The organism is Metabacillus sp. KH_069 (genome assembly GCF_057838075.1).
In genome coordinates this window covers 2,458,846-2,689,531 of record NZ_CM174460.1, presented here as the reverse complement: position 1 = coordinate 2,689,531, position 230,686 = coordinate 2,458,846, and the positions used below count along the sequence as shown (strand labels likewise).

Below are 230,686 nucleotides of genomic sequence, written 5' to 3'. Positions count from 1 at the left end.
GCTGTTTTATTCAGCTCCAAACTCGACAAATCTTCTAAACTGTATGAAGTCCTTCAAAAAGAATTTCCGGACATTCATATAAAGCTTGTACCGCTCTGCACAACCATTGGAGTTCATACAGGAGAGGATGTCGTGGGCGTGACGTGGTTTGAAGAATAGGAAGTGTCAATATGAAACAAATCACAGAAAACATAGAAAAATTCGTTAAATGCCGTCTTGAAACAGAGGGCACTGGCCACGATTGGCTCCATATTGACAGAGTGCGCAGAACCGCTCTTAATCTCGCAAAAAAATACTCGTGTGATTTAACCATTATCGAGCTTTCTGCTTTATTGCACGATTTAATCGACGATAAGCTGAGCGATGACATCAGGATGAAAACGGATGAGGTTGCCAATCTTTTAAGAGAAGAAGAACTCGATTCTGATTCGATTCAGGAAGTCCTGACCATCATTTCGACCATTTCGTTTAAAGGCGGAAAAAGAAGAGCGGTTTCTTCAATAGAAGCACAGATTGTACAAGATGCAGACAGGCTGGATGCGATGGGGGCAATTGGCATAGCCAGAGTTTTTTCTTACGGCGGTTCAAAAGGAAACCTTATTTATGATCCTGCCATTCCAACACGTGACAGCATGACCTACGAAGAATACCGTACAATTAAATCAACATCGATTAATCATTTTTATGAAAAACTGCTGAAGCTCAAGGATTTAATGAATACAGAAGAAGGCAAAATGCTTGCGCAGCAGCGTCACCAATTCATGGTCGACTACTTATCTCAATTTTTTCTTGAATGGGAAGGACCGAACAGAGGACTATAAGCCGGGTTCTCTAAATGGCATGACCTCTTACAGCTATGTTAGAATGAGTGCAGAGATTAAACAAGGAGTGACATGGCTTTGAATATCAAATCGATTGAACCGACTCCAAGTCCAAATACGATGAAAGTTATATTAGACGAAGAGCTTCCAGGCGGAAAAAGCAATAATTATAAAAAAGAAACGGCAGAAGGTGCGCCGCAGGTTATTCAGGAAATCCTGAAAGTTGAAGGCGTAAAAGGCGTTTATCATGTGGCTGATTTCCTTGCTGTAGAACGCAATGCGAAATTTGACTGGAAGGAAATTCTCCCTAAAGTCCGCGCTGCCTTCGGAGAAAGTGTTGAAGAGGGTGCAGAAAATAAACCTCAAATCAACGAGCATTTTGGAGAAGTGAATGTGCACATTCAAATGTTCAGCGGAATCCCGATGCAGGTGAAGCTTTCAGATGGGGAGACTGAAAAACGATTTGGACTGCCGGAACGCTTTCAAAAAGCCGTCCTGCAGGCTCAGCAAAATGCAGATAACGTCGTTCTTGAAAGAAAGTGGAATGAACAAGGCGTCAGATATGGAGATTTTGATGAAATCGGGAAAGATGTCGTGGAAGAGCTTCAGGCTGCATACAGCGATGAACGATTAACAAAAATGACAGAAGCCCTTCTGCAAAAAGATAAAGCAGAACCGGTTCCTGCCCGTAAATCTTATGAAGTGGTCCCTGAGATGCTTGAAGATCCCGATTGGACAGTCCGCTATGCCCATCTGGAGCAGATGAATCCGAAAGAAAGTGATTTGCCGGTTTTAGACAAAGCGCTGAATGACGAGAAAGCGTCTATACGCAGACTTGCTGCTGTCTATTTAGGAATGATTGAAGAGCCCTCAGTTCTTCCGTACCTGTACAAAGCTCTGAAAGATAAATCTGTAACGGTCCGGAGAACAGCGGGAGATTGTCTCTCAGACATCGGCGACCCAAGCGCCATGCAGGAAATGATGCTTGCCTTAAAGGATAAAAACAAGCTTGTCAGATGGAGAGCGGCCATGTTCCTCTATGAGGTTGGCGATGAAAGTGCACTGGAGGCCTTAAAACAAGCTGAAAATGACCCTGAATTTGAAGTCAGCCTCCAAATCAAAATGGCCATTGAACGTATAGAAGGCGGAGAAGAAGCAAAAGGCTCTGTCTGGAAGCAAATGACGGAAAGCAGAAAGTAAGAAGCAAAGACTAAATCATCTAAAGTGATTTAGTCTTTTTGTGAGTGGAAATTTAACATATTAGCTGGTCTGATCCTGGAATGAGCGAATCAAAGTGCCCGTATGAGTACACAAATCAGTACAATTTGAGGAAAAGTAGAAACAAAGGGTCTGTATGAGTACACTATTCCATTCAAATCGAAAAAAAGTGGAATCAAAGAGTCTGTATTGATTCCACAAATCTGTTCAAATCGAATAAAAGTGGAAACAAAGAGTCCGAATGATGCCACAAATCCATTCTAATCGAAAAAAAGTGGAATCAAAGAGTCTGTATGATTCCACAAATCCGTTCAAATTGAAGAAAAGTGGAAACAAAGAGTCTGTATGATGCCACAAATCCATTCAAATTGAAATAAAGTGGAAACAAAGGACCCGTATGATTCTACAAATCCATTCAAATCGATTAAAAGTGGAAACAAGGACCCGTATGAGTCCACAAATCTATTCAAATCGAATAAAAGTGGAAACAAAGGACCCGTATGATGCCACAAATCCATTCAAATCGAATAAAAGTGGAAACTAAGGACCCGTATGATTCCACAAATCCGTTCAGATCGAATAAAAGTGGAAACAAAGGACCCGTATGAGTACACAAATCCGTTCCGATCGAATAAAAGTGGAAACAAAGAGTCAGTATGAGTACACAAATCCGTTCCGATCGAATAAAAGTGGAAACAAAGAGTCTGTATGAGTACACAAAACCATTTAAATCGAATAAAAGTGGAAACAAAGGACCCGTATGATTCCACAAATCCATTCAAATCGAATAAAAGTGGAAACAAGGACCCGTATGAGTCCACAAATCTATTCAAATCGAATAAAAGTGGAATCAAAGGGCCCGTATGATTCCACAAATCCGTTCAAATCGAATAAAAGTGGAAACAAAGAGTCCGAATGATGCCACAAATCCATTCAAATCAAATAAAAATGAAATCAAAAGCAGGAAGATTAGGAGCAAATGAGGAGATAATAAAAATGATCATTTTAAAAAGCGAACGAGAAATTAACCGGATGCACGAGGCAGGCAAGCTCCTGGCTGCATGTCATAAAGAAGTTGCGAAACTAGTTAAACCAGGTGTCACGACACTTGAAATAGATGCATTTGTAGATAACTATTTAAAAAAACATGGAGCGACAGCCGAGCAAAAAGGCTATAAAGGGTATGAATATGCAACTTGCGCTTCTGTAAATGATGAAATATGCCATGGATTTCCCAATAAAAAACCGTTAAAAAACGGGGACATTGTCACAATTGATTTCGTGGTTAATTTAAATGGCGCATTGGCGGATTCAGCTTGGACTCATTCTGCAGGCAACCTGTCAGAAGAGGCGCAAAAATTAATGGATGTGACTAAAACAGCCATGTACAAAGGGATTGAGCAGGCGGTCATCGGCAACCGTCTCGGTGATATTGGTCATGCCATACAGTCTTACGCAGAAGGAGAATCTTTTTCTGTCGTGAGGGACTTTACCGGCCATGGCATCGGAAAAACTATGCACGAGGAGCCGACGGTGCTTCATTACGGCAAACCAGGCAAGGGGCTAAGGCTGAGAGAAGGAATGGTCATTACAATCGAGCCAATGTTGAACGCTGGCACTTGGTATTCTAAAATGGATGATAACGGCTGGACAGCACGCACCGTTGACGGCAAACTGTCCGCTCAGTATGAACACACGGTAGCGATTACAAAAGACGGCCCGCTGATTTTAACAGAACAATAAAAACATGTATGAAGCGATTCTCTGTGAATGATAAACAGAGGTCGCTTTTTTATTAATGATAAGCAATTGATCATACAGAATTTTAACATTTTAAGATAATATTTTTGTAAATTATGCGAATATTGTTGAAATACTAAAGAATTCGGACTATAGTATATAACAATACAAATTTAACGGGGTGATGAAAGTGAGCAAAAAAGATCTTAGAATCAAAAGTAAAGTAATCAGCGACGATATGAAACGAATGCCTAACCGCGCCATGCTTCGTGCGGTGGGACTTCAGGATGAGGACTTTCAGAAGCCGATGATCGGCATCGCCTCTACATGGAGTGAGGTCACTCCTTGTAATATACATATTGATAAGCTTGCAGAGCTGTCTAAAAAAGGTGTTAATACGGCTGGCGGAGCGGGAATGATTTTTGGCACGATTACCGTGTCTGACGGGATTTCAATGGGAACTGAGGGTATGCGCTACTCTCTTCCAAGCCGTGAAGTTATTGCAGACTCGATTGAAACAGTTGTGGGAGCTGAGAATTTAGATGGATTTGTTGCAATCGGCGGCTGTGATAAAAACATGCCGGGCTGCATGATCGCCATTGCACGTGCAGAGGTGCCGGCTGTTTTCGTATACGGCGGCACAATTAAACCCGGCAGATTAAACGATAAAGATATTGATATTGTTTCTGCATTTGAAGGTGTAGGCAAATTTAACAATGGCGATATTGACAGTGAAGGATTGCATCAGATTGAATGTCATGCGTGTCCTGGTGCAGGATCATGCGGAGGTATGTATACTGCAAATACGATGGCATCAGCCATTGAAGCTATGGGTATGAGTCTCCCTGGAAGTTCATCCAACCCTGCTGAATCAGAATTTAAGCAAAATGATTGCTATGAAGCGGGACAAGCTGTTTACCGCATGCTGGAACAAGACATTTACCCTAAAGATATTATGACGAAAAAAGCATTTGAAAATGCCATCACAGTTGTCATGGCTCTTGGAGGATCTACAAATGCCATTCTTCATCTTATGGCAATTGCCCATTCCATTGATGTAGATTTATCTCTTGAGGATTTTGAGCGTATTCAAAGAACCGTTCCTCACATCGCAGATCTTAAGCCAAGCGGTAAATACGTGATGCAGGATCTGCACGAAGCCGGCGGTGTGACTGCCGTAATGAAGCTGTTGCTTGAACATGGCTTGCTGCACGGAGACTGTTTAACGGTAACAGGCAAAACAATTGAAGAAAATCTTAGAGAGCAGGAAGGCCTGAAAGAAGGTCAAAAAGTTATTTATCCGCTTGAGCAGGCATTGAGAAAAGATGGCCCGCTTGTTATTTTAAAAGGAAATCTCTCACCAAGCGGAGCGGTTGCCAAGGTTTCCGGACTGAAAGTAACGAAGATGACAGGCCCTGCTAAAGTGTTTGATACAGAAAAGGAAGCAACAGAAGCCGTCTTAACAAATGAAGTTGTTGCAGGCGACGTGCTGATTATTCGCTACGAAGGGCCAAAGGGAGGTCCGGGAATGCCTGAGATGCTGTCTCTATCCTCTATCATTGTAGGAAAAGGATTAGGGGAGAGTGTTGCCCTTCTGACAGACGGACGCTTCTCAGGAGGGACTCATGGCCTTGTAGTAGGCCACATCACTCCTGAAGCTCAAGTAGGCGGACCGATTGCTCTTGTGAAGTCAGGCGACTTAATAACTGTAGACAGTGATAACCGCGAGCTGCACCTCCACGTTTCAGACGAAGAACTGGCAGAAAGAAGACTTACATGGTCTGCTCCGCCGCTTCGCAAACGCGGAGTGTTAGGGAAATACGCCAGAACGGTTTCCTGTGCATCTCAAGGTGCAGTTACAGATGCATTTGAAGATGTAAAGGAACCGCAGAAAACACACTGAGGCTCGGCTGTTGAATTGTCATTCCTCCTGTAGTATTCTTTTACTACATGCGGATGTTTAGGAGGAATGACTATGTCAATGGCATATGAAGAATACATGCGTCAAATGGTGAAGCCAATGCGTGCTGAACTGTCAAACGCAGGATTTAACGAATTAACCACGGAAGATGAAGTAAAAGAATTTATGGAATCTGCGGAAGGAACAACATTGGTTGTTGTGAATTCTGTCTGCGGATGTGCAGCGGGACTTGCAAGACCGGCAGCCACACAGGCTGTTATGCAGGCTGAGCATGCACCGGCAAATCTTGTTACGGTTTTCGCTGGACAGGATAAAGAAGCTACAGCTGCGATGAGAGAGTACTTTGAAGGCCATGAACCTTCATCTCCTTCAATGGCATTGCTTAAAGGAAAAGATGTCGTTCACTTTATTCCACGCCACGAAATTGAAGGCAGCTCAATCGAACATATTATGGATAATCTGCTGCATGCATTTGAAGCTAATAAATAATGGAAAGGATGCCTGATAGGGCATCCTTTTTTATGAATGAAGAAAGATACGGAGTGAAAGACTTTGATTGTAACAACAGCAGGCAGGACAAATCCCGGCATGATTAAACTCGCAGAAGAAATTTCTTTAGATTTAAACGCTGAATATAAGGCCCGTAAGAAACGTTCTGTTGATAAAATGAAGGAAGAATATCATTCGGATGTGCTTGTAGTAGGGAAAAATCGGCTTGAACTACATGAGGCAGGAAAAGCGGATCCTTTTTTCTTTCATCCAAATTCAGCCATGTTCCGTCTGAAAAGATTAAAAAAAGGGGAGAGCGATCCTCTCATTCATGCTGCAGATTTAAAAGAAGGTGACCGGTTTTTAGATTGCACATTGGGACTGGGATCAGACAGCATTATAGCCAGCTATGCAGCGGGTGATACAGGGAAAGTTACCGCTGCAGAAGCGAATGATCTTGTTGCATATCTTGTGGAAAAAGGACTAAGCAAATGGGAAACAGGAATTGCCGAATTTGATAAAAGCATGCGCAGAATACAAGTTGTGGGAATGAATCATTCCGACTACTTGCGTTCTCTAGACACAAACTCATATGATATTGTGTATTTTGATCCAATGTTTGAGGAGCAAATAGAAGAATCACATGGGATAGAGCACTTAAGATCCCTGAGTGTGCATGAGCCTTTATCAGAAGAAATTTTGAAGGAAGCAACACGTGTAGCAAAAAAAAGAGTCGTTCTAAAAAATCATTGGAAAAGTTCCTCATTTGAAGCACTTGGCTTTCAAGTTTATAAACGAAAATCAGCAAAATTCCATTTTGGTGTGATAGAAATAACAGATTCGTGAAAAATAGGATGAGGAGGTGCTCATCTAATGTCAAAACGAAAAAGTGACCCATCAAAATCACAGCTTGGTTCTCCTGAAGTAGAAGGTCAGGGAACAACAGTCAGTGAAACTGGCCGCAAGCAGTCTTCAGCAAATAAAAAGCAAAAACAATAAGCAGTAAAAAACTCATGGCGGGCGCCATGAGTTTTTTCAATCTGTAATTTCTGCGAAAATAAAATATGCCAGAGTCACGAATGATGCAATAATAAACACTGATTCAAAACCCATTTTGATTCACTCCAATAGTGTGAAAGTATTTTATTTCCAACATCCCCTTTAGTGTAAACTTTTTCATATCTTTTTAAAACCCTTTTGAGGCAATGGATTTTCTTTTTTGCGAAAAATTTCTATAAATTTAGAATTTATCTATGATAGAATAATATTATAATAGGAAGACTGGGAGGAAGACATAACATGATGAACAAATGGATGCGGAAAACGCTTGTCATCTTATTTACAATTGCAACCTTCGGAATGGTTGCTCCTCCAGCTGCCCTCACAGTCGAGGAACATTCCTCTGAAGATTCAACCGCTAAATTAACAAACTCAGACAAACATTTCTTCACCGATGAAACCGCTTACTGGCAACAGCCCAAAGAAAACTGCCTATCAACTTTTGTAGCAGCTGCCGAGGTTCAATCCTTTCAGAAATTCGGAGACAAAATCGGAACCGTCATAGAGGATGAATTCAGACAGATCATTCTTCCGAAGATGGAAGAAGCGATTAAACAATATGTTGATGAGTACTCTGATGAAGATATCAGGGATTTGGCAATCTCAAAGAAACCTGCAGACGGAAAAGGCGAGAAAATTTTTCACTTATATAATAAACAAACGGGACAGGATGTCCTCAGATTTCATGTCCGCCGCGATCATCCGCCAAAGCAGGGATATTGGTTCAACTTTCACTATCACACGCACCATGATTCATTTCAAAAGCATCATGAACTTGGCAGCATCTACTGGAATCAGAATATGCCGCCGAATTGGATGACACATTAAAGGGGTGCAATGTCCATTGAGCAAATACACAATCGATGAAATGGTGATAACGACGAAAGAAATGCTGAATGACAGGGGTGTTACATTAGAGGATATCGCTGATATTGTGATGACACTTCAGCGAAAGTACATTCCGAATATAACGCTTGAAGATTGTGTGGAAAATGTAGAGAAGGTTTTAAATAAACGGGAGATTGTACATGCCGTTTTAACAGGCCTGGCACTTGATCAGCTTGCTGAACAGAAACTGCTGCCGCAGCCGCTGCAGCATCTTGTTGAAACAGATGAACCTCTTTATGGCATTGATGAAATCATACCGCTTTCCATCGTAAATGTATACGGCTCTATCGGCTTGACCAATTTTGGTTATTTGGATAAAGAAAAATTCGGCATTATCAAAGCTCTGGATGAACACAGCGGAAATCGTGTCAATACATTCCTTGATGATCTTGTTGCAGCCCTTGCAGCTGCTGCTGCAAGCAGGATGGCACATCGGGCCAGAGATATTGCAGATGGCAGACAGACACAGGCAACAGTATAAAGATTCAAATGCATGAAATCATTTCATGCGTTTTTTTTGCTTTCAGTATGAAACTTTTCGTCTGCCCAAACGTATAGGCAAAAGGAAGATATCGAATAAAGATGTATATTTTATGACGAAACATCAAAATACTTAACAAGCAATCTTTTATTCAGTATAATGAAAAAGTTAACGTAATGTTTAGGAGGAAATGGTAGATGTCAATTTTGCAAGGAATGCTTGACACGTACGCACAATTTTTCAATTGGGAAATGTGGGGAGAAGTTCTTACTGATCCAGTTGCATGGGGACTTATCGGTACATTAGTAATTCTCGAAGGGTTATTATCAGCAGATAATGCTCTTGTACTGGCTGTAATGGTTAAACATTTACCTGAAAAACAGCGGAAAAAAGCTTTATTCTATGGTTTGCTTGGAGCATACATCTTCCGTTTCATTGCAATCGGTGTCGGTGTATTCTTAATTAAACTATGGTGGGTTAAGATTCTAGGTGCAGCATATCTTGCATGGCTTGCTGTAAAATACTTCATGGATAAATCAAAAGAAAATGCTGAAGGTGAAGAAGAGCACGGCGGTATTAATAAAAAAGGTATTCTTATTCGTCTTTTCGGTACATTCTGGGGAACAGTTGTTGCAGTTGAATTAATGGATATTGCATTCTCTGTAGACAGCGTTCTTGCAGCATTCGGCGTCAGTGAGCAGGTATGGGTTCTTCTTCTTGGAGGAGTTCTAGGTGTTCTTATGATGCGTGGAGTTGCAGGAGTATTCCTTAAATTGATTGACAAAGTTCCTGAACTTGAAACAACTGCGTACATCTTAATTGCACTTATCGCAGTGAAAATGGGATTAAGTGTCGCTCACATTCATATTGAGCACTCAGTATTCTTCATTATCATCCTTGTGATGTTTGCAGGTACATTTGCTCTTAATTATTACCGTAAAAAAACTAGTCACAGCAACAGCACTGGCGTTTAATCCGTCAGCATAAAAAAGCCGCACCCTGCGGCTTTTTTTATTTGTCTTCTTTTTCTAAAGGATTCCCCTGAAATACAAATAAAAAATGGAGATCAGTCCGATTGATGTCAGTCCGTCTAACACCATATAGCTTTTAAGCGTCATAACTTCAATTACTTCTTGAGTCAGCTCCTGCCGCTGTCTATAAGGAATATTCCTGTTAATTAACATCCTCATGTTTTTCACCCAATTTCCATGATAATTTCCATCATATGGTGAAGTTGGCATAAAAGTTACAGGGTCCAATGTCTATTCGGCAAAAAATCAATATGTTACTATTTTCATATATATATTGTTCGAAACAGTCAGAAAATCCTTCTAGGAGTTATACATATATGACAAAAATCAAACTGCTTGCTCTCATCATTTCGCTATCAGCGATGTTTTCAATCTATCAATATGTTTTTGCAGATGTTCCCTCAGGCAGTCTTCTTGAAAATCATTCGCTTTCTTCTAAAGTATCGCTCTCATCCGGCTCAGCGCTTAACAAAATGGTTTACTTACCTGATCAATCCTTTTCAGAGCAGGCTGCAGAAGATATGGTGAACCATTTAAATCAAGTTCATCCTGTTATTTTGGAAAAAGCAATGCAGCACAACGTGACAATCAAACTATTTACAGGGAAGCTGACCGAAGAAAAGGGGCTAGAGCACTTAAGAGGACTAACTCCAAAGGGACATTCAACCAAATCCGACTGGGACAGCGTGCCTGGAATGACAGAAGATAATCGAGTCTTCGTCAAGATAGGACATAGTCAATTTGGGAGGGGCCATGGTTCTGTTTCTCTGGAGCTTCATGAGTTTGCGCACGCCGCTGACCGGAATGTGTTTGCAAACATTAGGAAGAGCCCTTTTTATTTAAATATATGGAAACAGGAGTCCGGCATGCTTTTTCCAGGCAAAACATACTTTGAACGTTTTCCTGAAGAATATTTCGCAGAGATTTTTGCGATGTATTATTTGAATGAAAAAACAAGAGATGAGCTGCGTGAAAAAGCTCCGCTATCCTATCGATTTATTTCCAAACTTCACAAAACGGTAGAAAACGAGTGAAACTTCCTATACAATTATCTCTAGTATCTATACGAAGGAAGTGTCTTTAAATGAAGCAATATTTGGACTTATGCAAGCATGTGCTCGAATCAGGATCCGTGAAAGAAGACCGGACAGGAACTGGAACAATCAGCACATTCGGATATCAAATGAGATTTGATTTAAAAGAAGGATTTCCTCTTTTAACAACGAAAAAGCTTCACTTGAAGTCAATCATACATGAACTAATCTGGTTTTTGCGGGGAGATACGAACATCAAATACCTTCAGGAAAATGGAGTGCGCATTTGGAATGAATGGGCCGATGAAAATGGCGAGCTTGGTCCTGTTTATGGACATCAGTGGCGCTCATGGGCAGGGGCTGACGGAGAGACGGTTGACCAAATTGCAAAGGTGATTGACCAGATTAAAAACAATCCTGATTCACGCAGACTTATTGTCAGTGCATGGAATCCTGCAGATGTCGATAAAATGGCACTGCCGCCATGTCATTGTTTTTTTCAATTTTACGTAGCTGACGGCAAGCTGTCCTGTCAGCTTTATCAGCGCTCTGCAGACGTTTTCCTTGGTGTTCCATTTAACATTGCATCCTATGCTCTGTTAACGCTGATGGTAGCCCATGTGACGGATTTAGAGCCGGGTGAATTTGTTCATACATTTGGAGATGTGCATATTTATAAAAATCATCTTGAGCAGGTAGACCTTCAGTTAACACGCGATGTGCGGCAGCTTCCAAAAATGAAACTGAATCCTGCTGTAAAATCCATTTTTGATTTCACATATGAAGATTTCACTTTAGAAGGCTACGATCCTCATCCTCATATAAAGGGAGCGGTCAGCGTATGATTTCCATGATTGTGGCAATGGATAGAAACCAATTGATCGGGCGCAACAATGATCTTCCTTGGCGGATTCCGGCAAATCTTGCTTATTTCAAGAAGATTACGATGGGGCATCCGATATTAATGGGAAGAAAAACGTTTGAATCAATCGGAAAACCTCTGCCCGGAAGAGAGAATATCGTCCTCACAAGAAATGATCAGTATTCACAAGAAGGAATCAAAGTCATTCATTCTTTGGATGAAGTGCTTGTAAATGAAGCTTATGCAGATCAAAATCTCTTTATCATTGGCGGGGCTGAAATTTTTAAAGAGTGTCTGCATTCAGCGGACAGACTGTATGTGACGAAAATAGATGAAACGTTTGAGGGAGATACTTATTTTCCTGAGTTTAAAGAAGAGCAATACAAAATCATTCATCGGGAAAAAGGTCCAAAAGATGAAAAAAATCCGTATGACTATGAATTTATCGTTTTTGAAAAATAGAAGATGCAATCAACAGTCTCTCGCTTGACGAGAGGCTTTTCTTAAAAGATAAGAAAGTATAAAATTTTGCGCTTTGATGGCAAGCGGAGTCGCCCAACTCCTCGGCCAGAACGGCTCCGCCAGTAAAGGCAAAAAGCGCCTTTACTGGCGGAACCTTATCTGTCTGTCGGAGCTAAACGGGCGATTCCGGTTTTCTTGTGCACAGCTGGAGGAAGAAACACGATGTTGAGAATGTTATTTACCGTTATTTACGGAATTGGATATTTAATTTACAGTTTGCCGACTTTAAAAAGAGTCAAGAAAATAGACCCAAGGCTATCTGTCCAAAAAAAAGATGAAGCTGTCCATGAGCTTCCAAAAAACTGGGCAAGGTCACTCGTTCGTTCCTCCGGATCAACTGTAAGTGTAAAAGGGGAAGAAAACATGCCGGCAGGGCCAGTCCTTATTGTCAGCAATCATCAGAGCAATTTTGATATTCCGGTGCTGATGAGTTCACTGAAGAAGCCTGCAGGTTTTTTATCTAAAGTGGAAGTGAAAAAAATGCCGTTTCTTCCTCAGTGGATGGAAGTGATGAATTGTGTGTTTGTTGACCGCAAAAACAGAAGACAGGCAGTGCTTTCTCTAAAAGATGGCGCAGAAAAATTGAAAGCAGGACATTCCCTGATTATTTTTCCGGAGGGCACAAGAAGCAAGGGAGAAGATTTGGCCGAGTTCAAAACAGGTGCCTTGCGCATGGCAGCGGGCGCAGGCGTCCCAATCGTTCCTGTTGCTATTGACGGGACCTATGACATCATGGAAAAGCATGGCGGCTGGAGGTTTAAATCTTCAAACGTCAAAGTAACAGTGTGCGAGCCATTTTTTCCAGAAGATTATACAGGGAAAGATTTAAAGAAAACGGCTGAAGAATTAAGGCTTACAATCGCAAAAACTCTCAGGAGGCTAAGCCTCTGAGAGTTTTTTGTTTATCTTATATAAATGGTACATCCGGTACATAGAACAGAACACAGAAAAACATGGCTGCACTGCCCGCTAAAACGAAGCCGTGCCAGATGGCGTGATGATAGGGGATTCTTCGCCATACATAGAAAATCGCTCCAATCGTATACAGCAGTCCTCCAGTAAGCAGAAGCGCAAATCCCTCAGGACTTAAAAATGCATACAGCGGTTTAATGGCGATAATAATCAGCCAGCCCATCAGGATATAGGCGAGAGTTGATAAAATAACAAACTTCTTAACAAAGAAAATTTTCAGCACGATTCCTGCGATTGCAAGTCCCCAAACAATACCAAGCAGGGTAAAACCCAATGTTCCCCTGAGAGGCACAAGCAGAAATGGTGTATATGTGCCTGCAATCAGCAAGTAGATGGCGGAATGATCCAGAATTTCAAAAACATCCTTTGCCTTGCGGTGAGGTATGGCATGCAGCAAGGTTGAAAAGAGATATAAAAGGATCATCGTTGCGCCAAAGATTGAAAAGCTGACAATATGCCAGGCGTCCCCATATTTAGAGGCAAAAATAATCAGATAAACCAGTGCCGGTATACTGAGCAGGACACCGATCCCATGTGTTATCGCATTTGCAATTTCTTCTTTAATCGAGTATTCCATTTTGCACTGCCTCCTTTTGCATGGTTTGCAGATTTTCGGTTAAGGACTGAAGGAAATCAAGGCCTTCGATGGTTATTTTCGTTCCGGCCCGTCCCCGCCCTTTTGTCACATAATCATTCTTCTCGAGAAAATCGAGTCGATGCCTCACCTGCTGAGGGGTTAGGGGATGACGTGAATTCTTGCTGCTGTCAGAGATCATTCTCCGGCTTGCAGGCTCTCCGTCCTCATTGCTTGAACGGATGGATTCCAGAATAAAAAGATACTCCTGTTTATCCATAAGAGTCAGCGGCTTATCCTTTTGATTTTTAGGGTCTTTTTTCTGTTTGGCAGGCTCCTGCGTCATAAACGGATCTTTAGGAAGATCGTGCAGCTGGATGGAACGGCCGTCACAGACTGTGAGTAAATAATCCATTGTATTTTTAAGTTCCAGCACATTTCCAGGCCATTGGTAGTTTGTGAGAATGTCCAATACCTTTTTATCCATGCGGATGTCCTGGCTCCGCTGTTTAATAAATGAAGCGGACAGGATTGGAACGTCGCTGCTGCGTTCGGTTAAAGACGGCAAGGTCAGCCTTAATACGTTAAGATAATAGTAAAAGTCTTCCCGCAGTCTGCCTTCTTCAATTAAAGATGTTAATTGTACAGCGGATGATGCAATGATCCGGACGTCCACTATGACGGATTTGGATGAGCCAATTTTCTGCACTTGTTTATCCTGCAGGACGCGAAGCAATTGGGCTTGAAGCTTGAGGCTCAGGCTTGAAATTTCTTTTAGAAAAATAGTTCCGCCATCGGCTTCTTCAAATAGTCCTTGTTTATGATCATTTTCATTGCCGAAAAGCTCATATTCAAGGGCATCTTCTGAATATGTACTGCAGTTAATGGCCGCAAACGGCTTTTCTGACCTTTCAGACTCATGATGAATGGCGTGTGCAAACATCTGTTTGCCGCTGCCGGTCGGTCCTTCTATAATAATCGGCAAATTTGCTTTTGCGAGCTTTTTGGCGAGAAATTTTTTTTCAATGATAAGTGGATGTTCTCCAATAATATCTTCAAAAGATGCATATTTTTCGATGACTTTCATCTCCTTGAATGATTAATTGGTTTTATTATAACACCCAAACACAACTAAATGGAACCAATAAAATTAATTTTTTGATTTTAAATTACAAATAGGATTGGTGCATTTTCATCAATACCTTTTTAATTTTTCTACTAATCGCCTGAATTGAGAGGGGTTTTCAAACTGTTCCTCTGACCAGTTTTCTTTGATCCACTGAGTTAATTCATGTGCTGAATTAAAAACCTCACCGCTTGTATCCTCTTTTCTGATCATAAAACGCCCGTTGTCTTCATCTGCTACGACAAGACACGGAAGCGCTCCGCCAGGAGACTTTAGTTCGAATTCCATAAGAAAAACCTCCAATGTAAAGAAATTATGAGAATTTTTTAATAATAACTTTTAATTTCGAATATTCATGATATAATGTTCCAATTAAATCATTGATGCAGAAAGGATTTTACCGATGAAACAAATGATGAATCTTGAACCATCCCTTCATGTGGCAGACATCTTAAAGGCGCACCATTTGTTGAAAGATGTTGTTATTCATACACCTCTTCAAAAAGATGAACGCCTTTCTGAAAAATATGATTGCAATGTTTACTTGAAAAGGGAAGATCTTCAGATTGTCCGTTCTTTCAAGTTAAGAGGCGCCTATAACAAAATTAAACAGCTGACGAAAGAAGAAACCGTTAATGGTATTGTTTGTGCCAGTGCCGGGAATCATGCACAGGGTGTGGCGTATTCCTGCAAGCAATTGAATATTCACGGCAAAATCTTTATGCCATCCACAACCCCAAGACAAAAAGTTTCCCAGGTAGAGCTTTTCGGACGAGGGCATGTTGAAATCATTCTAACGGGCGATACGTTTGATGATTCATACAAAAAGGCAAGAGAATGCAGTGAATCCGAGGGAAGAGCCTTTATTCATCCATTTGATGATTTAGAGGTTATCGCAGGGCAGGGAACGATTGCAATTGAAATTTTGAATGACTGCGATGCAGAGCTTGATTACGTGTTTGCAAGTATTGGGGGAGGCGGACTGATCTCAGGCATCGGAACTTATTTTAAACAAGTTTCCCCGGGCACAAAGATCATTGGCGTTGAACCTGAGGGCGCCCCGTCGTTTGCGGAATCGATTACAGCAGGTGAAGTAATAGAGCTCGACAATATTGATAAATTTGTTGACGGAGCAGCAGTGAAGAGGATTGGAGATCACAATTTTTCAATCTGCAGACAGACAGTGGATGATCATATCCTTGTGCCAGAGGGAAAAGTTTGCACCACCATTTTAAGTCTGTACAATGAGAATGCAATTGTTGCCGAACCTGCAGGTGCTCTTCCAATCGCAGCACTTGATTTTTATAGAGACGAAATCAAAGGCAAAAATATTGTCTGTATTGTGAGCGGAGGAAATAATGACATTGGCCGGATGCAGGAAATGAAAGAGCGCTCGCTGATGTACGAAGGCCTTCAGCACTATTTTATTGTGAATTTTCCGCAGCGTGCAGGCGCCCTCAGGGAATTTCTTGATGAAGTGCTTGGTCCGAACGATGACATTTCCAGATTTGAATATACGAAAAAGAATAATCGCGACAGCGGTCCTGCATTTGTCGGAATTGAGCTCAAAAACAAAGAGGATTACACGGGCTTGCTGAATAGAATGCAGCGAAAAGGTTTTCCATTTACTGAAGTAAAAAAAGACAGCAGTCTATTTCATCTTTTTATCTAATTTAAGATAAAAATTTTAGCCGGGGGTGACACAATTAGACAGACTTCTGCATATGGTTGGGTTATAATATAAGAAACGGGTGAAAAAGAGGATTGATAACTTGTTATTCAAGAGCCTAGAGTTCAAGCTGTTAAATGGACATAAGGTAAAAATCACAGATATTCCAGTATTGGAGGAAGATAATCAATACCGATTTCTCGTTCAAATCCGCCTGCAGACGTTTTTATCAAAAATCACCTCACAGAAGCATCCAAATGATGTCTATTCGTTCAGGGATTACTTAAAAAAATCAATAAAGTGGCCAGATTATGAAGCCATTTATCAACCAGTCATTTTAAAACATAACGCATAGCACACCGGAAGACCGCATTAACAATAGCGGTCTTTTCTTCTTTTTAGGCTCTTTTCGTAATTTTATACCATATATAAACCGTGAGTGGATTGCAGCGGAAGGAACGGACAAGTTTATCATTAAAAACAACAATCTATGCGAAAACTGCCTTTTTTAATGAGAATAAAATATCCATTTTATTTAAAAGCTAAAAATGGGTTTTCCATAAGAATTGAAAGCAAATAAGATTGAAACATCTTTAATTGAGGGTATAATACAAGATAGTTAGTTAGATTAATAGGGAAGTGATACCGTTGACAAAGGTTAAAATTGTGACTGACTCCACAGGAGATCTTAGTCATGAGATGATTGAAAAATACGATATAAAAGTAGTTCCGCTGACGATCGTCATCGACAATGAATCGTACCTTGACCGTGTGGACATAGAACCGGAAGAATTTATTAAAAAGATGAAAGATGCGGACGAGCTTCCGAAAAGCTCGCAGCCGCCTGCTGGAAAGTTTGCAGAAGTATATGATGAACTCGGTGCAGACGGCAGCAGCATCATTTCTATACATATGACAGGAGGCATGAGCGGCACCGTTCGTTCAGCCGAAAGTGCAGCGGGTATGACTGATGCGGATGTTACGGTCATCGACTCCATGTTTATCTCAAGAGCACTTGCTTTTCAAGTGATTGAAGCCGCAAAAATGGCCCAGGCGGGTGCCTCTAAACAGGAAATCCTCGACCGGATTGAACACATCCGCAAAAACAGCCAGCTTTTCGTCACGGTTGACACGCTTGATAACCTTGTTAAAGGCGGAAGAATTGGCAGAGGAAAAGCGATGATCGGCTCCCTTCTTAATATCAAGCCGATTGCGTCACTTGCTGATGGTGTCTACACTCCTGTAACAAAAGTGCGCAGCCACTCACAAATTGTTAAATTTCTGGCCAAGCAGTTTGCAGAAGATGTGAAAAACAAAACAGTAAAAGCGGTTGGCATTGCGCATGCAGATTCCCTGGCGCTTGCAACAAACCTTAAAAATGCTCTGCTTGAAATGAATGCAGACTACCCAATTGATATTTGCTATACAACACCTGTTATTTCAACACATACAGGTCCAGGTGCTATAGGATTTATGTATTTTGCTGAATAGGGCTGAAGAACGCATGGAGAAATCCATGTGTTTTTTGTGCGTATTATAATGATTCAAATCTAGTCAGGCGGAAGTTTAATAAGAAATAGAATTAGGTTTATAGAGAGGCAGGTTAGTTTATGTTACACAAAAAAAGTGCAGAAGGGTTAGACGTTCAAACAGCTTCGTTACAAAGCTACATTCGTTCTTCAGAAAAACAAAAAACACTATACAACCGTACATTATTTGTTGTCGGTATTTCTCAAATTTTTGGTGGTGCAGGATTAGCAGCAGGAGTTACTGTGGGGGCACTACTTGCACAGCAAATGCTTGGTACTGATGCGTTTGCTGGAATTCCTTCAGCTCTATTTACTTTAGGGTCAGCAGGAGCAGCTTTATTTGTTGGGAGACTTTCTCAACGTTATGGACGTCGTATAGGTCTGACAGCGGGTTTCATGATTGGTGGACTTGGAGCGATAGGAGTCATAATTGCAGCAATTATGAATAGTGTATTTCTGTTATTTACTTCCCTGCTTGTTTATGGTGCAGGGACAGCAACAAATTTACAAGCCCGTTATGCTGGTACGGACTTGGCGAATAGGAAACAGCGAGCGACTGCTATTAGTATTACTTTGGTTTTTACAACTTTTGGTGCAGTTGCAGGTCCAAATTTAGTGAATGTAATGGGGAATTTCGCTCTCTCTATCGGTGTTCCGTCACTTGCAGGTCCTTTCATTTTAGCAGCAGCGGCATATGCCTTAGCAGGTGTTGTCCTTTTCACCATGCTTCTTCCAGATCCATTAGTTTTAGCTAGATTGATAGAAGCATCAAACCAAGAACTTAGTGATAAAGGACATTTAGCAACAACTGAAAATACAGAAAACAAAAAAGGCATAATCGTTGGTGCAGCTATTATGGTTCTTACTCAAATTGTAATGGTAGCTATTATGACAATGACACCCGTTCATATGAGACATCATGGACATGACTTGGGTGCAGTAGGTCTTGTTATTGGGTTTCATATAGGCGCCATGTATCTCCCTTCGCTGGTTACTGGTATCCTTGTTGATAAGCTGGGGCGTACTGCAATGGCTATTGCTTCTGGAACTACATTGCTTATGGCAGGTTTAATAGCAGCATTTGCACCAGGAGATTCTATGGTTCTCCTAGTCATTGCTCTTTCTTTACTTGGATTAGGTTGGAATTTTGGCTTGATAAGCGGGACTGCACTTATTGTTGATTCTACTCAAATTTCTACCCGGGCCAAAACTCAAGGTACTGTGGATGTTTTGATTGCGTTGTCAGGAGCTGCAGGCGGAGCCTTATCGGGAATGATTGTGGCAGGTTCAAGTTATCCAGCATTATCATTTGCTGGAGGGATTTTGTCCTTATTACTAATTCCAGTGGTAATATGGTCTCGTAAAGGTAAAAAATAAAAATCTATGTTTTACGAAAACAGTATTTTCTGGAGAGTGCCATAAACAGCAATGTGGGCGACGGCAACTCATTCTAAATTAAAAGCTCTTTTCGTAAATATTGTTGCTATTAGATAGATGTTAAAAAACCTTAGTGGAGCGGAAAGGAACGGGCATCATTTGTAATGAAAAACAACAACCTATGCGAAAACAGCCAAATCAAAAAACGGATTTCCCGCCGGGAAAATCCGTTTTTTTCTGCTTAAACTTCAGGTACCTTCGTTTCTGTCGGTCCTGCATAACCCTCTTTATACTGCTCATCAATCATATCGCGCACATCTTTCATTGACATGCCTTTTTCATGTTCGATTATAGCTTTTGCAGCAATTTCAAGGCACACTCCGCATTTTGTTCCGTGATCATCCCAAATGATGGCCCCGTTTTCTTTGCGTTCTTTAATGAAACAATTTCCATTATCTTTGTGACCGGCTGATTCACCGCATCCGCAGTAGCATGGCATGTAGCTTAATAGCTCTTCATGCTCTGCAGCTGCCTTATACAGGGTTTTGATTTCATCAGGCTGTTCATTAAGAAAGGAGGGGAGGACAGATGCTGACTTCGTTTCTTCCTGAATATCCCCATTCTTATTAAAGGAGGAGTGGCCGCCGTGTTCGTGTTTTTCTTCACTGCTGCCGTTTTCCTGACACGCTGTTAGTAAAACAGAACCTGCCAAAAATGCTGTCATGACGAATTGAACGCTTACTTTCAAAGGAATTCACCTGCTTTAGTTAGATACTCATACTCTATCATATCTGACCGCTTCAACAATTGAACAATTTATGAATTCCCATCACATATAGATATATATAAAGGGGTGTGGGGATGGCTGCTAAAAGAGTTCTGTTCTTTGGTGATTTCGGCGTGGATGATATCGTTGCTTTGATGTACAGCTATTATGATAATGAAACAGAAGTGATCGGCATTGTTGCGGATTATGGAAATGTATCCAAGCAGACAGCCATAAACAGCGCACGATATTTTACAATGCTGACCAAGACAAGCAATATTCCAATTATTGGCGGGGCAGCAAGACCGCTTACTGGTGAAAATCCTGTTTATTATCCTGAGGTACATGGTGAACAGGGGCTTGGTCCGATTGTTCCTGAGATTGAAGCTTCCCAAGGTGATTTTGAAAATTTTGAGCTGATCCGCAGCCTTATTATTCAGTACAATTATGATGTAACCATTGTGAATGTGGGCCGTTTGACATCTCTTGCAACTGCTTTTGTTTTATTTCCGACAGTGCTTGGCAAGGTTAAAGAGATTTTTGTCATGGGAGGGGCGTTTCTTTATCCGGGAAATGTATCACCGGTTGCGGAAGCAAATTTTTACGGCGATCCCGCTGCAGCAAATCTGGTGATGACCGTCGCAAAACGAGTCACCATTTTTCCGCTGAACGTCACCAATTATGCGATCATACCTGAAGAGGTGATTAGCGATTTAGATCAGTTTTATCAGGAAAACAACGATAAAGTGGGAAAACTTCTTAAACCGATGATTGACTTTTATACAAATTTTTATAAAAAAAATACGCCGGAAATAGCGGGCGGACCTTTGCATGACCTATTGACTCTTTGGGCTGCAGTGAGGGAAAATCAAATCACATTTGTAGAAAAACCTGTGAAAATTATTCTTGAATCTGAATATGCGAGGGGGCAGAGTATAGCAGACTTCAGACCTTATCAAACACTTGCTGATTACCCCATTCACCGGATTGCGGTTAAATTTAATTATGACGCTTTCTTGGCTGATTTTATCAAGGTCATGAAGGGCGGATAAATGTGTCGATCTGTTGAACGGTGAAACCACTTTCAAGCATATGCTTCCCATTCCTTGAATGTTTTGTTAAACTTTTCATATTGGATTAAAAGGAAAGGTGACACCTTCAATGAAAAAACATTACATACTATTATTTGTACTTGCTATTACTCTTTTAACAGGATGCGGCTCAATCGGAATTAAAGGTGCGCTTAATTATGAAATTGATGATTTTTCCTACATAAATCAGGATGGGAAAACGGTAGGTTTAACTGACCTAAAAGGGGAAGTATGGGTAGCGAATTTTATTTTTACAAGCTGTGATACGGTTTGCCCGCCAATGACAGCACATATGACCGAATTGCAGAAACAGCTGAAAGATGAGGGATTAGATGTGCGTCTAGTATCCTTCAGTGTAGATCCTGAGGTTGACACGCCTGGAAAATTAAAGGAATTTGCAGGCAGATATCCTTTATCCCTTGAAAATTGGGATTTTCTGACCGGATATTCTCAGAAGGAAATCGACAATTTTGCTAAAAGCAGCTTCAAAACAATCGTTCAGAAGCCAGAAGGACAGGATCAAGTCATTCACGGCACGCTGTTTTATTTAATTGATCAGAACGGCAAGGTTATGAAAGACTATGATGGAGTAGAAAATGTAGCTTATGATGAAATTATTGAAGATGTAAAAAAAATAAAATGAGGTAAATATCCGCTGCTTGCGGATTTTTTTATGTCTCGCGTTTGAAAGTTCAGCAATATTTAACCACTCGTTTTTCGCTGTAACTGTACGCAATTACATGATATAATCATAGGCTAAAACAACGATGAAAGGGGATGATGACGATTCGAAGCCTGTTTATTTTGTGTTTGGGATTATTGATGCTGCTCTCCGGCTGTGATGCCTTTTCAGGAAAACCTGCTGATGTGGCTTCAAAACCGGTTAATAATAAAGAGTATCTGATGAAGGAACCCATCCCCAAAAACTTTGTTCCCAGTAATTTAAATGTAGTTGCTATAGGGGATTCTTTAACAGCTGGAGTAGGCGATGCCGATAATAACGGCGGCTATGTCGGCGATGTCAGCGATCTTCTGCAGCGGGAAGAAAACATTTCGTCTGTTGATGTGTCCAATTTTGGAGTCAGAGGTCATAAAACGTCCGATTTAATAAAAGTTCTGGGGAAAGAAAAAGTCATTGAAAAATTGAGAGATGCCGACATCATTTTGATGACCATCGGCGGAAATGATATTATGAAGGTTACACGCAATCATATTATGAATCTTGAACTTGAACCATACCGCAAGGAACAGCCTCTGTTTGAAAAACGGTTCAAAAAAATCATTGATACAGTCCGCATAGCAAATCCTGATGCAGTCATCGTTTATACAGGTTTATATAACCCTTTTAAATTTATGCTTCCTGAGCTCAGTGAAATTGATACGATTGTGGAAGAATGGAACCAGGCTTCAAATCGTATTATTATGAAAGACGGCAACGCCATATTCGTTCCGACGGAAGACCTTTTTTCTTCTAAATCGGTTGGGAAACTTCTTTATATTGATGAGTTTCATCCGAGTGAAACAGGGTATTCATTAATAGCAGACAGGGTATATTCAAGTCTCTCAGACTAGATTTAAAAAGATTGGATGATTACTGAATGAGAAAATGGAAAATAGCCTTTATTGTTTTACTCAGCTTAAACCTTATCTTTCTGCTCTTTCTTATCGTCTCGCCGTTTTTGCCTGCTGAACGGCCGAAAACGGAGACTGCGGAGCTTACAAGCTCAGATACAATTCCTTTTACTGTGAGTTCTTCTAAAAAAGATCTCAATATGCTGATTAATTATTACTTGGTTAAAGAAGCAAAAGCAAAAGAGCTGAATTATAGGGTAGAGCTTGAAGAAGAAGTGAATTTATACGGAACCGTAAAAGCATTCAATAAAGACGTTGATCTTACTCTTTCCTTTGATCCCAAAGTGAAGGAAGACGGCAATATGCTGCTGAAGGTGAAGCGATTATCTATTGGCCGCCTGCCAATTCCAGTTCCATACGTCATGAGCTATATTAAAAAGACTTATCCATTGCCGGAATATGTGTACATTGATCCGAAGAATGAAAGCATTGATGTTCAAATTACGGAGCTTAAATTTAAAAACAACCTGCGCGCTAAAGCGGAATCATTTGACCTGAAAAATGATGATATTAAATTCAAACTTTATGTTCCGATGGATATTCAAAATTGAGTACGTTTAAAACACCATATTCTTCTGTGAATATGGTGTTTTCTTTTTCCTGAAAATGATTCAAAAGACACCGTACTAAAAATATCCGGCATTAAAAATGAATGATTATGGGAACATCGTTTTCTAAGCAAACCTTTTCACAATGGTGTTCATTTAAAAGGTAGGAAGTAAGTCATATATTCAGTGAACTCAGCAGATTTATTCAGAGTAGAAGGAACAAAATGAAGCATGTATACTAGGAAAAGATTTAGTCGAAATTAGGCGGTTTAGGACCTGCCGGCAAAGGAGGCAGCCCTCATGAAATGTCATTATTGCGGAGAAAAAGAGATAGAAAAATTCTCAAACTACTGTCCGCATTGCGGAAAAAGATTATTTATGGATGACAGAGAACGGAAACACTATCGTTTATCTAAACGCTCATTATACATACTTCCAGCGGCAAGCTTAGCTTTGGTAACAGGTCTATTATTTGCTGCATACGAACTCGAAGCTGCCAAAAATGAAAAAGTAGTCACTCTTCAAAGAAAGACGGAGCAAGCAGCTTTAGCAGGGGAATATAGGAAAGCTCTTCACTATGCTGAACAGGGCATCCAAATAAGAAGTGATTATGATGTTTTGAAACAGGAAAAAGAGCTGATCGTACAGATGCAAGGTTATCAACATGATTTAGAACAAATAAAAAAGCATATTCAAAACAGCAACTATGAGAAAGCCTCTAAAGAGATTGATCTTTTAACGAGAATCATCAGCGGGCATTCATCCCCCCTATACAGCCTGCTGCAGTCTGAACTCATCAAAGCAGATATGCATGTAACAGTTGGAGAAATCAAAGAACAAATAAATGAATTGAATTCAATCGAACAGCTGGCTGAAAAACTCAAAGAAATTACTGTACTTGACGCTGCTGAAGCGGACATTGTGAAAAATCAAATCAAATCCAAAATGGTCATGATCGGGTCATCGAACGCAGAAGAAGATTTATCTCAAAAGCAATTCAACTCAGCCATAGTAACAGTGGATAAAGCATTGCAGTATGATGGGGACAATGAAAAGCTTTTATCACTAAAAGATAAAATCATATCTGAAAAAACGGCATTTGAACAAGCTGAACAAAAAAGAATTGAGAAAGCAGTTACAGCGGCTAAAGAAGAAAAAAAGCTAAAAGAAGAAACAGTAAAGGTACAAGAAACGAAAGTGACAGTCGATGAGTTTGGAGATGCAAAAACCGCCGGGAAAATTAAAAATATCTCTAAATCTGCGATTCACTCTATAACCGTCCAATTCTCCGTTTCAACAAAAGATGGGAAAGAGATTGAAAGAGGCAAAACAAACGTGTATCCGAATGAATTGAAGCCTGGAAATGAAGCAGAATTTGAACACATCACATATGGCGTTAATGAGGAAGTTACATTCACGATTGAAAATATTTCATGGTACCAAAGCTAATTTTTTAAAAACAATATTGTAAGGTATCAAAGAAAGGCAGGATTATGAAAAAAAACTGGCTGATCAGCATTACATTGTCTATTCTAATTATCACAGCAGGAGTTTTAGGCTTCATACGCATTCAGAATTCTGCAGCTGAAGATGTTTTTGCTGAGTCTGAAATACTTCATGAAAATAAGGATAAACAGGAGGAGACTGAACTTGATTTAAAAGAAATCATCAGAGAAGCTCAAAAAAAGGTTGTCATGGTGGAGCTTGAAGATGGAACAGTCGGCTCCGGGTTTCTCTATAATAATAAGGGAGACATCATCACAAACGCTCATGTTGTCGCAGGTGTCAAAGATGTTAAAGTCAGAACCACGGATGCAAAAGGATTTGACGGGAAAGTGATTGGCATCAGCACGGAGACAGATGTTGCATTAGTGAGAGCAGAGGGATTAAAGAATCAGGAGCCTTTGCACATATCGAAGGATCATGATGCAGAGCTGGGGCAGGAAATATTGGCGCTTGGAAGTCCGCTTGGGTTTCAGAATACGGTTACAACAGGGATTATCAGTGGAACAAATCGTGATTTTGACCTGCCTCCCTACAAGTATTCCGGAGTCCATCAAATTTCTGCACCTATTGCACCTGGAAACAGCGGGGGGCCTCTTTTAGATAGGAAAAATGGACAAGTCATCGGAATGAATTCTGCCAGAATGGAAGAAGGAGAGATCGGATTCAGCATACCTATTGAAGATATCCTCCCTCTAGCAGAAAGCTGGTCTCAAAATCCGATGAAATCTCTTCCTGCCAATCTGGGTCTTGACGATTCAGAGAAAATCAGTGAAAATAAAAAGTTAGAAACAGCTGATTATTTAATCAGCTACTACATAGAAAGCCTTGACTTCCAAGACTATGTAACGGCCTATTCATTAATAGGGAGCAGCTGGCAGTCTGAAATGTCATATGAAGCCTTCAGAAATCAGTTTAAAGATCTATTATCCATTAAAATAAAGGATCTCAAAACGGAAAAAAAAGGTGAAAAGATTCTAGTAAATGCAGACATTATCGCTGAGGTAAAACAAAACGGCAAAAAAACTGAGCAGAAATATAGAGCTTCTTATACAGTGGCATATGAAAATGAACAGGCCAAGATTATCGAAGAAAAGAAAAACTGAAGAGGTGATGTGAATGAAAGACGTATTTATGCTGTTTAGTGTGGCAGGTTTGCTGATTTCCATGTACTTTGGCGGAATTGCTTATTTTGCGTATGCAGAGGAAAAAACGGATGAAGTGTTTATGAATGTTTCTTATTGCGCGGTATTTTTGAGTGCAGCTGTTTATTCTCTTCACTTAAAAGATGAAAAGAAAAGACAGAAAAACAGTTGATATATGGCAAAGAGGAGGCGGATGCCTCCTTTTTGTATACCTTTTTATTATTGGCCTTCTTCAGTTTCCTCTTCAGGTGCTTCTTCAGTTTCTTCTGCAGGTGCTTCTTCTGTTGTCGTTTCTTCTTCAGTACCCTCTTCAGTAGTTTCTTCTTCTGTACCTTCTGTTTCTTCCATGTTGTCTTCTTCAGGTGCATCCGTTTCTGTGTCGTTACAAGCAGTCATTAATGAAATTGCCAATAAAGAAGCCCCAACTTTTAATAGCATATCTTTCTTCATTTTTCTTTTTCCTCCCTTGTAACCTATCTGAATGAGATTTTTTAACCTGCATGTCTGCTGGTCAAACTCATCATAATCGATTTTTGGAGGAAAAATGTCATTTTTACGAAAACCGAACATGCTTTTTACATTCGCTTATTAATTTTACAATTTGTTAAAAATTAGCTGTATTATCCAATAGCTGCCAAAGCTTCCAGAGGAGGAGTCCCATTAGCAAATCCAACAGCAAAAATCGTATAGGCCGTATCTGCTTTAAATTGAACTTTTGGAACCGTCAGGACAACATTATCTGTTCCTGCCACACGCACTTCCAAATCCACTTTTCCCGGAGTCACTTTTATGTTTTTGGTCGCTTCGAGGAATGGAACATCTTTAAAGAGGATGTCGCCATTTTTAACAGCAATGTCAACTGAAGGAGCATCAGGAGATAAGTGGACAAATTTCACACTGGCTTCTCCTGCAGGCACGAACGTACGATCAACAAATGGAATCAGTCTTATAGAAGATAGATTTCCTGCAGCTGCAATCGTGTATGTGATGCCTGGAAGAAGCATATACATGTCAGACAGAACAGGGCGGTTTGTTGTCCCGGCAGCATATATATCCACCCGGTATTGACCAGCCGGCAATTGGAGATAGTCGCTGATTTCCTTATATTTCACATTTTGCAGGGTCAGTTTCCCATTAACATAAATATCCACAGCCGGTGCGTCAGGCGATGCATGAATCACTCTGACTCTTGACATACCTGGCTCCATTTGAGTCTGCGGCAAACGTGCCGCCTGGTATTGCATGCTGTAGATCCATTTTTGCATCGCATTTAAATGTTTCTGATAATACGAGACATGCTTTTGAGGATCGCTGTACTTGTAAAATTGCGCAAGCATATCGTACATCATGGCTTTTTCAGCATATTTATTCATCTCATTCATATTAGCGCACTCCCATCTATTCATTCGTCATTAACATATGAATCGGAATGGGTGAATGTCACAAGTTTTTTCATGAAGGATTATGTTTTAGCTGGAAGCAAGTAGGGTAGCTTACACTTGAGGTCTAAATCTGGAGGAATTAATCATGGAGCATTATGATCAAAACGTTGGAGAAGTCACACTTTCTTATTCAGATGATGGAGCCGGACATTGTATTGTTCTGCTGCACGGGTTTTGCGGAAGCCGCGAATACTTTCAAAAAATCATTCCGGAACTGTCGGAAAAATATCGTGTGATTGCTGTAGACTTAAGAGGTCATGGACATTCAAGCACAGCCAGAGGTGATTACAGGATTGAACACATGGCAGATGATCTTGCAAAATTGATTCAAGTTCTCGAAATTGACAAAGTAACCATGATCGGCCACTCACTGGGTGGATATGTAACCCTTGCTTTTGCAAACAGATTCTCAGATATGCTCCATTCCTTCTCGCTTCTGCATTCAACTGCACTTCCTGATGATGAAGGCGGAAAAGCTAATCGCGTAAAGGGCATCAAGCGCATTGAGCAAGAGGGAATAGAAGGATTTATTGAAGATTTAATTCCAAAGCTATTTGCGCCCGGAAATTTAGAGAAATTAAAGGGTGAAGTGGAGTCAGCCAAACAAATCGGCTTTAAAACCTCTGAGTACGGAGCAATTGGAGCATTAGAGGCAATGAAAAACCGGGCTGATCTGCAAGAGGTCCTTATAAAAGAAGACCTGCCCATTCTGCTTATAGCAGGCAGAAATGATCAAATTATCCCTGCGGAAAAAACCTTTTTACATAAGGGAAATCATATTACTGAACGTGTGCTTGAAAACAGCGGACATATGGGGATGCTTGAGCAACCTGGACAATTAACGGAAATCATCTTTGAATTCCTCGGGGAAAACGGCAAGCAATAAACGATTAATGCGGGTGCTAAATTGATGTTAATTTAGCACCCGTTGTTTGTGTTTTTTAATGATTTAAACACCCTTTATGATTCCCAAAAAACCGTGAGAAAGCAAAATAGAGGAATCAAACAGCCTCTATGATTCCCGAAAGCCGGGAGAAAGCAAAATAGAGGAATCAAACAGCCTCTATGATTCCCCAAAATCGGGTAGAAAACAAAATAGAGGAATCAAACAACCCCTATGATCCCCGAAAAGCCGGCCGAAAACAAAATAGAGGAATCAAACAGCCCCTATGATTCCCGAAAAGCCGGGAGAAAACAAAAAAGAGGAATCAAACAGCCCCTGTGATTCCCGAAAAGCCGGCAGAAAGCAAAATAGAGGAATCAAACAGCCTCTATGATTCCCCAAAAGCCGGCAGAAAACAAAATAGAGGAATCAAACAGCCCCTGTGATTCCCCTAATACCGAAAGAAAGGTAAATTGAGGAATCAAACAGCATTTATGATTCTCCAGAATCCAGAAAAAAACAGCTTAAGTACTTACTCAAACTCAATGATTGAAGTTGTCTTTTTTGTTTGCGGGAAAAAAGAAACTAAAAAAACGCCTAGGATCACTAAGCGTTTTACTGGTTAATTATATGAATTTTCTCATTCAAATAAATCTAAGAATTTTGATTCAATTGGGCAAGCTTTACAAACGTGAGTTCATCTTCAATTAGTCCGCACGCTCCGCATTGCACTTTATAATGCGGGCCTTTATAGGCGATATGAAAAGGATCGAGTGCTTCTTGAGAAAATTCCTGAACAACGCTTCCGGTTTGTGGATCAAGCTTGACGGACTTTGGCGTCTGTTCGATTAAATTAAACCTGGTTCGATTCGTCTTGCAGTTTGGACACAGATAAGGTGCAGTCATAGAGAAACCTCCTCTCGTTATAGGGGTATTTTTTCCATAACAAGGGAGGATTATGTATTCGCTTCTTTATTTGGAACGGTCGAGCTTTCCGAAAAGCTGGATCAGCTGATAAAGCTCTTCATCTGTATAGCACTGAAATCGTTTTGAAAAAAATTCCGTTTTCTTACTTTCAAATTCAGTTAAGACAAGATGGCCTTGTTCAGTCAGTTCGATTACGGTGATGCGGCGGTCATTAGGGGACCTTTTTCTTGTAATCAGGTCTTTGGCAATCAATGAATCCGTTACAGTAGTAATATGACTTGCTGAAACATCGAGCTCTTTTGCCAAAACGCTTGAATTGAGCGGTCCGTTATCTTTTAAGCTTTTAAGAACAATAAATTCGTTTCGCGACAAGACATTGCTAAGAACCTGGTTAATTTCATTTCTGAGCTGCCGAACGATATTCCTCATTAAAGATTCCATTTCATACATCATTTGTTCACGATTTTCCACATCTAAACCTCCCGGGCAGACCAATAGAGAACAGAATTGTTCATCTACTTAAATATTCATTAAATGTAATGAAACAATCATAGATTGTCAAGAACAACCGAGGGAGAGAGCAGAATTCTGGGAATTAAAGCTGGAAATGATATAATTGGAACATAGATTCACGCAGAGGAGGAAATAAGATGACTGAGAAAAAAACAGAGATTGCTTCGTTTGCAGGAGGCTGCTTCTGGTGCATGGTCCAGCCGTTTGATGAACTTCCGGGCATCATAAGCGTAACTTCAGGCTACACTGGCGGACATAAAGAAAATCCAACCTATGAAGAAGTATGCAGCGAGACAACCGGCCACTACGAGGCTGTTCAAATTGCATTCAATCCGGATATTTTTCCATACGAGAAGCTGCTTGAGCTTTTCTGGCAGCAGATAGATCCGACAGATGCCGGCGGTCAATTCTACGATCGCGGAGATTCCTACCGCACAGCCATCTTCTTCCATAATGAAAAGCAGCAGCAGCTTGCGGAGGAATCCAAGAAAAAGCTTGAAGAAAGCGGCCGCTTCAAAAAGCCGATCGTGACTGAAATTTTGCCTGCCAAACCGTTTTACGAAGCGGAAGACTATCACCAGCAATATTACCAAAAAAGTCCTGTGAGATATAATCAGTACCGCAAAGGCTCCGGCCGCGATGCTTACATTAAAAATCATTGGGACAAAAACGATCTAAAAGAAAAATTAACGCCCATTCAGTATGAAGTTACTCAAAACAACGGGACGGAACGCCCATTTCAAAATGAGTATTACGACCATGAGCAAGACGGCATTTATGTAGATATCGTTTCCGGAAAACCGCTTTTCAGCTCAACAGACAAATACGATGCAGGCTGCGGATGGCCAAGCTTTACCCAGCCAATTACAGAACATGAAGTAGTAGAGAAAAAAGATTTTTCACATTTCATGATCCGAACAGAAGTTAGAAGCAAATCAGCGGATTCGCATCTTGGACACGTGTTTAATGATGGACCGGGGCCAAACGGTCTCAGATACTGCATTAACTCGGCGGCACTGCAATTTGTGCCAAAAGAAGACCTTGAAAAAGAGGGTTACGGAAAATATTTGGTTCTGTTTCAATAAAAAATGAGGACAGCCATCGGGCTGTCTTCATTTTTGTGCAGGATGTGAATTAGCGAAATTGCACGATCAGCTAAATGATTTAGTCTGCAAAAAAGACAGCCTTAGGAAGGCTGTCTTTTAAGATGTTCCTTTAAGTTTTGCGCTGACTACCAGCCGCTCAAGATGCGTTTTCTTTGTGCGGTCAAACGTCCCCGTACAAGTGATTAAATTCAGCTTTTTCTCCTGACTGAATCCAAAGATAGAAGGCAGTGGAGCATCATCATAAGGGTAGGCTTTTTTTTCCTGTACAACAAATGTTAACTCTTCACCATCTTTGCCGTAAACGATGACTTCTACTCCGGGTTCGATGTCTTTTAAGCGGAAGAAAACAGCGGGTCCGGTTTTGTTGTCAACGTGGCCGGCGATGACTGAGTTTCCATTTTCTCCTGGAAGTGCTCCGTTTTCATACCAGGCTGTCAGTTTGTCATCGGAAGGGAGCTCCATCGTCCCATCATCAGTAAGACCGGCAGATTCGACGTTTGCTTCAATGTCTAAGGATGGGACAGCGATTCTTACAGGAATGATTCCTTTTTCAGAAGACTGTGTATTGTCCGGCTTGCTTACTGTCGCCGATGCTTGTTCAATTCGATTTTCTGTTATAACAGGAATGACTTCCTCATCAGCTGCACATCCGGCCAAAAGCAGGAACAGGACAGCGATATTAATGGCTGCTTGCTTTTTTCTTGTAGCCATAGACCGTCAGAGCACCTAGTCCAAGAATAGATACTGCTGCGATTGGAAGGTAGTTCGTTGTATCAGCAGAGGAAGTGCCGCCCATGCCGGTTTTAGGCATTTCAGAAGGCATCATTGCAGGATCGGCAAGGACAAGCGCTTCTAAAGCAGGCTCGCCGCCAGCAAACCCGACTGCGATAACTGTATAAGCCGTATTAGCTTTCAATTCAGTTCCAGCAAGGTCAAGGACAACATCTTCTGTTCCAGCACCTCTTACCTCTAAGTCATATGATCCAGGGTCAACTTCGATGTAATCCGTTACACCTTTAAATTCTGCTCCAGGGAATAGCACATCTCCGCCTTTAACTGCTGCATCAACTGCTGGAGCATCAGGAGAAAAGTGGGCAACACGCACTTTCGCTTTTCCTTCTGTGACCATATTGTCATCGTTTAATACTTTTAATTCCAGTGAATCAAGCTTGTTAATGGCTGCAGCTGTATAAGCCATGCCTGCTTCTACTGTTAAATCTGCTGAGATGACAGGCTCTCCGTCAGCAACTGTGCCGGCTGCAAAAATTTCGACTTTATGATCGCCTGCAGGAACCATCATGTAATCTGTTGCAGCTTTAAACTCTGCGCCTTCTACAACTGTTTTTCCGTCTACAACAACATCAACTGCCGGGGCATCTGGAGAAGCATGTACAATCCTGACCATTGCATCATTCTCAGCTGCATAAACTCCTGTACCCAAAGCCAAAAGTAAAACCATTGCTGCCATCATTGAAAAGATCTTTTTCATTTTCCCACTCCTCTTTTAAATTGTTGGACATGAGTCCTTGTATTAAATATAAACAAAAGTTGTACAAAGTGTATACAGTTTTGATGCGCCGAATGTGCTGCAGAATTTTTCTCTGAAAAATCATCCTTTTCTGATAGAATCATAGGAATTTGATATAATCTTATAAACGACTTCACGAGGAGAGGATCACTATGGCAATTAAAGGATTTGAACATGTAGGGATACAAGTAGCAGATATTGAAAAATCGATTGAATTTTATCAAACTGTCACTGGGCTTGAGCTGATGGACCGATTTTTACATACAGATGGGGAGATGAAGCTTGCTTTTTTAGGAGTGAATGATTCCATAATTGTTGAATTAATTGAAGGATACAATCCAAATCTTCCTGCAGAAGGAAAAGTGCATCACGTTGCTTTTAAGGTAAGCAATATTGAATCAGAAGAAGAAAGACTGCGCTGCCTTGGAGCCGAATTGATTTATGAGGAAATTACAACTTTGCCAAATGGAGCGAAATATCTCTTCTTTAAAGGTCCAGACGGTGAATGGATTGAGTATTTCGAACCAATGAATGGCTAACATGATGAATTTTTCAAAAGAGCTGGATAGAGCAGAAGAAGAGTATCTGCAATTATTTTGCCGCGTGAAAGATACCGCGCTTTATAAAGCTTTCAGGGATGACGCGCTGAAAGGGATGTACAGCCATCACTTTGCAAAAATGACGACTCCTTATCACCCGATTCTCTTAAGAGAAGTGCTCGCAGCTTCAAAACAAGCTCTAAATCGCAGTTTCATCCATGTTAAGCTGCCTTTTAATGCAAAGGTAGATAAAAAAATGCTGTCCTATTTAACATCGGAAGACTACTTTTGCGATCTGGATTTGTATTATTATCATGATTTAAAACAAGTGGATACGTGCAGCAAAATCATTACAAAGCTTGGCGAGGGGGATGCCCTTCGAGATGCATGCCGTGCCATGGAGCTATACGATGCCAGACATATAAGCGCATCTTTCGCGAAAAATAAAATGAAACGGAAAAAGCCATTTTATCTCTCAAAAGAAATACGGCTTTACGTCTGTTATGAAGATGGAGTGCCGATCGGCAGCGCAGAGCTTTACATCTCGCCTGTCACAAACATTGCGAAAATTGAAGAGGTTGCGATTTTGGATGAATATCAGCGCAAGGGATACGGCTCATCTTTTATGAAATGTCTCCTGAAAGAGGCCAAGCAGCTCGGAGCGGCTTGTGCCTACCTCATTACCGTCAATGAAGCATCATCCAGAGCGTTTTATGAAAAGCTGGGATTTGTAAAAGTTTTAGAGCAGGAGAACATTTTTAAGAATTTGATTTAATGATCTTTTTTTCTTTTTTCAGGAAATGGGCGAATGCACATACGAGACAACCACCTACCTCATAAAGTAAGACTGTAAAGAAAATCAAAAATGAAGAGGTGTTTGTTCATGTACGGTTATGACTGCGGATGTTCTTATCCTTCTTACCCTGTTCACGGCGGGTATGGAAGCAGCTTTGTATTGATTGTTGTCTTGTTTATTTTGTTAATTATTGTTGGTTCAGCTTATATTTGCTAGTTAAAAGCAGAAAGCCTCCTATCTGGGGGCTTTTTTCTTTGTCTAAGGCTGTTTTCGCATAGATTGTTGTTTTTCATGATAAATGTTGTCCGTTCCTTGCAGCGAGAGGAACTTGCTTTACGCGGCATGGGAGCCTCCTCGTCGTTGCCTGTGGGGTCTCCCACTTTGCTCTATTTCCCGCAGGAGTCAAGTTTATCCGCTGCAATCCACTCAAGTTTTTTAACATTTAGTCTAATAGCAACAATATTTACGAAAAGAGCCTTGTCTAAAAAGTCCAGGATTCACTTTGGTATAATAGAAGTGCAAATTTATAAAATGAAGTGAATAAATATAGGAATTAATTCCCCATTTTGTGTTTTAATAGGAAAAATTTGAAATAAAATTGCTATTCACTTGTCGAACTGTTATGATGAAGTAGAATTATTTTTGTTCGCAGTACAAGTTTCAAAAAGCTTACGTCTTGATTGAAATGAACATGAACAAGAATAGTAATACATTGTGTGTTTACACACTAGGAGGCAACATAACATGGAACAAGGTAAAGTAAAATGGTTTAACTCAGAAAAAGGTTTTGGATTCATCGAAGTTGAAGGTGGAGAAGATGTATTCGTTCATTTCTCAGCTATTCAAGGCGAAGGCTACAAAACATTAGAAGAAGGCCAATCAGTTACATTTGAAACTGAGCAAGGTCAACGTGGACTTCAAGCAACTAACGTTCGCAAAGCATAATCCATATAATTGTCCGGGCAGCCCTTATTACAGGGCTGTTTTTTTGTATGTGCGTTTTAGACAATAAGTACCTTTATACAAATAAAAAGGACCTCAACATGTGAAGTCCTTTTTCAAGTTATTCTAACTAGTCATTCAATACCTTCTCAAGCGTGCTTCTTGTTTTCGGTCCGTATATCCCATCATCCGCGAAATCTGGGAAGCGCTGCTGAAATTTAAGGACGGCACCTTCTGTTTTAGGGCCATAAACTCCATCCTCCACAAGCCCTGAGCCAATGTCATTTAAGCCTTGCTGAAGTTTTAAAACGTCACTGCCTCTGCTTCCAAGCTTAAGAATGGTATTCGGCAGGCCGAATGTATTGACTTCGATTGAGAGAACCTCATGTGTTTTAGGTCCGTATATTCCGTCCGCTGTTAATTCTTTTTTAGCTGTCTGATAGTAATAGACGGCTTTCGTAGTTTTCGGGCCAAATACACCATCGACTGTTAACGTTGCTTCAGCTGCTTTATTTAAGGAGCGCTGAATGATTTTAACGTTTTCACCACGTGAGCCTTCTTTTACAATACCTGACTCAGGCAGAGTGAAGATATAAGGGATATGTTCTTGGGCGCTGCTTGCCTGAGGCACTGTCATCATTAATGCGGATGCCGTAAAGACGGCTGCTGAAACCATTTTCCATTTTTTCATGTTTTCTCTCCCCTTTATTTTGTTTTACATGCATGAGACGGAGGGAAGAAGAGAATAGTTTCATATTTTGTTAATATTTTCATTTTATATCTGAAACTTATTCCATATTGAATCGTACTAAGAGAGGTTACTTTTTAAAGGCTCTTTTCGTAAATATTGATGCGATTGGATTAAATGTTTAAAGCCTTAAGTGGATTGCAGCGGAAGGAACTTGACTCCTGCGGGAAATAGAGCAAAATGGGAGACCCCGCAGGCAAAGCCGAGGAGGCTCCCATGCTCCCCGCGGAAAGCAAGTTCCTGGAGCGGAAAGGAACGGACATCATTGATAATGAAAAACACCAATCTAAGCGAAAAGAGCCTATTTAAAAAAGATTAAAGGAGAACTCAATGGAATTATTAATTGCTTATACAGCTGTGTTTATTATGGCAGCTATCCCGCTGTTTGAAGTTTACGGAGTGATTCCAATTGGGATACTTGCAGGCCTTTCGCCACTCGCAGTTTCTATCGTTGCCTTCTTAGGAAATGCGTTTACAGTCATTTTACTTATAGTGCTCGTTGATAAAGTCAAAAGCTGGCTGCAAAGGAGAAAGATGAAAAAACATTCAGGAATGAATGTGATGAATGAAGAAGCTGTGTCTCTTGAAGACGAAGATTCAAAGAAGTCAAAACGGGCAAAAAAAATCTGGAACCGCGCCGGTCTTCCAGGATTGACGATTATAGGCCCGCTTTTGGTAGGCTCTCATTTAGCTGCTTTTTTAAGCATGAGCTTTGGATCAAAACGGATGGTTGTTACTGGATGGATGCTCGCCAGTTTGGTCATCTGGTCTGCTGCTGCAGGTATTGGAACCTGGCTTGGCGCTGACTTTCTTACCGCAGAAGGTCAATACGAAGGTTTTTTAAAAGATTTCCTTGAAAAATAAATTGCAGATCCATGTCTAAAAAACAAACCATCAGTCGGTTTTTGTAGGAATCTATTAAATTAATTAAAACTCTACCTTAGCGTTCTTCTCATAGAAGAACGCTATTTTCATGTGGAATCTCCTATTATCACTCATATCTATCTACTAGCGTGAATATAATTTCGGGAGACTGCACAAAGGATTTTTTAGGAGGGGAGGAGACCCTGCTCTTGATCGATACTATATTTATCAGTCATGCTCACCGTGATGAAGCATACGTGCGGGAATTGGTTAATTTGCTGACGATGATGAAGGTGCCTAATATCGTCTGCAGTTCATACCCTGGCTATCACATTCCAAATGATGAGGACTTATACGAATATCTTCACAAAAAACTAAGCGGCAATTCATGGGTCATTTATGTGCTGTCAGAACATTATTATAGAAGTCCCGCATGCCTGAACGAAATGGGCGCCTGCTGGATTTTGAATAAGAAATACACCGCTATCTTAACGCCCTCTTTTGATTATAAGGAAATGAAGGGAGCCATAAATCCGAATCAGATTTCGTTTAAACTGAATGACCTGGACCGTCTTTATGAATTTCTTGAGAATGCGAGAGAGGTTTTTAAGCTTGAGAAACCTCCGGGAACATTTTTGGTAAAAATATGCGAGCAGGCCGTTCGAAATGTCAATCAGCTTGCTGATGACGAAAAAAGAGACAGGAAGCTGATCACCTGCCATTTAGAGGGAATCAGGATTGATCCTAAAGAAAGTCTTTGCCTCCAAATCAGGCTGCGCTTAAAGAATCCTGAGGATCATGATATACAGCTGGATGTGCTGAAAATAGGGCTGTCAGATGAAAATGGCGCTTCTTTTAACTATACGCTTCAGCCGGCAGATATAAAATTGTACAGCCTGGAAAATAAAATCGTTTTCCTATCAGTAAAAATCGGAGATTCCAAGTATGAACCCTATTTGCATCAAAGTGAAAAAATAGATTTGAAATTCAGCAGGGATGTCTGGTAAGGGTTTCGATTTGATTGGAGGTATTGTGATGAAAGTTGAACTGAGTCCCGAGCAGAAAAAAATAAGAAAGCAAATTGAAGAGAAACTGGATGTCATTGTGCATTTTCTTAATTTAACAAGAGAAGAACGCCAAAAACAATCATACGAGAAAATTGAAAAAGTGTATGCGGAAATGGGGATGGCAGCACATAAATTGCATATGACTCTCGATCCGAAACCGAAGCTCCAGCGTGAAACGGTCCGGCTACGGGGAATGAAGCCTGAGCATCCGGAATTCTATCACCATATTCGACCGGTAGAAGAGCTCTTGAACTATCTGGACGATACGCATGCAAATGATGAGCCTGTGGATCAAACCCTTGGCGAGACTTTTTATCTGGATGTTTTTACTCGGAAATGGGGGCATCTTGACAGGTATACTTTGCTTCGAAACGAAGAAGGATGGCTCATTAAGCACATGTCCCAAAGCGAGCAGGGAGGGCGGGACGCTGAACCAATCTTAAGCTATGTTCTCCGCCATGATCATGTTTCTTATCCCAGAAATTTAAGCTCGATTATGGAAGATATTTGGTACAGGGCAGCTGATGAAGGTTTATCCCGTGATGAAGTGCAGGGCATGCTTAAGGAAGTGTCTGAATGGATTTCCATGACAGAGCAAAATTATCCAAGCCATATTGCCCTGAATAAAAATAAACAAAAAGGCTTTTTCTCTTAGGAAGCAGTCTTTCAAATAGGTAAGAATAGGTTTTTAGGGGGAGTGAAACGTGGGGTATTATTTAAAAGCAGATGAAGATTTCAATTTATTTGTTGAGGACATTGGCCCAAAAGATGGCCGTGTCATCTTTTTCATTCATGGCTGGCCAGTTAATCATAAGATGTTTGAGTATCAGTTCAACCAGCTGCCCCGCCTTGGATTCAGGTGCATCGCCATGGACATTCGCGGCTTCGGTAAATCAGACAGACCGTGGACCGGCTATTCCTATGATAGACTCGCAGATGATGTTCGGAGTGTGATCGATTCCCTTCAGCTTAAAGAAATTACACTTGCCGGATTTTCAATGGGCGGAGCAATTGCGATCCGCTATATGGCCCGTCATGCAGGACACCAAGTAACGAAACTTGCCCTTTTTGCAAGCTGCAGCGCCTTCGTTCACAAAGCGCCCTGATTATCCGTACGGCATGTCCAAATCAGAGGTAAATAAATTGATAGACCAAACCTATACGGACCGTCCGGAAATGCTATCGGGCTTTGGTCAGATTTTCTTCTCAAAATATATTACTGATAGCTTTAAAAATTGGTTCCAGGATCTTGGACTGGAAGGTTCGGGCCATGGTACAGCTTTGACTGCTGTATCTCTCCGGGATGAAGATCTCCGCTCTGATTTAGGAAAGATTTCTGTGCCAACTGCTATTTTCCACGGAATGAAAGACCAGGTATGTCCGTTTATTTTTGCGAAGCTAATGAATGAGGGAATAAAAGATTCAGAGATAGTTCCCTTTAAATACAGCGGACACGGCCTGTTTTATGATGAACTGGAGAAATTCAACCGGGAACTGGCAAGGTTTTTGGAATAGGCTCTGAATTTTCACATTGATTCATGCCTCTTTTGTGAGTATCATAAGGATAGCGTACATAAAGAGGGGGCACCATTTTTTGAAACAGCACGTTCTTTTTTACTCATTTGTTTTTCTGTTATGCTTTCTGCTCGGATTTATTCAAGCTCCGTTCTATTTGATTGCATTGCTGCTGATCCTTTCCATGAGCTGGTATATGTATATCCAAATCAGTCCGATTCTTTTTTCAAAGGATGTTCATAAATCTGAAACATTCATCCTGAAGCATCAGAAAAACCCGATGTATCAGTTCTATTATGCCATTGCCAATAACTTGGACGATGAAGCGGAAGCAGCACTGGCTAAATTTAATGCCAAATACAAAAACTCTCACCGGCAGGCACTGATGAATACAACCTATGCACTCTATCAAAACGATGTAGCTGAAGCAAAAAAACATGTCGTTTCTATTAAACCTCCTGTTTACCGAACTTATTATGAAGCCTTAATCGCAGCACACTCCAGACAATATGATGCAGCGAAAAGACTTGCAGAACAGCTCCCAAAAGGCTGGATGAAAGAAAGTGTGCTTGCTGAAATTTCTCAAAAACAAGGTAACAGAGCATCTGCTAAACAACATGCAGAAAGTGCCTATGAGCAGACAAGGGGCTTGCAGAGATACTTAATCTACAAAAATAACGAAACTTATTTTGCATATTAGGGCATCAATCATAGGATTGGTGTTTTTTTGTACGATAAAAATACGAATCGCTATGAATTTATCAAGCGAAATTTGAATTACTTTCCAATTCGGGTGAAATACTTGCCGGAATGCGTCTTTTAGTAGCCAGAGATGGTAAAATACTTTCCTAATTTAAAGAACACTATCTTTTTTCCATTTATCTCCCAGGTGATGCTTATGAATGGAACAAAAAAGATTTTTCTGAATAAATTGAAAGGAATAGTTGAAATAAACTGGAATGTATTGTAAACTCAGAAATAATTATTTGAAAAGTGATGAAAAGGACATGAGTCATTTTAAACGGTTTACAGAGAGGGAAGGATTGCTGGGAGCTTCCTAACGCAGAAAATGAACTTACCGCCTTGATACTGCACGGAGGAAATGCCGTGCCGCAGACGCTGCGTTAAAGCGCTGGAGCCATTTCTTTTTTTAAAAAAGGATGGAAAGCTGGGTGGAACCACGGGCAAACGCGCTCGTCCCTATTTTAGGGATGAGCGCGTTTTTTTAATTTCATAAAAAAAGTACAGATAAGGATACGAGTCATTTTGCCGGTTTACAGAGAGGGAAGGAAAGCTGAGAACTTCCTAATACAGGAGAATGAACTTACCGCCTTGGAACTGCACGGAGGAAATGCCGTGCCGCAGACGCTGCGTTAAAGCACTGGAGCCATTCTTTTTTTAAAAAATGAGAATGGAAAGCTGGGTGGAACCACGGGTGAACGCGCTCGTCCCTATTTTAGGGATGAGTGCGTTTTTTTATATTCTATCGAAATGAGGAGTGTTTTAAGATGAAGAACAAATTTTTATTGAAGGATTTGGCCAGCCGCAATCAAGAAAGGAAAAAAGTGATAGGAGGCAAGGTGAATGGGAAGCTCGTAAGTTTGAATGACATAGTGGATGAGATCGAAGAAGTACAGCTTATTACAATTGATTCTGATGAACGACAGGATTTCTTGAATCATACTTGCGCACAAGTTCTTGCACATGCTGTTAAGAGATTGTACAAAGGAGCGATTTTGGGAAATTGCTCCTATCAAAACAGCGGGTTTTACTATGAATTTCAACTGTCTCACAGCATTCGTGCCGAGGAACTCCCCATGATTGAACAGGAAATGCAGAACATACTTGGTGAAAAGCTGGAAATCGAACGTCTGGAATTGTCATATGAAAAAGCCGCTGCACTTTTATCTGAAAAAGGAGAAGAACTGAAACTTGAGCTTCTGGATGAACAAAGGGAAAACAACCCGATTTCCTTTTATAAGCATGGAGATTTTATCGATTTATACAGCGGGCCGCAGCTGCCTTTTGCAGAATTCATTAAAGCCTTTAAGTTATCTGCTGTTTCCGGCTCCTACTGGAAGGGAGATAAGAATAATCAAGTCATGCAGAGGGTTTCAGGGATTGCCTTTGCCAGTAAAAAAGAATTAGCTCTTCATATAAAAAAGATGGAAGAACTAAAAAAGCGGGATCACCGCAAGATTGGAAAAGAAATGGAGCTGTTCATGTTTTTAGAGGAAGCGCCCGGCATGCCTTTCTTTTTGCCAAACGGACAGCTGATGAGAAATGAGCTGCAGAATTTTCTCCGTGAGATTCAAGTGGAAGGGGGCTATCGTGAAGTGCAGACTCCATTGATGATGAATGAAAAGCTGTGGAGACAGTCAGGACACTGGGATCACTATCATGAAAATATGTATTTTTCTGATGTGGATGAAGCGAAGTTTGCATTAAAGCCTATGAATTGTCCGGGACACATGATGATTTATAAAAATCAGCTATATTCGTACAGGGACCTTCCAATCAGACTCGCAGAATTTGGCCAGGTTCACCGGCATGAATACAGCGGTGCTCTAAATGGGCTTTTAAGAGTCCGCACTTTCTGTCAGGACGATGCGCACTTGTTTGTCAGACCAGATCAGATTGAAGATGAGATGAAAAGCGTGCTTCTTCAGATTGACAAAGTTTATCGTACTTTCGGCTTTGATTATTCTGTTGAACTATCTACAAGACCACTAAACTCAATGGGTTCAAACCTCCTTTGGGAAAAGGCGGAAAAATCACTGAAACAAGTGCTTGAAGATCTTCATGTTGAATATCAAGTCAATGAAGGTGACGGAGCGTTTTACGGTCCGAAAATAGATTTTCACATTAAGGATGCCATGAAAAGAAGCCATCAGTGTGCAACAGTTCAGCTCGATTTTCAAATGCCTGAGAAATTCGATCTAAGCTATATGGATGAAAAGAATGAGAAGCAAAGACCCGTTGTCATTCACAGGGCCATATCGGGGTCGCTTGACAGGTTTCTCGGAATTTTGATCGAGCATTTTGCCGGAAACTTTCCTATATGGCTAGCGCCCATTCAAGCAGTGATTGTCCCGGTGGCAGAAGTTCATCTTCATTATGCCGAAAAGCTGAGAAATCAACTTGAGAAATGCGGGATACGAGTGAATTTAGACAGAAGCAGCGAGAAACTGAATTATAAAATCCGCATGGCACAAAAAAGCAGGGTTCCCTACATGCTTGTCATTGGAGATCAAGAAATAGAAAAAAACGAAGTGAATGTTAGAGTGCATGGCGGGAAGAGTTCAGAAGCTATGGCAATTGAACAGTTTAAGAGCATGCTTTCAGAAAAAATAGCTAAGCGGGAGCTCGGGTAAAGAGTTCTATATCAGATAAACGGAAGAAGAACTATAAAATCAATCGATATTCAGACTATTCTCTCATCTTCGCCTTATCTAGTTTACCATTCCTAATAAGTGGAACAAAGACAGTAAGGAGGAGTGAGAGTATGTCAAAAACATTGTTGAAATGGATGCTGCCGCTTTTTGCGGTAGGGATGACCATCGGATGTTCAGAGGGTACTTCAGACGATACGGAAAAAACAAATATGGAAGAAGCGGCTGAAACGGCAAATGAAGAATTGAAATCAGGCGCAATGGCTGAGATAAAAGATACGGAAAATAAAAATGTCGGAAAGGTTACGTTTACAGAGCATGAAAATCACATGATGATAGAAGCGAAAATGGAAGGGCTTGAACCTGGTTATCACGGTTTTCACATTCATGAAAAGGGTGTATGTGAACCTGATGCAGAAGGAGGTCCATTTACAACAGCCGAAGGTCACTTTAATCCTGATGAAAGCAGCCACTCTGAACATGCCGGAGATATGCCTTCCTTATTTGTAAATGAAGATGGCAAAGCTGAATTTTCAGCCGCATTTGACCGGGTAACCATGGAGCAGTTACTAGAACAGGAAAAAGCGATTATTGTACATGCAAATCCAGATAATGCTGCAAATATTCCAGACCGTTATCAATCAGAAGGAAAAGCAGGCCCTGATGAAGAAACGATGAAAACGGGCGATGCCGGTGACAGGCAGGCTTGCGGTGTGATAAAAAGTGTAGAAGAAAATTAAAGAGTTGAATTCTGATGAGAGCGATCGTTATGGATTTGGCTCTCTTTTTTTTATTGAAACCGATATACGATAGGGATCGCATAACAATGTTAACGTCTTTTTAATTTTGGCTCTTTTCGTAAATATTGTTGCTTTTAGACTAGATGTTTAAAACCATTAGTGCATTGTAGTGGAAGGAACTTGACTCCTGCGGGAAAATAGAGCGAAATGGAAGACCCCGCAGGCTCGCCGAGGAGGCTTCCACGCTCCCCGCGGAAAGCAAGTTCCTGCAGCGGAAAGGAACGGACAACTTTTATAATCAAAAACAACAATCTATGCGAAAACAGCCTTAATTTTTAATGTAACTTTCCAAATATTTCGAAACTAAATTCTGACTTCATTCGTATAAGTACTATTGAAAAGGAGGCAATGTGTTTGAACTATAAAAATTATGAAAAGAAACACGTTTTTGGAGTGATTGGTTTTTTGATTATTATCCTCATCCCTTATGCTTCAATATTAGTTCCTTTTATAGTAGCAGATGTCCTTTTTGCTTCTAACCTTACTTGGTTTTTTCAATTTTCTAATGAAACGTATTTGTTATACGGTGCGGGATTTTTATTGTGGGGGATTGCTGCATTAACTTTAGCCTTCAGAAATATTGATAAAAAGTCCATTGTCATCAGTGTTTTCATCTTATTTTTTAGTACCGCACCCTTAACATTTGGTGTCCTTCACCATAAAGAACTTAGTGATGAAGGAATTGCTTTTCATAACCTAATGTCTTTTGAAATTCAAAAGTACACTTGGGAAGAAATTGACCACGTTGTCTTTCATTTATCAAAAGAAAGAAGTAAGCCATCCAATATTGAAATTAGGTTTAAAGATGGAAAGCAAATTATGGTTGTAAAAAATGATCACTTCACAGCCAACTACCATTTGTTTACTCAGAAGATGAGAGATCACAACATCGCATATGCTGACGAATAATCTTGGATCTTACTATATAATTCAATAAAAAACACACCAATCACGATGTCCATTGGTGTGTTTCTTCTCGATTAAGCATCTTCAAGCTTAGCACTTGCCAGTCCAAGTAAAACCCCTAAAACGGCTCCGCCAACTACTTCTAAAGGCTGATGGCCAAGAACTTCTTTTAATTCTTCTGTTCGTTTGATATGACCGAGACCTGGAAGGTGCTCTGAAATAACCGCCATTTCGCCGTCAATATCGTTGATCAGTTTGGCAATTTCACCGGTATGGCGTCTAATTCCCTGAGCATCATACATTACGATGATTCCGAAGATTACGGCAATCGCTGTTTCAATGGAAGATGTTCCATTTTTCGCTGCTACATAAGAGGAAAGGGCAGCAACGCCTGCTGAATGTGAGCTTGGCATTCCTCCTGTGGTCACTACTTGTTTTATATCCCATTTTCCGGATAGCCTCTTGTATGTAAATACTTTAAGGCCCTGTGCAATGGCAATTGCACTTATAGCTGTTATGATTCCTCTGTTCATCTTCTTTTTCTTTTTCATTGCTGGGTTTCACCTCTTATAAGTAGTAAGTGCGCTGTATGTAATGCGAAAACTCTGATGTAGCATAAATACCCCTCGCAGCTTATTCTAAACGTTATTATTTTCTAAATCGTGATAATTATTTAAGCTGAGGGCAGTAAATAAATTTATAAAACGCGCTGTGTATAAAAGGGCAGGAAGGGAAAAAAGACTGGCTGAAGAATAATCAGTAAACCCTTTAAATGAACAGGGGAATTAATGAAGGAGGTTATTAAATGAAAGAAAGTGATCTTCCATTGAAATTAGCCAAGCCTGCACGCCGGGCGCTTGAAGGTGCCGGATATATGAGGCTGGAACAGGTTGCGGCGAAAAGCGAAGCTGAACTCTTGCAGCTGCATGGCATGGGTCCGAGAGCTATTGGGCAGCTGAGGGAAGCATTGGATGAAAAAGGGTTATCTTTTGCAGAATCAGAAGTTGCGAATAAAAACTGAAAAACAGCTAAAAAGCACACCGGAAAATGGTGTGCTTCTACTTTTTCACAATTTTAGAAGGATTGTTGATTTTATAAGGCACAGAAATCTCTAAAAGTAATGCCTCGTCTTCAACATCTTTTCCTTTAGGAAGGCTTTTCTTTACGATTTTACCGTTAAAATCAAGGTCATCTCCTGGAGCCAGTTCAAACTTTTTCAAGGTTTTGCTGTGTGAACACCAGGCAAGTCCAATTTCAAGCGGCTCATCGCCATCAATCCGTACATCTACGAGAACAACCACTTCGTCATTTTCTTCATTAAAGTGATTCCAGCTCAGGGCAAATTGCTTCACTTTCCCTGTAAAATGAACTTTGTCATCTGGCAGTGCAAGCTTGGCCGGTTTTTCTTTTTTCTCTTTTGCAGGTGTAGCAGGAGTTTTTATTTCTGATGCAGGCTCTGCTGGTTTAGTAGATACTTCAGGTTTTGGCTCCGACTTTTCAGCTTCAGGCTCCGGCTTCAGCTCTTTTCCGAAATTTGAGGACTGCATTTCTTTTAGATATGCAGGATGAATACAAGAAAGATTGCCATCCTGGAATTCAATGATGATTGTGTAATTAGAGTTTCCAAATGTTTGGTATCCTTTTATAGTGACAAGCCTCTGGTGGGTTCTGTCTTTATACCAGTACTCTTTTTTTACTCTGAGGCCCCATTCTTTCACTTTTTCTTCATAATCGCCTTCATCGTCAAATAATTCGTATTCTCCTGTTGGAGGAATATAATTCGTTAAGTTGGCGTCTTCAATATGAGGCAAAATGACTGCCATGCTCTCACGTCCTTTCATCTCTATTCTACAGGCTCTCATCATGGAAAAAAAGCGAATGGCATCATTAGATGAAATTTAGTGGATAAGAGAAAATGGATTTTGGATAATATTCACAAATAAAAGATATTTTGGTGTATCATTGGCATAGCGGTATAAAGGAGTAAAGTGGCTTAGATCTTCCATAATGAATAATAAAGTGGCGTTTCTTTTAATAGAATCGCCTTTTTCGCGGGGAAAGCAAGGTGATAAAAGCTCTTTTTTGACCATTTTCAAGATACTAGTTTAATCATTGAGAAAAATGGCCAAATCATTGGTTTCCTAATTGGTTTTTTGTCTCAATCAAAGAAAGGTGAAGCTTATATTCACTTTGTCGGCGTACATCCGGAATATAGGAAAAACAAGGTGGGACAACAGCTTTATGATGAATTCTTTAAAATAGTAATGAAGCATGGCTGCCACACTGTCCGCTGCATCACCTCTCCGGTAAACACTGGATCCATCCGATTTCACTTGAAGATGGGGTTTGAAATTTTAAGTGGTGACAAGACAGTCAATGGTATTCAAGTAAAGACAAAGTATGACGGAGAAAATAAGGATCGTGTCCAGTTCGTAAAAAGATTAAGTTTGGAGGAGACAAAATGAGAAAGGGAATCATTCGCCCTTTAGTTATTTGCCCTTTTCAAAAGGATAACCGGATTTTAGTGGCAGAAGGGTTTGACAAAAGCAAAGGGGATCATTACTATCGTCCAATCGGCGGGGGAATAGAATTTGGAGAAAGCAGCGCTGCTGCACTTGCAAGGGAAGTTGAAGAAGAAATCCAGGCAGCTATTTCTAATGTTTCCTATCTAGGAACCATTGAGAATATTTTTATTTATAACGGAGAAAAGGGGCATGAAATCGTCCAGGTCTGTCATGCAGAATTTACGGACCCGTCTTTCTATGAACTGGAATCGTTTGAAGGCATTGAAGATAATGGGACAGCTTTTAAGCTTTTTTGGAAGTCTTTAAATGAGTTTGAGGATGGAAACCTTCGTCTGGTTCCTGAGGATTTACTGGAACTGCTGAAAAGGAAGGGCGGGAACTAGACATGGAATACAAGGGTTCTGCGGCTTATGATCAACAAGAATTTTTTGATCGGTATATGCAAAGAAGGCATAGAACGGAAAGTCCAAATACGAGCATAGAAGAACCGTCCTTGTTTGAATTAATTGGAGAAATAAGCGGGACACATATATTAGATTTAGGCTGCGGAGATGCATCTCTTGGAATGGATTTGCTGAACTTGAATGTCAGTTCTTATATAGGAATAGATGGATCAGCAAACATGTGCCATAAAGCGGCTGAAACTCTAAAAGGTACAAAGGGGCGGGTTATCCAGTCCACAATAGAAGAATACGGTTTTCCGCAAGCTGAATTTGACCTTGTCGTTTCACAAGTGTCCCTCCATTACATTGAAGACTTTGCTGGAATCGCTAAAAAGGTTTATCAAACTTTGAAACCTGGCGGCAAATTTGTATTTAGCGTCCAGCATCCGTTGCTCACAGCTTCCTTTAAGAGCATGACTGAATCCGTCAGGAAATCTGATTGGATTGTCGATGATTATTTTCACTCAGGAAAGCGGATAGAACCATGGATTGGCGAAAAAGTAGTAAAGTATCACCGGACCACTGAAGAATATTTTACAGCTCTGAAGAATGCAGGTTTCTTGATTTCTGGGTTAAAAGAGGGCAAACCGCAAGCTGAAAACTTTAATGACCCAGAGGAATATAAAAGAAGAATGAGAATTCCATCGTTTTTGCTGTTTTCTTGTGAAAAGCGATGTGTATGAAGAATTTAAATAAAGAAGTATATAGTGTGAGTAAGTAAGTTTGCGTTCCTTCAAAATGAGGGGACGTTTTTCTATTCTTCAAAAATGGAAGTATCGTGATAGAGAAGAATAATAATTGATGGGAACGAGAAAATAATATTAAGAATAGGCAGTAAAACAGGGGGTGAAAACTTTGATAAATAAATTCATATTATGGACTGTACTTATCGCTCCGTGGTTTACTTTATTTTTAATTAAGAAGGAAAAGATAAAACGATTTATGCCCGCAGCCATTTTTGCCTCTTATTTAATGATTATCTATAACGTAATAGCGAATAATCAAAACCATTGGGTACTTAATGATCCCCTAATACCTTGGCTGGAACCTTTATTTGTTTCTGGTGTATTTGGAGCATTTCCAGTTATCACTATATGGGTTTTTTATTTTACATACGGAAAGTTTTGGGTGTATTTTGCTGTTAACATCGTCATAGATTTTATGTTTGCTGTTTTTCCTGTCCATTATTTGTTTCAAGAAGTATTAGGAATCTATGAGCTGGTTAATATAACTCCATGGGAACGTTTTATCTTATTTGTCTTTTTTTCAATTCTTCTTTATGGTTATCAGAAATGGCAGGATGAGGTTTTTAACGCAAAATTAAAAAACAGCAGCGGGTGATTCGCTGTACTTATGATAACAGCTGCCGAAATGGCGGCTTTATTTTTTTTATTCATAATTGAAAATTTCATGTTCCCCTGACAGTATTCGAAATGAATTTTATGATCAAAACTCGGTATAAAAATACATTTACTATTTTGAAAATTTAAAATATAATAACCTATATGATAGGTATACAGCATATGAAAGGGAGGAGGAAGATGCCTCTAGTTAAGAAACAATTGGTTCATGAATTAGCAGCAGAAGAAATTAAACGTTTGATTCAAAGCAGCGAATTACAAAAGGGAGATAAACTGCCCTCTATGGCAGATCTTGCAGTGAAATTTGGCGTTAGCCGGACGAGCATAAGAGAGGCGCTTCGGCAGCTTGAGGCTCACCAGTTCGTTGAAATTGTGAATGGAAAAGGAATCCTTGTAAAGGATGCAAATGCTCATCAGCTGCAAACCCGTATTTTTATTGAAAGTGAGCTGACTTTTTTGCTTCAGTTATGTGAAGTCAGGAGGGGGCTTGAAGGGCAGGCAATAGAACTTGCCGCAAGCAGAGCAACAGAGGAACAGCTGATCAGGATGGAGAAAAATCTTAGAATCTTTAAAAATGTCAAAACCTTAAACGAAGAATCTGTTCAGGCAGATTTTGATTTTCACCAAACTCTTTATGAAGCTTCCCACAATCCTGTCTTATACAAGATGATTGACACTGTATATGAATCGTTTAATGAGTTTTGGAAAAAAAATAAGAACTCGGATACCATTTTTGCAGATACCTATCAATTTCATGAAGATATCTTTTATTATGTGAAGAATAGGCAGCCAGACCTTGCCAGAGCAGCATTAAACCAAATGATTGATATTGTAGAATCAAGAGTAAAAGAATTGTTTTAAAGGGGAACTAATAAAAAACGGAGAGGTGTCAATATGGCTCAAAATAAAGGGGAAAACAAGATAGCTACAAAAGCATTGATAGCCAGTTTAATAGGAAGTTCGATTGAATGGTATGATTATTTTTTATATGGAACAATTGCCGCACTTATTTTCAGTAAACTTTATTTTCCGTCAGAGGATCCAGTGGTCGGTTTAATGCTTGCTTATACCTCTTTCGCTCTTCCATTTTTCATTCGTCCGTTAGGCGGAATCATTTTCAGCCATATTGGCGATAAAATCGGACGGAAAAAAACGCTTGTCATGACGCTATCGCTAATGGGAGGCGCTACTGTACTGATTGGATTGCTGCCTACATATGAAATGATCGGTATTTGGGCTCCGATTCTCTTAATCGTTTTGCGCTTAGTCCAGGGTCTGGGAATTGGCGGTGAATGGGGAGGAGCACTATTATTGGCAACAGAATATGCTCCGCCTAAAAAACGCGGATTTTTTGGAAGTATTCCGCAAATGGGTGTAACTATCGGACTGCTGCTTGGAACCTTATCGATATCGCTCATGACCCTGTTGCCTAATGCACAATTTGAAGCCTGGGGATGGAGGGTGCCGTTTATTCTAAGTGCTCTGTTGGTCTTTATCGGATTATGGATCCGCAACGGAATCGACGAAACTCCGGCGTTCAAGGAAGCAAAAGAATCTGGCACCATATCTAAAGTGCCTCTTATAGACACGTTCAAATATCATTGGAAAGAAGTTCTTGTCGCAGTAGGGGCAAAAGTAGTTGAAACAGCTCCATTCTATATTTTTGGAACATTTATTATTTCTTATGCTACGGGTACGCTGGGTTTTGAAAGAAGCTCGACATTGAATGCAGTAACAATCGCAACTTTAGTGACAACAATTATGATCCCGTTTATGGGTAAATTATCAGATAAGGTTGGCCGTAAGCCGCTCTATATAGGCGGAACAATCGCTATGATCCTTTTTGCATTTCCGTACTTTTACTTACTCTCTTTAGATTCTGTCCTTTGGTTAACTGTCGCAACTGTTATTGGGCTTGGAATTATTTGGGCACCAATCACTGCGGTATTAGGAACGATGTTCTCTGAAATTTTTTCAACAAGCGTCCGGTATACAGGTGTAACAGTTGGTTATCAGCTCGGTGCCGCAATTGCCGGAGGAACTGCTCCTCTTATAGCAACTGCATTGCTGAGTGCCTATAATAATTCATTTGTTCCCGTTGCCCTTTATATCATTGGTGCGGCCATCATCTCATTAATTGCGGTTTCATTTACTAAGGAAACTAGACCAATTGATACAGATGGCAAGCCTCAAAGCAAGGCCATGTAAGAAAACAAACAGACCAGGGAGTGGAAAAATTGCTGTTATTAAATGAACAGAAGATCAAAGAGCTGTACTCCATGGGAGATTGTATAGATGATGTAGAAAAAGCTTTCCGTTATGGCAGGGAAGGTAAAACAATTGCTCCAATCAGAATGTCTCTCCCGCATAAGAAGATGTCGGCAGAAACGCTATATATGCCATCTTATATTGAGGCAGAGGATTACACCGCCGTTAAGATCGTCAGTATTTTCCCGAATAATGCCGAAGAAGGAAGAAAAGTGCTTCAAAGCATCATTTTATTAACAGATGCGAAAAATGGAGAACATGTTGCGATGATGGATGCGAGTTATTTGACAGTACTCAGGACAGGAGCATCAAGCGGAGTGGCCACAAAGTATTTAGCACGTAAAAACTCCAAGATCTGTGCAGTTCTGGGATGCGGTGCGCAAGCGCTGGGACAAATACAGGCGATGATGGCTGTTAGAAGTCTGGACGAGATCATCTTATATAATCGCACAATCGAAAAAGCAGAACAATTAGGTGAAAAACTTCGTGCGCTTTATCCTGATTGGAATGGAACCATCATTTTTCAAAAGGATGCAAATAAGGCTGCAGAAAAAGCGGATATCATCATTTGCAGCAGTAAATCTGAAACCCCGCTGTTTGATGGTAATCTCCTAAAACCGGGAACTCACATTAATGCGATTGGCTCCTATCAGCCGCACATGCAGGAAGTAGATGTTCAAACGCTCAATAAAAGCAGCAAAATCGTTGTCGATACCATTGAAGGAGCCCTTCATGAAGCCGGTGATTTCCTCGTACCAATGGGTGAGGGATCTGGAATCCTTCAGCTATCTATGGGGAAATAGGAGAAATCATTTGTTCAGAAAAAGCTGCACGGACGAGCGAGGAAGAGATTACATTTTATAAGTCCGTCGGCATTGGCTATCTGGATACAATGGTAGCTGTTCAAGTTTATAAAAAAGCGATTGAAGCTGGTTTTGGGGAAGAGTTTTCTCTTTAAACATTATTAGCGGTAATACAAGCAGAAACGGGAGCTCCAGTTTAATAACTGGAGCTTTTCTTGTGTTAATAGAAAAGGTACGAAGTCTTAAAAAACTATGACAAAAAATATCGTGATTATTCATTATACTTAAAGATATTACATAAAAGGAGGCTCATATTAATGAAACCCTTAAAAGGAAAAGTTGCATTGGATGCTGGAGGAACAAGGGGAGCGGGAAGGGGCATTGCTATGGAATTAGGGGCTGCGGGAGCAATTGTCTATATTACCGGCCGAACTACAAGAAATCAAATCTCTGAGTACGGGCGTCCCGAAACGATTGAAGAAACTGCAGAATTAGTGAATAGCTTAGGCGGGACGGGTATTCCGGTTCAAGTTGACCATCTTGTTCAAGAACAAGTGGAGTCATTGATAAAAAGGATAGAGCTGGAACAGGGGAGATTGGATATATTGGTCAATGATATTTGGGGAGGAGAGTATTTAACAGAATGGAACAGTCCAGTATGGCAGCAATCGCTGGATAAAGGTTTTAGACTGCTTCGTCTTGCTATTGATACTCATATCATGACAAGTCACTTTGCACTTCCTTTAATGATTAAAACCAAAGGAGGGCTAGTGGTAGAAATGACGGACGGAATAGAGGAATACAATCACAATCATTATAGATTATCGCTCTTTTATGACTTAGCAAAGAGTTCAATCATTCGAATTGCTAAATCACTTGCACATGAACTCGCTCCATATGAATGCACAGCTGTATCTGTAACACCTGGATGGATGCGCTCAGAAATCATGCTTGAAGAGTTTGGTGTGAAGGAAGAAAATTGGCATGATGCATGTGAAAAAGAACCCCATTTTGTGATTTCTGAATCTCCGCGTTTTACAGGAAGAGCAATAACGGCCCTTGCAAATGATCCTGACAATTTCCAAATGAGCGGGAAATCATTTTCTAGCGGAGAGCTCGCTAAAAAATACAACTTTTATGACATTGATGGTTCTCAGCCGGACTGCTGGAGATATTTAATTGAAGTTCAAGAGGCAGGTAAACCTGCCAATGCAGATGGATATAGGTAGTTTTTAAATATAAGGAGGAGGTTATTATAAAACGATTAACAACAAAAGCAACATCTAAAAAGAGTTGCTATTGTTCTGTGATTTATATAAATCTATAGACTTGCCTTCCATATGAAATGAATACGTTTCAATCCTAGCGAAATTCACTGAGATTTTGTGACTTCATTACTTTTAATACGATACCGCCGATTTGCCTGCCTAATCTCAGCCCTTCATCATTATCTGCCTTAAAATGTACGCCGGCATACAAACGTGATAAAGCGCATTCTTCCATGATGTTTTTTATTCCTGATGCTTCTCCCGGAAAGAAATAACTTAATACCGATTCTGCACATCCTGCAACAGCGGCGTGTGCAGATGGGTAGGCTGGAAAGCGCGGGGTAGTCAGGACAGCAGACATGTTTCTGCCATATTGATTTGGACGTGCCACATCCCAGGCATATTTAAAATACCAGGACATAACAAAAGCATCATTAACAGAAGCCTGAAAATAGGCGAGTACTCTGGCAATATGCGGTGACCCCAGTCCGTATTTTTTGGCTAAAGTGAAAATCATGGGAGTCATATTCTGTGTTGCTTCGACCGTTCCCCAGTAATTCGCGATGTGTATTTGCTGAGACGTCAGGGAAGATAATGTTTGTTCAACAATTAAAAGTTCTTTTCCCCAATCTACCTCCATAGGATTTTTAATTTGCCAGGTAATACGCTGCTGAAAGGGATCCAGGAATTCGTTGGTGCTTTGCCTATTAATAAAAAACATGGGATAAGTTGCTGGTGCCGGATAACCTTTAGGAGGGGTTTGCTCTCCCTGGTAAGGATATGCAGACCATCTTCTGTAAGTTGTTCTCATTTATCTGCCCCACCTTGTATTTAGGAGTAATCATCCTCACTGAACAAAATCCATCTATCACTAAGAAACGCTTGGTTCAAGCACAGTCAGTGTATTATCTGTGGAATTAAGATTAACATTAGCACCTATTGGAATAGCAGCTTTATAAAACCCATGCCCTGTTGCAAGGTTGATGATCAGCGGTTTTCCAATTGGGACTAACAGAGAATTTATTAAATCTTCATAATCAGTATCATAAGATACAAGGCACTTCGTACATTCTCCCATAATAATGCCAAGACAATCCTGAAATTTCCCTGACATCATTAACTGAGTAAGATAGCGAAAAATCATTGTAGTAGGTGCATGGGTGTCTTCTAAAAAAAGGATTTTGCCTTGTGTATTAATTTCAAAAGGAGTACCAAGGGTATTGACTAAAGAAGTCATATTTCCACCCACTATTGGACCTGTTACATTTCCTGGCACTAAACTCTTCAGGAGAATATCTGGCGGGTTCTCTATCATTCTTGGAGAATTCAATGTGGAAACTGCTTCAAAGAATTGATTGAAATTATAAACGGGTGTCTCTATTCTAAAATCGATCAGCATTAGGCTATGGAACGTAATTAAATCACTAGATAGATACAAACTATTTAATAATACGGTTATGTCACTATATCCAGATATAATTTTAGGGTTTTGTTTTATAACATCAAAATCCAGGAAAGGAAGAATGGTCTGAACCCCCGTCCCTCCCCGTGTGGATAGGATCATTTTGACACTCGGATTTTTGAACATATCCATGACATCTGCGGCTCTTTCCTCAGCAGGTGCAGCTGTGATGCCCTCATAGGAATAAACATGTTTGCCGAAAACAACATTGTAGCCCAAATCTTTCAAATACTGGACTCTGTCATTAATAAGTTTTGTATCAAGAGGGCTGCCGGGCGTCACCAGCCCAATCGTATCCCCTCTTTGCAGCAACGGAGGTCTTATTGCCATATTTTCCTCCCCCTGATTTCGCTTCAATTATAATTTACGATAATAAAAGGTATTAAAAGGTGCTCTGATATATGTCATATTCATGAAAACTACTGATTGGGCAGTTCCGCTTTTCGTAAACATTAATCCAATTGGATGACAATTGCCATGTCTGAGGAACATGTTCATTTATATGCTTGGAGACAGTTATGTTAATAATCAGAAGGAATTCTCCATACAAAAAGCGAATAAATTTTGACCCGAGGTGATTGAACAGTTGAATTCAAAAACTCCAAATAAAATACGGATAATCGGCTCCGTCGGCAGCGGAAAAACAACGCTGGCAAGAGAGTTATCCTCTATATTGAATATTCCTTATTATGAATTAGATAACGTCGTCTGGAAGAGGGATCAATCAGGTGATGTTAAAAGGACAGATGCAGAAAGAGATCATTATTTAAAATCGATTATCGCCTCTGGTACTTGGATTATTGAAGGGGTTCATAGCGAAAAATGGGTTTCTGCCAGTTTTCATCAAGCGGTTTTGATCATTTTCTTAGATCCGCGATATTCTGTGAGAAATTACCGGATTATGAAAAGGTTTTTCCTGCAAAAACTTCGAGTAGAAAAATCAAACTATAAGCCAACGGTGAAAATATTTGTAAACATGTTTAAATGGAACCGTTATTTTGAAGAAAAGGGGAAACCTAATTTCTATCAATCTTACGCAAAATACAGAAACAAACTATTAGTCATATCTACTGATCGTGATGCAGCGGATTGCTTGGAAAGATTCAGAAAGAATCTTGTAAGACAGAAAGTGAGCCGAAAATGAACGGAGAACCTGAGTGTGACAGGTTCTCCATTTGTTTGACGGCGTTATGAAATTAATTCACAGGGTTTCCAATTTAATTGGAGGGGTTTTGAAATTAATTCATGGGGTTTCAAAATTAATTGGAGGGGTTTTGGAATTAATTCAAGGGGTTTCCAATTTTAATTGGCGCGCTTTTCGAAAATGCATTATTCCCCGCCGCTCGAATAACGGTTATCTCCCATGATTACATTCTTGTCTTCTCCCGGACGGTGACTGACAGTTTTTCTGTTGGACGTATTCTTTCTTCTTACATCAATTAGAAATGCTAAACCTAATATTCCACCCAATAAACCGATCAGCCATACCATAATTATTCCTCCCCGGATTTTTCAGATTCGTCCCATTGCGCAGTTCCCCACAAATGCATTTGCTCAAGGACTGGCATTAGCGTTTTTCCTTTTTTGCTCATCGAATATTCCACTTTTGGAGGCATCGTGTTATATTGCTTCCGCTCGATAAATCCATCATCTTCAAGCTCTTTTAATTGCCTGCTCATCACTTTGTGAGAGACACCGGTCAGTAATCTGCGGAGCTCATTGTAACGCAGCGTGCCATCTTTTCCTAAATGCCACAGGATAACAGTTTTCCATTTTCCTCCAATCTTGCTTAATGTATATTCAATGGAGCACTTGAGCTTTCCTTCCTTATTTACAGGTGTTGTCACCGAAACATTCATTCCTTTCTTACCTCTATGATAGTATCTGACATAAAAGTGCATACTTACATCATAGAAACTCATTCGATACAATAAATGTGCTGGTGAATAAATACTACAGCCGAGGAGGAGTTTTATCAATGTTAACCTATCCTAGATCATTTTCTCATATAGGCCTTTCCGTTCCGGACCTGGACAAGGCAGTTAAATTTTATACAGATGTGTTTGGCTGGTATGTCTTAATGGAGCCCTCAAAAGTAGAAAACGATGATTCAGCCATTGGCCAAATGTGCCGCGATGTGTTTGGAGACGAGTGGGACACATTCAGAATTGCCCATCTTTCGACTGGTGACAAAATTGGCATTGAACTGTTTGAGTTTCCTCATAACGAGAAACCGGAGAATAACTTCGAGTACTGGAAAACAGGAATCTTTCATTTCTGCATCCAGGATCCTGATATCGAAGGCATGGTTAAAAAAATTATTGAACATGGCGGCAAACAGCGGATGCCGATCAGAGAGTATTACCCTAATGAGAAGCCATTTAAAATGGTTTATGTGGAAGATCCATTCGGAAATATCTTTGAAATTTATACACACAGCTATGAGCTGACGTATTCAGAAGGGGCATATTAATAGAAGGAGAGTTTAAAGGGCCGGTTTCGGTCCTTTATTCTTTTGTTAAGGAGTTCGTAAAGCTTGCCATCATATTATTTAACTGGCTAATTTAAATTTGTTATTAAAATTCACAAAAAGAACCAAATTTGGTCCTTTTTGAGTTGGCTTATTAAATTGTTCAATTGCCCGCTCTTAAAATATCCGTTAAGCCATTGTCATTTATGTACTGGAATCCCTCGATTTTCCCTTCGTCTTTTGAAGAGAAGAGGACTTCACCTTCTACGTTTGCCGTTTTTTCTTCATCTCCATTTTTCTGATAACCGACCTCTGCTATAAAGGTATAAAGAGTTGGATGATTCTCGCTTTGGTTAATCTTAATAGTATTAAGACTTAACTTAAATCCATTTTCGTAAGCAAAAGATGAATATTGAGACGCAATTGTATTTAAAAAGGGATTGAGATAAGAATCTGTCATGTATGGTCCGTATACTTCTGCTATATATTTATCCAACTCTGGGTTCTCTTCTTGATTATTCACCACAGTCCGATATTTAGGATTCTGCAATAGATCAATAAACTTCTCATCTGGCCCGGTAAAAAGGTGCTCAATAACTTCGGTAATTGCTGTCTTATGCTGGTTTTCCTCTTCTTTTTGAGAGCAAGCAGCTACTGTGAAACCTGACATGATCAACATTAAACATATAAATAAGGACTTTACTTTGTTATTATTTTTCAACTTAACACCACCGCCTTTTTAAATGTAGTACGTTTAAAACGGGTTAAAGTTTCAAAGAATTATCTGAATTATGGAAAATGAGGCGCGAAAAATAAGTATACGACGGATTCCTCGCTTTGGTACTTTGTTAAGGATTCTTAAGAATTTCTCCGGGTAAATGTTAAGATTTGACCTTTATGATCAGAACATACCAATAAACACGGAGTGATGAAAATGAATTCTATAGCTTTTTTCTTTCAATATATAAATAAACCGAAATCGGTGGGAGCTCTATTTCCGAGTTCATCAAAGCTTGCGGAGCGGATGACAGAACATATTGATTTTCAAACTGCTGACTATATTATAGAATATGGGCCGGGTACGGGCATTTTTACGGATAAATTAATTAAAAAGCGAAGAAAAGAAACGCAGATCATTTTAATTGAACAAAATGCAGCGTTTTGCAGCATGCTAAAAAAGAAGTATTTAAACGAAAAGAACCTGATTGTGATCCATGGATCGGCAGAAGACACGGGGAAATACATGAATCAGTATAAAATACCTGCTGCAGACTATATCGTTTCCGGACTACCTTTTGCTAGTCTGCCAAAGGATCATACGCTCTCAATTCTGGATGAGACCAGACGAATCCTTGGAGATAAGGGAACATTCATTACCTTTCAATACAGTCTTTTAAAAAAGAATTTAATCGGTCAGTACTTTAGTGAAATGAGCTGCCAAAGAGAATACCTGAATATACCGCCGGCTTATGTATTGAGCTGCAGCAATGGCATAAAGGAGAGTGAATAAATTTGGCGGGAAAGATTTTAATAGTTGATGATGATAAAGAGATACGAAAACTGATCTCTATTTATATTGAGAATGAAGGAATCACCGCATATGAAGCAGATAATGCGATAGAAGCACTTAACATGCTGGATAAAGAAGTGTTTGACCTTATCATTTTGGATATTATGATGCCTGAGATGAACGGAATCGAAGCATGCATGAAGATCCGAGAAGAAAGAAACATGCCGATTATTATGATTTCTGCCAAATCGGAGGATATGGATAAAATTCAAGGGCTGGCATCTGGAGCTGATGATTATCTGACGAAGCCATTCAACCCGCTGGAGTTACTGGCGAGAGTAAAATCGCAGCTGAGAAGATATAGAAAATACAATGAAAAGGCAGAGGAAGACAGCCGAATCATTGAAATAGGAGATTTGGTCATCAATACAGATACTTGTCAGGTGCATGTCAGCGGAAAAGAAGTGAGGCTGACTCCAAAAGAATTTGATATCTTGACCCTGCTTGCCGTAAATAAAGGAAATGTGATGAACGTTAGAAAAATCTATGAATCCGTCTGGAAGCAGGATTTTTTCAAGTCCGATAACACGGTAATGGTGCATATTACGAAGATCAGAGAAAAAATAGAAGAAGATCCTAAACGCCCATTATACATAAAAACGGTATGGGGAGTCGGGTACAAGATATGAACAATTTTTGGAACAGGCTGAGTGTAAAGCTGCTTTTTGCCATCGCCGTCAGTTTTTTACTCACACTTGTCTCTTTATCTGTTTTCTCAAATCTTTTAGTAAGGTACATCATCGTTGAACCGATCGAAGAGATGAGCATCCTTCAGTACAATCTGTTGATTTTCATTACCTTCACAATCACCATCTTACTTTTTATTGTATGCTTCTGGCTTTTAATCAGAAAAAAAATCGCCTATCTAAATTCCATTACTGAAGGAGTCCAAAGCATTGCTAACGGGAACCTGGGTTATGCCATTGAGGTAAAAGGGAAAGATGAGCTCTCTGATTTAGGCAAAAACATCAATCGGATGTCAAAAGAGCTGCAAACGAAATTTCTCCATGAAAGAGAAATCGAACGAACTAAAAACGATTTAATAACGAGTATTTCTCACGATCTCAGAACGCCATTAACTTCAATTATCGGCTATATTGAACTGCTGCGGCACAGGGAAAGATTAAGTGATTTTGACCTAAGCACGTATATAGAGACCATTCATGCGAAGTCACAAAATTTAAAACATTTGATCGATGAACTGTTCACATTCAACAAATTAACAAGTCCCGATATTCAAATCAAGATCGATGAGGTCGATTTAACAAGTGTCATTGACCAATTTGTCGGAGAATATATCCCGATATTGGAAACGGAAGGACTTCAAGTGGAGAAAACCATTTATGAAGAAACTCTTCCAGTCCGGATGGATGTAGAAAAAATGATTCGGGTCTTCGACAACCTGATGTCAAATGCTTCAAAGTACAGTTTAAAACCTTCGACGATTAAAATTTGTCTGAAGTCAAAAGAAAATCGTGTTCTGTTTTCCATTTCTAATCAAGTCATAGAAGCACCTGCACAGGATCTTGATAAATTATTTGACCGTTTCTACCGGGCAGATCAGGCAAGAAAAGAAGATGGCGGGACTGGACTCGGCCTTGCTATCGCTAAAAGAATTGTTGAACTGCACGGCGGTTCGATAGGAGCAGCATTTGATGAGGGCTGGATGACTTTTACAGTGGAAGTTCCATATTAAAAGGGCAATCCACCCGTGTTTTTATAGAGAATTATTAAATGTTTAGATAGACATTTTTATTAGAAAATTATAAATAAAAACATTTTTCGGTTGAAGGCTGGTTAAGAAATTGATAGAATGGAAGAAATCAAAAGACTATGTGTAACTGGCGAAACGCGGATTACCGCGGGGGAGCACATAGTGTCGCAGCCGTTCGCCTGGGCAGAGGTAAGGGATTTATCCCTTGCCTCTTTCTGTTTATTAAAAAACTATGATAAAAAAAGGAGAAAAATATGAGCACAATTACATTAGACACAGTAAAAAAAATTAAAACATTAAATAATATTGCAGAAGGCGGTTTAAATGTATTTCAAAAGGATACATTTATGGTCGATAATGATTGTGAAAATCCTGATGCCATTATGGTTCGCAGCTTTAATATGCATTCAATGGAATTCGGTCATCAATTAAAAGCGATCGCCAGAGCCGGTGCAGGTGTCAATAATATTCCTGTCGATAAATGTACAGAGCAGGGAATAGTGGTTTTTAATACCCCTGGTGCTAATGCTAATGCTGTAAAAGAAATGGTTTTAGCATCATTAATGGCTTCATCACGCAACCTATTTGCCGGTGTTTCATGGACAAAGACCTTAGAAGGCGAAGGAGAACAAGTTCCACAGCTTGTGGAAGCAGGAAAAAAACAATTTGCAGGAAAAGAAATTAAGGGTAAGACTCTTGGTGTCATAGGATTAGGTGCAATCGGTGCACTTGTAGCGAATGATGCGATTGCTTTAGACATGGATGTGATTGGCTTTGACCCATTTATCTCTGTTGATACAGCCTGGAATTTATCACGTAATGTTCAACGTGCGTTAACCATTGAGGAGCTGTTTGCAAGCGCTGATTATATTACAGTACACACGCCATTAACTGATGACACAAGGGGAATGTTTAACCAAGCAACATTCAGCATGATGAAACCAGGTGTACATATTTTGAATTTCTCACGGGGGGAACTTGTGAATGAAACGGATATGGAAGCTGCACTTGAATCCGGCATAGTGGGTCAATATATTACAGACTTTCCAAATGAAAATGTATTAAAAATGAAAAATACTGTGTGTACACCACATATTGGGGCCTCAACAAAAGAATCTGAGGAAAATTGTGCAATTATGGCGGGGCGCCAGATAAGGGATTTCCTGCAGACAGGAAACATTAAAAACTCTGTGAATTTTCCAAATGCCTGCCTTCCATATTCAGGTAAGCAGCGAGTGGCAGCTTTCCATCAAAACGTTCCCGGCATGGTTGGAAAGATTACATCAGCCATCTCAAGCTATGATTTAAACATCGCAGATATGGTGAACAGAAGCCGCGGTGATTATGCCTATACAATGATTGACATTGATACGAATGTAACGAACAATATCATTCCCCTTTTGGAGGAAAAAATCAACTTGATTGAAGGCATGATTACAGCACGTTTTATCTAAAGGCTGTTTTATGAAAGCTCTTTTCATAAACTTTGTTGCTTTTAGACTAAATGTTTAAAATATGAGTGGATTGTAGCGGAAGGAACTTGACTCCTGCGGGAAATAGAGCAAATTGGGAGACCCCGCAGGCAACGCCGAGGAGGCTCCCATGCTCCCCGCGGAAAGCAAGTTCCTGGAGCGGAAAGAAACGGACAACATATATAATCGAAAACAGCCCTTACGAAAGACACGAGGTAAAAAGAACTCTCCGGATATCCAGAGAGTTCTTTTTACGCTTAATTATAGTTCCAAAAATAGCGAATGCTGTATAATCTGAACATATTTTGTACTATTTTGTAAAATAAATGAAATATAAATCAAACATTGCTGTTACATAACAATGATAGTATTAAGAAAATAGTAATTTAGTAATACGGGGGTAAAAAATGAAAAAACTAATTGCATCGTTTGTCTTAACAGGCGCGTTATTAAGCAGTCCAATTGTTGGCAGTGCTGCACTGGGAGATCAAACGTTAAAAAGCGGGATGTCACATTCGGATGTAAAACAATTGCAACAAACATTGAAAAACAAGGGTTACTTTACTAATAAATCAACAACTACATATTTTGGTCCTATTACAAAAAACGCAGTTATGAAGTTCCAAAAAGCCAAAGGATTAAAAGCAGATGGAATTGCAGGCAAAAATACATTTAAAGCTCTAGGGAAACAAGCAAGTAAGCCAACTGTACAGAATAAGGCCAATATCTCAACTACTGCAAAAAAATATTTAAACGTACCCTATAAATGGGGCGGAATGTCTCCAAAAGGGTTTGATTGCAGCGGTTACTTAAATTATGTTGTAAAAGAAAGCACAGGTAAAAAGCTTCCTAGAACAGTAGCTGATATTTATAAGCAGGGAGTAAAAGTTTCATCGCCCAAGGCAGGAGATTTAGTATTCTTTGAGACATATAAGACAGGCGCTTCTCATGCAGGTATATATATAGGGAATAATCAATTCATTCATAGTTCTTCCTCTAAAGGTGTAACTATTACTTCAATGAACAATTCCTATTGGTCTGACAGATACTTAGGAGCTAAAAAATATTAATAGTTTTATCGCAATTGAATTAAATTCCCTTAAATGCTAATCATCAATTTGATGGTTAGCATTTTTGTATCTATCTTAAACATTGTGCGCTTTCTCTTTCTAGCAAAAGTAAAAAACTACTCCCTATTGTTAGCCTTTTCTCCGACACTATTAAATGAGAAAATAAAGGAACAATTCTATCATTTGTTCAGAATATAAAGAGTTAAGAATTAGTGATTATGAATTTAATACAATTAAGATTAAGAGCAGGAGTGTGTGTGATGTCTTCAGCCGTTATTTTTGACATGGATGGAACCCTTTTTCAGACAGACAAAATCCTGGAATGGTCGCTTAATGAAACATTCCAGCTGTTAAGGGATCAAAAGAAATGGAATAAAGAAACACCGATTGAAGTGTACAGAAAGATTATGGGAGTGCCGCTTCCGGTGGTCTGGGAAACCCTATTGCCGCATCATACTCTGGAAGAGAGAATGCTTGCCAATGAGGATTTTCATGAACAGCTGATCCTTGCAATTGAAGCTGGCAGAGGCGTTCTGTATCCTAACGTTCAAACGCTTTTCCAAAACCTGAAATCTGATCATCATCATCTTTTTATCGCAAGTAATGGACAAACAGAGTATTTGGAGGCTATTGTCCGGCATTATGGACTACAAGAATGGATTACGGAAACCTTCAGCATTCAGCAGATTCAGTCACAAAACAAGTCTGATTTAGTTAAACTTATTGCTGAAAAGCATCAAATTAAAGAGGGTTTCGTTGTGGGTGACAGACTCTCAGACATAATGGCTGCAAAAGATAATCAATTCGTTTCAATAGGGTGTAAGTTTGATTTTGCTCAGGAAGAAGAATTAGCCCACGCTGATTATGTTGTGGAAGAATTGCTTGAAGTTCATGCTATAACAAGGCATATGACTGTGCGTGTATTAGACTGATGAAATGATGTATTTTTAAACATGTACAGATTATAGAAATCTTCCTTCAAAAGGTACAAGCATGAAATAAAGGTAGCCAAAGAGGCAGCTATTCATCAAAACGTGCTGTATACCCTGATTCCTTGCTTTGGACGGTATTCAAGACGGACGAAAGCTGAATTAAGAAAGTGTGACTTTGTTGAATAAAAGCTCAGAAATGATGAATTTAACGGGGCTGAGTTGTCAGGAATCATTTATCCACGTCTATGTGCATGAAGTTGTCCGGTTTCAAATAGAGGAAGAGAATTACCATCAAAGTCATAAAAGGGTATTTTCGATAGAATTATCAATGCCAAAATAGGATATTCTAATATTAGTGTACCTACATATTGGTTTTAAATGGGGGGATAAGTTGATGGACTCACTATGGATAGAGTATGCATGGGCATTGTTAATTCTAATTGGATTAGAAGGATTGTTATCAGCTGACAATGCTCTTGTCCTAGCAGTTATAGCCAAGCATTTACCCGAAAATGAGAAAAGAAAAGCTATAAATTATGGTATCATTATGGCTTTCATTTTTCGGTTTGCTGCGCTTTTTGCCATTTCTTTTATTGCAAACGTCTGGCAGATACAGGCGATAGGAGCAGCTTATCTTCTTTACTTAGGCTTAAAGCATGTTATTCAGGCTCGTTTCGGGAAAAAGAATGAGAACATTCATAAGGACACTGAAAACGAAGCCGCTGGAAAAGGTTTCTGGCCGACAGTAGGGAAGATTGCGCTTGCTGACCTCGCTTTTGCAGTCGATTCAATACTAGCTGCGGTCGCTATTGCCCTTGGACTTCCAGATTCACCGCTTGGCGACTTCGGCGGTATGGATGGAGGGCAGTTTATTGTTGTAGTTCTCGGCGGTATTGCTGGTCTAATCTTGATTAAGTTTGCAGCAACGTGGTTTGTGCAACTTCTTGCAAAACGACCAGCATTGGAGACAACAGCATATGCCATTGTTGCTTGGGTCGGTGTCAAACTTGCTGTCATTACCCTTGCCCATGAGGATATTGGTGTCTTAGATCATGATTTTCCCCATAGTACTGCATGGACTCTGATTTTCTATGGAATATTAATCGGTATTGCCCTAATTGGTTGGTTTGGCGGGAAAAAAGTTGTTTCAGATAAAACCTAGGTAACAAACCCTTCCATTTCAAACCAATGGACTTTTTTTGTATGAAAAAACACCGCTAATAGCGGTGCTTTTTAGTGTCTAATCCTAATGTTATTTCCGGTGCTAAACTGTATATCCTGGTTACTTTTTTTGATGATTTAAAGAATAATCAACCCATCCCTTTACTTCTGCAAGTTGTTCTTTCATCCTTTCGCCAACAATACTCTCGAGCCTGTTTTTCTCTATTAAGTTATCAACTTCCTGTAGAACAGAATTAATTTCTTTTTCCATTTGAGTCGGATTTCTTTTAAGTATGTTATTTAATTCATTAATGGACTGTTTTAGGTCCTTTCCTTCTTTCTTATAAATGGCCCCTTGTTCAATATAAATTTCACTGATTTGTGTTTCTATTTCTCTTAATACGGCATAAGAAGCCTTAATAGGTTCTTCTCCAGGATTCACTGCTTTTTCACGCCATGGGCCCTTGCCTAAAGCATCCACTGAAGGGGCACTTGCCTGCCCAAAAGCAAACATGTTTACGCCAGATGTTCCATGTTTTGCGGATATAACATCGTTAACACTTGCCATTTCACTAAGGTGATGGTAGAAGGAATAAATCCCTGTATAGTACATTGTTCCATCAGGCATAAGCTTTTTGCTGTCTTGAACTGTTTTTTGTATACTATTAAAATCGTGACCATATGCTTGAGGAATTACTCCATCTATATCGTCTTTCCAGTCACTGATCAACACGGCTTCTGGACCTGGTTCTGGAGTTGCTGTCATCATAAACTTTACGTTAATTGCTTTTGATTGGTCATGTAGTTTCTCTACGAACTCATTTTCTTTTACACGAATCCAAGTTGTCCATTTTTCCCATTCTTCCGGGGTTGTTGATGGATTTAGGGTATAAGGATCAATACCAGTCTCTTCCTTATAAAGAGTTCGAGTTTTGCTGCTAAAACCATAGCTTTTCTCAAAGTCATGATGCGGATAGCGCATATAATCGATATTAAGTCCTTTTATGCCGTAGTTCATCTGCATTTCTTTGTAGATATCCAACATGAATTTTTGTACGTCAGGCTGTGCAATGTCTAACCAATAATATTTGCTTGATGAATCCGGAACTGGTTTGCCTGTTGTGTTTTGGCGCTGCGTGGCTGCCCATTCCGGGTAGATTTTAAATTGCGAAGGAGTTCCTAAACTGCTTTCACCAACCATAAATCCATCTGTCCATGCTTGCACCGTAAGTCCGCGCTTTTTTCCTTCTTTTACATATGCATCCAGCAAATCTTTACCATACGGTCCGTACTCACCATTTTCAAATCTTGGATGTTGGGCTGGCAGGCCATACTGCTCCATTATTTTACTTGGATAAATTGTATAGCCATGGAATGTAGTTTCAAGGTAGACCGAATTAAAACCAGCCTCTTCCATCCTGTCCAGGACTTGTTTGACACCCTCGAGATTTGTTTCTTCAGGGCGATACCAAATGGCACGTTGCTCTGCTACGTGTGATGGCAATGAATAATAATAAGCGTCATATGCCAGCTGGGTTGCCTGCCGGGTGACATCAAGTGCTAGAACCGGATCTTTTTCCTTTAATGCCTCTGCTTCATTTAATCGTTTTTGAGCCTTGTATATGGAAATTTCAGCTTGTTCCAATGATACGTCTAAATAATTAGCTTTGGCTTTCTCTATCGATGTTCTGGCTTGGTGAATTGCTTGCTCGCCCTGATATGCAAAACTATCAACATCTTGAATAATTCTTACCGTACCTTCTCCATCTACTGTAACCTTTGCCCCTATAATAGAATGTGAGGAAAGCCACTTAGCAGCTATTCCATGACCACTCACCACATAACCATTTTCCGGAATTTGAGATCCGCCGCCTCCCAATTTTGTAACAAATCCATCCTCAACGGTAATTTCATAACCATATGCATTGGTTTTAGTCGTTTCTCCAAAAGAACGATTATATACAATCAACTGATCGGGTCCTCTAAAGCCATCAAACGGGGCACCAGCTGGATTAGATTCTGCTGTAGGATTAATTGCGTTAGCCAATTTCTCTTCCTTCTTTTCAACTGGTTCTAATAAGGTCACTGTTTCTCCAGTTTCTAATTGCATTAAAAAGGTTTCAACCTCAGCTGTAGTCTTAGCTCCTGTAGAAAGAACAATGCCATTTAGAGGAATCGGACTGTCACCATCGGTATGTTTTTGAACCTGATATGTATTAAGTCCAATTTTATCTAAAATAATCTCTTTACTGCCTTTCTTAGTTTCTGTGTAATAGCTGAAAGTGTCATTAAAAAGGACTAACTTGTTTTCATTTGCTAGTTGGTTGATTCCACCTACGGTCATGTGATCACCTGATTGATCCTTAACGGTTAGAACATCAACTGATATGCTGTTTTCTTTGACAGAAGCTTTACCTACCATACCAAAAGAAGATAATACTAGGGTTGAAGCGAGGATTGAGCTGCTAATTACTCTCATCTTTTTTTGCATACTTTGTTCTCCTTTTCAATTAATGTACTTGTTTCATTGAGACACTGACTTAAAAGTGATCACTAGTTAAAACTCTGCAAAGCTTCACCTAAATTAATACAATTTTCAGAAAACGTTTTCAAAAACACTATAAACGTATTTATCATTTTCCACAACCATTTTTAAATTAATTTTTAAAATGATATAAATTTTGAAAATTATTTTCATTATTATTTCAGCGTTAAGAAATAGTGATGTTAATACGTTTATAGCCTTATGATGTAAACATCTTTATAGATTAAACTAATGTCAATTTATTTAATGGTACTGATATAAAGAGAATAAAAGCAGAATCAGCTCATTCTGAATGGATATATCAAATATAAAAAGAAGTAAAATGAAAATAATTTTCATAAATAAATTAAAAACAAAAATAATTTCAATAATTCTTGTAATACGATGATAGCCCTAGTATTATAAAAATTAGAAAACGCTTACCAATAGTTTCAAAGGGGGATGAAGTAATGGGAAAACGAACAAAAAGGTTAATAGCCGGCACGATGGCAACAGCTCTTTCAGTGAGCATAATGGCAGCATGCAGTAAGGAAGAGGCAAACAGCTCGAAAGCATCAAATTCTGGAGAGTTATCAGGGGAAGTAACACTTTGGACTGCATCTTTAGCAGGAGAACCATTTGATACATATTTTGACAAACTAGAGAAAAACTTTGAAAAACTGCATCCTGATGTAGATGTTGTCATTGAAGACATTCCACAAAATGAAATGGAACAAAAGGTACTGACATCCCTTACAGGCAGTGATGTACCTGATGTGGTTAACTTAAATCCACACTATATGTCCAATATCGCAGCACAGGGTGGACTATTAGACTTAACAGATATGGTGAGTGACGAAACGAAAAACTCTTTTGTAGAAGGGCCATACAAGTCTGGTATATATGAAGATAAATTGTATGCAATGCCTTGGTATTTAACAACAACCGTATCTTGGTATAATGGTGATCATTTCGAACAAGCAGGTGTCAGTGAGTTGCCTACTACTACTGAGGGCATATACAATACTGCAAAAGCTGTAACAGAAAAGACAGGTAAGCCTTCCTACTATCCAGTAATCAATGACGGAAACACTATTATGGAGAAAATGGTCTCCTTATCAAACGGAGAACCACTTGTAAAAGACGGAAAGGCAGCTTTTGAAACGAATAAAGACATCCTTGATTATTTCACATTTACTCAGAAGATGTATAAGGAAGGTATCATTCCTCAGGAGACAGCAGAAGGATCATTAAAAACGGGTCAGGAATTGTTTATGGCTGGAAACACTTCTTTCTTGGAAGGCGGAGTTACTTTCTTGGGACCAATAGAATCGGGTGCTCCTGATATATATAAAGCTTCTAAGGCAGGTCAGCCTTTAGAATCATCAGAAGCTCCAGTAAACGTTGCCGTTATGAACTTTGCAGTACCAGCAAAAACAAAAAACAAAGAAGCAGCTGTTGCACTTGCTGAATTTGTAACAAATGCAGAGAATCAACTAGAATTTGCGAAGACAGCAGGAACAGTATTACCTGCTACAAAGGAATCTTTGGAAGATGACTACTTCAAAAATCCTGGAGATTCGCCAAAGGCACTGGGGATGTTAGAGGCCTCTAAATCTTTAGAGCGTGCAGAGGTATTGATTCCCCCAACAGAGAACAGTGCTGAATTACGTGAATCCACAAAGAATATTTTTGTTAAGAACCTACAAGGGAAGCTGACACCTGAGGAAGCAGTAAAGCAACTCTCATCAGAGTGGAACAAAGCATTTGAAAAATCAGGTGAGAAAGTGACATTCTAATGAATGGAAAAGAGGATAGCTTGAACCAAAAGCTATCCTCTATTTTTTTGAATGGAGAGAGGCACATGAGCAGGGGACCTGTTGTACTACCGAATTCAAAAGTGAAAGTTACGATGAAAAAGAAACATAGATTAAGTATGCGAAATGTAACACCTTGGCTGTTTTTACTACCATCCATATTGATTTTGGGTACATTTCTCATCATCCCAATCCTAGAAGCTTTTCAATGGAGTTTACTAGACTATAAAATCATTGCGGGTACGGGTGAATTTGTTGGCTTAAGTAACTTTAAAGAGATATTTACAGACCAGGATTTTTGGATGTCCGTATTAAATACGTTCATTTTTTTAATTATCGTGTTGCCATTGAATGTCTTTTTACCAATGATCTTAGCAGTACTAGTGAACCAAAAGATCAGAGGTGTGTCTACTTTCCGCATCCTCTATTATCTGCCAGTTATCACACCAATGGTTGTGGCTGCATTAATGTGGAAAATGCTGTACTCTCAAAGCGGATTAATATCAGAATTACTGGTCAAACTTGGCCTTTTTGATTCTCCTACCAATTTGCTCGTTCAATCATCCACAGCCTTATTTGCAGTTGCCATGATTACTGTTTGGAAAGGGCTCGGTTATTATATGATCATTTATTTGGCTGGACTGCAGTCAATTCCAAAGGATGTCTATGAGTCATCCAGCATTGACGGTGCTTCATTATTCCAGCAGTTCAGGAACATTACAGTTCCCATGTTGGCGCCTTCTGTAACATTGGTTTCTGTCATGACAATTATTGCCGGCATGAAAGTGTTTGAAGAAATTGCCTTAACAACAGGGGGCGGACCTTCTGGTGCTACGACTACACTTGTTATGTATATTTACGACAAGTTTATGAATCTGGATGTCAGTATCGCTTCTGCAGCAGGTTTAGTACTTTTGCTCCTCGCTATTGGAGCATCTTTACTTCAAATGAAGTTATCCAGTAAGCGCGAAGATGATTTGCGAGCATAAACAGATAGGGGAGAACATAATGAAATCGAAGCAGATCAGTCAAAAATTGTGGCTCTATGCTTTAATGATCCTGATTACAATACTCACTGTGGGACCATTTTTAGTTACCCTGTTCATGGCACTAAAATCAGCAAGTGAAGGGATCTACAGCAGCTTGCTTCCAGCCAGTCCTACTTTTACTAATTTTGTAACAGCTTTTGACAAAGCGAATTTCGGCACATATTTCTTAAATACCGCGGTGGTTACAGCGATTGCCATACCTTTAAATTTATTGTTTTGCAGTTTAGCCGCGTATCCGTTGGCACGTATGGATTTCAAAGGGAGAAGTGTTGTTTTGGCGTTAATCATTTCAACGATGATGGTTCCTTTTCAGCTGTACATGGCACCTCTGTTCCAACTAGCTGGCGAGCTTGGCTTACAAAATACGCATCTAGGATTAGTCGTCATGCAAGTATCAACGGCATTTGGCATCTTCTTAATGCGTCAAGCCTTTTTAAGAATTCCAAAAGAGCTTGAAGAATCAGCGTATCTTGATGGGGCAAATAAACTTAAAGTATGGTACCTAGTGGCGTTGCCACTTGTGAAACCAACACTTGTAACACTTGCCATCTTCACTTTCATGGGTACATGGGGTGACTATTTATGGCCTTTGTTAAACTCAACAGAAAGCAGCATGTATACATTGTCGATAGGGTTAGCCCAGCTCTCTCAAAATTTTGATGGTTCTAATTTGAAATTAATCAGTGCAGCGTCCATTCTAACGACCATTCCTACACTGCTCATTTTTATATGGCTGCAAAAGTATTTTATTTCCGGTGCAACAGACGGTGCTGTAAAAGGTTAATCAGATTGATAGGTAAGCTGTTTAAAAGAAAACCACGGGACCAAGAGGTGGATGATAATGAGTACAGTCTCTTTTTTCGGTCGGAGAATACCGATTATTTTAGATGCTGATTGTGTTGTAGTAGGCGGAGGAACAGGCGGAGCAGCTACTGCAATTGCTGCTTTAGAAGAAGGCATTAAAACACTTGTTATAGAGAAAACGATTTCTTTAGGGGGCACTCAAACAAATGCATTGGTTTCTCCTATGATGCCGACCTATGTTAAAGGACAGCGTGTGAATCACTTAATCATTGAACGCCTGCACAGGGAACAAATCGAAACAAATGACGGGACGACGACATGCAGCTGGTTCAACGTTGAAACATTAAGCTATGTATTAGAGCAGCTCATTATCGAGCGTGGCGGACATATTTTATATGATGCTAATTATGTAGATTGTATAAAAGATGAGAGTCGAATCACTCATATTATCGTAAATACGTGCAACGGGTTAGCAGCCATCGAAGGAAAAACATTTGTTGATGCGACAGCTGATGCCGTCCTTTCAAGAACGGCCGGTGTTCGGGTAGAATCCGGAAACAAAGACGGTGAAAACCAGCAAATATCGTTTCGATTCGAGATGGGTGGTATCGATATAACAGCTTTACGTGAATTTATCCTGTCGCAAAATGAAACGTTTTGTACAATTAAAAATCCTGCGTTCTTTGAGATTGCTATGGTGCCAGGAAAAGGTCATGTACTAGAATCACTTTTTCAAAAAGGACTGGAAAATGGCGATTTAGCAGAAGAAGATTTACGTTATTTCCAGGCATTTACACAACCTGGAAAACCAAGTGTCATGTCCTTTAATTGCCCGCATATTCCCGGCATAAATCACACAACTGACCCAGTTCTTCGTTCTAAAGCGGTCATAAAGGGACGAGAAATGATACGAAGATTAGCTAACTTCCTGCCTAAATACGTTCCAGGATTTAACCATTCTTATCTTTTAAAGGAAGCAACGCAGCTCGGCATTCGCGAATCGTACCGAATTGTTGGGCAGTATGTATTAACAGAAAATGACTATGTTGCTCGTGCACGATTTGATGACGGGATTGCACGTGGGGATTGGTATATTGATGTACATAGCGTAAGCAAAGAAAATATTGAAGAAGCCAGATTGTCCCGGGGTGAATTTTATGAGATTCCATACAGGTCACTGATTACGCATGAAGTGAGTAACATGATTGTTGTCGGACGTCATATTTCAAGTACATTTCTGATGCAAGCGTCATTGCGTATCCAGCCGACGGTAAGGGATATGGCCCAAGCTGCGGGAATTGCCTGTTCATATTCAATTAAACATAAGATAGACCTAAATAAAATTGATGGTTCCCATTTTAAGCAACGGTTGGCTTCAATGGAGGAATAATTTATGAACAACATTAAAGAAGTACATGTATTAAATCATACTCACTGGGATCGTGAATGGTATGAAACATTCGAGGAATTCCGTTATAAATTACGAAACGGACTTCGTTTTGTCCAGAAATTACTGGATACAGGAGAACTTGATAATTTTTTCCTTGATGGACAGACAATTGTATTAGAGGACTATCAAGAGATTGTGAGTAAAGAGGAATATGAGCGGCTCGTGACTTTTATTAAGGAAGGGAAGATAGAAGTTGGACCATGGTATTTACTGGCCGATGAGTTTCTCGTTTCTGGTGAATCAATTCTAAAAAACTTAGAAATTGGCATCAATAAAGCGAAAGCCTATGGATCTGCCTATAATATTGGCTACTTGCCTGACACATTTGGACATAATAGTCAAATGCCTCAAATTTTTCAAGGATACAATATAGGCTCCGCTATTGTCTGGCGAGGAGCAGTTTCAAATACATTTGAAAATATGTGGGAAGGTGCAGATGGAAGTAAAGTGTTTACATTCGTTCTTCCGCTATTTGAAGGGTACTATCAGACTTTTTTAAAACACGATGATTATGTAGAGAAGACAAAAACGTATTTAGAGAGCAATTCTCCCTATCTAAAGTATGGAAATGCTCTTGTCATGAACGGAGCAGATCACACGTTTACTTGCTCAGGGTTAGATAAACGAATTGAGGAACTGAATGCCCAATTTAATAATATTACATTTAAGCAATCGTTAATGTCCCATTATGTCCTGCAATTTACTGGAAAAGAACCACCAGAAAGTATAGTAGGGGAGCAACGTGATTCTTCCAAAATTTTTATTTTACCTGGTGTATATTCAACGCGAACTTATCTTAAAAATCAAAATCAAATGTGTGAAGATCAAGCCATAGGTACGATGGAAGCACTAAACGCTTGGACAAATGGGAATACAAATTCAGAGGAATTTATTGAGTATGTCTGGAAACTCATTTTACAAAACCAGCCACATGATAGTATTTGTGGCTGCAGTGTGGATGCAGTTCATCATGAAATGGAAACGAGAACACAAAAAGCATTGAGTGCCATCCAACAATTTTCAAAAGACACATTAGATAAAGAGTATCCCTTTGAATACCTGGATGATAAGAAAGAAAACCTTTATCTATACCTAATAAATAACACACCCCTTAAAGGTCTGTATCCTGTAACGACTCAGATTCGCATTCCAGCAGCCCTTGATTTAGGCGGGATAAAGCTCGTTTGCAATAATGAAGAAATAACGCTTGATGTAGTAAGAAAAGAAAAGCGCGAAGAATTTTTACGACATATTTTAGCTGAACCTTATTATGCTGAATACGCAGTCTATGACGTCTCGTTCACTTTGCCTTTTGATGGAGTCGAGACAAAAAGGATCCGGATTGACCGAGTGAAGACTGAAGCCAAAGTAATAAAAAGTGTTAATGGAGCGTGTATCCAAAATGAATTTTATAAAATACAATGTGATGGACAAGGATTAATCATTACGGATATAAAATTGAATACGTTCTACCCAAAGCAGCACCTATTTTTCTCTTCGTTAGACGCAGGAGATACGTATAACTACTCCCCTCCAGTGAATGATCAATATAGCTTTGCGGTATTAAAAGATGCTACCGATGTTGTAAAAGGAAGAACATTTCAATCCATGACGTTACATTATGATATGAAGCTGCCAGCTTCTTTGAATGAAGATCGATCGGGTCCAAGCAGTAAATACGTTGTAAATAAGATAACGACAACAATAACACTTCATCACGGAAGACGGCTTATTTCATTTAAAACCAAAATTCATAATCATGCAAAGGATCAAAAGCTTCGAATTGGATTTGCAACACCTGAAGCGAGTATAAGCTATGGGGATACAGCTTTTGATTTAATAAAACGGGAAACAATCAGAGAAAAGATTTGGGATGTCCCTAGAAATAAGGAAGCACTCATGAATCAATACCCAACATATTCGACTGTCATTACAGAAAATCATCAACTTGTGCATCGGGGCTTACAAGAATATGAAGTAGACCATTTGAGAGGAAATGATTATCTTTGCCTAACGATGGTCAGAAGTGTCGGGTGGTTATCAAGACGGGATTTGCGGACTCGCGGCAACGGTGCAGGACCTGGTTTTGAAACGCCGGGAGCGCAGTGTCTAGGGACATACGAATTTGAATATGGCTTAGTGTTGGGGAAAGAACATCAATCATTAAATCATGCTAAGGTGATGCGTCAGCAAATTCTATGTCAGCAGTCTTATCTTTTGAAAGATGAGCAGAAGTTGTTTAAACAATCTTCATCAACTATTGTATTTTCATCATTCACTCAGAAAGAAAAGAATTCATTTGATATTCGAATGTTCAATCCATCTTCGGAACAACAAAGTACGCAATTAGATCTTGGATTTGAACCAACTAACATATATGAAGTGAATTTTTCCGGGGAGCTCCAGGAGGAATACACTGCAGCATCACATACAACTATTTCTTTTAAGCCTAAACAAATAAAAACGATTCGCGTGAAAAGGAAAGAGCAGTAAAGCGTATAAGAGTGCTCATTCCTGGAAATGAAGGTGAAATTAATGAGGAAATTTTTAGCATTTGATATTGGGGGAACAGTCCTCAAATATGGTGTGCTAACTGAAGAAGGAACATTTATCGAAAAGCATGAATGCCCGGCAGAAGCACATCTGGGCGGGCCTGCCATTGTAGAGAAGGTCAAAGCCTTCGGCAAAAAACTAATGAAAGAACATAAGATCAGCGGTGTCTGCATCAGCTCTGCGGGGCAAGTTGATTCCAATAAAGGTGTTATTTTATATGCCTCTTCTTTTATTCCAAATTACACGGGTACTCCATTAAAGAATGAGTTAGAAACCTTTTTTCAATTACCGGTTGAGGTGGAGAATGATGTAAACTGCGCTGGGTTGGCAGAGTCTTGGATTGGAACCGGCAAGGATGCAAAAAGTTTATTCTGTCTTACAGTTGGCACCGGTATCGGCGGCAGTTATATCATAGACAATAAATTACAAACTGGGCACAGCTTTAGTGCAGGGGAAATCGGTTACATTCCAGTTGAAGGAAGCCAATTTCAAGAATTAGCGTCTACAAGGATTTTAGTGAGAAATGTTGCGAAACGCAAAGGAATTACTGAAAGTGAAATCAATGGAAAAGAAATTTTTGAACTTGCCCAGAAAGATGATGAGATTTGCATTCAAGAAATTAATCGTCTTGTTTACTATCTTTCCAAAGGAATTTCAACGATTGCTTATATGATGAATCCAGAAATGATTATTATTGGTGGTGGGATTACAGCACAAAAAGAGTATCTTTATCCGCTGATTATGAAACAGCTGCAAAAAGACATTATGCCTGCTGTATTAGACAAAGTGAAAATTGAAATTGCGAGAAATCTTAATAACGCCGGTATGATTGGGGCTCTTCGGCATTTTTTGCTCCAAGAATCGTTACAGCCTCTAAAAAGTATAACAACGATTATCGAATCAAATACGCATAAGTTAACAAAGAGAGAAAAAACAATTGCAAAGTTTATCATCTTAAATTTAGAAAGCGTCCCAAATAAAACAATTTCAGAAATGTCACGACAATTAAATTTATCAGAGGCAACAATTACACGATTTTGTAAAAAACTTGAGTTCGGATCTTATAATCAGCTGCGATTACTGGCTAAAGAATCTATTGTGAGCACTCGATTATACGAACAAAAAGAAACCACAAGCCTAACTTCTGTAAAACTAGCCTATATGAGCATGTTAAATAAGTTTGATACGCTGAATGAGGTAGAAGATATTCTTTTATTTAAAAATCAATTAGTTTCAGCTAAGAAAATCTATTTATACGGCGCAGGTGAAATGTCACTAGTTGCTAACCAACTAAAATATAAGCTTATGAAACTTGGTATGGCAGCTGACGCATTTTCAGACCACTATCAAATGGAAATGTCTACGCATTTACTCAGCCGGGAAACAGTAGTAGTCGGTCTAAGCACATCCGGATATGCTTCGGATATCGTCCACATGATGGAAACAGCCAAAACGTGCGGATCGGCAACAATAGGGATTACGAGTCAACAAGATTCTCCCTTATCCCAGGCTTCTGATATTCATCTACTTGTTCCAACGGCTGATGAGATACAAAATTACAGCAGTTCAGCCAGTGAAGTTTGTGCATTTTACCTATTAGATGTCCTTTTAAATGAAATTCAAAGCAACGATAAAGGTATAAGTAAAAAAAGTATTATGTAATAGAGTGAGTAACCGTGCCGCAGGTATGAAGTGTTTTGGAAACGATGTATTCAGCTCTCCTAAAATTGGAGGAATCCCAGTGAATCTCTTTGATTTGCCGCTTGAGCAGCTGCAAACGTATCAGCCTAAACAAACGAAGAAAAAAGATTTTGAAGTGTTCTGGAATAATCGGATAAAGGAAAGTAAACTCCAGGGATTAGATATCGTTATAGAAGATCGTATGTATTATGTCCCTGGTGTCGAGTTGTACGATGTAACCTTTAATGGATTTAGAAACTCACGTATTCATGCCATGTATTTAAAACCGGATAAAGAGGCTAATCCAAATACACCTGCAGCTGTTATCTTTCATGGATACAACTGGAATAATCTGCAGCCGAACTATGCATTCAAATATTTAATTCAAGGTATTCCGGTTCTGTTAGTCGAGGTCCGAGGTCAAAATGTTAACTCACCAGATCATAATCATTATAAAAACGGAGGTTCCTCAGGATGGATGACCCTAGGAATTACAGATCCTGATAACTATTATTATAGCTATGTGTATATGGATTGTTACAGAAGTGTTGATGTCTTAAGAGAAATTTCGGGAAAGATTGATGTCATTGCAGAGGGCGGAAGTCAAGGTGGTGCTCTTGCAGTTTCAACTGCTGCCTTACAGGACGGTATTTCGGCTGCTCTTGTTGATATTCCTTTTCTTACTCATTTTAAGCGATCTATTGAACTTGCCACAGAAGGGCCTTATAACGAAATTTATCACTATTTTAAACTGCATGATCCTTTACAAAAAAACCGATCTGCTGTTTTTGACACGTTAAGCTATGTGGATTGTATGAATTTAGCCAGTCATATCTCATGCCCTTCTTTAGTAGGAGTAGGCTTGGAAGATAATGTTTGCCCGCCTTCCAGTGGATTTGCCTTATACCATCATTTAGGCGGCCAAAAACAAATTCAAGTATATCCTGAATTTGCACACGGGCTATCATCTGTTCACGAAGAAAAAAAACTTCAATTTATTTCTTCTATATACAAATGGTCATAAAAGGAATAAGAGAAATATGCTTGAAGAGGAGCAACCGAATGAAAATTGCATACTTACCTATCGATGAGCGACCATGCAATATTGATTACATCAAAAGGATTGCACGGTCTTCGTCAGATATTGAATTGATGCTGCCATATGATGAATTACTCGGAGCAAAAAAAACAGCAGCCGATACTAATGCTCTTTGGAACTGGCTAAACCAGGCTGCAAGGACAGCTGATGCTATTATCTTAAGCATCGATATGCTGGTGTATGGCGGGTTATTGCCATCAAGGCTGCATTATTTGTCAAAAGACACAGTAACAATGTGTGTAGAGCGACTGCGTACATTTCATAAAACGTATCCTGGCGTTCCAATCTATGCTTCGAATTTAATTATGCGGACACCCAAATATAGTTCAAGTGATGAGGAACCAGATTATTATGAACAGTGGGGAAGCGAAATTTTCTTACGTGCTTACTTACTAGATAAGCAAGACCGTGAGACGTTAAATAATGAAGAACAAATGCAATTACAGGAAATTGAATCAAAATTGCCAGAGGAATACATACATGACTATGAAACTAGGCGATTGTTTAACTCCCTGATAAACATCAAGATGCTGAAGCTTGTCAATGAAGGAGTGATAAAGTTCTTATCGATTCCCCAGGATGACAGTGCAGAGTATGGTTACACGGCAAAGGACCAAAAGTTAGTTGCAGAAAAACGGGAACAACTTCGCTTGCATAGACAGGTTTATATGTATCCAGGAGCAGACGAGGTAGGAGCAACTTTATTAGCACGCGTCTATAACGATTTCAAAGGGATGCGGCCTAAAATTTATCCAATCTGGAGCAGCACACTTGGACCACAAGTAATTCCAATGTACGAGGACCGGCCTTATGCTGAAAGTTTAAAGTCTCACGTGTCAGCGGCTGGCTGTCAGTTGGTATCCAATGCTGAAGATGCTGATTTGATTCTTGCCTATAATACACCAGGGCGAATCATGCAAGAATCATGGGACCAGCATAATAAAGATATTACCTATACAAGCTTCCGCAACATGTTAACTTTTGTAGACCAAATCAAAACCTTTGTAGATGCAGGGAAAAAAGTAATGATATCCGATGCAGCATATGCTAATGGCGGGGATCATGAATTAATCTTATTGTTAGATGAAGAACGCGTTCTTGACAGAATAGTTTCATATAAAGGGTGGAATACAAATTGCAATACGCTTGGTACAACGATTAGTCAGGGTGTTGTATCTCTAAATGGTAAGTCGGATATTCTTCAAAAAAATATCATTTATCATTTATTAGATGACTATTTTTATCAATCAGAAATCAGAATGGACATGGTTGCTGATTATCTGCCAACCCACAATCTTACCTACTTTGATTTGAAAAACAAAGCCTCTCTTGTAAACCGTGAAAGAGATAAAAGACTATATACACGATACAAAGAAATGATTTTATACAGTTTCAAAGAGATGGAACTTAAAGAAATTAAGACTCATTCACCATGGAATAGAATGTTTGAATGTGGAATGACGCTGCAGTTTTAAAAAAGGGAGGCAGAAGCATGTTAACAGCAATAAAATCTGGTCTGGTTGTATCTTGCCAGGCATTAGAAGATGAACCTTTGCATGGATCTGATATTATGAGCCGAATGGCAGTTGCTGCAAAAAGAGGGGGAGCAGTTGCTATTCGTGCTAATGGTGAAAATGATATACGCGCAATAAAAGAGAGTGTTAATCTACCAATCATAGGGATCATAAAACAGGATTACAAAGATTCAAATGTTTACATAACTCCAACTTTAAAAGAGGTAGAAGCATTGGTTGAACTTAATATAGGTTTGATTGCTGTAGATGCAACAAACCGAATACGTCCAGGTGGTGTGGATCTGCCCACCTTCATAAAGGAAATTAAAACCAAATTTCCAAACCAGCAATGGATGGCTGATTGTGCAACATTAGAGGAATGCATCATGGCTGAAAAATTAGGCTTTGACTGCGTTGGTACGACCATGCATGGCTATACTGAAGATACAGCAGGGATGAAATTACATTCAAATGATTTTAAGTTCTTAAAAGATGTAGTAAGTCATGTGAGTATTCCCGTTATTGCAGAAGGAAATGTCATTACCCCAGAGATGGCTAAAAAAGCTTTACGGTATGGGGCGCATACAGTAGTAGTTGGCGGAGCAATAACACGTCCTCAGCAAATAACAAGACATTTTGTTGATGTAATAGAATCCGTTAGATAAAGCTCAATTTAGTAAATATTAGGAAAAATCCATATCATTTAACGTTCTGGATGCAATAGGAATACACGGTCATATTAGTGTTAAAATTAGTCAAGTAGAGCCGCCGAAATTATTTCGGCGGCTCTTGCTCTGGCATATTAATTTTCTGAGTTGACATTCAATAATCAGGATTAATAGTGAGGACAACGCTTTAAAAGTATCTTTGTAGGTCAAATATTTGAAATTTTTTTAGAAAAAATTCAAAGAAAATGAAGCTAATTTAATTCCAAGCCCCCTAAGTATTGTTGGAGACCAATAAATTGAAGAATTACTATGCGAAAAGTATTTTAAAAAATATATAGGAGCATAAAAAATAAAATATTATGATTATTTAAAAGCTGAGTCTTCAAAATGTAGCATCAAAAGTCAACGAATACTTTTGGGTTGTAGTTTACACCCCGTTCAAAAAAAACACTTTTCTGAACGGTTTATTTTTAAAGTTTTCATTTGGTATTTTAGTTCATTTACGTATAAAAACACTTTTCGAACGTTCGTCGCTTTTCTAACACTATTGCGAACGAATTTGAGAGAATTATAGGAATAAAAGATAAAATAAGTCAAAAAACAGACGTTATGAAAATTAGTTACATATAACTCTGCAAAGATCGATCATGAAGGTCGTGGGCTGCAGGTAATGATGGATTGAATGAACGTGAGATCTTTTTAGATAAGCAAAGTGGAAAGAATTTTAATCGAGAACAATATAAGTTACTAAAAAGAATGATTCATAAAATCTTTGATTGTTATAACGTTCTTCCACGTCCATCATAATAATTCAATTGCTTATGATTCTCCACCTATCTACTATTTCCAACCTCTGTACAATGGGTGATTCATATTAATCTCCAGTACATACGTCCTACTTTTATATTGGAAAAAGATAAGCTTTGAGACAACATGCTCATAAATAAGGAATGTTTATATTATCTTATTTGAGGAAAACAGGGGGGAAATGTAATACAATGTAAATATAAGGTTAAATATCGGCGGGGGTTTGTTAAATGACAGTTGCTACGTCAAATTATGATACATATTTAAATAGTTCCTTGGATTATTTAAAGCAATACATAACTGATATGAAAAGTCGACCTATACTTTTTGTAGGCTCTGGTTTTTCTCGTAGATATATCGGCTCACCAAGTTGGTTAGGATTGTTAGAACAATTAATAGATGAAAATCCAGAAATCGAAATGCCGATTGAATATTTTGTACAAGAACATGATGAAGATAATGCCAATATCGCTACTGAACTTGTTCAATATTATCGTAACTATGCTTGGAATAACCGTTCTAATGAAGAACTTTTCCCGTCTGATTTATTTTCATCAACATCAAAGAGTATCTTCCTAAAATATAAAATAGCCACTATTTTAAACAACTTAATAGACAAATTTGATCTCGATTTTAATGAATGGCGAGCAGAAGTAGATTTGATAAGGAAATTGAATCCGCAAGCGATTATTACTACCAACTACGATACACTGTTAGAAAAATTGTTTCCAAAGTATGAAGCGGTTATAGGTCAACAAGTCATCCGTGCAAAAAGATCAACACAAATTGGCCATATCTTAAAAATTCACGGTTCTGTTGATGATTAAAATGGGATTATCATCGAGAAGAAGGATTATGAAGATTTCTTTAAAAAACAAATCTATTTAATCTCAAAATTATTTACGTACTTTATGGAACATCCAATAATTTTTATTGGGTACAGTTTATCCGATGAGAATATAAAGTCGATTTTATATAATGTTAAACAAATAATTGATGCTGATTCGGAGCCGATGATTGATAATATGTGGTTTATTGATTGGAGCCCAAACGAAATGAATCCAGACTCAACTCCTCAAAGGGAAAAATCTATCTCGGTAGGAAATGGAGAATCAGTTAGAATTAATTATATAAAGCTTCATACTTACAATAAATTGTATGAAGCTTTATATCAAGATTCTGTGGATATTGAAGTTTTGAAGAAGCTAGAAGAAACTGTTTATAACGTAGTCAAAAGTGATACTATAACAAATTTAGAAGTGGATATGGCTAGTTTAAGATACCTTACGGATAGAGAAAATTTCTTAAATTCTTTTATCACTGCCCAAGGAAGTGAAGATGAATTAGAAGGAACAAGGTCGCTTTTAACGTTTGCTAATATATCTGACCCTAACCAACTGGCATCAAAGTTTAGTATAACTGCATCCAAACTTTCAGAAAGGGTGTTCGATATACATAAATACAACTGGTATCATGCTTATGCATTAATTAAAGAAGTCGAATCTCAAGTAGAGATAAATTTAAGAGAATCAAACAATGACTATCATGTTCGTTTACAAGGTGGTGCCACAAGGTTTTCTCTTGATATGGTCAATTTACTAAAGAAGGTTAAGAATAGAGAGCCCTACACAATTATCATTGATGGTCAGGAAATATCTTATCCACCGGATAACAGTTAGAAGGAAGGTTAATAATATATCTTTATCCTTCTTTAGTTTGATTTACGATAGGGGGGACTAAGTGAAAATTAAAATGAATCTTTCAGAAATACTTTTATACCTGGATTTAATGAAGAGAGCAAGAAGAAGACCTGAAATTAATGAATTAATTATGATGTTATATTTCCTTAACGATTACAACGAGGTTCAAGTATTTCAAACTAAATTAGAAGAGCATAATATTAATCCGCCCTTCGTTTTCTACAATGGCTCTTTAATTTATTTTATTGAGGATTATCAGAATTGTGTTGAATTGAAAGATAGGATGTTAAAAACCCAAAGAAAGCGACGAAGACAATATGCGGTATTATTCAGACATCAAATTATGTTATCAAAATCAGAGGAAGAAGCATTAAGTATATATCAAGAAGCCAAAGAATATGGCATTGAAATCGGTGAAGTTTGGATAACCAGGTATGATTCTATGTGGATAATAAAGGAAGATCAAAAAAGATGGAAAGAATCTCAATCAGGAAAGTTTAATCTTTTTAATAAAATCTATAATGATTTTAATACTCTGAAAGAACAGTATTTTGAAAGTCTGACATTGCACCAGCTAAAGCAAACAATTAATAAAAACAGTAATCATGTTAAAAAGATGAACCAAAAGACTGTTTACGATAGAAGTGTTTTTATTAAGGAGTATGCAAGAAAAGTAGCAAAGGGTATATGCCAACTATGTGAAAAGGAAGCTCCGTTCTTAGACAAAAATAACAAGCCATTTTTAGAAGTACACCACGTCCATTACTTGTCTAAAGGAGGTGCAGATTCTCTAGAAAACGTTGTTGCACTTTGTCCAAATTGCCACCGAAAGGTACATCAGTTGGAATTAGTATCTGACTTACTATTTTTAACAGAAAAAGCGATACTAAATATGGAGAAATATTCATGACATTATCATTATAGAAAACTTATAGGGTATTGAAAGACTATTTACATAATGAACATTTTTCAGGGTGAAGAGCAGTGAGCGCTGTTCTTTTTATGTACTATTAGTGCATTATTATCCCTATTGATCAAAGGAGACGAAGCATGAAGGATAGTTCTTTTTTATTGGATGAAGAGTCTTATCTTGTGAAATATAAGCCAGCATTTAATGACCATTACAAATTTAAACATGCTGTACAATTCTTAATCACATTACAGTACCATCTACCTTTCCCTGATAATTCAATAGTGTCATATCAGGAAGAGAGTTATGTTTTATCCTATAACTTTTTGGAAGTTGAAAAAGAAAAAAAATACACAGCAGGCGCAAATGACGAAGGTCATGTGATTGAGTATTATGAAACAAGAGTGGAAATGACATACTTTACAAATAGCATCTATTATTTCTTTACTGAGGATGAACTATCAGACATATTCAACGATTTGTTAAAAGGTCTAAATGACTTTATTACAGCGTACTTGGTGAAAAGTAAGGACCTTGATATGCAAAAAATCTCAAAAGAAATGCTAGAACCTTTTTGTTTATATAAAACCATAAAATTAGATAACGATGTGTTTAAGCATGAAAACGAAGGGATGCTTATACTCCACCTTAATGTAGCATATAAAAAAGAAATCGTTTCATTGGAAAAACAAAGAGAAATCGTTAACTATATGCATGTTATAAAGAAAAATCAAAATCCTTTTGTTCTTTCAGAAGATCTTATGTTAAGTGCTAGAAAAAACTTCAAACAGGGTTTTTATAAAGAAACCGTACTTGATGCACAAACAAGTATTGAAACATTTCTAAGAACACTATTTAGTGAATGTTTAAAGATTGAAGGAAATACTGAAGAGCTGGTAAGTTCTATTCAAGAAGCAACCAATTATATTACTATGGTAAAAAGAGAGTTTTCTAAGAGAATTGGTGGATCATGGGATATAACAAATGAGAGACAAGAAGTTGGGAAGTGGTATAAAAATTGCTACGAATTGAGAAATAAAATTATCCATGCAGGATATAGTCCCTCATTTCCAGATGTTGACAACGCGCTGGCAGCTGCTATAAATTTACGAGAGTATGTATACAATCGAATAAAAAAATCTAGCAAATTCAAGTCGATTTTAGAGTTCCTTTGATAAGAGCTTTCAATTATTTGGATTACTCACGGGGTTGGCTCTATTGTGTTCATACAAAAAAAGAATTCTTAGATTTTCATAACAATAAAAAAACAAAGCCTTTTACGTTAAAAGTAGTGATATAAAGATAAGATTAAATGAACTATAAATATACACAATATGTTGAAAAACATTATTGTAAGTCAATAATGGAACAACCTAGGGAATTCCGATATCCAGAAGGAGTTCTCTTTTTTATATTAGCTAAATTCTATCAGAAGATGAATAAGAAAGAGAATTATGAATTCGTCTCAAAAACGGTCATTTTTGTTACAATCAGATACATTCAAATTTCAGTTCTATAATCTAGTAAATCGTGTAACAAAAATATGTAACTATATAAAATGTAACGTTCTGAAATTTGGAACGTTTTTGATGCACTAAAAATAAAAAGGAGACATCATAATTTGATATATGGGTAAGGCTTCAGTACACAGTAGCTAAGAGGTGATCTCAAATTTAACCCATTTATCGAAATAAACAAAGTTCTCATTGAAATTACCGTAAAGATTTCAAACATGGTGCTTAATCAAAGCAAAAAACAACACCTTGAGCATCGATGAAATATTTGATTTTTCTGAAACTTAATTACTCTCCAGCCGTATATTTATGTAAGGATAGGATTGGAGGAGTGTAATATGCTTAGATATACACTTTTTGTGTTCATAACGTTAACCGTTGAAGTCGCATTCATTTGGGGAATTTCCTTTTTCATTCAAACCGATTTATTAACGGCCATGTTTTTTGGCTCAGCATTCTTTATCTTTTTTGCTTTTTTAACAGGATCTACTGGGGATTTGCTTTCAAGAAACTCAGAGTATGCAGCGTATATTGCCACGGGAGGAAGGTATGAACCCAAGTATGATAAAGTCACGTTCAGAATCAGTCCATTCTTAATTGGCTCGATACTGTGTATGGTTGTTTATTTTGGGCTGTCTTACTTTATGACTTGATTTATAAAATGACTTGTTTTATTTTGCGTTTTCTTCATTATAGAAGGAACGCTTTTTTTGATAGAAGGAAATGACCTTCTTGTTGAAGAAAAAGAAGGAATTAGACAGCAACAAGTGGAAAGACATCATGAATAAAGTTTTACAAGGAGTCGATTCGCATTAAAAGAATTTTGGCAATCAGTGATCTTCACGGATGTTTCGATGAATTAATGAAATTAATAGAATTGATTAAATACAATCCCGAAAGCGACCAGTTAATTCTGCTGGGTGATTACTTAGATAGAGGGCCAAACAGCAGGGAAACGTTGTCTAAAGTCATGAGTCTTGCTGATGAAGGGGCTATTGCCCTTCGAGGAAATCATGATCAAATGTTTCTTGACTGGATCCAGATAGATAATGATCGAAATGATCTGCATTTTTTCAGAAATGGGGGTTATGCAACCATTTCAAGCTATGCAGGTCCTGGATGGTTTAAAGAAAGGGGCTATGAGGATCAGTTAGTGAAAAAAGCGAAACAGCACATTCAGAACCACTATCAAGCCCATTTAGATTTTCTGGACAAACTTCCATACTATTATGAAACAGAAGATTATCTTTTTGTACATGCAGGCATCAATCCAACTCTTAGAGATTGGAAAAGCACTGAAGACACGGATTTTATGTGGATCAGAGATCACTTCCTAAAGAATGATCATCATCATGCTCATACAATAGTCCATGGGCATACGCCTGCTTCACTTCTGCACCCTTCCAACGATATTTATTTTGGAAAAAAGAAGATAGCCATCGATGGTTCATGTGCATATGGGGGTCAGTTAAATTGTTTGGAGATAATGGGGAATTCTGTGAAGCAATATAGTGTTAAGAGCTGCAAGAGTTGAAGATTACATAAAAGCAGGTACATCAAGTGGCGTTTCTTATTTTAAGGGACGCTTTTTTCTGTAGGGAAAGCCATCATGACTTTCCATTTTAATCAATTTGTTTGACTTTAAAAAGCAATTCTATTATATTAGTTGATAGGTCAATGATTGACCCGTCAATTAATCAAAATAGGAGGAGGATGCGTTTGTCCAACTCGTGCAATCTGGATGAAAAAATAGTCTATCGATTATATGAGATAAATAAGCTGACGATGCCCAAGTTTGAGCGGTGTACAGGAATCAGCCAATCAAGGCTTGAGCTTTTGCATGAGCTTTATGAAGCAGATGAAATCAGCCAGACTGCCCTGCAAAAGAAAGTGAACATTGATAATGCGGCAGTAACGAGACATTTAAAGCAGCTTGAGGAAAAAGGAATGGTTGTGCGCAGGAAAAATCCTGCTGATAACCGCGTTACTTTTGTGAAGCTGACAGAAGAAGGCCGAATGAAAATCATTGCTTATAAAGAAGAAAAGCAGCGATTCATTTCAAATGTATTAAAGGACTTTTCAGAAGAGGACCGTTTTTCACTGTTAAATATGCTTAGCCGTATTCAAGATAATGTAGAAAAGATTCAATAGCAGAAAACCAAATCATCATGACATCACATAAAAGGAGAATGAACAATGAATAAAACATTAGTAAACGATTTTAAGGAAATTGTAACCGGACGCCGTTCGATTCGCAATTATGATCCAAGTGTAAAAATCAGCAAAGAGGAAATGAGCGAAATTTTAACGGAAGCTGCACTTGCACCATCATCTGTTAACTTGCAGCCATGGCGATTTGTTGTGATTGACTCAAAAGAAGGTAAAGAAACGCTTGCTCCTCTTGCCAGATTCAATCAACGACAAGTTGAGACTTCTTCAGCTGTCATCGCTGTGTTTGCAGATATGCAAAGTGATTTATACCTTGATGAAATTTATAATAAAGCAGTGGAAGAAGGGCATATGCCTGCGGAAGTAAGAGATCAGCAAGTGCCTGCAATAAAAGGCTTCTTTGAAGCGATGACATTTGAACAAACAAAAGAAATGAATCTGATTGATGCAGGTCTAGTATCGATGCAGCTCATGCTGGTGGCCCGTGCTCATGGCTATGACACGAATCCAATCGGCGGCTTTGAAAAAGATCAAATTGCGGAAGCCTTTGACTTGGACAAAAACCGTTATTATCCTGTTATGCTTCTCTCAATCGGAAAAGCTGCTGATGCGGGATACCAATCAGTGCGCCTGCCGATTGATGCTATTGCAGAGTGGAAGTAAGTTCTAAAATTAATGATTGAAATGGGGAAAATAGAATGATTATTATTCATGCTGGATTAAAAGTAAATGCCGAAAAGGAAACTGATTTTTTAAACGAAATCCGCATTCTAGTTGCAGCCTCAAGAGCTGAAAGCGGAAATATCTCATATGATTTAATGAAAGATACCGAGCAGGATGGTGCTTATACAATGATAGAGGTTTGGGAAAGTGCTGAAGCAGTTGCCGCACACAACTCAAGTGAGCACTTTACTACATTTGTAGGCAAAGCACCGCAATTCCTAGCGGCTCCGCTTCAAGCGAAAGTGTATGATGGTAAACCGGTGGAGAGATAAGCGTTTATTGAAAAATCCCCATTCGAAGCAACTTTCGAATGGGGATTTCTTTATGGATTTAAAATTTATCTTTTAATCGCCACCCAGTTTAATAAAGTCGCAATGGTCAGAATGATGATGCATGGCACACCATTTTAACAGTTAAATGGCGTGATTTTTTTGTTTCTTAGATAGATATAATCAGAATATTGAATATTTATGTTAAGATAGGATTGTCTAAATGATAAGATGGATGAGTTTAGGAAGAGATAATAGATTTTGTTCTAAGTTATAAGCGGCGATTACTGGACAGGGTAATCGATCAGTTTTGGTCAGAATTGGTTACATAAAATATAAATTTTGAGGAGAGATTGGTGTGGACATTATTTTCGAAGATGAGGCGCTGGCCGTCGAAGCGGTCAAGGCAATCCATACTGGCGATGTCCGATTGCTAAAGCTGCTGCTTGCTGATAGTCCAGGTCTGGTCAGGGCGAGAATAGTCGGAAGAGACTATGATGAAAGTTCTATCCGCTTGGGAATGTCGCGGACACTGCTGCATGTTGTGACCGACTGGCCAGGTCACTTCCCAAGAGGTGCAGACACAGTGAGGCTGTTGATCGATGCCGGCGCTGAGGTGAACGTCCGATTTACCGGCCCGCACACCGAGACGCCGCTTCATTGGGCTGCGAGCTGTGATGACATTGAAGTGCTTGACGCTCTTCTTGATGCAGGCGCAGACATTGAGGCTTCCGGAGCTGTCATCGCAGGCGGCACTCCGCTGGACGATGCGGTGGCATTCGCGCAGTGGCATGCAGCGCGGCGGCTTGTCGAGCGCGGGGCACAAACCAAGCTCTGGCACGCTTCTGCACTCGGACTGATGGATCGCGTAAAAGAACGGTACGAAGGCAGTAAATTACCCACTCGAGATGAAACCACAGAAGCATTCTGGCTAGCGTGTCACGGTGGACAGCTAATGGCAGCTGAGTACCTCTTGGAGCAGGGTGCCGATATCAATTGGATTGGTTATGATGACCTAACACCCCTCGATGCTGCACGTCGCAGCAGCGCCGATGAACTGGTCCAGTGGCTTGGTAGTCGGGGCGCAAAGTCTGCCAGTGAACTAATGTAATTCATTCAGACATTGTTTAAAATATAACTGGTAATACGATCGGACGCTTTTCCAGAACTAGGAAAGCGTCTTTTTAATGAAGGAAAGGATTGAGGTAAATTTACGGTTGTGCACCTTCAAGCAAAGCCCTTTTGGTGTATTAAGTTTGACATATCGGTATAAATCGATATATACTTTCAGGCATGGATCATTTAAATATATTTAAAGCACTTTCCAACGAAACACGTCTGAATATCCTGAAATGGCTGAAAGAACCTGAGCAAAATTTTCCGAAGCAGCAAGCACACCTTCCAAAGGAGGTCAGTATTAAAGGCGGTGTGTGTGTAGGGGACATCCAGGAAAAAGTGAATTTATCTCAGTCAACTGTTTCCCACTATCTTTCTATGATGCAAAAAGCAGGTTTGCTTGAAGCAGTGCGTTATGGACAGTGGACTTATTATAGACGAAATGAAGAGACGATCAGGCAAATAGCGGAATTTCTTGAAAAAGAAATTTAAAAAGGTGCTATTTGTTAAGAGGTCTTGTGTGTTTTTATATATCGATTTTTCTAGATATTTAAATTTAACGAGGTGATGGGCTTGAAAAAAGTTTTGGTATACTTAGCAGCTTTTGCAGCAGGAATCTCTTTAAGCATTGAAGCTGCCATTGGAGGCGCCCTTGGAGAAAATATAGGAGAGCTGGAAAGCACGTATTATATTTTCATTATCGGAACAATGGCGACATTCCTGCTTACTCTCTTTTTTGGAAAAGGAGATTTAACTCAAACGTTTAAAGTGCCTAAATGGAATTTGCTTGGCGGTGCACTTGGAGTTGTTTATCTGGCTCTGCTTGTCATCAGTGTCACGCTGATAGGAGTTGGAGTTTCGGTGACAGCTGTTATCATTGGACAGATTATTATGAGTATCATCATTGAGCATTTTGGTCTGCTCGGAACAGCAAAGAAAAAAGTCAACCGCAATACGATCGCGGCCATCGTGCTATTGACCGCATCATTATTCTTGGTCGTTTAGGAGGCAAAAGAAATGACATTACTATTAGTGATTCTGCCAATTCTTGCTGGAATCGGATTAAGTATTCAATCCGCTATCAACGGAACGTTTGGAAAAAAAGCGGGTACAATTGAAAGTGCATTTTTAACTTTTTTTACAGGAGCGATATTCTTAACCATCGTGGTGAACTTCTTTGGAAAAGGGAATATTCTTGCTGTTGCTGAGGTGCCTAAGTGGCAGCTGCTGTGTGCCATTTTTGGCGTCATTTATCTTTCTTTAATGGTCCTTGCTGTTCCGAAAATAGGTGTAACAGCAGCTGTTGTGTCTGTTATTATCGGACAGCTTGCAGCAAGCATGGCCATTGACCATTTCGGATTGTTTGAGAGCCAGGTCATCGCTTTTGATTTGAAAAGATTTGCAGGTATTGTGTTAATGGCTGCAGCTCTGTATTTTGTCTTTAAGGGAAACAAGGGAACAGCTGAAAATGAAAAACTGGTAAACTAGAAAAAAGAATGGACTGCTTCGGCAGTTCATTTTTTTTTTGATAAAAGGGTTGTAAAACGCTTTCACACGCATTATAATTCAAATAAACCGATTTACTAAACCGATTTAGTAAAAGAAAGGAGCATTTTTTTGAATCGTGTAATCATTCCGCTTAATGCTTTTGATAGAAAAGAAGTTTTAGAGAATGGGCAGCTTTCGTATATCAGCATGATTAAAGAATCAGGAGCTTACGGCGCAGAAATCAGAAGAGAGTTGTTTTCTGAACAAGAATTACCCTTAAAGCAGATGAGGGAAGAGATGGCAGGTTCCTTGTTTACCGTCTATTCAGCGCCTGTTGAACTGTGGAAAATGAACGGAACTCTTAATAAAGATGAAATTCTGAAAATTAATGAAGAAGCCCTTTTGCTTGGTGCGAGCTGGGTGAAGGTATCGCTCGGGCATTACATAAAAGGTGTATCAGACTTAGAAAAACTGAATCAAGTACTGAATCAATTTGATTCGATCGACCTGCTGATCGAAAATGATCAAACTGTGCATGGCGGAAATGCGGAAATTCTTCGTTCTTTTTTTGAAAGCGCTTCTATTGCGGGAGTTCCAGTTAAAATGACATTCGATACAGGAAATTGGCTCTATACGAATGAAAGCCCGATTGAAGCGTTTGGAATGCTGAAAGAATATGTTGCATATCTGCATCTAAAGAATGTGGTGTCATCGGGCAATGGGTTTATTACAACTGAACTATCAAATAGTGAAACAACTGATTGGAGAATGATAGCAAAGCAGCTGCCGGTAAATCTCCCAAGAGCCCTGGAATTTCCAATTGATCCTGTCAGCCGTTTGAAAGAATTTATAGGAATGGTTCATCCCACTAAAACAAATAGGAAAGGTGAGGCTGTATGCAAAAGTTAGATGTAGTTACGTTCGGGGAAGCAATGACCCTGTTCATGGCAGAAAATCCAGGACCGTTAGATGAGGTCAGGCACTTTACGAGGGAGCTTGCAGGTGCTGAAACCAATGTTGCGATCGGGCTCGCAAGACTCGGACTGAAATCAGGCTGGGCAAGCAAGGTTGGAGCAGACGCTTTTGGAACTTTTATTATGAAAAGGCTTGCAGAAGATAACGTGAATGTAGATCATGTTTTTAAAGATGACCGCTATCCAACGGGATTTCAGCTCAAAGAAAAAGCATTGAAGGGAGATCCTGCGGTTCAGTATTTCCGCAAAGGCTCTGCCGCAAGCTTTATGAGTGCTGATGATTTTCAAAAGGACTATTTCAGCGGAGCCGGGCACCTTCACATGACTGGTATTCCACTTGCTATTTCAAGTCATACTCGTTCGTTTGCCGAAAAAGCCTTGACTCATATGAAAGATTTGGGGCGCACAGTCAGTTTTGATCCTAATCTGAGACCGACATTGTGGAATACCCAGCAGGAAATGATTGAGGTAGTGAATGAGTTTGCGTTTAAAGCGGACTATGTCCTTCCAGGCATTACAGAAGGGGAACTTCTTACCGGATACAGCAGCCCGGGTGATATAGCATCCTTTTATTTAGAAAAAGGAGTCAGCCTTGTTGTCATTAAGCTTGGCGAACAAGGTGCATTTTATAAAAATCATGCAGAAGAAGGAACCGTAAAGCCATTCGAAGTTAAAAAAGTGGTTGACACAGTCGGAGCGGGTGATGGATTTGCGGTTGGACTGATCAGCGGCCTGCTTGAGAATCTGCCGCTTAATGAAGCTGTATTAAGAGGAAACGCCATTGGTTCTTTGGCCGTTCAATCACCTGGTGACAATGATGGATATCCAGATCGCAAGACATTAATCGATTATATGAATTTACCTATTTAAGGAGGATTTACGATGAAGCAACCATTAGCAAAACAAAGATGGCTCCGGTTAATACCAGTTGTTTTTATCACATACAGCCTTGCCTACCTGGACCGGGCGAACTATGCGTTCGGCGCTGCAGGCGGAATGGCGCAGGATTTGCAGATTACTCCTGCTATTTCTTCGCTGCTTGGATCTCTGTTCTTTTTAGGGTATTTCTTTTTCCAGGTTCCAGGAGCTCATTATGCTGAAAAGAAAAGTGCCAAAGTGCTGATTTTCTGGTCGCTGATCGCTTGGGGAACTCTTGCGACGGCAACAGGAATGGTTTCAAATGTAAATTTCTTATTTATTATCAGATTTATGCTTGGTGTTGTAGAAAGTGCCGTCATGCCGGCTATGCTTGTCTTTTTAAGCCATTGGTTCACTAAAGCAGAACGATCCCGTGCCAACACATTTCTTATCCTTGGAAATCCGGTAACGGTTTTATGGATGTCGATCGTTTCAGGTTATTTGTTGGAAGCATACGGCTGGAGATGGATGTTTATTATTGAAGGACTTCCAGCAGTTATTTGGGCATTTTTATGGTGGAAGCTAGTGTTCGATCATCCTAAAGATGCAAAATGGCTCAGCGCAAAAGAAAAAGCGGACCTTCAGGCTGCACTCGAAAAAGAACAGGAAGGAATCAAGCCTGTTAAGAATTACCGTGAAGCGTTTAAATCGAAAGTCGTTATTTTACTGGCAGCACAATACGCTCTTTGGAGTGTCGGACTTTACGGATTCGTAATGTGGCTTCCTTCTATTATAAAAGCAGCACCGAACATGAGCATTGTCCAAACAGGATGGTTATCCGCCGTCCCTTATGTTTTAGCTGTCATCCTTATGCTTACCGCTTCACATTTCTCAGATAAGCTGCAAAAACGGAAAGAATTTGTCTGGCCGTTCCTGTTTATCGGTGCGATTGCCTTTTATGCTTCGTACTTAATTGGACCGAATCATTTCTGGATCAGTTTCGTCCTACTAATTATAGCTGGGGGCGCAATGTACGCGCCATATGGACCGTTTTTCGCCATAATCCCAGAGATTCTGCCTCGAAATGTAGCTGGAGGAGCAATGGCCTTAATCAACTCAATGGGTGCACTTGGTTCATTTGTCGGGTCATACGTCGTTGGTTATCTGAACGGTTCAACCGGCGGTTTTGCTGCATCATACATTTTTATGGCAGGTTCATTGCTGCTGTCAGCCATCTTGACTATTGTCGCGACGAAACAGGCAAAGGAAAAGCATATAAAACAGCCGAACGTTAATACCAATATTTCATAATAAAAAGAGGAGTGGAGAATATGGGAGTAACTGAAATTAAAAACCGCGGAGTTGTAGCTGTTATAAGAGGAGCAACGCCTGAATCCATCATTTCAATCGGAAATGCTTTAAAAGACGGCGGGGTTACAGCTCTTGAAATCACGATGGAAACGCCTCGGGCAGCGACTGTAATTGAGGCTGCAGCGTCATACTTTGGAGATGATGTGCTTGTTGGAGCAGGGACCGTCCTTGATCCGGAAACGGCACGGATGGCCATTCTTTCAGGGGCAAAATTTATTTTTTCGCCAACGGTGCGAAAAGAAACGATCACAATGACTAAACGCTATGGCGTGATTAGTGTTCCAGGGGCATTTACACCGACAGAAATACTTACAGCCTATGAATATGGAGCAGATATGATTAAGGTGTTCCCGGCTGATGCTTTCGGACCTTCCTATTTAAAAAATATTGCCGGCCCGCTGCCTCACATCCCGCTGATGCCGACTGGCGGAGTTGATCTTCATAATACAGCTGACTATATTAAAGCAGGCGCTGTTGCAGTTGGGGTAGGGAGTACTCTAGTGAATACAAAAAAACCATTAACGGAAGAAGCCCTATTTAATATGAAAGAAAAAGCTGCAGATTTTATAAACGAAGTAAAGAAAGCAAGAGAAGAAATGCAAATGGCCGCTCGAGTATGAGCGGCCAAGCATTTTTAGCTGACGAAGAGGAGAGTGGATTAATGTCTGTTTATCCGATAAAATGATTGGTACGAACAGATTGGAAAGAGTTGATAAGATGGCAAGAGTGACGATGGCTGACGTGGCTAAAGAAGCAGGAGTTTCTAAAAGCACGGTCTCTCAATTTATAAATAAACGCTATGAATATATGGGCGAAGACACGAAGAAAAAAATTGATGAAGCGATCAAATTTCTCGGTTATCAGCCCAACTATCTGGCAAGAAGCTTAAAGCAGAAACGGACATCGATGATCGGCATTATCGTCGGAAACATCATGCACAGGCTCTCGACAGAGGTCAGCCGTTCAATAGAGGATTACTGTCATAAGCATGACATTCATGCCATTCTCTGCAATGCCGATGACAATCCTGAAAAAGAGCGCAAATATATTGAAGTTCTTCATGCGAAGCAGGTAGACGGGCTGATTATTTTTCCGACCGGACAGAACCTGGATCTGTATCAGAAGCTTATCGATGAAGACTATCCGGTCGTTTTCATGGACCGAAAGATTGAAGGATTAAAAGCCAATTATGTCGTGGCAGCGAACCGTGATGCAACGGAAGAATCCATTAAGCACCTGATTTCAGGGGGACATACGAAAATAGCGATTGCGACGCAGCCGCTGATGATCAGTCCTAGGATTGACAGGTTAAAGGGTTATAAGCAGGCGCTGACTGAAGCGGGTATCCCTCTCATTAAAGAGTATATGATTCATGCAGAACGGGAGCAGGTGAAACATGAATTGGAAAAGCTCTTTGCTCTTAAAGAGCCGCCAACTGCCCTTTTTGCCGGAAACGATTTAGTTTTCATCGAGATCCTTGAATTTTTTAAAGACAAACAGATGAAAATCGGGAAAGATGCCGCGTTAATTGTGTTTGATAACATTCCGCTCGCTCATTTAGCTGAAACACAAGTAACCACCATTGCCCAGCCAGGGTATGAAATGGGACAAAAAGCGGCTGAAATCCTGCTGAAGCAAATTAACAAAGAACAGAACGATGTTCACGAGCATGTTTTTCCATGCGAACTCATTATAAGAGAATCATCGTAAGAGATTCTCTTTTTTAAAGGCTCTTTTCGTAAATATTGTTGCTAAAGACTAAATATTTTTAACTCTAAGTGGATTGCAGCGGAAGGAACGGGCAACATTTGTAATGAAAAACAACAACCTATGCGAAAACAGACTTTTTTAAACATTTACTAAACCGGTTTAGGGAGTGGTTTGATGAAAATTCAACTGGCGCTTGACCGTTTATCGATTGATGAAGCCATTAAGATAGCCGGACAGGCAGAACCATACATAGACATCATTGAAGTCGGAACTTCTCTGATTAAGGAATTCGGGGTTATCAGCATATCGAGGCTGAAAGAAGCTTTTCCAGATAAACTGATTTTAGCGGATATGAAAACGATTGATAATGCCCTGTATGAATTCAATTTATGCTTTGAAGCTGGGGCAGACATCGCCACTGTCATGGGAGTAAGTCCGCTTCAGACAATTGAAACGTGTCTCGAAGCTGCTGCAAACCATCAGAAAAAAACAATGATTGATTTATTAAACACAACGGCAGAACAAAAAGCAGCTCTTTTTCCTTATACCGAGGCTATTTTTTGTGATCATGTCAGCAAAGATGTGCAGGAAAAATCCGGATTAAAAAACACAGCTTCAGCCGCATTTGATCCCTCATTGGAGTGGGCAATAGCAGGGGGTATTACAGGAGAATCGATTCAAAATATGGCAGGACCGCTTCCTGACATCGTCATTATCGGATCAGCGATTACAAAATCCACACAGCCTGAAAAAGCAGCTGAAGCATTGCGTGAAATCATAGAAAGAAAGAAGGCGGAATCAAATGAACCAGCTTGAAACGATTTTATCTGAAATAGAAACAGTCCTGAAAAGAAGCAGCTCACAGCAGATCGAGCCGATTGTCAGTGAGCTATTAAAAGATCAGCGGATTTTTGTTATTGGCGAAGGCCGTTCGGGGTTAATGGCAAAATCCTTTGCCATGCGTCTGATGCATTTGGGAGCAGAAGTCTTTGTTGTAGGAGAAACGATTACTCCGAGTATATCAGAGAGTGATATTTTAGTAGCTGTCTCAGGGTCCGGCACGACAAAAAATGTTGTCTGGACTGCGGAAAAAGCTAAATCACTCGGGTGTACGATTATCGCTGTAACCGCTGATGCTGAATCGCAGCTCGCAGGACTTGCCGCCCATATCCTTCACGTACCGGCAGCAACCAAATACCGCAAAGAAGGCGAACAGCCTACTATTCAGCCTTTGGGATCGTTATTTGATCAATGTGTTCATATTCTTTTTGATGGAATTTGCCTGCAATATGCAGAAAAGAAAAAAATCAGCAATGAACAGGCGTTTCAGAAACATAGTAATATGGAGTAGGTAAATTAAATGAAGAGCTTGGGTCAACTTCTGACTCAAGCTCTTTTCTCATCGTTTAGGAAATTATAAAATGAAATAGGTTGTGGATAATGAAATAAAGTTATCTACGGCAAGCGCAAGCGCCTAGATCCTCGGGTAGAACAAATGCGCCAAAAAAGGCGGGACCCGGAATTTTCTGTCGGATTCTTATCTGCCTGTCGGAGCGGGCCTTGGCGCTTGCGCTTTTGTTCTTATAAAGTAAGCATCGCCCCGCGCTCATCAAAAGTCGAATCAGGATTCCAGGCTATTTCCCACAGATTGTTTTCGGGGTCTGCGAAATAAGCTGTTCTTCCACCCCAAAAGGCGTCGCTTGGCTCTCTTACTATTTTCCCGCCGCTGCGTCTGACTTGTTCAATCGCTGTGTCAACCTGTTCAGGCAGATCAACATTGATGGCAAAGGTTACGCCGCTATAATGATTGGGTGATTTATGAATTTCAACACCCGCATCTTTAGCCAAATCTTCCAAAGGAAACAGCGACAGCAGCACACCAGCCGTTTTAAAAACGGCATAATTTTCTAATCCATGATCGGTTTCTTCCCACCCCAGCCTCGCATAAAATTCCCGAAGAACAGGCAGGTCCAGACAGCCAACCGTTAGTAACGATACTCTTTGCGGAACCATATGTACCTCCATTTAGATAGATTTTATTTGGTTATTCGATAGTGGAACTTGTTTATCCTTTGTTGGAGTTAAATATCGTTTAGGATGATTAGATTAAATGAAACTGATTTTAAGCTAATTTTTCTTACCCCGATAGATTGATATTAACTTATTTTTACATTTGTTTGTTAAAATTTATATAAAAGAACCACTCTTAGACATTAAAAAATTGTAACTTTTCCTATGGTTCAAACGAATAATAACTGAATGCCTATTCGAGGGGGGAGACATTTGTTTGAATCAGAGCAGTTAGAGAAAAACATAAGTGATATTTATAATCAGCATTACTTAGATGTTTACAAATTCCTTATTTGTTTTACAGGTAATCAGCATGATGCAGAAGATATGACCCAGGAAGTTTTTATCCGAGTATTAAACCAATTATCGAGCTTTAATCAAACTGTCAATATGAAAACGTGGATTTTTTCTATAGCTAAGCACATCGCCATTGATCACTACCGCAGAAATAAGTTCACTTCTATTTTTAAAGAGGGATTTTTTCATAGAATGCGATCCAATCAAAAGCCTTCAAATGAGATTGTTGAAGAAAATGAACTGAAGAAAGCTGTTCATATGGCCATTTCTAAATTAAAACCAACATTCAGAGCGGTTGTCATCATGAGAGGGATAAACGAATTTTCGATAAAGGAAACATCGGATATTCTGGGGTGCAGTGAATCTAAGGTCAAAGTAGATTACCACCGTGCCTTGAAGGAATTGAAAACAAAATTACATGTTGATGCATCGGAGGTTATGAAAAATGCAAAGTGATAAAGAACTAATTAATTTATTAAAAGAATCATACCCTCTGGAACCAAGTTCAGAATTTATTTCAAATACAGAAATTAAGCTTAAACACAAAGCAAGAAAGATGAGCAGAAATAACAGAATTGGGCAATTTTCAATGGCCACTGCTGGAGTATTATTGGGAGCAATGATACTGACATGGTTCTTTATAATTAGCGGGAATGATGTTATTTTGAAAACAGTTTCCTCTACAAAAGATCAACAAGTATCAATCCCAGATTATCAACAAGAGCCTGCTATATTAATTTATAGCACACATAATCATGAATCATTTATTCCGGAGTTAGATGCAGATAATATAAATGAGGCTTATCACGAAGATATAAATATTTTAAAAGTTGGAAAGAAACTGACTCAATTACTGGAAAATGAAAAGATCAATACGATTATTGATGACACGGATTTTATGGGAGAGATGAAAAAAAGAAACTTAACATTTCAAAAAAGTTATCTGGTTTCCAGAGAGAGTATTGAAAATGTTCTGAGTAAAAATAACCGTATACAAATGGTATTTGATATTCATAGAGATGCACAGAAGCGGGATGTTACTACACTAAATATCGACGGAATGGAATACGCAAAAATCGCTTTCACCATTTCTTCTGACAATAAGAATTATGACCAAAATAAAACATTTGCACAGCTCCTAAGCGATAGGTTGGAAGAGAGCTATCCAGGAATATCAAGAGGTGTTTTTCTCAAATCGCAAAGGGCTTATTCTAACTATTCTTATAACCAGGATCTCCATAAGCAATCCGTGCTGGTAGAAATAGGAGGAGCTGAAAATACACTTGAAGAAGAATATCGAACAGCTGAAGCACTTTCCGAAGTGATAAGTGATGTCATTAAAAATGAGGATAATTGAATTTAGGTTTTGATTGAAGTATTGAATATGAAATGGCCAATTTTGGGTGATTAGAATTGCTAATAACCTCGAGTTGGTCTTTTTTACTGGGTTTTCCTGATCCGATTCGTATTGCGGAGATAATGGAAAAATCAATTTTGTTGATTTGCTGTTATCTTTAATACGCTTTATTATTAGGAAAAAGTGAAAGGAGATTTGCATGTTGATCATGAAGTCCCGCTCTGAATCATTAGAATTACGAATCTTGAGGAATTTAAATGCGAGAATGAATTTGCCTGCAAAAGATAAAAATCACTATGACTATCTAAAAAAGGGGTATGAAGGAGAGCTGAAGTTTGACGAATTGATGACGGACAAAGCTCATAATGGGCTCATTTTAAATGATTTGTTATTTGAGACAAACCGTTCCTTATACCAAAACGATTCGATATATATTACATCAAATAAGATTTATCTTTTTGAAGTTAAAAACTATGAAGGTGACTATTTTATTGAAAGGACCAATGGTTTTCATCTTCAAAATTAGAAATAAAAAATCCCCTGCATCAATTAAAAAGAAGCGAATTATTATTTCGGCGATTGCTGCAGGAACATAATTTCACCTTTTCAGTTACAGCATATCTTATTTTTATTAACCCCGAATTTCAGCTCTATCAAACTCCTCTTAACCTTCCGATTATTTTCCCGTCTCAATTAAACCGTTTTGCAGATACATTGGACAAGAAGTCTAACGCACTAAAAGAAGTTCACTCAACTCTAGCACATAAACTGGTATCTCTCGATCTAGATGATTCACCATATAGCCGTTTACCGAATTATAGCTACGCTCAACTAAAAAAAGGAATACTTTGTCCAGAGTGTTATTCATTTTATACTCCTTTAACCAAATTGCGCCTGATATGCAAAAACTGCAAGAGTGTGGAGGGGCAGCAAAGCGCTGTCATACGCAGCATAGAAGAATTCAAGATCCTCTTTCCAAACTCCAGCATTACTACAAACCAGATCTATGATTGGTGCAGCATCATAGATTCTAAGAAAAGCATTTGGAGAATACTTTCGCAGAAATTTAATAAAGAAGGGCATGGAAAAGCTGCTAATTACGGGGAACTTCTTTGACTATCTTAATTTTAATATAGAGATGAGGCAGCTTGCTATGATTCCACAATTAATGGAATGAGCGTGAAAGGTGGAATCAGAAGGGTGTTATGATTCCACAATCGATGGAAAGAGGAATAACAGTGGAATCAAAAGGGTACTATGCTTCCACAGTTGATTGAATGAGGCTGAAAAGTGGAATCAAACGCTCCTATGATTCCACAATCGATGGAATGAGGAGGCATAGTGGAATCAAAAGGGTACTATGCTTCCACTGTTGATTGAATGACGGTGAAAAGTGGAATCAAACGCTCCTATGATTCCACAATCGATGGAATGAGGAGGCATAGTGGAATCAAAAGGGTACTATGCTTCCACAGTTGATTGAATGAGGCTGAAAAGTGGAATCAAACGCTCCTATGATTCCACAATCGATGGAATGAGGAGGCATAGTGGAATCAAAAGGGTACTATGGCTTCCACTGTTGATTGAATGACGGTGAAAAGTGGAATCAAACGCTCCTATGATTCCACAATAGATGGAATAAGGAAGAACAGTGGAATCAAAAGGGTGCTATGCTTCCACAATTGATTGAATGAGGCTGAAAAGTGGAATCAAACCCTCCTATGATTCCACAATATATGGAATAAGGAAGAACGGTGGAATCAAAAGGGTACTATGCTTCCACAATCTATAAAATGAGGTTGGAAAGTGGAATCAACCGCCCGCTAAGATTCCACAATCAAAGGAATGAGCGTGAAAAGTGGAATCAAACGCATGGTGTGGCATTAAAATGAAATCTAATTATTAAAGGGCAATGCAAAAAAACTGACTCCACCAGAGTCAGTTTTCCCTTTTATTTACCTTCTTCTTCATCTTCCCGGTCAAACCAAAGCAGTTCCTGATCTTCTTCGTCGCCGTTGTAGTTGATGAGTATTTCTTCTCCAGCTTTTATGTCTTTGTATGCGCTGAAGATAAAGGTATGGTTTTCGAAGCTGATTTCATAAGTGGCATTTGGTGTGTAGGAATGGTTGAACAGCATGCCGTAGCCCAGCAGGATGGCTGTGTGGTTCTGGCCATATTCAAATGCGTAATCAGCAAGTGTTGTTTTTTCGATATGTTCGTGTTCGGCATTTGGATAAGGAATCACGGGAGCTTCGTGGATAATTTCGCCTTTTGCGATGTCGCGAGTAGCGAACACGCCTCTATTAAATTCCCCGTCGCTGAGGGATGAAGTTTTGATTTCAATCATTTCGTCACCTGTATGTTCTTTCCTGTTAAGTTTTTTACCTACTTAAGCTTGACAGGTCGCTCTGAGAAAAGCAACTGTTTTCACGGATTGTTCTCATTTTTTTAGTTGGAAATCCTTAAGTTAAAAACATTTAAAGTACTGCTGCAAAGCATAGAATGGTACATTAAAGGAAAAACAACGAACTGGGGAGATGAAAATGAATAGAATCCGCAGCTTTTCAGAATGGATTTATTCGCGGGCTGGATGGAAGACACTATTAGCTTCAATCGTCATCTTTTTCCTGTTCATGCTGTTTGTGCTGCCGAACGTCGCTGAAACGACGAAAGAAATGACTGGTACAAGTGAATCCCCGGATGGAACCTATTTTTATTCTTCTGCAGATTTGTATAAAATAGCTGATGAGTATGGGGCGAAGGGGAGAACATATTACATTCAGTCAAGATTTACGTTTGATGTAGTCTGGCCGCTTGCGTATTTGTTTTTTCTGGCTGCCGTTTTGACGGCGATTTATCGTGTGGTGCCAGCGGGAAGTTCATTTCGGTCAGTTAATCTCATCCCGTTCGGCGGAGCGCTCTTTGACTATCTCGAGAATGCAGCATCTTCCGCTGTGATGGCCAGATATCCAAAGAAAACACCTGTGATTGCAGAACTTACTCCGATTTTTTCGTTTGTAAAGTGGAGTCTGATTTATGCAAGCTTTGGCTTGCTGTTTCTTGGAATATTGATAAACATTGTCTTCTATATAAAAACACGCAAAAAAAAATCGGACACCTAACATGTCCGATTTTTTTACATCAACCTGTGTTACGAAGTCCTGCAGCGATTCCATTAATCGTCAGGAGCACTTCACTTAAGAGCTCTTCATTAGGGAGATCATTTCCAGCTTCCCGGAGTTTGGAAATCACTTCAACTTGGAAAAAGCTTAATGGGTCCACATACGGGTTGCGGAGCCTTACAGATTCCTGGATGTTTGGAAGGTGATCCATTAATTCTGTCTGCCCGGTGATGTGGAGCAGGATTTCTTTTGTTCTGTTGTATTCTGCCCTGATATCGTTAAAGATCCGTTCGGCTGCCTGCTGATCGTCAACCATGGCGAGGTATTCTTTTGCCGCCATTAAATCGGCCTTTAGTAACGCCATTTGCAGGTTGTCGATGGTTGAACGGAAAAACGGCCAGCTTTTGTACATCTGCTGAAGGCGTTCAAGGTTCGCCGCATCCTTTGTCCCGCTTTGTAATCCAGTTCCCGCTGCATACCAAGCAGGGAGGAGCTGACGGCTCTGTGTCCATGCGAACACCCAAGGGATGGCGCGCAAATCTTCAAACCGCTCGCTTCCTTTACGGCTCATCGGACGCGATCCTATATTTAGCGCCCCAAGTTCAGGCAGGGGAGTTGCTTGTTTAAAATAATTCAAGAAGTCCGCATCTTTAAAGACCAGCTCCTGATATTTCTTTAGAGAGACAGCTGATATTTGATCCATCGTTTCTTCCCAGTCATTCGTGCGGATATCTGACTGTTCCGCTTCGTTTGAAACATGTGCGGCAGCTGTAAGGAGTGTAGACGCTGCCTGTTCTAAACTGCGGTAAGCAATGTCATATAAACCATAGCGGGAGGAGAGCACCTCGCCCTGCTCGGTGATTTTCACGCCGTCTCCAAGCGTTTCAGCCGGCTGAGAAAGAAGGCTGCGGTTTAGAGGGCCGCCGCCGCGTCCAAGTGAACCGCCGCGTCCATGGAAAAATTTCAGGCGAATGCTGTATTGCTTGGCCATATCATGAATTTCCTGCTGAGCTTTGTAGAGCTTCCAGTTAGCTGTCAGCGTGCCGCCGTCCTTGCTTCCATCCGAATAGCCAAGCATGATTTCCTGAAGGTTGTTTTGCTCCTCCAGATGCTTGCGGTAGAAATCCAATTGGAACAGCTGCTCCATAATTTTTGGGCCTGCAATCAAATCATCAATCGTCTCAAGCAGGGGAGCGACATTAAGTTTGCTTTCCATCCGTCCATCAGGGTGCAGACGGTAAAGACCTGCTTCCTTGGCAAGAACCATCACTTCAAGAAGATCACTTGCTGATTGCGTCATGCTAACCAAGTACACTTCAATTGACCGCTCTCCAAATTCTTTGTGTGCGCTCCGGATCATATGGAACACATCTAAAACATTCTGTGTTTCCTTTGAGTAATCCTCTTTAAAGGAAACAAGAGGTCTTGGATCCTGCAGAACATCTCCAAGAAGCTTCATTTTTTCTTCCTCTGGCAGGCTGGAATAGTCCTCAGCAAGCTTTACGGAATGGAAAATCTCTTTAATTGCCGCCTCATGCTCGCCGCTGTGATTGCGGATATCCAGGGTTGCAAGGTGAAAACCGAACAATTCAACCTGGCGGATCAGCTTCTGGAGGCTTTTCAGCTCATGGCCTTTAGGGTGATGAAGCTTGACGCTTTGCTGAATCAGCTTCAGATCATCTGAAAATTGCTGGGACGAATTGTAGCCAAACGGACTCTGGGGATCCAGCTTTTTAAGCATAATTGTTAATTTGCAGCGATACACTTCATGCTCAACTTGCCATCTTTCTTTTTTACTTAAAAGAGAAACTTCATCGCGGACCGAATCAAGCAGTTCATCACTGACAGTCACTCTTTTTGTAGACTGGCTCAGACGTTTGCGCAAGTATTTTAAAGACTCTTTATATTTGCGGACAGCAAGCGTTCTGTGTTTATTCAGCGTTTTCCAAGTGATATCTGCGGTTACATTCGGGTTGCCATCGCGGTCTCCTCCGATCCAAGATCCGAAGCGGAGGAAATTCGGAACCTGCCATTCGCTCTCCGGAAAGTTAGACTGCAGACAATCTTCTAATTCCTGATGAATTTGAGGGAGCACTTCAAATAGCGTTTCATCAAAATAATACAATCCATTTGCGACTTCATCCATAACAGTAGGCTTACGGTCACGGAGCTCATCTGTCTGCCACAAAATCACGACTTCATTGAACAGACGATCTTCAAGTTCGGCACGTTCACGCTTAGTATGAATCGGCTGATCCAGACTATTAAGGAGTGTGGCAATCCGCTTATGTATTTCGAGCACACTTCGTCTTGTCGCTTCTGTTGGATGGGCGGTTATAATAAGCTCAAGTGAAAGAGTTTTGAGCAGATTCTGAATCACATCCGCAGCAACGCCATTCTCTTTTAAAGAGGCAACGGCATTTTCCAATGAACCCGGCTGCTTCACAGACTCTTCCTGAAATTGATAATCGCGTCTTCGTCTGATGCGATGATTTTGCTCTGCAATATTAACTAGATGAAAATAAACCGCAAATGCCCTGATAACCTGCTTTCTCAGCGGAGGCTCAAGCGTACTTATCTCACTTTTTAAATCGGCATATATAGAGTCATCCGCATTGCTGCGAAGCGATTTTGTCATCTCACGGATTTTTTCAACCTTTTCTAACAGGGGGTGGCCGCCCTGATGAACTAACACATCTCCAAGCATATTTCCAAGGAACTTTACATCACGGCGCAGTGCCGCGTTATGATCACGATCTTGTATGGTTTCTGTTTTTACCGTCATTTTATGCACCTCTTTTACTGGAATGGATTCCATCTTTTTAACATGTGTTTTTAGAAAATTAAAATAATGATAAGTTTACCATGAATCGTATAAAAATGCATAGTATTCGCTTTTAATTGTTCTAATTTTTAGAATGTTCATGTTAAAATATGGTCACACTGCCTATATTTATATGGACGTGATTACTGGTTTAAGGTGATGAAAGTAATGAAAAGAGTAAATGTAGTTTATGTTCTTTTATATGATGATACTACTAATAAGATATTAATGGTTAAAAATAAAGGCAAACGTTCTTCCTCTTATTATACATTGCCGGGCGGCGCAGTGGAGGATAGTGAAACGCTTGATCACGCTGCCATTCGAGAGGTTAAAGAAGAAACGGGGTTAGAGATTTCTGTCCATGGAATGATTAATATCAGTGAAGCATTTCTAAGAGAAAGAGGACATCATGCCATTTTCTTTACTTTTCTCGGCAGAATAACCGGCGGAAAACAGGAAATCATCATGCCCGGAGAAATAGAAGAAATCACCTGGATGGATGCTGAAAAGGCGTCAAAATATCTTCATTTCGCAGCAGAACAGGATGAACTCACAAATCAAAGTCCTGCCATACCATATACGTTCATAAGAAATCTGTAGAGGAAGCCTCATAGAAAAATGAGCCTTCCTTTCTTTAATGAATTTTTTAAAATGTGAAAGAAATGCTTTTGCAGTTGCCGTAAACAAAGCATCCATTTTTATGATTAAGATAGCAGAGTTTTACAATAATATTCATCTCTGCACAAATTCAAAAGTTGTATGCTATTATATTGATTACATATATATTTATGGTACTTTTTTGAAAAGGAGAAAACGATGAACTCTTCTATTAATATAGGCGGTCTTGATTTCAAATGGGACTTGGAAAATGGTCAATTTTTATTCGAGGGTCAAGATTCTGTGCTTTTTTGGATCTCAAGTGCGATGAAAACGTTCTTTGATACAATTGAAGAAATTTCTGGAGAGGAAGCATCAAATCTGGTTTTTGAGACGACAGGTTTCAGACAGGGATTAGTGGTGGGAGAATACTTTTCTAAATTGAAAAATGTCAGTATTCTAGAAGCGACAGAGTTAATTACAAATACTTATGCTTCAGCTGGCTGGGGCAGGACCGAAGTGAAAGATTTTCATTTAGATATGAAAACACTGACAGTCGAGCTTAAAGACAGCTGGGAACATAAAATTAACATAGCGCAAGGAAAGACGAAGGGAGGCAATTTTCTTCCTGCACACTATGCTGGAATTTTTACAGGACTTTTTGGTGTGAATATTTGGTATAAAGTCCTTCATTATCAACTAGAGGGGCACGAACTTAGTGTCATAAAATACTTTCCATCAGACATTTCGATAACAAATAACATTCACCAACTAGCCCGAAAAAAAGAAACGGAACAAATTATGCAGCTAGAAGCTTTAGTGGAAGATAAAACAAGAGAATTGAAAGCACTTGTTAAACAACTTTCTTCCCCTATTATCCCAGTTCTTGAGGGAATAGTCGTGGTGCCGTTGATTGGAAAATACGATGAAGAACGTGCAGAAGAACTTGCAGATAAAACATTAATGAATCTTCCATCACATAAAGCTAACTATCTGATTCTTGATTTAACAGGCATTGACAACGATCTTAGTCAGCATACAACTAGTTTTATCTCAAAAATTGGCTATGCAGCAAATCTTTCCGGCACAAAAACAGTTCTTGTGGGAATTTCTCCTGAATTAAGTATGCAAATTACTCAATCAGAAATAGATTTCTCTAAATTTGATGCTTTTCAAACTCTTCAGCACGGAATTCTTTATGCTTTAGGGCAAATAGGACGTCAGGTTTTATAACTATAAAGAAAGATAGGCAAGACTTCGAAAACAGAAGACTTCCCTATCATTTTTTTGTTTCCAGTCCTTCTCATATAAATTCAATTTTATAAAGATTAGGCTCTTTTCATACATATTGTTGCTTTAGAATAGATGTTTAAAATTTTTAGTGGATTGCAGCGGAAGGAACTTGACTCCTGCGGGAAAATAGAGCGAGATGGAAGACCCCGCAGGCTTGCCGAGGAGGCTTCCACGCTTCCCGCGGAAAGCAAGTTCCTGCAGCGGAAAGGAACGGACAACATTTATAATGAAAAACAACAATCTATACGAAAACAGCCAAAGATTAAAATAAGATTAATTTTTATTTTTCTTAAGATATATTCCGGAAGTAACTGTTATTAAGTGTGAAAATATGCTATAAATTTCTAGTAACGTTTTTTATTTTTGACAGGAGGACGATCATGCACCAAGTTCGAATACTCGAAGGCTTACTGAACCCTTTTGCCTATTTTGAAAAGCTTCATGAATCAGAAAAAGAAAAAGGTCTCTTACTTAGAATAGCTGCACTTATAGGATTAAGTCTGCTGCTTGCTGCAGGCAGCGCTTATTTAGGCATACATACGGAAGAAATCATGAAGATGATGGATACAGTTGGCAGAGAAAAGCTGGAATCCGCTAAACTTCTTTTCGGGATTGGCGGGCTTTTATCCGGGTTACTTTCTCCTGTGTTTACAATTTTATTTTTCACATTTGTTTTTAGAGTGTTTTTTTATGAGATTGGGTGGAGCAAGCTTTTTACGCTAGGGCTGTTTCCTGCCATTCTATTATTTTTCCAAAAAGCGCTGAACTTCCCGCTCTTCTATTTTTTAGGAATCAATTCTGAATCCTCGCCTTTCGGTTTTGGCGTTCTGATTCAGTTAATGACAGACCAGGCTTTCCTTGTGAATGCGCTAAGTCAAGTTACGATTTTTTTAATATGGAGTGCGTGGATCCAAATGGCAGCTCTGAAAAAGATGTCGGATAAAACGATGAAATCGATCATAGGCATTGTGATATTTGCTCATTTTATCTTTATATTGGTCACTGCTGCATTCGTTTTATTGACGCAAAACTTGGGAATTTTGCTGTAGGGGGACATATGAAAAAGCAAACGTTGATCGGAATAATTACTGCTGTAAGTCTAGTATTCGTCATAATTAATTTAACTATCATATTGACCTCAGATCGGATAGAGCGTTCTAAAGCATTACACTCATACTCCAATGTCGAAAACGGGGACTTAAAGAAGCTGCTTTCTACTAAAGGAGTCGTGATTCCTTCTTCAAATTACTCCATTCAATATAATCAATCGTTAGGTGCGATTAATGAAGTATTAGTTTCTGAGGGAGATGCGGTTTTGGCAGGAGACATCCTCTTTGACTATCAAACTGGACACATCGATGCTGAAATTGGGGAACTAGAACAGCAGATCAGCAGATTGACAGCAAGGATCAGCTCTGCTGAATCTGAATTGTCAGCGCTTGAGCAGCAGCTGAGCGATGCGCAATTTGACTCCTCAGCGGATTCATTTGATAATAATCCTTTTGGTGCAGACACGACTAATCAAAAGGATAATAGTGAAGAAATAATAAGCAATCAAATTGGCGACAAGCAGGATCAAATTGAGGATCTCAACTTGCAGGAGGACGGAGTAAATCAGAAAATCGCCCAGCTGCAGGGAGAGAAAGCGAAATATACGGTTACCAGCAAGATGGATGGAACAGTCACTGAAATCAATCCATATGCACAAACTGAAAATGACGCTGTAGTCTCTATTCATTCGAATCAGCCTTTCCTGATTGAAGGAAAGCTTTCAGAAAAACAAGCGGTTAAAGTGAAAGAAGGACAAAAAGTCATAGCAGCCGCAGAAGTTTTACCTGAATCGAAAAAAGAAGGTACGGTAAAAGAACTGAAAATGGAGCCTATCGGTGTTCCGTCCGTTGATGAGAAAGAAAGTTTCTATCCATTTAAAGCTGAATTGATCGAAGCTGCTGAGACATGGCATCATGGATACCACGTCAATTTAGAAATCGTCCTTGAAGAACGGAATGGCGTTGTCGTCATCCCTGATTCTGCTATTCAAAAAAAGGCAGGTAAAACGTATGTTTACGTTATTAAAAATGGAAGACTTGAAAAAAGAGAAATAAATCTTGGTCTTGAGGTAAACAACCGCAACGAGGTTCTGCAAGGAGTAGCACGGGGTGAGAGAATCGTCAGTTTTCCATCGGGTGATTTAAGAGATAAGATGGAGATATTCATGCCAATTCATCAACGTCATGTTGAAGAGAAAACGCTGAAAGCATTTACTGGTGAACAGATAATCCGGTTGATTTTAAGAGGGATCGTTCATAAATAAGAAGAATAAGAGACGGAAATGACATTGAGGCAAAATGTCATTTCCGTCTCTTTTCTTATGGCATAACTTCATAATTTCTTATTATTCCATTTAACTTGAATTAACAAACTCTCTTTATACTTTTTAGGGAGAAGCAGAAAAAGAATTAAGGAGATGGGCAAATGAAAAGGAAGAAGATTTTTTGTGCAGCAATGGCAGTCCTAATGATGGGAAGTGCCGTTTCAGCTGGAAACGGACAAACCGTTTCAGCGGCTGAGAATGTCAATGGATCAAATGTATTTGATCTCCAGGCACACCGCGGCGGCATGGGACTTACAGTGGAATCTACGATTGCATCATTCTCTAAAGCTCTTGAACTCGGAGTGAACACTCTTGAGCTGGATGTGCAGATTACGGAAGATCATCAGGCTGTTGTGACACATGACCGCCAGATTTCCGGAGGGAACTGTCAGGATACCGTTCCTGCATTCGCTGATGATCCTGAGTATCCATACGTTGGAAAATACATAAAAAACCTTACCCTTGAGCAAATCCGCACTCTTGACTGCGGTTCGAAAACGAAGCCACAGTATCCGGGACAAGAGACCAGTCCAGGTGCTAAAATGCCGCTGCTCACCGAAGTTTTCGATCTGGTTAAACGCTACAATGCTAAGAAAGTTCAAATGAATATTGAAACAAAGGTAGAAGCTGGTGCTCCTCATGAAACCGCCCCGCGTGAGGAATTTGTCCAAATTGTTGCAAGAGAAGTCCACGAGGCAGGGATGCTTGATAGAGTTACGATTCAAAGCTTCGATTGGGGTTCACTGATGCGTATGCGAGAAGTAGAACCAAGTCTTCCTATAGTAGCACTGACTAACGGTCCGCAATTTTTGCAGCCAGGCCAGCCTGGAGCATCACCATGGCTTGGGGGAATAGACATCGATGATTTTGACGGGGACCCGGTGGCGGCAGCCAAATCATTTGGTGCAGATGCCATCTCGCCCGTACACGGATTTCCTCAAAACGGCAAAATCACCGATGAAAACTACGAACCGTATGTAACAAAACAAATGGTGGAAGATGCACACGCAGCAGGAATGAAAGTGATTCCCTGGACAGTAGATGACATCCCGACTATGAACAAGCTGGTAGAAGATGGTGTTGACGGAATGATCACTGATTATCCCGACCGATTGAGGGAAGTAATGTCACAGCATGGGTTTAAGATGCCTAAAGAGTATAAAGCGCCAAAAAAATAACTTTCTGATTCAAGTGCAATCCCGATTAGAGGGATTGCATTTTTTGTTAGATTCTGTTAAAAAATCAGCCCTTTTTTATAGTCGATATGGTATGGTTGAGAAGGAAATAAAAGGATTTTATTGTATCTAATTAATGAGAAAAACGAGTGTGAGGAGATTATTCGCATGAACACAATTAAGAGGATCTTAAAGTACTTAAAGGGCACAGGAAACGGGCGATAAAGGTTTCTGTAAGCAGGGGGAGAATTTAGCTGCATTAAATGTTTCATTATAAAACGATTAAAATGGGGTCTAAAAAATGAATAATACTTGGGAAGGGAAATTAGTCCGGCTGAGGCCCGTTCAGCTGTCTGATTGGGAGAAATTTCACAATGATGGCTTAGATTCAGAAATAGCAAGGTTAAATGATGCAATATATGGGCCGAGATCAGAAGAGGGTACTAGAAAATGGACAGAGGAAGAGACAAAGAAAGGCTGGGATGGACATCATGTCAGACTTGCCATCGAAAATTTCGATGGGGAATTAGTCGGCAGTTTAAATACCGACAAATGTGACCCTCGAAATGGAACGTTTAGTTATGGTGTCAGTCTTTTCCGTGAATATTGGAAAAAAGGATATGCCGGCGATGCCATAAACGTTTTATTGCGCTATTTCTTCGGTGAGCTTCGCTACGAAAAAGTGAATGCTTATGTTTACAGTTTTAATGAAAATTCAATTCGCCTTCATAATCGGCTTGGTTTTATGGAAGAAGGGCGTTTGCGTCATATGATTTATACGAAAGGAAGACACTGGGATATGCTTGTTTTTGGTTTAACAAAACAAGAATTTATATCTATGTAAAATATGTATGCACTTTTATCTGATTTTAAGCAGAAAAGCTGCCCTCCATTAATTAGGGCAGCTGTTTTTTGTCTAAATGGTTAGATCAAATTGTTTTGCATAAAGGTGTGAATAAGCTCCGTTAAGTGCCACCAATGATTCATGAGTACCTTGTTCTGCAATGCCATTTTCAGTTAAAACAATAATTCGCTTCGCGTTGCGGATCGTTGAAAGGCGATGGGCAATCACAATCGTTGTACGTCCTTTTGCTAACCACTCCAATGATCCCTTTATGATGCTTTCACTTTCGTTATCAAGTGCACTTGTAGCCTCATCTAAGATGAGAATAGGAGGATTTTTCAGAAAGACACGTGCGATGCTTAGCCGCTGCTTTTGGCCTCCAGAGAGTTTGACACCCCGTTGTCCGATTTCCGAGTGGTAGCCATTTGGCAAGCTCATGATAAAGTCATGTGCATGGGCAAGCTTAGCTGCCTCAATAATTTCAGTGTCGCTCGCTGCCGGATCTCCGTATCGGATATTTTCCATCACTGTTCCTGAAAAAAGGTAAACATCCTGCTGGACAATACCAATGTTCTTTCTTAATGACTGCAGATCCATATCGCGGACATCGATTCCGTCTATTAAAATGCTCCCGTCTGTCACATCATAAAAGCGGGGGATGAGTGAGCAAAAAGTCGTTTTTCCAGCGCCAGACGGACCAACTAGCGCAATGTATTCTCCAGGGATTATTTGAAGAGACAGATTCTCTATAACATTGTTCAAATTTTCTTCGTAGCGGAACGAAACTTGATTGAATTCAATTTCACCAGATACTTCTGACAAGTTCACAGGATTCGGTTTATTTTCAATGGCAGGCTTCAGATTCATGATTTCCATAAAACGCTGAAAGCCAGTGATTCCTTCCTGAAGCTGAGTGCTCATGTGAGTCAATCGCTGAATTGGCTCAATCATAAAGCTGATGTACAGTAAAAAAGTGATTAAATCCGCTAAATCTAATGATTTATTCACGATACTGGCACTGCCGAATATAATCACTGTGATTGTAATCAGCTGGATAATTGTTTCAAAACTATTGTATAACAAGGCCTCAGCCTTATAAGTGTTTTTTCGGCTGTTAAGAAAACGATTATTTTCCCGGTCAAACTTTTCAATTTCTATTTGCTCATTGGCAAATGATTTTACTGTGCGAATGCCAGATAAACTATCTTCTGTCTGTGCATTTACGTCCGCGATTCTTTCTTTATTGTTGCGTAATGCCTTGTTCAGCATTTTATTAAAATACAAAGCAAAGACACCTAAAAATGGCAGAAAACAGAAGACAGCAATCGTCAAAGGCGCGTTTATAAAAAACAAAATGACAAATGCTCCAATAAATCGGACAAAGTATTTGACATAGTCCTCTGGACCATGATGGTAAAGCTCGGAAAGAAGCAGCAGGTCATTCGTTATTCGAGACATAAGCTGTCCGGTTTTTTCTTTATCATAAAAGCTAAAGGAAAGCTTCTGCATGTGGGCAAACAGCTCACTGCGCATATCACTTTCCATCCGCGCACCTATTTCATGACCTTTGTAGTCCACAAAATAGTTTCCGATATTCTGAATGGCGGCCAACACAAGCATCAGCCCGCCGATCAAATACACTTTATTCAGCGCAATCGACAAGTTGCCTTCCAGAACATCCTTTGTAATATACCTGACAAGCAGCGGAAACACCAAAGTCACAGCTGATACGATAAAGGCGCATGCCAATACTGAAAGAAACAGTTTTAAATAAGGTTTATAATAGGAGAAAAATTTTTTTACTGGAAAACGCATGATTTACCCCTTTTTGTGTTATTTAGATACACATATAAGGGGAGGGAACACCGTTTACATTAAGAAAGTGTTTCACCCTCATATGCTGGTGCTGTTTGATTTGTCATGTTTTTCATTTAAATTGCCTCCTTGTATGTTAGTACTATTATTGTAAGCGATTTTATGGAAAAATGAACTAGAAAAGCAGATTTCAGTAGTGAAATTCATAACAAGGCTATATGCGTTGTCCAATCTCGACAAGTGACAATCACCCATTCCATTTCTTAAGAATACATTGCTTACATGTTCATCCTTTTTACTATTCAAGGAGGTAAACAGTTCAATGTATTTTCATAACACACCTATTCCATACAATGGTTACAATGATTTCAGCGCAAATTATACGAATGTTTTTGATGATGAAAGACAGGCGCCAACCTTTCCGCCGCCGCAGCAATTTGCTCAGCAAGTTCCTCAAACCTTTTTTTCGAGTTTCCTCTCGACTAATCAAATCCGGTCAGTGATGTGTCAATGTATAGGAAGATGGGGCTTGCTCGGGTTAAGGTTTCAAAGTCCTTTTGGAAGAGATTTATGGTTTTTCCCTACAGAGATTAGGCAAAATAGTGTTTCAGGATACACATGGCAAGGCGGCCTCAGTCAAAGAGCCCGTTATAATTATTCAGAAATCAGAAATTTTATCTGTTCAACATGATTGTTTAATTAAAAACAGGGATTATCAAAAAGCACCATTTGGGGACTAGATGGTGTTTTTTGTGTTTTATTTATATTGTATAATTAGCAATTTATAGAAAAAGAAAGGTGAATTATTTATCGAAGTTTTATGATAATAAAAGGATTATTGAAAGGTAATAGAGAAATGTTCATATTTAAACCTGCGATAGTTCAATTTGCGGAACTGGTTTTAGCAGAAGGGTTCGTATGAAAATCGTCAATAAGATTTAAAAATGCATGATTTAAAAGAGGTGTTCATTTTGAATAATGATCAAGCAATTGAAATCTACAAAGATCGCCTGCAGCATTATTCGGAGGTACAGTTAAGGCATATTTCTGAAGAAGGGACTTGGTCTATCGGTCAAATGTATCTCCACTTGATTGAGGTTGCGTTTGAGTATCTTAAGAATGTTGAAGCTTGTGCAGAAGCAACTGAAGAGCAAAAACTAGGGAAGACCGAAGCCGGTGAGAATCTGTTCGAACGAGGCGGTTTTCCACCCATTAAGATCAAATTGCCTGATGATCCTGAAAATACACCAAGCAATAGTAAAAGGAAAGATGAACTAATGCAAGGACTCATTCAGGTAGAAGAGAAAATGGGAGAGTGGGAAGAGAAGGCAGATGCGATTAATCCAAACTTCAAAGTAAGACATGGGGGATTTGGCTGGCTTAATGCAAGGGAATGGTTTGATCTAATTGACATGCATTTTCGTCATCACTTCCGTCAAAAGACAGAATTAGAAGAAAAAGTTGGGTTATGAACACTGAAAGGAATGCGAAATGGGTAAGTAGAAGAAGGCTGAAAAAAGGAAAGCCTTCTGAAGCATTCAGGAGAATTTCAGATTTATAAGATTTATAAAGCGGGAAAAAAGATTCAAGAAACAGGTACAATCTTTACTAATTAAATGCAAAATTTTAACGCGAACTTCAGGCTGCAGCACCTGTAGATATGAGATAAGAACGATAACGCCCATTCATTTCGTTAAATTGAATGGGCATTTTTTTGACTTAAAAACGGAATTTAATCGATAAGAAATGATAGAAAATGTTCCCAACATTGCCGTTTCACGATTAAACCCATAATAAAAATATGTGCTCAACGTTGATAACACTGCTTCTTTGGTTATATGAAAAACGTTGATACATAATTTCATAAATTTAATATATATATTGAAATTGCATTTCAGTTTGTGTTATTCTCTTCCTGAGAACGATTTCAGGAACCGATTTCAATTCATAGATAAGGGTGATCATCATGCTTGAACATTTAACAACCGAAACTCGTAATGAGAAAACAATGAACTTAGATGAAATGTCTACAATTGAACTTTTAACAGTAATGAACGAAGAAGATGATAAAGTGGCTAGAGCTGTGAAGGCGGAGCTTCCGTCCATTGCTAAAGCGGTGGATGCCATCGTCCATGCTAAAAAACAGGGTGGCCGCCTGATATATATGGGTGCAGGAACAAGCGGACGAATAGGGCTGCTGGATGCGGTTGAGTGCCCTCCCACGTTTGGAACGGACCCAGGTGATGTAATCGGGCTGATTGCAGGCGGAGAGAAAGCGTTTATAAAAGCCGTTGAAGGAGCCGAAGACAGTAAAGAACTTGGAGTCGGCGACTTAAAGGAAATTCAGCTAACAAGCAGTGACATTGTAGTGGGAATTGCAGCAAGCGGCCGAACTCCGTATGTCATTGGCGGTCTTGAGTATGCAAACTCAATCGGTGCAAAAACGGTAGCGGTCTGCTGCAACAAAGGTTCAGAAGTCGGAAAAAGAGCTGAGATTGTAATTGAAGTAGTGAATGGACCTGAAGTTCTGACAGGGTCAACACGTTTAAAAGCGGGCACTTCACAAAAATTGATCTGCAATATGCTTTCAACTGCCTCAATGGTTGGGATTGGGAAAGTTTATGGCAACTTGATGGTAGATGTTCAGCAGACAAATCAGAAACTTGAAGAGCGGGCAAAACGCATTGTAATGGAAGCGACATCTTGCTCGTACGAAACAGCTGAGGAATATTTAGTCCATGCAAAGGATAATTCTAAACTTGCGATTCTTATGATCTTAACCAACCTTTCTTATGAAGAGGCCTTAGACAAACTGAATGATTCACAGGGATTTATCAGAGAAGCCATAAAATAACAATTTTTCAACTGAGAGGGGAGCTACCATGAGTAAGTACCGTAAAATGGCCGATGAGATTTTGACGGCGCTTGGAGGCAGTTCAAATATTGCTTCTTATACAAACTGTATGACACGCCTTCGCGTAACGCCGGTGAACCGAGGGAACATTAACGAACAAAAGATAAAAGAAGTCGATGGAGTAGTAGGAACGGTCGATGATGAAACCTATCAAATTATCCTTGGCCCGGGAGTTGTCACAAAAGTAGCAGACCAGTTCGGCGCAGCGATCGAGGAAACAAAAGGACAAGGAAATGCATCTGACTATGAAGCAAAAGGTGCTGACATTAAGCAGGAGTTAAAAAAGAAAAACAGCACTCCGTTTAAAACGTTCCTGCGTAAAATCGGAAGTATTTTCATTCCGCTGATCCCGGCATTTGTTGGAGCTGGCCTGATTGCCGGTATTGCATCGATTCTTGCAAACAATATAACAGCTGGGAACTTATCAGAAGAAACTTGGCAGCAATATGTCACGATTTTAAATGTTATTAAAAATGCGATCTTCAGTTATTTGGTCATTTACGTTGGGATTAATGCAGCAAAAGAATTTGGCGCAACACCTGCACTGGGAGGTGTCATTGGAGGCGTTACACTTTTAACTGGCGCGACGCCGGAAATGCCTATCACCAATATCTTTACCGGTGAAGCATTATCCGCAGGACAGGGTGGAATTATTGGGGTTTTAATCGCGGTGTACCTTCTTGCTATGGTTGAGAAGTTCCTGCGCAGGTGGATTCCAGATGCCATTGACATTATTGTCACGCCAACTATTGTTCTTTTACTCATTGGACTGTTAACAATCTTTATCATCATGCCATTTGCCGGCCTGATTTCAGACAACATGATTGGAGCAATCAATTGGACACTTGATCGTGGAGGCGCGTTTGCGGGATTTGTCCTTGGAACAACTTTTCTTCCGCTCGTCATGCTGGGTCTCCATCAAGTATTAATTCCCATTCATATTGAGATGATTAACATCTCAGGCATGACAGTTCTGCTGCCGATCCTTGCGATGTCAGGTGCTGGACAAGTCGGTGCCACTCTGGCACTTTGGATCAAATGCCGCAAAAACACTCAATTAACGAATTTGATTAAAGGGGCTCTGCCTGTAGGCGTGCTTGGCATTGGAGAGCCGCTGATTTACGGTGTTATCCTGCCTCTGGGGCGTCCATTTATTACAGCATGTATTGGCGGAGGAATCGGTGGAGCGGTAGTAGGTATTTTCGGAAATATTGGTGCAATTGCTATTGGTCCTTCAGGTATGGCATTGATTCCGCTGATTGCTGACGGAATGTGGTTTAAATATATTCTCGGGCTATTAGCTGGTTATGCAGGAGGATTCATTCTCACTTATTTCTTCGGTGTTCCGAAAGAAGCTATGGTTAATACGGCAGATTCTGCTGAAAAGGAAGTTGAAGTAGAAGCAGAGAAAGGTTTCTCAATCTCTGATAAAGGTGCAGTGGTTATGCCTTTTGAAGGTGAAGTAAAACCTCTTGAAGAAGTGCCGGATGCTGTATTTTCATCAAAGTTGATGGGAGACGGATTTGCCATTGAGCCGGTTAATGATACATTGGTTTCACCTATTGACGGAGAAGTTGTGAGCGTTTTTCCTACGAAGCATGCAATTGGATTAAAGTCAAAGGATGGCTTGGAGCTATTAATTCATGTAGGTCTTGAAACAGTGTCCTTAAAAGGAGAAGGCTTTACGTCTCTTGCTAAAGAGGGTCAAGAAGTAAAAAAGGGAACGCCTCTTCTTAAGATTGATCTGGACTATATTAAAAAGCATGCAGTGTCAACAATTACACCGGTTATCTTTACAAATTTAGCAGAGGGAACTAGTGTAAAGCTGCTGAAAACGGGCTATCAGGAACAAGGCAGTGAAGGTGTGATTGCCTTAGAGCTTCCTTAAAGGAGTTTGGTTTTTAAGAAGCTGATTGAAGCGAAATCCATTTAACTTGCCGGCTGCTATCAATAGACAAGCGATTTGGAATGTAAAAAAAGCACCATTTAGGGGACTAGATGGTGTTTTTTGTGTTTACCAAAATATGATAGAACTTTATGATCCAAGGAGAAGGTGATATTTAACATTTGGATGTTCATCCGTGAGATGACAGTGCTGTTTGGAACCATAATGAAAAAGGAGGATGGGACAAAACTTGTTTTTTCAATGTCTAACGTTTCTCAGGAGACTATTTTATCCTGAAAATACAGGTAAGGATAAGGAGAATTGACAGCACTTTGTGAGGTAGCTCCACATTGAAAAATTGGCACCACTCCGGGGAGTGGCGCCACAACTGATGAGGGATCACCAGAAAAGTGGCAGCACTCCGGGGAGTGGCGCCACAACTGAGAAGACATCAACTGAAAATTGGCAGCACTATGGGGAGTGGCGCCACAACTGATGAGCGATCACCTGAAAATTGGCAGCACTCTGGGGAATGGCGCCACAACTGATGAGGGATCACCAGAAAAGTGGCAGCACTCCGGGGAGTGGCGTCACAACTGACGAGCGTTCACCAGAAAAGTGGCAGCACTCCGGGGAGTGGCGCTACAACTGACGAGCGTTCACCAGAAAAGTGGCAGCACTCCGGGGAGTGGCGCTACAACTGACGAGCGTTCACCAGAAAAGTGGCAGCACTCTGGGGAGTGGCGCCTCAACTGATGAGCGTTCACCTGAAAAGTGGCAGCACTCCGGGGATTGGCGCTACAACTGAGTATGGGATATCAAATGTCCATCAAAAAAACTTTGGCTATAGAAGCCTTTTATACAGAAAAAATCCGAACTATTAACTCACAGTTCGGATTTTTCTTTGGCTATCTGACTTTTTTTCCAGCCTCTTTTTTTATTCTTCTTAATTTTGAACTGCTTCTAGCAGCAAGTCAGCAATATGAACAGCACGCACCTTGTCTGACAAGCCTTCCCGCTCAATACCAAGTTTCATTTGCAGCAGGCACCCGGGGTTTGCTGTGACGATGGTTGCGGCATGAGTGGCTTTTGCGTTTTTCATTTTGGTATCTAGAATCTGCATTGACATTTCTGATTCGACAATGTTGTAGATTCCGGCTGAACCGCAGCAGCTGTCGGCGTTTTTCATTTCACGGTATTCAATGTTTCCGATTGCTTTTAATAGCGTGCGGGGTTCTGCGGATGTTTTCATGACATTTCTTAAATGACATGAGTCCTGATAGGTGACTGCCTGTTGAGGCAGTTTTAGCTTCATCTTAAAGAACTCAAGTTCAACCAGAATGCTTGATAGGTCTTTGAGCTTGCTTGAGAATGCTTTAGCCCGCTCTGACCATTTTGCATCGTCTTTAAGAAGATGATCGTAATCAATTAAAAAGGCTCCGCAGCCTCCTGCGTTTGTAATAATGTAATCAACCTGCAGGTCTTCGAATGCGGTAATGTTTCGTTTGGCAAGGTCTTTAGCAGTGTCTTTTTCACCACTGTGTCCATGCAAGGCTCCGCAGCAGGCCTGGTTTTCTGGTATGACAATTTCACAGCCTGAAAGCTGAAGCAGCTTCATAGTTGCGTCATTTGTTTTCATAAACATCGTATCCATCAGGCAACCGGAGAAGAAGGCAACACGTTTTCGTTTTTCCGGTTTAGCAGGCAAATAGGTCGGCCGGTTTTTCATTTCCTTTAATGTCGGGATTACCGGAAGCACTTTTTCCATGGAGGATAAACTGTCAGGCAAAAGCTTCATCATGCCTGAAGAACGCACGGCGCGCTGCAGGCCGGAACGCTGGTAGAATCCAATTAATCCTGTTAATGTACGCATGCGTTCCTGATGAGGGAACAATCCTTCAAAAACGGCTTTACGGACCGTTCGTACAGGCAGTGAATGCTTTTTGTTCTGATTAATAATATCGCGCGCCTCTTCAAGCAAGTGGCCATAATTTACTCCAGAAGGGCAGACAGGTTCACAGGCTCTGCAGCCCAAACACATATTGAGAGACTTTTCTACGTCTTCATCAGGTTCTACAAGTCCTTCTGCAACTGCTTTCATCAGTGCGATTCTGCCTCTCGGAGAATGAGATTCCTGAAATCCTGACTCAATATAGGTCGGACAGGTTGGCAGGCAAAATCCGCAGCGCATGCAGTTAAGAAGTTCATCCTCGTTCATCCGTTCCTTAAATTGCTCTTGGATGGTTTCACGTTCCTTTAATGTTGTCATCTTGAGACCACCACCCGTTTTCTCGAGTCTTTGGCAAACATTTTGCCTGGGTTCATGATGTTATTTGGGTCAAGTGAATGCTTAATGGCTTTCATGGCGGCAATCCCTTCCTTGCCTGCCTTCAGCTCAAGGTACGGAGCTTTCATAACGCCGACTCCGTGTTCGCCTGTAATGGTTCCGCCAAGCTCGATTGCTTTTACAAATATTTCTTCGAACGCTTTTTCAACGCGCTCTATTTCTTCATGATTTCTCACATCAGTCAAACACGTTGGATGGAGGTTCCCATCTCCTGCATGACCAAATGTGCAAATTGTGAGGCCGTATTTTTCCGCTATTTCATTTGTGGCCAGCACCATTTTTGCGATTTCTGACCGGGGCACAGTTGCATCTTCCAGTATCGTTGTCGGTTTTAGTCTGGCTAATGCAGAAAGGGCGGAGCGGCGTGCCGTCCGAAGACCATCTGCTTCTGCTTCGGATTCTGCTACCTTAACCGAAACGGCTTTTTCCTGTTCGCAAATGGCAGCCATTTTAATCATATCTCTTTGGACAACGTCAGCAGGTCCGTCCTGCTCAATTAAAAGAACTGCTTTAACATCAGTCGGCAAACCGATTTGAGCAAAATCCTCAACTACTTTTAAGGTAGGCTGATCAAGGAATTCAAGTGTTGTCGGAATGATTTTATTTGCAATGATTTTTGAAACGGATTTTGCTGCTGCTTCTAAATCCTGATAGAGAGCAAGCATCGTCATTTTATCCTCCGGCACAGGAATCAGTTTAAGAATGGCCTTTGTTACAATTCCGAGAGTTCCTTCTGATCCTACGAAAAGACGGGTTAAATCATATCCTGCTACGTCTTTTGCGAGTTTTCCGCCGGTTTGGATAATGTCTCCGTTTGCCAGAACCACTTCCAGTCCCATGACATAGTCGCGTGTTACACCATATTTCAGACCGCGGAGACCGCCTGAGTTTTCATTGATGTTTCCGCCTATAGTAGAGATTTTCATTGAGCTTGGATCAGGCGGATAGAACAGGCCTTTTTCCTCGACAGCATGAATGAGGTCAAGGGTGACTACTCCAGGCTGAACAGTTGCAGTAAGGTTTTCCTCATCAATCTCTAAAATGGCATTCAAATGTTTAAATAAAAGGACAATTCCGCCTTCAGTCGGGCAAGTCCCTGCGCATAGATTGGTGCCGGACCCTCTGGGGACAAGCGGAATTTGCTGCTCATTGCATATTTTTACGACTTTTGAGACTTCTTCTGTATTTCTTGGAGCAATAACAGCGTCAGGAAGTGATTGAAACTGCGGTGTTGCATCAAAGGAATACACGAGTCTCCCTGCTTTTGAATCATCATAGTTTCCAGCTCCAACAATGGATTGGAGCTTTGCTTTTATTTCTGCTGGTATCATCCAGTTCTGCCTCCCTATTCATGTAAAAATGAGTACTTCCTTTTATCATAAATAAAAGACGAAGGATAAACTATGGATAATCCTACAAGGTTTAAAGGGTATTTGGTTCATTTTTTGGATAATCATCTAAAAAGAAAAAGGCAAGAAACAAAGCAGTCAGGTCTTCAGAATGTCTCGGGTTTAATCCTGTAAGCTGCTCAATACGCTTTAAACGGTAGTGAAGGGTGTTGATATGAATATGAAGATGATCTGCCGTATGTTTGAAGGATTGGTTATGGTTAAGAAATGTCTTTAAAGTATCCAGTAATTCCTGATCTAGTATGATCGGTGCGATGGTCCGGCTCACAAACTCTTCTCTGGTATCTTTTTTGATGTCCTTCAGGAGCATTTCCAGACGCAATTCCTCATCAAAAACAATTGAATTCGTGTTCTTGGCTACTGTTAAAGCACGGTCAGCCTGTTCAAATGAACGATAAACTTCTGCTGCTGCAGAGTGCTGCCCAACCCCCATGGAGATCTTAAGCTGATATCTTTCACTTAGATAACGGCTGATTTGGATGGCAAATTGCCGGGTGCGTTCTTTGTTCTCTTTTGCCGCCTGCAGGATCACAAAGCGGTCATTGCCCCAACGGACAAACACATCTGTACTCGCGTTCATGAATGTCTGCATGATGTCATTCAAAATTTCCTGGCCAATCAGCGCATCTTCGCGTCCTGTACAGTGGCCAATCATGACCTGCCTGTCCGCAGACAGGTCAATTCCAAGGAGTTCTGCCTGATTCAAAAATGCCTCAGACCATTCGGACTTTTGGATCCAGTCAAAAACGAAAGCTTCAAGAGCCCTCGTTCGCCATTCAAGCTGCTCAGAATAGTACCGTTCATTCATAAGAAGCTCGGTCATCTTTTTCAGAATTTCTCCAAATGGGGAAACATTGTCCGGATCTCCGGTAATCCCGATGACTCCTGCAATTTGATTCTGGTAGAAAACTGGCAAATTAATACCTGATTTGACCCCGGCCAGCACGTTAAGATCTTTCTCTGTAATAATGAGCTTCCGCTGCTCGCGGCAGCAAATAAGCGCTCCTTCATGAAACGTGCCTACTCTGCTTTCATCTGTACTTGCGATGATTATCCCGCTTGTATCTGCCACAATTAACTCTTCATCTATAAGGTGGTTCATTTCTGAAATGATGCTTTTAGCCAAAGAAGGTCTGATCAAAGTGCTTCCTCCAGTATTAAGTGGTGTGTATATTTTAGCATGTTTAAAGTGTTTCATGAGTATGAAAGGAATTTTAAAAGGAAGTGGGTAAATATTGTTATTTCAAGCTGAATTTTTATAAAATCTATTGCCAGAGGAGATAATTATTCCCATTTTTTCAAAGTTATTAGCAGGCTAGTTGAATAAAATAGCGAATGTAATATATTAGTGCATATTGAAAATAATTAAGGAGGTGTCTTATGTGAACAGCCCTATTTTAAATCAAATCGGAACGGTCTTTATTCCAGTTAGCAGCATTGAGAAAGCACGAGATTGGTATTGTGATATTTTAGGTTTAGAAGCAGATGGAGAAATACAGTTTGGCCATATTTACGTTATGCATATGAAGGGTACAGGGATCGTTTTAGACAGCAAGATTTATTCAGAACAAAACATAATAAAAACGCCCTTATTCCATTTCAATACAGAAAATATTGAGGAAGCCTTTACTTTTATGAAGAAAAAGAAGGTTGATGTGATAACTGAAATTGAACATCATCATTATTTTAATTTCAGAGATCCAGATGGAAATCATTTGATGATTTGTAAGTGTTAATTGATATCAACAATCGGACCATTAAATTGAAGAACAACCTTATCGAAGAACTTTTCTTAAGTGACAAATAGGCTCTTATCCCTTTCTCGATAATCAGACAGACTCTCCAATGAGTCTGTTTTTTACTTTAACTTAAATGATGCGAGGTACGTCTTAATAAAGTTTTAGTTGGATTTTCCAACCTGTTTATTACTGCGTAAAACCGTAATAAATCCATCCAATATATCATGGCTGACAGAAAATCCTTTGCGTTTGTAGAATTCCAAGGCGATGTCATTGCCATTTGAAACAAAGATAAAATAATCTTCGATATCCTCAAATTGCTTCAGCCATTCCATCGACATATTAAAAAGTTTGGATCCAATCCCATACTGTCGGTACTCTTCCTTAATATAAAATTGAGATAGACACCCTACATTTTTTCTGCTGACAGAAGAAAGATCAAAAAAAGTGGCGAATTCATTTGAATATGCTTCTTTGGGGGAGATATTTGAATAAACATAACCTGCTGTTTTCTCTCCATCTTTTACTAATACAATATAATTATTTAAGGCTTTTTTTATTGAGGGGAACAGCCGAGTCTCAAAATTCATGCTGTCAAACAATTCCGGTTTTATGTATGATTTTGACTTTTGAAAGGCCATAAGTTCGTTGCATATCTCTCTGCAGCATTCAATTTCATCATCTGGGATTATTTCATAATGTAAATTCATTTTTTCACTCCTTTTATCTCGAAATTAACTCTAATCATATTCTAATACAAAAGTGAAAGTGAATCAGAATATTTTTACGGTTTTCCCTCTAAAAACGTACACCTGCTCAGTCAAATGGAGGATCACATATTCATTGTATATTTGTTACAATGTGGAAAAATAAGGGGTGATTAAAGGATGTTTCCTGGATCTCTGTATGAAACTCATGTTCAAACAAAAAAACTAGAAACAGCAATAGAATTCTATCTAAAACTGGGATTAGATCTGGCTCATTATATAGAAGAGCGCCGCGTGGCTTTCTTTTGGTTTGATAAAAGGAATAAGAAGGAGCAAATGCTTGGCGTATGGGAGGTATCAGAAGAAGAATTTCACAAAAGCCATTTTGCATTTAAGGTTAACTATGAAGCTATCATTCATGCAAGGGAGTGGCTTCTTGAGAAGGGGATAAGCCCAAGATCCGGTTTTGGGCTTGAACCTTCTGAACCCATGGTTCATACTTGGATGCCATCTGCTAATGTTTATTTTAATGATCCTGACGGGAATTCATTGGAATTTCTTTGCTTACTTCCGGAAAAGAAGAATGTTGAAAAAGATGTTATGTATTTAAGTGAATGGGAAACTATAGAGTAATCATATTTGTATGAAGGAATATTTCAGTAATACAGCATCGAGAAAATGGTGTCACTAGCATTATGCAAAGTTTTTTCATCATGGTGAGTGAAAATAATGCCTGGATAGGATACTATGGAGTGAAATAGAGCTTACACAACATAAATCCAATTGTTATTCGTGATTAATCACTCTTAATCGTAATGAAAAGACAAATAGAAGAGAAGGAGATACGATGACAAATAAAAAAGAATTAAAAACAGGATGGAACTTCGACAACAGTTACGCCAATTTGCCCAGCACTTTTTTTGCCAGTGTTAATCTTAACCCAGTAAGTTCACCGAAATTGATTATTCTTAATCCACCGCTGGCAGCTGAACTTGGGTTAAATATTCAGGCTCTTCAAAGTGAAGACGGAGCAGCGTCGCTTGCCGGAAATCAGGTTCCTGAAGGTGCATTTCCTCTTGCTCAAGCATATGCCGGGCATCAATTTGGCCACTTTACCATGTTGGGGGACGGACGTGCGATGCTGCTTGGTGAGCAGATTACTCCTGAAGGTAAGCGGGTCGATATTCAGTTTAAGGGTTCAGGCAGAACGCCATATTCCCGAGGGGGAGATGGCCGGGCGGCACTTGGACCGATGCTGCGCGAATACATCATCAGTGAAGCCATGCATGCTCTCGGGATTCCTACCACCCGCAGCTTGGCTGTAGTGTCAACCGGTGAGCAAGTTATCCGTGAAACTGCCTTGCCTGGTGCGATTCTGACGCGTGTGGCTGCAAGTCACCTACGATTCGGCACGTTTCAATACGCTGCAAAATGGGGGACGGAAGAAGATCTGAGAACCCTTGCTGACTATGCATTAAAGCGTCATTATCCAGACATTGAAGAGGATGAGAACCGATATCTTTCCCTTCTTAACGAAGTGATCAAGCGTCATGCGATGCTGATTGCTAAATGGCAGCTGGCTGGATTTATTCACGGGGTGATGAACACGGATAACATGACCATTAGCGGGGAAACCATTGATTATGGTCCTTGCGCTTTCATGGATTCTTATGACCCGGAAACAGTGTTCAGCTCAATTGACCTCCAAGGCCGCTATGCTTACGGCAATCAGCCGTATATTGCCGGATGGAACCTCGCAAGATTTGCTGAAACCCTGTTGCCGCTGCTGCATGACGATGAGGAACAGGCTATCAAGCTTGCCCAAGATGCTATTTCAGAATTTATTGAACGGTACCGCCGCCATTGGCTCTCGGGAATGAGAGGCAAACTGGGATTATTTAATGAAGAGACACAGGATGAATCTCTTATTGAAAACCTGCTGAGTATGATGAAAGAGTATCGTGCGGATTATACCAATACATTTCGTGCTTTAACTTTTGATAACCTTGAAGATCATGTGCTGTTTAAGACTGAAGAATTTGCACAGTGGCACGGGGTATGGCAGGCTAGAATTAGCAGGCAGGATGAAGATGAATCATCTTCTAAGCTATTAATGAAGAGCAGCAATCCAGCAGTAATCCCCCGTAACCATCGGGTAGAAGAAGCACTGGAAGCTGCATTGAAACAGGGTGACTACAGCGTGATGGAGCGGCTGCTGGGTGTCCTTTCAAATCCATATGCGCACTCTCCTGAACAGGAGGAATACTGCACACTGCCGCCGGAATCATCAGGTCCTTACAGAACTTTTTGCGGGACGTAATAAATTTTTCACCTTTTATCAGGTCCACTTTTCTTAAAAAGTGGGCTATTATTTATTACACAGGCTTTAAAATAAGCAATGTCAAATTGCGGTCAAATTTTCCTCTTTTGAAGAGATTTGTTTAAAGTGAAGGGGCTGTCCAGGAAGTCTGTTTACGCAACATTATTGTTTTCGATTATATGCTGTCCGTTCCTTTCAGCGGGGAGGGTTGGAGCCTCCTCGGCTTTGCCTGTGGGGTCTCCAACTTCCCTCTATTTCCCGCAGGAGTCAAGTTTATCCGCTGTAATCCACTAATAGTTTTTTAACAAAGAGTATTAAAACAACTAAGTTTACGAAAAAAGCCTAAAGAAAAAAGCAGGCAGGAAATAACTTTTATTTTTCCTGCCTGCTTCATTTTAGAGACTTATTGGACAATTCCTATTGTCGCTTTTTAACTTGTAAATTCCCTTTATTAAACATAATAAGCCCATTAATCCGTTCATAAACGGCATACAAAGGATACATCAGGCCCAAAAAGACGATGACGGAAGGAATCTTTTCAATGACAGGCACGAAGCCAGACAGCAATGTGATTAATTTTTCAGTTAAGAAAATAAATAAAGGAATGACTGCTAGAATCCCTAGCAATAAATATGGGGTCACTTTTGTTTCTTTTAATTTCGTTCTGCAATTTGGACACTTCATCGTGAAGGGGGAAGAAAAATCCTCAAAGTCATCAAGTGTTATCGCTTTTTGACAATTTGGGCAAGGCACAGATGTTTTCATATTATCTCCTAATTAACTAATTTACTTTAGTATAATTGTCTAATACATATGCAGTAAATAATAGATTTATAGAAAATATTAAATTTTGTTGTAAGGAGCTGGATGAAACAATGAACCGTATCATGGTGATGGGAGTCTCGGCAGGTGCAGGGAAGTCGACGTTTGCAAGGAAATTAGGCGAACTATTAAAAATAAACGTTCATCATCTTGATGTCTTATACTGGAAACCAAATTGGGTAGAAGCACCGCTCGAAGAATTTACAGCTGAACAGCAGAAAATTGTTCACCAAAATCAATGGATTATAGAAGGCAATTACAATAATACCTATGATATTCGGGTTCAGAATGCAGATACGATCATTTATTTGGAGCTTCCCTTGATTGTCTGTTTATATCGTGTTTTTAAGCGCTGGATTCTAAATATTGGGAAGACCAGGCCTGATATGGGGAAGGGTTGCAATGAAAAATTAGACTGGGCATTTATTAAGTTCATCTGTACTACATACTATCCCCGAAAGAAAAAGATGGAAGCCAGATTCAAGGCATTCAAAGAAACGGATTCGGAAAAAAAGGTCATTGTTTTAAAAAATAAGAAAGAGATCCACTCTTATCTTGAAACTTTATCTCTAAGAGGGAGGGAAAGTTGATGGATAAGGAATTTCCAACAATCGAAACAAAAAGATTAACTTTAAGAAACGTGACAGCAGAGGACGCTCAAGATATGTTCTCCTATTTATCCGATCAGGATGCTGTGAAACATATGGGGATGGAACCTTGCCAAACAGTCAATGGCGCAATGGATGAGATTAAGTGGTACCAATCTATATACAAAGATGGTACTGGAATTAGATGGGGTACACTAAAAGATTCTGTTCATGTGATAGGCAGCTGTGGTTTTTAAATATGGCCGCCAAACATTATAGGGCTGAAGTCGGCTTTGAATTAAGCAAGGATTACTGGGGGAAAGGGATAGCCGGTGAAGCATTGGAAGCTGTCGTGAAGTACGGCTTTCTGCACTTTCAATTAGAAAGAATTGAAGCTTTAATTGAACCTGCTAATCTCCCTTCACAAAAATTAGTAGAAAAGCAAGGCTTTAGAAGAGAGGGTTTGCTGAGGCATTATGAATTTACTTGCGGCAAAGCTTAATTAATTTTATTTGGACTAGAAAAATATTCCTCTTTAACTAAGGCTAAGAAATAAAAAAGGGACTGACATGTAAGTTTATCACTTCTAGTCAGCCCTTTTTCTATTGATTAATATTCGATTTCATCATGATCTTTTTGCCGAGGCTTTTTAGGGATTAGAACTTAGTTAAGAATTACCTGGTATGATTCAAAGTAATAACTACATTACCCTTCTTATGGCCACTTTCTACATATCTGTGAGCTTCAGGAACTTGTTCCAGAGGGTAGTGCCGGTCAATGACGGATTTTATCTGACCGGACTCAATTAGCTCTTTGAGGAAAAGTAAATCTTCAGTACGTTCCTTTGCTATCCCTTGCCCTACTACAGAGACGTATGTTCCATTAGGTGTGAGTGCTTTCTTGCAATTTGATTTCGAATTTTTCCCGACTGCATCAAAAATAATATCATAAAGCTCTTCTCCCTCTGTAAAATCCTCTTTAGTGTAATCAATAACCTTATCGGCTCCAAGTGATTTCACCAGTTCTAAATTTGCGGTACTGCATACTCCGGTTACTTTTGCACCGAAGGACTTGGCAAGCTGAACTGCGGAAGTTCCTACTGCGCCAGAAGCTCCATAGATCAGTACGTTGTGGCCGGATTGAATCTTTCCTTTTCTTAGAAAGTGCAATGCTGAAGTTCCCCCAAAAAGAACGGCAGCGGCTTCCTCAAAGCTCAAATTTACTGGCTTTATTGCAACCGATCTGTCTTCGCGCAGACATGTGTATTCGGCATAACCGCCGAAATTCATTCCAGTCATGGCAAAAATCTGGTCCCCTTCTTTAAATCGTTTAACATTCCTTCCTATTGCAGCAATTTCTCCGGCTAATTCCACCCCTAAAATAGGCTTTCTTGGTTTTCTGATGCCTAAAAATAATCGCATGGGGATCCAGTACAAAATAGGACTTTCGAATTTTCGCACTCTGCAGTCTCCCGACGTAACAGTTGTTGCATGAACCTTTACCAATATCTCGTTGTCCTTTGGAGCAGGTTTTATTACATCCCGCAGCTTAAGAACTTCGGGTGATCCGTATTGCGTGCATACAATTGCTTTCATAAGTTTCCTCCATTAATTTCTTCATCTGACCATTTTAAGCTTATGAAATACGGCACATAAACATGTCATGGTACTTGTAAGCATCTTTAAAGAACTAGCGTTCAAATGCCTGAAGTAATAAAATGGATAAAGGTGAAGATTTGGAAATCTTTGTAGTGAGAGATTGTATTTAGTATCAATCTGTTAAGACTTGAAGGGAGAGAATTCAATGAAAAAAGATTTTCCTATAATAGAAACAAAAAGATTAATCTTAAGAGAAGTAACATTAAATGATGCTGAGGATATATATAGCTATCTATCTGATCAAAATGTTGTTAAACATATGGGTTTGGATCCTTGCCAAACAGTTGAAGATGCAAGGGATGAAATTAGGTGGTATCAATCTATATATGAAGAAGGGACAGGAATTAGATGGGGAATCACTCTAAAAGATTATGACATAATGATTGGGAGCTGCGGTTTTCTTAATATGGCTGCCAAACATTACCGGGCCGAAGCCGGATTTGAATTAAACAAGGATTACTGGGGGAAAGGGATAGCCGGTGAAGCATTGGAAGCTGTCGTGAAGTACGGCTTTCTGCACTTTCAATTAGAAAGAATTGAAGCTTTAATTGAACCTGCTAATCTCCCATCACAAAAATTAGTAGAAAAGCAAGGCTTTAAAAGAGAGGGTTTGCTGAGGCATTATGAATTTACTTGCGGCAAATTTGATGATTTATATATGTATTCAGTGCTAAAAAAAGATCTGAATCTTAATAAATTTTATTAGGGTCCGTCCTCTTTAAGTAAGGCTGAGAAAATAAAAAGGGGACTGGCATGTAAGTTTATCACTTCTAGTCAGCCCTTGTTTTAATGATTAATATTCGATTTCATCGTAATCTTTTGGTTGAGGAACGGGCTGGTCATTTTCAATTTTGGTGATATCATTCACTGTTTCAAGTTCTTCTTGCGGTTCTTCAGTATGCTGCTTATCTTGTTTTCCTTCTTTTTTCAAAACGATTTACTCCTTTCAAATAGAATCAACAATCTTTATTTAAGCTTCCCATGCATTTGAAGAAAATACATTCAATAAGGAGTTTCTTTTATTTTTCCGCTTTCGTACGCTATTTTTCAAGAGCGCTTTTTTTAACCGTGTGAATCTTCCTTGAAAAATCATTAAAACCCCAATCCCCCTCCCAAGAAACCAAGCAACTGTTCCCCAACCAGCTGCCAACGCAAGAGTGACCGCCGTTAAGGAGGGAGCGTAATTCAATGCTTTAGCAAAAAAAAGGAAGCCAACACCCGTCTCCATAATAAATGCCACATCTTTTACGTCATATCGACTCACCTAAATCAGCTAAAAATGTCTCACTCAGTTCACTTCTGATCCGGGTAATATGCTGTTCGATAAGGGTTCTGGCTTGAGCCGCATTTCCGGAAGCGATGGCCAAATAGATTTCTTTGTGCTCATCAAGTGTATCTTGAGCACGGGCTGGATCAGCGAGACGGTGTCGGCGGGTTGTACGGATGGTATCTTCCATGTGCTCAGTCATGGTGTGAATCAGTTTAATAAACAAGGAATTATGAGTAGCATTTACAATAGCAAGGTGAAAGTGAAGGTCTGCTTGCAATCCTGATTCCACATCATTTTTTGAAGCCGCCATTTGTTCGAGCGCTTTACGGATTTTTTCTAAGTCCAGAGAGGTCGCTCTTTGAGCAGCCAAATAGGCAGATTCTGCTTCGAGTGCGCGGCGAAGCTCGAGCATTTCATAGACCAGATGGCTTTCAGCTTTAGTGATGACAGAAGATAATTCCTCTGTCGAAAAAGTAAATTCTGTTGATTTGATATAGCTTCCGCCGCCTCTGCGAATGTCGATTGCTCCCCGCAGCTCAAGCATCCGCAAAGCTTCTCTGATCGATGTCCGGCTTACATTGAAACTGCTTGCCAGTTCACGCTCAGATGGCAGCTTATCGCCTGGTTTTAAATCTCCGTTCAGAAAAAATTCTCTGAGCTGCTCCACAATGATTTCGTATGTTCGTTTACTTGATTTCAATAAACCTTCACTCCTTAAAGAGTTGTTGTATTTTTCAGATAATTAAGTATAATGGAAAGTGGTTAGACCAATTCGACATTGGTAGTACCTATTTCATCATTATAAACGATTTATTGCAACCGATTACATATTTAATTTTTGGGGGAGAGAGCGAAATGAATGTAGAGATGGCGAATCTGGCAGAAGCCTTAAAACAAATCCTTCCTGAAAGTCAGGTCTCAATTAATCCGACAGTGAGGGAGCAGCACAGCAAGGATGAATCGTATCACACACCAAGTCTCCCTGATCTGGTCGTTTTTCCGGAAACGACTGAGCAGGTAAGCGATATTATTAAACTAGCGAATGCATATCAAGTGCCTGTTGTGCCATTTGGACTCGGCTCAAGCTTGGAGGGGCATGTGATTCCGTATGATTTGGGGATTACGATCGATTTTTCTCTTATGAATAAAATTCTTGAAGTAAGAGAACAGGATTTCCTGGTTAGAGTCCAGCCTGGCGTTACGCGCTCACAATTAAATAAGGAATTGAAAAAATATGGACTGTTTTTCTCCGTTGATCCGGGTGCGGATGCAACTCTTGGAGGAATGGCTGCGACGAATGCGAGCGGGACAACCTCAGTCCGCTATGGTGTCATGCGGGATCAAGTGAGAGATCTGGAAACAGTTCTTGCAGACGGAACAATCATTCACACTGGAAACTTGGCTGAAAAATCTTCTTCCGGCTACCATTTGAATGGAATTTTCGTAGGTTCAGAGGGAACACTTGGCTGCTTTACAGAGCTTACACTGAAGGTTTACGGCATTCCTGAACACGTTATGGCGGCACGAGCCTCTTTTCCAACGGTCAATGATGCTGTTCAGGCGGTGGTCTCCATCCTGCAGGCTGGGATCCCGATCGCAAGAGTAGAGCTGGTTGATGAGCCATCCATGAAGCAGGCTAATCTGTACAGTGAAACAGACTATCTGGAAAAACCGACTCTCTTCCTGGAATTCCATGGTAATGAAGCTGGACTTAGACAAGACGTTGAGTTCACGAAAGAACTTGTAGCGGATCTGCATTGTGAACTCATTGAATTTGAAACGGATAATGCAGCGAGAAATAAGCTATGGGAAGCAAGACACCATCTGGCCTATGCATATGTTCATGGATTTCCCGGGAAAAAGCTGATGGTGACAGATGTGTGCCTGCCTATTTCTGAGCTTGCAGGTGCAATACGCAAGGCTAGGAAAACCATTGATGAACTCGGCCTTGACGGCGGGATCGTAGGACATGTCGGAGATGGAAACTTTCATGTTCTTTTAATGCTAGATACAACTGATCCTCTTGAAGTCAGCAAAGCGGATCAACTAAATGAAACCATTGTGCTCTATGCGCTTGAACGCGGAGGAACATGTACGGGTGAGCATGGAGTTGGTGTAGGGAAAATGAAATATCAGGAAAAAGAGCATGGGGAAGCGCTGCGTGTTATGGAGAAAATTAAGCAGGCTCTAGATCCTAAAAATATCCTGAATCCAAATAAAATTGTCCATGTAAAAGGGGAGAGATGATCTCATGAAGGTACTTGAAGCCATCAGCACCATAGCCGGAAAATATTTTGCAGTTTGGGTCATTTGCGTCGCGCTTATCGCCTTTATGATTCCTGATCCATTCCTTTGGCTAGGCGGGTACATTACGATTTTACTCGGCATTGTCATGTTTGGAATGGGTTTAACACTCAAAGCAGTAGATTTTAAAGTAGTAGCAACAAAACCGATTCCGGTCATCATCGGGGTTTGCGCCCAATTTGTGATCATGCCGTCAGTCGCATTTTTGCTGGCATATGCGTTAAATCTTCCGCCTGAATTAGCAGCTGGATTAGTTCTATTAGGGTCTGTTCCTGGAGGCACGGCATCTAACGTGATGGTTTATTTAGCAAAAGGAAATCTTCCATTATCCATTGCGATGACGTCATTATCAACGCTAATTGCACCTATTGCAACACCATTGATTTTACTGATGCTTGCAGGACAATGGATGCCGATTAATCCCATGTCCATGTTCTTGTCGATCATTCAAGTCATTATCATTCCGATTATTTTAGGGATTACGATCCGCAAATTTTTCCCGGCAGCTGTTGATAAAAGCATTACCGTGATTCCGCTGATTTCTGTGCTTGCCATTATCATTATTGTTTCCGCAGTCGTTTCTGCGAATGTTGACAGCATTGTCTCATCAGGACTTCTTATTTTCACAGCTGTTATTCTTCATAACTCATTTGGGTTATTGCTGGGATATCTGACTGCAAGATTACTTCGCCTTGATGAAGGAACAAGAAGAGCGATTTCAATCGAAGTCGGCATGCAGAACTCTGGACTCGGGGTTGCGCTCGCAACGGCACATCTTGGTCCGCTTGCAGCACTGCCAAGTGTACTTGGAGCCGTTTGGCATAACATTTCCGGCCCGATTCTTGCGACCTTTTGGTCAAAAAAACCAGTTGTAGAGGAGAATAAAAAGTGGTCTGACCAGCCGGCTGATGTTAAAATGTAAAAAAAAGGAAATAAGCCATCTAATTCGTTGAAGAATTAGATGGCTTCTTTAAATTAATAATAAATATATTCTTAGTTTGAAAGGTGTCCTTGATAAAAATTACCCAGTCTTAAAATACCTCTTAAAAATCGATTAAAAGAAAATAAGACAGGAGAATAAAATGAATAATGAGCAGGTAATTCGTAAAAAAGTCTTTATATAGAAGGTTGTTTTGCAGGACCGTATAAATAGTTTCTTAGTAAAATAGGTATCAAACTTAGGATTAATGATAGGATTCCCGCCAACACAACGTATTGTGTTCCCATTTCTGATATAAATAAACCGCCTGCAGCTGCACCAATTGTTACTCCTATATTAGCGGATGTTAGAAATAACCCATTAGTAAAATCAGGAGCATCGGGAGCTGAAGAAACAATCCAATATTGATTTATGTTCGCCCCTATTCCAGCAAGTACTCCCCAAATCAAAGTTATAAGTGCCATAGGTACGGTAAACTGCCCTGTAAAAAATAAGATGATGTAAACAGCGCTCAAGACAAATGGAAAAGCTGCGACAGATTTGATCGCGTGTTTAGCGAGCAGCTTACCAGCCACAATGTTCCCAATAATGTTTGCACCACCGTAGATGAATAACGTTAAACTAATGGTATTCGGCGACATATTCGTTACCGTTTTTAGATATTCAGCAAGATAACTGTAAACTCCAAATACTGCAGCATTCATGAAAATGACAGCCGCAATGGATAGCCAAGTAATTGATTTTGTTAATACGCTTAATTGGGATCCGTAAGACCGTTTTTCTTTAACCGGCATCGATGGTACATATAGTAACGTAGCAATGAATACAAGAGCATTGATAATAGCAAAGAATGTCATCGCCATTTCAATTGAAACTGCATTAGCTATAAAATTTACAATTGGTACTCCAACTACCATCCCGGCAGATACACCAATAAAAACTTTGGACACGGCTGTTGTCGATGCGTCCTTAGGAACGGAGGATGCAGCAACCGAAAATGCCATTGAACAATAAACTGGAAGAAAAAACGCCGGGATGATACGGGCAATCAATGCAACGGTAAAGTTAGTTGTAAATACGGCCACAATGTTCCCGAGAATGAAAACACCAAGTACAAGTAACATCACCTTCTTGCGGTCTATACCCGAAAACAATAACGGCATCGTTGGCCCAGATATGGCAATACCAATGGCGAAAAGACTCACCAGCAACCCTGCTTGAGATACACTAACATTATAGTGGTCAGCGAGGGCAGGCAATATCCCAATAACACCCATTTCGGTATTAAGAATGCCAAAAACTCCTATGGTTAATATGAAAATCAATAAATTATTTCGCTTAGTCAAAAAAACAACTCCTTTCTTCATTTATGTATTACGATCACTTGGAGGATAAGGAGATTAATATAAAACAACGCATTCCTCTGCCTGTTCCAGTCATAAACCAAGCTTTATATCAGACTTGTTTATTACTTTCTGTAAGGATCATTAGCAATCTGCACATGAGTAAGTATAAAAGTTATAGTCAACTCTAGGGCATGGGGGAATTTCAAAAAAGGGAAGCTAATTTATCATCGGTGACTTAGTTCACTCAAGATTGTTAAGTCTTTTGACGAAAGTTTATGAAGAGAAATTCTACAAATAGAAAGCCACCTGTATTTCATATATACACATATGAAATACAGGTGGCTTTCTATTAATTATTAATCTCTATTTTATTCTTTTTATGAATATCTTCCGTTCCGGCCTCTAAAGCAGTATTGTAATAGGAACATTTATGCTCGATGAGTTCCATTGTTTTTTTTAGTTCTTCCATCTGTGCTTCAACAGAAGCTTTTCGTTCCAAAAACATGTCATATCTTTGCTGCAGCGTGGAATCCCCATCAGAACACCAATCAATGAAATTTTTTATTGACTTAATAGGCATTCCTGTGGATTTCAGACATTCAATTACTTTTAAAGCGTCGATATCAGATTCTTTAAACAAGCGTGTTCCGCTTGCTGTCCGTTCTACAAAAGGCATAAGTCCCTCTTTGTCGTAGTAACGCAAGGTATATACTGTAAGATTTAATTCATTTGCCACTTCGCTGATCGAAAATGTCTTCATCCTGAATCTCCTATCTTAATTTCAGCTTTTGATTCACTCTAGGAATTTAGTGGATTTTATCACGGTATTTGCTGAAATGTCAAAGTCTCCTCATCAGGCAGGTGCTTAGAAAGATTTTTTTGAAAAAATAGTTTACATTACTTGACCTAGAGTTAACTTTAGGGTTTAACATTGTTTTTACAAGAGAAGCAATCTGGATAGAAATGGATATATGAATGAAGGCGAATTTTATCCTGAGTTCATTATTTTTACCCATTACATCCTTATTTTCTTGAAATCTTAAATTATTGGAGGTTTTTTTATGATAACCGCAAAAGCAAGAGCTGTCGACGGACCAGACAAATCTTTTCGAGCTGCTGAAATTAAACGGCGCGATCTTGATTTGCATGATGTTCTAATTGAAATTAAATATGCTGGAATCTGTCATTCTGATATCCATACTGCACACGGTGAATGGGGTGACGTGAACTATCCGCTCGTACCTGGACATGAAATTGCTGGAGTTGTCTCGGAAGTAGGAGCCGAGGTCACAAAGTACAAGGCTGGTGACAGAGTAGGGGTCGGATGTATGGTTGATTCCTGTGGGGAATGTGAGAACTGCCTTAAAGGAGAAGAACAATACTGTTTAAAAGGCAATGTCCCTACATACGCTGGTGTTGACAAGTACGGCGAGACAACTCAAGGCGGTTATTCTACCCATATTGTCGTAACTGAAGACTTCGTAGTTAGAATCCCTGATAACATTGAACTTGACGCTGCAGCGCCATTACTTTGTGCTGGTATTACAACCTATTCTCCATTGAACCATTGGGGAGCAGGACCGGGTAAGAAGGTCGCGGTTGTTGGTATGGGCGGCCTTGGTCATATGGGTGTCAAAATTGCGCATGCAATGGGTGCAGAAGTTACGGTCCTGTCGCAAACATTGAATAAAAAGGAAGATGGCTTGAAATTCGGTGCAGAAAACTACTATGCTACAAGCGACTCTGAAACATTCGAGAAGCTAGCTGGTTCTTTTGATCTGATCATTAACACGGTAAGTGCAAAAATTGATATTAGTGCTTACCTTTCCCTGTTATCGCTGGATGGAACTCTAGTAAATGTTGGTGCGCCTGCTGAGCCATTATCGTTAAATGTGTTCTCTCTCATCGGTCATCGCCGTTCTTTTGCCGGTTCGATGATTGGAGGTATCCGTGAGACTCAGGAAATGCTGGATTTCTGTGCAAAACATAACATTGTTCCTAATATTGAAGTGATAACGGCCGATCAAATTGACGAAGCTTATGAACGGGTTTTAGCTTCAGATGTGAAGTATCGATTTGTAATCGATACTAGCACAATGTGAGTTGCGTTTATCATAGTTTTCTTATTTAAAAGAAGGCTCGGACAAAAGGTTTCCAGCCAAAGAAAAATCCGAACTATTATGTGAAATTCCAACTTGAATTTCGTTTTAGTTCGGATTTTTTTCTTTGCCTCTTTTCATAAATATTCTTGCTGCAGGCTAAATGATAGAAACCTTAAGTGGATTGCAGCGGAAGGAACTTGACTCCTGCGGGAAATAGAGCAAAGTGGGAGACCCCACAGGCAACGCCGAGGAGGCTCCCATGCTCCCCGCGGAAAGCAAGTTCCTCTCGCTGCAAGGAACGGACGTTATTTATCATGAAAAACAACAATCTATGCGAAAATAACCTTTTCACACTATTCAATGTTCGGCTTTAATTCAGGAGAAGTTTAATTATATGGGTACCAAGGAATACCAGAGATCATTTACAAGGAATGGTGAAAGAAAGGTAATTGGAAATGAGATTGATAGCATTTTTCTTCCCGAATTTCAGACTTTTGGATGAAATAAATCTCAACTTATGAAGGATTACTTAATTTAATATATAAAATAAAATAATAGATAACGAATTTTTTATATACCCTTATTCAGCTGTTTCATTGAACTCTATTTTCCGGGAGAGTGATAGTAATGACAGAATTCATTTATGCAGGTTCTTTAACTGAACTTGAAGAAGGTACAAAGGTAATAAAAGGCGGCAGTCATGCAATTGCAGTATTTGTTCACGAAAAACAAGTTTATGCGGTGGATAACCGTTGTCCGCATATGGGCTTTCCTCTTCATACAGGAAGCTTATGTGATGGGATTTTAACATGTCACTGGCACCATGCTCGGTTCGATATAAAGAGCGGCGGAACCTTGGATCCATGGGCAGATGATGTCCCTACTTATCCTGTCGAGATTAAAGAAGATGAGGTTTGGGTACACCCTGTTCCTTATAATAAAGTAACAATCGAAAAATTAAGGCAGCGATTACGTGAAGGTCTTGAGCAAAATTTAAGTCTTGTCATCGCTAAATCGGTTGTCGGATTAATGGAAGCTGGTTTTCCAGGGACTGAGATTGTAAAGATTGGCATCGCTTTTGGAACGGTACATCATCAAAGCGGCTGGGGCTCAGGATTGACGATTTTAACAGCAATGACAAATGTATTGCCAAAATTAGATAAAACCGGTCAGATTTTAGCATTGTTCCAAGGTCTCGTTCATGTTGCACGAGAAAGTTCTGGAAAGGGAACACGCTTTTTACTGGGATCTCTTCCTGTCACAGATAAAATGAATGCCCAATCATTCGAACAATTATCAGAATGGTATCGCCATTGTGTGGAGGTTCGTGATTCGCAGGGAGCAGAACGAGTTCTGCTGACTGCGATTGAATTGGGATTCTCGAACGAGAAGCTTGCTGACATGATGATGACAGCCATCACTGATCACTTTTATATTAATACAGGGCATACGCTCGATTTTCATAATAAAGCATTCGAGATTCTTGATCAAATTGGTTATGAGCACCGGCCATTTGTATTATCATCATTGTTGCCTGGCCTCGATAATGTATCACGAAGCGAAGAATCTCATAGCTGGCAATCACCCGTAAACTTGGTCAAACCATTAATGGAGGCGTTCAAGGAGTTACCTGATATTCTGGCTAATGCATTATTAATAGAGGAAACTGTAGTGGATGATGCAGCATTGGTTGAACAAATTTTATCAGATGATGCTTTAATAACGGTAAATATGATGGTGGCTGCCCTTAAAAGTGGAGTTTCCCCTGTCCGTTTGGCCCAGCTAGTAGCTTTGGCTGCGGCGGAACGAATTTCCCGGTTCCATGTACAAAATGATTTTAGAGATTGGATTACCGTCCTTCATACTTTTACTCACGCCCATGCAGTACATGAATCATTACGCCGCTCGACCACACCTGATTTAACCCGGGCAGTTTTCCATGGAGCAATGAGTGTCTATCAAGATCGTTTTCTCAATTTACCATCTGCACGAAGACCGGAGCCGAAGGATGCAGAAGCTGAGCAGTATCATCCTAATGAATTATTGGAGTTAATGAATCAACAACAACAGGTTGCAGAATCAGCACGATGGGTTGTTAATTACCTTGCAAACGGAGGGAATAAAAGTGAACTCTTCAATACACTCGGGCACGCATTACTAAGAGAGGATGCAGAGTTTCACACATTTCAAATGTTTGAAGCGGCTATAGTCGAGCATGCACATTGGGAAAAGGAGGATACGGAGTTTGCCAGTCATGCACAGGAAACGTTAATCATAGCATTAACACGTTATATAGCAGGCCATGCCCCGACTGCTAGAGAAATGCCGCATACAGCAAGGATTGCAATGCGCCTTCACAGAGGAGAAAAATTATTTGAGGATGAATGATTTTGAATAACGTAAAAGGGGAAATAAAATCTCGCTTGGTCCATTTCAAGCGAGATTTTTTTATTAATATTTATTTCCCCTTATGCTTTTCTAACCTTACCATCATGGAAGATTGGGTTTCCTCCTGTTTATCAGCAAAACACTTAGTTGTGACCAACTATTGGATGTGATACATATGGTTCTTCAAGAAACGCAATTTCTTCAGGAGTAAGCTTCACTGATAAAGCTTCTGCGGCATCTTCAAGATGCGATATTTTTGTAGCACCAATTATCGGAGCAGTGACTGTTTCTTTCTGAAGTAACCAGGCAAGTGCGATGTGTGTACGAGGGATACCATGTTTTTCTGCGATGGATGCTACTCGCTCTACAACTAATTGATCGGCGGCCGAAGTCGCATCGTATTTTGATTTTTGAATTTGATCTGTCTTTGAACGATGCGTTGTTACTGACCAATCACGTGTTAATCTCCCTGATGCAAGAGGGCTATATGGAGTTACACCAATTTTCTCTTCCTTACAAAGAGGCAGCATTTCTCTTTCTTCTTCACGGTAAATTAGGTTTAAGTGATTCTGCATGGATACAAACTTAGTCCAGCCGTTTTTTTCTGCCACATGTAATGCCTTTTGGAACTGCCAAGCGTACATGGCAGAAGCACCAATGTATCTGGCTTTTCCAGACTTCACCACGTCATGCAATGCTTCCATCGTTTCTTCAATAGGGGTATTGTAATCCCAGCGATGGATGATATAAAGATCTACATAATCAGTTTCCAATCTCTTAAGACTTTTATCGATTTCACTCATAATTGCTTTTCTAGAAAGACCAGAACCATTTGGACCTTTATGCATTTGGCCGTGTACTTTAGTTGCTATTACAACTTCATCACGATTCGCATAATCTTTCAAAGCTCGTCCAAGATATTCCTCGCTTGTGCCAAGTGAGTAAACATTTGCTGTATCAAAAAAATTAATCCCTAACTCTAGAGCTTTTTTTATTACGGGACGAGAGTCCTCTTCGTTAAGTACCCATTGGTGTAGCCATTTGTTAGCGTCCCCAAAACCCATACATCCAAGACAAAATCGAGATACGTCTAAGCCTGTACTGCCAAGTTTCACATACTCCATTCGATTGTTCCTCTCTTTTGTTTATTTGCCACGATTATCGTGACCTATTTACAATTAATTATGTCATAAGTAATAAAGAAACCTTTATCACATTACTCTCGAATTTTTGCCTAATTCTCTCAAGTCCTATTACTCATTCAATGTATATCAGATATAATAAACCGAAGATGAAGAAAAAGGAGAATAAGTTATGTCTGAGAAAACCTATAAACAGCACTATGAACTTGCTAATCTTATTGAGTGCTTTTCAAAACAGGACGGTGTTCACCCTACGCCTATTCCATCTTTATTTCTCATCCGTGAATCCATTATTACTGAACCCATTTCTAGAATCAACGAACCGTCTTTTTGCATGATCCTACAAGGAGGGAAGGAGGTGTTATTGGGAGAGGAACGCTTTTTGTACGGTCCTGGTAATTATATTGTGGCATCCGTTGACTTGCCAGTTACAGGACAAGTGATCAAAGCCTCAACAGAATGTCCCTATTTAGCTCTTAAACTTGAATTTACACCGAGCCAAGTTTTAGAGGTTTTAAATGAAACAGATATTCAATTTGGACAGGGAAAGAACACTAAACGAGCTATGTTTGTTAGCGAAGTAGAACCTTCTTTGTTGGATGCAGTACTCAGACTAGCTTCTTTATTAGAAAATCAGAAACATATCCCCATTCTTGGTCTATTATATAAAAAAGAAATTATCTATTGGATTTTACAAGGTCCTCATGGCGAAGCGCTTGAACAAATGGTATTAGATGGAAGCAATGCCTCTAGAATAAGAGAGGTTATAGAATATATCATTAGTAATTATGAAAAGCCTTTTCGAATTGAAGAGCTTGCCGAAATAGCGAATATGAGTGTTTCATCGATACATCAACATTTTAAAGAGGTAACGGCTATGAGTCCCATTCAGTTTCAAAAACAACTGAGATTGCAGGAAGCCAGGCGCTTACTTTTAGCTGATTCAACAGATGTAGCTGATGTTGCATTCAGGGTGGGGTACGAAAGTCAATCGCAATTCAGTCGAGAATATTCCCGAATGTTCGGCTTTCCGCCTAGAGTAGATGTAAAACGAATGAGAGAGAACTGCGTTTAAATGAAGAAAGACTACAGATTGTGCAAGGTTGTACATAAAGTAAAGGGTCCTTTTCTTCATAAGGATCTTCAGCATTTGTGCGCTATTCTTCTATAAGACAACATAAATGAACGAAGGAGCCATTTTTGCAGCTCTTTCACATTTTTTAATATTCCGTAATCGGGTGCTATTCCGGAGTAAGGAAAGCACCTTTTTTTATGCAGCCAGCCGGCTTCTTCCGCAGCTGAAAACGTTGATCTATCAGCCTTGTATAAAAACGTGCATAAATGATAAATCCGGACAGTGAAAAACCCTTTGGTAATCAAGGTTTTTTTTTTTATCAACTTCCTCTAGTTAGCACTAGTTTTGTATAAAGTATTCAACTGATACTTTGAGGAGTAAGCGAGATATGGGGAAGCTGTGCCTTTTTTATTTGTACCTTTCAGCTTTTCCCATTCGTATTATAAGAAAACTAAACTTTTAGACTAAGGGATAGATAAACTGATGAATAGAATTTGCGTAAAAGTGCCCAAGGTATATGACTGGGTCACTAAAGAAGCTGAATTTCATACTTGCTTAAGCCTTATAGAATGCAGTACGATTACTGACCAAATCTGCTGTGATTTTATGTTAGATTGCTCGTCTGATTTAAACAGCCTATGGGTAGCTAATAGTGACAATATCCCACTTGCTGGGACAATCTCTGTTTCATTTGATCAAGGGTGTGGGGATGAGCTTGACGTATTTATTAACGGAAGCTTGGCATTTTCAGTTGGCAAAGGAAAAACGAGGGTCCAAACTGTTGAATCCCTACGCTCATTAGAAGTGAGTTGTCCAAATGGATCAGGCATTTGTAAGGGGGAATATTCCTTGAGTATCCATAATAAATTCCACGAAACTTGTCTCCCTGATCCAGAAGATAGCTTAGAGTGTTACCTGGCGGATCCATGTGGAAACAGAATTAGCGCTTTCTCACCCGGTGCGATTGAATATGTCGAAATCCCCCAAGCAAACGGTAGACAGAATGAAAAAATTTTAATGCCAAATGGTTACTTTGTTACACTTCAAAGAGCCATTTTACTTAAAAAAGGATGTATTGCAGTTGAATTTAAAAGAAATGGGCGATTATGCAAAAAATTAGTGCCCTTTAAGTTCACGGAAAAATTCCTTTTATGTGCTCCAGAAGGAACAAAAATCGAATGTGAAATCATTGATTTTGAATGCGTCCCAATTATAAAAAACAATGATTCTTGTGCTCGGATCGACATTCTTATTAGTGTTTGCCAAAGCATACAAAGTGAAGCAGATGTAACTCTTACTTTAGAAGGGGAATTTTGCTTACCTAGACCAGATTTAGAATCAAACTGTTAATTTAGATAAGTATCAAATGATACAAAAATTAAAAGGACGTTTGTTGTAATTTTATATCCCTTTAATAAGCAATTTGTCCAAACAAAGAAGCTAAATATACGTATGATGTATTAAATCAAGGTGAGGTATATAGGAGGTAACATCATTGGCTCAATTAGGTAAATGCAGGGACGAAACCATATGCTGTGTAAATGATGCAGTATGTTGTACATTTGACGTTGTAGAAGGAAACGCTCAAGTGATCTGGACCGACAATACAAATTTTGTAATTAACGGAACTGTTCTGTTAGAAAACATAGGAGCGCCTGGTACCGCAATTGCACAACTCCTTGTAGACGGGGTTGCATTGCAAGCTGCACCAGGTGAATGTGATTCGGGTACCTTTCAAGATATGAACTCTATCGTTGTATCAGCTTCGGGAGGAACGGGTACCGCAAGTGTAAGAGTTTCTTTCTCTCTAAACTACAAGTTTTAAATAGATAAAATAAATCCCCTTTATTAATTCAAAGGGGATTTGTATTTAAATATGGCTTAACTTTTTTCATAAGGTACCGGAAGATTGGATTTTTTTGATTTATATGTGATCATTTACAGATACTGACCTTCCTCAATCGGTAGCTTTTCTGGAATATCAAATATCCATGCAGCATGGATTCTCCTAAAGGATCTCAACAAACGGGCGCAATAATGGAACAAAAAATGGAACTCCAATATACAGGAGTTCCATTTTTTATATGATTTGCTAAATTCTATAGGAAGATGAATAGATAAGAGTAGTGTAACTAAGTTTCTTTTTATTTATATTCCTAATGCTTTTTTCGTAACAGGACCAACGATACCATCTACAGACAGGTTTTTGGATTTTTGGAAAGAACGAACTGCTTTTTCTGTGTTAGGACCAAATACTCCGTCAACACCTTTAGTGCTGTAGCCTTTTGCAGTAAGTGTACTTTGCAGTGTTTTTACTCCGGTTCCGCGGCTGCCCATTTTTAAAGTGCCGCTGACTGTTCCAGTGGATGGTTTATCAGGTGCAGTCGATGGCTTTGTACCATATAATGCTTTTCTTGTTGCGGGACCGACTATACCATCTGCTGTTAAGCGACGGGATTTTTGAAACTGACGAACTGCCTGATCTGTATTATTTCCGAACGCCCCATCAATACCTTTGGTGGAAAAGCCAAGAGAAGTAAGTTTGCGCTGCAATTCTTCTACTGCAGGACCTCGGCTGCCTTTTTTAAGAATCGTGCTATTATTCATTGCAGGAACAGTGGGAGTCGTTTTGTATCCATACGATGCAGCAATAGAATCAAATGACTTGCCCGAAGAAGTAATTATTACTGGTGTGTTGGTCGGCACTTGGCTGAACAGCCATTCTACTTCATTGTCGTACATTCGAACACAGCCGCTGCTGACGTATCCGCCAATTGAACTCGGATTGTTATTGCCATGAATGGCATACGTTGTCCCCCATGTGCCCCTCGCATTTAGTCCTAGCCAGCGGTTGCCAAGCGGATTGCGCGGATCACCGCCTGGAATGTTGTCCGTGTAGTAGGGTCTGTTCACAATTTTATTTACAATCTTGAATTTCCCTTCAGGTGTAAGGGATTGACTTCTGCCTGTGCCTACCTTAAACACTTTTTTCAGCTGACTGTTTTCATAATAGGCCAGCTGATTATTGCTCTTGTTGATGATGATGAATTTGCTTCCTGCTGCAGATGCAGAACTCAATTCCATACTGAAAATCATAAGAAAAGATAACAGAAAAAGAATAAACATTTTTTTTATCACAGTAACCATCTCCCTTATTCATTCTGTTTTCAATCTATATAACGAAGTGTATTTCAAAATTGTTCCATAAATTAACAATATTTTGAAAATAAAAATACAAATTAAAGAATGAGTTAATTTCATGATTTTGAAAGAATTGGTTTGAGCGAACAGGAAGGAATGTTGAATTAGGGTTTGTGGTTAATTATGGTTCGGAGGGAAGAAATATGGACTTAGAAGTAGTACAGGAATTCTTAAGCAGAACTTGTAAGAAGAGGTTTATCTGACAATTTCATCGACAGTAATATATTTTTCTAAAGCAATTAGGCAGCGTTAAATCATTATTAATTGGCAGAATGTAGTTTTTTTGCACTCCAAAAAGCACCCATAAACGGGTGCTTTTGGTGACTTTTCAAGCTTTTTTATAACGGTTGTTGCTTCTAGTAAGAATGTTAAAGCTTTGATTGGATTTTTGCGTAAGGCGAGTTTAGCTCTACTAGAAGCTTATTTAACAGGCAATCTCCCTATATAATAAGATTCCGGTCTGAAAATCGTGTTATTTTCAGCCTGCTCCAAAACATGAGCCGTCCATCCGACAACTCTGCTTGCTGTAAACGTCGGGGTGAACAGCTCAGACTCCATTTGAATGGATTTCATGATGGCTGCAGCGTAGAATTCAACATTCGTGTACAGCGATCTCCCGGCTTTAGTTCTTGCAGCAAGTTAACTGCAGTTGTTTCCACTTCCATTGATAGATCAAGCCATGCATCTTTTCCAGCATTCTCGAGTAAAACGGTTTTCAAAGCCACAGCTCTTGGATCATGCGTTTTGTAAACACGGTGGCCAAAACCCATTAATCGTTCGCCGCGATATAGTTTTTCACGAATCACTTTTTCAATATCAGCGCTTTTGGCTGCTTCATCTAAAAACGCAATCACTTCAGAAGGGGCTCCTCCATGAAGCGGTCCTTTCATCGTGCCAATAGCAGAGGTCACAGCAGAGTAAATGTCAGACTCGGTCGAAACGGTGACTCTTGCTGAGAAAGTTGAAGCATTCATTCCATGCTCTAATGTTAGAATCATGTAGGTTTCAAGAGCCTTGCGCTGAGATTCCGAAGGCCTTTTTCCATTAAGCATATAAAGATAATTTTCTACATGATCAAGCTCTGCGGAAGGGCGGACAAATGCTCTGCCATCTAAATGACTTCTTCTATATGCGATCATTGTCGGCATCATCGCCGTTAAACGAATGGCATCTGAATAAGTCGGCTTTTCTTTATTTGCTGGACCGGCTGCTGAAACCGCTGTTCTCAAAACGCTCATAAAATCCATCTCTGCTGGAAGACTGATCAGCAGATTTTCTATATAATCTGGAAGCCCGCGCTGTTGCTTCAGTTCATTTTTCAGCTGAGTGAGCTGGTGCTGGTCAGGCCATTCACCATGCCACAGTAAATACGAAACTTCTTCAAATGAATGGTTTTTTGTCAAATCTCCTGCATTAATTCCTCTATATATCAATTGGCCATTTACTCCATCTATATGGCTGATGGCTGTTTCAGCAGCCACAACACCCTTTAATCCTTTGATCACCATAAAAATCTCTCCTTCCCTTTGTACGTTCTATTTTATAAAATAATAAGTATTAAGAAAATTAAATATATATAAACGGATTGATTAAGTATTTTAATAAGGAGGGAGTCTATGGAATTCACTTGGCTTCAAACGTTTGTCACGGCTGCAGAATGCGAAAATTTCAGAAGAACAGCGGAGATTCTCTATATATCCCAGCCTTCTGTTTCAGTTCATATCAAACTGCTGGAAAAAGAACTTGGGGTGCGATTATTTGAGCGTGATGGTCGTAAGATTAGACTGACAGAAGAGGGAAGAGTTTATTTGAAGCATGCAAAGGAGCTTCTGACTGTGTATCAAAACGGGTTAGTCAATCTACAATCCTTTCAGCAGGGGTTTACATCGCAGTTTACACTAGCCATTTCCCCGCTGATTGCGGATACCATTCTTCCTTATGTACTGAAAAAATACTGCAATCAGTATCCTCAGGTAGAAATTTCCGTTAAAATTATAGAATCAAGTGAAATTGAAGAGGCTGTGAGGAATGATAAGGTGGATCTCGGTTTGTCCTGTTTGGGAAGCACTCATCCGGATATCAATTGTCAGCTTCTGTACAAAGACAAGGTTTTACTTGTCGCCCCTCATGATGGAATGGATTTTGAAAGAGCGCTGCCTATGGATGAAGAAGAGGTGTTAACATCAAATTATCTTCTTACACATAATCATCCTGTATACTGGGATTCGCTATGCAGAGCAGTCAAAGCAAATTATCCAGGTATTCGAATGATGGAGGTTTCCCAAATTCATATTACAAAACGGTTTATTGTGGAAGGACTCGGCGTTTCGTTCCTTCCTGCTTCAACAGTAAGAAGAGAAATGCTTGAAGGAAGGCTTCTTGAGGTTGATTGTCCATCTATTCCATTACCGGAAGCTCATACATATGCCATCATGAAATACACACATAAAAAGCAGAAAGAATTTTTAGCATTTCTTTCGCAGTTCAGAATTTAGAAGGAGGCTGTTTTTATGAAAAAAACAATAGTTTTTACAGGCGGCGGCTCAGCAGGGCATGTCACGCCAAATATTGCGATTATTGATGAACTCGATAAAAGAGTCTGGGACGTCCAATATATTGGTTCGAAAAATGGGATCGAAAAAGAACTGATTGAGAAAATCGCGATTCCCTATCATGGCATTTCAAGCGGGAAGCTGAGAAGATATCTCGATTTTGAAAACGTAAAAGACAGTTTTCGTGTATTAAAAGGATGTCTGGATGCAAGGAAAGTTTTAAGGAAATTAAAGCCGGCTCTGGTTTTCTCAAAAGGCGGATTTGTCTCAGTACCGGTCATAATTGCAGCAAAATCACTGAAAATTCCTGTTCTCATCCATGAAAGCGATATGACCCCTGGACTTGCCAATAAAATCGCACAGCGCTTCGCTACTAAAATCTTTACTTCGTTTGAAGAAACGCTGAACTATTTTCCAAAAGATAAGACTGCTGTCATCGGTTCACCGATTCGCAGGGGAATCTTAAAGGGATCTCCGTATAAAGGGATTGAGCTGCTTGGGTTTGACCGCAGGCGCCCGGTTTTAACAGTGATGGGCGGAAGCCTCGGGGCAAAAAAAATCAATGAAACGATTAGAGCGGCATTGCCGCAGTTGAAAGACTATCAAATTATTCACTTATGCGGAAAAGGAAACGTCGATGAAAACTTTGCGAATCAGAAGGACTACAAACAATTCGAATATGTTCATGATGAGCTCCCTCATTATTTGGCCGCAACGGACTTTGTGATTACAAGAGGCGGATCGAATTCCATTTTCGAATTCCTTGCCTTAAGGATCCCTATGCTCATCATTCCTCTAACAAAAAATCAAAGCCGGGGAGATCAGATATTAAACGGAAAATCGTTTCAGGAAAAAGGATATGCGATGATGCTTGAGGAAGAACATTTATCTGTAGAAACGCTTGTGAAACATCTGGCTGATTTAAAGAGCAAAAGAGATGATATGAAGCAGAAAATGACCTCGCTTGACCGGAAAGATGCAATTGGCATCCTGATTGAGGAGATAAACGGCAGATAAGAATAAGGTGAAAATGAGGGAGCTATTGATACTCCCTTATTAATATTTATTATGAAGGTCAAAATATCATAGCTCATTTGAATGGATTAATGTATGGAAAAACATGTGTCATGATTAATAAAGATTATTCCGGCTTGGCAGCGGCCCAGCCGTTTTTTTATGAAAACTATCAATCTGTAAAACTTTTCATACAGGAAAGTCGTCTAAATTCGTGAAAGGGAGGTTTCAGGGGAATATGTAAATGTTCTAAATAAAGTGTTTATGGTTCTAATAGGAGCGGCAGCGGCGTTTGCCCTTATGCTAGTTGATTACCGGAAGCTTGAGAAATTCGGGTGGATGTTTTATGCTGCGGGGGTCATTATCCTTCTGCTGATTCAATCGTTTCCAAATAGTACGATAAACGGGAACTACGCTTTAACTATTGGTGCTTTTAGTCTTGAAAGCCTGACGGCGCTGCCTTTCTTTTTGCTCGCTTGGGCAACATTTTTCAATCATGAGAATTTTAAAATTTGGCATTATGGATTATTATTCCTTTTTCCGGTTTACTTATTTTTTACTTTACCCAGTGTTTCATCTGCCTATCTATACTCGGTTATGCTATTTGCGATGGTAGGATATAGTAAATTCAGTCTGCGGACAATTCTTAAAATTTTTGGTGCTGCTGCAGCTAGTCTCACTCTTATGTTGATTTTATCCTTTAAATATCAATCTCTAGAATTTAAATACAGGATGTTTGGTTTTTTGAATCCAGAAAAGTATTCCGATTCATCAGGTTATATGATTCTACATTTACGGGAGCTTTTATCTGAAGCGGGATGGTTCGGCAACCCTTCAATTGAACGATCCATGCCGGATGCTGCCACTAATTTTGTATTTGTCGCCTTAACCTCTCAATTTGGCTGGCTTTTCTCAGGATTCCTTATAATAGTGCTCTCGCTCTTTGCAGCAAGAATAGCTGCAGTTATTCCGTCTATTAAAGGTTCTTATGGAAGACTCCTGCTGATCGGAGCGGTTTCTCTTTATTCCATTCAAGTATTATCAAATATTGGCATGGCACTCGGCTTTTTCCCGATGACAGCTATGAATCTGCCTTTTATCAGCTACGGTTTGATGCCGGTATTGTTGAATGCTGTATTAATTGGAATTGTTTTAAGTGTTTATCGGAGAAAGGATTTGGTATCCGGTTAAGTGATAATCTAATGAATCTATGTTCTAAATGATCTGTCTGGAATTATGAGAAAAATGATCAAAGTTGAATTAGTTTGAAAAGAATTTGAGAAACGAAAAGAGCTGTTAGATGCTAACGGGTTCCTTATTGTGGTGCAAAATCCGTAATTAGGAATTGAAACTGCAGAACAATCTTTAATCGATTGTTCTATTCAAGCACCTTGATATAACTGAATTTTACCGAATTAGCATAAGAATTAACATACAAAAATTAGCAAGGTTCTTTAATCTAATGGATATTACATAGAATTCCAAGTGCTATTTATTGTGATGTTTTATGAGGGAATTTAAATCCATATTTGAACAAAAACAGTTATTCAGCAATAGGGCAGTTTAACGGAATAAGAGGAATCTGAAGTTCTTCTACAAAAGGGCCAGATTGTTGAATATGTAGTTTAGCACTAGTAGTCGGGAACCGTAACAAAAGTAACGGCGAAATGAACCACTCCTTTTACATTGTTATGGTACAATTGTATGCAATAAAACTTATAACAAAATTTAGTTATTGATATATCCTGCCAATGACATATTATGAAACAGTGCTTTAATAAGGAGTTGTGTCAAATGAATAAAAATAAAAGCATAGAAATAAAACGCTCATCAAAAGCTGAAAACATTCTATCTCAAATCAATAGTAAAACTAAGCTAGGCGACTTGCGAAAAATCGCGAAGGACATTAAAAAAGATCACGAGCTAGCTATGGAACTTTGGTCAACCGGAGAGTTTTTACCCAGACAATTGGCAATCTTAATTATGGACAAAAAACTTCTTTCACAAGATGTATTAAATAAGCTTGACAAGGATATGAAGACTCACACATTTAATGAGCGAAATAACTTAATGGATTGGTTAATGGCTAATCAGCTCACTAAAGACAAGAAGAACATTGCATTGATGGAGTCATGGGAAAATAGTCCTTCTGCTCTTCAAAGGCGAGCTTTCTGGTATTATCAAGGACGATTGAGATGGACTGGACAAACACCGCCTGATAACACCGAAGATTTGCTGTCTGCAATTGAAGCTACTATTACGCAGGAAGAACCGGAAGTTCAATGGGCTATGAATTTCACCGTAGGCTGGATAGGCGTTTATGATGAAAAGTATCGAGCACGTTGTATTAAACTTGGTGAGAAAACGGGTCTTTACAAAGATGAAATGGTATCAAAAGGATGTACTCCCAATTATTTGCCGGAGTTCATTACGATTGAAGTTAACAAACGAATTAATAAATAGTTACCACTGAAAAATTCATAAGGACTTGATGTGAAAATAAAGGAATTCAAAGCCTCAATATGGACAGGATCTGAAAGTAAGCTTCCAGATCCTTTTTGCTTGGAGGGTAATTTCAAAAAATTATTATGAGAAATTTTGAAATTCCCAAAGTGTCGCCACTTCTTATTAAAGTAAAGGGCAGTTTAATTGTATAAGGCTTCTGAATAGAACTAGATAATTGTGTAAAAATCTGGTGTGATATTTTGAAGAAATGTACTTAAACTAACAGATCAGTTTAGTTGAATAAGGATAAAATTTTAGATGGTTCCACAAACTAAAGTGAATAACACTTTAAGGGTGAAATAGAATGATTAAAAAAGAATTGCAAGAATGCCTTCAAGAAAATATTAGCAATTTAAAGAATACATTTCATCATACATCTGACCTTATCGTAAGAAAAATAAAAACCAGCTTCAAAGGTTCTTTCGAAATCAACATTGTCTATTTGGATGGAATTATTGATTCAGACCGCATACAGGAATTTGTTGTCAAACCATTATTAGAACCGTTCAAGTCTGTAGAGTTTAATGAATCACTTATTGACGAAATGATCGAAAGAATTATTGAATCGGCTGATGTGAAAACCACGAATCAGTACAAAGACTTAATAGATGCTATCGTACAAGGAAATACCATTATTTTGATTAATGGGTCCCAGAAAGGAATTATCATACCATCAGCCAAGTGGAAGGAAAGAAGTCTTGAAGAATCACTAGGAGAACGGTCACCAAAGGGACCAGTTATTGGACTAACAGAACAAATGAAAACAAATATCAATTTGTTAAGAAGTATAATAAAAACTCCCGATTTCTGTGTAGAAGCAATGGAATTTGGGACAATCTCCAAAACAGCAGTTTCCATTTTATTTATAGAAGGTATTGTTGATAAAGGAATTTTAAAAGAAGTACGAAAGAGGCTAAAAAGTCTAAAAATAAAGTATGTACTAAATTCAAAAGTTGTAGAAGATGTATTGGAAGGAAAACCAAAAACATTTTTCAATTTAGCAAGAACTTCAGGACGAACTGATGGAGTTGTATCCTCATTATATGAAGGAAGAGTAGCAATAATAGTAGATGGTTCCCCTCATGCTATCATTGCACCCACACTTTTTATGGATTTATTTCAGGCACCAGATGAATATCACATTAAAATGGGATGGTTTACAAATCGAATATTAAGAATGATTTGCTTTATCTTTGCAGCATATTTACCTAGTGTTTATATTGCGATTGCAAATTTTCATAAAGAAGATTTACCTAACAAACTTTCAAAGACAATTATAACTAAAGGTGAGGTATTGCCAACCTTTTGGGAAATAGCTTTTCTTCTGTTTTTCACGAAAGTTTTAATAGATGCTTCATTTCGTATTCCGAAAAGTGGAGTGATTTTGCTTTCCTTAATCGGAACAATCGTAGTAGGCGAAACAGCTGTTACGGCAAAACTAATTCATCCAGTTAGTCTCATAATAGTAGGTATAACAAGTATTACTAGTTTACTCCTCGCTAACAGAGGAATGTTTGCTGCTGAAAATACTTTAAGACTCCTTTTTTTGATTATTGCTAATTTTTTTGGATTTACCGGATTAATCATCGCTGCAACAATTCAAATAATTTATATGGTAAGCCTAAAATCTTTAGGTGTTCCCTATCTTTCCCCTTTGATTCCGTTTAGGATACAGGAATTGAAAGATACAATCTATAGGGGAGATTTACAGACACTAATTAATAGCAAACATACTTATACTGAGGATAATGATTAATTTTTTTGTGTATATGGTCACAATTTCCTATGAGCACCAAAACATTAACTGCACAGTCAACATATCTTGATGTTGGCTTTTTTGTTGTAAATTCGAACATAATTTCAGGTGCGAAACCTATGTTGGTTGGTCCCTTGTTTAACTAATGGGTAGCTTTTCTTTAATAATACAACATTAATGATCTTCAACAAACGGGGGCGATAGCAGCAGATAGTGATCACCCTTTAGATAAGAATTGGGCAATTTAAAAGGAATAATCACTGTTTTAAAACAAGGAGACTAGTAATGAGAGCAGCAATTGAAATTGAATTAGTTAAAATAAAAGGTTTGAAATTACAGTATGCAGGAAGAGCCTCTAACCTATTCTGGCTGGGATTTGGAGAAATGGTTCAAATTATTAGAAGTGGCCAAACAGAAGAAACAGCAGAATATGCATTACATATACAATGTTCGTGGAGGATTATATTAGAAAACAAAATTGTTATAGCTTCTCGCGATTTCTATTCTCCAATCTCGTTGTGGGACGACCTTGATGAGGATTTTGATTGGGATATTCAAGGTAACAATCGATTTGATGAACGGATTAAATCTTTTTTTAACGATAATGAACAATTAATAGTAGAAGAAATTAAAGCAGATGATTTCGGGGGATTCGCGGCCATTTTATCAAATGGTTATAAGTTAGAAACCTTTCCAGACAGTTCAGAAGACGATGAGGATAGTGAGCATTGGAGGTTCTTTAACCCAAGAGAAAAAAGCCCTCATTTTGTTGTTTCTGGACAAGGGATTGAAAGAGTTTAATCTTCATCAATCGGGGGCTTTAATTGAATAAGAAAGAGAACTCCGTTTTAAGCTAAGCCGTTTCTATAGTTAATTCTGTTAATTTTTTGGCTGATTTATTGTTCCTGGCTATATTTGGAGAACAGGGCAATAACAGTAAGGTATTAACATAAAGTAATAGGAGAATGTACTTTGAACAAAAATTGGATACTAAACGAGAATTTTAATAGTGCAAGTTTAAATAAGATGCTGGAATGGCGTTGTGAACCCAAGAAATGGTTTTTAGACAAAAAATCTTCTCAACTTGTTTTAGAAACAGACCAAGAAACTGATTATTGGCAAAAAACTCACTACGGTTTTCAGGTTGATAATGGACATTTTCTCTATATCAAAACTGACAAGAACTTCAGAATGACAACAAGAGTTGAGGCATTGCCAAAATCTAAGTATGACCAAGCAGGATTGATGATTAGATTTTCGGAAGACATATGGGTGAAAACTTCCTTAGAGTACATACCAGATGGTTTAAGCAAGTTAGGAGCAGTTGTAACTAATAGAGGCTATTCGGATTGGTCTACACAATATGTAGACTATAAAGATGTTCATTTATATTACCGCATATCCAAAATTGGACAAAATTGTTATGTTGACTTTTCTTTGAACGGAGAAGTATGGAACCAAATTAGAATCGCTCACTTAGATGTGCCTGAAAATTCAACTGTTTTAGCAGGCGTTTATGCGTGTAGTCCTCAAGGAAAAGAACAAGAAGTTCGTTTTAATTTTATTACAATTGAAGAGCTTAATAATGAACCAGCAACTGCATATATGTAAATCATGTTCAGCTACTTCAAAATGTAAGTGAACTTAGATGGGCATCAAAAACAAGATTGTGAGGAGATGTACTTAAACTATAGGGGGCGATCGTATTATAAGGTCAATCAGATTTTTCTGGTTGACCTATTTTTTATAGGTGCTATTTTGGTTGTAGCGGGGGTAGAACGTTCGGGGGCGTAGGAAATTAGACTGCATGAAAGAATCCAGGACAGCAGAATAGTCCTGGATTCTATTTTCTCTGGAATAAAGGTACTCTTTGGGTTTTTACTATTTGTATTTCTGGCTTCCTGCATTCACAATGACAACTTCTACCTGAATGTCAGACAAAGAATCTCCCTGGAGTTTATATTTTTTTACAAGGGACGGAGATTTTCGGTAAGTGGTCTCTGTCAGATTGTATAAATCTGCATCCAGTTTCAGTCCATTTTCAAACGTGCGCTGCACATCGTTTTTAATTTCCTGTTGGATTTTTTTCTTTAAACTGGCAAGGGAAGGTTCATCTGTACTTTCATCAATGAAAGCCTTGGTTTTCAACTGGACCGTATAGTGCAATCCGTCCTTTACAGGTTCATTAAGCGTGATTTTATAGCCCTTCACCAAGAGTTCAACAACTGTTTCTTCATGGGTGATTTCCAGCTTATTTTCTTTTTGCTGTTCTGTTAACCATTGTAATCCATGAAGATCTTCATAAGGCATGAATCCCTTAGATTTCATCTTTGATACAATGAAACCTCCATTTACATGCGGAGTGGGGGGCTTTTTTTCATCTTCGTGCCACTGCCCCTCTGTGATAGAAACATTTGGAATCAGGATCGAACCATAGGGTTCATTTCCTCCTCTTAACAGCATCTGCATATTTAAAGGATTGACAGCATGATTGCGGCTAAGCATGATGTCAGGATGAAACAGGACTTTATAGGTAGGTGCCTGATTGAATAGAGACTTCGTTTTTAATACATCTGATAATTCCTCTGAAGTTCCGAATACCCAAGAGGTAAACCTGATTAACGGATCATGGCCTATATGGGATATTACTTCTTCTAATTTTTGATTAATAACTCTCTCACTGAGCAAAATTACCTGTATATGACCATAATAAAGCGGAAATTGTGATGCCTTCTCCAATTTCCTGAATGCCATGGTTAAGCTCTCAGCTTCCTCTTTCCCTACAAGTACAGGGGACTCAGAAGGCTGGGATCCGCCTCCTTCTTGCTTTGCAATGGAAGAAAAAATGGCAGATTCCGTGTATACAATATACTTGCCGTCTTTATAATCGACTCCTAATGCCTCAATATAAAGCTGATCGCTGATTCCCCGGCTTCCCCAGCATCCGCTCAGCAATAAACAAATCGAAGATAGCAAAATAATAAGTTTTAACTGTTTAGTGATCATTGTTGTCTCCTTGACGGGAAGAGTCCTGCGTAAACATCGATTTATCTCTTTGTTTCATGAGCGGAAAAGGCAGTTTGAGAAATGATTTTAGAAAATCTGGAACATTTGGTGAAGCAAAGGATGACAAGTAAGGATAATCAAATGAGCGCAATGATCCCAAAAGTAAAAAGATACTCAGCATTGCTACAAAGAAGCCGAACAATCCAAACATCCCGCACATTAAGAGAGTATAAACACGTAAAAAAAGCAAATTCCCGCTTAAGGACTGATTCACGAATGTATAGCTTGCAATCATAGTAATTGCGACTACGACTAGTGTAGTAGGTGATGTCAGGCCAGCCCGAATGGCCGCATCGCCTACGATTAATCCTCCAAGTACAGCTACAGTCTGACCGACGGCTCTTGGCAGCCTTGCACCAGCTTCTTTGAACAATTCGAACAATATGACCATAATCATCATTTCAAGCGGCAAGGATAAAGGCAGTCCCGTTCGAGAAAGAGTAAGAGTCGCAAGCAGAGGGTATGGAAGCTGATCCTGGTGAAAGGTAGTCAGCGCAACCCACAGACCAGGGAGTGAAATTGTTGTAAATAAGCCCGTGAAACGCAGAAGCCGCTCAAAAGTAACCATATAAAAACTTGCATTTGCATCCTCAGGTGATTTTAAAGTGACCTTGAGAGACGCTGGTCCTATAAGGACTGTTGGGGATCCATCTACAATGATGATGAAATGACCCTGAACTAAGGATTGAACCGCATAATCAGGACGTCCTGTATTATCAAGCAAAGGAAAAATCGAAAAATAACTATCTGATAAGGATTCTTCTAAATCACTGCTGCTCACTAAAACGTCAATATCTAACTTTGAGAGACGTTGATCAACCCGTTTTACTAGATCCTGATCGATAATATCGTAAACATACAGCAAAGAAACAGAAGTTTGGCTTCTTCTTCCTATTGTGTATGACTTACTATGCAGGGAAGAAGATTTAAATCGTTTTCTGATCAGGGCGAAATTCGTTCCTAAATCCTCAATAAATCCATCTCTCGCACCTCTGATCGAAATTTCCGTGTTGGATTCTTCAGGGGTTCTCTTAGGTGTGTTTGATAGTTCAATTGAATAAACATAGCTTTCATTTTCATTTATTAGGAGAACGTTACCGGAAAAAAGGTTTCGTTCAATCATCTGCAAGTTTTGATTAGTCAGCGCAAGCTTACTTACTATAAAACGGTTACTAAAACTTTTACAATCCAAAGCTTCACCTTTCTGAATAATGGATGTCAGGAAAGGAAGAAATGTTTCCTCCATAATCTGAACATCAGTTAACCCTTTGCAAAACAAAAGCGTATAACCAAGAGAGGATAGGTCGGAAAATACACGCCGCTTAATAACCACATCCATATTGTTTTGAAAAGATGATAAGAATTCATTAAGTTCGATCGGTTTTGCCTCAGTCTCATTTATGGTCATACCATTTCCTCATTTCTTAAATAGGACGTAAAGACAGATGAAGCTGATCAGCGGAATGATAACGTACAATTGGAAGGGGAAAAAGTAATGATAAAGATACTTAAAAATAACAAGATTAGATATAGGAGCCAGTGTATAGCCGATTGCTATTATGTATAAAAGACTTACAATCCAGATTCTATATTTCGTCTTTTTAATGAGATGTGTTACTAGATACATCAATAAACTGATGCGGATAAACGCTCCTGAAATCCATTGGAAAATCGAAAGAAAATCCATTCTTGTAATTTCTTTGCTGAGGGTAAGTAGCTTCCATTGCTCAAAGGCGGGATATCGGAGCTTGCTTGCCTCATAAGGACCAAATTCAGCTATAGCTGCCATCAATGGACCAATCATGAGACCCATTAAGATAAAAGCCACCAGGAAAATATGCTTCCATTTCAAAGGCTTATTTGTATAATGGACCAGAAATAAAAGCGTGCTTAATTCTGTAAGGCCAGAAAAAACGAAGGTTGTGCCTTTTATTATAGGTCCAGGTCCATGTTCGGCGATGGGCAGCAGCATGGAGTAATCCTTATGCTGGATATTTCCAATTGCGATGAAACAGCCGAAGGCAACGACCATCGGCAGGGCAATCATAGTCACAATGCTTAATTCCTGAATCCCTTTGTATGTCCCCAAAAAGCACAGCAAGCCTAACAAAATACATAGAACAAGCAGCGGGGTATTCATTAAATAATTGGTTTTTGTCCAAGTAACGGTATCTCTGAAGGTTATAGCTGCATTACAATAAAAATAGAGAATCAAGATTACAGTTAATAAAAATACGGGTACACTTCCAAGACGAGTTTTCACATACTCTAAAAAGTTTTGATTTCCGATCTTTTTGATAACGGCTCCAATTAATAAGATCCAAATGATATAAGGCACAATCGAAACAACAACACTAAGCCACGAGTCCCGGCCGGCAGCCGAAAGAATAAGCGGTATGATAAGAACGTGATTAACTAATCCGGAAGACATGATAATCAAGAAATAAATATGTATAGGAGCAATTCCCGGCTGAATTCGCATGTTTTCCCCCATTGTCAGTAATAAAAGTTAGTATTTAGTTAAAAAATGGGTTTTATACGAAAATTTGGAGGAGAATTTCTGTTTTTCAACTTAGAGTAGCAGTAAAGAGTTGGAGAGTTTCGATAGGATAAAAGCGGGTACTTATACTAATAGAACGACGTTATAAAAAGATAACAGAAGGGAATGGATTTAAATGTCAGAAAAAAATCATATTATTGATAAGAATGAAAGTCTTGAAACAGAAAAGGTGGAAAGCCGAATTGCCACAATTCCGGATGAAAAAATGGAAGATATTCTGGGGAGCTTTGAAAATTTCAAACAATACCTCGGAAAACGAGTTGCACTTGGTGAAAAACTGGGATTAAGTGAGGAGCAATTAGCCAAAACAGCAGAAAAGGTAGCAGCTTACCTTGCTGAAAATGAGGAACCTAGAAATCGTGAGGAAAAATTGCTTCAGGAGCTTTGGAAAGCAGGCGAGAAGGAGCAGCGCCATCAATTGGCACATATGCTTGTCAGACTTGTAGGAAAAGAGTAAAACGATAAAAAGGCTAGAGCTGAAAAAGAGCTCTAGCTTTTTTTATTTGAAAAAACCAGCTTAATGTAATCTCCCGTTCATCTTTTGTTCACCTTGCTCTCCTATACTCTTCTTATCAAGAAGAATTGGAGGAAGGAAAATGAATCTGGCATGGAAGGAAATCAAAAAGAACAAGGCTCGTTTTCTCATCTTAGGATCCATTATTTTTTTAGTGAGTTTTCTGACGTTTATGATATCTGGGCTTTCAAATGGATTGTCCCAAGATAATGCCTCACTGATAAAAGATTTGCCTGATGGTCATTTTTACATGAATGCAGATGCGGAAGAAAATTATCTCGCTTCTAAGATTGATAAAGAGATCGAGGAAAAGATCCTTGCGGAAAATAAAAATGCAGCTGCTCTTGCCATCCAAATGGGTTTTATAAACGATAATCAAGATAAGCAGTATAGTGTGGCCTTTGTGACAGCAGCAGCTCAATCGCCATTTTTTGACGAGGTCCAAAAAGGAGAAGTTATTGTAGATCGTTCCTTAAAAGAAGAAGGAGTGAAGATAGGAGACAAGGTAAAAAACAATCAATATGAAGGAGAACTCATTGTAAAGGGGTTTGTAGATCATCAAAAATTCAGCCATGCACCTGCAGCTTTTATCAATCAAGAAGATTATCAAGAAATCTTCAGGCAAAATGAAATGCAATTCATCTTTCTTCCATTGAAAGATGAGACACTATCCTTTACCGGTCTTCAGTCATTTACAAATGATGAATTTCTCAGCACAATACCAAGCTACAGCGCGGAACAGCTGTCCTTGAATATGATTTCATGGTTCTTAATTGTGATAAGCGGCATGCTGTTCACCATTTTTTTCTACATGATGAACGTTCAAAAAATTGGATTGTACGGAATCTTAAAAGCCATTGGGATGAAAACGAGATCATTATTTGTCATGATGTGGAGTCAAATGATCATCATCACACTCATTTCTCTAAGTATATCCGTTCTTTTAAGTCAAGTTTTAGAAAGCGTTGCTCCTGAAGGCCTGCCATTTTATTTGCCGGCAGAAACCAGTCTTCAGCTATCACTCGTTTTTGCTGCAGTAGGGTTCATAGGGGCTACTTTATCAGGTATTCAAATAAAAAAAGTCGAACCATTAAAAGCCATCCAACAGGGGGAAGGGTAAAATGACAATATTCCAGCTGAATGATGTGAAGAAAGCGTTCATGAATGGAGAAGCAGAAGAACAGGTATTAAAAGGGATCAGTTTATCACTTAATGAAGGTGAAATAACGGCATTAGTAGGAGCGTCAGGTTCAGGGAAGAGTACACTTTTGACAATTGCGGCCGGGCTGCAGCGTGCGACACAGGGCAGTATCTATTTTAAAGGGGAAAATGTAACGGAAATGAGTCAGGACCAAATCAGGAAATTGAGAGCCAATCAGTTTGGCTATATCTTTCAATCCTCCCATCTGGTCCCCTTTCTTACGGTCCAAGAACAGCTTATGCTTATGCTGAGCCTCTCTGAAACAAAGCTTAAGAAACAGGAACAGAGAAACGAAGCAGAACGGTTTCTTAAACTGACAGATTTGTATCATCGCAAGGATGCTTATCCACAATCTTTATCAGGAGGAGAAAAACAGAGAGCAGCAGTAGCGAGAGCTTTGATTCATAAACCAAAAATCATATTTGCAGATGAACCTACGGCAAGCCTTGATTCTAAAAGATCAAACGATATCATGAAGTTAATTAAACAATTAACAAAAACAATGAAGATTACAACACTGATGGTTACTCACGACGAAGAAATGCTAGTATATGCAGACAACGTCGTGACAATGAGGGACGGGATGGTTTTTAATTAGATAGGTATCTTTTGAAAAAGGCTGCCGATATTAAAGGCAATAGGTTTTAATTATGAGGGGAAGAGAACATGAAACGAATTTTAGTAGTGGACGATGATCAGGATATGGTGAAATATATCCTGATCGAGTTAAACCGTGCAGGGTATGATGCAATCCCTGCCTATTCAGGGAAAGAAGCTCTTTCCTTAATAAATGAAACGGCGGTTGACTTAGCTGTAATTGACATTATGATGCCAGGTTTGGATGGATTCGAAGTAACAAAAGAAATGAAGAGGTTCTGCGACGTACCAGTTATCTTATTAACAGCAAGACATCACATAGAAGACAAAGAAAAAGGATTTCAGTCAGGTTCAGATGATTATGTCGTAAAACCATTTGAATTCAAAGAATTATTATATAGAATACAAGCTATTTTAAGAAGATATCAGAAACCCCAGGATGAGATTCTGATCATTGGTTCCATTAAAATTGACCGCAGGAGCTATGAAGTTCAGACGGAAAGCGGGACACTGATGCTTCCGCTTAAAGAATTTGAAGTCCTTCGTCTACTTGCATCACACCCAAATCATGTGTTTACGCGCGAACAAATCATTGAAAGTGTGTGGGGGATAGACTACGCAGGAGATGACCAGACCGTCAATGTTCATATTAAAAGAATCCGCAGCAGGCTCGCAAGCAATGCGCCAGACATTCGAATTACAACAGTCCGCGGAGTCGGGTATAAGCTGGAGGAGCTGACATGACCCATTCCCTTTACCTGAAATTCGTATGGTTTACTCTCATTACAATGATCATCAGCAGCTTTACATCCTTTTTTGTGATGAATACGTATTATCACCAGTTTTTGAAAAAAGAAAATGACAAGAAAAATGCAGTGGTTGCATCTAAGATGTCCGCATACTTAGAGGATTTGACTTCTGATCAGATGAGTGATGCTTTAAAAATGCTCGGTTCAGCAGGCTATCAGCTTTATGTAGAGGATCAAAGCGGAAGCGGTTCTTTCTATGGGGGAGAGTACCGGGATAAAACATTGCCCAAAGAAGTCATTTCATCTGTTCTTGATGGTGAAGTTTATCATGGAATGCGAGACTATCCGAGAGAAACGTTTGTGACTGGATTTTTTGCAAATGAGCTGAAAAATTCAGTCGGTGTGCAGGTGGAAGCGGATGGAGCAAAATATGCTCTTTTTATACGGCCCGACATCGGAATGCTGTTTGGAGAGCTTCGGTTATTATTTGGCGGTCTTGCGATCGGCCTTCTGCTCTTAAGTGTTTTTGGCATGATTATCGCTGCCAGGAAATTAATCCATCCCATTTCTCACTTGACCAATGTGACGAAAAAAATGGCTGCTGAATCGTTTGATGAACCGATTAACATTTCACGCAAAGATGAGATTGGTCAATTAGCTGAAAGTTTTGATGCGATGCGTCTGCAAATTAAACAGCTGATGACTAAAAGAAAAGAGTTCGTCAATAATGTTTCGCACGATATTCAGTCACCGCTGCATACTATTCAAAGCTACCTTGCGTTATTGAAGAAGCCCGATGTGACAAAAGAAGAACAAATTGCCTATCAGACCATCATTCAACAAGAAACGTCCAGACTGTCTGAATTAACCAAACAGCTGCTGGCATTAACCGTTTTGGATGAATCGCTTGCGCTTCAAGACCAGGAAATGGTTTCAATCAATAAACAATGGCTGGACACGATTAACCGGTACAGGTGGAAATTAGAAGAAAAAGAGATGAGCCTCTCACACTCTTTAAAAGCAGAAAAAATAAAAGGAAATGTGGCCTTGCTTCTAACAGTTTGGGAAAATCTTATTAGTAATGCCGTTAAGTATAGTGAACAAGGTGGCAGCATTCACATCGAAACAAATAGCCGTGATGACCAGGTTATCATCATGATCACCGATGAGGGGATTGGAATGTCTGAGGAAGAGAAGAAACAGGCGTTTGAGAGATTCTATCGTGCAGATAAAGCAAGAACCCGAAAAACAGAAGGGACAGGTCTTGGCCTTTCCATTGTAAAAGAGATTATTCAGCTGCATCAAGGCAGGATTACAATTGAAAGTGAACCGCAAAAAGGGACTTCAATCATTATTTCTTTACCTACGGGATATTAGTTTCAACACTGAGATGACTAATTGTTTGAATCAGTGTTAAAACGAAAAAAAACCTTCAAGGGATTCCAGTATATAAAGCTAAGGGATTTAAACTTCAGTTTGATGAAAAGGAGAATGATTATATTTCCTTAAGAAATAAACGTCTGATTGTAAAATGAATGATTCAAGTTATTCCGATCGGGGGCGATTGCAGCAGTTCAACCTAACCTTATTCAAATGTGTACGAGAAAATATCTCTATACATCTAAAGTAGTACTGTCATTCATTCAAACCACTGAAGCCGATCGTTCACTTAACAGGTAAGCTGTAAATAATTGTTGTATATATCAACGACCTGACGGTTGAAGGGAGATTTTAATGGATTTATTTCATTATCACTGGTGGACAGGCAAAGTGGAAGAAATGGAAGAGTTTTATGAGAAATATGGATTTAACGTCACTTTAAGAGTTGGCCGATATAAAGAGAAATTAGAAGCATTTAATCCTCCATTAAAATGGAGTGATTTTAGGCAGAAAGATATCACATTTAGAATTATTGAAATGGTAAAAGGCCAAACAAATATTACATTTGGTTACGGGAAGAAGAGACATTTTTGACCATATTGGATTTTTAGTGAATTCAGCAGAATATGAACAGATCATTGGACGAGCTAAAAAGATGAAATGGAAAGTCAACGAAGATGAACGGAGAACTTTTGTATCTACACCTTGGAAGGTAAAGATTGAATTACAAAAAAGAAGAGAGGTTGTAACGGAAGAGAATCATACCAGTATTCGTCAGATGGAAATTCACTTACCATTCAATAATGTGAATCCTTCAATAATAGGTAAGCTCTTGCACCAGCATATAATTCTACAAGATGAAAAAATTGTGAGAATGGGGAATGACAATTGGAGTATTCTATTCCGCGATTGCAAAGATACTCGATTGCAATCTGTTTCATTTCTTTCTGATACGCTGTCAAATGAAGTAGATCCTGTTAAAACTAGATTATTTGGAATTGAATCCGATTAAATGACAATTGATTTTCTTCATGGATTAGATCTACAGAACACATACATTTCTATGAATTTTATTATTCCATTTAAATATGATCGATCAAACTGACCAGCATGGAGCTTATCTGTAAAAAGATAGGCTTCTTTTTTTGTAAATAATGATTGTGGTTAAGGATTTGTTTTGAAATAATTGGATGTAAGCTAATGATTTAAATGGGGGGCCGGGGGAATGGAAACAATCAATTCTCAGACACGCTGGAATTTAAATAACCTATTGTATGGATTCGATCTAGAAAAATTAAGTAAGCACATAAATAGTATCAAAGAAAAATTAACAGATTTGGAGACATATTCTGTATCAAAATTCTTAAAAGAAAACGAATTATTAACTCTTTCAAAAATAATGAAACAGATTGAATCAGTTGAATCATTTTATTATTGTTTAACAACAGAAAATGTAGAACCCTCCCTCTTAACATCTATTAATGGCAGCATATCAACCTTAAAATCACAAGTTCGTTTTATTTTGTCTAATTTGCAAGAAACGCTATACAAAATGAGTAAAAAAGAATTTGATGTATGGGCTAGCAGTATTATTGAAAAACGGTTAATAACAGATTTATTTAAAGGCAAAAGAATAAGTATAGAGGAAAAAAATAGATCAAGTTTTGCCGGAGAAACATTAAGTCATATGCAAGAAGTGTATGAACAAATACGAAATAATTTAGTAGTTAGAATGAATCTTGGTGATGAAGAAAAGGAATTTACTTTTAGTGAAGCCAGTCATTTAGCAATGTCTCACTCCGATTCATCAAAAAGACTCCTTATTTTTAATGAACTAAACCGTTCTCTGGGAAAACAGGCAAACGAGTTTGCATCTATATATAATCAAATGGTTGGACTAAGGCTTAATGAGAACCGGATTAGAAATGTTCATTACCTTGATGAATCTTTAAAATTGAATGGGATATCAAGCACAACTCTTAATGCCATGTGGGATGCAGTAGATTATAAATCAAAAGAACTTTCTGAGTTTCTAATAATAAAAGCCAAAGAAGCAGGGAAAGACAAACTTACATGGCATGAATTAATGAGTACCCCTGAGGATGTGTCTCTTAAATTTACGTTCTCACAGGCTATTGAAGGAATCATTAAGTCTCTTCAAACCATTGACAGCAATATTTCCGAATACATAAAAGAAGTTATTAAAAAAGGCTGGGTAGATGCAGAACAACGTAAAACAAAACCATTTGGCGGTTTCTGTGCTCCCTTTCTTGTCGAAGGAGAGTCAAGAATTTCATTAAGCTATGATAATAGCATAGACAGTGCCAGAAGACTTGCACACGAATTAGGTCATGCTTGGCACTTTCAGCAAATGAAAGTAGTTCCATCCCTGCGTTTTTCAGAAGAAACGTTCGAAATGACAATGGCGGAAACTTCTTCTATCTTTTTTGAAACTGCATTTATTGATTATGTCATTGAAGACACACAAGATGAGTCACTGAAAAAAGCGATTCTTGGATGGAAGATTGAACGAAGTCTAAATTATCTCATGTCTATTAGAGGAGCTTTCTTATTTGAAAACGCTTTTTATGAGTGCAGGAAAAATGGACAGTTAGATGTTAAGCAGGTGGAAAAGCTTTCACTGCAAAGTCAGGAAAAAGCATTTGGCAATGGGTTGAGTGAATATGAACCATATGTGTGGATTAAATATGGACAGTTTTATCAAGCTGATGTACCTTTTTATAATTATCCGTACTCTTTCGGTTTCTTATTAAGTATTGGTCTTTTGGACATATCTAAAGGCAATGATGACTTCTGCAAAAAGTTCCAAGGATTTTTAAGTGAAACTGGCATGCTGCCGCTTGAGCAGCTAATAAAAAAACATTTTCATTTAGATCTCACACAACCTGAATTTTGGCAAAGATCAATCCTGAGTTTGATAAAAGATATAAACCAATATAAAAAATCAGGTAGTTCATGCAATTGGAGAAAGTGAATAAGAAATGAGGGATAAAATGAGTTTGAACCTGCAGAATATACATTCAACAATGGATCAGCAGCATATCCCCGGATTGGCGCTGGCGGTTTTCAAAGAAGGAAAAATAGCCGTAAACAAGGGGTATGGTGCAGTAGAAGCAGGCACTTCAAACATGGTAACTTCAAACACCCTTTTTCATGCCTGTTCGATCAGCAAAATGACCACTGCCCTGGGTATACTGCGTTTAGTTCAGGATGGGATGCTGGATTTAGAAGAAGATGTAAACAACTATTTAACTTCATGGCACATTCCTGAAAATCACTTTACAAAGCAAAAAAAGGTGACGCTGCGAAATTTGCTTGCACATCAAGGAGGCTTTATAGATCCAGAAGGCAGCTTCGACATATATCAGGAGCAGGATCCTCGTCCAACTATGCTTGATATATTTAAAGGGAAAACCCGGTACCATTCTCAGCCTCTTCATGTTTCTTATGTTCCGGAAAGTGAGTTTTCCTATTCAGATGCAGGTTATTGTGTAATTGAGCAAGTTGTAGAAGATGTGACTGGAGAGTCATTTCCCGCTGTGATGAAGAAGCATGTTATGTCTCCTTTGGGGCTTAAGGATACATATTATTGGAATTATTATGATCAAATCAAGACACTTCATGTAAATGCAGCTGCTGGACATAGCAAGTATGGACAAACAGTCGAGGGAAAGCGGGCTTATTATCCTTATTTGGCAGGCTCAGGTTTATGGTCAACACCAACTGACTTGGCGAAATTAGCACTCTCGGTTACGGATTCTTGGGTCGGGGAAAAGAATTCATTCCTGGAACAAGATTTGGCTCGTTTGATGTTAACGGGTTTTGGAAGTGAGAAGGCTGCCGGCCTGGGTGTATTTCTAATGAACGATGAAAGAGGACCATATTTTGTCTCAAAAGGATGGGGAGTTGGGTTTCAATGTATGGTGATTGCTTATCCGGGCAGACAAAGCGGGATTGCGGTCATGATCAATGCTGATCCTGGAAAGCCTCAAAATGAATCATTGGTGGGACAAGTCATTGACGAAATGAAATCGCTGCACATTTAAAATGGACGTAACTTAATAAGCCGTTTATGATTTTATCAAGTGATAGGTTTTTATGGGAAGGGATTTTGCGAATGGCAGAGGATTTAGAACAAAAAAAGAATACTCATTATAAAATCGTCAGGGTAGCACATGATCTCTTTATGGAACATGGCTTCAGAGCGGTTTCGACAAGGAATATTGCGGATGCCTGCGGACTGACTCAGCCAACTCTCTATCATCATTTTAAAAACAAGAAGGCTCTTTATTTAGAGGTTCTCCGCTCGGAGCTTTTTGACATGCAGACAGCACTTGAGCGAATTATTAAACGATGTGATGATTTGGAGGAATGCCTGTATCAAGTGACGTATTATATCCTGATAAATAAACCTGCATCGATCAGTCAAATGTTCAGGGATATTGAAAAAGAACTGGACGCAAGCCATCGCAGCAAAATTAAAACATGGTGGATCGATGCGTATCAGGCTCCGATAGCTTCGATTTTCGAACGGGGAGTAAAGCAAGGTGAGATCCGGAACCCGGATGAATTCGGATCTTATCCGGTAGCGTCCGCATATCTTCTATTAAATTTAATTTCCACAAATGATTCAGATAAGCAGCATAAAGAGAAAATGGCTAAAGATCAGGCAAAGCTCTACACAAAAGTTATCTTATATGGGTTAGCCTCACCATCTTTTAAAGAGGCTCGAAATGAACTTTAACAAATGGAATCAAAAGAGTTAAGGTTTATTTTTACGTATAAAAATCTATCAAGTGATAGGGAAAATAAGTGATTTAAATCACTCAACATATATATTTCAATTAGGATAAGGAGCCGGCAGATGAATTTTTTAACGAAATTTAGCCTTAAGAACGCTGTTGCTGTATTTATTATTTCGTTTTTATTGATTCTTGGAGGGATATATTCCTTTTCAAAATTAAAAGTCGATCAGTTTCCTGATATTGAATTTCCGCAAATTTCAATCGAAGCTGTCTATCCAGGTGCATCACCGGACGACGTGGACGAACAGGTCATTTCAAAGCTTGAAGATCAGCTGGACTCTATTGAAGGTGTCACGAAAATGACAAGCTCTGCTTATGACAGCATTGGGATTATCAATCTGGAATTTCCTTTTGATACCGACCTTGATAAATTAGAGCAGCAAGTTAATTCGGTGATAGAAGAAGCAGGAATTCCGGATGAGACAGAAATTAAACTGAACCGTTTATCATTTGGGTCTTTTCCGATTTATAATATCTCTCTGTTCAGCAAGGATGGGGAAAGTATTGAAGCTTTGTTAAAAGATGATGTGATTCCAGAACTTAATAAAATTCAGGGCATCAATAATGTATCCGTTGCAGGACTGACGGATAATCTCGTTCAAATTACAGTGGATAAAGAGAAAGCTGTGGAAGCAGGTCTTGCCTTAAGCAGCATCAAGGATCAGATCAATGAGAAATATCTTTCCTTCCCAGCAGGAGAATTAACACAAAATGAGGAGCAAATCCCGATTCGGGTGGAAGAAAGCCTGGATTCCGTTGCAAAGCTTGAAGATCTTGTGTTAACACCTGCAGGAGGAGGTGCTCCTGCAGGTCCGGTGCCTCAATCAGGTGCTGAATCCCAGCCTGGCACTGAAGCTCTGCCTTCTCAGCCAGCAGAAATTCGCCTGAAAGATGTTGCAGCGGTTGAGGCCATTACAGAAAAAAGTGAATTGGCCCGTTTTAACGAGAAAGATTCCCTTTCTATGGCCATCACGAAAAAACAAGATGCAAATACAGTTGAAGTGGCTGATAAAGTCATGAACGTCCTTAAAAAATATGACAGCCAAATTGATTATGCGATTGGAATTGATTCAGCAAAGGATATTGAAAAATCGGTTTCAACCCTGGTTAAGGAAGGTCTTTTAGGAGCGTTGTTTGCATCTATAGCTGTGCTCGTATTTTTGCGCAATGCTCGTGCAACGATTATAGCGGTTGTTTCCATACCATTGTCTTTATTAATTGCCGCGATTTTCCTGAATCAGCTTAATATTTCCCTTAACATCATGACACTTGGGGGGATGGCTGTAGCTGTGGGGCGTGTCGTTGATGACAGTATAGTGGTAATCGAAAACATCTTCAGGCGTGTGCGCAAGTCAAATGAAGGAATGTCGGATAAGGTCATCCTTGAATCCACAAAAGAAATACTGAAGGCGATCACATCTTCTACTATTACTACAGTAGTCGTGTTCTTGCCGATTGGTTTTGTAGGAGGCGTGACCGGGAAGTTCTTCTTGCCGTTTGCCTTAACGATTATTTTCTCCTTACTGGCATCATTGCTTGTTTCCATTACCATTGTTCCGATTTTAGCTAAATTTTCATTTAAGAAGGTTCCTGCAGAAGAGAAAGAGGGCGCCTTGCAGCGCTGGTATGGCCTCATGATTGAAAAATCATTGAATCACAAGCTGATTATCTTGCTGATATCTGTTGTGATGCTTGCCGGTTCCTTTACCGTGGTGCCATCCCTTGGATTTACTTTTATTCCAAATGAGGAATCCAAAACGCTTACTGCCTCAATCGAGCTGCCGTCATCGGCATCTTTGGAAATAACAAATGAAATTTCAATGAAGATGGAAGAAATGTTTGGTGAGCAGCAAGAGATAGCTGAAGTCACAGCTGCAGTAGGTGCAAGAGATTTTGCGACTGGACTCCGCCTTGAAAATAAGGCAAGCTATTTTGTTAACTTAACAGAAGACGCAAGCGTTGAAAAAACAATTAAATCGCTCGAACAGCAAATGGAAGCTATTTCAGATGAGGAAAAGGCAGATCTGAAAATCAGTGTTCAGGAGCTTTCGACCGGCGGACCACCGTCCAATAACAATGTTGACGTCGACCTGTTTTCAAATGATTTAAATGCCCTTCAGGAAGCATCTAAACAAGTCGAAGACTACATAAAGAATAATGATGATTTAAAATATGTCACGAACAATTTCAGTGAAAAACAAAAGCAATTTCTTGTGAAAATTGATCCTGAAAAATCAAGTGAGTATGGTTTATCAGGCTTCCAGATTCTTGGTACAGTCAGTGATCAAACAAAGCCTGTTACGGTTGGTACATTAAATTTAAATGAGAAAGAGCAAGAGGTTCAGCTTAGTTTTGATCAAGAACTTCAATCAAAAGAAGAATTAGAAGACGTACAGATTTTTTCTCAAAAAGGACCTGTTGCTCTATCTGAAATTGCCGCTGTAGAAGAAGTGGATGCTTTCACATCGATCCAAAAACTAGACGGCAAAGTATACTCACGCGTATCAGGGCAGGTAAAAGGGGATAACGTGCAGACCGTTTCTGCAGATGTTAAAGCAGGTGTAGAAAAACTTAATCTGCCGGATGGCGTCTCCCTGACGAGCGGCGGAGGAAATGACGATACAGTGGAAATCTTCCAGTCGCTTGGAATCGCCATTGTCGTTGCAATCGGCCTTGTCTATTTAACGATGCTCGTGACATTTGGCCAGGCGCGGATTCCATTTATTATTTTATCATCGCTCATATTTGTTCCAGTTGGCTCACTGCTTTCGCTTTTCTTGATTAAAGAACCTTTATCCGTCAGTGTCATGATTGGATTCCTCATGCTGATCGGAATTGTGACAACAAATGCGATTGTCCTTGTAGACAGAATTGGTCAAAATCGCGGCCGAGGATACACAATCCGCGAATCGCTGATCGAAGCAGGAAAAACGAGGCTGCGCCCGATCCTCATGACAGCATTTGCAACAATCGCAGCGCTCATACCGCTTGCCTTAACAACTTCATCAGGAACATTGATTTCAAAGGGATTAGCCGTGACCGTTATTGGGGGTCTGACGTCATCCACATTGCTGACTTTGATTGTCGTTCCTGTGGTTTATGAGCTGTTCTTTTTCAGGGTATCTAAAAGAGAAAAGAAGAGCGGAGAATCCTGAAAATTGTAATCTAATTGGTAGCTGTCTGATAAAACTCTTAAATGAAGCATAAAAAAGAATGTTTTTTTTCTGCCTGCTTTTTACTTTGAACTTATGGCGTCAGTCCCAATAGTGCTACCACTTTTAACGGTTCAAAGCTTAAAAGGTGGCGTCAGTCTCAGTAGTACTACCACTTTTAACGATTCAAAACTTAAAAAGTGGCGTCAATCCCAGTAGTGGTACCGCTTTTAACGGTTCAAAGCTTAAAAAGTGGCGTCAATCCCAGTAGTGCTGCCACTTTTAACGGTTCAAAGCTTAAAAAGTGGCGTCAATCCCAGTAGTGTTACCGTTTTTAACGATTCAAAGCTTAAAAAGTGGCGCCAATCCCAGTAGTGCTGCCACTTTTGACGATTCAAAGCAAAAAACTGGCGACAGTCTCCTTAGTGCTACCCCTTTTACTAAAAGAAGAATGGAGGAGTTTAACCTGTCATACGAAGTGGAAATTGCAGAATTAAAATCGGTAAAAGAGAATATTGACCAGCTTTCTGATCTTTTGATTAAGACAGTAGAGGCAGGCGCATCAATAGGGTTTCTTCCGCCTATGAACCTTTCTCAGTCACAAGAATATTGGGAAAGGGTATTAGAACCCAGTGTAATTTTACTAATCGCGAAAGTGAATCAAGAAATTGCAGGCAGTGTGCAGCTGCATTTATGCACAAAGCAAAATGGACTCCATCGGGCAGAAATCGCAAAGCTCATCACTCATCCGGACTATCGAAGAAAAGGCATCGCCCGATTATTAATGCAAAAAGCTGAAGAGCGTGCTAAACAGGAAAAGAGATCTTTGTTAGTTCTAGATACAAGAGAAGGCGATGTGTCCAATCAGCTTTACCTCTCACATGGTTATATAGAATGCGGCAGAATACCTTACTATGCAGAATCAGCAGAAGGAAAACTGGATACGACTGTTGTATATTATAAAACGTTTTCATGAATGATAAAATCTTTGTTTTTGCTGGTGCTGGCATTATATTGAGCTTCGTCATGATCCCATGGCAGGAGTAAGCTTCAGAAGATTGCGGAGAGCTTTATATAAATTTCTTAGGACTGGAATAAATTTGATGGCAGCAGCACAAAATATTCCTGTCATAAGGAGGTGCAAACATGCCAAACTTAAATGATAACAAATTCAAAAAAATTCAATCCGAAAGTCAAAAGCAGGGTAAAACGCAAGAGGAATATGCGGCTGAATTAGACAGAAACCGTGCGAAAAGCGGGCAGAAGAAGAACGACTGACAATCTAAAGAAGGATAGTATTCGAGAGGCTGCGCTTGCAGTCTCTTTTATTTTTTTCTGAGAAACTTGGTTCTTTAATCAAAAAGAATGTAAGCGTTCTTATTATAGTGGAATACATAATTTATTTATTAAAAAATAATTAGTTGTTTCTGTCGATAATTGACGAAAAAAATAGCTGATTTTGTTGCCGGATTTTGTAAAAAAATGATTACAAAATGACCTTGAATTCATTATAATTTAGGAGTTTGATAGATTATATAATTTAGGGGGATCTTATGAAAAAGTCACTTGCATTATCAGCATTATTAGTACTCAGCCTTCCATTTGGACAAGCTAGTGCTGCAGCAGCTCCAGAAACAACTCGTATTTATGGTTTGGATCGATATGAAACATCAGCTGACATTTCTTATATGGGATGGGAGTCGTCAGAGGTAGCAGTAATTGCAACCGGAAGTGCTTTTCCTGATGCTTTAAGTGCTACACCGCTTGCTTATAAATATGAAGCGCCTTTACTTTTAACAGAAAAGGATTCTTTATCAGAAAGTGTGAAAGAAGAATTGATGGGCTTAGGCGTAAGTAAAGTATTCTTAATTGGCGGAGCTTCTGTTATTTCAGCTAATGTTGAAAAAGAGCTTAAAGCTTTGGGTATTCAAAACGTTACGCGAATCAGCGGCATTGATCGCTATGATACATCTGTAAAAATTGCAAAAGAAGTAGGTATTACAGATGGCATTGTTGTAGCTTCAGGAGAGAGCTTTGCAGATGCTCTTTCAGTGGCGCCTCTATCAGCTCAAGCACAGTGGCCGATTCTTCTGACTAAGAAAACAGAACTTCCTCAATCTGTCGGTTCTTTTGTTAATTCCTCAAATGCAGAGGGAGCAATTGTTGCAGGCGGAACAGGAGTAGTTTCAGACAAAGTATTACATTCACTTCCAGACCCGCTTCGATTAAGCGGAGCGGATCGCTATGAAACAAACAGCGAAATTATTGACTTCGGCTATGACATTGGATTACTTGCGATGGATGCGCCATTTATCGCTACGGGCAAAAACTTCCCAGATGCACTCTCAGCATCTGCTTTGGCTGCTTCATGGGAAAATGGAGTCATTCTGACAGATCCAGTAAATCCATCACAAATTACGAAGACAACCGTCCAGGATTATGCTGAGTTAGCAGAAGAATACTTCATCGTCGGCGGAGAAAAAGCTCTTCCTGACAGCACGATCGAAAAATTGTTCAAATAATACAATGAAATTTTAAAGTCCTGCTCTAAATTAGAGACAGGGCTTTTTCTGCACCCTGCTGAAATAATAGGCCTGCGCACCGAGTATTTTATTCATTCTATGAAACTTTTCTTGCTTTCCCTTCGTATTTAAAGTAAAAGACTCGCGCTCTTATAAAGGAGAAGGAAATGCATAAGAAGGATATTTTAAAAAAGAAAGCAAGTCAGATTTGTGTGATTCCAAGTGAATATAAGCTTGAGATAGAAGATTATTCTGAGGATGGAGCCAGGGCTGTTTTTGCTTGGAAGCATCCCGATGAAGAAGATATGGGGATCTGGATTGAGCTGGATGGAAACGGGCAGCTGATTGATTTTACAAAAGACCAATCAACTGAAGAAATGCACCACAATATCTTAAATCAAGAGGACTTAATAAAGAAAGCATTGCAATTTACTGAAATTCATTATCCAGGTGTCATTAGTAAGTTTAAGGAAGAGCGTGTGCAAAAAAAAGATGAAAAGCTTCGAGTTTCGTATATCCAGATGGAATTGGATTTGCCTTTGCCATTTACCGGTTTTTACATAGATATTAATGAACACGGTGAAATTATGCAGTTCCATTATGATGGGGCAGCTGAACACATTGTTTTTCCAGAATGGCTGCAGCCTGAAGAAAAAGTCAGAGATGAATTCCTGAAAGACTTAGAAATGAATCTGTTGATAGTCAGCCTAAATGAAGAACTCTATGAAAATGGAGATAACCTTCCTCACTTAGTGTATGAGCCAGAATTGCGTTTTTATGAGGTGCCGGCAGATGGAGGTTTAAAGGTTTTAAGGGAACAACACGAACATGAGGAACCAGAACCAGCTTATAAAAATTTGTCTAAGTTAGAATTCTTAGGCTCTCCGGAAGATTTAATAAATTTAGATGCCGGCTTTACAAAAATTCGTGAACAGGATTTAGGGGATGCGATCGGACTTGTTTATAGAAAAGATGGGGACGAACCAGCAGCGGAAGATGATAGCCTCATGACTTTTTTTAACAAACGAAATGAAAATACGATAAAAGTAAAGCGTGATAAAGAGACAGGGAAATTATTAGGTTTCTTTTCTTTTTATGAAACTTCTGGAAATCTATTACTGAGCATTAAAGAATGTGAAAGAACAGCCCTTCAGTTTTTGAATGCCATTTATCCAAATGCTCATCTTTATTTCATGATGGATCAGGAAATGGAAAGTGATGAGGAAAGAGCTTTTTTTCAATTTGATCTTATTCACCATGGCATACATGTTAGATATGGGATGGCCAGAATCAATGTGAACCGAACAACTGGAAAGATCACACACTATCTTGGACCTGAAGTGGAACCGAAGCATCTCCAGTCAGTAAATCCGAATCCAGGTATATCAAAAGAGAAAGCTATTGAACTATTTTCATCAGTCTTCCAAGTTGAACAGCAATGGACCAAAGAATATAAGGATCATTCAGGAAGCTATTATCAGCTCGTTTATAAGCCCGTCTATCCAATGTTTAAAGGGAATCTTTCTTTTATTGATGCAAAGGATGGAGAATTTGTAGTAGAAAAAGGGTTTTAAAGGCATTAAAAAGAGGCATCAGTTTTTAAGTAATACCTCAAAATTGTGCTATATTTTTTCCAGTCGCCTGTTAGCGGCTGGCAGCAATTGAATGTAGGGGCATTGGTTTTAAGATGACTTTAATAGATTTCGGCATTTCAAAATCTTCTTGTGCTTTTTTTAGATGCCTGTACATCGCTTTGCTTCCGACTGCATTTGCGGAATGAATCGTGATGCGGTTAGCATAAAGGTGATTTTTAACCATGTACTCGACGAGCATAAGTCCATTTCTTGTTTTGCTCACAAGATCATGATCCAATGAAAGATGGTCAACACAGTTGTTTCGCAAAAGGCTAATGCATTGATCTATTGTTTCTGCCAAGACATATCCGCTTGGGCAAGTTCGGTAATCATCTAAGAAGACACTAATTTGCATGATGATTTCCTCCGATCAAGTTTGACCTGACTTAATTGTAACATACTTTCAATGTAATCACAGGGGACCCAGTATTGTCTGAATAAATGACTAAGTTTATAAAAGCTGTCAGAACAGGCTATACAATGCCAATTGTTGTAAAAAACTCACGAAATAAAAAATATTTTATTACGGTTTCCGCTGCGGGAAACGGCTCTTCCTTTCATGAAATGGAACATCATCAGCCTTATACTCGGAATTTGGCAACTGCATGAAACTAACGACTGCCTTTTCAAGATATGATTGTTGAATGAGATTATGAATCGAGGAGAAAAAACGATTCTTAGGAGGGCAGGGGATTTGAGAGTGAATCAGAAAGAATTTTACTATAATAATTTACACTATTCTATAAGGTCTGCAACAGTTGAAGATGCTAAAAATTTGTCTGCTGTAAGATTGCAGATAGACGGCGAAACAGAATATTTAGATAGAGAAAAAGGCGAGGCTTACTTAGACGAATCAGGATTTAAGCAAATCATTAAAGATGATACAGAAAGCAGCAGAAACTTATTTTTAGTTGCTTGCGCAGATCATCGAATTGTCGGTTTTTCTAGATGTGAAGGGAATAAATTAAAACGATGTTCCCATAAAGCAGAATTTGGAGTATGCGTATTAAAAGAATACTGGGGATATGGGATTGGAAAAAACCTTTTAATAGAATCGATTCGTTGGGCAGATTCAAATGATATTAAGAAAATGACATTAAATGTTCTTGAAATCAATGAAAAAGCAATAAAGATATATGAAGCTTATGGTTTTAAAATAGAAGGCATCTTAAAAAAAGATAAAGTCTTATCTGATGGAAATTACTATTCTACGATTTTGATGGGGAGATTCAATGGCTGAAAAAATTACGGGGGCATAACCTGTAAGCAATGATTATCCAAAACCCTGAGAAGGCTGATTTAGGGAATCAACGTCATGCTATGACTTTCCAAATGCATTTTGGTGCTCAGAGAACAAAAATCACTCTGAGCTTTTTTTGCGTTCTAGTGGAGATTTACTGCTGATTAGACAAAACATCATATTCTAAATATATTGAATTTATCATTCTAAATATTTAGAATAAAAGAAAGGAGCTGATAAACATGAACCTATTAAACACATCCTTTGAGAGAAAATCATACGAAGTTGAACTGCAGCAATCGATATTATTTGAATGCGTGCTTGGCATCGCAATGATTACGTATCCAAAGCTGCATGACCAGCTGGAAAAGTCTAAGCAGGAGCTGGATTATATTCGAATGAATCTTTCTGAACCTCTTATGGCGGAGCTGCAATATTGTCAGGAACACAATACGTGGAAAATGCTGCTTCAGCTTTTGCACGGGCAGAATTTTACTTCTTTAAAAGAGTTTCATGGATTTATCGCGAATCTCTCTGTTCAGCAGCTGAAATATTTGATCCTTCCATACTTGGATCAAACCCAAGAAGAAAACCGTTTCAAGGCTTCCCATGGAGATGGAGATTCTGAAAATGAGATGATCCTTGCCTGTAAAGGCCACGCCTTTTTCCCGCAAATGATTCATTTTATCGGCAGTTGTGACTTAAAAGAACTTAGAAACCATTTTATAGAGGTTACAAAGGGCTGGTACAGAGAATTTTTACAAAAACAAGAGTCAGAAATCTGCAGCATTCTTGAACGTGATCAAAAGGAAAAAGAAAATTGGTTTAATAATCATAGTCCACAAGGGATTGTTCTTCATGCGACAGGGGTGGATTACAAGCCTGAGGCCAGCATTACAAGAGTATTGCTGATACCTCAGTACATTTATCGACCTTGGACGATACAGGCTAATTTAGAAGGTACTAAGGTTTTCTATTATCCGGTCAGTGATGAGAGTTTGAATGAAACAACAGATCCTTACGAACCGCCTGCGCAGCTTGTAAAGCGGCTGAAAGCGATTGGGGATGAAAAACGCCTGAGGATCATGAAGCTCCTATCCGAAAAAGAGAGAACACTTAAGGAGCTTACTGCTTTACTTGGAATGGGCAAAACTACCGTCCATCACCATTTATCCCTATTGCGGACAGCGGGTATGGTGAAAGTAACCGGTGCTTATTATTCAGTACCAGAAAATGCTTTACAAGGTATTGAAACTCAAATTGACACTTTTTTTGAACGGAGCTGAATGGATGAAGGATGTTTCCGTCCTCTTTTATAATCAGCTGCTGTCAACATTCGCAAGCACATTCGGAACCTTTTGCATTTCATGGATTGTCTATACGGAAACAGGCTCGAAGTTTGCGATGGGAGGACTTTGGCTGGTGAGTATAGCCGGCCAGCTGCTGATTCAATTTTTAGCGGGTCCTTACATCGATCGTTATCAAAGAACAACTATGATGCAGTCTTCAGAATCAATAAGATTCTCAGCTTTTTTTCTTTTATGGCTGCTGCTGTTAACAGATCATACTGAGATAGGGTTTCTATATTTAATTGCATTCTTAACTTCCATCACGGTTTATGACCCGGCTGCTGCAGCACTCGTGCCTAAGATCGTTAAAAATGATGAATTCGTTAAGGTGAATGCGAAACTCTCAGGCGGGGTTCAGCTGATGAGGTTTATTGCTCTTCCCGCTTCAGGTTTGATCCTAACTGCTGTTCATTATCAGAAGGCACTTTTATTTATTTCAATGATGTTTTTTATTTCTTATCTCATGATTTTGAAAATAAAAGAACCATCGAATGCAAGAGTGAAACAGAATTCCTGGCTTATTCAATTTAAAGAAGGAATACATATTTACCGCAAGCATCAAATTCTCCTTGTTTTAGGATGTTTTATAACCGTTACCAGTTTTGGAGTGTTTGCCGCGCAGACGATGTATATTCCTTATATAGTAGAAACAATCGGCGGCTCCACACTTGAATATGGATTTTTCGCGGCTGCATTCCCATTAGGTTACATTCTAGGGAGCTATGCGGCTGCAAAAATAAGAGAGCCAAAACAATCTTTATATCTAGTCATGATATCGGCCATTTTTCTTGGAGGGTGCACATTTTTGGCATTGGGTGTCACCAGCGTTTTATGGATTGCTATTTTAATAGAAATCATTGCAGGGACAGTTATGCCTTTTTGGAACATCTACAGCACCACGCTTTATCAGCGGCTGGTGCCGGATTCGATCCTTGGACAAGTCCTGTCGATCAGGTTTTTGTTAACAAAAGCGGCAGCTCCGCTTGGAATCATGTACGGTGCTTTTTGCGCTTCGCAATTTGGGATTCCTGCTTTGTTTTTATCTATAGGGCTGCTGATATGCACGGTATCAGGCGTGGGATTTGTGATTCTTGCATTATTGAAGAAAAGAAACATGGTTCAAAGTATTTAAACAGGAAACAGTTTGCTTGGTAATACTGCGATCGCTTTCTATATCTTTATTGTAAATTTTCCGTAAATGACGGACATCCAGACTTTACATTTCCTACAAACTTCCTTAATGAAAATCCAATAGACTGGTAATTGAGATTAAAACAAACCATTCTATCGGGAGGTCGTTTCATTGTTTAATAGAAAACTAGGTAAAAAAGTAATCCCTGTTGCAGTTCTTTCTGCAGTCGTGGCTGGCAGCTTGATCGGGAGTTTTCCTGAAGCGAAAGCAAATCATGCTGAAGCAGCTTCAAATAAACCGGGTGAAATTAAAAATGTTATTTTTCTGATCGGTGATGGAATGGGTGTATCTTATACGTCTGCTTACCGCTATTTACAGGATGATCCTAAAACTCCGGTGGCTGAACGTACGGAATTTGATAAGTATCTAGTAGGGAATCAAATGACATATCCGGAAGATCCTAAAGAGAATGTAACAGATTCAGCATCAGCAGCAACGGCGATGTCAACAGGCTACAAAACTTTCAACGCAGCAATTGCAGTAGACAACGATGGAACAGAACTTAAGACAGTTTTAGAATCTGCTAAAGAAAAAGGGAAAGCAACAGGCCTTGTTGCAACCTCTGAAATCACACATGCCACTCCGGCATCGTTTGGGGCACATGATATGAGCCGCAAAAACATGAACTCATTAGCAGATGATTATTATGATGAGATGATTAACGGCAAGCACAAAGTAGATGTTATGCTTGGCGGCGGCTCAAGCAACTTCATCCGCGGTGACCGCAATCTTACAGAAGAATTTAAAAAAGATGGATACAGCTATGTGACTAATAAAGATGATTTATTGAAGGATAAAAATGAGCAGGTACTAGGATTGTTTGCTGAAGGCGGTATGCCGAAAATGATCGACCGCAACAATGAAACACCTTCACTGCAAGACATGACCAGCTCTGCATTGACAAGATTAAGCAAGGACAAAGACGGATTCTTCCTTATGGTTGAAGGAAGCCAGGTAGACTGGGCAGGTCATGACAATGATATCGTCGCAGCCATGAGTGAAATGCAGGACTTTGAAAAAGCATACAAAGCAGCAATCGAGTTTGCCAAAAAGGACAAGCATACACTAGTAGTAGCTACAGCTGACCATTCAACAGGCGGTTATTCAATCGGAGCTGACGGTGTTTACAACTGGTTCGGCGAGCCAATTAAAGCAGCTAAGCGCACACCTGATTTCATGGCTAATGAAATTGTCACTAAAGGTGCAGATGCAGAAAAAACATTAAAGCAAAACATCGATTTAGAGCTTACGGCAGAAGAAATTAATTCTGTTAAAAAGGCTGTTGAAGAAGGAAAAGCAGATAAAGATAAAGGTATTTTACGAGTGGACAATGCCATCGAAGCTATTTTTAACAAACGTACAAACACAGGCTGGACTACCGGCGGGCACACAGGTGAAGATGTTCCTGTATTTGCTTACGGACCAGGATCAGAAATGTTTGCAGGTCAAAAAGACAATACAGACCATGCAGAAATTATCTTTGACATTTTAGAAAAAAATAAAAAGAAATAAGATTTGCTCATAGACAGTATGGATCTGACAAATAATTGTTTGTCAGATCTGTTACTGCCTAATCATTCACTCCAAGAAAGGGGATTACCAATGAAACAACTATGGATGCTCCTATCATTAACGCTTATTCTTTCAGCGTGCTCAGCTCAAGCTTCAACATCTGAAGATGCAGCTAAAGAAGAGAAAGAAAAGGTATCTGAAACCACTAAAAATAAACAAACCTCAAATGATGTCTACGTTCCAAATCCTCAAATTACGGATGACCGCAAGCTGCTTGAAGTCGGTCAGTCTCATAAAGACGCCAAAGGAGCAGCAAAACTGAAGGCAATCAAGAATGTCAACAAAACGTACAAAGTCGGAGATGTCGAACTGATTGTCCGCGATGTTAAAATCATTGAGCATACACCGGATTACAGCATGATCGATTTCTTTCACACGTTTACACATGAAGAAACGTTTGACATTGTAAAAGCGAATATTGAAATCAAGAATACTTCGGATCAGCCCGTTTATTTTTCTCCAATCGCTGTTCTTGAAACAAATACTGGCGAGCATAAAGACTGGGAATCTGATATTTATCTCGAAGAGTTAAATGGCGAGCTTGCCGCAAACAGCTCTAAGAAGGGGAATGTCGGATTTATCCTGGATCATTCAGACAAAGAGGTCAAAAGTATTAAGATTTTAACGAGTGATCTTCTGAACGATAAACAAAAGGCAACAGCTGAAGCTCAGGAATTGAACATTGAATTTGAATAAACCCTACAATAGGCTGTCCATTAAGTCATTTATTACTGACTTATTGGACAGCCTATTCTTTTGGAACCTTATCCCATCAAAAGTGGCAGCACTAAGGAGAATGACGCCACTTTTAAAGCTTTGAACCATCAAAAGTGGTAGCACTAAGAAGAATGGCGCCACTTTAAAAGTTTTGAACCGTTAAAAGTGGTAGCACTAAGGAGAATGATGCCACTATTAAAGCTTTGAACCGTCCAAAGTGGTAGCACTAAGGAGAATGATGCCACTTTAAAAGCTTTGAACCGTCAAAAGTAGTAGCACTAAGGAGAATGATGCCACTTTAAAAGGCTTTGAACCGTTAAAAGTGGTAGCACTAAGGAGAATGACGCCACTTATAAAGCTTTGAACCATTTAAAAGTGGTAGCACTAAGAAGAATGTCGCCACTCTAAAAGCTTTGAACCGTTAAAAGTAGCAGCACTAAGGAGAATGACACCATTGATATTTAAGACTAATAGTGGAGCGGAAAGGAACGGACAACATTTTCATAAAAACAACAATTTGCTGATGGAAATTTAAGGTATTAAATTTGATTTGAGGGATGTTTGACAAAGTGAAATAATGTAATCTGAAAAAATCTCCTTAATGACTAAATGAAAGACAAAATTGGCTGTAAAGATGAAAGTTTTCGCCAATAAAAATTTCGGTTTCGGAAAATAGCACAGATGGATGTTTCGCACAACAGAAATAAAGTGTACTATTGGAAGAAATTTTATCGGCAGTAAGTAAACGCATACAACGTTGATAAATAAAGCTTTGTTTTTCACCATGAAAAGTGTACTGAAAAAATGAACTAGTCAATCAATTTATTAGCTGATATACTTTGAACTATTATTTTTAGAGACTATTTACTTATAGGAACTACTACATCAAAGGAGTTTTAACATGACGAAGGAATTTACTGGGAAACAGCTTGTTTTTATTAGTTTAATGCTATTTTCAATGTTTTTTGGGGCAGGAAATTTAATTTTTCCGGTCTTTCTCGGACAGGCTGCGGGAGATAATATGTGGCCATCACTTGCAGGGTTTATTGTTTCTGCTGTAGGACTGCCAATTCTGGGGGTTGTGGCGATTGCCAAGGCAGGAAGTTTTCATACACTGAATTCCCGTGTACACCCGCTATTTGCGCTTATCTTTCCATTCATCATATATATTTCTATCGGACCGGGACTAGCCATACCGAGAGCAGGAAGTCTTGCCTATGAAATGGGTGCAGCTCCATTTCTTCCTGAAGGTTTTGCAGGCAGCCCTGCAGCGCTATTCATTTACACACTTGTCTTTTTTGGCTTAGTATACTGGCTGAGCATGTCGCCATCTAAGCTTGTGGATTTGTTCGGTAAACTGCTGACGCCGATTGTGCTAACGCTAATTGTGATCATTTTAGTGAAAAGCCTGATCACTCCTATTGGTTCTTTTGAGCTTCCAACAGGCAATTATGGAAATAGTCCTGTTTTCCAAGGTTTCTTGGATGGATACTTAACGATGGATGCCCTCGCTGCTCTTGCATTTGGAATTGTGATAGCAAATACAATTCGTGCACAGGGAGTTGAAAATGATAAAAAGCTCTCGCGCTATATGATTTCTGCAGGGATAGGAGCAGGCATATTACTTACAGTCATCTATGTTATCCTTGGCTATTTGGGTGCTACTAGTGCATCTCTGGGACAGTCAGAAAACGGCGCACAAATTTTAACAAATATTATGGGGTATTTGTTCGGTCAAAGCGGAACACTCATTTTGGGAATTGTTTTTACCCTTGCATGCTTCTGCGTCTCTATTGGTCTGGTCATTTCATGCAGCCAGTTTTTCGCAAGTGCAGTACCGAAAGTTCCTTATAAAGCATGGGTACTGATTCTTTGTCTGACAAGCACAGCTGTTGCAAATCTGGGTTTAACTCAAATTTTAACTGTGTCCGTACCAATTTTGGGCATGATTTATCCGATTGCGATTGTGCTGATTTTCCTGGCGCTCATCCATCAGTATATTGAAAACAGTTCTTATATTTATGTTACAACTGTCGCGCTCGTTGGACTTTTCAGCATCCTTGATACGATTAATAAAACATTTTTGGCTGAAGCCTGGAGTCCGGTTCTAAGCGCAATGCCTCTTTACCAAGAGGGAATTGGCTGGCTTATTCCGGCAGTCATCGGAATTGCACTTGGCATCATGCTCGGCAAAAGAAAGACATCAAGTGTTCCAGTTTAAAAGTAATAGTAGATCCATTCAGGTGTTTTCATAAAAGACCGTTCCCATTGCGGAATTTCGTCTACAATCTTTTTCGTGAGCTTCCGGCTGTTTTTCTTATCCTCATCGATTTCAGCCTGAATCGTTTTGATCCATTCAGCATCAAAAATCAGGCAGCTTGCTTCATCATTTAAATAAAAGCTGCGCGGATCCCAGTTCGCTGTACTGATATTGGCTATCCGGCCATCAATGATCATGACTTTTCCGTGAAAAAAGCCTTTCGTATATAAATAAATGTTCACACCGCTTTTCAGAAGTTCTTCTGTTTTCGGATAACTCGGGGGCTTTGTAAACCATGCGTCCGTGTTATCAGGAACAATAATGTCAATGACAACCCCCTGCTTTTCAGCCGCAATCAGCGCATCCATCAGCTGATTGCTTGGTATGAAGTAGGGGGTTGCTATGACTAATGATTTTTTTGCCTGCTTTATGATAGAGACCATCATATGTTCTAGTTCTTCTCCGGTCGAAAAAATCATCTGATAGTGAGAACCATCTTTCTCCGTAAAGCCATGTCTTTTAACTGAGACCTTTTCACCAGTATCCTCTTCCCAGTCTTTTAAAAATTGTTTTTCAATCTCTCTAGTTCCTTCTCCGGCAATTCGCAGATGATAGTCCCGCCAGTATCCAAACCGGTCAACTTGACCAAGATATTCCTCACCTATATTGAAACCGCCCAAGTACGAAACCAGCCCTTCAATGACAACAAACTTCCGATGATTTCGATGATTAATTGTATAGAAAAAATGATGAATGCCGGCTTTGCGGCTGAATGTAAATTTCACACCGCTTTTTTCAAGCATTTCAATTGTTTTCTTCGAAATCTCTTTTCCGCCTATTCGATCGACAGAAAGCAGGACAACTGCACCATTTTCCGCTTTTTTCTGCAGCAACTTTAAAAACTTCATGCTGAAAGGATCTTCTCTGATAATAAAAAAGTGTATGTAAATGTATTCTTCAGCGCGTTCAATATCTTTAAAAAGAGCAGGATAGAGTTGGCTGCCTTCAGGATAAAGGGCAAGTTCTCCTTGATAGACTGGTGATTCTACTAGTGAATGTCCTTTTGTATAGTCCTCATATCCACTTTTTACGTCCCACTGTAAATACAAAAAGAAACAAAGCCCAAACAAAATCACTGGAAATAAGATAAAAATCATTTTCTTCAGCATGTTAAAACTCCCGAAAGATCGATATTAACTAGGGTTTGACACATTAGTAAATTTTAAAGAAGGAAATGTATGGAATGAACGGAACTGACAAAAAGTAAAATGAATGTTTGAACATTTTTAATAAGGGAATAAACACATGTGGAAAAAAACAATTTGAGTCTAAACAGAGAAGGAGACATTTAATGATTCAGCTTAGAAATATTACAAAAAAATATCCTGATGGTTTTAAAGCATTAAAGGATATCAATCTTGAACTTGAAGCAGGAAAAATTCATGTGGTGATCGGCCCTAGCGGGTGCGGTAAATCAACAACCATGAAGCTTATTAACCGGCTGATCACACCGTCTGAAGGCACGGTATACATAAATAATGAGGATATTTCCAAGATAAATCCTGTAGAGCTCCGCAGAAAAATTGGTTATGTCATTCAAAGCATCGGGCTTTTTCCGCATATGACCATAGCCGACAATGTCGCAGTCGTACCCCGTTTATTGAAATGGGAAGAAGAACGGACTGCAACGAAAGTGAATGAGCTGCTTTCGATGGTTAATTTGGACCCTGAGACATATCGCAGCCGCTATCCAAGCGAGCTTAGCGGGGGACAGCAGCAGCGGGTAGGGGTCATTCGGGCACTGGCAGCAGAGCCGGATGTCATTTTGATGGACGAGCCGTTCAGCGCACTTGATCCGATCAGCCGTGATCAGCTTCAGGCAGAGCTGGTGAATTTACAGGATGAGTTAAAAAAGACCATCGTGTTTGTCACTCATGATATGGACGAAGCCATTAAAATTGCGGATAACATCATTTTAATGAAAGATGGAGAGGTCATCCAGGTTGGATCGCCAGACTCAATCTTACGCCATCCGGCAAATGATTTCGTAAAAGAGTTCATCGGAAAAAAACGTTTAAAAGAGCATAATGAAACAAGTTTTTCGATGGATCCTGAAGACATTCCAACTGTAAATGAAGTCATGATTGATAACCCTGCTACAGCATACCCGGAAAGAGGGCTTGCCGCTGCGCTTAAAATTATGGAGCAAAGAAGAGTGGACTCCCTGATTGTAATTGACCGTGAACGCAACTTGCTTGGATATGCACCCATCCTGAACCTGCTTGGCCAATATCGCGATGAAGCAAAAACGCTGAAAGATGTCATGCTTCCATTCGCACATACGGTTCCATCTGACAGCCCCTTTACAATCGCACTTGACTTAATGAGCCAGTACAACCTTCCTTATGTACCTGTTGTTGGAGATAACGGCAAGTTTGTCGGGGTGATTACGAGAGGAAGCATGGTCCGTTTAATGGCTGACGTATTTCCGTATGCAGATGAGGTGGTTTAAATGAAACTCATTCAGGACTATTTTTCCTTTCTGCAGGAACGGTACCCCGATATTCTGGCAAGATCAGGGGAACATCTTACAATTGTTGGACTTGCCGTTTTATTTGGCTGCCTTGTAGCCATTACAACGGGTATTTTGCTGACAAGAGTAAAAGAAGGACCGTTAAACAGCTTCGTATTTGGTCTTGTGAATGTATTTCAGACGGTTCCGACCATTGCGCTGCTTGCCATGCTGATTCCGCTGATGGGCATCGGCATGAAGCCGGCAATTTTTGCTCTCTTTTTATATTCGTTGCTTCCGCTTCTCCGCAATACTTATTCAGGAATCAGAGAAGTAGACGCGAGCATTGTTGAAGCAGCAAGAGGAATGGGGTTTGGGACGTTTCAGCGTCTATTTAAAATAGAGCTGCCGCTTGCATTTCCATATATTTTATCAGGAATCCGCTTAACGACTGTTTATATTATCAGCTGGACAACCCTTGCCGCTCTAATTGGAGCTGGAGGGCTTGGCGATTTGATTATAGCGGGCATGTCAAACAACGATAATTTTCTTATCTTTACTGGAACGGTAAGTGCCATCATTCTCGCTGTCATTGTTGATGTCGTTTTAGGCTTTTTCAGTAAAAAAAGAAACGCGCTTACAGCTTAGAAATAAGGGAACACAAGGAGACATTTAATGAGGAAAGCAATTATCATATCTGCACTGGCAATTTTCATGGCGTGTGCCTCGATTTTATCAGGGTGCAGCTCAAAAGAAACGATAAAAATCGGCGCTGCCACTTATACCGAAACAAAAATTATGGCCGCGATTTATAAAGAACTGATTGAGGATCGGACAGATTTAGCCGTTGATATTACACCTGATCTGCTTTCAAATCCTATGATTTTAAAATCGATGAGCAGAGACGACCTGGATATGGCGCTTATGTATTCCGGGGTCATTTTCAGCAACTTTTTCCCGGTGAAGCAAACGACAGACCGAAAAGAGGTTCTGAAGCAGGCACAGGAAGGCTTTGATAAGCACTATGATTTTACTTGGTTTGACCCGCTGGGATGGGAAAATACTTATGCTCTCACTGTTCAGGAACAGACTGCAAAAGAAATAGGTCTTCAAAAGGTATCAGATTTGAAAAAAAATCAGGAACAGATGAAATTCGGCGTCGATTCCTCTTGGATGGAACGTAAACAGGATGGTTATCCTGCCTTTATCAAGCATTATGGTTTTGACTTCAAACAATCTTATTCAATGGATATCAATTTAGTCTATGAAGCCGTTGCGAATGACCGGGTGGACGTTGTTCTTGCTTATTCAACTGACCCTAGGCTGATTCAATATGACTTAAAAACTTTAGAGGATGACAAACGGTTTTTCCCTCCTTATGATGCCTCAATGGTTGCACGAAATGAGGTATTGGAGAAACATCCTGAGCTTAAGCCGATTATGAATGAACTGATCGGAGAGATTGATGAGGAAACCATCACGAAGCTCAACTACGAGGTTGATATAAAGAACCGCAACGAACGGGAAGTGGCAAGAGAATTCCTGACGGAAAAAGGCCTCCTGAATAACGAATCGGAGGGAACGAAATGACATTTCTTAAAGAACTATTTACTTATATGGGCGAAAATATGGATTTGGTGCTTCTTTATACCGGACAGCACCTGCTCATGGTCATCATCGGGGTAACGCTTGCATTGATCGCAGGAACGCTCCTTGGCATTGTGTGCAGCAGGTACAAGAAGCTTGCGCCCGTTATTTTATCAGTGGCGAACATAATCCAAATAGTACCCAGTCTGGCACTGCTGGCGCTGCTGATGCTATATTTCGGACTTGGGTTCTATACAGTTGTCATTGGATTGTTTCTCTATTCCCTGCTGCCGATCATCCGGCATACCTATGTGGGACTCGAGCAGGTCGATTCATCTCTGACCGAAGCCGGGCACGGGATTGGCATGACCTACATGCAGCTTCTGACAAAGGTGCAGCTGCCGCTTGCCATGCCATTCATCATGGCTGGATTAAGAATTGCTGCAGTCATCGCAATCGGGGTGGCGACCCTTGCGCCATTTGTAGGCGGTGACGGGCTCGGACGTGAAATTTTCGCAGGAATCAACTCCAGGAATGACATTCGAATCTATGTCGGTGCCATTCCAGCTTCCATTCTGGCGATTCTTGCAGATATCGTTTTAGGACAGATGGAGAAGAGGATGAGTGTGCGGACAGCGAAATAAAAAGAAAGGCTCTTTTCGTACACTTTGTTGCTTTTAGACTAGATGTTCAAAACCATTAGTGGATTGTAGCGGAAGGAACTTGACTCCTGCGGGAAAATAGAGCGAAATGGAAGACCCCGCAGGCTCGCCGAGGAGGCTTCCACGCTCCCCGCGGAAAGCAAGTTCCTGTAGCGGAAAGGAACGGACAACATTTATAATTAAAAACAACAATCTATGCGAAAACAGCCAAAAGAAAAGAAGATCAACTCCTTTGAGGGGCTGATCTTCTTTTGATTAATCGTTTCGTTATAATTGCTTTGTCTCTTTCAAATACTCCACATTGCTTGTTTTCTTTCTATAGTTCGTCATGTAAGAGATTCCGACTAATACGATAAATCCTGAAGACATTCCGTAAATAATCGGGTTTGTCGATGTAAGACCTTCAAAAAACAAGCCGGCAAGGACAACGACCGTGCTGACCAAAATCGAATAAAAACCAGCATTCGGCGTCGCTTTTTTCCAGAAGAAGGTCATGACGAGCGGGATAAAGATAGCACCTGACAAAATAGCGTAAGCGACATCTAAAGCCACTAAGACATCCTGAATCCAAATCGAAAAGGTAATGGCGATTAAACCAACGATCAGCGTCGTGATTCTGGATGCTCTCAAAAGTTGTTTATCGGTCATATTTTTCATGAAATACTGCTTTAAAATATCATTTGTTATAAGCGTAGCTGACGCCAGCAGCGTTCCAGATGCTGTTGACATTAGAGCTGAGCAGACACTTGCAAGAACAAGTCCTAAAATTCCGGCGGGAAGGATGGCAATTGCCATTTCTGCAAAGGTGTTTTGCGGATTGCTGATAGACGGGATAACGATAAATGCACACATACCGATGATGCTTCCCGCAAGAGCATAGGCTATGCTGTAGAACCCTGCAAAGATGGAGCCGCTTCTGGCAATTTTATTTGATTTAGCTGTAAAGACGCGCTGCCAAATATCCTGTGATACGACCATGCCCAATGCATAAAGCAGGAAGTATTGAAAGATTTGCTGATAGCCGATTGATGCAAAACTGAAGTGAGTCTGAGGAAGCTGTGTCAAGAGATTTCCCCAGCCATCCGCTTTTGAGATGCTCATCGGCAGCATAATGAAAAAGATTCCGATGGTCATCACAACAAATTGAATGATATCCGTAACTGTTACACTCCACATTCCGCCAAGGATGGTGTAGAAAAGGACGATTCCGCCGCCAACAAGCATGGACGTCGTGATGTTCCAGCCGAGAAGGACGTTGATGATGGCGCCCATTCCAATTACTTGAGTTACTGCAACCATTAAGGTATAAATGGCAGCTACGATAGCACTTAGCAGACGTGTTTCTGATGTATATCTTTTTCCAAGCAGCTCACTGATGGTTGTGATTTTTAATGAGTCGATTTTTTTAATGAAAATAGTACCTAGAATTATGATGCCAAGACCAATCATGGTCACAAACCAGATTCCTGAGATTCCATAAATATAACCAAGTTTAGCTGTTCCGATTGTTGCAGCGCCTCCAAGAATAACGGCAGAGAGACAGCCGAGATACATGAACATTCCGAGATTCCGGCCGGCAAGGTTGAAATCTTCCGATGTTTTTGCCTTTTTTGAACCGATGACCCCTACACCTATTAAAACAGCAAAATACACTAAAACCACGAGCGTATCGATCAGCTGCATATGAAAAACCTCCTTTTTTTATTGAACTGGAAGAATGGTTAAGAATTCAGCAATGCTTTTGTTGAACGAGAGCTTTGGTACTCATAAACGGCTTCTTCTAATACGCTTAGGCCATGATCAATCTCTTCCTTGCTGATGGTGAGCGGAGGGATCATCCGTATGACCTCGCCATGATTTCCGCATAAATAAAACAGCACTCCTTTTTCCAGGCAGCGGTCTAAAATGGACATAAGCGCTTCCCCGTCCGGTTTTCCTGTTACAGGGTCAACAATTTCAATCCCGATCATCAGACCGATGGCGCGCACACTTCCGATTACAGGGGAGGTTCTTTGCAAAAATTTCAGCTTTTCCACTGCATATTTGCCCATATTTTTGGAGTTCTCAATGAGTTTCTCTTCTTTCAGCACTTCTAAGGTTGCCAGTGCAGCTGCGCATGCAATCGGGTTGCCTCCGAACGTCGTGCCGTGACTGCCAAGCGGCCATTGCTGCATTAACTCTTTAGACGCTACTGTAGCACTTAATGGAAGACCTGAAGCAATGCCTTTGGCAATAGCCATAATATCCGGCACAACATCAAATGCTTGCGCGGCAAACCATTCGCCGGTTCTGCCGAAGCCTGTTTGGACTTCATCAAAAATAAGGAGAATACCATGTTTGCTGCAGATTTCCCGTATTTTTTTCAGCCAGCTTTTGGGAGGGACGATATATCCGCCTTCGCCAAGGACAGGCTCAACGATCATGCAGGCGACTTCTTCCGGTGTTACTTGATGATTAAACAGGGTTTCAAAATCCTTTTCTAGTTTCTCCGTGCAATAAACCTCTGGATCAGCTCCTTTTGGACATCCTGATACATCAGCATAAGGAACTTGATAAGCAAGTCCGTTCGGCTGCAGAAATTTACGGTATTTGCTTTTAGAGGTTGTAACACTTAATGCGCCAAGCGAACGGCCATGAAAGCAGCCGATAAATGAAACAACGTATGGTCTTCTGGTGACATGCTTCGCTAGTTTTATCGCGCCTTCAATTGCTTCCGTTCCGCTGTTGGCGAAGAAAAAACAATCGAGATTTTCAGGGAGAACCAGCTTTAATTCCTTTGCGAGCTTTAAAATCGATTCGTACATGATGACGCCTGATGGTCCATGCATCAGCTGGTCTGCGGCATCTTTGATGGCTTGTACTACTTTCGGATGTCTGTGTCCTGTGTTGGCTGTCGCAATTCCGGATGTAAAATCCAAATATTTTCTGCCGTCCAGCCCATAGTAGTAGCAGCCTTCCGCCTTTACAACTGGCAGATTCGGGTGATCCTTCGCCATGCTCGGTGCTAATAAATCCGGCATTTCTGCAACTAAATGACTCCAATTCTTCTCCATCTTCATCCTCCTTGATCAATCCTGCATCATGTTTAATAAGTAATCTGCTTATACTTAAACACTTGCAAGAACCGTGCCAAGAGAGTTAAAGAATGTGATGTTTTTTCATTTTTCTAACAATTGATGGCTGGCTGATGCCAAGAGCCTCTGCCATGCGTACTGTGGTTTTATATTTTTTCCTGGCTTTTAATAGAATTTGCCTTTCCACTGCATCCATCATTTCTGATAAGGTCTGATGTTCATCTATAGGGAAGGGAGAAGGCGGAACAGCAGCTTTTATGTATTCCGGCAGATGGTCAACGGTTATTAGTGAAGAAGGAGAAATCACAACCAGACGCTCCAGAATATTAATCAATTCCCGGACATTGCCTTTCCAGTCGTAGTGCAAAAGGTGATGTGTGACAGCTTCATCGAGCGTCTTTTCCTTCTTGTATTTTTCTTCAAATTGTTTTAGAAGTAAATGAATGAGCGGTACAATGTCTTCTGTCCGCTGTCTTAGCGGGGGAATGGTGATCGGCACAACGTTCAATCTAAAGTACAGATCCTCCCTGAATAATTTTTCTTGGATAGCCTGCTGTAAATCTTTATTTGTAGCGGAAATGAGCCTAAAATCAACGTGAATTGGCTTTGTTCCGCCAACTCGGTAAAACTGCTTTTCTTGAATGACCTTCAATACTTTTACCTGATGTGCAAGAGGCAGCTCGCCAATTTCATCTAAAAAAAGAGTTCCTCCATCAGATAGTTCAATCAGGCCGATTTTGCCTTTCCGATTAGCCCCCGTAAAGGATCCGCCTTCATAGCCAAACAGCTCTGCCTCTACCAGGGTATCTGGTATAGCCCCGCAATTAACCTCAATGAATGGTCCATTCTTTCGTTCACTTTTATTATGTATAAATTTTGCAAGCAGGGATTTTCCTACTCCCGATTCTCCAAGTATCAGTACATTAACATCGACTTCAGAAACTTGAATGGACGTACTGATCACCTTCTGCATCGCTTCACTTTTTGCAATGATCCCCGCATCATATAGCTGTCTGCTCCGCAAAAGATCAAGCTCGGTTTTTACCCGTTCCATTTCTTCTTCCATTGTGACAAGAAAATTTTTGTAGTCTGCAAGTTCCGTAATATCGTGTGAATAGCTGACTACTCTGTAGAGTTCGCCTGCTTCATTGTAGACAGGGATGCCTGTGACCAATAGCTTTTTTCCTTTATTCGTTGTTTGAACAAACGTAATTTTTTTCTTCTCTTTTACAACCATTGGAGTCAAAATAGGCGTGAACAGCCCTTGTGCCTCTAGATCATAGACGGATTTTCCAATTAAACTATCAGACTCAACCCCATAGATTTTCCCGGTAAACTCACTCACTTTTAAAATAATTCCATCTAAATTCGTTACAAGAATATCATCCTTCAATGAGTGGAGAATTTGTTCATTTTCATTCCAGTTCGCCCTAGCCGTCATCTAAATTCATCCTTTCAATGAATGAATATAAGAAAAATTATTCATATCTGAATATTTATTCATTTTTGAATAATTATAGCAGGATTCTAGTTGAAATCATATACTCGAATAAAAAAGACGACAGCAAATGAGCTGTCGCCATGGTTATAAGAGCTGTTTATTTTTAAAATATTTCCACATTCCAAATGTTAATAGAATAAGAAACGAGAAGATCATGATTGTTGCAAAAGGTGAGTCCTGATAGGGAAGCGGAACGTTCATTCCAAAAAAACCTGTAACAAATGTTAATGGGAGCATAATGGTTGAAATTAACGTCAAGACATTCAGTTTTTCTGATGACTTTGCATTAATAATAGAGTAGTAGGTATCTAGAGCACTGTTTACTAAGTCTCTGAACGTTTCAGTTGAGTCGACAATGCGTTCTAAATGGTCAATTAAGTCTGTATAGAAAGGAACATTTTCTTCTCTAATATCAAATTTCCATTTTCCATCAACATTGATAAAGATTCTCCGCTGGGGGAGTATGACTCTTCGGATTAAAATGATGGTTCGTTTTAAGGCGAGAAATTCCTCGGTTACACCGCGAATTTCTTCATCATAAATCTCATCTTCTAATTCATCAATCCTGATTCCTATTCGGTCAAGGATTGGGAAATATTCATCTGTTATACCGTCAATAAGCGTGTATAAAAGAAAGTCAGCGCCTTTATTCATATATTTAATGTGTTTAGAGCAAATTGCGTCCATTTGACCAAGCCACTTTAATTTGTGCTTATGAATCGTTACGACATAATTAGGGCCGACAAAAACGTTTAATTCAAGGGTCGTTATTTCATTATCGCTTTCCTCGTTGTACTGGAGAGCGTGAAAGACAAAGAATTTATAATCCTCGTAGTTATCCATCTTAGCCCTGGGGCTGTCATGGAGACAGTCTTCAATAGCCAGATGGTGAAAATCAAATATTTTTGCGACTTCATATAATTCGCTGCTCTGTACATCATACATATCAATCCATAGTAAGCTGTCTGAATGGATTAAATGGTTTTTAATTTCATTCATTTTGATATCAGAAATCATTTCCTGTGCATCGTTTTTATAGAGATACGTTTTAATCATGTGTATACACCCCGTAAAAAGTTTTATTCTACGAGGCAATCGTGCTCGCTTAGATCATCTTCGGCAGGAAAAGAGGAACTGGTGCACACTGGTTGCCTCATACTAATGCTGTCTCTGTTTTCATCTGCCGGATTAGGGTCATCTGTGCCCATTGTTTCCTCACCTCCATTTTAAAAGGCCCCTTTCATATGAAAGGGGCCATTAAAAACATAAAAAAGCAAGCTTTTAATGTCTCCCCTTGTTTTGAGTTTTAGCACTGTACAGCATAGGATCATACCAGCTGCATTAAGAAAAACCTTAATCCGATTTTTCCTGTTGACCCATTGGCGTCTCTCGACATTTTTGGGCAGCAGCGTATCTCTATACAGGAGCCTCACCTAACAGAAGACTTATTTAACTATAGTCACTATATGAAACATTACATTAAGTGTCAAACCTTTTTTTCGTATTCCTTTATTTCAAAATTCACTTGAATATGGCTTTATCTCTAGGCCATGACTATCTTTTAAAGGCAGATTGAGAATTGATAAATAGGTAATGGAAATACTATATTTGATCTTATATGAAGGAGAATCGAGTAATGCTTAAATGTCTGACTGCTTTGGTTTTAATGATATCTCTTGTGTTTACACCAGTTGGAGACAGCGTGATGAATAAGAATACATCTTATGTTAGCGCGAAATCTTTTAAGGGAGGAAAACGCCGCTATAATCCTAACAGCAATTACAATCAGCCTGATGCTCCCCGTTCAAACTTTAGGAATCGCAGGACCAATCCTGCCAGGGGAGGTATCATGAGAGGATTGCTCTATGGAGGGATTGCAGGACTGCTTCTGGGAAGTATGCTTGGCCATTTAGGTTTTTTAGGTGGAATCTTGGGACTGTTGATCAACTTATTTGCTATATTCTTATTCATTATGGTGATCAGAAAAGTCATTCGATTTTTTTTCACCCGAGTAAATTAAGTTAACGGGTTATTTATTGGAGGAGAAATATTCAATTTGAAGGAAAATGTAAATGAATTTGCAGAGATATTCGCACACTATTGAGCAATTAATATGGTGTGCTTTTTCGTATATATTTGAGTCAGGAAATTGGCCAATTATGTTAAAATGGGAATATCAGTTATTTTATTAAAGGGCAGGATTGTTGAATAAGCACGAGTGGTAAAGGTAAGAAAATGACATATGGAGTAGGAGAAAGTATGAAAATGAGCAAAAGCAGATACAGGAGATCTATTAGAGGTATATTCAGGGAAATTAGAAGTGAATTATTATTTGAATTGCTATGGAACATCTTAACTTTTATTCCAAGAATGATGTTCCGGTTAATAAAAAGCATTTTTAACCACTATTAAACAATTGGGGGCTTTAATGGAATAAGAAAAGGAACTCAAATCTCAGCTTAAGTAGTTCAGATAACGTGGAGAAATATAAATAGCATAGGAAGTCGAGTATGAAATCGCAAAGGTTTTATACTCGATTTTTTTATTGATATGAAAGGGTTCTCCTGTTTTCATTGCCGAATAAACAAATGAAATAGCATACGAATTAGCGGATTGAGAACAGTTATTGTCAATCCGCTATTCTGGGTGTGATTATAGTAGAGGAATTGGTCTTGTTCCGTTCAAGGGGAATGTTTGTTGAATAAAATAATAGGGGGATAGAATTAATGGACAATAGTAATGAACATAAAAACATTCCAATATGGGCATTTGAAACAATTGAGATAAAAAATCCAGACCCTTTATGGAAGGATAAAGGTATTCTGGAGAGAGAAGAACTATACAATATACTTTCAGCTTTTGGTGTTAATCAAGTGGAACATATAGGAAGTACAGCAATTCCTAAATTGCCAGCTAAACCAATTATCGACTTAATGGCTTCTATTCAATCATTTGAACTAATCAACAAAATAGCGGAAAACCTATCTTTACACGATTGGCATTATGTACCGCCCGAATTAGATAAGCAGATTTGGAGAAGATTTTTTGTTAAAGTGAAGAAAAATAAACGAGTAGCTCATTTACATCTAATGCAAGAAGGAGAAGAACGTTGGGAAAAACATCTTCAATTTCGAAATACATTAAGAGTTAATGCATACCTTGTAGAGGAGTACGCTAAAATTAAGAGACAATTAGCACTAGAATATAATAATGACCGTGAGGGATATACAAAAGCAAAAACAGAATTTATAAATAAGGTGCTATTCAACTAAAGGGGGATACCAGAATGAATATTATCACCCGACTGCACCACTCTAACCGTTTTTTGCACCACTGAATATCATAAAATGCCCCACCAAAAACCATAAATTACACTAGTTCGATATGTGAACCTGACGGAATCATGAATTTCGTCAGGTTCTTTCTGCATTCTGGCTCTTGTTAAATCAAATTAATCCAAGCGAAAATAAAGTTATTTTATAATTTTGTATAAGTTTACTTTGCTTTTTGTAAAAATTAGTTTATAATTTGATTCAAGAGGTGATGGTCGTGAAGAAAGATTTTGGTGATTCAATATCAAATAAGGTTTATGAATATCGTGTACTTGCCAGAATGTCTCAGCAAGAATTAGCAGAGAAGGTCGGGGTTTCCAAACAAACCATCTTCGTAATGGAAAAAGGAAATTATGTTCCGACTCTGCTGTTAGCTTTTCGAATTGCCGAATTTTTTAAAGTTGATGTAAACGATATTTTTACTTATGTGAAAGGAAATGATCAAAATGAAAATTAATTTTATCTCAGATATCCATGACTCAATTTTTCATTCTTTAAGGTCCTGGGCTGAACACTCTCCGGGTAATTGGAATATCCTCATTGGCAGCGGTTTTGTATTGCTTTTAGTAGGAGGGATTCTAACCTACGTATTTCAAAGAAAAATGGGTAAAGCTGACGAAAGAACAATGCACATATTTTTAAAAAGTGCCCTCATAATGTTATGGGCAGTAATTTTGTGCGACATCATTTTCCCGAAAGAATATATGTGGCAAATTTTCATCTTATTTAAATATTCTCTTGCATTCCTCGCTTCAGGAATCTATCTAGCTGTTCGATATAAAAAAGATTTTTTTAACTAAAGAACTGAACGGGAGGATTGGGAAATGCTTGTAAACTCCATTACTAAGAAATATAGTGGCTCTGTAGTTTTAAAAGATCTCACTTTAGATTTCAACTAAGAAGAAATCGTTGGTCTGATTGGAAGAAACGGCGCTGGCAAAAGTACCCTGATGAAGATTATAACGTAAACCATTCAAAGCTATGATGGATCAGTTGCAGATAATCATCAGGCAGGGTACTTGATAGAGGAACCAAAGCTATTCACTTTGATAACTACTATTAGAAAGATTTCGGAGGCTACATTTTAAGAAGCCACCAATCACTGTGTTTGAATGATTGGTGGCTTTTTTATATGCGGTAGTTCAATTTATGGATAAGTGGTATATTTCACGATATTGAATGGTACAAAAGATGGTTAGAGTGGTGCAATCAAGCGGAAGTTCCTCATAATTAGCTTTTTTCACCAAGGTCAATTATTTTTCTTTCAATAAGAAACACTGAAATTTCAAATGCTTCTATTCGCCTTTTGGCTAAGGTGATCTGAGATTTATATCTATTAGAATTTTCTTTAGCTTCAAAAGTTTTTACTGTTTCTCTTAGTTTGTTAAGAGTTGAGTCAATTTGACGTTTTGCTTCAACTAAGTCAGATACCTTAATATCCATCTGAATACATCCCCTTTTATAGCTTAATGATTGTTAATTTTATTTACTGACATTCAGAATAATATAAGATATCGGATATTCAGAAGACTGTCAAAGCTTTATCTCATCTTCTATATATCTCGACTTCAAGTCTTTAACTAGTGGGGGGGGCGATTGCTTAACAAAGTGTCGACTCTATTACTAAAGAGCAGGATTCTGGAATAAGAGCTTCCTATATTTAATCCACAAAAAGACCAGATTGTAGAATAACATCTTCACTGAGTTGGTTTGTCAGGGGAGTTGTTTTATTATTAAACCAATCAAAAAAATAGGCTCTTTTCGTAAATGTTGTTGCTATTAAGCTAAATGTTTAAAAAAATGAGTGGAGCGGAAAGGAACGGACACCATTTATCATAAAAAACGACATTCTATATGAAAACAGCCAAAAAATAAATATAAAGGAGTGATGGAATTCCTTTATCTTGTTTTTAGAAACCGACTGGCCCCTGTGAGGATGTTTTAGCTATTCCAATATCTGAATATTAATAATTTGAAGTGAGGGGAGAAAGCAAATGAACCTAGAACTGATGGATATTTTCCGCATGGAATTTGACTTTTGTTGGGATACTGAGACCTGGTTTTTACCTTTAGAATCTGCTCTTGAGGGTTTAAATTCCACAGATGCAAGCTGGCAGCCCCCTGGAGGAGGGAATACAATTTGGCAAACTGTGAACCATCTAAATTATTACAACGCCCTGCTTGTTAGCCAAATCAATGACACAACACCGAGGAAAAAGGCATCTAATAACAAGGCCACATTTGGAGATATCGGGGAACCAGCAAATTCTAAATGGAAAGCAATCTTGGCAGAGAATACGTTTGGAGACAGTGGGGACCCGGAGGATTCTGAAAAATGGATGGCGGTCTTGGCAGAATCACGTCTAATTTGTGGAAATTTGCGAAAAGCATTGGCGCAAATTAATGACAGTCAGCTGGAAGAGGAACATGTTGGGGTTCTGGTTCGTCAAATTTTGCACAACGTATACCATTTAGGGCAAATTGTATTAATTCGCAAACAGCAAGGTTCTTGGCCAAAGGAGCGGGAATAATTTGTATATACCGCTATAGGGCGTAATTCAGTATTGGATTGCGCTCGTTATTCATTAAAGAGGGCTATTGCGGGATTAACCATCTTTATTATTATTGGCTCGGAGTACACAAACTCTGAGCCTTTTTTGTCTTCCAAGGATTTGCTCTGGGAAAAATTCGCAAGGATATTTACATAACTTTTTCAGCTCATTTTGCAGAGTATACATTAAGTTTTTCCACCACTACTAAACACCTTACAATTTGCACTGCTGAATATTTTACAAGACTGCTTTAAAGCTCATTTTCTACTGTATTTTGTTGTTTCTCCCTCAAATCGGAACCCGTTCCTTTTAAAATAAGTAAGTTTTTTATGCTACTCAAACGGTTCTCAGATGTATAAAGAAATAGGTAGAATTTTGCATTTGGGGTGACAGTATGAGCTCAACTTTACTAGTAAATGATTATGTGATGATGATTCAGCCAAGTTTAGCCTGTCAAATTGGATTAAAAGAAAGTATCCTGCTGCAGCAGTTTCATTTTTGGCTGCTCAGATCAGAAGAGAACATCGATGATACAGCCTGGGTTACCAAAACATATGAAGAGCTGCAAAAAGAATTTCCTTTCTTATCGCTGATTACAATCAGACGAACACTTCAAAAGCTCGAAAATCTAAAGCTGCTGAATGTTAGCGGAAATGGGTGCGGAGCAAAGGCCAAACAATATACCATTCAATATGAAGAACTGAACAAATTGATTATGGAACAAAATGAGCAGCTGATTGAAACAAAAAGAGGACAAGAAGACAAAACGAGCACCTCCTGCAATCCAAATAAGCAGCTGGTTGAAGCAATAAGAGTACAAGAAAACAAAATGAGCATCTCCTGCGATCAAAATGAGCAGGTGGATGAGACAAAAAGAGTACAAGAAAACAAAATGAACACCTCCTGCGATCAAAATGAGCAGGTGGATGAGACAAAAAGAGCACAGGAAGACAAAATGAGCACCTCCAGTGATCAAAATGAGCAGCTGATTGAGACAAATAGAGCACAAGAAAATGACAAAATGAGCAGCTCTTTCTTTAAAGAGAATTTAAAGATATTAAAAGAAAAAGAGAATAAGATCATTGAATTCTTTGAAGAGAATGGATTTGGAGAATGTAAACCGGAAATTGCTGAAAGTTTGCTTAAGTGGCAAAACGATTTTGAAGACAGCATGATCATCAAGGCGTTAAAGACAGCTAAAGCCTATAATGCGACCAGCTGGAGATATGCAGTGAAAGTTTTGTCAGACTGGAAGCTGAAGAACATAAAAACACTCGATGATGTAAGAGAGCAACAAAGAACTGGCATCAAAAGAAATCATCCGAAAATTATTCGGAAAGAACCTGCTCCAGACTGGCTCAAAGAACAGGTGCAGCAACCTAAAACAGATCAGCCGGAAGATGACAAAAAAGAGAGTGTGCAAGCGCTTAGGGAACGGATTGAACGATACATAAACAGAGAAGAAGAGGAAGTACCGTACAAACTATTTCATTAGAACACAAAACGCTTTGTTTAAAAAAAGATTGAAAAACAGCCTGATTTAATAGCTTCTTCTCGGTTTGTTCATAGTTTATTCATATTTGGACGATATCATTGGATTTATGTTCAGCAAAAGAGAAATTACAGGATAAAAGGAGATTTGTTCATGAAAAATGTTTTGAAAAATAGGCTAACTTACGCTTTTCTAATGACTGGGTTTTTAGGTGTTGGAATCGGATGGGGCATTCCCTATGCCACTGAGGAGGCCGTCGCAAGTGTGAATGGTGAAAAAATCAGCAAGGACGAGCTGTATAGTCTTTTAATCGATCAGGGCGGGACGCAGCTTGTTGATTACTTAATTACCGAAAAAATTATTGAGCAGGAGTCAGATAAACAAGACATTACGATTTCAAACGATGCCGTAGAAGAAGAATATCAGACGGTCATAGCGTCCTATGGAGGAGAAGAAGCTTTTATACAGCAGCTTGAGACAAGCGGCGGCACCGCCCAAGATGTAAAAAAAGATCTAGAAACAAATTTGAAAATCGAAAAGCTTCTCGAGCCGGAAATTAAGATTTCAGAAGACGAAATGAAGACCTATTTTGATGAAAATAAAGAAAGTTTTGCAGAGTCGGAGCAAGTAAAAGCAAGTCATATTTTAGTAGAAGACGAGGCAAAGGCAAAAGAAGTGAAAGAAAAGCTTGATGGCGGTGCAGACTTTACAGAGCTCGCAAAAGAGTATTCAACAGATACGTCCAACAGTGAAGACGGCGGTGACTTGGGCTACTTTGCAAAGGGTGAAATGGTTGCTGAATTTGAAGAAGTTGCATTCGCGATGAAAGAAGGAGAGATCAGTAATCCTGTAAAAACTGAATTCGGCTATCACATAATCAAATTTGCAGATAAGAAAGCTGCGGCAGATGCAGCCTTTGAAGATAAGAAAGAAGAGATAAAAGAGACATTATTTGATCAAAAGATGCAAACGGCGTATACAGCCTGGCTTCAGGAGAAAAAAGAGGAATACGATATCAAAAATACACTGGAAAGCTAAGAAAAGAGGGGATATTCCTCTTTTTTCTTTGTTAAGCATTAATAGTTCGAACAAGAAAAATAACCAAAATATGTATGAAAATCACCATTAAAATCATATTTTTCCAATTTACAACGATGCGATTGTTTTTGGACTGCACAACTCCCATCGCAACAATATTCCAAAACCATTTTTTGTCTCTCCACCTTGATTTTTCAGCGGTTATGCCGTTTGTTTCGTTCTTTAGGTTTTCCCTTCGCGCCCACAATAAGACGATGACAATGTCTGCTATAGAACCAGCTGTAACTGCAAGGATTGCCGTTTCATTTGAGACTTCAAATAGAAGAGTCTTCTTTTCTTTAAGTTTTTCTTTCTCTTCATATTTTTTCAGTTCTTCTGTGAATTGAAGAGTGGAATCTTTGTGATCTTTTACGGAGGTAAAATGGACCGCCATAAAAATCATCCATCCAAGCAAAGCCAAATAAATCATAAAAAAGGCCAGAGTTTTTATGAAGGATGTATTCAAATGCTGTTTAAACATGTATTAACCTCCTAAATAATCCTAGTATTATCTAATTTTAACATTTAAATAAGAATAGATTAGATGGCAGATTTGAACAAAAAGAAAACCTTTTCATCATTTATGTTAACGATAATAAAAAAAAGTTGACATAAATCCCCCGCATTCTTTACCATAAAAGAGAAGGAAATGATGGAGGGATTACCATGGACTGGCTAACACTTGCAAACGACGTAGTAAATGGGAAAGAATTAACTGAAGAAGAAGCACTGAGTATCTTAAACTCTGATGATGATGAACTATTAAGTTTGCTTCAAGGTGCGTTTACGATCCGCAAGCATTATTACGGGAAAAAAGTAAAGCTGAATATGATCATCAATACGAAGTCAGGTCTTTGTCCGGAAAATTGCGGGTACTGTTCACAGTCGAGTATTTCAAAGGCGCCGATTGAAAAGTACCGCATGATGGACAGAGAAAGCATTCTTGCAGGAGCAGAGAGAGCTTATAATTTGAAGGTTGGCACTTACTGCATCGTAGCAAGCGGAAGGGGACCATCTGAAAAAGAACTGGATACAGTTGTATCTGCAGTAAAAGACATAAAAGACCAATATGGACTTAAAGTATGTGCTTGCCTTGGTCTATTAAAGCCAAATCAGGCCACACGATTAAAAGAAGCGGGGGTCGACCGCTACAATCACAATATCAATACATCAAAAGAACATCATGAATCGATCACTACATCCCATACATATGATAACCGCGTTGATACGATCGAAGCCGTCAAGGCTTCAGGAATCTCACCATGTTCAGGTGTCATTATCGGCATGAGAGAAACGAAAAAAGATGTCGTCAATATGGCATACAGCTTAAAAGCATTAGATGCAGACTCAATACCTGTAAACTTTCTTCATGCGATTGACGGCACACCGCTTGAGGGGACGGACGACCTTGATCCGCGTTATTGCCTGAAGGTACTTGCGCTCTTCCGTTTTATTAATCCGACAAAAGAAATCCGCATTTCAGGGGGACGTGAAGTGAACCTTCGATCCCTGCAGCCTCTTGGGCTTTATGCTGCGAACTCAATTTTCGTGGGAGATTATTTAACAACTAAAGGCCAGGAAAGTACAAGCGACCATGAAATGCTGAAGGATTTAGGATTTGAAGTAGAGTTTGATTTTGAAGAAAATGAAGCGCTGTCTGTATAAAAAATGGTCCCTTCCAAATGGAGGAGGGACCATTTTTTTCACAATTACGGTGAATTATTTTCGAAAAACTGCGAATGAAAACGGAATGAGCTCCAATTAATTTTGAAACCCCGCGAATAAATTCCGAAACCCCGCGAATAAATTCCGAAAAACCGCTAATTCAAATCGATTAATAAGTTGATTCTGGAATCGCTTCATACTTTTCAGGATCAAGCGTATAAACAGATTCATCACTTACACCGCCAATAATACCCATTAAACCAGTTTCCACTGTTTTAACAAGCATGCCTTTTTGTTTTTGTCCAAAGTTCTGTGTTTGTCCTTTTACTTCAAATAGGACAGTTCCGCTTCCATTTAAAGCGAATGAACCTAATGCTGTTCCCGGCAGATCAAGATTTTGCTGGTAAAGCGAGATATTTGTAAAGACAGAATCACCTTTTGCCTGAAGGGCCTCATAGGCGGCAACATTCAGCTGTCTAGAGAAATCATAGTTGTACTCATTTGCAAATTGAGCATATTTTGCTCCTTCAGCCGAGCTTGGGTCTGGAACAAACTGTGCAGAGATGGACATTGTTGCGATTTCACCAGTGTCGCCTACATATGGAAAGCCTTGATGATGAAGATCCATGAATACATCGACTTTACCGAACTCTGCCTGCAGATCTTTATACACGTCTCTAACTGTTTGAGCTTCAGGTGTTATGTACCATCCCGGTTTGTTGGAAGCGCCAGGGAAATCAGCAGCATTTGGCACGTAGTTTAAGTCAGGGTGAAAATCACGGTTGACATCAAATCCAGGGTTAGACGCATAGTCATCACCTTGCAGGAGTCTCGTGTAATAGTTCCATGAAGGTGTGGCTGAACTTAATTGCGGGAATCTTTCCACGACCTCTGACCAGCTTAAATCATTTCCTCTTCTGTCTAATTCAGATGCATCTACATTCATCATTGGAATGGCGACGATCGTCATCTCTTCGCGGATTTTCTTAGCTTCAGCCGAATTGCTTGAACCGATGTTTTGGAGAGTATTCAATAATGCAACGGTTCCTGTTTTTTCATTTCCATGAATTTCACTTTGAACGAGCAGAACCTTGTCTCCTTCACCGACTCTGGCCGTGTAGATTTCACGCCTCTGATTTGTATAGCCTGCCACATCTACTGAAACTCTTCCGCTGCTGCTCTGCTCAATTTGAGTCAGCCTTTGCTTAAGCTCCGCATAATCAATAAAACCCTGTGTTGAAAGTGTTTCCCCTGCAGATGGTTTGGCGGCTTCCATGTTTCCTGCCTGCGGGAAGACAAGAACTGAAGCTAAAACAGCGGTACCTAAAATCTTCGTTAATGCACTCTTTTTCAATCCAGTCACCTCATTCTGATTAGTTGTACTACAATCAGAATTTTCTGCAAAAAATCCGCCAATCCTTTGTATAGTGACAAAAATGACGCATTAGTTCTACAAGATTCTTCAGTTTTTTATCTCTGCCATTCTATTTTCCTAGTAAACAGAAGTTCTTTCGCCTCACGAAATAAAAGGTTTTCTGAAGGAAGAAGTTTTAGCTGGAGTAAACTTTTTTTCACTGCCGTTACTATTGTTGAATTGTGAAAAAAGGTTGCTGTAGACCCACTCAGTCCTTACTTGGTAAGATGTTCAAGGAATGAAAAAGTGGAGGATTTTTGGATGGAACAACAAAAATATGCGGATTTAAAACTGGGAGAGCGCGGCGCCGTCATAAGCATCATCGCATACCTGTGTTTATCTGCTTTAAAACTCATGATTGGATATACAGCCGATTCAGAAGCCTTAAAGGCTGATGGATTAAATAATGCGACCGATATCGTTGCTTCAATCGCCGTCTTAATAGGTTTAAGACTATCTCAAAAGCCGGCAGATCAGGACCATCCATATGGGCATTGGAAAGCGGAAACGGTGGCTTCTCTCCTGGCCTCATTCATTATGATGGCAGTAGGGCTTCAAGTTTTATATGGTGCGGCCATGTCTGTTTTTGAAGGAAAACAGGAATCACCTGATCTCATTTCAGCCTGGACAGGGGTTTTCTGTGCAGTCATTATGTATTTCGTATACCGCTATAATAAAAAACTCGGTGAGAAAATCAAAAGCCAGGCAGTAATTGCAGCTGCAAAAGATAACCTTTCAGACGCATGGGTCAGTATTGGAATCGCAGTCGGCATTATTGGATCGCAATTTTCCCTTCCTTGGCTTGATCCACTTGCTGCTGCAGTTGTAGGATTTCTGATCTGTAAAACAGCCTGGGATATTTTCAGAGAAGCCTCTCATCATTTAACAGACGGATTTGATGAGCAGGAAATTCAGGCGTTTAAAGAAACGACACTCTCGCTGTACGGGGTAAAAGGCGTAAAAGAAATTAAAGCAAGAAACTATGGAAACAATACAGTCGTAGACATTGTCATCCTCGTCAATTCCAATTTGGATATAAGGGATGCACATGATATTTCAACTAAGGTTGAAAACATTTTAATGAACAAGCATGATGTGTACAATGTACATGTTCACGTGGAACCGAATTGAATTTTTTTATATAAAAAGGAGGGAGAACCTTTGGATTCCATACTGCTTACAAATTTGATCCGTATTGGCGTGCCGATTATCGTCATCGCAGCATCCATATTCTGGACAATGAAAATGTCTTACACAAGAAGGCTGATTCCTCCAGTTGCGCTCGCCATCCTTGCTGCTGCTGTGTTCCTTGCGCCATATATTCTTGAATGGATGAACGGCAATGATCGGGACTTTGAAACTGTTCTATTTACAATTTATATCACGCTTACTTTGATGCTCAGTTCTGTATTGAGTTTGATCACAGCTTTATTTGTTAAGAAAAAAGAGGCGAATTAAATAGTGAACTAAACAGACACTTCTGCGGAGAAGTGTCTGTTTAGTTGTTTAAATAATAATATCGGATCAAAGAGGAAATCATCTTTAAAATCGAGAACTATACAACTAAATAGATTGAATAAAGGGGGCTTCATAATGAGAAAGAGGATTCTTCTTATGACCTTCATCAGCATCTTCTTAGTTGGTTGTTCCGGAACGAAATCTTTTGAAGGACGAATCAGTGATATTAAAAAGGGGTATTTTGAAGTGGATTGTTCTAATGAGGTGCTGAAGAATGAAAAGAACGCGGAATCAGCCGGGTACCCTTGTACAGTTAAGCTGACAGATCAAACGGTTTTTACCGACAATCATGGCAAAAAGCTGAAGGCTCGCCATTTCACGACAGGATTGGATATTAAAGTTGTTTTGGCCGACCGGAAAAAAATAAGCAAGAGCAAGGAGAGCAGGACCATAGATGCCAGTGAGATTGTCTTGCTTAACTGAACATGAAACATGCTTCTCTTTTGGACGTGCCAATAAAAAGAGAAGCATGTTTCATTTAAACCGATTGATTATTCTTTTGTTTCCTAAAATAAGAAACCGCCAAGACAAAGAGAACTTAGTGGAAACTCCCCTTCAATAAAACCAGCGATTATTTCAACAATTAAGGCACCCAATACAATCATAAATACGCGAAGAACTGAGTTTTTTATCAATCATTGCACTACATGCTCATATTTAATTCCTTTTTTTCTTTTCATTTGGCCATTTTTGCTGCAGGGCATTTATAAAGGTTTTAACAATTTTTTTATCTTCAATGACAGGTGAATAAATATATGACAACGTTCGAGTGAAGCTCTGATTTTTCATTTTTATAATAGAAAGGTTTTGATTTTGTACGTCTCTTTCAATGACACTTTGGGATAGAAAAGAGAGACCCATGCCGTTGATGAGAGTTTCCTTGATTCCTTGATTGCTGCTTATTGTGAGAAGCGATTTTACTTTTAATCCGTTAGTCCGGATCACATGGTTGAGGAATTCGCGTGTGCCTGAACCTACTTCTCTTGTGACCCAAGGCTGATTTTGCAGATCTGCGAATGTCACCTGATCTTTTGATGCGAGCTCATGATTTTTGGAGGAAACAATAAATAGCTCATCCTGCATAAACGGATGGACAGAGAGCTCTTTTTCATTTGTCTGTCCTTCTATCAGACCGATATCTACTTGGTGCATCCGGACAGATTGTATGATTTCTTCTGTGTTTCCAATGAGAACCTGCAGTTCCAGCTCCGGGTATTCAGTTTGAAGGTCAAGGAGCAATGAAGGCAAAATATATTCGCCGATGGTAAAACTCGCGCCAATTTTCAGTTCTCCTTTTATAGAATTCTGATGCTCGAGAATATCCTGTCTTGTTTGTTCGTACAGGGTAATCATCCGTTTTGCGCGATCATATAAAATCTCGCCTGTCGGAGTAATCTGCAGGAATTTTGGCGAACGCAAAAATAACGTTGTCTGAAATTCTTTTTCGAGATTTTTAATATGCAAGCTAACGCTCGGCTGCGACATGCGGAGATTTTCGGCCGTTTTTGTAAAGTTCTTGATCTCTGCAAGGGTCACAAATGTTTTTAACGCGTCATAATACAAAAGAAGCCCACCTTATGATTAGTAATCTTAATGATAACAATAAATTAAATGTATTTTACTAATTTTCTGTTTTCGGGTAAAGTAGAAATAGTATTTTTTAATGGAGATATTGGTAAATCGTTATGTATCATTTTACCCTAAAAACCAACTTAATTTATAGGGATAATCGAAATGATTCATTCTTTCTAAAAAAAACTGGATGTTTACTTAAAAATGATGTGGAAAAAGTGTTAAATTTCTTTGTGAGGTGGAAAACGTTGCAACTTCAGGTAACGAACAGTCCGTTCAGTCAGGAGCAGGCAGAGCTCCTTAACCGCCTTCTGCCAACACTGTCGGAAACACAGAAGATCTGGCTGACAGGGTATTTGACAGCAGCCCAGTCTCAGTCGCTTCAGACAGCACCCGAGACTCAATCATCAGCACAAAGCAGTGAGGCAGCCGTCTCTAAAGAAGTGACCATTTTATACGGATCACAAACAGGCAATGCTCAAGCTCTTGCTGAGAATGCAGGCAAAACCCTTTCTGAGCACGGTTTGAAAGTGACGATCTCGTCGATGAATGATTTTAAGCCGAATCAACTAAAGAAAGTTAAAAATCTGCTTATCGTAGCAAGTACACATGGAGAGGGCACACCGCCGGATAATGCGCTCTCGTTTCACGAATTTCTTCACGGCAGACGCGCGCCGAAGCTTGATGACCTAAGCTTTTCCGTTCTGTCTCTTGGTGACAGCTCGTATGAGTTTTTCTGCCAGACTGGCAAGGACTTTGATCAGAAGCTTGAAGAACTTGGAGGCACACGGATTCATCCGCGCTCAGACTGTGATCTTGATTATGATGAACAAGCAGCAGAATGGCTTCAGGGAGTTCTTGGCAGCTTAAAGATTGAGCAGGGAGGAAGTCAGGAATCATCCGTACAGACATCCTCTTTACAGGTTACAGAATCCATATATTCCAGAACAAACCCGTTTCATGCAGAAGTGCTTGAGAATCTTAATTTAAACGGACACGGTTCAAATAAAGAAACCCGCCACCTTGAGCTCTCTCTTGAAGGATCCGGTCTTTCATATGAGCCTGGTGACAGTCTAGGCGTATATCCGGAAAATGATCCTGCACTGGCAGACTTACTGATTCAGGAGATGAACTGGGATGCTGATCAAGAGATAACCGTAAATAAAAATGGGGATGTCCTTCCGCTTAAAAAAGCACTTATATCTCATTATGAAATCACGGTTTTAACAAAACCTTTACTTGAGCAGGCAGCCAAGTTTACTTCCAATGCGGAATTACAAGAGCTGACATTGCCAGAACAAAAAGAAAAATTGAAAGCATACATGGAAGGACGCGATTTGCTTGATTTGCTAAAAGATTTCGGACCTTGGAATGCATCCGCAGAAGAATTCGTTTCGATTCTAAGGAAAATGCCGGCCCGTCTTTATTCGATTGCAAGCAGCTTATCGGCAAATCCCGATGAAGTCCATTTGACAATTGGCGCAGTTCGCTATGAAACGCATGGGCGAGAGCGAAGCGGCGTCTGCTCGATTTTATGTGCAGATCGGCTTCAGACTGGTGATACCCTTCCGGTATTCATACAGCGGAACCAAAATTTTAAGCTCCCTCAAAATCCGGATACACCGATCATCATGGTTGGACCTGGAACTGGGATCGCGCCTTTCCGTTCTTTCATTCAGGAAAGAGAAGAAACAGGGGCAGATGGAAAATCGTGGCTGTTCTTCGGTGATCAGCATTTCGTAACAGACTTCCTTTACCAGACAGAATGGCAAAAATGGCTTGAAAACGAAGTGCTGACAAGAATGGATGTTGCGTTTTCCCGCGACACGAATGAAAAAGTTTATGTGCAGCACCGTATGCTTGAACAGAGCAAAGAATTATTTAAATGGATCCAAGAAGGAGCGGCTGTTTACATCTGCGGCGATGAGAAAAATATGGCCCATGATGTCCATAACACTCTACTTGAGATTATTGAAAATGAAGGCGGCATGAGCCGTGAAAAAGCAGAAGAGTATCTTGCAGATATGCAGCAGCACAAACGCTATCAGCGTGATGTTTACTGAGTTTAGATGGAAAGGGGTATTTCAGCATGGTGAACAAACTATTAACAGCGCCGGATGGCCCGCCAAGTGATGTAGAAGATATTAAGGAAAGAAGCAATTATTTGCGCGGCACACTGAAGGAGGTCATGCAGGACCGGATCAGTGCCGGAATTCCTGATGACGATAACCGGCTGATGAAGCATCACGGCAGTTATTTGCAGGATGACCGTGATCTTCGAAATGAGCGTCAAAAGCAGAAGCTTGAGCCTGCTTATCAATTCATGCTCCGCGTCCGCATGGCGGGCGGTGTGGCAAAGCCTGAACAATGGCTTGTCATGGACGATCTTGCCCAAAAATACGGAAATGGCACGTTAAAGCTGACTACACGCCAGACCTTTCAGATGCATGGCATCTTAAAATGGAACATGAAGCAGACGATTCAGGAAATTCATGCTTCAATGCTCGATACCATTGCGGCTTGCGGCGATGTAAATCGGAACGTTATGTGCAATTCGATTCCTTATCAATCACACATTCATTCTGAGGTGTATGAATGGTCAAGAAAATTGAGTGATGATCTGCTTCCGCGGACGAGAGCGTATCACGAGATTTGGCTTGATGAAGAAAAAGTAGCAGGAACCCCTGACACAGTAGAAGTTGAGCCGATGTATGGCGCGCTGTACTTGCCGCGGAAATTTAAAATCGGGATTGCAGTCCCGCCTTCAAATGACATTGATGTCTTTTCACAGGATCTTGGCTTCATTGCGATCGTTGAAGAAGGGAAGCTCACAGGTTTCAATGTAGCAATCGGCGGGGGAATGGGAATGTCCCACGGCGACAAAGCAACGTATCCGCAGCTTGCAAAAGTGATTGGTTTCTGCTCACCTCATCAAATCGTTGATGTTGCTGAAAAAATCATCACCATTCAGCGGGATTATGGAAATCGTTCTGTGCGCAAAAATGCCCGTTTCAAGTACACAGTTGACCGCCTGGGGCTGGATGCGGTAAAAGCAGAACTTGAAAACCGCCTGGGATGGAATCTTGAAGAAGCTAAGAGCTATCATTTTGACAATAACGGTGACAGATATGGCTGGGTAAAAGGAATGGATGGCAAGTGGCACTTTACTCTTTTTGTAGAAGGCGGACGTGTAGCAGATTTTGATGGCTACCAGCTGATGACCGGTCTTCGTGAGATAGCAAAAGTGCATAAAGGTGATATCCGCCTGACGGCCAACCAAAACTTAATCATCTCCAATGTTTCAAGCCATCAAAAGAAAAAGATCAGCGATTTGATTGATCGATATGGTCTCACTGACGGAAAGCATTACTCTGCCCTGCGCAGAAGCTCGCTTGCGTGTGTAGCCCTGCCGACATGCGGTCTTGCAATGGCTGAAGCAGAACGCTACTTGCCGGTGCTGATCGATAAAATTGAAGCAATTGTCGATGAAAACGGCCTCAGAAACGAGGAAATCACGATTCGCATGACCGGCTGTCCGAACGGCTGTGCGCGCCATGCCCTTGGAGAAATTGGTTTTATCGGCAAAGCGCCAGGAAAATACAATATGTATTTAGGTGCAGCTTTTGACGGCAGCCGCCTGAGCAAAATGTACCGTGAAAACATCGGGGAAGAAGAGATATTAAGTGAACTTCGTGTCCTTCTGTCACGCTACGCAAAAGAACGGACTGAGAAAGAGCACTTCGGAGACTTTGTCGTTCGAGCGGGAGTTGTAAAAGCTGTAACAGATGGAACAAATTTTCATGATTGATAAAAGACAGGGTCTTCCTGTCTTTTTATTATGGGAATGAAAACTGGCCTTGGGTTCCTGAAATCCAGTATCCATGCGAGCGGAATGCTGCCTCAAAAACCGGGAAAGATTTAAATTCATATCCTCACAGCAGAGAAAATCTCTCAATACCATGAGCGTTTTTAACTTTAATAAGGGAAAAAGAAATGACAGAGAAACATTGAAAACGAATGTACGTTCGTGTATAGTGGGTTTAGATAGTACTCCCTATAAAAGAAGGTTGAAACGATGGCTGAAGCACTTAAAAATATTTATAATGAGGCTTTTATTGAAAGGTTAATTTCTGCTATAGAACAAGAATACCCTTTATTTGATTCCGAACAGTTCCGGACACTTTTTTTTGAAGATGGCTGGGAGGATTTAGCGTTAAAGCAGCGGATGAGAAAGATTACAGTGGGCTTGAAACATTCCCTGCCTGATGACTATGAGGAAGCTCTCCGGATTTTATATAAAATTGCACCGCAGTTTAGCGGCCTTGGAGGCATCATTTTCCCGGATTACGTTGAACAATATGGTTTGCAAAATTGGGACAAATCCATGCATGCCTTGGCGTACTTCACTGAATTTTCCACATCAGAATTTGCAGTCCGCCCCTTTTTACTAAAAGATCCAAAGCGCATGCTTGAACAAATGCTGACGTGGTCCACTCATTCAAATGAGCATATAAGAAGACTTGCGAGCGAAGGGAGCAGACCAAGACTTCCTTGGGGAACAGCGGTTCCTTCAATAAAAGAAGATCCACAGCAAACATTGCCGATTTTACAAAACCTGAAAAATGATTATTCGTTATATGTCCGCAAAAGTGTTGCCAATCATTTAAATGATATATCCTATACCCACGCTGACATTGTATTAAGAATTGCAAAAGAATGGAGCGGAATGGATAAAAAGTCGGATTGGATCATCAAACATGCCTGCCGCTCATTGCTGAAAAAAGGAAACAGAGAAGCCCTTGCCTTATTTGGATATGCCGATGACAATCCAATAACAATTGACCGCCTAACTCTCCATCCTGATGCAATCCAGATTGGAGACAGCATTCAAATGACATTTGAACTTTCATCAGACAGCACGATTCCTGTGAGACTAGAATACGCGATTGATTATGTGAAAGCCAGAGGACAGCGTAACAGAAAGGTTTTTATGCTGAAATCAACGATCATGAAGCAGGGAGAAAACCACATCATCTCAAAAACTCATCATTTTAAAGACTTAACAACAAGAAAGCATTATAAAGGAATACATATGTTGTCGATTATCGTAAATGGTGTGGTAAAAGCGGAGAAGGATTTTATGGTTGGATAATATCGATAAATAAGTTCGCTGCCTGCAAAAATAAGAACGATTTCTGGCAATAAATGAAGTAAGTAATTTAGTAATGTTTTAGAGATTATAGGAGCCAGCCTTTGATTTGATAAAGGCTGGCTTTTTTTGTAACGGGTTCTGTTCAGAGGTGCAAAACATTAAAACAGCATATTAACTAACACAGTGTTTACTACGCCTACTAGCAGTATAACTGGTGTGTTTTATCTTGTGAAATAACCTGTACACGTGATCTGCCTAGCATCTTTTGCAGAGTAAATAAATTTGACATTATCTCTTTTGAGGAAGATATACAAGGGGATTTTTTTATTGATACCGACACGGACAGAATATATACTCCATCATATTGAGCAAAATCATACAAACACCTTATTCACAATCGGGGGCGTTAACCTAAGAAAGATTAACGCTCTTCTTTATCAATAGTTCAAATATCTAGTGCTATATATATTGACTAGCAACCGATTGTGAATACAATGATAGATGAAATTAATGGATTTTATCATCAAATACTGATTACAGGAAGAAAATGTTCGAAACAAGAGTTAAAGCATTAGAAAAAGAGTCGGCAAAGCGACCCTCCCTAAGAGTCTCCGTGTTTAACTTAATAAGTATTTATTCAATGCTTGTTGTAAAGTTCCCAATGTTTGTGCTTTTTCATTTAATCTCATTCCCACGCTTATCATATTTTTAACCACTTCAGCTCTTAACCCGGTAATCACAGTTTCACATCCCATTAATGAAGTGCCATCAATAATCCTCATTAAGTGATCAATTACTTCCGGCTCCATTTTCATAATTCCAGACAAGTCCATAATCAATGTTTGAATCCGTGTTTTTCCAATCTCTATTAAAACTTTTTCCTCGAGAATATTCGTTCGGTAAAGATCAACCGCACCAATTAACGGCAAAATACTTATAGTGGGTGTTATTGGTATTATAGGCACCGAAAGATTTTCAACTAATTCTTTTTGAGCCATTATCAATGAATCTTTGTATTGAGAGTATGTAATAAAAAAACCATTTAAAAACCGGTCTACTTGATTATTTACTTGTTTTTCTACCGAAAAAAATTCTTCAGTTAAAACCTTGTTCGTTACCTCGTTATATTCTTGTAGGAACTTCCACAAGGTTCTTCGAATGGCTTGCACCCACTCTAATTTGAAAGATAATGGAATTGCGTGTGTCGCCCAAGCTATACCTTCTTGTTTAGCAAATGATTGAAGTTCTTGTTCTTTACCCTCAATAATATAATGAATCAGCATATGGGCATTATTTATCAGGTCAATATTACCGACCGTTAAAATTTCTTCAATTTTTTCTTTCACATTAAACGCTTCGTTTAATAATGAATCTTCAAAATTCTCTTTATTCTCTTGGATGAATTCCAGTAGTTTATATGATTCTAGTGAACCCTTCATAATTTAATCCCCCTTATTAAATGCCTAAACTACCCTGTAAGTATTATTCTAATACTAAAAGCTTCTAATTTAAAGGTAAATTGGAAGTAACTAAGTTGGAAATAATTACTGAAAAAGAAGTGAGTTTGAGAAAGTTATTAAATTTAATAGGTGCCTTAACTTTTTGAGGTTCAGCTATAACAAACGTAACAAATCCAATTCCTTCGAATGAATACAAAGGATTTAAAAATGCGGGATAAATAAAGCATTATCTATTACTTTATTAATTTAAATTAAGGATCTCAACAAACGTGCGAGATAATTGAAGAACTGAGGGAACTCCATATCAAGTTGGAGTTCCTTTTCTAATGTGTTGTAATACACCGGGTAATGAATGGCGTTAAAAATATCACCTCATTAGCAGGACTTTGTTGAGCAGCAAAGTCCTGCTAATTCCTATGCGATTTGATATGTTCAATTTGCACAGGAATTACTAGTAAACCCTTATAAATCAACAAAGAAGCATATCAATTCCTTCGGATTAGTATGCTAATTGATAGATTATTCACGGTATTATTTAGCGGTTTACCTATCAGCCGAACTAGTTAGTCTTTTTGTCACTGCTCTTTTTCCCCTGAATGATCCTAAAATTTATTAGATATGGAATCTATGAATTTACAATTAACTAAGTATTAAACAAAGATAGGAAGCGCTGTACTTAAAGCTTTTTTAAATAAAATTTAACCTTTGATAGATCCTGATTTTAACCTTCATTGATTAAGATAAACATGAAAGCGTATAAGGAGGGTGGATAATTAAACGATCAGAATAGAAAAGAAATCCTGCATTAAGTACGGAATTTTTATCGATAGATCTAATAAAGGAAGCAGGGAAAAATATGAAAATAAAAAAGATAACGAGAAATATTCTATTAATCATAGCAACAGTTCTCATTCTTTGGATTACTTACCATCATGTTATGAATATATTTGAGCAAAAAAAGTACCAAGCTGCAGGGGAATTGGTTGAAGTAGATGGCAAGAAGATGCATGTCTACACAAAAGGGGATGGTGAACATACAATTGTCTTGTTAAGCGGCCTGGGAACAGCGGCACCCGTGCTAGATTTTGAGCCTTTGATTAATAAGATGGCTAAGCACAGCAGAATTGTAGTTGCAGAGCCTTTTGGATACGGCTGGAGTGATCTGACAACTAAGGAGCGGACAGTGGAAAACATAGTGGAAGAATTAAGAACAGCTCTAAAGAATGCGAATATAGAAGGGCCCTATATATTAATGCCCCACTCCGTTTCCGGAATCTATACGATGTATTACGCCAATAAATATCCAGAAGAAATTAAAGGTATTATAGGGATCGATTTAACTTTGCCGAAGGCTTTGGAGTATTTTAATGAATCTCCTCCAACTTTGCCCAAGTATATGAGCTTTGCTGCCCGGACTGGGATAGCAAGACTGGCATTATCTATTATTCCTAATGAGTTCCTCCCAATAGCACACGCGGGAACTTATTCCGAAGAGAATTTAAAGATGACCAAAACCATATCTGCTTGGAAAGGCTATAATCAAAATGTCGTGAATGAAGCAAATGAATTAAAGAATAACATAAAAAAAACAAAAGATATGTCATTTCCTCCAACTATTCCCGTCATGATCTTCACTCCGGATAAAAAGGAGGCAAATGAAGAAGGCCGATCCAATAAAACTTTTTATCAAACGGAATTAAGAAACGTTGCTGAAAATAAACTCGTTATCTTAGACGGGCACCACTATCTCCATTGGACGCGGTATAAAGAAATATCCGATCACGTTAATGAATTCATTTTGAATGGCTCTTTTAGTAAAACTTTGTTGCAATAAGAACAGATGTTTTTTAAAACCATAAGTGGAGCGGAAAGGAACGGACAACATTTATAATTTAAAACAACAATCTATGCGAAATCAGTATTTTGAAAAGAAATGTTATTGGAAATAAAAGGCGGTGTAAAAGTTTCTTCGAAATGAGAGCATTTATTTCTCATAGTATGACATGGCATGATAACACTCTAACAAAATGATACAATTATGATAATTGATTTTTACAAGGGGAATCAACGTACATTTCTTTATACATCGGCAGTTTCTTAAACATACACTGTTTATATAAACAATCCTTGATAATAGATGAGAATTACCTTCAAGAAGGAGTTAAGCATTTGAATAGTAAATTAAATGAAAAAATCATTAAAGATAGATGTGGAACTGTCTCCTTCAAAAAAGGAGACTCTTTTTATCGGGGGAATCATGTGATATTTGATCATTATGGTCCGGAAGGTTGTGAAGCCACGGTTACAGGTAAGGAAGATTTTCATGTCGTGATTGAAAAGGATGAGAGCGGAGGTTTGCGAACTACATGCAGCTGTCCAACGCTTGCTTCTTATCAAAAGGATTGTCAGCATATTGCAGCCGTTTTACTTTCGATTTATGCACACCAGCGACAAGGAACAAGTCCTGCTGATTCAAGCGACAGGCACTCTGAATCTTCAACAAATCAAGCACTGACAGAGGGCTTGCTGACCATTTTTCATGATAAACCTATCCGATCAAGCAGACAGCAGCTTCACTTTGAAAAAAGACAGGTGCTGGGTGCGGAGTTTGTTTGTAAGCCCATCAACATTTCTGAAAACGAAAACATGTTTGGAATACAACTTAAGATCGGTCTGGAACAAGTGCAAAATATCCGTCATTTTCTTGAGCAAGTGAAAGCTGGTATGCCTTGCCTGCTATCAAAATCATTTAAGTATGATTCAAACCTTCATTGTTTTCAAAATGATACAGATGCTGTGATTCAGCAGCTCATACAAGTTATTTATGATGAAAAGGTGTATATGGACGAGCTGCCAGGAAAATCAGATTATGTAAGCAATAAGAATATTTTGCTTATTCCTCCATCTTCATGGGACAGGCTTCGTCCTTTACTGGAGAAAGCGCCTAAAGTGAAGCTTGAGTATGACGGGAATATATATAAGGGCCTTAGCTTAATGAACGAACCACTTTCATTACAGTTTGACTTTTCTGAAGCGAGTGGCAAAGGCTTTCAATTGACGATCAATGGGCTAAAACAAATGGTTGTACTGAATTCATATAGGTCTGTTCTATATGAAGGAAAGCTAGTACAGATGAAAAGTGAGGACTGTAAACGTCTTTCAGACCTAAAACAGATGCTGGAAGCTTCAGGAACGAATCAAATTCCGATTCCGCTTGAGCAAGTAGAGTTTTTCATGGAAAAAGTGGTGCCAGGTTTGAGAAGACTGGGTAATGTCCAGATCTCTGAAGCAGTTTCAAAAAAGTTTTTAAAAACACCGTTACTAGCAAAGCTATATTTGGATCGTGTGAAAAATCGCCTGCTGGCGGGACTTGAGTTTCATTATGAAAACTTTGTTATTAATCCTTTGGAAAGGCGTGAACTTCCTGCAGGCTCTATGCTTATAAGGGATGTGGAGAAAGAGGAAGAGATCCTTGCGCTAATGGAGGATAGCTTATTTGCCAAGACGGACGGCGGATATTTTCTGCATAATGAGGAGCTTGAGTATGAGTTTTTGTACCATGTCGTTCCCAAACTTCAAAAGCTTGCCCAACTATATGCAACTACCGCAGTGAGGAATCGGATTTTCAGAAAGAACGCCCGTCCTCAAGTTAGGGTGAGGGTAAAAAAAGAGCGGACTAATTGGCTGGAGTTTAAATTTGAAATGGATGGCATCTCAGAAAAACAGATTCGTGAGGTTCTATTGGCTCTGGAGGAAAAACGCAAGTATTATCGTTTGCGGAATGGATCGCTCATGTCGCTTGAGACAAGGGAATTTGAAGAAATCAACCGGTTTCTGAATGCACTGCCGGTCCAAAATGAAAATCTGGAAAACGGATTGAATTTCCCGATCGTCAAAGGTCTTCAGCTGCTTGATTCTGCCCATGATCATGCATTCAAGTTAGAAGAATCATTTCTTCAATTCATGGAAAACCTTCGCAATCCGGGAAAATTGGAATATGAGGTGCCAAATGGTTTAAATTCAATCTTGCGGGACTATCAAAAGCAAGGCTATCAGTGGATGAAAACACTTGCCGGTTATGGGTTTGGAGGGATTCTTGCGGATGATATGGGGCTTGGTAAAACGCTCCAAAGCATCACTTACATTCTATCTGAGCTTCCTGACATTCGTAAAAAGAAGCTCCCGGTTCTTATTGTTTGTCCATCTTCTTTGACGTATAACTGGCTAGGTGAAATCATGAAATTTGCCCCGGTTTTAGAAGCTGTTGTCATTGACGGCAATAAAACAGAGAGGTTCGAGATTCAAAAGCACGCAGCGGATATGGATGTTGTCATTACTTCCTATCCGCTGCTGCGGAGGGACATCAATATGTTTGAGAAACAACCCTTTCACACGGTGTTTTTTGATGAGGCACAGGCATTCAAAAATCCTGTGACACAAACAGCGAGAGCGGTAAAGAAGATAAAGGCAGAAAATCGCTTCGCCCTCACTGGTACCCCGGTTGAGAATTCACTGGAGGAGCTGTGGTCCATCTTTCACGTTGTCTTTCCTGAACTGTTCCTTGGATTAAAGGAGTACAGTAACCTATCAAGGAAAAAGATTGCACGAAGAATCCGTCCATTTTTGCTTCGCAGATTAAAAGAGGATGTTCTCGCAGAGCTTCCAGAAAAAATCGAGTCGACGGATTCAGTGGAGCTGACCCCTGAACAAAGGACCCTGTACGCTGCTTATTTGGCGAAGCTTCGGCATGACACGCTTAAGCATCTGGACAAAGATAGTCTCAGGAAAAACCGGATCAAAATTCTCGCTGGGTTGACTCGGCTGCGGCAGATTTGCTGTCACCCCGCTTTGTTTGTGGACGGCTATAAAGGTAGCTCAGCGAAATTTGAACAGCTGAAGCAGATTGTAGAGGAATCCAGACTTTCTGGAAGGAGGGTGCTGATTTTCTCCCAGTTTACAAAAATGCTTGAGCTTATTGGGAGAGATTTGGCAGCTCAAGGGATTCCTTTTTTCTATCTCGATGGACAAACTCCATCAAAAGAACGTGTGGAGATCTGCAATCGATTTAATGCAGGCGAGCGTGATTTTTTCCTCATTTCCTTGAAGGCAGGCGGAACAGGTCTCAATTTGACTGGCGCTGATACGGTAATCCTCTATGACATTTGGTGGAATCCTGCAGTCGAAGAGCAAGCAGCAGACCGCGCCCACCGCATTGGCCAAATAAATTCTGTACAGGTCATAAAGCTTGTCAGCAGAGGGACAATCGAAGAAAAAATGAATGAACTGCAAGAGAAAAAGAGACAGCTGGTTGAAGAAATTATTGACTCTGAGGAGAAAGAGTCTACAGCTCTTACCGAGGAGGACATTCGGGAAATATTGATGATATAGGCGTAGTTATGCGAAGTTCCAATCAATCTGCTAGTTGCTGCTTTATAAAAGGGTCTTTTCATAAATATTGTTGCATTTAGACAAGGTGTCTATTGCTATTAGTGGATTGCAGCGGAAGGAAGGGACAACATCTTAATAAAAAACAAAAATATATGCGAAAACAGTCTTATAAAATATTGAAAGTGTTCCGATTCTAACGGGGCTACAACTGTTTCCTCCATTAAGTCATTTTGAATCTAGGTACATTCCCTGCACAAGTGAATAGGATATTTTTATAAACTGTGAAGGGAATGTGAAAAATGCACTATGCTCCTTATATGTATTCTTATCAGTATCCATATCAATACCCATATTATGTGAATGGGCCAATGAATGCCTATGGAAGACAATCTGTTTACTGGACGTATCCTAATGAGATCATGCATGCAAACAGCTTTGATTCTTTTCGCTCTTCAGGCGGAGCCGGGAATATTTTACTAACAGATTACGGACCAAATCCATTTACCGTAAATATCAATGAAGCAACGAAGCAAAACAATACTTATCGTACGGCTTTATGGACAGGAACCCATTTACAAGTGACTTTAATGAGTCTCAATGCTGGTGAAGATATCGGTTTAGAAATGCATCCTGACGTTGATCAATTCCTGCGGATTGAACAAGGCCAGGGAATCGTACAAATGGGCAAGAGTAAAAATGACTTAAATTTCAAAAGAAATGTTTATGATGATGATGCGATATTCATACCTGCGGGAACATGGCATAATCTAACCAATACAGGTAATGTTCCGCTGAAACTTTACTCGATCTATGCTCCTCCTAACCATCCATTTGGAACTGTTCATGTCACCAAAGCAGATGCAGTGGCTGCGGAAGAAGGAAGCGGTCATAGCAATGGAAATACAGCTGTTTTTGGCAGGACTCCAGATGAATGGGTACAGTACACGGAATTTTTGGTAAATGAAGGGTTAGAGGACGTTAAAAGAGGAATAAATGCTACACACATTCTTCAAGAATTTATTTTAATGGGAGTTCTTGTTGGCAAGGGGTATTCCCCTGAAAAAGCATATGAAACAGTTGAAGAATGGGAACGGACGGGAGAATCCAAACTTCTTCAGCAAAGCAAAAAGATGTAAAAGATTATGTTAAGAGAAATAAATACTTAAAAAATTGTTAAGGGTTTTGTCGAATCGGCAACCCTTTTTATTTTTACACACAAAATGTTATATCCACAATCATGGACACTTTATGGAGGAGAAATGCTCTGTATTATAGAAGTGATGGGTATAGAAAAAATCGGTTTTTACTAGTGTGCTGTTTTTGTAAATGATAACTGTTCAAGGAGGAGACAACATTGAACCGAATTGAATTCCTTTTAAAAGTGCTCGATTCAACGTTTGATAAGGAGAGCTGGTATGCTCCGCTTAAATATGCAATGGAAGGAATAACAGCAGAACAAGCAAGTTGGAGACCCCCGGAAGAGGCAGCTAAAACAATCTGGGAGAATGTTAATCATCTCATTTATTACAAAGAGAGGCTTGCCGCTCACATGGAAGGCCGTGACTGGACACTAAATCTCAGTGGGGACGAAAACTTCTATCTCACCGAACAATCAAATGACGAGAAGGATTGGAAAAAAGTCGTTGAACGAGCTGTAAACGCTCATCGCAATTTAAGAAAGATCCTAAGTGAAACTTCCGTTGAAGAACTTGACCAAAATGGTCTTGAAGGAAAACTGCTGGATATCTTTCTTCACGACGCATATCATACGGGTCAAATGATTCAAATCAGAAAAATGCAGGGGTCGTGGCCATCCCATCGCTGATTCGTATGTATAAACAGTTTGTTTTAGTGAATGAAATGATTATTTAACCACAATAAAACTGATTGAGGTACTTCCCCGACCTTTAATTTTGCCCATAAAAAAACTGCACCTCCAAAAGTTAGACCATGTCTAACCTTTGGGGTGCAGTTTTTTTATCAGTCATCTTTTCTATCTGAATCATTCATATCTTCCGGATCTTCAACTGGATCCTCTGGGTCTGGATTTGAATCTTTTTCATCATCTTTATTCATTGTATCATTTTCATCTACACCTGGTGCTTCATCATTTCCATTCTCATTTTCATCCATGCCGGGTTCTTCCTCATTTTGTTCTTCTTCAGGCGGTGCCGGATCCTGATCATCATTTGTGGCACACCCAGCAAGAAGGAAAGCTGAGACTAATACACCCATAAGCAGTGATAACCATTTTTTATACATAATAAAACTCCTTTCTATTTACATTGTTTTTACTATTTCCAGATCAGATAGAACTTATGTAGACAAACCGCAAGAAAAATGAAATCTGTCATTTGTATTCATAAAAACCTTAAATGAGGAAAATCTAACAAAAATAGGATGGAAAGAAAGGGACTGGAAATATGAAAGAAACACTTGAAACGATCCAGCATTTTTTTACTGAGCATCTTTCTGCGCCGCATAAAATTCCTTCAGTTGAACCTGATGATGACGGTTACAGGGCAGTGGTTGAAATTATTGAGGAAAAAGAATATATGAGAAAATACGCACGAGATGAAATGGTAGGCGTTTATGAGGTGAAGCTGAACAGCGAAAATGAAGTGATTTCTTATTCGCGCATCTATTTAAAAAACAGGGGGGAGACAGGACATTGGGAGTAAGTCCAGAAAAAAATGGATTATATGTATTTTGCATCGCTGAGAATAAGAGCAGGAAATCAGAGAGCATTTTTTTTGCCGGCAAGGAACGTGATTTGATTTTCCTGCATTATCGTGAAATGGTTCTTGCAGCTGCAGTGGTTCCTCTCAATCTGCGTCCGTTAAAAGAAAACCTGCTTATGCACCAGAAGGTTATTGGCTCTCTTTTAGAAACAAGTGATACTGTCTTTCCGTTTAGCTTCGGACATGTGATCAGGTCAAATAAGGAAGCAGCCTCTCTGCTGCAGCGTCTATATCCTCAGCTTAAAAATATGTCCCCGCTAATCAGAGGGAAAATAGAAGTTGGACTGAAAGTGATCGGTAAAAAGGATTGGCTATTAAAAAAGCTGGGAGAAGCACAATCCGGGCTGAGCGGGGGGCCAACAAGCACCAAGGAGCGTATAAAACTAGGTGAAATGGCTGAACACTTTTTTCTGAAAGTAAGGAAACAGTTTGATCTGAATCTTCATCAAAAACTTTCATCTGCTGCTGATCAATCCAGACTGAACAGCATTTTAACCGAAACCATGCTGCTGAATGCTTCTTACTTAATCAAAAAAGAGGAGGAAGCAGCCTTCGATCGTCTAGTGGAAAGTCTGTGTGAACCTTTGAAGGATCAAGCTGACTTTATCTATACAGGGCCTTGGCCAGCATATAATTTTGTTGACATCAGGCTTAAGGAGGAAAAAAGCTCATGATTTCCATTCTTTTATTTCCATTAAAGCTTTTACTGATGACAGCTGAAAAAGTGAAGGAGGAGGCAGACCGGGAGCTTTATGATGTTGGGGTAATACAAAGAAAGCTTTTGATGCTTGAAGTTCGGCATGAAAACGGCGAGTTGGCTGATGACGAGTTTGAACAGCAATATTCACAATGGCTGTGCAGGTATGAAGAAGCCAGAGAAAAGGAACGTCATGCATGGACGGATTGGATAGAATACACATCAGATTAAGATCATGCGCTTGAATAAATGACTAGATGATATTGAACTGACTGAATTTGAGGGGTAACAGAATGGGCGATTTGATTTATTTATATGGATTGATACCAACGGAAGAAGAGGCATTACATCAATCGTTTCCATCTCTCACAGGCTTTGATGGAAAACGAAAGCTGTATACCATTCCAATCGACAATGTCACAGCCGTTGTGTGCGAACTGGATTCTGATGATTATTCAGAAGAAGCCATTAAAGACAAGATCGACAGTGATATGGAATGGCTGCAGGAAAAAGCACTCCATCATCATGAAACGGTTGCTGCCCTTTATAAAAGCTTTACGATCATTCCGCTGAAGTTTTGCACGATTTATAAAAATGAAGAAAGCCTGCAGCAAACGATTCAATCGAATGTCTCACGGATTGAAGAAACCCTTTCTATGCTCCAGGGAAATGAAGAATGGAATGTGAAAATCTATTCGGATGATAAAGAGCTGAAGAAGCAGATAAGTGAAAACAATTCTGCGATTGAAGCGAAAAAAAAGGAAATAAGCGAGCTGCCGCGCGGAAGACAATTTTTCGAAAAGAAAAAGATTGATAAGCTGACCCAGGATGAGCTTGAAAATGAGAAGAATCGAGTTTGTGAACAAGTGCATGAAAAGCTGAAGGAGCACTCGCTTCACGCAGCTATTAAGAAAAATTGGAGCAAAGATGTCACAGGTCTAAAAGAAAACATGGCATGGAACAGCGTGTTTCTTCTTCCGATTTCCAGTGTGGAAAACTTCCTGAAAGAAATAAAACGGTTTGAACAGGAATTAGGAGGCACCGGCTGGAGGTTCGAAGCCACAGGCCCATGGCCGGCATACCATTTCTCCAGTTTTTCATCGAAGTGAGGGATCTGCCAGATGTCTCTTAGAGAATCAGTTGAAAACAAGGATATTGCACTCATTGATATTTTAGATGTCATTCTCGATAAAGGTGTGGCAATCAAAGGCGATTTAATCATTTCAATTGCAGGTATAGATCTTGTGTACTTAGATTTAAGAATTTTAATTGCATCCGTTGAAACACTTGTTCAATCAAAAGCAGGCAATCGGAAGCCCGTCACATCTGATCAATTTGATAAGCAGAGGGAGGAGTTAGCAGGTGCAGCAGGCGAACGGAACAAATGGCAGAATCCAGCTGGATCCTGACAATGCAGAGCAGGGACTTGCGCAGCTTGTCTTGACCATTATTGAGCTTCTAAGACAAATTGTCGAGCGTCATGCGATGCGGCGGGTGGAGGGCGGAACGCTTACGGATGAGCAAATTGAAAATCTGGGAGTTGCCCTGATGAATCTGGAAGACAAAATGGATGAACTGAAAGAGATCTTTGGTCTCGATGCCGAAGATTTAAACATCGATCTCGGTCCTTTAGGGAATTTGCTCTAGCTTTCATATTGTATTCGATAAGGAGGAGAAAACATGCTGTCAGAACATTCTCTGCAGGCAGGTTCCATAGTAGATGTTTTAGAAAGAGTTTTGGACAAAGGTGTTGTGATTGCTGGAGATATCCGCATCAATCTTGCAGATGTTGAGTTATTAACGATAAAAATCAGATTAATCGTTGCTTCGATTGATAAAGCAAAAGAAATTGGACTCGACTGGTGGGAAACTGATCCATATTTTAGTTCAAGAGCTTCGCTGCCGGAGCGAAAACAGGTGGATGGCAGAGACTATCCGTTAGATATTCTAGATTTAGAAAGGTTAGTTTAAGGAAGGGAGTGACTGGATGTGCGTCATGAAAATCATCAGGATCCCGTTCTCGAAACCCTCGTCATCACAGCAAATCATCATGATATAAAAGTGAATCTTCTATTGACCGTGGATGGGGTGCTAGTATCAGGAACAATGATTTCAGCAAAGGAATACTTAATGGAATGCGGGAAGCGATTTGAGAAAAATGAAGACGATGAAGCAAAATTACTGAGCCAGAAATTTTATGAGGCAAGTAAAGGCGCAGGAGACCATAAATCTGCTGCTTATGTTCATTTGAAAAATGTGCAAATTAAAGGCAACCAGGTTCCTTCTTCTTCCTATTGGAGATGCAGGATCGAAGATGTGAGCGGGTTTGTTATAGGCAATTGAAAATAGTGATGAGAGAAGGGATTAGGATGCATGTCAAAAAAAGCAATGATGGATCAAGCCTTGTCGAAGTCATTGACAGAATATTGGATAAGGGCATTGTCATTGATGTCTATGCTAAGGTATCAGTTCTTGGATTAGAAGTGATTACGGTAGAAGCACGAATCGTGATCTCAAGTATTGAAACGTGGCTGAGATATGCAGATGCGGTGGATCTCCTTAAAAATGGAGAAGACGAGCCTGATCAGGGGGGACCAAAGGAGCTCCTGGATCGACTGTTATTTCCGATTTAATGATCAACTTATATATAGAAGAGATTCATGAATATATTTTTAATAATCATTAACATAATGTTCACGTTTACAATGATGCAATAAGCTGATGAAGTGATAAACTAAAAGTATAAATTGGATGATTTTAGGGAGGAATCAGCATGTCACATTTTGGTGAACATTTAAAACATTATCGTGAGCTGAAAAACATGAGTCAGGAAGAACTTGCTTTTAAAGCGCGTCTTGGACGCCAAACCATCGAAAAGTATGAATCCGGTGAAAAAGTGCCTGACACCCAAACCATCTTAAAACTCTCTACGGTCTTAGATGTCCCTGCATCAGAACTTGTTGATAAGGAGAATTTTCAAAAGAAGAACAAAATAAATTAATCATTTATTTAAAAAAGCGTTTCCCTCAATTCAAGGGATACGCTTTTTTAGTGTAACAACTGATTAGTAATCAATCCAACAAAGACAGCTGCTAACAGGAAAGCAGGAATCGAAATTAAAATTTTACTCAGCAAACGGATTTTGCTGAAGCGTTTAGATCCTTTTTTAATCAGCTTATAACTGAAATAAAACAATGCTCAAGAAATAACGATGACGATGAAATCTATTAAAGTAAATGGTTTGCCTAAATAAGGGTCAATACATAGATTAAAGGTAATAAGTGCACTGAATAAGATGAAATGATAGTAAAAAAACGCACTAGACTCATAAGATTATTCTCCAATACAAGTATGTTTATTCTTCAAATTATAAACTTGATTGGCAAAAATGTAATTGGCAGGAATGTTTTTTAGGAAAATAATCCTTTTATAGTAATAAATTCTACAAATATATTGTGAAAATATGGGTGTAGGTGTAATTACACTATATGGTGAGGTCAGGAGTGCTAGTATGTTTATTAAATGGTTTTTATATTTCGGATTAGTTCCATTTGCTTTATTCCTTCTATCTGTTATTTTTTTAAGTGCTGAGCTAAATCGTATATTCATAGCTTCACTTATAGTCTTTATCGCAGGTGGTTTAGTGGCAGGATGGCTGAAATCCAGAAAGCCGAATGAAAATGATTTATTGATCGTTTCCCTGCCGCTTGCGTATACAGCGCTGCTTTGGGCAGTTTGTATGCTTGTAAGCGGAGGTTTTATCGGGGACGGCGCGTGGCTTTATTACGGAATTTTTCACATGGCCTTTGCACTGGTTTTTTCTTTTCATCTTTTGAAGGAGAAGGAAGAACCTTTTTATGGGCACCTCTTGCTTATGAAATGGCCTTACTAGTGCCGGTGCTGATTTCCCTGTTAGTAAATAAGCGTGTGTTCGCTTTTTCCCTTAAAAAAGGGATCGCTATTCTTTCCATTATAATAATAGGAATAGGCACTGGAGCTGCTGTTCAAATGAATCGGAATAAAACAGTGCTCCCTTCATATGGCTATGAGTATGGCGGCGGGTTTTCAAGTACGGATCTGACACCTTATGACGTGACAAATCCTGATAACAAGCTGCCAAAACTGAAAAACGGTTCAGATTTTACGATTGAAAATTCGAGTGAAATGCCTGTTCTTGACGGGGCGGAAGCCGCCTATCCTGTGTATTCAGCATTTTCAGAATCGACCTACAAAAATGTCCGGTCTGTCGTCTCAATGGAAAAGGAAGTTGTCAGCTTTACGAATACCATTTATGCCTATGAACGGCTGCTGTCTGGTGAGGTCGATCTTTACTTTGGAGCTAAGCCGTCAAAAGAACAAAGGTTGATGGCTGACGAGGCAGGGAAAGAGCTTGTCATGACACCGATTGGAAAAGAGGCTTTTGTTTTCTTTGTCAATCCTGGTAATAAGATTGATAGTCTGTCCGTATCTGACATTCAAGGCATTTATTCAGGTGGAATCAATAATTGGTCTCAGCTTGGGGGCAAGGATGAAAAGATAGTTGCTTTTCAGAGGCCTAAAAACTCTGGAAGCCAAACACTGCTTGAAAAGATTATGGGGAATACGCCGATTGAAAAACCATTAAAAGAGGAAGTGCCTCAAGGAATGGGCGGCATCATAGAGCAAGTCGCAGATTATCGGAATTATGAGAACGCCATCGGGTTTTCTTTCCGCTTTTTTGCAACGGGAATGAAGGAAAATCAAGACATTAAGCTTCTTGCAATTGATGGGATCGAACCGGATCCGGAGAATATTTCAAGCGGGAAGTATCCTTTTACCGCGAATCTTTACGCCATCAGCTTAAAATCAAATCCCAATAAAAACATTGACCCGTTTTTGGAATGGATGAGAGGGCATCAGGGTCAGCAGATTGTTGAAGAGATTGGGTACATAAAAAACTAGTCCTCTTTAAGACATTCTAATAAAAACTATTCAAAAATCCCTTCAAATCAAAGAAGGGATATTTGATTGCGGATGCAAATTTATGGAGTTTGGCTTAACCCTCTTTTGAAAGCTTCTAAATGATTTCTGGAAGCATTACCGAGACGTTTCAAGACTGTTTTTACATCTGAGGGCAGATCGGCGGCTGCAAATTTATCATACATTGCAATGTTATCTATTTCTCCATCAACTCCAGCCTGAAATGCATCTTTCAAAGTGTTCGGAGCTGAAGTATATTGTTTAGCTGTGTTTTCAGGCACCATGATCTTGTACTTTTCAAAAAGCGGAAGAAGGGCTGATATGTGCCTTTGTTCTGCTGTTTTTATTTGAGTGAAGGGTCTGATTGATCCAAACTTTTCAATGATCACGTCATATCTTGCTTGAGCAAGATATTCATCTTGCAGAGCGTAAGTCAGCGCTTCGTCCAGTGTGATCGCAGAATCCTGCAGAGCACCTTTAGCTCCGTAATCCGGTGGAAGCGGTGTCGCTGCATGAGCGTGAGGAATCATAAAAGTAAAAAGGGATAAAGCTGTGATAAAAAGAGCCCATTTCTTCAACATTATATTTCTCCTTTATTGTTAGTCATGCAGTTATGTTTTACAAAAAGGATTTTAATATGTATTTTTTTTGAATCGATAAGTAGGGAGATTGGATAGTCAGCTGTTCTGACTGTAAGTTTCTAATTCCTTCTTTACCTAAAAATTAGCTGCTCATTTAGGGATGATACTGTTTCAGCTCACTCCTAAATTAACAAATTGGGTGTCTACTATGACGACAAACAGCCCCTCTTTAAAAAAAGAAGGGCTGTTTGTCATCCATCTTAACGTCTGCTTTTTTCTCCGCCTTTTTGTCCGATCTCCTGGTAAAACTCCTTATCGTGTGAATCAGCGGTGGCTTGTCCACCTTTGCGTCCAGCTTCCTCACGGCTCATTTTTCCGTTATTGTCAGAACTGCTGCTGTTATTTGATTGATTTTGATTGGAGGAGCTTGCCTGCCCGCCTTTGCGTCCAGCTTCCTCGCGGCTCATTTTTCCGTTATTGTCAGAACTGCTGCTGCTATTATTGGATTGATTTTGATTGGAGGAGCCTGCTTGTCCGCCTTTGCGTCCAGCTTCCTCGCGGCTCATTTTTCCATTATTGTCAGAACTGCTGCTGTTATTTGATTGATTTTGATTGGAGGAGCTTGCTTGTCCGCCTTTGCGTCCAGCTTCCTCGCGGCTCATTTTTCCATTATTGTCAGAACTGCTGCTGTTATGATTCGATTGATTTTGCTGAGCGGCATTTGCCTGTCCGCCTTTTTGTCCGATTTCCTGGTAAAATTCCTTATCATGAGAGTCTGCTGTAGCCTGTCCGCCCATCCGGCCTGCTTCTTCGGGGCTCATCTTGCCATTGTTCTGGTTAGCCATCATACATTCCTCCTAAGAAATTGATTTTTAACTACGCTGTTTACTTACCCGCCTCTGAAGGGATAAAACGGAATTTAAATAAAAAATTCCAAAAGAACTAGTTGGAAACTGTTAAATAGATCCAATGAACCAAGAGTAAAAAGAAATTATAAACGAAGTCAAAGATGTCAAATCGGTCTTTTATATAGATAAAGACTGCATCCAGTTAAGTATTTGGTAGGTTCAGAGGTGCAGAACAGTAAAGCGCACAGTAATTCGCATACTATATAACAGCTAAAATGGAAATAACAGTTATTCCATTAATGCTTTTTTTGATGTTCCGCAATCGGGCGCAATTCTGCAACAAGAATTGTGCTCTTTTTTACGTTAAAGACCATTTTCTAGAATAAGTAAAGGAAATATAAAAGGTAAATCGAATCTATAGAGGATGTACAGTTGAAATTGCAATGTTTAAGCAATATACATTTGACCCTTCATTAGAAGAGGGGGCTTCGAAGAAATATATTTCATCTAAAACGGGGTGTGTAACTTGGCTAATAAAGGTTTAAAGGAAAGTGAATCGCTAGAAAAAGTCATAAACAATGAGGGATTTTCAGGAGTTGTTTTTGTTAAGGATGACAATGAAGTCCTATTCGAAACAGCGTCTGGTTATTCCAATCGGGCTGAAGAACGGTTGAATACCGTACATACACGTTTTGGGATTGCTTCAGGCTGTAAGTTGTTCACTGCGATCGCGATTTGTCAACTCGCTGAGAACGGAATATTATCCTTTGATACGCGACTCAATGACTGTTTGGATGTAGTATTTCCGCATTTTGATGAAAATGTAACGATCCATCATTTATTAACCCATAGTTCTGGAATTCCAGACTATTTTGACGAAGAGACTATGGATAACTTTGAAGATCTTTGGAAGCGAACACCTATGTATCTGTTAAAGAATTTAAACGATTTTCTTCCATTGTTTAAAAATGAAAAAATGATGTTCAAACCTGGAGAGAGATTTCATTATAATAATGCTGCATTCCTTCTATTAGGGCTGATTGTTGAACAACAAACAGGCCATTCTTTTACCGACTATATTGAAACAAATCTTTTTGAAAAATGCGGAATGAATGACTCAGGATACTTTTCATTTGATCGGCTCCCCAAAAACACAGCTTGCGGATACATCGACTATGAAGATGGGACATGGAAAACGAATATCTACTCGATTCCAATTAAAGGTGGTGCTGATGGAGGAGCCTATATCTCTGCACCGGATATGATCAAACTTTGGGAAGCATTATTGGATTATCGTCTATTAAGTGAAAGATATACTGAACTGCTTATGACTCCACACATTCATGTAAAAGAGGGGGTCGATTACGG

225 protein-coding genes, 9 pseudogenes, 2 riboswitches and 2 other annotated features (2 of these 238 running past the window's edge) are annotated in these 230,686 nt (G+C 39.5%); of the genes and pseudogenes, 178 read left to right on the top strand and 56 right to left on the bottom strand.

Features of this window, described 5'->3' with window-relative positions; all coding sequences use genetic code 11:
• The 11 genes from AC3ISE_RS13355 to AC3ISE_RS13305 all read left to right on the top strand — a co-directional run.
• Nucleotides 1–159, top strand: partial view of a DegV family protein gene (locus AC3ISE_RS13355; protein WP_489221372.1) — the 3' end only. Its footprint begins 687 nt before the window's first position; the window shows 159 of its 846 coding nt (coding positions 688–846); its start codon lies off the left edge, out of view; its stop codon occupies nucleotides 157–159.
• Nucleotides 160–170: 11 nt separating this feature from the next.
• Nucleotides 171–821, top strand: a complete 651-nt coding sequence (locus AC3ISE_RS13350) for an HD domain-containing protein (protein WP_489221371.1) — start codon at nucleotides 171–173, stop codon at nucleotides 819–821.
• Between the two features lie 78 nt (nucleotides 822–899).
• Entirely contained in the window at nucleotides 900–2,021 is a 1,122-nt protein-coding gene (locus AC3ISE_RS13345) for a conserved virulence factor C family protein (RefSeq protein ID WP_489221370.1), read from the top strand.
• Nucleotides 2,022–3,035: 1,014 nt separating this feature from the next.
• On the top strand, nucleotides 3,036–3,782 hold the full coding sequence (gene map / locus AC3ISE_RS13340) for a type I methionyl aminopeptidase (protein WP_489221369.1): 747 nt from the start codon (nucleotides 3,036–3,038) through the stop codon (nucleotides 3,780–3,782).
• Nucleotides 3,783–3,969: 187 nt separating this feature from the next.
• Nucleotides 3,970–5,682 carry a dihydroxy-acid dehydratase gene (ilvD, locus tag AC3ISE_RS13335; RefSeq protein WP_489221368.1) on the top strand — a complete coding sequence of 571 codons (1,713 nt, stop codon included), beginning with the start codon at nucleotides 3,970–3,972 and terminating at the stop codon, nucleotides 5,680–5,682.
• Between the two features lie 72 nt (nucleotides 5,683–5,754).
• Nucleotides 5,755–6,189, top strand: a complete 435-nt coding sequence (locus tag AC3ISE_RS13330; RefSeq protein WP_489221367.1) for a BrxA/BrxB family bacilliredoxin — start codon at nucleotides 5,755–5,757, stop codon at nucleotides 6,187–6,189.
• Nucleotides 6,190–6,252: 63 nt separating this feature from the next.
• Nucleotides 6,253–7,035 carry a class I SAM-dependent methyltransferase gene (locus AC3ISE_RS13325; RefSeq protein WP_489221366.1) on the top strand — a complete coding sequence of 261 codons (783 nt, stop codon included), beginning with the start codon at nucleotides 6,253–6,255 and terminating at the stop codon, nucleotides 7,033–7,035.
• A gap of 27 nt (nucleotides 7,036–7,062) precedes the next feature.
• A complete protein-coding gene (locus AC3ISE_RS13320; RefSeq protein WP_083328291.1) occupies nucleotides 7,063–7,188 on the top strand; it encodes a YuzL family protein in 126 nt (41 codons plus the stop codon).
• Nucleotides 7,189–7,491: 303 nt separating this feature from the next.
• On the top strand, nucleotides 7,492–8,076 hold the full coding sequence (locus AC3ISE_RS13315) for a YpjP family protein (RefSeq protein WP_489224335.1): 585 nt from the start codon (nucleotides 7,492–7,494) through the stop codon (nucleotides 8,074–8,076).
• 16 nt (nucleotides 8,077–8,092) lie between these two features.
• Complete coding sequence (locus AC3ISE_RS13310; RefSeq protein WP_489221365.1) at nucleotides 8,093–8,617, top strand: phosphatidylglycerophosphatase A family protein; 525 nt, start codon at nucleotides 8,093–8,095, stop codon at nucleotides 8,615–8,617.
• 197 nt (nucleotides 8,618–8,814) lie between these two features.
• Nucleotides 8,815–9,591 (top strand): TerC family protein, encoded by a 777-nt coding sequence (locus tag AC3ISE_RS13305; RefSeq protein WP_489221364.1) that lies wholly within the window; start codon nucleotides 8,815–8,817, stop codon nucleotides 9,589–9,591.
• A gap of 54 nt (nucleotides 9,592–9,645) precedes the next feature.
• Here AC3ISE_RS13305 and AC3ISE_RS13300 read toward each other — a convergent pair whose 3' ends face one another.
• Nucleotides 9,646–9,807, bottom strand: coding sequence for a hypothetical protein (locus AC3ISE_RS13300; RefSeq protein ID WP_489221363.1), 162 nt, complete (start codon nucleotides 9,805–9,807; stop codon nucleotides 9,646–9,648).
• A 158-nt stretch (nucleotides 9,808–9,965) separates the two neighbouring features.
• On the opposite strand from AC3ISE_RS13300, the gene AC3ISE_RS13295 reads away from it, so the two are divergent.
• From AC3ISE_RS13295 to AC3ISE_RS13280, 4 genes are all read left to right on the top strand, one after another.
• Complete coding sequence (locus AC3ISE_RS13295) at nucleotides 9,966–10,682, top strand: anthrax toxin lethal factor-related metalloendopeptidase (RefSeq protein ID WP_489221362.1); 717 nt, start codon at nucleotides 9,966–9,968, stop codon at nucleotides 10,680–10,682.
• A 50-nt stretch (nucleotides 10,683–10,732) separates the two neighbouring features.
• Nucleotides 10,733–11,527, top strand: coding sequence for a thymidylate synthase (locus AC3ISE_RS13290; protein ID WP_489221361.1), 795 nt, complete (start codon nucleotides 10,733–10,735; stop codon nucleotides 11,525–11,527).
• Complete coding sequence (locus AC3ISE_RS13285) at nucleotides 11,524–12,006, top strand: dihydrofolate reductase (protein WP_489221359.1); 483 nt, start codon at nucleotides 11,524–11,526, stop codon at nucleotides 12,004–12,006. The genes AC3ISE_RS13290 and AC3ISE_RS13285 overlap by 4 nt, the downstream gene beginning before the upstream one ends.
• 222 nt (nucleotides 12,007–12,228) lie before the next feature.
• Nucleotides 12,229–12,957, top strand: a complete 729-nt coding sequence (locus tag AC3ISE_RS13280) for a lysophospholipid acyltransferase family protein (RefSeq protein WP_489221358.1) — start codon at nucleotides 12,229–12,231, stop codon at nucleotides 12,955–12,957.
• Between the two features lie 16 nt (nucleotides 12,958–12,973).
• Here the strand turns inward: AC3ISE_RS13280 and trhA are convergent, their stop codons facing one another.
• The 3 genes from trhA to AC3ISE_RS13265 all read right to left on the bottom strand — a co-directional run bounded on the left by trhA (nucleotide 12,974) and on the right by AC3ISE_RS13265 (nucleotide 15,026).
• Nucleotides 12,974–13,615, bottom strand: a complete 642-nt coding sequence (gene trhA, locus AC3ISE_RS13275; protein ID WP_309194082.1) for a PAQR family membrane homeostasis protein TrhA — start codon at nucleotides 13,613–13,615, stop codon at nucleotides 12,974–12,976.
• Nucleotides 13,599–14,699 carry a sigma 54-interacting transcriptional regulator gene (locus AC3ISE_RS13270; RefSeq protein WP_489221357.1) on the bottom strand — a complete coding sequence of 367 codons (1,101 nt, stop codon included), beginning with the start codon at nucleotides 14,697–14,699 and terminating at the stop codon, nucleotides 13,599–13,601. The genes trhA and AC3ISE_RS13270 overlap by 17 nt, the downstream gene beginning before the upstream one ends.
• Nucleotides 14,700–14,807: 108 nt before the next feature.
• Nucleotides 14,808–15,026, bottom strand: a complete 219-nt coding sequence (locus tag AC3ISE_RS13265; protein ID WP_489221356.1) for a hypothetical protein — start codon at nucleotides 15,024–15,026, stop codon at nucleotides 14,808–14,810.
• Between the two features lie 115 nt (nucleotides 15,027–15,141).
• Here AC3ISE_RS13265 and ilvA point away from each other — a divergent pair, with 115 nt between their 5' ends.
• The 4 genes from ilvA (at nucleotide 15,142) to AC3ISE_RS13245 (ending at nucleotide 19,313) form a co-directional block, all read left to right on the top strand.
• Complete coding sequence (ilvA, locus tag AC3ISE_RS13260; RefSeq protein WP_489221355.1) at nucleotides 15,142–16,410, top strand: threonine ammonia-lyase IlvA; 1,269 nt, start codon at nucleotides 15,142–15,144, stop codon at nucleotides 16,408–16,410.
• Between the two features lie 100 nt (nucleotides 16,411–16,510).
• Nucleotides 16,511–16,762 (top strand): DUF2535 family protein, encoded by a 252-nt coding sequence (locus AC3ISE_RS13255; protein WP_070877898.1) that lies wholly within the window; start codon nucleotides 16,511–16,513, stop codon nucleotides 16,760–16,762.
• A 293-nt stretch (nucleotides 16,763–17,055) separates the two neighbouring features.
• Nucleotides 17,056–17,898, top strand: a complete 843-nt coding sequence (locus tag AC3ISE_RS13250; RefSeq protein WP_154319193.1) for a DegV family protein — start codon at nucleotides 17,056–17,058, stop codon at nucleotides 17,896–17,898.
• 119 nt (nucleotides 17,899–18,017) lie between these two features.
• Entirely contained in the window at nucleotides 18,018–19,313 is a 1,296-nt protein-coding gene (locus AC3ISE_RS13245; protein ID WP_489221354.1) for an MFS transporter, read from the top strand.
• A gap of 241 nt (nucleotides 19,314–19,554) precedes the next feature.
• Here AC3ISE_RS13245 and AC3ISE_RS13240 read toward each other — a convergent pair whose 3' ends face one another.
• Complete coding sequence (locus AC3ISE_RS13240) at nucleotides 19,555–20,037, bottom strand: PCYCGC motif-containing (lipo)protein (protein WP_489224334.1); 483 nt, start codon at nucleotides 20,035–20,037, stop codon at nucleotides 19,555–19,557.
• A gap of 137 nt (nucleotides 20,038–20,174) precedes the next feature.
• On the opposite strand from AC3ISE_RS13240, the gene AC3ISE_RS13235 reads away from it, so the two are divergent.
• The 7 genes from AC3ISE_RS13235 (at nucleotide 20,175) to ypmT (ending at nucleotide 26,170) form a co-directional block, all read left to right on the top strand.
• Nucleotides 20,175–21,131, top strand: coding sequence for a nucleoside hydrolase (locus AC3ISE_RS13235; protein WP_489221353.1), 957 nt, complete (start codon nucleotides 20,175–20,177; stop codon nucleotides 21,129–21,131).
• Nucleotides 21,132–21,240: 109 nt separating this feature from the next.
• Entirely contained in the window at nucleotides 21,241–21,813 is a 573-nt protein-coding gene (locus AC3ISE_RS13230) for an SCO family protein (protein ID WP_489221352.1), read from the top strand.
• 134 nt (nucleotides 21,814–21,947) lie between these two features.
• Nucleotides 21,948–22,742 carry an SGNH/GDSL hydrolase family protein gene (locus AC3ISE_RS13225; protein ID WP_489221351.1) on the top strand — a complete coding sequence of 265 codons (795 nt, stop codon included), beginning with the start codon at nucleotides 21,948–21,950 and terminating at the stop codon, nucleotides 22,740–22,742.
• Nucleotides 22,743–22,768: 26 nt separating this feature from the next.
• Nucleotides 22,769–23,353, top strand: coding sequence for a YpmS family protein (locus tag AC3ISE_RS13220; RefSeq protein ID WP_489221350.1), 585 nt, complete (start codon nucleotides 22,769–22,771; stop codon nucleotides 23,351–23,353).
• A 297-nt stretch (nucleotides 23,354–23,650) separates the two neighbouring features.
• Nucleotides 23,651–24,799 (top strand): FxLYD domain-containing protein, encoded by a 1,149-nt coding sequence (locus tag AC3ISE_RS13215; protein ID WP_489221349.1) that lies wholly within the window; start codon nucleotides 23,651–23,653, stop codon nucleotides 24,797–24,799.
• 44 nt (nucleotides 24,800–24,843) lie between these two features.
• Entirely contained in the window at nucleotides 24,844–25,959 is a 1,116-nt protein-coding gene (locus AC3ISE_RS13210; protein WP_489221348.1) for a S1C family serine protease, read from the top strand.
• 13 nt (nucleotides 25,960–25,972) lie between these two features.
• On the top strand, nucleotides 25,973–26,170 hold the full coding sequence (gene ypmT / locus AC3ISE_RS13205) for a protein YpmT (RefSeq protein WP_489221347.1): 198 nt from the start codon (nucleotides 25,973–25,975) through the stop codon (nucleotides 26,168–26,170).
• A 47-nt stretch (nucleotides 26,171–26,217) separates the two neighbouring features.
• Here the strand turns inward: ypmT and AC3ISE_RS13200 are convergent, their stop codons facing one another.
• Nucleotides 26,218–26,448, bottom strand: coding sequence for a hypothetical protein (locus AC3ISE_RS13200; RefSeq protein WP_489221346.1), 231 nt, complete (start codon nucleotides 26,446–26,448; stop codon nucleotides 26,218–26,220).
• A gap of 170 nt (nucleotides 26,449–26,618) precedes the next feature.
• Nucleotides 26,619–27,380: a DUF4397 domain-containing protein gene (locus tag AC3ISE_RS13195; RefSeq protein WP_489221345.1), complete on the bottom strand. Its 762-nt coding sequence runs from the start codon at nucleotides 27,378–27,380 to the stop codon at nucleotides 26,619–26,621.
• Nucleotides 27,381–27,525: 145 nt separating this feature from the next.
• Between AC3ISE_RS13195 and AC3ISE_RS13190 the strand changes: the two genes are divergently transcribed.
• The gene (locus tag AC3ISE_RS13190) at nucleotides 27,526–28,326 is read left to right on the top strand and encodes an alpha/beta fold hydrolase (RefSeq protein ID WP_489221344.1); all 801 of its coding nucleotides are present in this window, start codon (nucleotides 27,526–27,528) and stop codon (nucleotides 28,324–28,326) included.
• A 651-nt stretch (nucleotides 28,327–28,977) separates the two neighbouring features.
• On the opposite strand, the gene AC3ISE_RS13185 is transcribed toward AC3ISE_RS13190, so the two are convergent.
• Nucleotides 28,978–29,229 carry a DNA alkylation repair protein gene (locus AC3ISE_RS13185; protein WP_070877911.1) on the bottom strand — a complete coding sequence of 84 codons (252 nt, stop codon included), beginning with the start codon at nucleotides 29,227–29,229 and terminating at the stop codon, nucleotides 28,978–28,980.
• Nucleotides 29,230–29,295: 66 nt separating this feature from the next.
• The gene (locus tag AC3ISE_RS13180) at nucleotides 29,296–29,721 is read right to left on the bottom strand and encodes a MarR family winged helix-turn-helix transcriptional regulator (protein ID WP_133310470.1); all 426 of its coding nucleotides are present in this window, start codon (nucleotides 29,719–29,721) and stop codon (nucleotides 29,296–29,298) included.
• A 179-nt stretch (nucleotides 29,722–29,900) separates the two neighbouring features.
• On the opposite strand from AC3ISE_RS13180, the gene msrA reads away from it, so the two are divergent.
• Entirely contained in the window at nucleotides 29,901–30,848 is a 948-nt protein-coding gene (gene msrA / locus AC3ISE_RS13175; RefSeq protein WP_489221343.1) for a peptide-methionine (S)-S-oxide reductase MsrA, read from the top strand.
• Nucleotides 30,849–30,965: 117 nt separating this feature from the next.
• Here the strand turns inward: msrA and AC3ISE_RS13170 are convergent, their stop codons facing one another.
• Nucleotides 30,966–31,580: a class F sortase gene (locus AC3ISE_RS13170; RefSeq protein WP_489221342.1), complete on the bottom strand. Its 615-nt coding sequence runs from the start codon at nucleotides 31,578–31,580 to the stop codon at nucleotides 30,966–30,968.
• Nucleotides 31,549–32,358: a DUF4397 domain-containing protein gene (locus AC3ISE_RS13165; protein ID WP_489221341.1), complete on the bottom strand. Its 810-nt coding sequence runs from the start codon at nucleotides 32,356–32,358 to the stop codon at nucleotides 31,549–31,551. The genes AC3ISE_RS13170 and AC3ISE_RS13165 overlap by 32 nt, the downstream gene beginning before the upstream one ends.
• A 191-nt stretch (nucleotides 32,359–32,549) precedes the next feature.
• On the opposite strand from AC3ISE_RS13165, the gene AC3ISE_RS13160 reads away from it, so the two are divergent.
• From AC3ISE_RS13160 to AC3ISE_RS13145, 4 genes are all read left to right on the top strand, one after another.
• Nucleotides 32,550–32,936 (top strand): VOC family protein, encoded by a 387-nt coding sequence (locus AC3ISE_RS13160; RefSeq protein ID WP_489221340.1) that lies wholly within the window; start codon nucleotides 32,550–32,552, stop codon nucleotides 32,934–32,936.
• Nucleotide 32,937: 1 nt separating this feature from the next.
• Entirely contained in the window at nucleotides 32,938–33,711 is a 774-nt protein-coding gene (locus tag AC3ISE_RS13155; protein ID WP_489221339.1) for a GNAT family N-acetyltransferase, read from the top strand.
• A 108-nt stretch (nucleotides 33,712–33,819) separates the two neighbouring features.
• The gene (locus AC3ISE_RS13150) at nucleotides 33,820–33,948 is read left to right on the top strand and encodes a YjcZ family sporulation protein (protein WP_489221338.1); all 129 of its coding nucleotides are present in this window, start codon (nucleotides 33,820–33,822) and stop codon (nucleotides 33,946–33,948) included.
• 528 nt (nucleotides 33,949–34,476) lie between these two features.
• Complete coding sequence (locus AC3ISE_RS13145) at nucleotides 34,477–34,677, top strand: cold-shock protein (protein ID WP_070877768.1); 201 nt, start codon at nucleotides 34,477–34,479, stop codon at nucleotides 34,675–34,677.
• Nucleotides 34,678–34,804: 127 nt separating this feature from the next.
• Here the strand turns inward: AC3ISE_RS13145 and AC3ISE_RS13140 are convergent, their stop codons facing one another.
• Entirely contained in the window at nucleotides 34,805–35,365 is a 561-nt protein-coding gene (locus tag AC3ISE_RS13140) for a peptidoglycan-binding domain-containing protein (protein WP_489221337.1), read from the bottom strand.
• Nucleotides 35,366–35,752: 387 nt separating this feature from the next.
• Between AC3ISE_RS13140 and AC3ISE_RS13135 the strand changes: the two genes are divergently transcribed.
• The 8 genes and pseudogenes from AC3ISE_RS13135 to AC3ISE_RS13100 all read left to right on the top strand — a co-directional run bounded on the left by AC3ISE_RS13135 (nucleotide 35,753) and on the right by AC3ISE_RS13100 (nucleotide 43,969).
• Nucleotides 35,753–36,286, top strand: a complete 534-nt coding sequence (locus AC3ISE_RS13135; protein WP_489221336.1) for a small multi-drug export protein — start codon at nucleotides 35,753–35,755, stop codon at nucleotides 36,284–36,286.
• Nucleotides 36,287–36,495: 209 nt separating this feature from the next.
• Nucleotides 36,496–37,293 (top strand): toll/interleukin-1 receptor domain-containing protein, encoded by a 798-nt coding sequence (locus AC3ISE_RS13130; RefSeq protein ID WP_489221335.1) that lies wholly within the window; start codon nucleotides 36,496–36,498, stop codon nucleotides 37,291–37,293.
• 28 nt (nucleotides 37,294–37,321) lie between these two features.
• A complete protein-coding gene (locus AC3ISE_RS13125) occupies nucleotides 37,322–38,008 on the top strand; it encodes a hypothetical protein (RefSeq protein ID WP_489221334.1) in 687 nt (228 codons plus the stop codon).
• A 49-nt stretch (nucleotides 38,009–38,057) separates the two neighbouring features.
• A pseudogene (locus AC3ISE_RS13120) lies at nucleotides 38,058–38,868 on the top strand (alpha/beta fold hydrolase).
• Nucleotides 38,869–38,947: 79 nt separating this feature from the next.
• A complete protein-coding gene (locus AC3ISE_RS13115; protein WP_489221333.1) occupies nucleotides 38,948–39,568 on the top strand; it encodes a hypothetical protein in 621 nt (206 codons plus the stop codon).
• A gap of 287 nt (nucleotides 39,569–39,855) precedes the next feature.
• Nucleotides 39,856–40,073 (top strand) — a binding site (T-box leader).
• Nucleotides 40,074–40,104: 31 nt separating this feature from the next.
• Nucleotides 40,105–40,324 (top strand) — a binding site (T-box leader).
• A 52-nt stretch (nucleotides 40,325–40,376) separates the two neighbouring features.
• Nucleotides 40,377–42,242: a threonine--tRNA ligase gene (gene thrS / locus AC3ISE_RS13110; RefSeq protein ID WP_489221332.1), complete on the top strand. Its 1,866-nt coding sequence runs from the start codon at nucleotides 40,377–40,379 to the stop codon at nucleotides 42,240–42,242.
• Nucleotides 42,243–42,373: 131 nt separating this feature from the next.
• Nucleotides 42,374–43,000, top strand: a complete 627-nt coding sequence (locus AC3ISE_RS13105) for a superoxide dismutase family protein (RefSeq protein ID WP_489221331.1) — start codon at nucleotides 42,374–42,376, stop codon at nucleotides 42,998–43,000.
• Nucleotides 43,001–43,414: 414 nt separating this feature from the next.
• Entirely contained in the window at nucleotides 43,415–43,969 is a 555-nt protein-coding gene (locus AC3ISE_RS13100) for a hypothetical protein (RefSeq protein WP_489221330.1), read from the top strand.
• A 71-nt stretch (nucleotides 43,970–44,040) separates the two neighbouring features.
• Here AC3ISE_RS13100 and AC3ISE_RS13095 read toward each other — a convergent pair whose 3' ends face one another.
• On the bottom strand, nucleotides 44,041–44,517 hold the full coding sequence (locus AC3ISE_RS13095) for a divergent PAP2 family protein (protein ID WP_224771123.1): 477 nt from the start codon (nucleotides 44,515–44,517) through the stop codon (nucleotides 44,041–44,043).
• Nucleotides 44,518–44,771: 254 nt separating this feature from the next.
• Here AC3ISE_RS13095 and AC3ISE_RS13090 point away from each other — a divergent pair, with 254 nt between their 5' ends.
• Nucleotides 44,772–44,987 carry a helix-hairpin-helix domain-containing protein gene (locus AC3ISE_RS13090; RefSeq protein WP_489221329.1) on the top strand — a complete coding sequence of 72 codons (216 nt, stop codon included), beginning with the start codon at nucleotides 44,772–44,774 and terminating at the stop codon, nucleotides 44,985–44,987.
• Between the two features lie 37 nt (nucleotides 44,988–45,024).
• Here AC3ISE_RS13090 and AC3ISE_RS13085 read toward each other — a convergent pair whose 3' ends face one another.
• Entirely contained in the window at nucleotides 45,025–45,789 is a 765-nt protein-coding gene (locus AC3ISE_RS13085; RefSeq protein ID WP_489221328.1) for a hypothetical protein, read from the bottom strand.
• Between the two features lie 249 nt (nucleotides 45,790–46,038).
• Between AC3ISE_RS13085 and AC3ISE_RS13080 the strand changes: the two are divergent.
• The 8 genes and pseudogenes from AC3ISE_RS13080 to AC3ISE_RS13045 form a co-directional block, all read left to right on the top strand.
• Nucleotides 46,039–46,431: pseudogene (locus AC3ISE_RS13080) on the top strand (GNAT family N-acetyltransferase); the annotation flags it as partial.
• Nucleotides 46,428–46,874: an NUDIX hydrolase gene (locus AC3ISE_RS13075; protein ID WP_489221327.1), complete on the top strand. Its 447-nt coding sequence runs from the start codon at nucleotides 46,428–46,430 to the stop codon at nucleotides 46,872–46,874. The pseudogene AC3ISE_RS13080 and the gene AC3ISE_RS13075, both read left to right, overlap by 4 nt.
• Before the next feature lie 2 nt (nucleotides 46,875–46,876).
• Nucleotides 46,877–47,617: a class I SAM-dependent DNA methyltransferase gene (locus tag AC3ISE_RS13070; protein WP_489221326.1), complete on the top strand. Its 741-nt coding sequence runs from the start codon at nucleotides 46,877–46,879 to the stop codon at nucleotides 47,615–47,617.
• A gap of 172 nt (nucleotides 47,618–47,789) precedes the next feature.
• The gene (locus tag AC3ISE_RS13065; protein WP_489221325.1) at nucleotides 47,790–48,275 is read left to right on the top strand and encodes a hypothetical protein; all 486 of its coding nucleotides are present in this window, start codon (nucleotides 47,790–47,792) and stop codon (nucleotides 48,273–48,275) included.
• A gap of 200 nt (nucleotides 48,276–48,475) precedes the next feature.
• Nucleotides 48,476–49,156 (top strand): FadR/GntR family transcriptional regulator, encoded by a 681-nt coding sequence (locus AC3ISE_RS13060; protein ID WP_489221324.1) that lies wholly within the window; start codon nucleotides 48,476–48,478, stop codon nucleotides 49,154–49,156.
• Nucleotides 49,157–49,189: 33 nt separating this feature from the next.
• Nucleotides 49,190–50,503 carry an MFS transporter gene (locus AC3ISE_RS13055; protein ID WP_489221323.1) on the top strand — a complete coding sequence of 438 codons (1,314 nt, stop codon included), beginning with the start codon at nucleotides 49,190–49,192 and terminating at the stop codon, nucleotides 50,501–50,503.
• A gap of 29 nt (nucleotides 50,504–50,532) precedes the next feature.
• Nucleotides 50,533–51,521: pseudogene (locus tag AC3ISE_RS13050) on the top strand (ornithine cyclodeaminase family protein).
• Nucleotides 51,522–51,683: 162 nt separating this feature from the next.
• Nucleotides 51,684–52,595: an SDR family oxidoreductase gene (locus tag AC3ISE_RS13045; RefSeq protein WP_489221322.1), complete on the top strand. Its 912-nt coding sequence runs from the start codon at nucleotides 51,684–51,686 to the stop codon at nucleotides 52,593–52,595.
• Between the two features lie 133 nt (nucleotides 52,596–52,728).
• On the opposite strand, the gene AC3ISE_RS13040 is transcribed toward AC3ISE_RS13045, so the two are convergent.
• Complete coding sequence (locus tag AC3ISE_RS13040) at nucleotides 52,729–53,445, bottom strand: vanadium-dependent haloperoxidase (RefSeq protein ID WP_489221321.1); 717 nt, start codon at nucleotides 53,443–53,445, stop codon at nucleotides 52,729–52,731.
• Between the two features lie 60 nt (nucleotides 53,446–53,505).
• Nucleotides 53,506–54,426: a S66 peptidase family protein gene (locus AC3ISE_RS13035; protein WP_489221320.1), complete on the bottom strand. Its 921-nt coding sequence runs from the start codon at nucleotides 54,424–54,426 to the stop codon at nucleotides 53,506–53,508.
• Nucleotides 54,427–54,682: 256 nt separating this feature from the next.
• Between AC3ISE_RS13035 and AC3ISE_RS13030 the strand changes: the two genes are divergently transcribed.
• Nucleotides 54,683–55,240 (top strand): P-loop NTPase family protein, encoded by a 558-nt coding sequence (locus tag AC3ISE_RS13030; RefSeq protein ID WP_489221319.1) that lies wholly within the window; start codon nucleotides 54,683–54,685, stop codon nucleotides 55,238–55,240.
• 185 nt (nucleotides 55,241–55,425) lie between these two features.
• On the opposite strand, the gene AC3ISE_RS13025 is transcribed toward AC3ISE_RS13030, so the two are convergent.
• Nucleotides 55,426–55,587: a hypothetical protein gene (locus AC3ISE_RS13025; RefSeq protein WP_489221318.1), complete on the bottom strand. Its 162-nt coding sequence runs from the start codon at nucleotides 55,585–55,587 to the stop codon at nucleotides 55,426–55,428.
• 2 nt (nucleotides 55,588–55,589) lie between these two features.
• Nucleotides 55,590–55,955 (bottom strand): winged helix-turn-helix transcriptional regulator, encoded by a 366-nt coding sequence (locus AC3ISE_RS13020; protein ID WP_489221317.1) that lies wholly within the window; start codon nucleotides 55,953–55,955, stop codon nucleotides 55,590–55,592.
• A 119-nt stretch (nucleotides 55,956–56,074) separates the two neighbouring features.
• Between AC3ISE_RS13020 and AC3ISE_RS13015 the strand changes: the two genes are divergently transcribed.
• Complete coding sequence (locus tag AC3ISE_RS13015; protein ID WP_489221316.1) at nucleotides 56,075–56,569, top strand: lactoylglutathione lyase family protein; 495 nt, start codon at nucleotides 56,075–56,077, stop codon at nucleotides 56,567–56,569.
• Between the two features lie 160 nt (nucleotides 56,570–56,729).
• Here AC3ISE_RS13015 and AC3ISE_RS13010 read toward each other — a convergent pair whose 3' ends face one another.
• Entirely contained in the window at nucleotides 56,730–57,287 is a 558-nt protein-coding gene (locus AC3ISE_RS13010; RefSeq protein ID WP_489221315.1) for a hypothetical protein, read from the bottom strand.
• Between the two features lie 213 nt (nucleotides 57,288–57,500).
• Here AC3ISE_RS13010 and AC3ISE_RS13005 point away from each other — a divergent pair, with 213 nt between their 5' ends.
• From AC3ISE_RS13005 to AC3ISE_RS12975, 7 genes are all read left to right on the top strand, one after another.
• On the top strand, nucleotides 57,501–58,076 hold the full coding sequence (locus AC3ISE_RS13005; RefSeq protein ID WP_489221314.1) for a class I SAM-dependent methyltransferase: 576 nt from the start codon (nucleotides 57,501–57,503) through the stop codon (nucleotides 58,074–58,076).
• A 2-nt stretch (nucleotides 58,077–58,078) separates the two neighbouring features.
• Entirely contained in the window at nucleotides 58,079–58,765 is a 687-nt protein-coding gene (locus tag AC3ISE_RS13000) for a response regulator transcription factor (protein ID WP_489221313.1), read from the top strand.
• Nucleotides 58,762–59,832, top strand: a complete 1,071-nt coding sequence (locus AC3ISE_RS12995; RefSeq protein ID WP_489221312.1) for a HAMP domain-containing sensor histidine kinase — start codon at nucleotides 58,762–58,764, stop codon at nucleotides 59,830–59,832. The genes AC3ISE_RS13000 and AC3ISE_RS12995 overlap by 4 nt, the downstream gene beginning before the upstream one ends.
• A gap of 131 nt (nucleotides 59,833–59,963) precedes the next feature.
• A riboswitch (ZMP/ZTP riboswitch) is annotated at nucleotides 59,964–60,042 on the top strand.
• 62 nt (nucleotides 60,043–60,104) lie between these two features.
• Nucleotides 60,105–61,304 (top strand): phosphoglycerate dehydrogenase, encoded by a 1,200-nt coding sequence (locus AC3ISE_RS12990; RefSeq protein ID WP_489221311.1) that lies wholly within the window; start codon nucleotides 60,105–60,107, stop codon nucleotides 61,302–61,304.
• 425 nt (nucleotides 61,305–61,729) lie between these two features.
• Complete coding sequence (locus AC3ISE_RS12985; RefSeq protein ID WP_489221310.1) at nucleotides 61,730–62,392, top strand: C40 family peptidase; 663 nt, start codon at nucleotides 61,730–61,732, stop codon at nucleotides 62,390–62,392.
• Between the two features lie 260 nt (nucleotides 62,393–62,652).
• Entirely contained in the window at nucleotides 62,653–63,324 is a 672-nt protein-coding gene (locus AC3ISE_RS12980) for an HAD hydrolase-like protein (protein ID WP_489221309.1), read from the top strand.
• A 394-nt stretch (nucleotides 63,325–63,718) separates the two neighbouring features.
• Nucleotides 63,719–64,486, top strand: a complete 768-nt coding sequence (locus tag AC3ISE_RS12975) for a TerC family protein (protein WP_489221308.1) — start codon at nucleotides 63,719–63,721, stop codon at nucleotides 64,484–64,486.
• Between the two features lie 120 nt (nucleotides 64,487–64,606).
• Here AC3ISE_RS12975 and AC3ISE_RS12970 read toward each other — a convergent pair whose 3' ends face one another.
• Complete coding sequence (locus tag AC3ISE_RS12970; RefSeq protein ID WP_489221307.1) at nucleotides 64,607–66,976, bottom strand: glycoside hydrolase family 10-like protein; 2,370 nt, start codon at nucleotides 66,974–66,976, stop codon at nucleotides 64,607–64,609.
• A 503-nt stretch (nucleotides 66,977–67,479) separates the two neighbouring features.
• Here AC3ISE_RS12970 and AC3ISE_RS12965 point away from each other — a divergent pair.
• From AC3ISE_RS12965 to hxlB, 29 genes and pseudogenes are all read left to right on the top strand, one after another.
• Nucleotides 67,480–68,808: an ABC transporter substrate-binding protein gene (locus tag AC3ISE_RS12965; protein WP_489221306.1), complete on the top strand. Its 1,329-nt coding sequence runs from the start codon at nucleotides 67,480–67,482 to the stop codon at nucleotides 68,806–68,808.
• Nucleotides 68,809–68,873: 65 nt separating this feature from the next.
• Entirely contained in the window at nucleotides 68,874–69,815 is a 942-nt protein-coding gene (locus tag AC3ISE_RS12960) for a carbohydrate ABC transporter permease (RefSeq protein ID WP_133310966.1), read from the top strand.
• A 19-nt stretch (nucleotides 69,816–69,834) separates the two neighbouring features.
• Nucleotides 69,835–70,659 carry a carbohydrate ABC transporter permease gene (locus AC3ISE_RS12955; RefSeq protein ID WP_489221305.1) on the top strand — a complete coding sequence of 275 codons (825 nt, stop codon included), beginning with the start codon at nucleotides 69,835–69,837 and terminating at the stop codon, nucleotides 70,657–70,659.
• Between the two features lie 57 nt (nucleotides 70,660–70,716).
• Nucleotides 70,717–72,069: an FAD-dependent oxidoreductase gene (locus AC3ISE_RS12950; RefSeq protein ID WP_309194029.1), complete on the top strand. Its 1,353-nt coding sequence runs from the start codon at nucleotides 70,717–70,719 to the stop codon at nucleotides 72,067–72,069.
• 3 nt (nucleotides 72,070–72,072) lie between these two features.
• Nucleotides 72,073–74,622: a glycoside hydrolase family 38 N-terminal domain-containing protein gene (locus AC3ISE_RS12945; RefSeq protein WP_489221304.1), complete on the top strand. Its 2,550-nt coding sequence runs from the start codon at nucleotides 72,073–72,075 to the stop codon at nucleotides 74,620–74,622.
• Nucleotides 74,623–74,664: 42 nt separating this feature from the next.
• The gene (locus tag AC3ISE_RS12940) at nucleotides 74,665–76,344 is read left to right on the top strand and encodes an ROK family protein (RefSeq protein ID WP_489221303.1); all 1,680 of its coding nucleotides are present in this window, start codon (nucleotides 74,665–74,667) and stop codon (nucleotides 76,342–76,344) included.
• A gap of 79 nt (nucleotides 76,345–76,423) precedes the next feature.
• On the top strand, nucleotides 76,424–77,386 hold the full coding sequence (locus AC3ISE_RS12935; protein WP_489221302.1) for an acetylxylan esterase: 963 nt from the start codon (nucleotides 76,424–76,426) through the stop codon (nucleotides 77,384–77,386).
• A gap of 38 nt (nucleotides 77,387–77,424) precedes the next feature.
• The gene (locus AC3ISE_RS12930) at nucleotides 77,425–78,936 is read left to right on the top strand and encodes a DUF4127 family protein (RefSeq protein WP_489221301.1); all 1,512 of its coding nucleotides are present in this window, start codon (nucleotides 77,425–77,427) and stop codon (nucleotides 78,934–78,936) included.
• 17 nt (nucleotides 78,937–78,953) lie between these two features.
• Complete coding sequence (locus AC3ISE_RS12925) at nucleotides 78,954–79,640, top strand: N-acetylmannosamine-6-phosphate 2-epimerase (protein ID WP_489221300.1); 687 nt, start codon at nucleotides 78,954–78,956, stop codon at nucleotides 79,638–79,640.
• A gap of 684 nt (nucleotides 79,641–80,324) precedes the next feature.
• Nucleotides 80,325–80,411 (top strand): annotated as a pseudogene (locus AC3ISE_RS12920) (recombinase family protein); the annotation flags it as partial.
• Nucleotides 80,412–80,680: 269 nt separating this feature from the next.
• A pseudogene (locus tag AC3ISE_RS12915) lies at nucleotides 80,681–82,129 on the top strand (SIR2 family protein).
• A 61-nt stretch (nucleotides 82,130–82,190) separates the two neighbouring features.
• Nucleotides 82,191–83,060, top strand: coding sequence for an HNH endonuclease (locus tag AC3ISE_RS12910; RefSeq protein WP_489221299.1), 870 nt, complete (start codon nucleotides 82,191–82,193; stop codon nucleotides 83,058–83,060).
• Between the two features lie 140 nt (nucleotides 83,061–83,200).
• Entirely contained in the window at nucleotides 83,201–84,235 is a 1,035-nt protein-coding gene (locus AC3ISE_RS12905; RefSeq protein WP_489221298.1) for a hypothetical protein, read from the top strand.
• A gap of 677 nt (nucleotides 84,236–84,912) precedes the next feature.
• Nucleotides 84,913–85,227: a hypothetical protein gene (locus AC3ISE_RS12900; protein WP_489221297.1), complete on the top strand. Its 315-nt coding sequence runs from the start codon at nucleotides 84,913–84,915 to the stop codon at nucleotides 85,225–85,227.
• A gap of 170 nt (nucleotides 85,228–85,397) precedes the next feature.
• Entirely contained in the window at nucleotides 85,398–86,108 is a 711-nt protein-coding gene (locus tag AC3ISE_RS12895) for a metallophosphoesterase family protein (protein WP_489221296.1), read from the top strand.
• A 185-nt stretch (nucleotides 86,109–86,293) separates the two neighbouring features.
• Complete coding sequence (locus AC3ISE_RS12890) at nucleotides 86,294–86,725, top strand: MarR family winged helix-turn-helix transcriptional regulator (RefSeq protein WP_489221295.1); 432 nt, start codon at nucleotides 86,294–86,296, stop codon at nucleotides 86,723–86,725.
• A 45-nt stretch (nucleotides 86,726–86,770) separates the two neighbouring features.
• Nucleotides 86,771–87,406, top strand: a complete 636-nt coding sequence (locus AC3ISE_RS12885) for a nitroreductase family protein (protein ID WP_489221294.1) — start codon at nucleotides 86,771–86,773, stop codon at nucleotides 87,404–87,406.
• A 35-nt stretch (nucleotides 87,407–87,441) separates the two neighbouring features.
• Nucleotides 87,442–87,738 (top strand): putative quinol monooxygenase, encoded by a 297-nt coding sequence (locus AC3ISE_RS12880; protein WP_489221293.1) that lies wholly within the window; start codon nucleotides 87,442–87,444, stop codon nucleotides 87,736–87,738.
• Between the two features lie 355 nt (nucleotides 87,739–88,093).
• On the top strand, nucleotides 88,094–88,846 hold the full coding sequence (locus tag AC3ISE_RS12875) for an ankyrin repeat domain-containing protein (protein ID WP_489221292.1): 753 nt from the start codon (nucleotides 88,094–88,096) through the stop codon (nucleotides 88,844–88,846).
• Nucleotides 88,847–89,028: 182 nt separating this feature from the next.
• Nucleotides 89,029–89,343, top strand: a complete 315-nt coding sequence (locus AC3ISE_RS12870; protein ID WP_309194017.1) for an ArsR/SmtB family transcription factor — start codon at nucleotides 89,029–89,031, stop codon at nucleotides 89,341–89,343.
• A gap of 81 nt (nucleotides 89,344–89,424) precedes the next feature.
• Nucleotides 89,425–89,856: a DMT family transporter gene (locus AC3ISE_RS12865; protein ID WP_489221291.1), complete on the top strand. Its 432-nt coding sequence runs from the start codon at nucleotides 89,425–89,427 to the stop codon at nucleotides 89,854–89,856.
• A gap of 12 nt (nucleotides 89,857–89,868) precedes the next feature.
• Complete coding sequence (locus AC3ISE_RS12860; protein ID WP_489221290.1) at nucleotides 89,869–90,339, top strand: DMT family transporter; 471 nt, start codon at nucleotides 89,869–89,871, stop codon at nucleotides 90,337–90,339.
• 129 nt (nucleotides 90,340–90,468) lie between these two features.
• A complete protein-coding gene (locus tag AC3ISE_RS12855; protein ID WP_489221289.1) occupies nucleotides 90,469–91,248 on the top strand; it encodes a sugar phosphate isomerase/epimerase family protein in 780 nt (259 codons plus the stop codon).
• Nucleotides 91,236–92,183 carry a sugar kinase gene (locus tag AC3ISE_RS12850; RefSeq protein ID WP_489221288.1) on the top strand — a complete coding sequence of 316 codons (948 nt, stop codon included), beginning with the start codon at nucleotides 91,236–91,238 and terminating at the stop codon, nucleotides 92,181–92,183. Before AC3ISE_RS12855 ends, AC3ISE_RS12850 begins: the two co-directional genes overlap by 13 nt.
• 12 nt (nucleotides 92,184–92,195) lie before the next feature.
• Complete coding sequence (locus tag AC3ISE_RS12845; RefSeq protein ID WP_489221287.1) at nucleotides 92,196–93,482, top strand: MFS transporter; 1,287 nt, start codon at nucleotides 92,196–92,198, stop codon at nucleotides 93,480–93,482.
• 20 nt (nucleotides 93,483–93,502) lie between these two features.
• Nucleotides 93,503–94,162, top strand: coding sequence for a bifunctional 4-hydroxy-2-oxoglutarate aldolase/2-dehydro-3-deoxy-phosphogluconate aldolase (locus tag AC3ISE_RS12840; protein WP_489221286.1), 660 nt, complete (start codon nucleotides 93,503–93,505; stop codon nucleotides 94,160–94,162).
• 97 nt (nucleotides 94,163–94,259) lie between these two features.
• Nucleotides 94,260–95,252: a LacI family DNA-binding transcriptional regulator gene (locus AC3ISE_RS12835; protein WP_489221285.1), complete on the top strand. Its 993-nt coding sequence runs from the start codon at nucleotides 94,260–94,262 to the stop codon at nucleotides 95,250–95,252.
• A 174-nt stretch (nucleotides 95,253–95,426) separates the two neighbouring features.
• Nucleotides 95,427–96,068 carry a 3-hexulose-6-phosphate synthase gene (gene hxlA / locus AC3ISE_RS12830; protein ID WP_489221284.1) on the top strand — a complete coding sequence of 214 codons (642 nt, stop codon included), beginning with the start codon at nucleotides 95,427–95,429 and terminating at the stop codon, nucleotides 96,066–96,068.
• Complete coding sequence (gene hxlB, locus AC3ISE_RS12825) at nucleotides 96,055–96,603, top strand: 6-phospho-3-hexuloisomerase (protein ID WP_489221283.1); 549 nt, start codon at nucleotides 96,055–96,057, stop codon at nucleotides 96,601–96,603. Before hxlA ends, hxlB begins: the two co-directional genes overlap by 14 nt.
• A 230-nt stretch (nucleotides 96,604–96,833) precedes the next feature.
• Here hxlB and AC3ISE_RS12820 read toward each other — a convergent pair whose 3' ends face one another.
• Nucleotides 96,834–97,265: a VOC family protein gene (locus AC3ISE_RS12820; protein ID WP_489221282.1), complete on the bottom strand. Its 432-nt coding sequence runs from the start codon at nucleotides 97,263–97,265 to the stop codon at nucleotides 96,834–96,836.
• 270 nt (nucleotides 97,266–97,535) lie between these two features.
• On the opposite strand from AC3ISE_RS12820, the gene AC3ISE_RS12815 reads away from it, so the two are divergent.
• From AC3ISE_RS12815 to AC3ISE_RS12800, 4 genes are all read left to right on the top strand, one after another.
• The gene (locus AC3ISE_RS12815) at nucleotides 97,536–98,075 is read left to right on the top strand and encodes an RNA polymerase sigma factor (protein ID WP_489221281.1); all 540 of its coding nucleotides are present in this window, start codon (nucleotides 97,536–97,538) and stop codon (nucleotides 98,073–98,075) included.
• Entirely contained in the window at nucleotides 98,065–98,976 is a 912-nt protein-coding gene (spoIIP, locus tag AC3ISE_RS12810; RefSeq protein ID WP_489221280.1) for a stage II sporulation protein P, read from the top strand. Before AC3ISE_RS12815 ends, spoIIP begins: the two co-directional genes overlap by 11 nt.
• A gap of 199 nt (nucleotides 98,977–99,175) precedes the next feature.
• Nucleotides 99,176–99,502 carry a nuclease-related domain-containing protein gene (locus tag AC3ISE_RS12805; protein ID WP_489221279.1) on the top strand — a complete coding sequence of 109 codons (327 nt, stop codon included), beginning with the start codon at nucleotides 99,176–99,178 and terminating at the stop codon, nucleotides 99,500–99,502.
• Nucleotides 99,503–99,555: 53 nt separating this feature from the next.
• On the top strand, nucleotides 99,556–100,092 hold the full coding sequence (locus tag AC3ISE_RS12800; RefSeq protein WP_489221278.1) for a hypothetical protein: 537 nt from the start codon (nucleotides 99,556–99,558) through the stop codon (nucleotides 100,090–100,092).
• Nucleotides 100,093–100,927: 835 nt separating this feature from the next.
• Here AC3ISE_RS12800 and AC3ISE_RS12795 read toward each other — a convergent pair.
• Nucleotides 100,928–101,323, bottom strand: a complete 396-nt coding sequence (locus AC3ISE_RS12795) for an SET domain-containing protein (RefSeq protein WP_070875690.1) — start codon at nucleotides 101,321–101,323, stop codon at nucleotides 100,928–100,930.
• Nucleotides 101,324–101,519: 196 nt separating this feature from the next.
• Between AC3ISE_RS12795 and AC3ISE_RS12790 the strand changes: the two genes are divergently transcribed.
• Nucleotides 101,520–102,098, top strand: a complete 579-nt coding sequence (locus AC3ISE_RS12790; RefSeq protein WP_489221277.1) for a hypothetical protein — start codon at nucleotides 101,520–101,522, stop codon at nucleotides 102,096–102,098.
• Between the two features lie 19 nt (nucleotides 102,099–102,117).
• Here the strand turns inward: AC3ISE_RS12790 and ppc are convergent, their stop codons facing one another.
• Complete coding sequence (gene ppc / locus AC3ISE_RS12785; protein ID WP_489221276.1) at nucleotides 102,118–104,883, bottom strand: phosphoenolpyruvate carboxylase; 2,766 nt, start codon at nucleotides 104,881–104,883, stop codon at nucleotides 102,118–102,120.
• A 207-nt stretch (nucleotides 104,884–105,090) separates the two neighbouring features.
• On the opposite strand from ppc, the gene AC3ISE_RS12780 reads away from it, so the two are divergent.
• The 6 genes from AC3ISE_RS12780 to AC3ISE_RS12755 all read left to right on the top strand — a co-directional run bounded on the left by AC3ISE_RS12780 (nucleotide 105,091) and on the right by AC3ISE_RS12755 (nucleotide 111,205).
• On the top strand, nucleotides 105,091–105,522 hold the full coding sequence (locus tag AC3ISE_RS12780; RefSeq protein WP_489221275.1) for an NUDIX hydrolase: 432 nt from the start codon (nucleotides 105,091–105,093) through the stop codon (nucleotides 105,520–105,522).
• A gap of 216 nt (nucleotides 105,523–105,738) precedes the next feature.
• Nucleotides 105,739–106,752: an STAS domain-containing protein gene (locus AC3ISE_RS12775; RefSeq protein WP_489221274.1), complete on the top strand. Its 1,014-nt coding sequence runs from the start codon at nucleotides 105,739–105,741 to the stop codon at nucleotides 106,750–106,752.
• A 440-nt stretch (nucleotides 106,753–107,192) separates the two neighbouring features.
• The gene (locus AC3ISE_RS12770) at nucleotides 107,193–107,861 is read left to right on the top strand and encodes a hypothetical protein (RefSeq protein WP_489221273.1); all 669 of its coding nucleotides are present in this window, start codon (nucleotides 107,193–107,195) and stop codon (nucleotides 107,859–107,861) included.
• An 8-nt stretch (nucleotides 107,862–107,869) separates the two neighbouring features.
• Entirely contained in the window at nucleotides 107,870–109,126 is a 1,257-nt protein-coding gene (locus AC3ISE_RS12765; RefSeq protein ID WP_489221272.1) for an efflux RND transporter periplasmic adaptor subunit, read from the top strand.
• Nucleotides 109,127–109,287: 161 nt separating this feature from the next.
• A complete protein-coding gene (locus AC3ISE_RS12760) occupies nucleotides 109,288–110,364 on the top strand; it encodes a glycerophosphodiester phosphodiesterase (RefSeq protein WP_489221271.1) in 1,077 nt (358 codons plus the stop codon).
• Between the two features lie 298 nt (nucleotides 110,365–110,662).
• Nucleotides 110,663–111,205, top strand: coding sequence for a GNAT family N-acetyltransferase (locus tag AC3ISE_RS12755; RefSeq protein WP_489221270.1), 543 nt, complete (start codon nucleotides 110,663–110,665; stop codon nucleotides 111,203–111,205).
• Nucleotides 111,206–111,277: 72 nt separating this feature from the next.
• On the opposite strand, the gene AC3ISE_RS12750 is transcribed toward AC3ISE_RS12755, so the two are convergent.
• Nucleotides 111,278–113,020 (bottom strand): ABC transporter ATP-binding protein, encoded by a 1,743-nt coding sequence (locus tag AC3ISE_RS12750; protein ID WP_489221269.1) that lies wholly within the window; start codon nucleotides 113,018–113,020, stop codon nucleotides 111,278–111,280.
• Nucleotides 113,021–113,982: 962 nt separating this feature from the next.
• On the opposite strand from AC3ISE_RS12750, the gene AC3ISE_RS12745 reads away from it, so the two are divergent.
• The 3 genes from AC3ISE_RS12745 (at nucleotide 113,983) to AC3ISE_RS12735 (ending at nucleotide 117,822) form a co-directional block, all read left to right on the top strand.
• Nucleotides 113,983–114,492, top strand: coding sequence for a DinB family protein (locus tag AC3ISE_RS12745; protein WP_489224333.1), 510 nt, complete (start codon nucleotides 113,983–113,985; stop codon nucleotides 114,490–114,492).
• Between the two features lie 494 nt (nucleotides 114,493–114,986).
• Complete coding sequence (gene murQ / locus AC3ISE_RS12740; RefSeq protein WP_489221268.1) at nucleotides 114,987–115,874, top strand: N-acetylmuramic acid 6-phosphate etherase; 888 nt, start codon at nucleotides 114,987–114,989, stop codon at nucleotides 115,872–115,874.
• A 28-nt stretch (nucleotides 115,875–115,902) separates the two neighbouring features.
• A complete protein-coding gene (locus tag AC3ISE_RS12735) occupies nucleotides 115,903–117,822 on the top strand; it encodes a glucose PTS transporter subunit IIA (protein WP_489221267.1) in 1,920 nt (639 codons plus the stop codon).
• Nucleotides 117,823–118,765: 943 nt separating this feature from the next.
• On the opposite strand, the gene AC3ISE_RS12730 is transcribed toward AC3ISE_RS12735, so the two are convergent.
• The 3 genes from AC3ISE_RS12730 to AC3ISE_RS12720 form a co-directional block, all read right to left on the bottom strand.
• Entirely contained in the window at nucleotides 118,766–120,088 is a 1,323-nt protein-coding gene (locus AC3ISE_RS12730) for a (Fe-S)-binding protein (protein WP_489221266.1), read from the bottom strand.
• Nucleotides 120,085–121,497, bottom strand: coding sequence for a glycolate oxidase subunit GlcD (gene glcD, locus AC3ISE_RS12725; protein WP_489221265.1), 1,413 nt, complete (start codon nucleotides 121,495–121,497; stop codon nucleotides 120,085–120,087). The genes AC3ISE_RS12730 and glcD overlap by 4 nt, the downstream gene beginning before the upstream one ends.
• 91 nt (nucleotides 121,498–121,588) lie before the next feature.
• Entirely contained in the window at nucleotides 121,589–122,716 is a 1,128-nt protein-coding gene (locus AC3ISE_RS12720) for a CdaR family transcriptional regulator (RefSeq protein WP_489221264.1), read from the bottom strand.
• A 241-nt stretch (nucleotides 122,717–122,957) separates the two neighbouring features.
• Here AC3ISE_RS12720 and AC3ISE_RS12715 point away from each other — a divergent pair, with 241 nt between their 5' ends.
• Nucleotides 122,958–123,311: a VOC family protein gene (locus tag AC3ISE_RS12715; RefSeq protein WP_489221263.1), complete on the top strand. Its 354-nt coding sequence runs from the start codon at nucleotides 122,958–122,960 to the stop codon at nucleotides 123,309–123,311.
• Nucleotides 123,312–123,475: 164 nt separating this feature from the next.
• On the opposite strand, the gene AC3ISE_RS12710 is transcribed toward AC3ISE_RS12715, so the two are convergent.
• Nucleotides 123,476–124,024, bottom strand: coding sequence for a GNAT family N-acetyltransferase (locus tag AC3ISE_RS12710; protein WP_489221262.1), 549 nt, complete (start codon nucleotides 124,022–124,024; stop codon nucleotides 123,476–123,478).
• Nucleotides 124,025–124,201: 177 nt separating this feature from the next.
• Here AC3ISE_RS12710 and AC3ISE_RS12705 point away from each other — a divergent pair, with 177 nt between their 5' ends.
• Nucleotides 124,202–124,654 (top strand): VOC family protein, encoded by a 453-nt coding sequence (locus AC3ISE_RS12705; RefSeq protein WP_489221261.1) that lies wholly within the window; start codon nucleotides 124,202–124,204, stop codon nucleotides 124,652–124,654.
• 214 nt (nucleotides 124,655–124,868) lie between these two features.
• Nucleotides 124,869–126,341, top strand: coding sequence for a protein adenylyltransferase SelO (locus AC3ISE_RS12700; RefSeq protein ID WP_489221260.1), 1,473 nt, complete (start codon nucleotides 124,869–124,871; stop codon nucleotides 126,339–126,341).
• Between the two features lie 417 nt (nucleotides 126,342–126,758).
• Here AC3ISE_RS12700 and AC3ISE_RS12695 read toward each other — a convergent pair whose 3' ends face one another.
• Nucleotides 126,759–127,106, bottom strand: a complete 348-nt coding sequence (locus tag AC3ISE_RS12695) for a hypothetical protein (RefSeq protein ID WP_489221259.1) — start codon at nucleotides 127,104–127,106, stop codon at nucleotides 126,759–126,761.
• Nucleotides 127,107–127,216: 110 nt separating this feature from the next.
• On the opposite strand from AC3ISE_RS12695, the gene AC3ISE_RS12690 reads away from it, so the two are divergent.
• Both AC3ISE_RS12690 and AC3ISE_RS12685 read left to right on the top strand, forming a co-directional pair.
• Nucleotides 127,217–127,753 (top strand): DNA topology modulation protein, encoded by a 537-nt coding sequence (locus tag AC3ISE_RS12690; protein ID WP_489221258.1) that lies wholly within the window; start codon nucleotides 127,217–127,219, stop codon nucleotides 127,751–127,753.
• Nucleotides 127,753–128,252: pseudogene (locus AC3ISE_RS12685) on the top strand (GNAT family N-acetyltransferase). The gene AC3ISE_RS12690 and the pseudogene AC3ISE_RS12685 overlap by 1 nt, the downstream one beginning before the upstream one ends.
• Nucleotides 128,253–128,424: 172 nt before the next feature.
• Here the strand turns inward: AC3ISE_RS12685 and AC3ISE_RS12680 are convergent.
• The gene (locus AC3ISE_RS12680) at nucleotides 128,425–129,345 is read right to left on the bottom strand and encodes an NAD(P)-dependent alcohol dehydrogenase (RefSeq protein ID WP_489221257.1); all 921 of its coding nucleotides are present in this window, start codon (nucleotides 129,343–129,345) and stop codon (nucleotides 128,425–128,427) included.
• A gap of 208 nt (nucleotides 129,346–129,553) precedes the next feature.
• Here AC3ISE_RS12680 and AC3ISE_RS12675 point away from each other — a divergent pair, with 208 nt between their 5' ends.
• The gene (locus AC3ISE_RS12675) at nucleotides 129,554–130,114 is read left to right on the top strand and encodes a GNAT family N-acetyltransferase (RefSeq protein ID WP_489221256.1); all 561 of its coding nucleotides are present in this window, start codon (nucleotides 129,554–129,556) and stop codon (nucleotides 130,112–130,114) included.
• 87 nt (nucleotides 130,115–130,201) lie between these two features.
• On the opposite strand, the gene AC3ISE_RS12670 is transcribed toward AC3ISE_RS12675, so the two are convergent.
• From AC3ISE_RS12670 to AC3ISE_RS12660, 3 genes are read right to left on the bottom strand one after another with little or no spacing between them, the layout of a single operon-like run.
• Entirely contained in the window at nucleotides 130,202–130,339 is a 138-nt protein-coding gene (locus tag AC3ISE_RS12670; protein ID WP_489221255.1) for a hypothetical protein, read from the bottom strand.
• A 39-nt stretch (nucleotides 130,340–130,378) separates the two neighbouring features.
• On the bottom strand, nucleotides 130,379–130,648 hold the full coding sequence (locus AC3ISE_RS12665) for a hypothetical protein (RefSeq protein WP_489221254.1): 270 nt from the start codon (nucleotides 130,646–130,648) through the stop codon (nucleotides 130,379–130,381).
• Between the two features lie 10 nt (nucleotides 130,649–130,658).
• Nucleotides 130,659–131,378, bottom strand: coding sequence for a FadR/GntR family transcriptional regulator (locus AC3ISE_RS12660; RefSeq protein WP_489221253.1), 720 nt, complete (start codon nucleotides 131,376–131,378; stop codon nucleotides 130,659–130,661).
• A gap of 155 nt (nucleotides 131,379–131,533) precedes the next feature.
• Here AC3ISE_RS12660 and AC3ISE_RS12655 point away from each other — a divergent pair, with 155 nt between their 5' ends.
• Together AC3ISE_RS12655 and AC3ISE_RS12650 are read left to right on the top strand one after the other, a co-directional pair.
• Nucleotides 131,534–132,925 (top strand): FAD-binding oxidoreductase, encoded by a 1,392-nt coding sequence (locus tag AC3ISE_RS12655; protein WP_489221252.1) that lies wholly within the window; start codon nucleotides 131,534–131,536, stop codon nucleotides 132,923–132,925.
• A gap of 4 nt (nucleotides 132,926–132,929) precedes the next feature.
• Entirely contained in the window at nucleotides 132,930–133,904 is a 975-nt protein-coding gene (locus AC3ISE_RS12650; RefSeq protein ID WP_489221251.1) for a bile acid:sodium symporter family protein, read from the top strand.
• 194 nt (nucleotides 133,905–134,098) lie between these two features.
• Here the strand turns inward: AC3ISE_RS12650 and AC3ISE_RS12645 are convergent, their stop codons facing one another.
• Together AC3ISE_RS12645 and AC3ISE_RS12640 are read right to left on the bottom strand one after the other, a co-directional pair.
• Nucleotides 134,099–135,268: an MFS transporter gene (locus AC3ISE_RS12645; RefSeq protein ID WP_489221250.1), complete on the bottom strand. Its 1,170-nt coding sequence runs from the start codon at nucleotides 135,266–135,268 to the stop codon at nucleotides 134,099–134,101.
• A gap of 349 nt (nucleotides 135,269–135,617) precedes the next feature.
• Entirely contained in the window at nucleotides 135,618–136,028 is a 411-nt protein-coding gene (locus AC3ISE_RS12640) for a MerR family transcriptional regulator (protein ID WP_489221249.1), read from the bottom strand.
• Nucleotides 136,029–136,329: 301 nt separating this feature from the next.
• On the opposite strand from AC3ISE_RS12640, the gene AC3ISE_RS12635 reads away from it, so the two are divergent.
• Both AC3ISE_RS12635 and AC3ISE_RS12630 read left to right on the top strand, forming a co-directional pair.
• Complete coding sequence (locus tag AC3ISE_RS12635) at nucleotides 136,330–137,370, top strand: NAD(P)-dependent alcohol dehydrogenase (RefSeq protein WP_489221248.1); 1,041 nt, start codon at nucleotides 136,330–136,332, stop codon at nucleotides 137,368–137,370.
• Nucleotides 137,371–137,997: 627 nt separating this feature from the next.
• Nucleotides 137,998–139,758, top strand: coding sequence for a Rieske (2Fe-2S) protein (locus tag AC3ISE_RS12630; protein ID WP_489221247.1), 1,761 nt, complete (start codon nucleotides 137,998–138,000; stop codon nucleotides 139,756–139,758).
• Nucleotides 139,759–139,901: 143 nt separating this feature from the next.
• Here AC3ISE_RS12630 and AC3ISE_RS12625 read toward each other — a convergent pair whose 3' ends face one another.
• Entirely contained in the window at nucleotides 139,902–140,882 is a 981-nt protein-coding gene (locus tag AC3ISE_RS12625) for an aldo/keto reductase (protein ID WP_489221246.1), read from the bottom strand.
• 190 nt (nucleotides 140,883–141,072) lie between these two features.
• Between AC3ISE_RS12625 and AC3ISE_RS12620 the strand changes: the two genes are divergently transcribed.
• From AC3ISE_RS12620 to AC3ISE_RS12610, 3 genes are all read left to right on the top strand, one after another.
• Nucleotides 141,073–141,975, top strand: a complete 903-nt coding sequence (locus AC3ISE_RS12620) for an AraC family transcriptional regulator (RefSeq protein ID WP_489221245.1) — start codon at nucleotides 141,073–141,075, stop codon at nucleotides 141,973–141,975.
• A 483-nt stretch (nucleotides 141,976–142,458) separates the two neighbouring features.
• The gene (locus AC3ISE_RS12615) at nucleotides 142,459–143,325 is read left to right on the top strand and encodes a BMQ_0737 family morphogenetic spore coat protein (RefSeq protein WP_489221244.1); all 867 of its coding nucleotides are present in this window, start codon (nucleotides 142,459–142,461) and stop codon (nucleotides 143,323–143,325) included.
• Between the two features lie 145 nt (nucleotides 143,326–143,470).
• The gene (locus AC3ISE_RS12610; RefSeq protein ID WP_489221243.1) at nucleotides 143,471–143,800 is read left to right on the top strand and encodes a DUF3992 domain-containing protein; all 330 of its coding nucleotides are present in this window, start codon (nucleotides 143,471–143,473) and stop codon (nucleotides 143,798–143,800) included.
• A 323-nt stretch (nucleotides 143,801–144,123) separates the two neighbouring features.
• Here AC3ISE_RS12610 and AC3ISE_RS12605 read toward each other — a convergent pair whose 3' ends face one another.
• Together AC3ISE_RS12605 and AC3ISE_RS12600 are read right to left on the bottom strand one after the other, a co-directional pair.
• On the bottom strand, nucleotides 144,124–145,122 hold the full coding sequence (locus AC3ISE_RS12605; RefSeq protein ID WP_489221242.1) for a L,D-transpeptidase family protein: 999 nt from the start codon (nucleotides 145,120–145,122) through the stop codon (nucleotides 144,124–144,126).
• Nucleotides 145,123–145,596: 474 nt separating this feature from the next.
• Nucleotides 145,597–146,684, bottom strand: a pseudogene (locus tag AC3ISE_RS12600) (citrate/2-methylcitrate synthase).
• A 108-nt stretch (nucleotides 146,685–146,792) separates the two neighbouring features.
• On the opposite strand from AC3ISE_RS12600, the gene AC3ISE_RS12595 reads away from it, so the two are divergent.
• From AC3ISE_RS12595 to AC3ISE_RS12565, 7 genes are all read left to right on the top strand, one after another.
• Entirely contained in the window at nucleotides 146,793–147,671 is an 879-nt protein-coding gene (locus tag AC3ISE_RS12595; protein ID WP_489221241.1) for a LysR family transcriptional regulator, read from the top strand.
• A 15-nt stretch (nucleotides 147,672–147,686) separates the two neighbouring features.
• Nucleotides 147,687–148,745 carry an undecaprenyldiphospho-muramoylpentapeptide beta-N-acetylglucosaminyltransferase gene (murG, locus tag AC3ISE_RS12590; protein ID WP_489221240.1) on the top strand — a complete coding sequence of 353 codons (1,059 nt, stop codon included), beginning with the start codon at nucleotides 147,687–147,689 and terminating at the stop codon, nucleotides 148,743–148,745.
• Between the two features lie 207 nt (nucleotides 148,746–148,952).
• The gene (locus AC3ISE_RS12585) at nucleotides 148,953–149,933 is read left to right on the top strand and encodes an FtsW/RodA/SpoVE family cell cycle protein (RefSeq protein ID WP_489224332.1); all 981 of its coding nucleotides are present in this window, start codon (nucleotides 148,953–148,955) and stop codon (nucleotides 149,931–149,933) included.
• Nucleotides 149,934–150,536: 603 nt separating this feature from the next.
• Complete coding sequence (locus AC3ISE_RS12580; RefSeq protein WP_489221239.1) at nucleotides 150,537–151,205, top strand: DNA alkylation repair protein; 669 nt, start codon at nucleotides 150,537–150,539, stop codon at nucleotides 151,203–151,205.
• A 346-nt stretch (nucleotides 151,206–151,551) separates the two neighbouring features.
• Nucleotides 151,552–153,003, top strand: a complete 1,452-nt coding sequence (locus AC3ISE_RS12575; RefSeq protein WP_489221238.1) for a spore germination protein — start codon at nucleotides 151,552–151,554, stop codon at nucleotides 153,001–153,003.
• A gap of 285 nt (nucleotides 153,004–153,288) precedes the next feature.
• Entirely contained in the window at nucleotides 153,289–153,804 is a 516-nt protein-coding gene (locus AC3ISE_RS12570) for a hypothetical protein (RefSeq protein ID WP_489221237.1), read from the top strand.
• A gap of 171 nt (nucleotides 153,805–153,975) precedes the next feature.
• On the top strand, nucleotides 153,976–154,614 hold the full coding sequence (locus AC3ISE_RS12565; RefSeq protein WP_489221236.1) for a DUF1349 domain-containing protein: 639 nt from the start codon (nucleotides 153,976–153,978) through the stop codon (nucleotides 154,612–154,614).
• A gap of 270 nt (nucleotides 154,615–154,884) precedes the next feature.
• Here AC3ISE_RS12565 and AC3ISE_RS12560 read toward each other — a convergent pair whose 3' ends face one another.
• Genes AC3ISE_RS12560 through AC3ISE_RS12550 form a run of 3 tightly spaced genes read right to left on the bottom strand, consistent with a single transcriptional unit; the run spans nucleotide 154,885 to nucleotide 158,551 of the window.
• Nucleotides 154,885–156,009, bottom strand: coding sequence for a Ger(x)C family spore germination protein (locus AC3ISE_RS12560; RefSeq protein ID WP_489221235.1), 1,125 nt, complete (start codon nucleotides 156,007–156,009; stop codon nucleotides 154,885–154,887).
• On the bottom strand, nucleotides 155,999–157,477 hold the full coding sequence (locus AC3ISE_RS12555) for a spore germination protein (protein WP_489221234.1): 1,479 nt from the start codon (nucleotides 157,475–157,477) through the stop codon (nucleotides 155,999–156,001). The genes AC3ISE_RS12560 and AC3ISE_RS12555 overlap by 11 nt, the downstream gene beginning before the upstream one ends.
• Nucleotides 157,478–157,486: 9 nt before the next feature.
• Nucleotides 157,487–158,551, bottom strand: coding sequence for a GerAB/ArcD/ProY family transporter (locus AC3ISE_RS12550; protein WP_489221233.1), 1,065 nt, complete (start codon nucleotides 158,549–158,551; stop codon nucleotides 157,487–157,489).
• Nucleotides 158,552–158,744: 193 nt separating this feature from the next.
• Here AC3ISE_RS12550 and AC3ISE_RS12545 point away from each other — a divergent pair, with 193 nt between their 5' ends.
• The 15 genes from AC3ISE_RS12545 to AC3ISE_RS12475 all read left to right on the top strand — a co-directional run bounded on the left by AC3ISE_RS12545 (nucleotide 158,745) and on the right by AC3ISE_RS12475 (nucleotide 175,144).
• Nucleotides 158,745–159,086, top strand: coding sequence for a DUF3243 family protein (locus AC3ISE_RS12545; RefSeq protein ID WP_489221232.1), 342 nt, complete (start codon nucleotides 158,745–158,747; stop codon nucleotides 159,084–159,086).
• Between the two features lie 139 nt (nucleotides 159,087–159,225).
• Nucleotides 159,226–160,263, top strand: a complete 1,038-nt coding sequence (locus AC3ISE_RS12540; RefSeq protein WP_489221231.1) for an FtsX-like permease family protein — start codon at nucleotides 159,226–159,228, stop codon at nucleotides 160,261–160,263.
• A 1-nt stretch (nucleotide 160,264) separates the two neighbouring features.
• Nucleotides 160,265–160,942 (top strand): ABC transporter ATP-binding protein, encoded by a 678-nt coding sequence (locus AC3ISE_RS12535; protein ID WP_489221230.1) that lies wholly within the window; start codon nucleotides 160,265–160,267, stop codon nucleotides 160,940–160,942.
• 68 nt (nucleotides 160,943–161,010) lie between these two features.
• Nucleotides 161,011–161,685, top strand: coding sequence for a response regulator transcription factor (locus AC3ISE_RS12530; RefSeq protein WP_489221229.1), 675 nt, complete (start codon nucleotides 161,011–161,013; stop codon nucleotides 161,683–161,685).
• Nucleotides 161,682–163,067 (top strand): HAMP domain-containing sensor histidine kinase, encoded by a 1,386-nt coding sequence (locus tag AC3ISE_RS12525; RefSeq protein ID WP_489221228.1) that lies wholly within the window; start codon nucleotides 161,682–161,684, stop codon nucleotides 163,065–163,067. Before AC3ISE_RS12530 ends, AC3ISE_RS12525 begins: the two co-directional genes overlap by 4 nt.
• 357 nt (nucleotides 163,068–163,424) lie before the next feature.
• On the top strand, nucleotides 163,425–163,664 hold the full coding sequence (locus AC3ISE_RS12520; protein ID WP_489221227.1) for a hypothetical protein: 240 nt from the start codon (nucleotides 163,425–163,427) through the stop codon (nucleotides 163,662–163,664).
• Between the two features lie 61 nt (nucleotides 163,665–163,725).
• On the top strand, nucleotides 163,726–164,082 hold the full coding sequence (locus AC3ISE_RS12515; RefSeq protein WP_489221226.1) for a hypothetical protein: 357 nt from the start codon (nucleotides 163,726–163,728) through the stop codon (nucleotides 164,080–164,082).
• A 213-nt stretch (nucleotides 164,083–164,295) separates the two neighbouring features.
• Nucleotides 164,296–166,065: a M3 family metallopeptidase gene (locus AC3ISE_RS12510; RefSeq protein WP_489221225.1), complete on the top strand. Its 1,770-nt coding sequence runs from the start codon at nucleotides 164,296–164,298 to the stop codon at nucleotides 166,063–166,065.
• Nucleotides 166,066–166,084: 19 nt separating this feature from the next.
• A complete protein-coding gene (locus AC3ISE_RS12505) occupies nucleotides 166,085–167,137 on the top strand; it encodes a serine hydrolase domain-containing protein (RefSeq protein ID WP_489221224.1) in 1,053 nt (350 codons plus the stop codon).
• A gap of 71 nt (nucleotides 167,138–167,208) precedes the next feature.
• Entirely contained in the window at nucleotides 167,209–167,835 is a 627-nt protein-coding gene (locus AC3ISE_RS12500) for a TetR/AcrR family transcriptional regulator (RefSeq protein ID WP_489221223.1), read from the top strand.
• A gap of 120 nt (nucleotides 167,836–167,955) precedes the next feature.
• Nucleotides 167,956–171,051, top strand: a complete 3,096-nt coding sequence (locus AC3ISE_RS12495; RefSeq protein WP_489221222.1) for an efflux RND transporter permease subunit — start codon at nucleotides 167,956–167,958, stop codon at nucleotides 171,049–171,051.
• Between the two features lie 448 nt (nucleotides 171,052–171,499).
• On the top strand, nucleotides 171,500–172,024 hold the full coding sequence (locus AC3ISE_RS12490; RefSeq protein ID WP_489221221.1) for a GNAT family N-acetyltransferase: 525 nt from the start codon (nucleotides 171,500–171,502) through the stop codon (nucleotides 172,022–172,024).
• A gap of 170 nt (nucleotides 172,025–172,194) precedes the next feature.
• Entirely contained in the window at nucleotides 172,195–172,326 is a 132-nt protein-coding gene (locus AC3ISE_RS12485) for a hypothetical protein (protein WP_286166064.1), read from the top strand.
• Between the two features lie 275 nt (nucleotides 172,327–172,601).
• Nucleotides 172,602–173,570: a cell wall-binding repeat-containing protein gene (locus AC3ISE_RS12480; RefSeq protein WP_489221220.1), complete on the top strand. Its 969-nt coding sequence runs from the start codon at nucleotides 172,602–172,604 to the stop codon at nucleotides 173,568–173,570.
• Nucleotides 173,571–173,737: 167 nt separating this feature from the next.
• A complete protein-coding gene (locus AC3ISE_RS12475) occupies nucleotides 173,738–175,144 on the top strand; it encodes a YcdB/YcdC domain-containing protein (RefSeq protein WP_489221219.1) in 1,407 nt (468 codons plus the stop codon).
• Nucleotides 175,145–175,214: 70 nt separating this feature from the next.
• Here the strand turns inward: AC3ISE_RS12475 and AC3ISE_RS12470 are convergent, their stop codons facing one another.
• On the bottom strand, nucleotides 175,215–175,559 hold the full coding sequence (locus AC3ISE_RS12470) for a cyclic-phosphate processing receiver domain-containing protein (RefSeq protein WP_206197351.1): 345 nt from the start codon (nucleotides 175,557–175,559) through the stop codon (nucleotides 175,215–175,217).
• Between the two features lie 297 nt (nucleotides 175,560–175,856).
• Here AC3ISE_RS12470 and AC3ISE_RS12465 point away from each other — a divergent pair, with 297 nt between their 5' ends.
• From AC3ISE_RS12465 to brnQ, 6 genes are all read left to right on the top strand, one after another.
• Entirely contained in the window at nucleotides 175,857–176,444 is a 588-nt protein-coding gene (locus AC3ISE_RS12465; RefSeq protein ID WP_489221218.1) for a GNAT family N-acetyltransferase, read from the top strand.
• 242 nt (nucleotides 176,445–176,686) lie between these two features.
• A complete protein-coding gene (locus AC3ISE_RS12460) occupies nucleotides 176,687–177,730 on the top strand; it encodes an ArsR/SmtB family transcription factor (protein ID WP_489221217.1) in 1,044 nt (347 codons plus the stop codon).
• 4 nt (nucleotides 177,731–177,734) lie between these two features.
• Nucleotides 177,735–178,925: an MFS transporter gene (locus AC3ISE_RS12455; protein WP_489221216.1), complete on the top strand. Its 1,191-nt coding sequence runs from the start codon at nucleotides 177,735–177,737 to the stop codon at nucleotides 178,923–178,925.
• 171 nt (nucleotides 178,926–179,096) lie between these two features.
• The gene (locus tag AC3ISE_RS12450) at nucleotides 179,097–180,497 is read left to right on the top strand and encodes an alkaline phosphatase (protein ID WP_489221215.1); all 1,401 of its coding nucleotides are present in this window, start codon (nucleotides 179,097–179,099) and stop codon (nucleotides 180,495–180,497) included.
• 90 nt (nucleotides 180,498–180,587) lie between these two features.
• Nucleotides 180,588–181,253, top strand: coding sequence for a DUF4352 domain-containing protein (locus AC3ISE_RS12445; protein ID WP_489221214.1), 666 nt, complete (start codon nucleotides 180,588–180,590; stop codon nucleotides 181,251–181,253).
• 922 nt (nucleotides 181,254–182,175) lie between these two features.
• Nucleotides 182,176–183,495, top strand: a complete 1,320-nt coding sequence (gene brnQ / locus AC3ISE_RS12440) for a branched-chain amino acid transport system II carrier protein (RefSeq protein WP_489221213.1) — start codon at nucleotides 182,176–182,178, stop codon at nucleotides 183,493–183,495.
• On the opposite strand, the gene AC3ISE_RS12435 is transcribed toward brnQ, so the two are convergent.
• The gene (locus tag AC3ISE_RS12435; protein ID WP_489221212.1) at nucleotides 183,492–184,703 is read right to left on the bottom strand and encodes a phospholipase D-like domain-containing protein; all 1,212 of its coding nucleotides are present in this window, start codon (nucleotides 184,701–184,703) and stop codon (nucleotides 183,492–183,494) included. The genes brnQ and AC3ISE_RS12435 overlap by 4 nt on opposite strands.
• A gap of 182 nt (nucleotides 184,704–184,885) precedes the next feature.
• On the opposite strand from AC3ISE_RS12435, the gene AC3ISE_RS12430 reads away from it, so the two are divergent.
• Genes AC3ISE_RS12430 through AC3ISE_RS12415 form a run of 4 tightly spaced genes read left to right on the top strand, consistent with a single transcriptional unit; the run spans nucleotide 184,886 to nucleotide 188,277 of the window.
• Nucleotides 184,886–186,046 (top strand): ABC transporter ATP-binding protein, encoded by a 1,161-nt coding sequence (locus tag AC3ISE_RS12430; RefSeq protein ID WP_489221211.1) that lies wholly within the window; start codon nucleotides 184,886–184,888, stop codon nucleotides 186,044–186,046.
• Complete coding sequence (locus AC3ISE_RS12425) at nucleotides 186,047–186,694, top strand: ABC transporter permease (RefSeq protein WP_489221210.1); 648 nt, start codon at nucleotides 186,047–186,049, stop codon at nucleotides 186,692–186,694.
• Between the two features lie 27 nt (nucleotides 186,695–186,721).
• Nucleotides 186,722–187,636, top strand: coding sequence for a glycine betaine ABC transporter substrate-binding protein (locus tag AC3ISE_RS12420; protein WP_489221209.1), 915 nt, complete (start codon nucleotides 186,722–186,724; stop codon nucleotides 187,634–187,636).
• Complete coding sequence (locus AC3ISE_RS12415; protein WP_489221208.1) at nucleotides 187,633–188,277, top strand: ABC transporter permease; 645 nt, start codon at nucleotides 187,633–187,635, stop codon at nucleotides 188,275–188,277. The genes AC3ISE_RS12420 and AC3ISE_RS12415 overlap by 4 nt, the downstream gene beginning before the upstream one ends.
• A 285-nt stretch (nucleotides 188,278–188,562) precedes the next feature.
• Here the strand turns inward: AC3ISE_RS12415 and AC3ISE_RS12410 are convergent, their stop codons facing one another.
• The 4 genes from AC3ISE_RS12410 to AC3ISE_RS12395 all read right to left on the bottom strand — a co-directional run bounded on the left by AC3ISE_RS12410 (nucleotide 188,563) and on the right by AC3ISE_RS12395 (nucleotide 193,926).
• Entirely contained in the window at nucleotides 188,563–189,978 is a 1,416-nt protein-coding gene (locus tag AC3ISE_RS12410) for a sodium:solute symporter family protein (protein ID WP_070875140.1), read from the bottom strand.
• A 38-nt stretch (nucleotides 189,979–190,016) separates the two neighbouring features.
• Nucleotides 190,017–191,348 (bottom strand): aspartate aminotransferase family protein, encoded by a 1,332-nt coding sequence (locus AC3ISE_RS12405; protein ID WP_489221207.1) that lies wholly within the window; start codon nucleotides 191,346–191,348, stop codon nucleotides 190,017–190,019.
• 85 nt (nucleotides 191,349–191,433) lie between these two features.
• Entirely contained in the window at nucleotides 191,434–192,810 is a 1,377-nt protein-coding gene (locus AC3ISE_RS12400) for a sigma-54 interaction domain-containing protein (protein ID WP_489221206.1), read from the bottom strand.
• 144 nt (nucleotides 192,811–192,954) lie between these two features.
• Entirely contained in the window at nucleotides 192,955–193,926 is a 972-nt protein-coding gene (locus tag AC3ISE_RS12395; RefSeq protein WP_489221205.1) for a magnesium transporter CorA family protein, read from the bottom strand.
• 227 nt (nucleotides 193,927–194,153) lie between these two features.
• A riboswitch (M-box (ykoK) riboswitch) is annotated at nucleotides 194,154–194,318 on the bottom strand.
• Between the two features lie 188 nt (nucleotides 194,319–194,506).
• Here AC3ISE_RS12395 and AC3ISE_RS12390 point away from each other — a divergent pair.
• The 5 genes from AC3ISE_RS12390 to AC3ISE_RS12370 all read left to right on the top strand — a co-directional run bounded on the left by AC3ISE_RS12390 (nucleotide 194,507) and on the right by AC3ISE_RS12370 (nucleotide 197,170).
• A complete protein-coding gene (locus AC3ISE_RS12390; RefSeq protein WP_489221204.1) occupies nucleotides 194,507–194,890 on the top strand; it encodes a hypothetical protein in 384 nt (127 codons plus the stop codon).
• A 706-nt stretch (nucleotides 194,891–195,596) separates the two neighbouring features.
• Entirely contained in the window at nucleotides 195,597–196,142 is a 546-nt protein-coding gene (locus tag AC3ISE_RS12385) for a GrpB family protein (protein WP_489221203.1), read from the top strand.
• Nucleotides 196,143–196,413: 271 nt separating this feature from the next.
• The gene (locus tag AC3ISE_RS12380; protein ID WP_070875145.1) at nucleotides 196,414–196,659 is read left to right on the top strand and encodes a helix-turn-helix transcriptional regulator; all 246 of its coding nucleotides are present in this window, start codon (nucleotides 196,414–196,416) and stop codon (nucleotides 196,657–196,659) included.
• Complete coding sequence (locus AC3ISE_RS12375) at nucleotides 196,649–197,002, top strand: DUF2178 domain-containing protein (protein WP_489221202.1); 354 nt, start codon at nucleotides 196,649–196,651, stop codon at nucleotides 197,000–197,002. The genes AC3ISE_RS12380 and AC3ISE_RS12375 overlap by 11 nt, the downstream gene beginning before the upstream one ends.
• A 105-nt stretch (nucleotides 197,003–197,107) precedes the next feature.
• Nucleotides 197,108–197,170 (top strand): ATP-binding cassette domain-containing protein, encoded by a 63-nt coding sequence (locus AC3ISE_RS12370; RefSeq protein WP_489224331.1) that lies wholly within the window; start codon nucleotides 197,108–197,110, stop codon nucleotides 197,168–197,170.
• A gap of 262 nt (nucleotides 197,171–197,432) precedes the next feature.
• On the opposite strand, the gene AC3ISE_RS12365 is transcribed toward AC3ISE_RS12370, so the two are convergent.
• Nucleotides 197,433–197,645: a hypothetical protein gene (locus AC3ISE_RS12365; protein WP_489221201.1), complete on the bottom strand. Its 213-nt coding sequence runs from the start codon at nucleotides 197,643–197,645 to the stop codon at nucleotides 197,433–197,435.
• Between the two features lie 551 nt (nucleotides 197,646–198,196).
• Here AC3ISE_RS12365 and AC3ISE_RS12360 point away from each other — a divergent pair.
• From AC3ISE_RS12360 to AC3ISE_RS12350, 3 genes are all read left to right on the top strand, one after another.
• Complete coding sequence (locus AC3ISE_RS12360; RefSeq protein ID WP_489221200.1) at nucleotides 198,197–198,733, top strand: DinB family protein; 537 nt, start codon at nucleotides 198,197–198,199, stop codon at nucleotides 198,731–198,733.
• Nucleotides 198,734–199,148: 415 nt separating this feature from the next.
• Nucleotides 199,149–200,249 carry a DnaD domain-containing protein gene (locus tag AC3ISE_RS12355; RefSeq protein WP_489221199.1) on the top strand — a complete coding sequence of 367 codons (1,101 nt, stop codon included), beginning with the start codon at nucleotides 199,149–199,151 and terminating at the stop codon, nucleotides 200,247–200,249.
• A gap of 150 nt (nucleotides 200,250–200,399) precedes the next feature.
• Nucleotides 200,400–201,284, top strand: a complete 885-nt coding sequence (locus AC3ISE_RS12350; RefSeq protein WP_489221198.1) for a peptidylprolyl isomerase — start codon at nucleotides 200,400–200,402, stop codon at nucleotides 201,282–201,284.
• A 31-nt stretch (nucleotides 201,285–201,315) separates the two neighbouring features.
• Here AC3ISE_RS12350 and AC3ISE_RS12345 read toward each other — a convergent pair whose 3' ends face one another.
• Nucleotides 201,316–201,804, bottom strand: a complete 489-nt coding sequence (locus tag AC3ISE_RS12345; protein WP_489221197.1) for a hypothetical protein — start codon at nucleotides 201,802–201,804, stop codon at nucleotides 201,316–201,318.
• A gap of 185 nt (nucleotides 201,805–201,989) precedes the next feature.
• Here AC3ISE_RS12345 and bioB point away from each other — a divergent pair, with 185 nt between their 5' ends.
• Nucleotides 201,990–202,988 carry a biotin synthase BioB gene (bioB, locus tag AC3ISE_RS12340; protein WP_489221196.1) on the top strand — a complete coding sequence of 333 codons (999 nt, stop codon included), beginning with the start codon at nucleotides 201,990–201,992 and terminating at the stop codon, nucleotides 202,986–202,988.
• Nucleotides 202,989–203,157: 169 nt separating this feature from the next.
• On the opposite strand, the gene AC3ISE_RS12335 is transcribed toward bioB, so the two are convergent.
• Nucleotides 203,158–204,342, bottom strand: a complete 1,185-nt coding sequence (locus tag AC3ISE_RS12335; protein WP_489221195.1) for a M14 family zinc carboxypeptidase — start codon at nucleotides 204,340–204,342, stop codon at nucleotides 203,158–203,160.
• 321 nt (nucleotides 204,343–204,663) lie between these two features.
• On the opposite strand from AC3ISE_RS12335, the gene AC3ISE_RS12330 reads away from it, so the two are divergent.
• From AC3ISE_RS12330 to AC3ISE_RS12320, 3 genes are all read left to right on the top strand, one after another.
• Nucleotides 204,664–205,533 (top strand): cation diffusion facilitator family transporter, encoded by an 870-nt coding sequence (locus AC3ISE_RS12330; protein WP_489221194.1) that lies wholly within the window; start codon nucleotides 204,664–204,666, stop codon nucleotides 205,531–205,533.
• Between the two features lie 30 nt (nucleotides 205,534–205,563).
• Entirely contained in the window at nucleotides 205,564–205,860 is a 297-nt protein-coding gene (locus AC3ISE_RS12325; protein WP_489221193.1) for a hypothetical protein, read from the top strand.
• A gap of 135 nt (nucleotides 205,861–205,995) precedes the next feature.
• The gene (locus AC3ISE_RS12320) at nucleotides 205,996–206,343 is read left to right on the top strand and encodes a hypothetical protein (RefSeq protein ID WP_489221192.1); all 348 of its coding nucleotides are present in this window, start codon (nucleotides 205,996–205,998) and stop codon (nucleotides 206,341–206,343) included.
• 234 nt (nucleotides 206,344–206,577) lie between these two features.
• On the opposite strand, the gene AC3ISE_RS12315 is transcribed toward AC3ISE_RS12320, so the two are convergent.
• Nucleotides 206,578–207,483 carry a LysR family transcriptional regulator gene (locus AC3ISE_RS12315; protein WP_489221191.1) on the bottom strand — a complete coding sequence of 302 codons (906 nt, stop codon included), beginning with the start codon at nucleotides 207,481–207,483 and terminating at the stop codon, nucleotides 206,578–206,580.
• Between the two features lie 257 nt (nucleotides 207,484–207,740).
• Between AC3ISE_RS12315 and AC3ISE_RS12310 the strand changes: the two genes are divergently transcribed.
• The 3 genes from AC3ISE_RS12310 (at nucleotide 207,741) to AC3ISE_RS12300 (ending at nucleotide 212,644) form a co-directional block, all read left to right on the top strand.
• Entirely contained in the window at nucleotides 207,741–209,555 is a 1,815-nt protein-coding gene (locus AC3ISE_RS12310; protein WP_489221190.1) for an assimilatory sulfite reductase (NADPH) flavoprotein subunit, read from the top strand.
• A 26-nt stretch (nucleotides 209,556–209,581) separates the two neighbouring features.
• Entirely contained in the window at nucleotides 209,582–211,300 is a 1,719-nt protein-coding gene (cysI, locus tag AC3ISE_RS12305; RefSeq protein ID WP_489221189.1) for an assimilatory sulfite reductase (NADPH) hemoprotein subunit, read from the top strand.
• Between the two features lie 267 nt (nucleotides 211,301–211,567).
• A complete protein-coding gene (locus AC3ISE_RS12300; protein WP_489221188.1) occupies nucleotides 211,568–212,644 on the top strand; it encodes a DNA alkylation repair protein in 1,077 nt (358 codons plus the stop codon).
• A 617-nt stretch (nucleotides 212,645–213,261) separates the two neighbouring features.
• On the opposite strand, the gene AC3ISE_RS12295 is transcribed toward AC3ISE_RS12300, so the two are convergent.
• On the bottom strand, nucleotides 213,262–214,083 hold the full coding sequence (locus AC3ISE_RS12295) for an STAS domain-containing protein (RefSeq protein WP_489221187.1): 822 nt from the start codon (nucleotides 214,081–214,083) through the stop codon (nucleotides 213,262–213,264).
• Between the two features lie 877 nt (nucleotides 214,084–214,960).
• Between AC3ISE_RS12295 and AC3ISE_RS12290 the strand changes: the two genes are divergently transcribed.
• The 4 genes from AC3ISE_RS12290 (at nucleotide 214,961) to AC3ISE_RS12275 (ending at nucleotide 221,317) form a co-directional block, all read left to right on the top strand.
• Nucleotides 214,961–215,938 (top strand): alpha/beta fold hydrolase, encoded by a 978-nt coding sequence (locus AC3ISE_RS12290; protein ID WP_489221185.1) that lies wholly within the window; start codon nucleotides 214,961–214,963, stop codon nucleotides 215,936–215,938.
• Nucleotides 215,939–216,273: 335 nt separating this feature from the next.
• Nucleotides 216,274–219,492 (top strand): DEAD/DEAH box helicase, encoded by a 3,219-nt coding sequence (locus AC3ISE_RS12285; protein WP_489221184.1) that lies wholly within the window; start codon nucleotides 216,274–216,276, stop codon nucleotides 219,490–219,492.
• A gap of 299 nt (nucleotides 219,493–219,791) precedes the next feature.
• Nucleotides 219,792–220,628 (top strand): cupin domain-containing protein, encoded by an 837-nt coding sequence (locus AC3ISE_RS12280; RefSeq protein ID WP_489221183.1) that lies wholly within the window; start codon nucleotides 219,792–219,794, stop codon nucleotides 220,626–220,628.
• Between the two features lie 218 nt (nucleotides 220,629–220,846).
• A complete protein-coding gene (locus AC3ISE_RS12275) occupies nucleotides 220,847–221,317 on the top strand; it encodes a DinB family protein (RefSeq protein ID WP_489221182.1) in 471 nt (156 codons plus the stop codon).
• A 155-nt stretch (nucleotides 221,318–221,472) separates the two neighbouring features.
• Here the strand turns inward: AC3ISE_RS12275 and AC3ISE_RS12270 are convergent, their stop codons facing one another.
• On the bottom strand, nucleotides 221,473–221,754 hold the full coding sequence (locus AC3ISE_RS12270) for a hypothetical protein (protein ID WP_489221181.1): 282 nt from the start codon (nucleotides 221,752–221,754) through the stop codon (nucleotides 221,473–221,475).
• Nucleotides 221,755–221,915: 161 nt separating this feature from the next.
• On the opposite strand from AC3ISE_RS12270, the gene gvpO reads away from it, so the two are divergent.
• The 12 genes from gvpO to AC3ISE_RS12210 all read left to right on the top strand — a co-directional run bounded on the left by gvpO (nucleotide 221,916) and on the right by AC3ISE_RS12210 (nucleotide 227,871).
• Entirely contained in the window at nucleotides 221,916–222,173 is a 258-nt protein-coding gene (gene gvpO, locus AC3ISE_RS12265; protein ID WP_489221180.1) for a gas vesicle protein GvpO, read from the top strand.
• Entirely contained in the window at nucleotides 222,164–222,907 is a 744-nt protein-coding gene (locus AC3ISE_RS12260; protein ID WP_489221179.1) for a GvpL/GvpF family gas vesicle protein, read from the top strand. The genes gvpO and AC3ISE_RS12260 overlap by 10 nt, the downstream gene beginning before the upstream one ends.
• Entirely contained in the window at nucleotides 222,904–223,161 is a 258-nt protein-coding gene (locus AC3ISE_RS12255) for a gas vesicle protein GvpG (protein WP_489221178.1), read from the top strand. The genes AC3ISE_RS12260 and AC3ISE_RS12255 overlap by 4 nt, the downstream gene beginning before the upstream one ends.
• A 62-nt stretch (nucleotides 223,162–223,223) precedes the next feature.
• Nucleotides 223,224–224,039, top strand: coding sequence for a GvpL/GvpF family gas vesicle protein (locus tag AC3ISE_RS12250; protein ID WP_489221177.1), 816 nt, complete (start codon nucleotides 223,224–223,226; stop codon nucleotides 224,037–224,039).
• A 12-nt stretch (nucleotides 224,040–224,051) separates the two neighbouring features.
• Nucleotides 224,052–224,339 carry a gas vesicle protein gene (locus tag AC3ISE_RS12245; protein ID WP_489221176.1) on the top strand — a complete coding sequence of 96 codons (288 nt, stop codon included), beginning with the start codon at nucleotides 224,052–224,054 and terminating at the stop codon, nucleotides 224,337–224,339.
• On the top strand, nucleotides 224,293–224,577 hold the full coding sequence (locus AC3ISE_RS12240) for a gas vesicle protein K (RefSeq protein WP_489221175.1): 285 nt from the start codon (nucleotides 224,293–224,295) through the stop codon (nucleotides 224,575–224,577). The genes AC3ISE_RS12245 and AC3ISE_RS12240 overlap by 47 nt, the downstream gene beginning before the upstream one ends.
• Nucleotides 224,578–224,610: 33 nt before the next feature.
• Nucleotides 224,611–224,901 carry a gas vesicle protein gene (locus AC3ISE_RS12235; RefSeq protein ID WP_489221174.1) on the top strand — a complete coding sequence of 97 codons (291 nt, stop codon included), beginning with the start codon at nucleotides 224,611–224,613 and terminating at the stop codon, nucleotides 224,899–224,901.
• A gap of 18 nt (nucleotides 224,902–224,919) precedes the next feature.
• A complete protein-coding gene (gene gvpU, locus AC3ISE_RS12230) occupies nucleotides 224,920–225,273 on the top strand; it encodes a gas vesicle accessory protein GvpU (protein WP_489221173.1) in 354 nt (117 codons plus the stop codon).
• 26 nt (nucleotides 225,274–225,299) lie between these two features.
• Nucleotides 225,300–225,563 carry a gas vesicle structural protein GvpA gene (gene gvpA / locus AC3ISE_RS12225; RefSeq protein ID WP_489221172.1) on the top strand — a complete coding sequence of 88 codons (264 nt, stop codon included), beginning with the start codon at nucleotides 225,300–225,302 and terminating at the stop codon, nucleotides 225,561–225,563.
• A 140-nt stretch (nucleotides 225,564–225,703) separates the two neighbouring features.
• The gene (locus AC3ISE_RS12220; protein WP_070877682.1) at nucleotides 225,704–225,931 is read left to right on the top strand and encodes a helix-turn-helix domain-containing protein; all 228 of its coding nucleotides are present in this window, start codon (nucleotides 225,704–225,706) and stop codon (nucleotides 225,929–225,931) included.
• A gap of 510 nt (nucleotides 225,932–226,441) precedes the next feature.
• The gene (locus AC3ISE_RS12215; protein WP_489221171.1) at nucleotides 226,442–226,822 is read left to right on the top strand and encodes a hypothetical protein; all 381 of its coding nucleotides are present in this window, start codon (nucleotides 226,442–226,444) and stop codon (nucleotides 226,820–226,822) included.
• A gap of 116 nt (nucleotides 226,823–226,938) precedes the next feature.
• Nucleotides 226,939–227,871: a PstS family phosphate ABC transporter substrate-binding protein gene (locus tag AC3ISE_RS12210; RefSeq protein WP_489221170.1), complete on the top strand. Its 933-nt coding sequence runs from the start codon at nucleotides 226,939–226,941 to the stop codon at nucleotides 227,869–227,871.
• 80 nt (nucleotides 227,872–227,951) lie between these two features.
• Here the strand turns inward: AC3ISE_RS12210 and AC3ISE_RS12205 are convergent, their stop codons facing one another.
• From AC3ISE_RS12205 to AC3ISE_RS12195, 3 genes and pseudogenes are all read right to left on the bottom strand, one after another.
• A complete protein-coding gene (locus AC3ISE_RS12205; RefSeq protein WP_489221169.1) occupies nucleotides 227,952–228,470 on the bottom strand; it encodes a ferritin-like domain-containing protein in 519 nt (172 codons plus the stop codon).
• Nucleotides 228,471–228,733: 263 nt separating this feature from the next.
• A pseudogene (locus AC3ISE_RS12200) lies at nucleotides 228,734–228,841 on the bottom strand (KGG domain-containing protein); the annotation flags it as partial.
• 351 nt (nucleotides 228,842–229,192) lie between these two features.
• Nucleotides 229,193–229,315: pseudogene (locus tag AC3ISE_RS12195) on the bottom strand (KGG domain-containing protein); the annotation flags it as partial.
• A 529-nt stretch (nucleotides 229,316–229,844) separates the two neighbouring features.
• Here AC3ISE_RS12195 and AC3ISE_RS12190 point away from each other — a divergent pair.
• Nucleotides 229,845–230,686, top strand: partial view of a serine hydrolase domain-containing protein gene (locus AC3ISE_RS12190; protein ID WP_489221168.1) — the 5' portion only. 187 nt of this gene lie beyond the right edge of the window; only the first 842 of its 1,029 coding nucleotides appear in the window; its start codon is at nucleotides 229,845–229,847; its stop codon lies beyond the right edge, outside the window.

Bases quoted from the DNA above. Each gene is read 5' to 3' on its own strand.
- AC3ISE_RS12540 (WP_489221231.1), top strand. From the start codon at position 159,226: ATGAATCTGGCATGGAAGGAAATCAAAAAGAACAAGGCTCGTTTTCTC.
- AC3ISE_RS12955 (WP_489221305.1), top strand. From the start codon at position 69,835: ATGAAATCGAAGCAGATCAGTCAAAAATTGTGGCTCTATGCTTTAATG.
- AC3ISE_RS13280 (WP_489221358.1), top strand. From the start codon at position 12,229: ATGTTGAGAATGTTATTTACCGTTATTTACGGAATTGGATATTTAATT.
- gvpA (WP_489221172.1), top strand. From the start codon at position 225,300: ATGCATGTCAAAAAAAGCAATGATGGATCAAGCCTTGTCGAAGTCATT.
- hxlB (WP_489221283.1), top strand. From the start codon at position 96,055: ATGAACCAGCTTGAAACGATTTTATCTGAAATAGAAACAGTCCTGAAA.
- trhA (WP_309194082.1), bottom strand. From the start codon at position 13,615: ATGGAATACTCGATTAAAGAAGAAATTGCAAATGCGATAACACATGGG.
- AC3ISE_RS12560 (WP_489221235.1), bottom strand. From the start codon at position 156,009: ATGATCACTAAACAGTTAAAACTTATTATTTTGCTATCTTCGATTTGT.
- ypmT (WP_489221347.1), top strand. From the start codon at position 25,973: ATGAAAGACGTATTTATGCTGTTTAGTGTGGCAGGTTTGCTGATTTCC.
- AC3ISE_RS12550 (WP_489221233.1), bottom strand. From the start codon at position 158,551: ATGCGAATTCAGCCGGGAATTGCTCCTATACATATTTATTTCTTGATT.
- AC3ISE_RS12415 (WP_489221208.1), top strand. From the start codon at position 187,633: ATGACATTTCTTAAAGAACTATTTACTTATATGGGCGAAAATATGGAT.
- map (WP_489221369.1), top strand. From the start codon at position 3,036: ATGATCATTTTAAAAAGCGAACGAGAAATTAACCGGATGCACGAGGCA.
- AC3ISE_RS12705 (WP_489221261.1), top strand. From the start codon at position 124,202: ATGTTTCCTGGATCTCTGTATGAAACTCATGTTCAAACAAAAAAACTA.
- AC3ISE_RS13145 (WP_070877768.1), top strand. From the start codon at position 34,477: ATGGAACAAGGTAAAGTAAAATGGTTTAACTCAGAAAAAGGTTTTGGA.
- AC3ISE_RS12595 (WP_489221241.1), top strand. From the start codon at position 146,793: ATGGAATTCACTTGGCTTCAAACGTTTGTCACGGCTGCAGAATGCGAA.
- AC3ISE_RS12675 (WP_489221256.1), top strand. From the start codon at position 129,554: ATGAAAAAAGATTTTCCTATAATAGAAACAAAAAGATTAATCTTAAGA.
- AC3ISE_RS12700 (WP_489221260.1), top strand. From the start codon at position 124,869: ATGACAAATAAAAAAGAATTAAAAACAGGATGGAACTTCGACAACAGT.
- AC3ISE_RS13230 (WP_489221352.1), top strand. From the start codon at position 21,241: ATGAAAAAACATTACATACTATTATTTGTACTTGCTATTACTCTTTTA.
- AC3ISE_RS12500 (WP_489221223.1), top strand. From the start codon at position 167,209: ATGGCAGAGGATTTAGAACAAAAAAAGAATACTCATTATAAAATCGTC.
- AC3ISE_RS12525 (WP_489221228.1), top strand. From the start codon at position 161,682: ATGACCCATTCCCTTTACCTGAAATTCGTATGGTTTACTCTCATTACA.
- hxlA (WP_489221284.1), top strand. From the start codon at position 95,427: ATGAAAATTCAACTGGCGCTTGACCGTTTATCGATTGATGAAGCCATT.
- AC3ISE_RS12820 (WP_489221282.1), bottom strand. From the start codon at position 97,265: ATGGTTCCGCAAAGAGTATCGTTACTAACGGTTGGCTGTCTGGACCTG.
- AC3ISE_RS12530 (WP_489221229.1), top strand. From the start codon at position 161,011: ATGAAACGAATTTTAGTAGTGGACGATGATCAGGATATGGTGAAATAT.
- AC3ISE_RS13170 (WP_489221342.1), bottom strand. From the start codon at position 31,580: ATGGCTACAAGAAAAAAGCAAGCAGCCATTAATATCGCTGTCCTGTTC.
- AC3ISE_RS12635 (WP_489221248.1), top strand. From the start codon at position 136,330: ATGATAACCGCAAAAGCAAGAGCTGTCGACGGACCAGACAAATCTTTT.
- AC3ISE_RS13070 (WP_489221326.1), top strand. From the start codon at position 46,877: ATGGAATACAAGGGTTCTGCGGCTTATGATCAACAAGAATTTTTTGAT.
- AC3ISE_RS13300 (WP_489221363.1), bottom strand. From the start codon at position 9,807: ATGAGGATGTTAATTAACAGGAATATTCCTTATAGACAGCGGCAGGAG.
- AC3ISE_RS12400 (WP_489221206.1), bottom strand. From the start codon at position 192,810: ATGACGGCTAGGGCGAACTGGAATGAAAATGAACAAATTCTCCACTCA.
- AC3ISE_RS12320 (WP_489221192.1), top strand. From the start codon at position 205,996: ATGAGAAAGAGGATTCTTCTTATGACCTTCATCAGCATCTTCTTAGTT.
- AC3ISE_RS12445 (WP_489221214.1), top strand. From the start codon at position 180,588: ATGAAACAACTATGGATGCTCCTATCATTAACGCTTATTCTTTCAGCG.
- AC3ISE_RS12690 (WP_489221258.1), top strand. From the start codon at position 127,217: ATGAACCGTATCATGGTGATGGGAGTCTCGGCAGGTGCAGGGAAGTCG.
- AC3ISE_RS13025 (WP_489221318.1), bottom strand. From the start codon at position 55,587: ATGGTATGGCTGATCGGTTTATTGGGTGGAATATTAGGTTTAGCATTT.
- AC3ISE_RS12355 (WP_489221199.1), top strand. From the start codon at position 199,149: ATGAGCTCAACTTTACTAGTAAATGATTATGTGATGATGATTCAGCCA.
- AC3ISE_RS12950 (WP_309194029.1), top strand. From the start codon at position 70,717: ATGAGTACAGTCTCTTTTTTCGGTCGGAGAATACCGATTATTTTAGAT.
- AC3ISE_RS13190 (WP_489221344.1), top strand. From the start codon at position 27,526: ATGGAGCATTATGATCAAAACGTTGGAGAAGTCACACTTTCTTATTCA.
- AC3ISE_RS12680 (WP_489221257.1), bottom strand. From the start codon at position 129,345: ATGAAAGCAATTGTATGCACGCAATACGGATCACCCGAAGTTCTTAAG.
- AC3ISE_RS12490 (WP_489221221.1), top strand. From the start codon at position 171,500: ATGGAGGAGTTTAACCTGTCATACGAAGTGGAAATTGCAGAATTAAAA.
- AC3ISE_RS12985 (WP_489221310.1), top strand. From the start codon at position 61,730: ATGAAAAAACTAATTGCATCGTTTGTCTTAACAGGCGCGTTATTAAGC.
- AC3ISE_RS12360 (WP_489221200.1), top strand. From the start codon at position 198,197: ATGAACCTAGAACTGATGGATATTTTCCGCATGGAATTTGACTTTTGT.
- AC3ISE_RS13085 (WP_489221328.1), bottom strand. From the start codon at position 45,789: ATGGCAGTCATTTTGCCTCATATTGAAGACGCCAACTTAACGAATTAT.
- AC3ISE_RS12695 (WP_489221259.1), bottom strand. From the start codon at position 127,106: ATGAAAACATCTGTGCCTTGCCCAAATTGTCAAAAAGCGATAACACTT.
- AC3ISE_RS13055 (WP_489221323.1), top strand. From the start codon at position 49,190: ATGGCTCAAAATAAAGGGGAAAACAAGATAGCTACAAAAGCATTGATA.
- AC3ISE_RS12350 (WP_489221198.1), top strand. From the start codon at position 200,400: ATGAAAAATGTTTTGAAAAATAGGCTAACTTACGCTTTTCTAATGACT.
- thrS (WP_489221332.1), top strand. From the start codon at position 40,377: ATGAAGAACAAATTTTTATTGAAGGATTTGGCCAGCCGCAATCAAGAA.
- AC3ISE_RS12640 (WP_489221249.1), bottom strand. From the start codon at position 136,028: ATGAAGACATTTTCGATCAGCGAAGTGGCAAATGAATTAAATCTTACA.
- murG (WP_489221240.1), top strand. From the start codon at position 147,687: ATGAAAAAAACAATAGTTTTTACAGGCGGCGGCTCAGCAGGGCATGTC.
- AC3ISE_RS12905 (WP_489221298.1), top strand. From the start codon at position 83,201: ATGAAGGATAGTTCTTTTTTATTGGATGAAGAGTCTTATCTTGTGAAA.
- AC3ISE_RS12980 (WP_489221309.1), top strand. From the start codon at position 62,653: ATGTCTTCAGCCGTTATTTTTGACATGGATGGAACCCTTTTTCAGACA.
- AC3ISE_RS12945 (WP_489221304.1), top strand. From the start codon at position 72,073: ATGAACAACATTAAAGAAGTACATGTATTAAATCATACTCACTGGGAT.
- AC3ISE_RS13290 (WP_489221361.1), top strand. From the start codon at position 10,733: ATGAAGCAATATTTGGACTTATGCAAGCATGTGCTCGAATCAGGATCC.
- AC3ISE_RS12250 (WP_489221177.1), top strand. From the start codon at position 223,224: ATGGGCGATTTGATTTATTTATATGGATTGATACCAACGGAAGAAGAG.
- AC3ISE_RS12380 (WP_070875145.1), top strand. From the start codon at position 196,414: ATGGTCGTGAAGAAAGATTTTGGTGATTCAATATCAAATAAGGTTTAT.
- AC3ISE_RS12270 (WP_489221181.1), bottom strand. From the start codon at position 221,754: ATGTATAAAAAATGGTTATCACTGCTTATGGGTGTATTAGTCTCAGCT.
- AC3ISE_RS13305 (WP_489221364.1), top strand. From the start codon at position 8,815: ATGTCAATTTTGCAAGGAATGCTTGACACGTACGCACAATTTTTCAAT.
- AC3ISE_RS13350 (WP_489221371.1), top strand. From the start codon at position 171: ATGAAACAAATCACAGAAAACATAGAAAAATTCGTTAAATGCCGTCTT.
- AC3ISE_RS13195 (WP_489221345.1), bottom strand. From the start codon at position 27,380: ATGAATGAGATGAATAAATATGCTGAAAAAGCCATGATGTACGATATG.
- AC3ISE_RS12580 (WP_489221239.1), top strand. From the start codon at position 150,537: ATGAATAAAAATAAAAGCATAGAAATAAAACGCTCATCAAAAGCTGAA.
- AC3ISE_RS12940 (WP_489221303.1), top strand. From the start codon at position 74,665: ATGAGGAAATTTTTAGCATTTGATATTGGGGGAACAGTCCTCAAATAT.
- AC3ISE_RS12885 (WP_489221294.1), top strand. From the start codon at position 86,771: ATGAATAAAACATTAGTAAACGATTTTAAGGAAATTGTAACCGGACGC.
- ppc (WP_489221276.1), bottom strand. From the start codon at position 104,883: ATGACGGTAAAAACAGAAACCATACAAGATCGTGATCATAACGCGGCA.
- AC3ISE_RS12220 (WP_070877682.1), top strand. From the start codon at position 225,704: ATGTCACATTTTGGTGAACATTTAAAACATTATCGTGAGCTGAAAAAC.
- AC3ISE_RS13060 (WP_489221324.1), top strand. From the start codon at position 48,476: ATGCCTCTAGTTAAGAAACAATTGGTTCATGAATTAGCAGCAGAAGAA.
- AC3ISE_RS12770 (WP_489221273.1), top strand. From the start codon at position 107,193: ATGCACCAAGTTCGAATACTCGAAGGCTTACTGAACCCTTTTGCCTAT.
- AC3ISE_RS12570 (WP_489221237.1), top strand. From the start codon at position 153,289: ATGAGAGCAGCAATTGAAATTGAATTAGTTAAAATAAAAGGTTTGAAA.
- AC3ISE_RS13225 (WP_489221351.1), top strand. From the start codon at position 21,948: ATGATGACGATTCGAAGCCTGTTTATTTTGTGTTTGGGATTATTGATG.
- AC3ISE_RS12650 (WP_489221251.1), top strand. From the start codon at position 132,930: ATGAAGGTACTTGAAGCCATCAGCACCATAGCCGGAAAATATTTTGCA.
- AC3ISE_RS12435 (WP_489221212.1), bottom strand. From the start codon at position 184,703: ATGCTGAAGAAAATGATTTTTATCTTATTTCCAGTGATTTTGTTTGGG.
- murQ (WP_489221268.1), top strand. From the start codon at position 114,987: ATGCTTGAACATTTAACAACCGAAACTCGTAATGAGAAAACAATGAAC.
- AC3ISE_RS12460 (WP_489221217.1), top strand. From the start codon at position 176,687: ATGAACCTATTAAACACATCCTTTGAGAGAAAATCATACGAAGTTGAA.
- AC3ISE_RS12850 (WP_489221288.1), top strand. From the start codon at position 91,236: ATGCAAAAGTTAGATGTAGTTACGTTCGGGGAAGCAATGACCCTGTTC.
- AC3ISE_RS12930 (WP_489221301.1), top strand. From the start codon at position 77,425: ATGAAAATTGCATACTTACCTATCGATGAGCGACCATGCAATATTGAT.
- AC3ISE_RS12880 (WP_489221293.1), top strand. From the start codon at position 87,442: ATGATTATTATTCATGCTGGATTAAAAGTAAATGCCGAAAAGGAAACT.
- AC3ISE_RS13005 (WP_489221314.1), top strand. From the start codon at position 57,501: ATGAATTCTATAGCTTTTTTCTTTCAATATATAAATAAACCGAAATCG.
- AC3ISE_RS12280 (WP_489221183.1), top strand. From the start codon at position 219,792: ATGCACTATGCTCCTTATATGTATTCTTATCAGTATCCATATCAATAC.
- AC3ISE_RS13125 (WP_489221334.1), top strand. From the start codon at position 37,322: ATGAAAGTTGAACTGAGTCCCGAGCAGAAAAAAATAAGAAAGCAAATT.
- AC3ISE_RS12615 (WP_489221244.1), top strand. From the start codon at position 142,459: ATGAATAGAATTTGCGTAAAAGTGCCCAAGGTATATGACTGGGTCACT.
- AC3ISE_RS12795 (WP_070875690.1), bottom strand. From the start codon at position 101,323: ATGATTGAAATCAAAACTTCATCCCTCAGCGACGGGGAATTTAATAGA.
- AC3ISE_RS12535 (WP_489221230.1), top strand. From the start codon at position 160,265: ATGACAATATTCCAGCTGAATGATGTGAAGAAAGCGTTCATGAATGGA.
- AC3ISE_RS13035 (WP_489221320.1), bottom strand. From the start codon at position 54,426: ATGGCAATAAGACCTCCGTTGCTGCAAAGAGGGGATACGATTGGGCTG.
- ilvA (WP_489221355.1), top strand. From the start codon at position 15,142: ATGAAACAAATGATGAATCTTGAACCATCCCTTCATGTGGCAGACATC.
- AC3ISE_RS12960 (WP_133310966.1), top strand. From the start codon at position 68,874: ATGAGCAGGGGACCTGTTGTACTACCGAATTCAAAAGTGAAAGTTACG.
- bioB (WP_489221196.1), top strand. From the start codon at position 201,990: ATGGACTGGCTAACACTTGCAAACGACGTAGTAAATGGGAAAGAATTA.
- AC3ISE_RS12345 (WP_489221197.1), bottom strand. From the start codon at position 201,804: ATGTTTAAACAGCATTTGAATACATCCTTCATAAAAACTCTGGCCTTT.
- AC3ISE_RS12455 (WP_489221216.1), top strand. From the start codon at position 177,735: ATGAAGGATGTTTCCGTCCTCTTTTATAATCAGCTGCTGTCAACATTC.
- AC3ISE_RS13270 (WP_489221357.1), bottom strand. From the start codon at position 14,699: ATGAAAGTCATCGAAAAATATGCATCTTTTGAAGATATTATTGGAGAA.
- AC3ISE_RS12760 (WP_489221271.1), top strand. From the start codon at position 109,288: ATGAAAAGGAAGAAGATTTTTTGTGCAGCAATGGCAGTCCTAATGATG.
- AC3ISE_RS13210 (WP_489221348.1), top strand. From the start codon at position 24,844: ATGAAAAAAAACTGGCTGATCAGCATTACATTGTCTATTCTAATTATC.
- AC3ISE_RS13235 (WP_489221353.1), top strand. From the start codon at position 20,175: ATGGCTGCTAAAAGAGTTCTGTTCTTTGGTGATTTCGGCGTGGATGAT.
- AC3ISE_RS13015 (WP_489221316.1), top strand. From the start codon at position 56,075: ATGTTAACCTATCCTAGATCATTTTCTCATATAGGCCTTTCCGTTCCG.
- AC3ISE_RS13095 (WP_224771123.1), bottom strand. From the start codon at position 44,517: ATGAAAAAGAAAAAGAAGATGAACAGAGGAATCATAACAGCTATAAGT.
- AC3ISE_RS12845 (WP_489221287.1), top strand. From the start codon at position 92,196: ATGAAGCAACCATTAGCAAAACAAAGATGGCTCCGGTTAATACCAGTT.
- AC3ISE_RS12430 (WP_489221211.1), top strand. From the start codon at position 184,886: ATGATTCAGCTTAGAAATATTACAAAAAAATATCCTGATGGTTTTAAA.
- AC3ISE_RS12425 (WP_489221210.1), top strand. From the start codon at position 186,047: ATGAAACTCATTCAGGACTATTTTTCCTTTCTGCAGGAACGGTACCCC.
- AC3ISE_RS13090 (WP_489221329.1), top strand. From the start codon at position 44,772: ATGAAAGAAAGTGATCTTCCATTGAAATTAGCCAAGCCTGCACGCCGG.
- AC3ISE_RS12215 (WP_489221171.1), top strand. From the start codon at position 226,442: ATGTTTATTAAATGGTTTTTATATTTCGGATTAGTTCCATTTGCTTTA.
- AC3ISE_RS12245 (WP_489221176.1), top strand. From the start codon at position 224,052: ATGTCTCTTAGAGAATCAGTTGAAAACAAGGATATTGCACTCATTGAT.
- AC3ISE_RS12410 (WP_070875140.1), bottom strand. From the start codon at position 189,978: ATGCAGCTGATCGATACGCTCGTGGTTTTAGTGTATTTTGCTGTTTTA.
- AC3ISE_RS13245 (WP_489221354.1), top strand. From the start codon at position 18,018: ATGTTACACAAAAAAAGTGCAGAAGGGTTAGACGTTCAAACAGCTTCG.
- AC3ISE_RS13155 (WP_489221339.1), top strand. From the start codon at position 32,938: ATGATGAATTTTTCAAAAGAGCTGGATAGAGCAGAAGAAGAGTATCTG.
- gvpO (WP_489221180.1), top strand. From the start codon at position 221,916: ATGAAAGAAACACTTGAAACGATCCAGCATTTTTTTACTGAGCATCTT.
- AC3ISE_RS13200 (WP_489221346.1), bottom strand. From the start codon at position 26,448: ATGAAGAAAGATATGCTATTAAAAGTTGGGGCTTCTTTATTGGCAATT.
- AC3ISE_RS12805 (WP_489221279.1), top strand. From the start codon at position 99,176: ATGTTGATCATGAAGTCCCGCTCTGAATCATTAGAATTACGAATCTTG.
- AC3ISE_RS13285 (WP_489221359.1), top strand. From the start codon at position 11,524: ATGATTTCCATGATTGTGGCAATGGATAGAAACCAATTGATCGGGCGC.
- AC3ISE_RS13330 (WP_489221367.1), top strand. From the start codon at position 5,755: ATGTCAATGGCATATGAAGAATACATGCGTCAAATGGTGAAGCCAATG.
- AC3ISE_RS12630 (WP_489221247.1), top strand. From the start codon at position 137,998: ATGACAGAATTCATTTATGCAGGTTCTTTAACTGAACTTGAAGAAGGT.
- AC3ISE_RS13165 (WP_489221341.1), bottom strand. From the start codon at position 32,358: ATGAAAAAGATCTTTTCAATGATGGCAGCAATGGTTTTACTTTTGGCT.
- msrA (WP_489221343.1), top strand. From the start codon at position 29,901: ATGACTGAGAAAAAAACAGAGATTGCTTCGTTTGCAGGAGGCTGCTTC.
- AC3ISE_RS12970 (WP_489221307.1), bottom strand. From the start codon at position 66,976: ATGCAAAAAAAGATGAGAGTAATTAGCAGCTCAATCCTCGCTTCAACC.
- AC3ISE_RS12395 (WP_489221205.1), bottom strand. From the start codon at position 193,926: ATGATTAAAACGTATCTCTATAAAAACGATGCACAGGAAATGATTTCT.
- AC3ISE_RS13220 (WP_489221350.1), top strand. From the start codon at position 22,769: ATGAGAAAATGGAAAATAGCCTTTATTGTTTTACTCAGCTTAAACCTT.
- AC3ISE_RS12210 (WP_489221170.1), top strand. From the start codon at position 226,939: ATGAATCGGAATAAAACAGTGCTCCCTTCATATGGCTATGAGTATGGC.
- AC3ISE_RS12405 (WP_489221207.1), bottom strand. From the start codon at position 191,348: ATGGAGAAGAATTGGAGTCATTTAGTTGCAGAAATGCCGGATTTATTA.
- AC3ISE_RS12730 (WP_489221266.1), bottom strand. From the start codon at position 120,088: ATGACAACATTAAAGGAACGTGAAACCATCCAAGAGCAATTTAAGGAA.
- AC3ISE_RS13215 (WP_489221349.1), top strand. From the start codon at position 23,651: ATGAAATGTCATTATTGCGGAGAAAAAGAGATAGAAAAATTCTCAAAC.
- AC3ISE_RS13150 (WP_489221338.1), top strand. From the start codon at position 33,820: ATGTACGGTTATGACTGCGGATGTTCTTATCCTTCTTACCCTGTTCAC.
- AC3ISE_RS12385 (WP_489221203.1), top strand. From the start codon at position 195,597: ATGGACAATAGTAATGAACATAAAAACATTCCAATATGGGCATTTGAA.
- AC3ISE_RS12295 (WP_489221187.1), bottom strand. From the start codon at position 214,083: ATGAAGGGTTCACTAGAATCATATAAACTACTGGAATTCATCCAAGAG.
- AC3ISE_RS12755 (WP_489221270.1), top strand. From the start codon at position 110,663: ATGAATAATACTTGGGAAGGGAAATTAGTCCGGCTGAGGCCCGTTCAG.
- cysI (WP_489221189.1), top strand. From the start codon at position 209,582: ATGGTGAACAAACTATTAACAGCGCCGGATGGCCCGCCAAGTGATGTA.
- AC3ISE_RS12765 (WP_489221272.1), top strand. From the start codon at position 107,870: ATGAAAAAGCAAACGTTGATCGGAATAATTACTGCTGTAAGTCTAGTA.
- AC3ISE_RS13045 (WP_489221322.1), top strand. From the start codon at position 51,684: ATGAAACCCTTAAAAGGAAAAGTTGCATTGGATGCTGGAGGAACAAGG.
- AC3ISE_RS13075 (WP_489221327.1), top strand. From the start codon at position 46,428: ATGAGAAAGGGAATCATTCGCCCTTTAGTTATTTGCCCTTTTCAAAAG.
- AC3ISE_RS12775 (WP_489221274.1), top strand. From the start codon at position 105,739: ATGAACTCTTCTATTAATATAGGCGGTCTTGATTTCAAATGGGACTTG.
- AC3ISE_RS12205 (WP_489221169.1), bottom strand. From the start codon at position 228,470: ATGTTGAAGAAATGGGCTCTTTTTATCACAGCTTTATCCCTTTTTACT.
- AC3ISE_RS12290 (WP_489221185.1), top strand. From the start codon at position 214,961: ATGAAAATAAAAAAGATAACGAGAAATATTCTATTAATCATAGCAACA.
- AC3ISE_RS12375 (WP_489221202.1), top strand. From the start codon at position 196,649: ATGAAAATTAATTTTATCTCAGATATCCATGACTCAATTTTTCATTCT.
- AC3ISE_RS12990 (WP_489221311.1), top strand. From the start codon at position 60,105: ATGAGCACAATTACATTAGACACAGTAAAAAAAATTAAAACATTAAAT.
- AC3ISE_RS12735 (WP_489221267.1), top strand. From the start codon at position 115,903: ATGAGTAAGTACCGTAAAATGGCCGATGAGATTTTGACGGCGCTTGGA.
- AC3ISE_RS12995 (WP_489221312.1), top strand. From the start codon at position 58,762: ATGAACAATTTTTGGAACAGGCTGAGTGTAAAGCTGCTTTTTGCCATC.
- AC3ISE_RS12420 (WP_489221209.1), top strand. From the start codon at position 186,722: ATGAGGAAAGCAATTATCATATCTGCACTGGCAATTTTCATGGCGTGT.
- AC3ISE_RS12515 (WP_489221226.1), top strand. From the start codon at position 163,726: ATGAAATGGAAAGTCAACGAAGATGAACGGAGAACTTTTGTATCTACA.
- AC3ISE_RS12900 (WP_489221297.1), top strand. From the start codon at position 84,913: ATGCTTAGATATACACTTTTTGTGTTCATAACGTTAACCGTTGAAGTC.
- AC3ISE_RS12390 (WP_489221204.1), top strand. From the start codon at position 194,507: ATGCTTAAATGTCTGACTGCTTTGGTTTTAATGATATCTCTTGTGTTT.
- AC3ISE_RS13315 (WP_489224335.1), top strand. From the start codon at position 7,492: ATGAACAAATGGATGCGGAAAACGCTTGTCATCTTATTTACAATTGCA.
- AC3ISE_RS12605 (WP_489221242.1), bottom strand. From the start codon at position 145,122: ATGGTTACTGTGATAAAAAAAATGTTTATTCTTTTTCTGTTATCTTTT.
- AC3ISE_RS13160 (WP_489221340.1), top strand. From the start codon at position 32,550: ATGGCAATTAAAGGATTTGAACATGTAGGGATACAAGTAGCAGATATT.
- AC3ISE_RS12790 (WP_489221277.1), top strand. From the start codon at position 101,520: ATGAATAGAATCCGCAGCTTTTCAGAATGGATTTATTCGCGGGCTGGA.
- AC3ISE_RS13105 (WP_489221331.1), top strand. From the start codon at position 42,374: ATGTCAAAAACATTGTTGAAATGGATGCTGCCGCTTTTTGCGGTAGGG.
- AC3ISE_RS12365 (WP_489221201.1), bottom strand. From the start codon at position 197,645: ATGGATATTAAGGTATCTGACTTAGTTGAAGCAAAACGTCAAATTGAC.
- AC3ISE_RS12300 (WP_489221188.1), top strand. From the start codon at position 211,568: ATGGCTGAAGCACTTAAAAATATTTATAATGAGGCTTTTATTGAAAGG.
- AC3ISE_RS13295 (WP_489221362.1), top strand. From the start codon at position 9,966: ATGACAAAAATCAAACTGCTTGCTCTCATCATTTCGCTATCAGCGATG.
- spoIIP (WP_489221280.1), top strand. From the start codon at position 98,065: ATGCAAAGTGATAAAGAACTAATTAATTTATTAAAAGAATCATACCCT.
- AC3ISE_RS12480 (WP_489221220.1), top strand. From the start codon at position 172,602: ATGAAAAAGTCACTTGCATTATCAGCATTATTAGTACTCAGCCTTCCA.
- AC3ISE_RS13320 (WP_083328291.1), top strand. From the start codon at position 7,063: ATGTCAAAACGAAAAAGTGACCCATCAAAATCACAGCTTGGTTCTCCT.
- AC3ISE_RS13020 (WP_489221317.1), bottom strand. From the start codon at position 55,955: ATGAATGTTTCGGTGACAACACCTGTAAATAAGGAAGGAAAGCTCAAG.
- AC3ISE_RS13135 (WP_489221336.1), top strand. From the start codon at position 35,753: ATGGAATTATTAATTGCTTATACAGCTGTGTTTATTATGGCAGCTATC.
- AC3ISE_RS12520 (WP_489221227.1), top strand. From the start codon at position 163,425: ATGGATTTATTTCATTATCACTGGTGGACAGGCAAAGTGGAAGAAATG.
- AC3ISE_RS13140 (WP_489221337.1), bottom strand. From the start codon at position 35,365: ATGAAAAAATGGAAAATGGTTTCAGCAGCCGTCTTTACGGCATCCGCA.
- AC3ISE_RS13040 (WP_489221321.1), bottom strand. From the start codon at position 53,445: ATGAGAACAACTTACAGAAGATGGTCTGCATATCCTTACCAGGGAGAG.
- AC3ISE_RS12655 (WP_489221252.1), top strand. From the start codon at position 131,534: ATGAATGTAGAGATGGCGAATCTGGCAGAAGCCTTAAAACAAATCCTT.
- AC3ISE_RS13265 (WP_489221356.1), bottom strand. From the start codon at position 15,026: ATGGAATTCGAACTAAAGTCTCCTGGCGGAGCGCTTCCGTGTCTTGTC.
- AC3ISE_RS12545 (WP_489221232.1), top strand. From the start codon at position 158,745: ATGTCAGAAAAAAATCATATTATTGATAAGAATGAAAGTCTTGAAACA.
- AC3ISE_RS12625 (WP_489221246.1), bottom strand. From the start codon at position 140,882: ATGGAGTATGTGAAACTTGGCAGTACAGGCTTAGACGTATCTCGATTT.
- AC3ISE_RS13240 (WP_489224334.1), bottom strand. From the start codon at position 20,037: ATGACAGCATTTTTGGCAGGTTCTGTTTTACTAACAGCGTGTCAGGAA.
- AC3ISE_RS12870 (WP_309194017.1), top strand. From the start codon at position 89,029: ATGGATCATTTAAATATATTTAAAGCACTTTCCAACGAAACACGTCTG.
- AC3ISE_RS12255 (WP_489221178.1), top strand. From the start codon at position 222,904: ATGATTTCCATTCTTTTATTTCCATTAAAGCTTTTACTGATGACAGCT.
- AC3ISE_RS12835 (WP_489221285.1), top strand. From the start codon at position 94,260: ATGGCAAGAGTGACGATGGCTGACGTGGCTAAAGAAGCAGGAGTTTCT.
- AC3ISE_RS12840 (WP_489221286.1), top strand. From the start codon at position 93,503: ATGGGAGTAACTGAAATTAAAAACCGCGGAGTTGTAGCTGTTATAAGA.
- AC3ISE_RS12710 (WP_489221262.1), bottom strand. From the start codon at position 124,024: ATGAATTTACATTATGAAATAATCCCAGATGATGAAATTGAATGCTGC.
- AC3ISE_RS12470 (WP_206197351.1), bottom strand. From the start codon at position 175,559: ATGCAAATTAGTGTCTTCTTAGATGATTACCGAACTTGCCCAAGCGGA.
- AC3ISE_RS12495 (WP_489221222.1), top strand. From the start codon at position 167,956: ATGAATTTTTTAACGAAATTTAGCCTTAAGAACGCTGTTGCTGTATTT.
- AC3ISE_RS12965 (WP_489221306.1), top strand. From the start codon at position 67,480: ATGGGAAAACGAACAAAAAGGTTAATAGCCGGCACGATGGCAACAGCT.
- AC3ISE_RS12555 (WP_489221234.1), bottom strand. From the start codon at position 157,477: ATGACCATAAATGAGACTGAGGCAAAACCGATCGAACTTAATGAATTC.
- AC3ISE_RS12475 (WP_489221219.1), top strand. From the start codon at position 173,738: ATGCATAAGAAGGATATTTTAAAAAAGAAAGCAAGTCAGATTTGTGTG.
- brnQ (WP_489221213.1), top strand. From the start codon at position 182,176: ATGACGAAGGAATTTACTGGGAAACAGCTTGTTTTTATTAGTTTAATG.
- AC3ISE_RS12485 (WP_286166064.1), top strand. From the start codon at position 172,195: ATGCCAAACTTAAATGATAACAAATTCAAAAAAATTCAATCCGAAAGT.
- AC3ISE_RS13185 (WP_070877911.1), bottom strand. From the start codon at position 29,229: ATGACTGCACCTTATCTGTGTCCAAACTGCAAGACGAATCGAACCAGG.
- AC3ISE_RS12975 (WP_489221308.1), top strand. From the start codon at position 63,719: ATGGACTCACTATGGATAGAGTATGCATGGGCATTGTTAATTCTAATT.
- glcD (WP_489221265.1), bottom strand. From the start codon at position 121,497: ATGATACCAGCAGAAATAAAAGCAAAGCTCCAATCCATTGTTGGAGCT.
- AC3ISE_RS12235 (WP_489221174.1), top strand. From the start codon at position 224,611: ATGCTGTCAGAACATTCTCTGCAGGCAGGTTCCATAGTAGATGTTTTA.
- AC3ISE_RS12465 (WP_489221218.1), top strand. From the start codon at position 175,857: ATGAATCGAGGAGAAAAAACGATTCTTAGGAGGGCAGGGGATTTGAGA.
- AC3ISE_RS12505 (WP_489221224.1), top strand. From the start codon at position 166,085: ATGAGTTTGAACCTGCAGAATATACATTCAACAATGGATCAGCAGCAT.
- AC3ISE_RS12750 (WP_489221269.1), bottom strand. From the start codon at position 113,020: ATGCGTTTTCCAGTAAAAAAATTTTTCTCCTATTATAAACCTTATTTA.
- AC3ISE_RS12860 (WP_489221290.1), top strand. From the start codon at position 89,869: ATGACATTACTATTAGTGATTCTGCCAATTCTTGCTGGAATCGGATTA.
- AC3ISE_RS12620 (WP_489221245.1), top strand. From the start codon at position 141,073: ATGTCTGAGAAAACCTATAAACAGCACTATGAACTTGCTAATCTTATT.
- AC3ISE_RS12575 (WP_489221238.1), top strand. From the start codon at position 151,552: ATGATTAAAAAAGAATTGCAAGAATGCCTTCAAGAAAATATTAGCAAT.
- AC3ISE_RS12330 (WP_489221194.1), top strand. From the start codon at position 204,664: ATGGAACAACAAAAATATGCGGATTTAAAACTGGGAGAGCGCGGCGCC.
- AC3ISE_RS12780 (WP_489221275.1), top strand. From the start codon at position 105,091: ATGAAAAGAGTAAATGTAGTTTATGTTCTTTTATATGATGATACTACT.
- AC3ISE_RS12510 (WP_489221225.1), top strand. From the start codon at position 164,296: ATGGAAACAATCAATTCTCAGACACGCTGGAATTTAAATAACCTATTG.
- AC3ISE_RS12925 (WP_489221300.1), top strand. From the start codon at position 78,954: ATGTTAACAGCAATAAAATCTGGTCTGGTTGTATCTTGCCAGGCATTA.